Here is a 226337-nt window from a genome sequence, read left to right on the forward strand (position 1 = left end):
ACGTGCAACTCGCCGCCGAGGTCAACTGGCTGGTCGACCACGTGCGCTGGGACGTCGAGGACGACCTGGCGCGCCTGATCGGCGATGCGCCGGCCCACGCCGTCGGCAATGCGGCCCGCAAGGTGGCTGGCGCGCTGCGCCAGTTCGTGGACCGCGCTGCACGGCCGCGGTCTTCCGGCGGCAGCGCCGAATGAGGCGCATCGCCCGCGGCTTCTTCATCGTCTGGGTCGCACTGCGCTACGGCCTGGACGAGCTCGTCCTCACCAGCTTCCAGAATCCGCTGATTCGCCGGCTGGCGCGCATCCTGACGTTGGGCCGGCGCCTGGAGGCGCCGCGCGGGCAACGCCTGCGCGAGGCACTCGAAAGCCTGGGCCCGATCTTCGTCAAGTTCGGCCAGGTGCTGTCCACGCGGCGCGACCTGCTGCCGCCCGACATCGCCGATGAGCTCGCCTGGCTGCAGGACCGTGTGCCGCCCTTCGACTCGGCCATTGCCGTGGCGACCATCGAGCGTGCCTTTCGCCGGCCCATTGCCGAGATCTTCGAGCAGTTCGACACCACGCCGGTGGCGAGTGCCTCCATTGCGCAGGTGCACTTCGCCACCCTGCGCCTGCCCGACGGCAGCCTGCGCGAAGTCGCCGTCAAGGTCCTGCGCCCGGGCATGCGCAAGGTCATCGACAAGGACCTGGAGCTGATGGCCATGATGGCCGGCTGGGTCGAGGGCCTGTCGGCCGACGGCAAGCGGCTGAAGCCGCGGCAGGTGGTTGCCGAGTTCGACAAGTACCTGCACGACGAGCTGGACCTGGTGCGCGAGGCGGCCAATGCCGCCCAGCTGCGGCGCAACATGGCCAAGCTCGACATGCTGCTGATCCCCGAGATGTTCTGGGACTGGTGCCATCCCGAAGTGATGGTGATGGAGCGCATGAAGGGCGTGCCCATCGCCCAGCTCGACCGCATCCGTGCGGCCGGCGTGGACATCAAGAAGCTGGCCCGCGACGGCGTGACCATCTTCTTCACCCAGGTGTTCCGCGACGGCTTCTTCCACGGCGACATGCACCCGGGCAACATCCAGGTGAGCCTGGCGCCCGAGACCTTCGGCCGCTACATCGCGCTGGATTTCGGCATCGTGGGCACGCTCACCGAGTCCGACAAGGAATACCTGGCGCAGAACTTCGCCGCCTTCTTCCGCCGCGACTACAAGCGCGTGGCCGAGCTGCACCTGGAAAGCGGCTGGGTGCCGCCCGGCACGCGCATCGACGAACTGGAGGCCGCCATCCGCACGGTGTGCGAGCCCTACTTCGACCGGCCGCTGCGGCAGATCTCGCTGGGGATGGTGCTGATGCGCCTGTTCCAGACCTCGCGTCGCTTCCATGTGGAGATCCAGCCGCAGCTGGTGCTGCTGCAGAAGACGCTGCTCAACATCGAGGGCCTGGGCCGCCAGCTCGACCCCGAGCTGGACCTGTGGGCCACGGCCAAGCCCTTCCTGGAGAAGTGGATGGCCGACCAGATCGGCCCGCGCAAGCTGTGGGAGCAGCTGCGCGCCGAGGGCCCGCGCTACGCCAAGCTGCTGCCGCAGCTGCCGCGCCTGCTGCACGACTACCTGGCGCAGCGTCCCGGCGACGACCGCCGCGAGCTGCAGGAGCTGCTGGCCGCCCACAAGCGCACCCACCGGCTGCTGCAGGCCGTGATCTGGGGTGGCACGGGTTTTGTATTGGGCGTGCTGGTCATGCAGGTGCTGCCGCGGTTGCACTGGCTCTGAGCACTTTCCTGCCTCTTCTTTCCGGTTCCAACAACAAGCCTTCATCGAGGAGAACCCGTCGTGCTGCTGTCACTGGTCATCGTCTACCTGCTGGTCACCATCGGCATCGGCCTGTACGCGGCCCGGCGGGTGAAGAACACGACCGACTTCGCGATCGCCGGCCGGCATCTGCCGTTGTTCATGATCGTGACCACCACCTTCGCCACCTGGTTCGGGTCGGAGACGGTGCTGGGCATCCCGGCCAAGTTCATCGAGGGCGGCCTGGGCGGCGTGGTGGAAGACCCGTTCGGCGCCGGCACCTGCCTGATCCTGGTCGGCCTGTTCTTCGCCGGCAAGCTCTACCGCATGACGCTGCTGACCATCAGCGACTACTACCGCGAGCGCTATGGCCGGTTCATCGAGGTGGTGTGCTCGCTGATCATCATGCTGAGCTACCTGGGCTGGGTGTCGGCGCAGGTCACGGCGCTGGGGCTGGTGTTCAACCTGCTGTCGGGCGGCGCGGTGAGCGTGCCGTGGGGCATGGTGATCGGCGTGATCTCCATCCTGGCGTACACGCTCTTCGGCGGCATGTGGTCGGTGGCCGTCACCGACTTCGTGCAGATGATCATCCTGGTGGCGGGCCTGTCGATCATCGCGGTCTTTGCGGGCAACATGGCGGGCGGCGCCGACAAGGTGATCGACCTGGCGGCGAGCAAGGAGCTCTTCAAGTTCTGGCCCGAGCCCAGCTGGCACGACATCGTCTTCTTCTTCGCTGCGGCCATCACGATGATGCTGGGCTCCATTCCGCAGCAGGACGTGTTCCAGCGCGTGATGTCGGCCAACAACGTGAAGGCTGCCACGCGCGGCCCGGTGATCGGCGGCGTGGCCTACATCCTGTTCGCGGCCGTGCCCATGTTCCTGGTGGCGAGCGCGCTGATCATCATGCCCGAGCAGACCACGGCGTTGCTCAAGGAGGATCCGCAGAAGGTGCTGCCCACGCTGGTGATGGAGAAGATGCCTTTCATCATGCAGGTCTTCTTCTTCGGCGCGCTGCTGTCGGCCATCAAGTCCACCGCCTCGGCGACGCTGCTGGCACCCAGCGTGACCTTCACCGAGAACATCTGGCGCCAGTTCCGTCCCCAGGGCACGGACCGCGAAAACCTGCGCACCATGCGCATCACCGTGCTGGTGTTCAGTGGGGCGGTGCTGGCCTATGCCATCCGCATGCAGGGCACCTCGATCTACGAGCTGGTGTCCGGCGCCTACCAAGTGCCGCTGGTCGGCGCCTTCGTGCCGCTGGTCTTTGGCTTGTACTGGAACCGGGCCACCACGCAAGGTGCCGTGGCCGCCGTGCTGCTGGGCGTCGGCGTCTGGCTGGCCGGCCTGGCGCTGCCGTGGGGCGAGGTGTTCCCGGCGCAGCTGGCCGGCGTCCTCGCCTCCGCGGCGGGCATGGTGGTGGGCTCCCTGATGCCGCAGTGGGTGGCCAACCGGCGCATGCCGCACCGGATGCTGGCCGGGGAATAAGGCGCGACAAGGGCAGGCCGTCGAGGCGTCCGGCTGGGGAAAGCCCGGGGTCGGCGCCTATAATCGTCGGCTTTGCGCGGCGGCCGCCGGCCGCCCGTTTCACGTCTTTTCAGCAGCTTTTTCCATGCCCATCTACGCCTACAAATGCAGCGCCTGCGGCTTTGCCAAGGATGTGCTGCAGAAGATGTCGGATGCGCCGCTCACCGTCTGCCCTTCCTGCGGTGCGGCCTCGTTCAGCAAGCAATTGACCGCTGCCGGCTTCCAGCTCAAGGGCTCCGGCTGGTACGTCACCGATTTCCGTGAGGGCGGCTCCAACACCGCCAAGTCCGGCGGCAACGCCCCGGCGCCGGCCCCCGCCAGCGGTGATGCCGCGGCGCCCGCGCCTGCAGCGGCCTCGCCGGCGCCTGCTGCGCCCGCCCCGGCTCCGGCGCCTGCCGCCAAGGCCGACTGACCCTCGCCTCGCACACCGCACCATGCTCGCCCTGCGCAAGTGGCTCCTGTCCGGCCTCCTGGTCATCGTGCCTCTGGCCGTGACCCTGGGCGTGCTCAACTGGATCGTCGGCACCCTCGATCAGACCTTGTGGCTGCTGCCCGAGGATTGGCAGGAATGGCTGTCCGCCCACCGCATCCGCGGGCTGGGCGTGCTGCTCACGCTGGCCATCCTGCTGGCGGTCGGTGCCGTCGCCAGCAACTTCATCGGCAAGCGGCTGCTGGGTTGGGGCGATGCACTGGTGCGCCGCATCCCGGTGGTGCGCTCCATCTACTCCAGCGTCAAGCAGGTCTCGGACACGCTGTTCTCCGAGAGCGGCAACGCATTCCGCACCGCGGTGCTGGTGCAGTGGCCGCGCGAGGGCATGTGGACCATCGCCTTCGTCACTGGCGCGCCCGGTGGCGATGTGGTCAACCACCTGCATGGCGACTACCTGGGCGTGTACGTGCCCACCACGCCCAACCCCACGGGCGGTTACTTCGTCATGCTCCGGCGCAGCGACTGCATCGAGCTGAAGATGAGCGTGGACGAGGCGCTGAAGTACATCGTCTCGATGGGCGTGGTGGTGCCGGGCGGCCCTGCCGCGCTGCCCACCAAGCAATCCTGACATCACAAACAAGAAGGCGCCCCGCGCGGGGCGCAGGAAGCAAAGCATGGCCATGCGTTCTCACTACTGCGGTCTCGTGACCGAGGCCCTGATGGGCGAAACCGTCACCCTGTGCGGCTGGGTCAATCGCCGCCGTGACCATGGCGGCGTGATCTTCGTCGACCTGCGCGATCGCGAAGGCTACGTCCAGGTGGTGTGCGACCCCGACCGCGCCACCACCTTCGCCGCCGCCGAAGGCCTGCGCAACGAGTTCTGTGTGCAGGTCAAGGGCATCGTCCGCGCGCGGCCCGAGGGCACCACCAACGACGGGCTCAAGAGCGGCAAGATCGAGGTGCTGGCGCACGAGCTGAAGGTGCTCAACCCCTCCGTCACGCCGCCCTTCCTGCTGGACGACGACAACCTGTCCGAGACCACGCGCCTCACGCACCGCGTGCTCGACCTGCGCCGCCCTGCGATGCAGAAGAACATGATGACGCGCTACAAGGTGACGATGGAGGCGCGCAAGTTCCTCGACGCCAACGGCTTCATCGACATCGAGACGCCCATGCTGGGCAAGTCCACGCCCGAGGGCGCGCGCGACTACCTGGTGCCCAGCCGCGTGCACGACGGTGCCTTCTACGCGCTGCCGCAGTCGCCCCAGCTCTACAAGCAGATGCTGATGGTGTCGGGCTACGACCGCTACTACCAGATCGTCAAGTGCTTCCGCGACGAGGATCTGCGCGCCGACCGCCAGCCCGAGTTCACGCAGATCGACATCGAGACCTCCTTCCTCACCGAGGACGAGATCCGCGACATGTTCGAGGGCATGATCCGCAACGTCTTCCGCAACGTGGCCGACATCGACCTGGGCGTGTTCCCGGTCATGAGCTACGGCGACGCCATGTTCAAGTACGGCTCCGACAAGCCCGACCTGCGCGTCAAGCTCGAGTTCACCGAGCTGACCGAGGTGATGAAGCGGGTGGAGTTCAAGGTCTTCTCCGGCGCGGCCAACATGGACGGTGGCCGCGTGGTGGCCCTGCGGGTGCCCGGTGGCGGCGCGGCCGAAGGCGGCCTGTCGCGTGGCGACATCGACGGCTACACCGAGTTCGTCAAGATCTACGGCGCCAAGGGCCTGGCCTACATCAAGGTCAACGACTGGTCGCTGGGCCGCGAGGGCCTGCAGAGCCCGATCGTGAAGAACCTGGACGACAACGCCCTGGGCGAGATCATCGCCCGCACCGGCGCGCGCAACGGCGACCTGATCTTCTTCGGCGCCGACAAGGCCAAGGTGGTCAACGACGCCATCGGCGCCCTGCGCGTGAAGATCGGCCAGAGCGCCTTCGGCCGCAAGAACGGCCTGTTCGAGGATCGCTGGGCACCGCTGTGGGTGGTGGACTTCCCGATGTTCGAATTCGACGAGGACAACCAGCGCTGGAGCGCGGTGCACCATCCCTTCACCAGCCCCAAGGACGGCCACGAGGACCTGATGGACACGGCGCCCGAGAAGTGCCTGGCCAAGGCCTACGACATGGTGCTCAACGGCATCGAGATGGGTGGCGGTTCGGTGCGTATCCACCGCGAAGAGGTGCAGAGCAAGGTGTTCCGCGCCCTCAAGATCTCGGCCGAGGACGCGCAGCTGAAGTTCGGCTACCTGCTGGACGCGCTTCAGTACGGCGCGCCCCCGCACGGCGGTATCGCCATCGGCCTGGACCGCCTGGTCATGCTGATGACCGGCGCCGATTCGATCCGTGACGTGATCGCCTTCCCGAAGACGCAGCGCGCGCAGGACCTGCTGACGCAGGCGCCGAGCGCCGTGGACGAGAAGCAGCTGCGCGAGCTGCATATCCGCCTGCGCAACGCGCAACCTGCCGCCTGACGCGCGGCCCCCGGCTGCCGTGCTCCTTTGCACAGGGGCGCGGCAGCCGGGCACAGCGGTCGGCACACCATGGTTCCAGACGCAACGCTGCCGGCCTACAAGATCCCGCAGTCGGTGCTGGTGGTCATCCACACGCCGGCGCTGGAGGTGCTGCTGATCCGCCGGGCCGGCATCGCGCCCGCCTTCTGGCAGTCGGTGACCGGCAGCAAGGACTGGCCCGAGGAAAGCTGGGCCGCCACCGCGGTGCGCGAGGTGGCCGAGGAGACCGGCATCCGCTGCGGCCCCGGCACGCCGCTGGCGCTGCAGGACTGGGGCCTGGAGAACGTCTATGACATCTACCCGCGCTGGCTGCATCGCTATGCGCCGGGCGTGACGCGCAACACCGAGCACCTCTTCGGCCTGTGCGTGCCCGAGGCCGTCACGCCGGTCCTGGCACCGCGCGAGCACGATGCCTGGCAGTGGCTGCCCTGGCGCGAGGCGGCCGACGCCTGCTTTTCCCCTTCCAACGCGGAAGCCATCCTGCTGCTGCCACAATTTCGCGCATGACTGCTGCGCATGCCACGAGCGATCCCGGGCGGGCCGAAAGCGAGTTCGGCGCCCTGTCGACGCTGAGGGTGGCCACCTACAACATCCACAAGGGCGTGCAGGGCGTGGGCCCGGCGCGGCGGCTGGAGATCCACAACCTGGGCCATGCGGTCGAGCAGCTCGATGCCGACCTGGTGTGCCTGCAGGAAGTGCGCAAGCTCAACCGCCAGGGCGAGCGTCGCTTCGCCCGCTGGCCGGAGCAGCCGCAGGCCGACTTCCTCTGCCCCGAGGGCTACCGGGCCGTCTACGAGACCAATGCCTACACCCGCCACGGCGAGCACGGCAATGCGCTGCTCACGCGCTGGCCGGTGGTGCGCCATGGCCATGAGGACATGTCCGACCACCGCTTCGAACAGCGCGGCCTGCTGCATGTGGAAGTGACCCTCGGCAGCCAGCCGGTGCATGCCATCGTCGTGCACCTGGGGCTGATCCGTGGCAGCCGGGTGCGGCAGGTGGCGCAGCTGCAGCGCTACATCGAACGCGAGGTGCCCCCCGGCGAGCCGCTCGTGGTGGCCGGCGACTTCAACGACTGGGGTGCGCGCATGCGGCCCGCCATGAACGATGTTGGCCTGGTCGATCTGGTGATGCCGCGCTGCGCGACCTATCCCTCGCGTTTGCCGCTGGCGCAGCTGGACTTCATCTACGGCCGGGGGCTGCGGCCCGTGTCGCTGTCGGTGCCGCGCGGGCGCATCTGGGCCCGCATGTCGGACCACCTGCCGCTGGTGGCCGAGTTCGCGTTGGACTGAATGTGCAGGCAGCCGTGGTGCGCTACGCGAGGCGCACCATGGTCGGATCACAGCGGCCCATGGCGGTACGTGGGATTGGGCGCCGCGCGCCCGTGGTGAAAAAACCCTGCTGTTACGATTCCGCCCCATGTTGATCCCCGCCCAGCCTGAGGACCGTTCCGCCGTTGCGGCGAGCGACGAGGGCACGCCCGTCTCCGTCAAGATCCGCGAGCGCCTGAAGGCCGCACGGCATCGCTTCCACGCCAACGACAACATCGCCGAGTTCATCGAGCCGGGCGAGCTGGAGGCGCTGCTCGACGAGGTCGAGGTCAAGATGCGCGATGTGCTGCACAGCCTGGTGATCGACATCGACAGCGACCACAACACGGGCAACACGGCCCGCCGCGTGGCCAAGATGTACCTCAACGAGGTGTTCCGCGGCCGCTACGTGCAGGGGCCCAGCCTCACCGAATTCCCCAATGCCGAGCGGCTGAACGAGTTGATGATTGTCGGCCCGATCACGGTGCGCAGTGCCTGCTCGCACCACTTCTGCCCCATCATGGGCAAGCTGTGGATCGGCGTGATGCCGAACGAGCACACCAACGTGATCGGCCTGTCCAAGTACGCGCGCCTGGCTGAATGGGTGATGGGCCGGCCGCAGATCCAGGAAGAGGCCGTGGTGCAGTTGGCTGACCTGATCCAGGAGAAGACCCAGCCCGACGGCCTGGCCCTGGTGATGGAGGCCGAGCATTTCTGCATGCAGTGGCGCGGCGTGAAGGAGACGGACAGCAAGATGATCAATTCCGTCATGCGCGGCGTCTTCCTCAAGGACCCGAACCTGCGCCGCGAATTCCTCGCGCTGCTTCCACGCAAGGGGTGAATGCCATGCTCGTGCGCCTTCTCTATGCCAGCCGTGCCGTCGACGTGTCGCCGGGTGCGCTCGACAGCATCCTGTCCACCGGGCGGGCCCACAACACGGCGTCCGGTATCACGGGCATCCTCTGCTACGGCGGCGGTGTGTTCCTGCAGGCGCTGGAGGGTGGGCGCACGGCGGTCAATGCCCTCTACGCCCACATCCTGCGGGACCCTCGCCACAAGGACGTGGTGCTGCTGCACTACGAAGAGATCCAGGAGCGCCGCTTCGGTGGCTGGACCATGGGCCAGGTCAATCTCAACAAGCTCAACGCGAGTACGGTGCTCAAGTATTCCGAGCGACCCGAGCTTGATCCGTATGCCGTTTCGGGCAAGGTCTCTCTGGCGCTTCTCGAAGAGCTGATGGCCACGGCTGCCATCGTCGGCAGGCCCTGAAGGTCATCGCTGCCGCGGCGGCAGTCCAGCGGGCGATGCGCCTGGTCGGCTGCGACTTCTCGAGCACGCCCACGCGCCGCAAGCCCATCGTGCTGGCCTGGGGGCGGTGCGATGGCGACGAGGTGATCGTCGAGGCGCTGGAATGCTTTCCGACGCTGGACGCCTGGACCGACCGCCTCGCCGCCGAGCCGGCGTGGGTCGGCGGTTTCGACTTTCCCTTTGGCCTGCCGCGGGAGTTCGTGCTGGCCCAGGGCTGGCCGCTGGACTGGACGGCCTGCATGGCGGTCTACGGCGGATGGAGCCGTGCCGAGCTGCGTGAGCGATTCATCGCCTTCTGCGCAGCACGCCCGGTGGGCGGCAAGTTCGCCCACCGCGCCACCGACCGGCCGGCCGGTTCGAGCCCCTCGATGAAGTGGGTCAATCCCCCGGTCGCCTGGATGATGCATGCGGGCGTGCCGCGACTCCTGGCGGCTGGCGCGCGGCTGCCGGGGCAGGGCGGCACGCCGGGCTCGCCCAAGGTCGCGCTGGAGGCCTATCCCGGGCTGGTGGCGCGTGACCTGCTCGGCACGCAAAGCTACAAGAGCGACGAGCGCGCCAAGCAGACGCCTGATCGCCTGGAGGCCCGGCAGCGCCTGCTCATCCATCTGGCGGCCGGCAAAGGGCGGCTGGGCCTGCGCCTCGCCTTGTCGAGCGAGCTCCGCGAAGTGCTGGCCTGCGATGGCAGCGGGGACTCGCTGGACGCCGTGCTATGCCTCATGCTGGCAGCCTGGGGCGCGCAGCGCGCCCAAAGCAAAGGGCCGGGGTATGGACTCCCGGCCCGGATGGACCCGCTCGAAGGCTGGATCGTCGGCGCCTGACCGGCGCGCTGTGAGCGGACGAGGGCTTACTGGCCCATCCAGTCGCTCAACTCGTCAGCATGCTCTTCCTCGTCGGCGAGGATCTCCTCGAGCATGCGGCGGGTGGTCGGGTCCTTGTCGCCAATCAGGGCCACCATCTGGCGGTAGCTCTCGACCGCGATGCGCTCGGCCTTGAGGTTGGCACGCACCATGGCCTGCAGATCCTTCGACTCGTCGTAGTCGGCATGGCTGCGCTTCGACAGGCTGTCGGGCTGGAAGTTGGGCTCGCCGCCCAGTTGCACGATGCGCTCGGCAATGCGGTCGGCATGAGCGGACTCTTCGTTGGCATGCACCAGGAATTCGTCGGCAATCGCCGGCGACTCGACGCCCTTGGCGGTGAAGTAGTGGCGCTTGTAGCGCAGCACGCACACCAGTTCGGTGGCGAGCGCGTCATTGAGCAGCTTGACGATGTCGTCGCGCCACGGGCCGTAGCTGGGCGTCACGGCGCCATCGTCCAGGCTCTTGGCGGCGGCATCGATGGCCTTCTGGTCGAGTTCGAGGCGCTGGCGGGCTGCAAGGGTGTCGTTCATGGCATTTCCTTTCGTGGGGGAGGTTCTGGTTCTGGGCGGGACATGGCCAAGGTGGTGATGAGGTCGGCCACATCGGAGGTGCGCAGCAGCAGTGCCAGCAGCGCGGTGCCGGACAAGAGCCGCCATGGGCGGGTCAGCGCGAGCACCGAACCCGCCGCAGCCGCTCCCGCCACCAGCTTGGCAGGATGCCGGCTGGCGTAGCCCTGCAACAGAGGGTGCGCAAGCTGCCCGGCGGCGTGCAGGGGATGCCGCTGCCACCAGCGCTGGGCCATGTTGCGGCCCATGTCCAGCCAGGGCAGCTTTCGCAGCACGGACGCGCCCCGCGCCGCCACACCTTGCCTTGGACCCGTCGCGTGGCCGCGCTGCGGCGGAGGAGGCGGGATGAGCGCATCCAGCAAAGCCAGCCGAGATTGGGCAAGGCGCTGCTCGGGTGTCAAAGGCAGCGCGGTGTCATCGATGCGTTCAGCGATCGGCATGGCTGCTTTCGGAGAGGGCGTGGAGTACCTGCATGTCTTCGGCCGCCTGGTTCTTCAGTCCGGCAAAGAGGGGGAGCTGAGGTGGCCTCAACGCGAGTGCGATCCCCACGAGCATCAGGACCAGTGCCACGCCGGGCACGATCAGCAGCACCCACTCGAAGCGCCCGTGGAGCACGCCCAGCATCACAGCCACGCCACCCCACCCCAGCGTGAACAAGGCGCCGAGCAGGGCGATGGCGCCGCCGATGGCACGCGTCACCACCGAGCGGCCGGCCTCCGCCACCTCGACCTTGGCCAGGGCGACGTAATTCAAGAGATGGCGCCCGACCAGCGCAGGATGTCGCAGGGCTGCGGAAATGACAGGATGGAGCATGTGCGGTGGTCGGTACGCCTGGGCGTCGATCAGTAGTCGTCGCCGCTGCGACGGCTGGCAAGCACGATGAGCGCGGTGATCGCGGCACCCGCCGCCGCCGCAATCAGCACGGAACGGACGGGCTGGTCGGCGATATAGCGGGTCGTCACCGTGGCGGCCTCGCCGAAACGTTCCTGGGCACGGCTGGTGGTCTTCGATGCCGCTTCCAGGCCGCGTTGGACGGCCTGCTGAACGCGCGAAGCGATCTGTTCCACCGTCGGCTCCACCTCGCCGCGCAGCTGCCGCACCTTTTGGCCAGTCGCATCGACGGCGTTCTTGGCGTAGGTGCGCGTGCTCTCGGCCGCATCCTGGGCGGCGCCGCGCAGTTCGTCGGCAAGTTGGGAGGGGGTCTTGGCGGTCGAGTTCATGGAGAAGTCCTTGTGGATGGGATGGGAAAGAAGTCAGCCCGCCGGCCGTGGCCGGCGTGCAAAGATGCTAGCGCCTCAACGCCGGCGCAACAGACCCGCGATGAAGCTGGCGATCGTCAGGATGGCGAAGATGACGAACAGGAGCTTCGCGATGCCCACGGCGCCGGCGGCGATGCCGCCGAAGCCGAACAGCGCGGCCACCAGTGCGATGACGAGGAAGACGACGGTGTAGTGCAGCATGGCAGGCTCCTTTCATGCCGGTGCCCACCGGTACCCTGGAGCGGGACCGCGGTTGAAGGCACCTTGTGTTTGCCGATGACGAGAGCTTAAGGAGCAGGCCCGCCCCGGACCTGTCAGCAGCAGGGTCCGGGGGGCGTAGGAAAGCGACGAATCGGGTGGCCCAAGAGGGCTGGATGCGCCTTTGCGGCGGTCGCTGCCCTACTGCTTGGGCATCACGGCATGCAGGCGCGTGCCATGCCCCGGACTGCTGTCCACCGACAGCTTGCCGCCTGCGGCCTGCACGCGATGTCGCATGCCGGCCAAGCCGTGGCTCGCACGTGCGGCCTGCTGCTGCAGGTCGAAGCCCCGGCCGTTGTCGCTGACTTCCACCTCGACATGGTTCTCATAGTCCTTGAGGACGATGGTGGCCTCCTGGGCCTGGGCGTACTTGCCGATGTTGGTGAGGCCTTCCTGCACCATGCGGTAGATGGTGAGCTGGCGCGACTCGTCCAGTTCGACCGGCTCCAGCGCCATGTCGACCTGGATGCCCGAGCGCTCGGCGAACTCGCGGCCGAGGATCTCGAGCGAGGCCACCAGGCCGAGGTTCGACAGCGACGAGGGCCGCAGGTCTTCGATGATGCGCCGCTTGAGGGCGATGCCCGAATTCAGCAGTTCGGTCAGGTGGGCCAGGCGCTGGGCGGCATCCGGCGAATCGCCCAGGCGCGACTTGAGCCGCGCCACATCGAGCTTGGCGGCCGTGAGCAGGGCGCCCAGTTCGTCGTGCAGTTCACGGGCCAGGTAGCCGCGCTCGGACTCCCGCACCTCCTGCAGGTGCGTCGCCAGTTCGGCCAGCGACGCCGTGCGGTCGCGCACTTCCAGCTCCAGCGAGTTGCGTTCGCGTTGCAGGGCCTGCTGCTGGCGGTCGTTGGCCTGCTGCAGTGCCGAGGTCTGGCGAAGATAGAGCACGAAGGCCAGCAGGGCCGCCAGGACGATCAGGCCGATGCCCACACGGGCCAGGCCCAGGGCCTGCGAGATCTGCAGTCGCCCTTCCTCGACCGACCGGGTGCTGAACGCCATGAGCGCATCGGCCTCCTGGCGGATGCCCTGCATTTCCTCCCGACCCACGTCCGTGCTGAGCACGAAGCGCGAGGCGTCCGCATTGCCGGTGCTGAGCATGCGCACGGTCAATTCCATCTCGGCCAGCTTGCGCGACAGGTGGTTGCCCAGTGCGGCGAGATGGCTGCGCTCCATGGGTTTGTCGGCATAGAGCATGCGCAGGCGGTCCATCTGCTTGGGCAGTTCGGCGACCGCGAGGTCATAGGGCTCCCGATAGCGGGGGTCGCCCGTGAGCATGAACCCGCGGGTGCCGGTCTCGGCGTCCAGCGTGTATCGCAGCAGCAGGTGGATGGACAGCCGCGCCTCCTGCGCGCGGCCGATTTCCTCCAGCGCACGGGTCGACCGGTGATAACCCGATTCATTGAAGGCCACGAGCGCGAACGCCGCCAGGATGGCAAGGCTCAGACTCAAGGCTTTCTTCTTGTAAGCCAACAGCGACAGCTTGTGTTTCAGCATGCGTGAGGGGGAATCGGGCCGTCTATTTATTGAATAATGTTTGTCAACGAAAGCTGTGTTGGCGGTGGCAATAAGCCACTGCGACTCGACAAAGGCAACAAATGATCAAGATTGGCATTGTGGACGACCACGCGATCGTCCGGTCCGGACTGAAGCAGTTTTTCTCGGAGCACGTGGACCTGCGTGTGGTGGGGGAAGCCGCGACGGGCCGTGAGGCGATCGAGCTGGTGCGCACCACCGAGCTGGACGTACTGGTGATGGACCTGTCGATGCCAGGGCAGAGCGGCATCGATGCGCTGGCCATGATTCGGGCCAAGGCACCTGACGTGGGCATCCTGATCCTCAGCGGCTATCCGGAGGAGCACTATGCGATGAACCTCATCCGTCAGGGCGCGAGTGGCTACCTCAACAAGGACTGCGACCCGATGGAAATCGTCAACGCGATCCGCACCATCTCGCTGGGCCGTCGCTACATCACGCCCGCGGTGGCCGAACTGCTGGCCCGCCAACTCGACCGCAAGGACGACGCTGCGCCGCATGAGCAACTCTCCGAGCGCGAATTCCAGGTGTTCCTCAAGCTCGCCAAGGGCGAAACCGCCGGCGAAATCGCGAAGACGCTCTCGCTGTCGGTGAAGACGGTCAGCACCTACCGCACGCGCCTGATGGAGAAGATGAATCTTTCGTCCAACAGCGACCTCACCTATTACGCGCTCAAGAACAAGCTGATCGACTGATCGGCAGGGGCCGCGCCTGCAAGGCGCAGCCCTTGTTGCAGACCGCGCCGGGCCTGGCCTCGCGCGGTCTTTTCTTTTTGCGCGGCTCAGTGCGCGGTCGGTTGCTGGGATTGCCACAGGCAATAGTCGACCAGGGCATCGATCTCGTTGGATTTGTCGAAGACTGCGTCGACGCCCAACTGTGCACACCGGCGGCGGATGTCTGGCGTGGCGTAGTTGCTCAGCACCACCACCTTCTGCTGCGGCTTGCGTTCCCGGCAGGCGTTGAGCACACCCAGTCCGCTGCCTTCCTTGAGAAACAGGTCCACGATGGCAAGTTGCCAGTCGCCGCGATGGTCGCGCAACCATTGGCGCGCGTCGGTCTCGGTCTCGGCATAGCCCACTGCGCTCACCGGCGTGAGTTCTTCGAGCGTTCCCACCAGGTTCTCGCGGATGGTGACGTTGTCTTCGACGATGTAGGTATGCAGTCTGCCGCTCATGATGGGTGAGGGGGCCGGCCAGGGCCCGTGCCGCGCTTGCGGTAACAGGCAGGGAGTGGCGACCCGATGCTGGTACTGGATAGATCGTAGAAGCGCGTTCTGCCGACCCTGCAATCCCGGATGGCCTGTTGCTGTAGGAGCGTGCCGACGATGGCGCCGTAGGTGTCTGCGCACAGGGGGTGCGGCGACCGGCCGACCTGCGGCCACAGTGGTGGGAATTATGTTCACGTCATTCGTTCAATCCGGCCGTGGGCGTTGGATGGTCCGCTGGGCCAGCCATCACCGCCTGCGCCTTGCAATCAACATGATGACGGCATCCGAGAGGTGGACCATGAAAGGCATTCTGGGTTTCCTGCTGGCAGGCGGTCTCGCCTTGCTCGCGGCATGGGTGGTCGTGCAGGGTGAGCCGGGCTCCGCCGAACTGCATCTGGTGAACGCCGTCACCGCCGATGCCCAGGGCGGGGTGGGCAAGGGCTGGTTGTCGTTCTTCGTCGGCCCTTGAGGCGGACGGCCGCATTCCATGCATCCATCCACCGCCGCAGCCCCCGCTGCCGCTGTACCACCTCGCGGCGGGCGATGGCTGCGGCGCATCCTGATCGCGCTCGCAATCCTGATTGTCGCGGTAGTGTTGATCGTCCTGTTCTTCCCATGGGATGTCCTGCGCGGTCCCATCAATCGCTACGTGAGCGAGAAGACCGGGCGGCGTTTCGAGATCACGCGGCACCTCGATGTGAAGCCGGGCCTGCGCACGGCGCGCATCACGCTCGATGGCATCGAGTTCGATAACCCCAGGTGGGCAAGGGACCCACTCCTGGTCGGCGCCGACAAAGCCGAGATCGACATCCGTATCTGGCCGCTGATGCGCAAGCAGGTGGACATTCCCCGGCTGATGTTGAGCGCCCCCCGGATCGGCCTGCAGATGGAAGAGGACGGGCGCAAGACCTGGGCCCTCGAAAAAGGCGACGATGGCGAAGCGGGTCGCGGCACCACGCCGCGCATCGGCGTGCTGCAGGTCGATGGCGGCCATCTCGATTTCCTGGCCAAGCACCTGGGCGTGGACATGCGGGTCGACTTCGCCTTCGATACCCAGAAGGGGGACATGCCCCTTTCCTACCAGATGAAGGGGCGTTACCAGTCCCAGCCGCTGAGTGCCCAGGGCCGTACGGGCAATGTGCTGCTGCTCACTCAGGCCGGGGTGCCGCCCTTTCCTTTCGAGATCCACGCCACGGCTGGCGGGACCCGCCTGGATGCTTCAGGCAGCATGGCCGCACTCACCGAACTGGATGGCGTGGATGCCAAGGTGCGGCTGAAGGGCCGCAACTTGGGCGATCTCTACCGTCTGATCGGCGTGGCGCTGCCGGACACCTCTCCCTACCAGGTCGAAGGCCGCCTGCTCAAGACCGGCAACACCTGGCAGGCGCAGAAGCTGTCGGGCAAGCTCGGGCTGTCGGACATCGGCGGCGAGCTGCAGTTCGAGAAGGGCGCTTCCCGTCCGAAACTGAGCGGCAAGCTCGCGTCGAAGGTCATGGACATGGACGACCTCGGCCCGCTCATCGGTCTGCCGCCGACGGAACGCTCGGCCAAGGCCGTCGATGGCGTGGAGGCGCCCGTCACGCTGGAGAAGACCCGCCGCCGTGGCGCGGACGTCCGGGTGCTGCCGACCGCGCCTCTGGACTTCGAACGGCTTCGCGCCATGGACGCCGATGTGCGCTACACCGCGGAGCGCATCCGCAATGTGCGCGAGGTGCCGCTGCAACGTGGCAGTGTGCAGGTGGCGCTCAACGACGGCGTGCTGGCGCTCAAGCCGCTCGACCTGGGCGTGGCGGGCGGCAGCATCCAGGGTGCCGTGCGCATCGACGGTTCGCGCAACCCGGCCGACATCCGCATGGCGTTGGATGTGAAGGCGCTGCAGCTCAATCAGCTGATTCCCAAGGTCGAATCCACCAAGAGCAGCCTGGGGCGGCTGGATGGCCGCATCAACCTGGCGGGGCAGGGGACGTCCGTCGCCAACTGGCTCGGTGCGGCCTCCGGCGATGTGGCGGCCATGACGGGGCGCGGACAGTTCAGCAACCTCTTGCTGGAGATCGCCGGCCTGGACGGAGGCGAGGTGCTGGAATTTCTGCTGCGCGGCGACAAGAACGTGCGCATGCGCTGCGCGGCGCTGGCCTTCGACGTGAACAAGGGCGTCATGAACGGCCGCACGCTCATCTTCGACACCGACGACACGCTGTTCACGTCTACCGGACAGGCCAGCCTGAAGGACGAGACACTGGACTTCGTCATCCGGCCGCAGCCCAAGGACAAGAGCATCCTGAGCCTGCGCACACCCCTGACGGTGCGTGGACATTTCGGTGATCCCCGCCCCGGCGTGGAAGCCGCACCGCTGGTCGCGCGCGGCGCCGCAGCCCTGGCACTCGGCGCCATCAATCCGCTCCTGGCGCTGGCGGCCACGGTCGAGACGGGGCCGGGCGAGGACGCCGATTGCGCCGGTGCACTCGCGGAAGCACGCCGGCCCGAGTCGAGCGAGGCGGCCAAGGCGGCGGAACGGGCCAAGGCCGTGCGCCGCTGAGCGTTCACCCCTGGCGGTGCATGCCCCCGCAGACAGGGCATTCAGGATCGCGCCGCACCTGAAGCGTGTCGAAGCGGCTCGCCCGGCCGTCGAACATCAGCAGGCGGCCCGTCAGCGTGCCACCGATGCCGGCGACGAGCTTGAGGGCCTCGTGCGCCTGCAAGGTGCCCAGAGTGCCCACGGCAGGGGAGAACACGCCCATCACCGCGCAGCGTGTCTCCTCGAACTCGGCATCGGGCGGAAAGAGGCAGGCATAGCAGGGACTGTCCGGCTGGCGCGCGTCATACACCGACAGTTGGCCGTCGAAGCGGATGGCCGCGCCTGCCACCAGCGGCTTGCGATGGGCGACGCAGGCGGCATTGACGCGGTGACGGGTCTCGAAGTTGTCGCTGCAGTCCAGCACCACGTCGGCCTGCGGCACGAGTTCCTCCAGCAGCGGGCCATCCGCGCGGGCGCGGACCGTGCGGATGTCGATCCCGGGATTGAGCGCCCGCATGGCCTCGGCCGCCGACTCCACCTTTGGCATCCCCACCCGCGCGCTGCTGTGGGCAATCTGGCGCTGCAGGTTGGTCACATCGACGACGTCGTCATCCACCAGGGTGATCCGCCCCACGCCTGCGCCCGCCAGGTACAGCGCCACGGGCGAACCCAGCCCGCCGGCACCGATGACGAGGGCATGGGCGGCCGACACACGCTCCTGCCCGTCGATGCCGAACTCCTCCAGCAGGATATGGCGCGAATAGCGCAGAAGGTCTTGGTCGTCCATGGCTCGGCGGGGCGCAGGCGCTTCGGCGGTCCCGACAAAGACATCGGCCTCCACGCGGGAGGCCGATGCGTCGCGGAAGCCGGGGCGCTACGCCTCAGTTTTCCTTCTTCTCTTCCTTGTTCTCCACGATCACCTGCGTCTTGCTGGCGACCACGGGCTGGCCCTTGAGCTGGTTGATTGCCTGCATCAGCGGGAAGTCCTTGTCCGTGCCGAACTCGGGCGTGACCCGTGCCTGCGGCGACTTCTTGGTTTCCTCTTCGAGGCGCTTGCGGGCTTCGTCGCGCTGCTTCTCCAGCTCGGGGTCCTTCTTCTCGGGACCCTGGCCGCTGGACAGGTGCTTCTCGAGGTCGGCCTCGCGCATGCGCAGCACGGCGAAGGGGCTGCCTTCGGCCGTGTCGTCCACCAGCACGTTCGGCACGATGCCCCGGGCCTGGATCGAGGTGCCGCTGGGCGTGTAGTAGCGCGCGGTGGTGATCTTGAGGCCGGTGTCCGGACCCAGCGGACGCACCGTCTGCACGGAGCCCTTGCCGAAGGTCTGACTGCCCATCACCGTGGCGCGCTTGTGGTCCTGCAGGGCGCCGGCCACGATCTCGCTCGCGGAGGCCGAGCCTTCGTTGACCAGCACCACCAGCGGCACCGTCTTGAGGCCGGCCGGCAGGTTGCGCAGCGGGTCGCTGCCCGAGCGTCGCTGGTAGTCGGCGGGGATCGCCTTGTAGACCTGCTTGCTTTCGGCCAGTTGGCCGTCCGTGGTCACCACGGTCGAGCCCTGCGGCAGGAAGGCGGCGGACACGGCCACCGCCGCGTCGAGCAGGCCGCCCGGATCGTTGCGCAGGTCGAGCACCAGGCCCTTGAGGTTCGGGTCCTGCTTGTAGATCTCTTCGATCTTCTTGGCGAAGTCGTCGACCGTGCGTTCCTGGAACTGCGACAGGCGGATCCAGGCGTAGCCGGGCTCCATCACCTTGCCGCGCACCGACTGCGTGCGGATCTCCTCGCGCGTGATCGTCACCGGGAAGGTGCGGCTCTCGTCCTTGCGGAAGATGGTCAGCAGCACCTTGGTGCCCGCCTCGCCGCGCATGCGCTTGACGGCCTCGCTCAGCGTCAGGCCCTTGACGGCGGTGTCGTCGATCTTGGTGATCAGGTCGCCGGGCTTGAGGCCGGCGCGGAACGCCGGCGAGCCCTCGATGGGCGAGACGACCTTAACGAGACCATCCTCCTGAGAGATCTCGATGCCCACGCCCACGAAGCGGCCTGAGGTGCCCTCGCGGAATTCCTTGAAGGACTTCTTGTCGAAATACTGGGAGTGCGGGTCGAGCCCGGCCACCATGCCGGAGATGGCGTCGGAGATGAGCTTCTTCTCATCCACCGGCTCCACATAGTCGGTCTTGATCATGCCGAACACCGCGGCGAGCTGCTGCAGCTCTTCCAGCGGCAGTGGCGCCAGGGCCCCGCGCGCCATCGTCTGCAGCGAGACGGTGGTGAGCGCGCCGGCGACCGCGCCTGCGGCAATCCAGCCGGTGATCTTCAATTTCTGGCCCATGGGCAGCGTCCTTTCGGGAGACCCGATCCGTCGTTCACAAAATCGGCAATCAATATACGCGGACTTTGGAAGCGGAAATGGCCCCGCGGGTTCCGTCCGTATCCGTGAATCAGGCTTTGCCCTGGGAGGCGACCGCGGCGGCCGCCTTTTCGGCCGTTGCCGCGTCGCCCAGGTAGTAGTGGCGCAGCGGCTTGAGGTCGTCGTCCAGCTCGTACACCAGCGGAATGCCGTTGGGGATGTTCAGGCCCACGATGTCGCTGTCGGAGATGCCGTCCAGGTACTTCACCAGGGCGCGGATCGAATTGCCGTGGGCGGCCACGACCAGCCGGCGGCCGGCGCGGATGGCCGGGGCCATCGACTCGTTCCAGAAGGGCAGCACGCGCGCGACGGTGTCCTTCAGGCATTCGGTCAGCGGCACCTGCTCGGGGTCGAGCCGGGCGTAGCGCAGGTCGCCGCGCTCGCTGCGCGGGTCGGTCGGCTCCAGTGCCGGCGGCGGGGTGTCGTAGCTGCGGCGCCAGACCAGCACCTGCTCGTCGCCGTACTGCTTGGCCATGTCGGCCTTGTTCAGGCCCTGGAGCGCGCCGTAGTGGCGCTCGTTCAGGCGCCAGGAATGGACGACCGGCAGCCACGTACGGTCCAGCTCGTCCAGCACATGCCACAGGGTGCGGTTGGCCCGCTTGAGCACGCTGGTGTAGGCGACGTCGAAGTCGTAGCCCTGCTCCTTGAGCAGGCGGCCGGCCTGCTTGGCCTGCTCGATGCCGGTGTCGGTCAGGTCGACGTCGGTCCAGCCGGTGAAGCGGTTCTCGAGGTTCCAGGTCGATTCGCCATGGCGGATCAGCACCAGTTTATGCATGGGGTCCCTTACGTGTCGCCGGAGTAAAACCGCCATTCTAAAATTGCCGGTTTGCCATCTCGGAAGCTTCCCGTGAAATTCATCCTCGACAACTGGGCCCTGATCCTCCTCGCACTCGGCTCGGGCGGCATGCTGGCCTGGCCGGTGCTGCGCGGCGCGGGCCAGGGCTCGCTCAGCGCCCAGGGCGCGGTGCAGATCATCAACCGTCAGAAGGGCGTGCTGATCGACGTGCGCGAGCCCGAGGAGTTCGCCGCCGGCCACGCCGTCGGCGCGCGCAACGTACCGCTCGCCGAGCTGGAGCAGAAGCTGCCGGGCGTGGTCAAGAACAAGGCCCTGCCGGTGCTGCTGATGTGCGCGACCGGCGCCCGTGCCCAGCGCGCTGTCGCCGCCGCCAAGAAACTGGGCTACGAACAGGCCCAAGCCGTGGGTGGCGGGATGAAATCCTGGAACGAGGCTAACCTGCCCGTCGAGAAGGTGGCCGCCAAGGCCTGAACGCCTTCCGTCCCATCCCGCATTCACCCGCCCACGAGGAAATCCATGCAAGCCGTGAAGATGTACACCACCGCCGTCTGTCCCTACTGCATCCGTGCCAAGCAGGTGCTCAAGGCCAAGGGCGTGGACAGCATCCAGGAGATCCGTGTCGACGCCGACCCCGCGGCCCGCGACGAAATGATGCGCCTGACCCAGCGTCGCACCGTTCCGCAGATCTTCATCGGCGACACCCATGTCGGCGGCTGCGACGACCTGATCGCGCTCGACGGCCGGGGCGGTCTGGTGCCGCTGCTGCAAGGCGCCTGAGAGGGCTGGGGCCGGCCGGGCCTGTCGTCGGCACAGGCCATAATCGAACGCTTTCGCGCCCGCTGACCGCGGGCCTTTTTGTCCCGACACACCTCCAAGCACCATGGCCGACCAACAAGCCGCAGAACCCGTCTTCCAGATCCAGCGCGTCTACCTCAAGGACCTGTCGCTGGAGCAGCCCAATTCGCCGGCCATCCTGCTGGAGCAGACCCAGCCCACCGTCGACATCCAGCTGGGTGTGGAAGCCCAGAACGTTGCCGAAGGCATCTTCGAGGTGAGCGTTTCGGCCACCGTGCAGACCAAGATCGACGACCGCACCGTGTTCCTGGTCGAAGCCAAGCAGGCCGGCATCTTCGAGATCCGCAACCTGCCCGAAGACCAGATGGGCCCGATCCTGGGCATCGCCTGCCCGCAGATCGTCTATCCCTACCTGCGCGGCAACGTGGCCGACACCATCCAGCGCGGCGGCTTCCCGCCCGTGCACCTGGCCGAGATCAACTTCCAGGCCATGTACGAACAGCAGCAGGCCCAGGCCGCCGGTCAAGGCCTGCCGGCCAACGCCCAGTAATTGCCTGAGGCGTCCGCCGCCATGCGCATCTGCGTGCTCGGCGCCGGCGCCTGGGGCACGGCGCTGGCGATCAGCGCCGCGACCCACCCGGCCGGGCACCGTGTGGTGCTCTGGGGCCGGGACGCCGCTCAGGTTCAGGACATGGCGCGCAGCCGCGCCAATCCCCGCTACCTGGCGGGCGTGAGCTTCCCTCCCTCTCTTCTTCTCCAGTCCGGCGACGCCCGCGAGGCTTGGCGCGAAGCCGACCTCGTGGTGCTGGGCACGCCCATGGCTGCCCTGCGCGCGCAACTGGCGGCGTTGGCCGCGGCCGGTTGCACCGTGCCGGTCGCCTGGCTGTGCAAGGGCGTGGAGCCGGCCAGCGGACTCTTTCCCCATGAGGTGCAGGCCGAGGTGGCGCTGAAGCTGCGCGCCGGCCTGCTGAGCGGCCCCAGCTTCGCGCTGGAAGTCGCCCAGGCGCAGCCCACGGCCCTGGTGGCGGCGAGTGCCGATGCCGAAGTGCGCGAGCGCCTGGTCGCGGCCTTCCACGGGCCGGCGCTGCGGGTCTACGGCAACGACGATGTCACGGGCGTGGAGGTCGGCGGCGCGGTCAAGAACGTGCTGGCCATCGCCACCGGCCTGGCCGACGGGCTGGCGCTGGGCCTCAATGCGCGCGCTGCACTCATCACCCGCGGGCTGGCCGAAATGACCCGGCTGGGCACCGCACTGGGGGGCCGGGCCGAGACCTTCATGGGCCTCTCCGGTCTGGGTGACCTGGTGCTCACCGCCACCGGTCACCTGTCGCGCAACCGACGCGTGGGCCTGCTGCTGGCCGAGGGTCGGACGCTGGACGAGGCGGTCCGCTCGCTCGGCCATGTGGCCGAGGGCGTCAACTGCGCCCGGGCCGTGGTGCAGCGGGCGCGGCAGCTGGGGGTGGAAATGCCCATCGCCGAATCGGTGGTAGGCCTGCTCGACGGGCGCCTGCAGCCGGCGCAGGCGGTGGCCGCGCTGATGGGGCGCGAGCCGACGCACGAGGCCTGAATCTCAGCTCGGCGCGTAGGCCAGCCGCACGTAGATGGGCGCGAAGGCCTCGGCCTGGGTGATCTCCACCAGCGTTTCCTTGCCCAGCTCCAGCAGGGCGATGAAGGTGACGACCAGCACCGGCACGCCGCGCGTGGCGTCGAACAGCGACTCGAATTCGACGAAACGGCGCCCCTGCAGCTGACGCAGCACGATGCTCATGTGCTCGCGCACCGACAGTTCCTCGCGCGAGATCTTGTGGTGCTGCACCAGCTTGGCCCGCTTGAGGATGTCGGCCCAGGCCTGGCGAAGGTCGTCCAGGCTCACGTCCGGAAAGCGCGGCCTGAGCGACTGCTCGATGTAGACCTGCGCCTTCCAGAAATCCCTGCCATAGGTGGGCAGCGCATTGATGGCGGCGGCCTGCATCTTGGCCTGCTCGTATTCCAGCAGGCGGCGCACCAGCTCGGCGCGCGGGTCTTCGGCCTCTTCGCCGTCCGCCGTCTTCTTGGGCGGCAGCAGCATGCGTGACTTGATCTCGATGAGCATCGCCGCCATCAGCAGGTACTCGGCCGCCAGCTCCAGATTGCGGCTGCGGATCTCGTCCACGTAGGCGAGGTACTGGCGGGTGACGCCCGCCATGGGGATGTCGAGGATGTTGAAGTTCTGCTTGCGGATCAGGTAGAGCAGCAGATCCAGAGGCCCCTCGAAGGCCTCCAGGAAGACCTCCAGTGCATCGGGCGGGATGTAGAGGTCGTTCGGCAGTGCGAACAGCGGCTCGCCGTAGAGGCGGGCCAGCGCCACCTGGTCCACCACCTCGGGCATGGCGGCGACCGCGGGGCGGTCGTCGTCGTCCGCGGTGGCGGCAGGCAGCGCGGGGGTGGTGCTCAATGCGACTTCGTCTGGTAGACGTAGGGCTGCTGCGCCACGGCAGCGGCCTCGAACTCGGCCTGGGTCTGGCGGTCGATCTGCTTGTCCCACAGCAGGGCGCGGCCGGCGCGCTGTTCGGCTTCGAGCGTGGGCTTCTGCTCGCGCAGCTTCTCGATGAACTGGGTGGCGTCGGAGGTGTAGTGGGGGCGGCCGAAGATCGACATAGACTGGTGCAGCTTCTTGTGACGGGACGAGGGGCGCGATTTTAACGACGGGGCGATGGGGAATCGATGACCACTGGCAGGACCGCGGCGCGCATCGCCGCCGCATTCACCGCGCTGGCCGCCCTGGCGGGCTGCGACCCGCAGCGCATCGACCGGCTGGAAGAGGGCGTGGCCACCGAGGCCGACGTGCGCGCCCAGTTCGGCGAGCCCGAGAACATCTGGGAGTCGCCCTCTGGCCGGATGCTCGAATACAACCGCCAGCCCGCCGGTCGCAAGAACTACATGATCACCATCGGCCCCGACGGTCGCATGAGCGCCCTGCGCCAGGTGCTCACGCCCGAGAACTTCGCTCGCGTGAAGCCCGGCATGCCGATGGAAGAGTTGCGCAAGCTGCTGGGCAAGCCCGCCAAGGTGACACGCTATGCGCTCAAGCAGGAGACGGAATGGGACTGGCATTGGACCCAGCCGCCCAATACGCCGATGGTGTTCACCGCGGTGCTGAACGACCAGCAGTACGTGCTGCGCAGCGGCTCGTCGCAGGACCGCAGCGTCGAGGCGCCCTGACTCTCGCCGGGGCCGGGCTGGACGCCGGACGTCGGGCCTGGTTCGCCCCAGGCTCCTGGATGGCACGCCTCGGAAGGGCCCGCCCGTTCAGTCCTTTTCGCCGGGCAACACCGCGTCGGCCGCGGCACCCACGGCCTTGCCGGTGATGCGCGCCGTCCCGATGGCCGCATCGGCCGCCAGGCCGACCGCCCCGGCGCCCACGCTCACGGCGGTGGCGCCGACGGACACGGCCGCGCCGGCCACCGACACGACGGCGCAGCCTCCCAGGGCGCCCACGGCCAGCGAAAGGACGACGGCCCGCGCGGCCCAGGCGGCTGGCGATGGGCGGTCGATGGCGAGTAGAGGCATCGGCGATCGAGCCCGGTGGCCGCTCAGCGCACCCGCATGCCCGGCTGGGCACCCGGCCACGGCTCCAGCACATGGATGCCGGGCTGCGCCTTCTCGTCCGCATGGCTGGCGGCCAGCACCATGCCTTCGCTGACGCCGAACTTCATCTTGCGCGGCGCCAGGTTGGCCACCATGACGGTGAGCTTGCCCACCAGTTGCGCCGGCTGGTAGGCCGAGGCGATGCCGCTGAAGACGTTGCGCGTCCTGCCTTCGCCCACGTCCAGCGTCAGGCGCAGCAGCTTGGTGGAGCCTTCCACCTTCTCGCAGGCCACGATCCTGGCGATGCGCAGGTCGATCTTGGCGAAGTCGTCGATGGTGATGGTGGGGGCCAGGGCCTCGCCGCCGGGCAGGTCCGGCGCTGCGTCGGCCGCGGGTGCCGCGGCAGGGGCGGGCGGCGTGAAGAGCTGCTCCAGCACCTTCGGGTCTACGCGCGTCATCAGGTGCTTGTAGTCGCCGATGGCATGGCCGGCGCCCAGCGCGCGGGCGGCGTCGGCCCACTGCAGCGGGCCGATGTTCAGGAAGGCCTCGACCTGCGCGGCCAGCGCCGGGAGCACTGGCTTGAGGTAGAGCGTGAGCAGGCGGAAGGCCTCGATGCAGGTGGTGCACACGTCGTGCAGCCGCGCCTCCTGGCCGGCCTGCTTGGCCAGTTCCCAGGGCTTGTTGGCGTCGACATAGGCATTCACCTGGTCGGCCAGGGCCATCACCTCGCGCAGGGCACGGGCGTAGTCGCGGCTGTCGTAGAGCTGTCGTATCTCGTCTCTTGCGTCACGCAACTCGCTGATAAGAAGGACTGCTTCGCCGTTATTTGGGTTCGTGAAATCACTCAACCTTCCGCCGAAGCGCTTGGCGATGAAGCCGGCCGAGCGGCTGGCGATGTTGATGAACTTGCCCACCAGGTCGCTGTTGACGCGGGCGACGAAGTCCTCGGGGTTGAAGTCGATGTCCTCGTTGCGGCCGTTGAGCTTGGCGGCGATGTAGTAGCGCAGCCATTCGGGGTTCAGGCCCAGGCTCAGGTACTTGAGCGGGTCGATGCCGGTGCCGCGGCTCTTGCTCATCTTCTCGTTGTTCACCGTCAGGTGGCCGTGCACGAAGATGCCGTCGGGCGCCTTGCGGCCGCTGAAATGCAGCATGGCGGGCCAGAACAGGGTGTGGAAGGTGATGATGTCCTTGCCGATGAAGTGCACCTGTTCCAGGTCGGGCTGGGCCATGTAGGCCTCGTAGTCCTCGCCCTTCTTGCCCAGCCAGTTCTTGAGCGAGGCCAGGTAGCCCACTGGGGCATCGAGCCAGACGTAGAAGTACTTGCCCGGCGCGTCGGGGATCTCGATGCCGAAATAGGGCGCGTCGCGGCTGATGTCCCAGTCGCCCAGGCCGCCGGTGCCGTCTTCCTTCTTGACCAGCCATTCGCGGATCTTGTTCTGTACCTCGGGCTGCACATGGCCGGGGGCCGTGGTCCACTCCTTCAGGAAGGCCTCGCAGCGCGGGTCCGACAGCTTGAAGAAGAAGTGGTCGGAGCTGCGCAGCTCCGGCCTGGCGCCCGACAGCGCCGAGTAGGGGTTGATCAGCTCGGTGGGCGCATAGACGGCGCCGCACACCTCGCAGTTGTCGCCGTACTGGTCCTTGGCGTGGCAGTTCGGGCACTCGCCCTTGATGAAGCGGTCGGCCAGGAACATGCCCTTCTCGGGGTCGTAGAACTGCTCCACCGGGCGCGTCTCGATCAGGCCGGCGGCCTTCAGGTCGCGGTAGATCTGCTGCGCGAGTTCGTGGTTCTCGGGCGCGTCGGTGGAATGCCAGTTGTCGAAGGCGATGTGGAAGCCGTCGAGGTAGGGCTTGCGGCCGGCCGCGATCTCGGCCACGAAGGCCTGGGGCGTGATGCCCGCCTTGTCGGCGGCGATGGTGATGGCCGCGCCGTGGGCGTCGTCGGCGCAGACGAAGTTGACCTCGGCACCGTTCATCCGCTGGAAGCGCACCCAGATGTCGGCCTGGATGTATTCCATGATGTGGCCGATGTGGAACTTGCCGTTGGCGTAGGGAAGGGCGGTGGTGACGAAGAGCTTGCGCGCTGCGGGCATGGATGTCGGTCTCGCGGATGGGCCGGTCGTGTCGCGGCAGGGCGCCGCGCTCTGGCAGGGTCGGGCATTTTAGGTTTGGGCCCGCGTCGCAGCCGTATGCTTGCGGCTTTGCCCGCAGACCCCGAAGGAGGAAGCCCCGTGACCACCCCCCGCATTCCCGCCACCCTGATCTCCGGCGACGGCATCGGCCCCGAGATCATGGAAGCCACCCTGGCCGCGCTCGACGCCCTGGGCTCGCCCTTCGAGTGGGACCCGCAGATCGCCGGCCTGGGCGGCGTCAAGACCTCGGGCGACCCGCTGCCAGAGGCCACGCTGGAGAGCATCCGCCGCACGCGGCTGGCGCTCAAGGGCCCGCTGGAGACGCCGTCGGGCGGTGGCTACCGCAGTTCCAACGTGCGGTTGCGCGAGGCCTTCCAGCTCTTCGCCAACGTGCGCCCGGCGCGCACCATCATCCCCGGCGGTCGCTTCGACAACATCGACCTGCTGGTGGTGCGCGAGAACCTCGAGGGCCTGTACATCGGCCACGAGCACTACATCCGCATCGAGGACGACCCGCACGCCGTGGCCATGGCCACCGGCATCAACACCCGCCAGGGCTGCAAGCACATCCTGCGCTATGCCTTCGACGCCGCCGTGGCCCAGGGCCGCAAGAAGGTGACGGTGGTGCACAAGGCCAACATCATGAAGGCGCTCACGGGCATCTTCCTGGAGACGGCCGAGCAGCTCTACGCGGCCGAATATCAGGGCCAATTCCAGTTCGAGACCATGATCGTGGACGCCTGCGCCATGAAGCTGGTGCTCAACCCCTGGCAGTTCGACATGATCGTCACCACCAACCTGTTCGGCGACATCCTGTCCGACCTGGTGGCCGGACTGGTGGGCGGCCTGGGCATGGCGCCCGGCGCCAACATCGGCGCCGATGCGGCCATCTTCGAGGCGGTGCACGGCTCGGCGCCGGACATCGCCGGCAAGGGCATCGCCAACCCCATCGCGCTGATGCTGGCCGCGGCGCAGATGCTGGACCACGTCAAGCGCGTCGACCTGGCCGACCGTCTGCGCACCGCCATCGACCAGACGCTCAACGTCGACAACGTGCGCACCGGCGACCTGGGCGGCGGCGCCAACACCATCGCCTTCACCAAGGCGCTGGTGGCCCGCATCAAGGGGGGTGCATGACGACCGAGCAGAACCTGCCCATCCTTTCGCCTTCCGAGGCCCGGGTGCTCGGCGTGCTGATCGAGAAGCAGCGCACCGTGCCCGACAGCTACCCGCTCACGCTCAACAGCCTGTTGGCCGGCTGCAACCAGAAGACCAGCCGGCACCCGGTGATGGAGCTGGCCGAGGCCGAGGTGCAGGACGCGCTGGAAAGCCTGCGCCGCCGCAGCCTGGTGGACGAGAGCAGCGGCGGCCGGGCCATGCGCTACGGCCACAACACCGACCGCGTGCTGCGGCTGCCCTCGCAGTCGGTGATCCTGCTGGCCGTGCTCATGCTGCGCGGCCCGCAGACGGCGGGCGAACTGCGCATCGCCAGCGACCGCATGCACAACTTCGCCGACATCTCCTCGGTCGAAGGCTTCCTGGACGAGATGGCCGAGCGGCCGGCCGGCGCGCTGGTGGTCAAGCTGCCGCGCCTGCCGGGTGCGCGCGAGAGCCGCTGGGCGCACCTGCTGTCCGGGCCGGTGGCGGCGGAGCTGATGGCGGTGCCGGCGGCGGGTGCCGCTGCGACGGCGACCGGGGGCGACGCCGGCGAGACGGCCGCCCTGCGCCTGCGGGTGGACCGGCTCGAAGCCGAGGTCGCCACCCTCAAGGCCACGCTGGCCAAGGTCTGCGCGGACCTGGGCATCGACGTCGCCTGAAAGCCGCGCTGTCCGCCCACGTCCCGGATGAGCCCCTCTCCCCTCGCGGGAGAGGGAGAAAGACACGCGACGGCCGCGCGATCCCTTGGACCCGTCGTGCCGTACTCCCGCTGTCACCCAGCGGACGGCCCTCGCGAGGCCGGCTGCGCTACCTTCCGTGTCCCCCAAGAAACAGGGCCGCCCGCGCCCACCGAGACACCCATGACGCACCCCGCCGCCCTGGCCCAATGGCACCGCCTGGTGCAGACCCACGACAGCGCCGGCCTCTGGGCCCTGCTGGCCGAGGACGCCGTCTTCCATTCGCCCGTGGTGCACACGCCGCAGGTGGGGCGGCCCATCGTCAGCGCCTACCTCACGGCGGCCTTCCAGGTCTTCTTCAACGACAGCTTCCGCTACGTGCGCGAAACCATCGCGGCCGACCATGCCGTGCTCGAATTCGCCGTCACGCTCGATGGCATCGAGGTCAACGGCGTGGACATCATCAGCTGGAACGCCGATGGCCGCATCACCCAGTTCAAGGTCATGCTGCGGCCGCTCAAGGCGGTGAACCTGATCCACCAGCGCATGGGCGAGATGCTGGCGGCCCGCAAGGGCGGCTGACGACGGCGCGGCGCGGGGCGGGCCGCGGCAGTAGCATCGCGCGCACCGCCATGCCCGGACCGCCGCCATGACCCTCGAATCCGATCCGACCGCGAACACACCGGGCGGCTTCGACCTGCGCCGCTGGCGCGCGCTGGAAGGCGCTTCGCCCGCCCGCGAGCCCTGGCAGGCACTGCCCGGCCACGAAGTGCGCCGCTCCAGCCAGGGCCTGCCCTGGCCGGGTCTGATGCTGTGGCACCAGGTCGGCCCCGAGGGCGACCTCTACGTGCCGCCCACGGCCGAGCACACCATCCTCGTGCGTCGCGCCATTCCCACCGACCTGCTGCAGCGCCACGGCGCAAGCGTGGGCCGCACCCGTTGGCAGCCGGGGCAGGCCGTGGTCGTGCCCGCGGGCCTGCCCAGCTTCTGGCGCAGCGCCCGGCCGCGGGACAACCTGCACATCGACGTGGCCCCCAGCTGGCTCCACCGCAGCGCGCAGGCCGAGGTCACGCTGCACAGCTGTTTCGGCCGCGACGACCCCGTGCTCGACGGCTTCGCCCGCATGCTGCTCGGTGCGCTGGACAGCCAGGCGGCGCTGCACAGCGGCTTCGGCGAGCATGTGGCGCAGGCCCTGGCGCTGCACCTGCTCAGCCACTATGCCGGCCCGCACCGGGCGTTGCGCGGTGGCGCCTGGCTGCTGCGACGGCAGATGCAACAGCTGGAGGAGGCAGTGCGCGAGGCGCTCGACGCCCACTGGACGGTCGAGCGCATGGCGCGGCTGGTGGGCCTGAGCAGCTTCCACTTCGCGCGCGCCTTCAAGGCCTCGTACGGCATGACGCCGCACGCCTGGCTGAACGCGCAGCGCATGGCGCACGCCGCCCAGCTGGTGCGCGAGACCTCGCTCGACATCGCCGAGATCGCGGCGCGCACCGGCCACCGCTCGGCGCCGCATTTCTCGCAGGCCTTCCGGCGGCACTGGGGCCAGTCGCCGACGGCGTGGCGACGCGGCGGCTGAGCGCCCGCCGATCCGTCTCAGGACTTTCCCGCAGTGGCGCAAGGCGCCGACAGCCGGCGCAACAAACCGACAGGCCTCCATCGCCGCCCACGGCACAGTGCGCACCGAGCCCGGCAGCACCGAGACCGGGCCTGAAGGAGACCTCGCCATGACCGACCGCCGCCAGTTCACCGCCCGCCTGCTGGGCACCCTGGGCGCCACCGCCGCCCTGCCACTGTGGCCGCGCCTGGCCTCGGCGCAGACGCCCGAGGTGGTGCGCATCGTCGTCGGCTTTCCGCCCGGCGGCAGCACCGACAACGTGGCCCGCCGCCTGGCCGAGAAGCTGCGCGGCGCCTATGCGCCCACGATGCTGGTGGACAACCGGCCGGGCGCCGGTACGCAGATTGCGGTCGGTGCCGTCAAGGAGGCCGCGGCCGATGGCGGCACGGTCCTGCTGTCGCCGCCAGCGCCCTTCAGCGTCTATCCCTTCACCTACCGCAAGCTGCCCTATGCACCGCAGGACGTGGTGCCGGTGGCGATGGTGTGCACCTTCCCCTTCGCCTTCGCCGTCGGGCCCGCGGTGCCGGCCAGCGTCCGGACGCTGCCCGACTTCATCGCCTGGGCCAAGGCCCATCCGGCGCAGGCGGCCTTCGGCTCGCCCGCCGCGGGCTCCACGCCGCACCTGCTGGGCAGCCTGCTGGGCAAGATGGCCGGCGTGGAGCTGACCCATGTGCCCTACCGCGGCGACGGGCCCGGCCTGCAGGACCTGATGGGCGGCCAGGTGGCGGGCTACTCCACCGTGCTGGGCAGCTACCTGCCGCAACTGCGTTCGGGCCGGCTGCGCCTGCTGGCCGTCAGCGGCAGCGCGCGCAGCCCCTTCGCGCCGGAGCTGCCCACCTATGCGGAGCAGGGCTATGCGCTCGACAACACCGAATGGTTCGGGCTCTTCGTGCCGGCCCGCACGCCGCAGGCGGTCATCGAGCGGCTGGCGACGGCCGCCCGCGCGGCCGTTGCGCAGCCGGACTATGCGCAGGGCCTTGCCGAATTCGGCATGAGCGCGCAGTTCCTCGGTCCCAAGGAACTGGCGGCGAAACTCAAGGCCGACACCGACTTCTGGCGCGTGCAGGTGCCGCGCATTGGCTTCACGGCCGACTCCTGAAACCCTGCCGGCGAGCGATTCGCCGGCCTGTCCCCGGCGACCGCCCATGACCCCCTCCGAACACCCGCTCACCCCCCTCTGGACGCCCGATGACGCTCGCCGCGACCGCGCCCTGATCACGGCCTTCGCACAGTGGCTGCAGCGCGAGCGCAGCCTGTGCTTCGACGGCTACGAGGCGTTGTGGCAGTGGTCGGTGCAGGACACGGAGGGCTTCTGGCGCGCGGTGCTCGACTTCTTCGCGCTGCCCTTCGACCCGCCGCCCGCGCGCATGCTGGAGGACGCGCCCATGCCCGGCGCGCGCTGGTTTCCGGGCGCGCGGGTGAACTTCGTGCAGCAGGTGCTGCGCCACGAGGGGCTGCAGACGCCCGCCATCGTCTACGAGAGCGAGGCCGGTGGCAGCGGCGAGATCGGCTGGGCTGAGCTGCGGCGTCAGGTCGGCGCCGTGGCCGCCACGCTGCGCGACCTGGGTGTCGAACCCGGCGACCGCGTGGCGGGCTACCTGCCCAACATCCCGCAGACCGTCGTGGCCTTCCTGGCCGCCGCCAGCCTGGGCGCCATCTGGACGCTGTGCGCGCCCGACATGGGGCCGGTGAGCGTCGGCGACCGCTTCCGCCAGGTCGCGCCCAAGGTGCTGATCGCGGTCGACGGCTACCGCTTCGCCGGCAAGCCCTTCGACCGCCGCGCGCCGCTGGACGAGATCCTGGCCGGCCTGCCCAGCGTGCAGGCCGTGCTCTGGGTGCCGCACCTCGCGGCCGATGCCGCACCGCCGCCGCAGGTGCAGGCCCGGCGCTGGCTGCCGTGGGCCGACGCCCTGGCCATGCCGTCGGCCTTGGCGCCGCAGCCGATGGCGGCGGACCACCCGCTGTGGATCCTCTATTCCTCCGGCACCACCGGCCTGCCCAAGCCCATCGTGCACGGCCATGGCGGCGTGCTGGCCAACGGCATGGTCAACATGGTGCTGCACAACGACCTGCATCCCGGCGACCGGGTGCTGTGGGCCGTCAACACCTCGTGGATGGTGTGGAACGCCCACATCATGAGCCTGCTGGGCGGCGCGACCGTGGTGCTGTACGACGGCAGCGTGACGGGCGACGGGCCCGAGCACGATTGGGGCCACCTGTGGAAGCTCGCCGGCCGCACGCGCGTCAACTTCTTCGGTGCGGGCGCGGCCATTCACCAGGCCTGCATGAAGGCCGGCATCGTGCCGCGCGACATCGCCGACCTGGACGCGCTGCACACACTCGGCTCCACCGGCTCGCCGCTGTCGCCCGAGGCCTGCGCCTGGATGTACGCGTCGATCCGGCCCGACCTGTGGCTCAACGTGGTCTCCGGCGGCACCGACCTGGCCGGCGGCTTCCTGGTGGGCCTGCCCACGCTGCCGGTGTACCTGGGCGAGATGCAATGCCGCACCCTGGGCGCCCGCGTCGAGGCCTGGAGCGACGACGGCCGCCCGGTGATGGACGAGGTCGGTGAACTGGTCTGCGTCAATCCGCTGCCCTCCATGCCGCTGTTCTTCTGGGGCGACGAAGATGGCAGCCGCTACCGCGAAAGCTATTTCGACACCTTCCAGGACGCGGCGGGTCGCCCCGTCTGGCGGCATGGCGACTGGCTGCGGCTGGTGCCCCGGCCGCACGCCGTGGGCGGCGTGATCTACGGACGCTCCGACGCCACCATCAACCGCCAGGGCGTGCGCATGGGCACGGCCGAGTTCTACCGCGTGGTGGAACAGCTGGAGGAGGTGGCCGACAGCCTGGTTGTGGACCTCGAATACCTGGGCCGCCCCTCATGGATGGCCCTGTTCGTGCAACTGCGGCCCGGCATCGAGCTGGACGAGCCGCTGCGCCAGCGCATCCGGCAGGCCCTGCGCACCGGCCTGTCGGCACGCCACGTGCCCGACGAGATCGTGCCGGTGGCGCTGGTGCCGCGCACCATCACCGGCAAGAAGCTGGAACTGCCCGTCAAGAAGCTGCTGCTGGGCCAGCCGGTGGAGAAGGTGGTCAAGCGCGATGCGCTCGCGCAGCCCGCGGCCATCGACTGGTTCGTGGACTTTGCGCAGCAGTACCTGGCGCGCTCGACCTCATAGCTCCGTTGTCCGACAGCGGGCGCGCGCCCGGCTTCCTACGATGGCACGCAGGGGGAGAGCCCGGGGTGCCGTCGCCGCAACACACAACTACAGGACACGCGACCTGACCCGAACCCGCCGGCGCCATCCGCGGTGCCGGCCCGTTTCGAGCAAGGGGTCTGGCGATGTCCACGAACACGCCGCGCACGCGCGCGGCCACCACCGGCAGCCGTGAACAGGCGCGCAAGCTGGAGGAAGAAGGCCGCCTGAAGCCGGGCAGCCGGCGCCGCCGGCCCGCGCAGTCCCAGGATGCGGACCTGCCGCCGCCGCACGAGCCTGGCAGCCACGATGGCGAAAAGGTCAGCGAGAAGGGCGACGCCAGTGGCGCACCTCATCCCGCCGCCAAGGGGCGCGACGCCCCGGTGGATGTGCGTTGAGCGCGCGGTGTCGAATCCGCCCGCAGGCTTCGCTGGGCATGCCGTGCCTGCGTCACGGGTTCCGCCTGCCTCGCCTGCCACGCGCGTCGCGCCTGCCTTCTGACGCGAGGGCCGCATGCCCTGGCTGAAGATCCTGCACATCGGCGCGGTGATCCTCTGGTGCGGCGCCTTGCTGTACCTGCCGTTGGCCACCGCCGCCGCCTCGGGCGCCGCCAACCGGCGACCCGCCGCGCTGGGCGATCCGCAGGACGAGATCCTGCGCGCCCTGTTCATCTGGGTGGCCACGCCGGCCGCGCTGCTGGCCATCGGCTCGGGCACGCTGATCTTCGTGGTTCAGGGCACGCTCGGGCTGTGGTTGCTGGCCAAGCTGGTGCTGGTCGGACTGCTGGCGCTGGGCCATGCCAGCTTCGGCCTGCTCATCCTGCGCGTGGAGCGCGGGCAGTCTGCGCAGCGCGCCGCGCTGCTCATCGGTGCGCTGCTGCTGCCGCTGCTGCTGGCCATCGCCTGGCTGGTGTTGCGCAAGCCCGGTCTGGACGGGACGCTGCCGTGAGGGCCGTGCCACGGGGCCTGGCGCCTGCGACCTCCCTGCCGGCGCACGCCGGGCGCCTCCGCGCCATCTCAGGTCATGTCGACCGCCACGCCCTTCTCGTACACCAGCCGCCCGCCGAGGTAGGCGGCCAGCGCGATGAAGCCCGCCGTGAACAGCGTGATGCCCGCGCCCCAGGGCCACAGCCACTGGGCCGGGTCCTCGGCACGCCAGCGCAGCGCCCAGTTGAGCGTGGCCAGCGACAGCATCATCACGGCCACGATGGCATGACCCCAGGCCGTGACCAGGCGGCGGATGCGCCTGACCGTCAGCAGGTCGATCAGGCCGGCCACGCTGGCGATCCAGCCGCCGGCCGCGCCCACGCCTGCCAGCCACAGGCCGGCCCGCGCCCAGAACGGGTCCTGCGTCCACCACCAGGCGCCGTCGGTGCCCACCAGGCCGATCAGCGCCGCCACCGGAAAGTGGATCAGCATGGGATGCAGCGGATGGCCCGCAATGGCCGCGCGGCTGCGGATGGGTTCGGGCATCACTTGGCCCGGGCTCGGAGGTGCGGCGCTCATCCGGCCATTGTGGGGCTGGGCCTGCTGCCGCTCCTCGGCGGATGCCGGGGGCCGCTGTCGGTCCTCGACCCGGCCGGGCCATCGGCCGGCGCCATCGCGCAGGTGTGGTGGTGGATGTTCGGCGTGGCGGCGGCGGTCTGGCTGCTGATGATGGTGCTGGGTGCGCTGGCCATGCGCACCGGTCGTGACCGCTGCGGTGGCAAGGGCGAATCGGCGGGTGTCGAAAAAGGGGGCGAACACCGCTCCGGCCAGGAGGCGCGCCGGGCCGAGGACGGCGCCCGTCAGCGTCGCATCGCGCGCCGCTGTCTGGTGGGCGGCGGTCTGCTGCTGCCGGGTGCCGCCATCACGGCGCTGCTGCTCTTCGGCTCGCCGGCCGGCTTCCATCAGCTGCCCTGGCCGGGCGCGGCGGCCGCACCGCTTCGGGTGGACGTGACCGGCCACCAGTGGTGGTGGGAGGTGCACTACCCCGATACCGGCCAGCGCCTGCGCAACGAGCTGCGCCTGCCCGCCGGCCGTGCGGTCGATGTGCACACCCGCAGCGCCGACGTGATTCACGGCTTCTGGGTGCCACGACTGGGCGGCAAGCTCGACGCCGTGCCGGGCCGTACGCTGGTCGTGCGGCTGCAGGCAGACCGGCCTGGCACCTACCGCGGCGTCTGCGCGGAGTTCTGCGGCGCCGGGCATGCGCACATGCCGATGGTGGTGCAGGCCATGCCGGCCGAGGCCTTCGATGCGTGGCTGAACGCGCCGCCCACTGCCGCCCTCACGCCACGGCCACCCGCCGTGGCCGCCGCCGTCGCGCAGGAGGCTGGCCGATGACCGATCGCGAGCAACCCACCAGCGAGGCCACCAACCAGCAGGCCGACGACGCCCTGCACCGCGCCCTGCACGAGACCTGGCGCAACCCGTCCGGCTGGCGCGTGCTGGCGGCGGTCAACCACAGCACCATCGCCCAGCGCTTCATGCTCACGGGTGGGGCCTTCTTCCTGATCGCGGGCGTGCTGGCCATGCTGATCCGCGCGCAGCTGGCCTTGCCGCAGCACGACTTCATGGGCGTGGAGGCCTACAACCAGGCCTTCACCATGCACGGCACGCTGATGATGTTCCTGTTCGCCGTGCCCATGCTGCAGGGCATCGCGGCCTACCTGCTGCCCAAGATGATCGGTGCCCGCGACCTGGTGTTCCCGCGCCTGTCTTCCTTCGGCTACTGGTGCTACCTGTTCGGCGGCGTGATCTTCACCAGCAGCCTGGCCTTCGAGCTGGCGCCCGATGCCGGCTGGTTCATGTACACGCCGCTGTCGAGCAACGTGTACTCGCCCGGCATCAACTCGGACTTCTGGCTCATCGGCATCACCTTCGTGGAGATTTCCACCATGGCGGCCGCCATCGAGCTGGCGGTGTCGGTGCTGCGCACCCGCTCGGCCGGCATGGCGCTGCAGCGCATGCCCATCTTCGCCTGGGCCATGCTGGTCACCTCGCTCATGATCGTGATCGGCTTTCCGCCGCTGATCCTCGGCTCGGTGCTGCTGGAGCTGGAGCGGGCGGCAGGCTGGGCCTTCTTCGACCCCACGCGCGGCGGCGATCCGCTCCTGTGGGCGCACCTCTTCTGGCTGTTCGGCCATCCGGAGGTCTACATCATCTTCCTGCCCGCCACGGGGCTGATCTCCACCATCGTGCCGGTCTTTGCCGGCCGGCCGCTGGTGGGCTACCGCTGGGTGGTGGCGTCGCTCATCGGCATCGGCTTCCTCAGCTTCGGGCTGTGGGTGCACCACATGTTCACGCTGGGCATCCCGGCGCTGGCGCAGGCCTTCTTCTCGGCGGCCAGCATGCTGGTGGGCATTCCGACGGCGGTGCAGATCTTCGCCTGGCTGGCCACGCTGTGGACCGGCCGACCGCGCTGGGAGGTGCCCATGCTGTGGATCGCCGCCTTCCTGGTGGTGTTCGTGGCCGGCGGCCTGACGGGCGTGATGCTGGCGCTGGTGCCCTTCAACTGGCAGGTGCACGACACGCATTTCGTGGTGGCGCACTTCCACTACGTGCTGGTGGGCGGCATGCTGTTCCCGCTGCTGGCGGGTCTGTACTACTGGCTGCCGCACATGAGCGGGCGCATGCCGTCGAAGCGGCTGTCGCGGGCGGGCTTCTGGCTCACCGTCATCGGCTTCAACGGCACCTTCCTGGTGATGCACTGGACGGGCCTGCTGGGCATGCCGCGGCGCGTCTACACCTACGAGCCGGGGCTGGGGTGGGACTGGCCCAACCTCATCTCCTCGGTGTTCGGCTTCGTCATGGCCTTCGGCGTCGTCACGGTGCTGCTGGACCTGGCGCTGCACTGGCGCCTGGGCCGGCGGGCCGAGGTCAACCCCTGGAAGGCCGACACGCTGGAATGGGCCACCGCCATGCCTGCGGAGGCCTACAACTTCGCCAGCCAGCCCGCGGTGCACACGCGCCATCCCCTGTGGGCGCGGCCCGGCCTGCCCGCCGAGATCGCCGCCGGCCGCCATGCGCTGGCCCGCGGCGTGGCGGCGCGCGAGACGCTGGGCAGCAGCCCGGTGGCGGCACGGCCCACCGAGCTCATCGTGCTGCCGGGCAACAGCTGGCTGCCCTTCCAGGCGGCGCTGCTGATCGCGCTGCTGTGCGTGATGCTGCTGCTCAAGGCCTATGTGCCGGCAGCGATCCTCGGTGCGGGCGCGGCGCTGGTGCTGCTGCGCTGGTCCTGGGTCAATGGCGACCATCCCGGCTATGGCGCGCCGCATGAGGAAGAAGACGCCGTCACCGAAGTCCACGGCGTGGTGCTGCGTCCGCACACCCATGGCTTCGACGGGCCGGGCCTGTGGGGCATGAAGTTCACGCTGCTGGCCGATGGGGCGTTCTTCAGTTCGCTGCTCTTCGGCTGGTTCTACCTGTGGACGGTGGCGCCGGGCTGGCAGGCCCCGGCGCGGCCGGTGCTGGGCCTGTGGCCGCTGCTGGCCGTGACCGTGCTGGCGGTGGCGGCGAGCGCATCGATGTGCAATGCGGTCGGTCGGCTGCGGCGGGGCGAGGGCGGCAGGCTCGCCCTGCGCCTGGCGTTGGCGGGCCTGCTGGCGCTGGGTGCCTCAGGCGGCCTGGCGCTGCTGGGTGCCACGCTCGAGCTGCGCCCGCGCCTGCAGGCGCATGACGCCATCGTCGCCGTCACGCTGCTCTACCTGGGCTTCCACACGCTGCTGGCCGGCGTGCTGGCGCTGATGCAGGCAGCGCGCGTGCGGGCAGGCCATGTGGGGCTGCGGCGGCCCTATGAGCCCGGGGTGGTGGCGGCCTTCTGCCACTACACGGCGGGGGCCTGTGCGGTCGCCTGGCTGGCCTTTGCGCTGGTGCCGCGGGGGTGGGCATGAAGGGCGGGCGCAGAGATGCGCCGGTGCGGGGTGTCGATGTGGCGGAGGCGAGGCCGCCTGCGGACAGTCGCGCTGCACGAGCGCCGTCGCCCCCTCTCCCCCGTCCCCTCTCCCGCGGGGGGAGAGGGGAGGAGGGCGGCCCTACCGGGGCGGCGCGGACGTGGCGCTGGCTGTCGCCCGACAGCCCCTGGCAACTGGCGCTGGGCTTCACGCTGTGGTCGCTCTGGTTCGTGGGGGTGTACGGCGGCGTGTCGGTGGCTTGCTCGGCCCGCTGGGCGGCCGATGCGCGCGGACCCTGGAACGGCGTCAACGGTGCGCTGATCGCGGGCACGCTGGCCACCGTCGTCCTGTTGCTGCTGGCCGCGCGCCGCTGCCTGTGCCATGCCCGCACACTGCGGGGGCTGGACCCGGCCGGCCCGCACCGCCCGGCACGGCCGGCGGATGCGGTGGGGCAGGCCGAGGCCGATGAGCCGCCCGCTGGCGAGGTGCCCGGGAGCGCCTTCGCCCAGCGCCGGGAACGTCGGCGCTTCATCGCCTTCATGGCGGCGCTGCTGCATGCGCTGGCGGCCGCGTCCACCGTCTTCGTGGCGCTGCCGCTGCTGCGGCTGCCGCCGTGTCTCTGACCGACTCCGAGGAATGCCACCATGCCCGTCGATCTGATCCGCCTGTGCACCCTCGGCGCCATGCCCGCGCTGCCGCCGGACTGGTGGGCCGCCTGGAGCCTGTCTCCGGCCATGCTGCTGCCGCTGCTGGCATTGGCCTTCCATGCCCTTCGGCCGACGGCGAGGGCGGGCCTGCCGGAGGGCAGCGCCCGCCGATGGCGCCTGGCTGGGCTGGCCCTGCTGGCGCTGGCGCTGCTGTCGCCCCTGTGCCGGCTGGCGGCCACCCTGGCGGGGGCGCACATGGCGCAGCTGATGGTGCTGGTGGCGGGCTGTGCGCTGCTGGCCCTCGGCTGGACGCCACCGCGCCACGACGCGCGCATGGCGCTGCCGCTGGCGGCGGCCCTGCACGGCGGCCTGCTGTGGCTGTGGCACCTGCCGGCCGTCTATGCGGCCACGCTGACCAGCGGCGCGGTGCACTGGGCCGCCACGGCGGCGCTGGTGGCGGCCTCCTTCGTCTTCTTCCACCGGGCCGTCCATGCTCCGGCGGACCGCCGCGGCGCCGCGCTGCTGGCCGTGCTGGCCACGCTGGCCCACACCGGGCTGCTGGGCGCACTGCTCACCTTCGCCGGCCAGCCGCTCTATGCGCTGCAGGCGCCTGGCGCGCGCGCCTGGGGCCTCGATCCGCTCACCGACCAGCAGATCGCCGGCCTGGTGATGTGGGTGCCCGGTGGCCTGGGCTACATGGCCCTGGCACTGGGGCTGGCGCTGCACTGGGCGGCGCAGGGCGATCACGACCGGCGCCAGCGCCGCAGGGCAGGGCCGGAGGGCCTCGCCTCGGCGGACTCCGTGGCCTCCGCCAGCTGACGCCGCTTGCCCCTTCCGCGGCAGCGGCCGGCCGCTGCCCCGTAGACTCGCCGCCCAATTGAGGAGCCAAATCCAATGACCGTGACCCCCGAGGGCCTGCTCGACGCGCTCAAGAGCGTCCAGGACCCGAACACCGGCCAGTCCTTCGTGGCGGCCAAGGCCGTGCGCAATCTGCAGATCGACGGTGGCGACGTCGCCTTCGACCTGGTGCTGGGCTATCCGGCCCGCAGCCAGCATCCGGCGCTGCGCAAGGCGCTGGTCGCTGCGGCCCGCACCGTGCCCGGCGTCGAGAACGTGTCGGTCAACGTGCTGACCGAGATCACCGCCCATGCCGTGCAGCGCGGCGTGCAGCTGCTGCCGGGCGTGAAGAACATCGTGGCCGTGGCCTCGGGCAAGGGCGGCGTGGGCAAGAGCACCACGGCCGCCAACCTGGCCCTGGCGCTGGCCGCCGAGGGCGCGCGGGTCGGCCTGCTCGACGCCGACATCTACGGCCCCAGCCAGCCCATGATGATGGGTGTGAGCGGCCGGCCCACCAGCCCCGACGACAAGACCATGGACCCGCTGGAAGGCCATGGCGTGCAGCTGATGTCCATCGGCTTCCTGGTCGACCCCGACCAGGCCATGATCTGGCGCGGCCCCATGGCCACCCAGGCGCTGGACCAGCTGCTGCGCCAGACCAACTGGAAGGACATCGACTACCTCGTGGTCGACATGCCGCCCGGCACCGGCGACATCCAGCTCAGCCTGAGCCAGCGCGTGCCCATCACCGGCGCGGTGATCGTCACCACGCCGCAGGACATCGCCCTGCTCGACGCCCGCAAGGGCATCACCATGTTCGAGAAGGTGGGCGTGCCCATCCTCGGCATCGTGGAGAACATGGCGGTGCACGTGTGCACGAACTGCGGCCATGTGGAGCACATCTTTGGCCACGAGGGCGGCAAGAAGATGGCGGCCGAGCGCAACATGGCCTACCTGGGCGCGCTGCCCCTGGCCATGACCATCCGCGAGCAGGCCGACGGCGGCAAGCCCACCGTGGTGGCCGATCCCGACGGCGAGATCGCCGGCCTGTACAAGGCCGTGGCCCGCCAGGTGGCCATGGGCATCGCGGGCAAGGCCAAGGACTTCTCGTCCAAGTTTCCGACCATCACGGTGAGCAAGAACACCTGATCGGCCTTCCGGGCGGCCGGCCACGCGCCGCCCGGTCCTTGCAAATTGATCGGCGGCCGATCCATTTGCAAGGAAGCCCGGCGATCATCGGCAGTGGCTGACTTGCCTTGCCGCCCTGCCGACGCATGAACCTCCTCGCCTCCCTGCGCTACCTGGCCGCCCTGGCCGAGCACCGGCATTTCGGCCGGGCAGCGGCGGCCTGCCACATCACGCAGCCGGCGCTGTCCAATGCCATGCGCGCGCTGGAGGCCGAGTTCGGCGTGGCCATCGTGCGCCGCGGCCGGGCCTATGCGGGACTGACGCCCGAGGGCGAACAGGTGCTGGCCAGCGCCCACCGCATGCTGCACGAGCACGAGCGGCTGCAGCAGCAGTTGCGCAGCGAGGCCGGCCAGCCGCGAGGGCGCCTGCGCATGGCGGCCGTGCCCACGGCCATCCCGCTGCTCAGCCGCTTTGCAGCGCGACTGCGCGTGCGGCATCCGGGCATCGTGCCGACGGTGCTGTCGATGAGCTCGCTGGAGCTGGAGACCGGGCTGGACCACCTGGCCATCGACCTGGCTCTGGGCTACACCGGCCGGCAGGGCCCGGCGGCCAAGGCGCTGCAGACATGGCCGCAGATCGAGGAGCACTACTTCCTGCTGCGCACATCCCCCGAAAGCCTGACGCCCGCGGTGCTGCAGATGGGCGAGCCCATCGGCTGGGCCGAGGCGGCGGCGCTGCCGCTGTGCCTGCTCACGCCCGAGATGCACAACCGCGCCATCATCGACGCCGCCTTCACCGAGGCCGGTGCGGCGGGCGTGGCGCCGGCGGTCGAGACCAATTCGGTGCTCACGCTGGTGCTGGCGGTGCAGACCGGCGATGTGTGCGCGGTGCTGCCGGGGGCGATGGTCGATACGGTGCGCGGTCAGCCGGGTCTTCTGGCCCAGCCCCTGGTGTTGCCGACGGTGCGCACGCCGCTAGGCTTCATGGCGCCGGCGGCGGTGCGGCCGTCGCGGGCGCTGGAGGCGGCGCTGGTGCTGCTGCAGTCGCCCGAGTGGCTGGGCGAACTGCGGGCGCATGGCGGGGCGCTGGCGGCGTGAGGTCCGTAGGTCGTCTCGAAGGGAGTCGCCATGCCGCCGCCTGAAGCCGGGCTGCTGGAGGCGCTGCGGGCGCTGTGGGAGCTGCTGGTGATGGTGGGGCGCTTCTTTCTTTGGCTGTTCAACATCGGGCGCTGAGGGGTGCGGAAAGTGGTGCTGCTTGGTCGCCTCGCCTGCGTTCTGTGGCTTTCGATTTCTCCACGTGCCAATTGCGCTGGTTGCTGGTTGCTGGTTGGCTGGTCAACGGGTAACGGATTGAGGGATTGACGGATTGAAGGGTCGACGGATTGAAGGGTCGACGGATTGAAGGGACGGGCGAGAGGAAGGGACGCTAACCCGGCAGAGGGCGCCGGCATGCGCGCTCCCGGTGCACGCTCGCGCTGACCGGCTTGGTGCACGGGGCGGGTGCTCGCTCTCCACCGACGTGCTTGGGGCACTGCACGGCGCCGCGAATGGCACCTCCGCACGCACACCGGCACCCTCCGCCTGGACGGTGCGCCTGTACTGCCGGGGTCGGCCGCCGGCCCCGAAATCCGTTCGCCCTGAGCGTGTCGAAGGGCAGAGCGGCGCGCGGCGCAACGGCTCGGCCAACCTGTTCCGCCTCAGCGCGAGCTTCAGTGACGAGGCTTTGACAGGCTCAGCCCGAACGGTCTGGGGCTGACTGGTCCGCCTCGTCCCAGAACGTCAGGAACCCGGTACCAGGACCAGGACCAGGACCAGGACCCCGGGGACCCCTGAACTCAAGGATTCCACGGCCCTGACGGCCTCAAGACCCCACGACCTGAACAGGGGAGGGCTCGCGCGCAGCGTCGAGGCGGAGGATGACGGTGTGCGTGCGGAGGTGCCATTCGCGGCGCCGTGCAGTGCGGCAAGCACGTTGGTGGACAGCGAGCACCCGCCACGTGCAACAAGCCGGTCGGCGCGAGCGTGCACCGGGAGCGCGCATGCCGGCGTCCTCTGCCGGGTTAGGCCCCTGCCACTCGCGCGTCCGACCACGCCCACGCCCACGCCGCCACCAGCCACCAGCCACCAGCCACCAGCCACCAGCCACCAGCCACCAGCCACCAGCCACCAGCACCGACGCCGACGCCGACGCCGACGCCGACGCCGACGCCGACGCCATTCACCTCACACCCCCGGCCCATTCATTCCTTGAATCACCCCATGTCGCGAAGCAATTTGCGACCGCCCCCCCCGGCACGGACACTCGGCCCGAGACAACTCCAGCGTCACCGCCCGGCTGCCGCCCATCCGCCCTTGGCGCGGCGCCCGAGCGACCGGTGACCGCCCCACGATGGCCCAGACCCCCACACCGCCCAGCGGCCCCGCACGCGTTCGCAGCGAACGCGTGCTCGCCACCCCCGACGAACTGCGCGACCGACTGCGCCAGCTGGGCCGCGCCCCCGCCGAAGCCGCCGATCCGCGCCTGGCCACGGTCCGCGAGATCGTCGCGCGCCATGCCCTGCAGCGTGGCGGCCTGCTGCCCGCCCTCCACGACGTGCAGGACGCGCTGGGCTTCGTGCCGGCCGAGGTCGTGGGCGAGATCGCGCTGGGCTTCAACCTCTCGCGCGCCGAGGTGCACGGCGTCATCAGCTACTACCACCACTTCCGCAGCGAACCCGCCGGTCGGCATGTGCTGGAGGTCTGCCGCGCCGAGGCCTGCCAGGCCATGGGCGCCGAGGCCCTCTGGCAGCATGCCTGCGAGGGCCTGGGCCTGCCCGAGGCCGGCGGCACGCGGCCCGACGGCAGCATGACGCTGCAGCCCGTCTACTGCCTGGGCCTGTGCGCCCAGTCGCCGGCCGCCATGCTCGATGGCCGTCCCCATGCGCGGCTCTCGCCAGAGCGGCTGGACCGCGTGATCGGCGCCTGCATGGCGACGGAGGTGACGGCATGAACCCCACCACCCTCTACGTGCCGCGCGACAGCGCCGCCCTCGCCGTCGGCGCCGACGAGGTGGCCGCCGCCATCGAGCGCGAGGCCGCAGCCCGCGGCCAGCCGGTGCGCATCGTGCGCAATGGCTCGCGCGGCATGCTCTGGCTCGAAACCCTGGTCGAGGTGCAGACGCCGCAGGGCCGCATGGGCTACGGCCCCGTAGCGCCCGAAGACGTGCCGAAGCTGTTCGAAGCCGGCTGGCTGCAGGGCGGCGTGCACGCGCTCTCGCTGGGCGTGGTCGACGAACTGCCCTGGCTGAAGCGCCAGCAGCGCCTGACCTTCGCCCGCGTGGGCCTCACCGACCCGCTGTCGCTGGCCGACTACGAGGCCCACGGCGGCCTGCTGGGCCTGCGCCGTGCGCTCGCCATGCCCGCCACCGAGGTGGTGCAGCAGGTGACCGATTCGGGCCTGCGCGGACGCGGCGGCGCGGCCTTTCCGGCCGGCATCAAGTGGAGGACGGTGGCCTCGGCCGTCGCCAGCCACAAGTACGTGGTCTGCAATGCCGACGAGGGCGACTCCGGCACCTTCTCCGACCGCATGGTCATGGAGGGCGACCCCTTCGTGCTGGTCGAGGGCATGGCCATCGCCGGCATCAGCACCGGCGCCACGCGCGGCTACATCTACGTGCGCTCCGAATACCCCTTCGCCGTGCGCACGCTGCGCGAGGCGGTGGACATCGCCCGCACCGCCGGCATCCTCGGGCCCGACGTGCTGGGCAGCGGCCGCGCCTTCGACATCGAGGTGCGCATGGCCGCCGGCGCCTACGTCTGCGGCGAAGAGACGGCCCTGCTCGAAAGCCTGGAAGGCAAGCGTGGCATCGTGCGCGCCAAGCCGCCGATCCCCGCGCTGGCGGGCCTGTTCGGTCAGCCCACGGTGATCAACAACGTCATCACCTTCGCCTCGGTGCCCATCATCCTGGCGCGCGGCGCGGCCTTCTACCGCGACTATGGCGTCGGCCGCTCGCACGGCACGCTGCCGATCCAGATCGCGGGCAATGTGCGTCGCGGCGGGCTGGTGGAGCTGGCCTTCGGCGTCACGCTGCGCGAGCTGCTCGTCGACTGGGGCGGCGGCACCGCCTCGGGCCGGCCGGTGAAGGCGGTGCAGGTGGGTGGTCCGCTGGGTGCCTACGTGCCCGAGTCCCGGTGGGACGTGCCGCTGGACTACGAGGCCTACGCCGCCATGGGCGCCGTGGTGGGTCACGGCGGCATCGTGGTGCACGACGACACGGCCGACCTGTCGCGGCTGGCGCGCTACGCCATGGAATTCTGCGCGATCGAATCCTGCGGCAAGTGCACGCCCTGCCGCATCGGCTCCACGCGCGGCGTCGAGGTGATCGACCGCATCACGGCGCGCGCGGGCACGGCCAAGGAAGAGCAGGTCGAGCTGCTGCGCGACCTGTGCGACACCATGCTGGCCGGCTCGCTCTGCGCCATGGGCGGCATGACGCCGTACCCGGTGCTGTCCGCGCTCGACCATTACCCCGAAGACTTCGGGCTGCAGCCGGCCGCCGCCGCGCAGGCCACTGCTGGCGCCGTCGCCTGACGCGCCACCTCCGCACGAAGAACGAACGAGACCCGCAAGGAGCCCCCGATGCTCGACCACCTCAAGACCACCGACCACGGCACGCCGCTGCGCGAGTCCACGCAGGAAGTCACGCTGGAGATCGACGGCCAGTGCGTCACCGTGCCGCAGGGCACCTCGCTGATGCGTGCCGCCGTCGATGCCGGCGTGCAGGTGCCCAAGCTGTGCGCCACCGACAGCCTGGAGCCCTTCGGCTCCTGCCGGCTGTGCCTGGTCGAGATCGAGGGGCGCAAGGGCTACCCGGCTTCGTGCACCACGCCGGCCGAGGCGGGCATGAAGGTCCGCACCCAGAGCCCGAAGCTGCAGAAGCTGCGCAAGGGCGTGATGGAGCTCTACATCTCCGACCATCCGCTCGACTGCCTCACCTGCTCGGCCAATGGCAACTGCGAGCTGCAGGACATGGCGGGTGTCACCGGCCTGCGCAACGTGCGCTACGGTTTCGACGGGGCCAACCACCTGAAGGCGGCCAAGGACGAATCCAACCCCTACTTCAGCTACGACCCGTCCAAGTGCATCGTCTGCAACCGCTGCGTGCGCGCCTGCGAGGAGACGCAGGGCACCTTCGCGCTCACCATCAGCGGCCGCGGCTTCGACTCGCGCGTCTCGCCGGGGCAGGACCAGCCCTTCATGGAAAGCGAATGCGTGAGCTGCGGCGCCTGCGTCGAGGCCTGCCCCACGGCCACGCTGCAGGAGAAGTCGGTCATCGAGCTGGGCCAGCCCGAGCACAGCGTGATCACCACCTGCGCCTACTGCGGTGTGGGCTGCTCTTTCAAAGCGGAAATGAAGGGCACGCAGGTCGTGCGCATGGTGCCGTGGAAGGACGGCAAGGCCAACGAAGGCCACAGCTGCGTCAAGGGCCGCTTCGCCTGGGGTTACGCGACGCACCAGGACCGCATCACGACGCCCATGATCCGCGCGAAGATCACCGATCCGTGGCGTGAGGTGAGCTGGGAAGAGGCCATCGCCCATGCGGCCTCGGAGTTCCGCCGCATCCAGGCCCAGCATGGGCAGGACTCCATCGGCGGAATCACCTCCAGCCGCTGCACCAACGAAGAGACGTACCTGGTGCAGAAGCTCATCCGCGCGGCCTTCGGCAACAACAACGTCGACACCTGTGCGCGGGTGTGCCATTCGCCCACCGGCTACGGCCTGGGCCAGACCTTCGGCACCTCGGCCGGCACGCAGACCTTCAAGTCGGTCGAGAAGAGCGACGTGATCCTGGTGATCGGCGCCAACCCGGCGGCGGCGCATCCGGTGTTCGCCTCGCGCATGAAGAAGCGCATCCGCCAGGGCGCGCGCCTGATCGTCATCGACCCGCGCGAGACCGAGATGGTCCGCGGCCCGCACCTGCAGGCCGACTTCCATCTGGCGCTCAAGCCCGGCACCAACGTGGCGGTGATCAGCGCGCTGGCGCATGTGATCGTCACCGAGGGCCTGCTGGCCGAGGACTACATCGCCGAGCGCTGCGACGAGAAGTCCTTCCGGGCGTGGAAAGATTTCGTGGCGCGCCCGGACAACTCGCCCGAGGCCATGGAGGCCGTCACCGGCGTGCCCGCCGCCGTGGTGCGCGGCGCCGCGCGCCTCTATGCCACCGGCAATGCCGAGGGCGTGAAGACGGGCCAGCCCGTCAACAGCGCCATCTACTACGGCCTGGGCGTGACCGAGCATGCGCAGGGCTCGACCATGGTGATGGGCATCGCCAACCTGGCCATGGCCTGCGGCATGGTCGGCCGCGAGGGCGTGGGCGTGAACCCGCTGCGTGGCCAGAACAACGTGCAGGGCAGCTGCGACATGGGCAGCTTTCCGCACGAGCTGCCGGGCTACCGCCACATCAGCGACACCACCACCCGCAGCCAGTTCGAGGCCGCCTGGGGCGTGGAACTGAGCCCCGAGCCGGGCCTGCGCATTCCCAATATGTTCGACGCCGCGCTGGGCGGCAGCTTCAAGGGCCTGTACTGCGAGGGCGAGGACATCGTGCAGTCCGACCCCAACACCCAGCATGTGGCCGCGGCGCTCTCGGCCATGGAATGCATCGTGGTGCAGGACATCTTCCTGAACGAGACGGCCAAGTACGCCCATGTGTTCCTGCCCGGCTCCTCCTTCCTGGAGAAGGACGGCACCTTCACCAACGCCGAGCGCCGCATCTCGCGCGTGCGCAAGGTCATGCCGCCGCTGGCCACGTATGCGGATTGGGAGGTGACGCAGCTGCTGGCCAATGCGCTGGGCTACCCGATGCGCTACACGCATCCGCGCGAGATCATGGCCGAGATCGCGGCGCTGACGCCCTCCTTCGCCGGCGTCAGCTACGACAAGCTGGACCGGCACGGCAGCCTGCAGTGGCCCTGCAACGACAGCACGCCCGAGATCGGCACGCCGATCATGCACATCGACAAGTTCGTGCGCGGCAAGGGCCGCTTCATCGTCACGCAGTACGTGGCCACGGACGAGAAGGTCACGCCGCGCTTCCCGCTGCTGCTGACCACCGGCCGCATCCTGTCGCAGTACAACGTGGGCGCGCAGACGCGGCGCACGCCCAACAACCAGTGGCACAGCGAGGACCGGCTGGAGATCCATCCGCACGACGCCGAGGAACGCGGCATCCACGACGGCGATTGGGTGGGCATCAGCAGCCGCGCCGGCGAGACCGTGCTGCGCGCCACCGTCACCGAGCGCATCCAGCCCGGCGTGGTCTACACCACCTTCCACTTCCCGGAGTCGGGGGCCAACGTCATCACCACCGACAGCTCCGACTGGGCCACCAACTGCCCCGAATACAAGGTGACGGCGGTGCAGGTCGCGCCCGTGCTGCAGCCGCAGCAGCGCTCGGCCTGGCAGCGCGACTACGCCCGCTTCAATGCCGAGCAGATCGCCCACCTGGAGGCCGCCACCGATGGACGCTGACAACTTGGTGCGCATGGCCAACCGCATCGGCGACTTCTTCGCCGCGCAGCCCGACCGCGAGGAGGCGCTGGCGGGCATCGCCGAGCACCTGAAGAAGTTCTGGGCGCCGCGCATGCGGGGCGACTTCCTGGCGGCGCTGGATGCCGGCGCGCCCGCCTTGCATCCCCTGGTGCGCGAGGCCGTGACGGCGCATCGCGCGCAGCTCGCACCGGTGGCCCGGGTTCAGGGTTAACCCCGGACGCGTGCGATCATCGAACGCTCAGGTGCGTTCAGCGAACAGTTGCGCACGGGCGACGTTGTAGGCGCAGGCCGCGTCTTCTTAAAGTCGCGGCCGTTTCGGCCACTTTGGGCCGACCCTCGACCTTCTTCGTCCCAAGCTCTGCCGCCATGCGCCGTTCCATCGCCACCGTTTCCCTTAGCGGCACGCTGCGCCAGAAGCTGGAGGCTGTGGCGGCGGCCGGATTCGATGGCGTGGAGCTGTTCGAGCCCGACTTCACGCACTTCCCCGGCTCGGCCGCGGACCTGGGCCGCATGGCCGCCGACCTGGGCCTGACGATCGACCTGTTCCAGCCCTTCCGCGACTTCGAGGCGATGCCGCCCGAGGCCTTCGCCCGCAGCCTGGACCGGGCCGAGCGCAAGTTCGACCTCATGCAGGCCATGGGCGTGCCGCTGATGCTGTGCTGCTCCAACACCTCGCCGCTGTGCGTGGACGCACCGGCGCTGGCCGCCGAACAGCTGCGCGCGCTGGCCGACCGCGCCGCGCGCCGCGGCCTGCGCGTGGGTTTCGAGGCCCTTGCCTGGGGCCGCCACACCTCGCTCTACGGCCAGGCCTGGGACATCGTGCGCCGCGCCGACCATCCGGCGCTGGGCCTGATCCTGGACAGCTTCCACACGCTCTCCCTGCGCGACGACCCGGCCGGCATCGCCGCCATCCCGGGCGACAGGATCTTCTTCCTGCAGATGGCCGACGCGCCGCTGATGAGCCTGGACGTGCTGCAGTGGGCGCGCCATCACCGCTCCTTTCCCGGCCAGGGCGACTTCGACGTCGTGGGCTTCTACGAGCAGGTGCTGCTGGCCGGCTACAGCGGCCCGCTGTCGCTGGAGATCTTCAACGATGTGTTCCGCGAGACGCCCAACCGCCGCACCGCGGTGGACGCGATGCGCTCGCTGCTGTACCTGGAAAGCCAGGTGCGCGAACGCCTGGCAGCCCGCGCCGCGGCGTCCGAGCCCGACGCCCGCGCTGCCTCGGCCCTGACGCTGCGCGGCCTGGCCGAGCCGCCGGCCGCGCCGGCCTTCGCGGGCGTTGCCTTCATCGAATTCGCAGCCGACGAGGCCACTGCGCCGCAGCTCGACGTGCAACTGCGCCAGTTGGGCTTCCGCCGCGCGGGCCGCCACCGGTCCAAGGCGGCCACGCTGTACCGGCAAGGCGACATCGCCATGATCGTCAATGCCGAGCCGGCTTCCTTCGCGCGCAGCCGCTTCGAGCTTCACGGGCCTTCGGTCTGCGCCCTCGGACTGCGCGCCGCGCAGCCGCAGGCCGCGCAGGACCGCGCCGTCGCCCTCTGCTCGCAGCGCCATCGCAGCCCGCTCGGGCCGGGTGAGGTGGAGGTGCCGGCCATCGTCTCGCCCGGCGGCAACCTGATGCATTTCGTCGACGCGGCGCTCGGCACCGACGGTCTGTTCGCCGCCGACTTCGTGCTGGACGAGGGGCAGGCGCCCGATGCCGGCCTGCAGCACGTGGACCACGTGGCCCTGGGCCTGAACCTGGACCAGTACGACACCTGGACGCTGTTCACCCGCGCCGTGCTGGGCCTGTCGCTGGCAGAGAGCCAGGAGCTGGCCGATCCCTTCGGCCTGGTGCGCAGCCGCGCTGCGGCCGATGCCGACCGCAGCCTGAGGCTGGTGCTCAATGCCTCGCTCAGCCGGCGCACGCTCACCGCCCGCGCGGTGAATCGACGCGGCGACGGCGGCGTGCACCACATCGCCTTCGCCTGCGAGGACATCTTCGATACGGTGGCCCGGTTGCGCGCGCGCGGCGTCGCCTTCCTGCCGATCTCGCCCAACTACTACGACGACCTGCCCACGCGCTTCGATCTCGACCCGGCATTGCTGGCGCGCATGCGCGAGGCCGGCGTGCTGTTCGACCGCTCCACGCAGGGCGACTTCCTGCACATCTACACGCGCGCCGCGGACGAAGGCCTGTTCTTCGAAGTCGTGCAGCGCATCGGCGCCTACGACGGCTATGGCGCCGCCAACAGCGCCGCCCGCATGGCGGCCCAGGCCCAGGCCTGAGTCAGCCGTCGCCTCTTACCCTCATCCGTTCCACAACCACACGCCACACCACAGCGGAGACCTCGCACCATGTCCACCTCTTCCCACGCGAACGAGCCCGAAGGCCGGCGCCAGTCCAAGAAGGCCGCTGCCAGCGGCTGGATCGGCTCGGCGCTGGAGTACTACGACTTCTTCATCTACGCCACGGCCGCCTCGCTGATCTTTCCCCAGATCTTCTTCCCCAAGGGCGATCCGGCCATCGCCATCATTGCCTCGCTGGCCACCTACGGCGTGGGCTACGTGGCGCGTCCCATCGGCGCCTTCGTGCTGGGCCACATGGGCGACACCCGCGGACGCAAGCAGGTGCTGGTGCTGTGCATGTTCCTGATGGGCTTCTCGACCATCGCCGTGGGCCTGCTGCCCACCTACGACCAGATCGGTCTGTGGGCGCCTGCGCTGCTGGTGCTGTGCCGCCTGGTGCAGGGCTTCGCCGTCGCCGGTGAGATCTCGGGGGCCAGCTCCATGATCCTGGAGCACGCGCCCTTCGGCCGCCGCGGCTTCTTCGCCAGCTTCACGCTGCAGGGCGTGCAGGCCGGCCAGATCCTGGCCGCTGCCGTCTTCCTGCCGCTGGCGCACTACATGCCCACCGACCAGTTCAACAGCTGGGGCTGGCGCGTGCCCTTCATCCTGAGCTTCATCGTCATCATCATCGGCTGGATCATCCGCCGCGAGGTGGACGAGACGCCCGCCTTCACCCAGGAAGGCGCCGCCAAGCCGCGCTCGCCCGTGACCGAGGCCTTCAAGCACCACGCCCCCGACATGCTGCGCGTGGTGCTGATGTCGCTGATGAACGTGATCCCGGTCGTGGCCACCATCTTCGGCGCCGCCTATGCGGTGCAGCCGGCCTACGGCATCGGCTTCCACAAGGACGTGTACCTGTGGATCCCCGTGCTGGGCAACATCCTGGCCGTGCTGGTGATCCCGCTGGTGGGCAACCTGTCGGACAAGATCGGCCGCCGCCCGCCCATGATCGTGGGCTCGGTGCTGGCCGGCCTGCTGGCCTTCGGCTACCTGTATGCCATCAGCATCGGCAGCGTGCCGCTGGCCATCTGCATGTCGCTGCTGATGTGGGGCATCGTGTACCAGGGCTACAACGCCGTGTTCCCCAGCTTCTACCCGGAGCTGTTCCCCACCCGCACCCGCGTGTCGGCCATGGCCATCTCGCAGAACGTGGGCACCGCCATCACCGCCATGCTGCCGGCCGTCTTCGCCGCCGTGGCGCCCCCCGGCTCCACCAACATCTGGCTGACCGTGGGCGCGCTGGCCTTCGGCATCACCGTGATCTCGGCCGTGGCCTGCTACACGGCCCGCGAGACGTACCGGCTGGCGATGAACGACCTGGGCAAGCCCGAAGCGGCCCCGGTGCCCGAAGGCGAATACATGCGCCTGCGCGACGAGGCGCTGGCCCAGGCGGCACGCGCCTGATCCGCGCCAAGCCCCCGGCGGCGGTGCGGCGGGTGGATCCTTCCACCACGCCGGCCGTCCCGGCTGGGCACAATCCCGAGGCCGTGGTGCTGCAAGCGCCATGGCCTTTTTTCATGGGCGTGACGCGTGCCGACAGGGCGGCGACGCCTGCCCGCCGTGGCGTCATCCGTCCGCCTCGGTCATCGCGCCAACGACCGCCCGCCTGCTTATCCCCGCCATGTCCGACACCGCCACCGAACCGCTGCTGCCTTCCCTCGTGCGCCTGCCCGTACGCGTGCAGGGCGAGGCCGGGCTGCCGCCCGAAGGCGCGGCGCGCGAGGACGTCCTGGCGGCCGAGGTGCCGGTGGCGCTGGTCTTCAATGGCATTTCGCATGCGGTGATGATGGCCACGCCGCAGGACATCGAGGACTTCGCCCTGGGCTTCGCGCTGAGCGAAGGCATCCTCGACACGGCCGCGGACTGCCGCGGCATCGAGGCCGAGGCCATCGACGCGGCAGCTGCAGGTCTGCCCGAGGGCATGCCCGGCATCGAGGTGCGGCTGGAGATCTCCACGCGCGCCTTCGAGCGCCTGAAGGGCCGCCGTCGCAGCCTGGCGGGGCGCACCGGCTGCGGCGTGTGCGGCGTCGAGAGCTTCGCCGCGCTGGACCTCACGCCTGTGCCGCTGCCCCCGCCCGACTGGCTGCCGCAGGTGGATCTGGCCACCGTGCTGCGCGGCTTCGCGCAGATGCCGCCGCGCCAGTGCCTCAACGCCGAGGCCGGCGCCATCCATGCCGCCGCCTGGGCCGCGGTGGGCGGTACGGTGAGCGACGTGCTGGAGGACGTCGGGCGGCACAACGCGCTCGACAAGCTCATCGGCCGCCTGGCCCGCGAAGGCCGGCTGGGCACGCCGGGCTTCGTGCTGCTGTCCAGCCGCGGCAGCCACGAGTTGGTGCGCAAGTGCGCGCGGGTGGGCATCGCGGCGATGGCCACCATCTCGGCGCCGACGGCGATGGGCGTGCAGATGGCCAAGGCCAGCGGTGTGCGACTGTGGGGACTGTGCCGCGCGCCGCGCGGGGTGCTGTATGCGCTTTGAGGTGGGCCGACATCGGATCGATATGGGCAGGAAGACCGACTCGGATAGGGCGGCGATTGAAGTTCAACGCTCTAACTGAACCTATCGAAGTTTTGCGGCTCTTTCCTCACCATGGACCGTCTAGCGCCGTCTCGTCGCCGCCGTCTGATGCAGGCGGTGAGAACAAAGAACACCGAACCGGAGCGCGCAGTGCGCTCTTTACTCCACGGTATGGGCTACCGTTTCCGGCTCCATCGCCGCGATTTGCCCGGCACACCCGATATTGTGTTGCCTGGTCGACGCTGTGCCATCTTCGTGCATGGGTGTTACTGGCATGCCCATGGTTGCCGCATCGGTCAGCCACCAAAGAGTGCTCTCGACTACTGGACGCCGAAGTTGGCGGCTAATCGGGCACGCGATGCTCGAAAGCAGGCCGAGCTTGCGGAGGCCGGTTGGAGAGTGACCGTTGTTTGGCAATGCGAGCTTCGGGACACGTCGACATTGGTCGAGCGGCTCGAGAAATTCCTCGGCCCGTCAGCAACAAAACGATCGACAACGTCCCGTTGAATGGCTTACGCTTGCAGCTCGTTGCTCGACCCTTTCCTATCCCCCCAAAAGTACAAGAACATGCCACGTCCCATAGGGATCGACCTGTTTGCCGGAGCCGGCGGCCTCAGTCTCGGATTCGAGTCGGCCGGTTTCGACATCGCTGCAGCTGTGGAGATCGATCCTATCCACTGTGCTGCGCACAAGTTCAACTTCCCCCACACAGCCACGATCTGCAAGAGCGTTGTGGATGTCAGCGGCGCTGAGATTCGTATGCGAGCGGGCCTGGGGCGCCAGGACATCGACGTCGTGTTTGGCGGCGCGCCCTGTCAGGGCTTCTCTCTCATCGGCAAGCGGGCCATGGATGACCCACGCAATCAGTTGGTGCATCACTTTGTGCGCATCGTTGCTGAGCTGCGCCCGAAATTTTTCGTCTTCGAGAACGTCAAGGGGCTCACGGTGGGGGCCCACCGCAAGTTTCTTCAAGAAATCATCGACGCGTTCCAAGCCTGCGACTACCAAATCCAACTTCCCTATCGGGTGCTTAACGCCAAGGACTTCGGAGTTCCGCAATCGCGCCAACGCTTGTTTCTGATCGGCGCTCGCAAGGGGGAGCAACTGCCCGTTTATCCGGAAGCGATCGGGCGGAGCGTCACGGTCCACGATGCGATAGGCGATCTTCCGGATGCCCAGCTTTTCCCCGAGCTTTATGCGCGCGACTGGGTTAAGGCAAAGTTCGGCCGCCCGTCTGCGTATGCCGCAGCGCTTCGTGGCAAGGCTCCTGCGGCTTCGGATTTTTCGTACGAGCGAGAGTTCGACCGAGCACTGCTGACGTCCAGCACTTTGACCGTTCACACGGAACTATCCAAACAACGCTTCATGGCGACGCCGAATGGCGAGACCGAACCGGTCAGTCGATTTTTGAAACTCCACCCCGATGGCGTCTGCAACACCCTGCGTGCCGGAACGGCCGGTGACCGGGGGGCATTTACGTCGCCGCGCCCCATTCATCCTTGGAGTCCCCGCGTCATCACCGTCCGCGAAGCGGCGCGCTTGCATTCCTATCCCGACTGGTTTCGATTCCACGCTACCAAGTGGCATGGCTTTCGACAGATCGGCAATTCGGTGCCACCGCTGCTGGGACGCGCCGTGGCTGCACAGTTGATGGTGGCTCTGAACGCTGTGCCGGAAAAGCCTAGTAGCTGCGTTGCAATGGGCGATCCCGCGCTCCTGACCGTCTCCATGTCCGACGCTGCGCAAATGTTCGGTGTCCGGGACGATGTCATCGCCAGGCGGCGTCGGCCCAATAAGGGTTCCGAGGGGCAACTGCCGCTCGATTTGATCCCAACCGAAGCAGCGACGAAGTACGCATGAGCAGCAATAGTCCAAGCGCCGAAAAGGCGATTGCACCGAATCGCTATCACGCACTGATCGAAAAGGTGTTCGTTGAGCGGTACTCGGACGGTATGCGCGAGATCGACTTCCGGCGAGAAGACTTGAAGGCCGCGGCGACATCGCTCGGACTGGTGCTGCCCGAGAATCTCGGCGATGTCATCTATGCGATGCGTTTTCGCGTACCCATGCCGACTGCTGTGATCCGAACACAACCGCCGGGCTATGAATGGTTGATCGAACTTGCAGGGCGGGCACAGTACAAGTTCCGGTTGCGCAAGGCGAACAGGATCGTCCCTAACGTCAATTTGGCGCGTATTCGCATACCCGATAACACGCCGGAGATGATTGCTGCCTATGCGCTGGACGATGAGCAGGCGCTGCTCGCTAAGGTGCGCTACAACCGCTTGCTCGACATCTTTCTCGGATTGACCACTTTCTCGTTGCAGAACCATCTGCGCACCACCGTCAAGGGTGTGGGGCAGATCGAGATCGACGAGATGTATGTCGGCATCGACAAGCACGGCTGTCACTACGTGATCCCCGTCCAGGCCAAGGGTGGCAGCGACCAGATTTCGGTGGTGCAGACATCCCAGGACATTCGGTGTTGCGCCGAGAAGTATGCGGGCCTCCGCTGCCGGCCTGTATCCGCGCAATTCGTCTCCAGCGACCAGATCGCGCTCTTCGAACTGACGGTCGAGGACGACGAGGTACGCGTCGTTGAAGAGCGGCACTACAAGCTGGTGCCGGCATCCGAGCTCGATAAGTCGGAAATTACGGCATACAGGTAGTGACGAGTGACGAGGACGCAGCGCGACGTCTCTGCCTACGCGCGAGCACAGCGCTGCGGCTGATTTAAACGCCGTTCCGAACAGCGCTATTTCAGCGCCAGCACCGCCTCGGCCGCGGCGTCGATGTCCTGCGCACCCAGCGCCGCCACCTCCACCGGCCGCCGCGTGGCCCAGGCATGGAAGTGCCGCGCCTGCGAGCGCTCGTAGTGCGGGTCGTAGTGCAAGGCCATCAGCTCGCCGAAGAGCAGCGGCAACGCGCCCTCGCGGGCCCACTGCTGCCAGCGCTGCACCGTCTCCTTGCCCTGCATCTCCTTGAGCGCGCCCAGGCGCTCGGCCAGGGCCTCGCGGTCGTCGCCCAGGTAGGCATAGTCGGTGAGCAGATAGGCGAGGCGCGCCTCGGGCGTGGCGCGGATCTCGATGCAGTCGGCCGCACGCATGCGCTCCACCAGTGGCTGCGGCACGGAAAGACGGCCGATGCGCGGGCTTTCGCCTTCCACGTACAGCGGGCGTGAGGGATCGCAGGCTTCGAGCGCGGCGGCGATGCGGGTCTCGAACTGCTTCTGCGACGGCTGTGGCACACCCGGCCAGGCGCCCAGCAGCGAGCCCTTGTGGCAGGCCGCGGCCTCCAGGTCCAGCACCTGGGCGCCGCGTTTGGCCAGGGCCTCCAGCACGCGGGTCTTGGCGCTGCCGGTGGCACCGACGATCACGCGCAGCTGCATCGCCGGCACCAGCTGGTCGATCTGCGTGACAACGTGCTTGCGGAAGGACTTGTAGCCGCCGGCCAGCTGCTGCGCGTCCCAGCCCACCAGGCGCATCCACTGCACCATGGAGCCGCTGCGCAGGCCGCCGCGCCAGCAGTAGACCAGCGGCCGCCACTTGATCGGCCGTTCGGCCATGACCGGGCTCTGCAGGTGCCGCGCCAGATTGGCCGCCACCATCGCGCCGCCCACGCGGCGGGCCTCGAAGGCGCCCTGCTGGTGGTAGAGCGTGCCGACGATGCGGCGCTCCTCGTCGTCGAGCACTGGGCAGTTGATGGCGCCGGGAATGTGGTCCAGCGCGAATTCGGAGGGGGAGCGTGCGTCGATGACGGTGTCGAAGGCGTGGCGGTCTTCCGGGCGGACGGGACGGGGCTGGCTCATGGGGCGCGATTGTCGGCGGGCGTCTCAGTGCTGCGGCGCCAAGGGGGATCGGCCATGAGCCGGTCCCGCCAGCGTTGGTCTGGACGGCTGCCGGCGCAGCGCGGCCGTCGTCACTTCAGGCGCCCCAGCGCCGCCGCACCCAGCCGCTGGCGCCATCCACCCCCGCCACCAGCGCGAACATGCCCAGCAGCACCGTCATCGATTGCGCCTGCTGGAAGATCGACAGGTGGAAGTACAGCATCTGCCCCAACCCGCCGCCGCCCACGAAGCCGAGCACGGCGGCCATGCGGATGTTCATCTCCCAGCGGTAGAGGCTGTAGGCCAGCCACTGCGGGGCCACCAGCGGCAGGCTGGCGTAGCCGAAGGCGGCGATGCGGCCGGCGCCGGCCTCGCGCAGGGCGCGTTCGGGCGCGGGCGGCGCGTTCTCCAGCGCCTCGGCAAAGAGCCGGCCCAGCACGCCGGTGGTGTGCAGCGACAGCGCCAGCGCCCCGGCGAAGGGACCGATGCCGGCGGCCAGCACCATCAGCGCCGCCCACACCAGCTCGGGGACGCTGCGCAGCAGGTTGAGCACGAAGCGCGCGGCCTGCTGCAGCGGCCAGCCTGCGCGACCGGATGCCGGCAGCGCCAGCACGGCGCCGGCGACCATGGCCAGCACGGTGCCCAGGGCCGACACGGCCAGGGTCTGGAGCGCGCCATGGGCCGTGCGCGTCAGGAAGTCGGGCGACAGGTCGGGCGGGAAGAACTCGGCCACGAAGCGGCCCATGTGGCCCATCGATTCGGCCGAGACCAGCGCCGACATGTCCAGCCCCAGCCAGGCGAAGCTGGCGACGATGGCGGCCAGCACGGCAGCGAGCACGCCGCGGCAACGCCAGCAGGGCGCGGGGCGCGGGGGCAGGGTCTTGGCGACATTGCCGTTCATGCCAGCAGCCTCCGCAACCCATTCGACAGCGCATCCGCGAGCAGCACCAGCGCCAGGAAGACCAGCAGGATGCTGCAGGCCTCGCCGCCGTTGAGCATCTTCATCGACTGGTCCATCAGCTGGCCCAGGCCGCCGGCGCCGACGAAACCCATGACCACCGAGGCGCGCACCGCGCATTCCCAGCGGTAGACGGTGTACGAGGCCAGCTCCTGCGCCGCGTTGGGCAGCAGGCCGTAGGCCAGGGCGGCGATGCGGCTGCTGCCCGATTCGAGCAGCGCCTGGGCCGGCCGGTTGTCCACCGACTCCAGGATCTCGGCATACACCTTGCCCAGCATGCCGCCGTAGGTGACGGCCAGGGCCAGCACGCCGGCCGCCGGGCCCAGGCCCATCGCACGCACGAAGAGCAGCGCCCAGACGATCTCGGGAATGGCGCGCAGGCCCATCAGCAGCAGCCGCGCCGTGCGGCGCACGATGCCACCGCGCAGCCGGCCCGGACCGGGGCCGAGGCGCGACACCGACAGCGCCCGCGTGGCAGCGAAGGCCAGCGGCACCGCGATCACAAAGGCCAGCGTGGTGCCGGCCGTGGCCATGGCCAGCGTCTCCAGGGTGGCGCGGCCGAGCAGGGCCAAGAAGTCGGGGGCCAGCGAGGGCGGCCAGAAGGCGGCGAGGAAGCCGCCGATCACGGCCAGGTTGCCGCTGGTCAGCAACTGCCAGGGCTGGAACTCGGACAGCTGCAGCACCGGCCAGGCGATGGCGAGGGCCGCCAGTGCGCCGACCAGGCGGCGGCGTGCAGCCGGGTCGCGCAGCGGTGGTGCGGCAACGAGGGGCGCCGAGGCCGGCGTGGCGGCAGTGATCGTGCGGCTCGTCATCGGCAGCCTGACACAGACAGAGCAGGCCCTGACGTCATCGGCAGGCCGGCGGTAGAAAAACGGAGGTCGGCGTCATTGCAGAGTGAGCGCCATGCGGCTCTTGTCCTCATCGGCAGCCCGAGGGAACGAATGCTGCGGCCGGCGGCTTCACCGATGCAGTCTCGTCGGCGGCGGGCAGGCCACCTTCCGCCGCATACAGCGCGGAAAGCCGCTCCGGCGTGACCTCGGCCGCCGGCAGGTCGAACAGCACCCGCCCGGCCTGCAGCCCGACCACACGCGGGAACCAGCGCAGCGCCAGGTCCACCGCATGCAGCGAGGCGCACAGCGTCGCGCCGGTGGCCTCGCTCTGGGCGGCCAGCGCGCGCAGGGTGGTGTCGGCCAGCGTGGGATCGAGGGCGGAGACGGGCTCGTCGGCCAGTAGGAGGTCGGGCCTCTGGTAGAGCACGCGCGCCACCGCTACGCGCTGGAACTGCCCGCCGGAGAGCCGGTCGCAGCGCTCGAAGAGCCGGTCCTCGATGCCCACCTGCGCCAGCGCGGCATGCGCGCCCTGCAGGTCGGTGGGCCGCAGCAGCGAGCCCAGCGCGTGCAGCGTGGACCACTGACCCAGCCGGCCCGAGAGCACCGCCGTCACGGCGCGAAGACGCGGCGCGATGGGCGGCTGCTGGTGCACGGTGCCGATGCGTGCGCGCAAGGCGCGCAGGCGCCGCGCATCGACCTGCCAGGGCGACGCGTCCAGCAGCGCGACGCTGCCGGCGCTCGGCCGCAGCGCGGCACCCAGGATGCGCAGCAGCGTGGTCTTGCCCGCGCCGGAAGGGCCGATGAAGGCGATGCGCTCGCCCGGCCGCGCGGCCAGCGTCACGCCTTCGAGCGCCCGCTGTCCGTTGGGATGGACCAGGCCCACGCCTTCCAGTGCAAAGCTCACGCTGCGCCTTTCAGGGGGGACTTACTTGATCAGGCCGGCCGACTTGCCGGCGGCCTCGATGCCGTCGTAGTTGGACGACTGCGTGGGCACGAACTTGCTGGCGCGCTGCAGCTGCATGATCTCCTTGTGCTCGGGCTTGGCCGGGTCGAGCTGCAGGAAGGCGTCGGTCAGCTTCTTGGTCAGCGCCGGGTCCAGGCCGGGGCGCACCGTCCAGTTGTAGTCGAAGTAGGGCGGCGTGGTGGCCAGCACGCGCACCTTGGCGGCGTTGGGGTTCTTGGCCTCGACCAGCTTGTCCCACACCGAGGCGTTGAGCACGCCGGCCTCGGCCCGGCCCGCGGCCACGAAGGCCACGGTGGCGTCGTGCGCGCCGGAGTAGGCGACGGTCTTGAAGTCCTTCTCGGGGTTGATGCCGTCCTTCAGCAGGAAGAAGCGCGGCATCAGGCTGCCCGAGGTGGAGGAGGGCGCGCCGAAGGCGAAGGTCTTGCCCTTGAGGTCGGCCAGGGTCTTGGCGGTGCTGTCGGCCGGCACGATGAACTTGCTGGTGAAGGCCTCGTCCTCGGCGCGCTGCACGATCGGCTTGGCGCCGCCGTTGGTGCGGATCCTGGCCTGCACGTAGGTGAAGCCGCCCAGCCAGGCCAGGTCGATCTTGTTGGTGGCCAGGCCCTCGACCACGGCGGCGTAGTCGGTCACGGGCGTGAACTGCACGTTCATGCCGGTCTGCTGCTTGAGGTATTCGCCCAGCGGGGCGAACTTGCGCTGCAGCTCCGTGGGCGCTTCGTCGGGAATGGCGGACACGCGCAGGGTGCCGGTCTGGGCATGGGCCGGGAGCGTGGCGACGGCGGCGGTGGCGAGCAGGGCGGCCAGGGTGGCGCGGCGAGAGAAGGTCATGGTATTGGCCTCGTTGAAAAGACAGGATGGCAAGGGCAGGAATGGGGGCGCTTCGATAATCCGACGCTTACCCAATCCGCCTTCAGGAGAACACTGCGATGCAGCAGCAGCGACCGATGAACCCGCTGGCGCCGATGCGCCTGACCAGCTTCTCGCACGGCGGCGGCTGCGGCTGCAAGATCGCACCGGGCGTGCTCAGCGAGATCCTGCGCAGCAGTGGCGCTGGCCTGATTCCGCCGGAACTGATGGTGGGCATCGAGACGGCCGACGATGCAGCGGTCTATCGCCTGAACGACGAGCAGGCGCTGGTGGCGACCACCGATTTTTTCATGCCGATCGTGGACGACCCCTACGAGTTCGGCCGCATCGCCGCAACCAATGCGATCAGCGACGTGTACGCGATGGGCGGCAAGCCGATCCTGGCGCTGGCGCTGGTGGCGATGCCGGTGAACCAGCTGCCGGTCGCGGTGATCGGCGACATCGTGCGCGGCGGGCAGGACGTGTGCCGTGCGGCGGGCATCCCGATCGCGGGTGGCCACACCATCGATTCGGTGGAGCCGATCTACGGCCTGGTGGCGCTGGGGCTGGTGCACCCGGACCGCGTGCGGCGCAACGCCGATGCGCGTGCGGGCGATGTGCTGGTGCTGGGCAAGCCGCTGGGCGTGGGTGTGCTGTCGGCGGCGCTCAAGAAGGAGAAGCTGCCCGAGTCGGGCTACCGCGAGCTGATCGCCAACACGACGAAGCTCAATACGCCGGGGCCGAAGCTGGCCGCGCTGGACGGCGTGCATGCGATCACCGACGTGACGGGCTTCGGGCTGGCCGGCCATGGGCTGGAGCTGGCACGCGGCGCGGGGCTGCGGGTGATGATCGAGTGGCCGCGCGTGCCGCTGCTCGATGGCGTGGCGGCGATGGCGGCCGATGGCTTCGTGACGGGGGCGTCGGGGCGAAACTGGGCGGGGTATGGCGCGTCGGTGTCCTTGTCTGCAGGGCTGCCTGAGGTCACACAGGCCCTGGTGACCGATCCGCAGACGGCGGGCGGCCTGCTGGTGAGCTGCGAGCCGGAGGCCGTCGATGCGGTGCTGGCCGTGTTCCGCGACGAGGGCTTCGAGTCGGCGGCTGTGATCGGTCGTTGCGAGGCGGGTCCCGCGGGGCTGGTGGTCGAAGGCTGAGACGGTGCTTGGTCCTTTACGGACCGCGGGGAGCGCGCTCGTTGGTGTCCGGGCGTGGGTTTTTCGTTCTGAAGTGTTTGCCGTCTTGCCTGGGTGCTGGGGGCGAAGCGCGTCGGTGTCTTGAGCCGTTTCCAGGGTGCGTTCGATGAGGTCCGCCTGGTGCGGGGCACCCGCGGGCGTCGCCCACAGGCTGCGCCGCTCGCTGAACGCTCGCGGAACCTGCGGTGCTCGCCGGATGAGCGCGCGGCATAACTCGCTGCGCTGCCGCAGGCAGCTCCGCTCAGACAGATGCCGCGAGTCAGAAGGAACGGCCCGCGGAGACCGCGGGCCTCGCTCATCCGGCTGCGCGCCTCGGCGCATCCTGAGGGCGCCACCCGCGGGCACCCCGCACCAGGCTCCGGGGCGTGCGTGGGACGGGCCCCCCTTCGGGATTGCCCGCCGGGCGCGGCCCTTGGCCTTGTGGAGCCTGGTTTGACTCCTCTCCCCTCTGGGGAGAGGTTGGGTGAGGGGCCAGCGGCGGTGGATGCGCTGCACGTGAGCCACCGCCCGGGCCCTCACCCCAACCCTCTCCCAGAGGGAGAGGGAGCAAGAGCGCGCCGTCCTCGACGCTTGAACTTGCAGCAAACCTGACTCCGATACGCCTTTCGGGGGATAGCCGCCGTCGCGAGCGGGTCGAGGTTGCGCCGAGAAGCGCAGCCGTACATGGGTACGGCGAGCATCGCAGGTGCAAGATCGACCCGCGCAGCAGGCGGATGCCCCCGAAAGGGCGGAGGGGAGAGGGAGTCGAACCCTCCCAGCGACGCGTGGCGCCACCCACCGGGTTTGAAGCCCGGCCGCCCCACCAGGGACGTTTCCCCTCCGAATGGGCGGCCGCTGCGCGGCGCCCATGGAATGTTGTCTTGCGCGGCCCCGCCGCTGCCCGGTCGCCTGCGGCGCCAACCCTGCCACCTTCGTGGCCGGCATTGCACGGACTCTCATGCGCCCCGCCCCCCGAACATCGCCGTATCCGGCCGCAGCAGGTGCGTGTCCTTCACCCGCCGCGTGTAGCCCACGCGGTCGAAGAACTCCAGGATCTGGATCGCGCGCTTGCGGCCGAGGCCGGTGGCGTCGCGGAAGCTGGCAGCCTGCAGGCCGGCCGGGCCGTTGATGCAGTCGCGGGCCAGGGCCGCCAGCCGCTCGACGGTGGGCAGCGGATAGTACAGGTCTTTGACCACCTGGAAGGCCGCGCCACGCCGGGCCAGGCTGGCCAGCGTCTGGCGCACCATGGCCTCGCTGGCGGCCAGATCCTTGGCCAGATCGCGCACCCAGGGCGGATCGAAACCGCCATTCGCCAGCTTCGGCAGCAGTTGCTGCGCGAGCTTCTCTTCGGCCGCATTGAGGCGGGCCGCATGGTCCGGCAGGTGCAGCCAGTGGGCGCTGCGCACCAGGCGGCCATCGGCCACCAGCGATTCGACCAGCGCGCGCCACAGGCCATCGTCGGTGCGCGGGCCGGCCAGGCGGCGCAGGCGGCGCGCGTCGGGGCCGATCTCCGCCGGCTGGGCCTCGTGGAAGGCGCGCAGGCGTTCGATGACCTGGGCCTGCAGCGCTTCGAGATGGCGGCGCGTGATCAGCATGCTGTCGATGCGCAGCGCATCGGCGGGCAAGGGCGCCAGTGCGTCGGGGCCGGGCAGGGCCAGGGCGCGCGCGAAGCGGGCGGCGTCCAGGCCCACCGGGGCGGCCTGCAGCAGGCCATCGAGCAAGGCGGCACGGTCCGGCAGCGCCCAGGCTGCCAGTTCGGCCAGGCGTTGGGGCGTGCGGCGGTAGCGCACGGGCGCGAAGGGGTCGAGCACGCGCACGCCGGCCACGGTGCGCGTGGCGCTGGCATCGCGCAGCACGCCGCGGTCGCCATGCCAGGCTGCGACGGGCTCGCGCAGTACGAGCTGGGCCAGGGCGGTGTCGCCGGGCAGCAGGCTGTCGCGGTCGAGCAGGGCGATGGATGCCATCACGTCGCTGGCGCCCAGGTGCACATGCACCGGCACGCCCGAGCGCAGCGCCTGCGCTTCGCCGGGCCACAGCGTGAGCTGCACGTCGATGCGCGTCGTGGCGAGGGCGATGGCCGGGTCGCACAGCCAGTCGCCGCGGCGCACGTCCTCCTTGGCCAAGCCGGCCAGAGCGAGCGCGCAGCGCTGACCGGCGCGCGCTTTGTCAGCGGGCAGGTTCTGCGCGTGGATGCCGCGCAGCCGGGCGCTGCGTTCGCCGGGCACCAGGCGCAGTTCGTCGCCGATGCGGGCGGTGCCGGCGTGGACGGTGCCGGTGGCCACGGTGCCGACACCCGCCAGCGTGAAGGCGCGGTCGGCTGCCAGGCGGAAGGCGAGGGCGTCGTCGTGGGCGCGCACGTCACCTGCGGCCTGCAGCAGGTGCTGGCGCAGCGGCTCCAGGCCCTCGCCGGTCTGGGCCGAGACCGGGAACAGCGGTGACCCAGCCAGCGGTGTACCCGCGAGCAGTTCGGCGATCTCGGCGCGCAGCTGGGCGATGCGGGCCTCGCGCCCGGCAGGATCGATTCGGTCGATCTTGGTCAGGGCCACGCTGCTGCGGTCCAGGCCCAGCAGTGCGACCACGGCCAGGTGCTCGCGGGTCTGGGGCATCACGCCGTCGTCGGCGGCCACCACCAGCAGCGCATGGTCGATGCCGGTGGCGCCGGCCAGCATGGTGTGCAGCAGGCGCTCGTGGCCGGGCACGTCGACGAAGCCCAGGGAGATGTCGCCGGCCTGCAGGTAGGCATAGCCCAGCTCGATGGAGATGCCGCGGCGCTTCTCCTCCGGCAGGCGGTCGGTGTCCACGCCGGTCAAGGCGCGCACCAGCGTGGTCTTGCCGTGGTCGATGTGGCCGGCGGTGCCGATGATCATGCGAGGCGCTCGCGCAGGCGCGGCAACTGGCCGAGCAGATCGGCGGCGTCTTCCAGGCAGCGCAGGTCCAGCAGCAGGCGGTCGTCGGCGATGCGGCCGATCACCGGCAGGGGCAACTGCCGCAGCGCCTGGGCCAGCTGGTCGAGGGCACGGCCGGTGCCTTTCTTGGCGATGCCGGCCGGGGCGAGCGCCAGTCCGGCCGAGGGCAGGCGCTCCACCGGCAGCGAGCCGCTGCCGATCTGGCCCTGCAGCGCGACGGCTTCCACCGTGAAGCGCGGCGCCACGGCCTCGGCCAGCGGGCCGTGCACGGCGCGGGCGGTGGCCTGGATGGCTTCCAGCGGGCGCGTCAGCAGCCGCAGCGTGGGCAGGTCCTGCGCCAGGCGCTCGGGGCGCAGGTAGAGCATCAGCGTGGCCTCCAGCGCGGCCAGCGGCAGCTTGCTCATGCGCAGGGCCCGCTTCATCGGAAACTTGCGGATGCGGCCCACGGCCTCCTTGCTGCCCACGATCAGGCCGGCCTGCGGGCCGCCCAGCAGCTTGTCGCCGGAGAAGGTGACCACGTCGCAGCCCGCGGCCAGCTTCTCCTGCGGCAGCGGCTCGCGCGGCAGGCCGTAGGCGGCCAGGTCCACCAGCGAGCCGCTGCCCAGGTCGGTGGCCATGGGCAGGCCGCGCGCATGGGCGATACCGGCCAGCACCGATTCGTCCACCGACGCGGTGAAGCCCTGCACGGCGTAGTTGCTGGTGTGCACCTTCAAGAGCAGCGCGGTGCGTTCGGTGATGGCCTGCTCGTAGTCGCGCGGATGGGTGCGGTTGGTGGTGCCCACCTCCACCATGTGCGCGCCGGCCGAGGCCATCACGTCGGGCATGCGGAAGGCGCCGCCGATCTCCACCAGCTCGCCGCGCGAGACGATCACTTCGCGGTCGCGTGCCAGCGCGCCCAGCGTGAGCAACACGGCGGCGGCGTTGTTGTTGACCACGGTGGCGGCCTCGGCGCCGGTGAGCGTGGTCAGCAGTTCTTCCACCACCGTGTCGCGGTCGCCGCGGCCGCCGGTGACGAGGTCGTACTCCAGGTTGTTGGGGCCGGCCATCAGCCGCAGCAGATGGGCCAGGGCCTCGTCGGCCAGCAGCGCGCGGCCGAGGTTGGTGTGGATGACGGTGCCGGTGAGGTTGAGCACCCGCTGCATGCGCGGCGCCAGGCGGGCCTGCACGCGCTGCAGCAGTGCGGCCTGAAGCGCGGCGGGCTGTACTTCCGCACTGGGCAACTGGCCCGCGATGGCGCGCGGGCGCAGGGCATCGAGCAGGGCGCGCGCCGCGCCGGCCACCAGCGTGTGGCCGTGGGCGGCGATCAGGGATTGCGTGTCCGGGGCACGCAGCAGCCGGTCGACGGCGGGCAGATCCTGGGGACTTGCCTTGGAGCCGTGGACCACGGACTCGTCGGGCATCGCCATCAGCCGCCTCCGCCGTCGTCAGGGGGTGGATTCGCCGAGGCCGCCTCGGGCTCGGGGTCGCCGAAGAGCAGCATCAGGTTGTGGCCGATGCGCTCGTGTCCGGCTTCGGTCACCAGCAGGTCCAGCGGCAGGCTGGCCAGGTCGTCGGCCACGGGCTCGACCTCGGGGTCGCGGTCCATGGCCACGAGCTTGAGGTAGTGGCCGCATTCGTCGCAGCACTCGGCGCGCACCGCGCCGGGCTTGAGGCCCACCGGCCGCTCGGGCGCGGCCTCGCCCTCGGGCTCCAGCGACTGGTAGTGGATGCCCTTGGTGCTTTCGCAGTGGGCGCATTTGATGCGCACGTAGTGCCACTGGGTGCTGCACAGCGCGCAGTGCAGGTAGCGCACGCCGGCATCGTCGGCGCCGATGCGGATCACGCCGGCGGTGGGCGCGCTGCCGCAGCAGGGGCAGCGCGTGAGCGGCTCGGTCACGCCGAAGGCACGCAGCAGCCCATGCTGCTCGGCCGTGGCGAGGGTCATGTGCGTGAAGTAGACCTGCAGGCCGGCGGCCACCAGCGGCGCAGTGCCGAGGTCCAGGCCGAACATGATGCCCTGCGTGATCAGGCCGGCCTGGCGTTCCAGCCAGTCGCTGTCGGCATCGAGCACGCGCTGCACCGTCTCGCGTGCGGGGCCTTCGGGCAGGCGGCCTCGCAGCGGTGTCAGCACCTGGCGCAGCACGGCGCGCCAGGCCGGGTCGCGCGGCCACAGATCGGCCGGCAGGGGCGGGCGCATCGCCTGCGAGGCCGCCTCGATGGCGGCCAGGTCGGGCAGTTTCACGTCGGGATGGTGCTGCAGCGCCTCGTGCTGGGCCTGCGCGATGTCAGCCACGAAGAGCAGGTAGTCGCGCATCGGATGGCCGGCCGCCAATTGGCGAAGGCGCAGGCTGCGGTCGGCGAACACGGAGGCGCGCTGCGGCAGCCGCAGGAAGGGCACCCGCTGGCCGGCCTGCATCGCGATCTGCTCGGGCTCGAGCACCCGCGTGCTGGCGAAGAAGGCGGCGGGGTTGCTGGGTTCGGTCATCGGGCGCAGATGCTAGGGCAAAGGGGTGACAGGGCACAGGCCAGGGGTATCCCGGCCCTCGCCACAAACACGAACCCCACGGTCCGCATTCGGCACCGTGGGGCGGTGGGCTCGCGCGCCACAGGGGCGTGCAGGAACGCGTGGCCGGCTCAATCGCGCCCGGTCATCTCGCGGTGCCACACCGGATGATTGAGCCGCGCCCAGCCTTCGGTGACGGTGCCGCGCGTCATGGCCCGCATGGTGCCCTTGACCCAGATGGCGGCATACACGTGCATGATCACCGCCAGCACCAGGAACACGGCCGAGGCCGCATGCAGCACCACGGCGACGCGCCGCAGCGTGATGGGGAAGTAGTGCACGAACCACGGGCTCCAGAACAGGAAGCCTGTCGCCAGCAGCACCAGCAGCGACAGCGCCATGACCCAGAACACCAGCTTCTGGCCGGCGTTGTACTTGCCCACCGGCGGCATGTGCTCCTTGTGGCCGGCCAGCATCTGGCCCGAGCGCTTCATCCACTCGACGTCGTTGCGGTCGATCAGGTTCTCGCGCCAGAGGCCGAAGAACATGAAGGCGAAGCCCAGCACCATCAAGAGGCCCATGAAGGGATGCAGGATGCGCGTCCACTGCCCGCCGCCGAACAGGTTGGTCAGCGGAAACAGCGCCGGGTGGAAGAAGGCCAGGCCCGAGAGGGCGGCGCAGAAGAACATGACGACGATGAACCAGTGGTTCATCCGCGTGCCGTCCTTGTAGCGGCGCAGGTACACACGGCTCATGGCTGGGCTCCTTCACGGCGGTCTGCGGCGGGCTTCTCGATCACGACGACCTCGTGGTCATCCGCCACGCCATCGGCGTCCTGGTCGTCCTTGGCCTCGACCGGCCCCACCTTCATGTAGTGGAAGAAGCCGCCGATCACCGCGCCCGCCATGGCCAGCAGGCCCAGCGGCTTGGCGATGCCCTTCCAGAGCGAGACCAGCGGGCTGATCGTCGGGTCCTTGGGCAGGCCATGGTAGAGCTCGGGCCGGTCGGCATGCTGCAGCACGTACATGACGTGCGTGCCGCCCACGCCCTGCGGGTCGTAGACGCCGGCGTTGGCATAGCCGCGCTCCTTGAGGTCCACGAGGCGCTCGGCGGCGTACTCGTGCATGTCCTCCTTGGTGCCGAACTGGATGGCGCCGGTGGGGCAGACCTTGGCGCAGGCCGGTTCCAGGCCCACGCCCACGCGGTCGGAGCACAGCGAGCACTTGTAGGCCCGGTTATCCGCCTTGTTGATGCGCGGCACATTGAAGGGGCAGCCCGTGACGCAGTTGCCGCAGCCCACGCAATGCTCGCTGATGAAGTCGACGATGCCATTGGTGTACTTGACGATGGCGCCGGGCGCCGGGCAGGCCTTGAGGCAGCCTGGGTCCTCGCAGTGCATGCAGCCGTCCTTGCGGATCAGCCACTCCAGCTTGCCCTCTTCGGGCTCGACCTCCGAGAAACGCATCACCGTCCAGGAGGCCGGCGAGAGGTCCATCGGGTTGTCGTAGGTGCCGTGGGTGGTGCCGACCTCGTCGCGCAGGTCGTTCCACTGCATGCAGGCCACCTGGCAGGCCTTGCAGCCGATGCAGGCCGACACGTCGATCAGCTTGGCAACGGGCTGCACCTGCGGCTGGTGGCGCACCACGGGCGGCTGCACCGTGGTGGCCGAGCGCTTGGCGATGTCCAGGGATTGGAGTGATGACATGGGTGCGCTCCTTCCCTAGGCTTTTTCGATGTTGACGGTGAAGGACTTGTATTCGGGCGTCTGCGTGTTCGCATCCCCCACGAACGGCGTCAGCGTGTTCACCAGGTAACCCGGCTTGGCCACGCCCACGAATCCCCAGTGGTTCGGCAGGCCGACGGTGTGCACCGTCTTGCCGTCCACCTGCAGCACCGAGATGCGCTTGGAGACCAGCGCGACGGCCTTGATGTAGCCGCGCTTGCTCGACACCTTGACCCAGTCGCCATTGGCGATGCCCTTTTCCTTCGCCAGCACATCGCTGATCTCCACGAACTGCTGCGGCTGGATGATGGCCGAGGTCATCACGTTCTTCGTCCAGTAGTGGAAGTGCTCCGTCAAACGGTAGCTCGTCGCCACGTACGGGAAGTCCTTGGGCACGCCCAGGCGCTCCAGGTCGCCCTTGAAGATGCGTGCCGCCGGGTTGGCCCGCGCCACCTTGTTGTTGGGGTGCAGCGGGTTGTTCGGCAGCGGCGACTCGAAGGGCTCGTAGTGCTCCGGCAGCGGGCCTTCGGCCATTCCCGTGGGCGCGAACAGGCGCGCCACGCCCTCGGCGGTCATGATGAAGGGGCGCACCGCGTCGGGGTCGGCCGGATTGGCGTCGGGGCGGATGTCCGGCACGTCCGGGCCGGTCCACTTGGCGCCGTCCCAGAACACCAGCGGGCGCCTGGCGATCCAGGGCTTGCCCGTCTTCGGGTCGGTGGAGGCGGCGTTGTAGAGGATGCGACGGTTGGCCGGCCAGGCCCAGGCCCAGTCCTGCACCATGCCGATGCCGTAGGGGTCGGCATTGCCGCGACGGCCCATCTGGTTGCCGGCCTGGGTCCAGGCGCCGGCATAGATCCAGCAGCCACTGGCCGTGGAGCCGTCGTCGCGCAGCAGGCCGAAGCCGGCCAACTGCTCGCCGGCCTTGGCCAGCACCTTGGTCGGGTCCTTCGGGTCGGTCAGGTCCGACAGCGCCTTGCCGTTGTATTCCATCGCCAGCTCCTCGGGGGAGGGCGAAGTCGGAATCTTGTAATTCCAGGCCAGGTTGACGATCGGATCCGGGAAGGCGCCGCCTTCCTTGGCATAGGCCGCGCGCAAGCGCGTGAACAGCTGGCCCACGATCTCGGTGTCTGCCAGCGCCTCGCCCGGGGGCTCGGCGCCCTTCCAGTGCCACTGCAGCCAGCGGCTGGAGTTGGTGACCGAGCCGTTCTCCTCCGCGAAGCAGGTGGAGGGCAGGCGGAACACCGTGGTCTGGATCTGCTTGGGATCGACGTCGTTGTGCTCCCCGAAGTTGCGCCAGAACTCGCTGGTCTCGGTCATCAGCGGATCGATGGTGACCAGGAACTTGAGCTTGGACAGGCTGCGCACGATCTTGTGCTTGTCCGGGAACGAGCCGACGGGGTTGAAGCCCTGGCAGATGTAGCCGTTGAGCTTGCCCTGGTCCATCAGCTCGAAGGCCTGGAGCACGTCGTAGAGCTTGTCGATCTTGGGCAGGTAGTGGAAGGCCCAGTCGTTCTCGGCCGTGGCCGCCTTGCCGAACCAGGCCTTCTGCATGCTGACGAAGAACTTGGGGTAGTTCTGCCAGTAGCTCATCTGGTTGGGCCGCAGCGGCTTGAGGGCGCGGGGGCGGTAGTAGTCGTCCAGCGTCTGCTCGGTGTCGCGTGCCAGCGAGAGGTAGCCGGGCAGCGAGTTCGACAGCAGGCCCAGGTCCGTCAGGCCCTGGATGTTGCTGTGGCCGCGCAGCGCGTTCATGCCGCCGCCGGGCGCACCGATGTTGCCCAGCAGCAGCTGCACGATGGCGCCGGTGCGGATCATCTGCGAGCCCTGGCTGTGCTGCGTCCAGCCCAGCGCATACATGATGGTCATGGTGCGGCCGGGCACGCTGGTGCTGGCGATGTACTCGCAGACCTTCAGGAACTTGTCCTGGGGCGTGCCCGTGATGCGGCTGACCATCTCGGGCGTGTAGCGCGAATAGTGGCGCTTCATGACCTGCAGCACGCAGTTCGGGTCCTGCATGGTCATGTCGACCTTCGCATGGCCCTGCTCGTCGAGCGCGTAGCCCCAGCTCTTGTTGTCGTAGCTGCGCTTCTCGGCGTTGTAGCCGCTGAACAGGCCGTCCTCGAACTTGTAGTCCGGGCCCACGATGAAGGGGGCGTTGGTGTAGTTGCGGACGTACTCGGTCTGGATCTTGTCCTGGCTCAGCAGGTAGTGGATGACGCCGCCCAGGAAGGCGATGTCGGAGCCCGCGCGGATGGGGGCGTAGTAGTCCGCCACGGCGGCCGATCGCGTGAAGCGCGGGTCCACCACCACGAGGCGTGCCTTGTTGTGCTTCTTGGCCTCGATGACCCACTTGAAGCCGCACGGATGCGCTTCTGCGGCATTGCCGCCCATGATCAGGACCAGATCAGCGTTCTGGATGTCCTGCCAATGGTTGGTCATCGCACCGCGGCCGAACGTCGGGGCCAGACTGGCCACCGTCGGTCCGTGTCAAACGCGGGCCTGGTTGTCGAAGGCGAGCATTCCGAGCGAACGGAATGCCTTGTGCGTGAGGTAGCCGGTTTCGTTGGAGGAGGCCGAGGCACACAGCATGCCCGACGAGGTCCAGCGGTTGACCACCTGCCCGGCGGCATTGGTGGCCTGGAAGTTGGCGTCGCGGTCGGCCTTGAGCAGCTTGGCGATGCGGTCGAAGGCTTCGTCCCAGCTCACCCGCTTCCACTCGGTGCTGCCGGGCTCGCGCACCTCCGGATACTTCAGCCGGTTGGGGCTGTGCACGAAGTCGAGCAGGCCGGCGCCCTTGGGGCAGAGCGTGCCGCGGTTGACGGGATGGTCCGGGTCGCCCTCGATGTGAAGGATGGAGGCCTTCACGTTCTTGGCCTTGTCGCCCAGGCTGTACATCAGGAGGCCGCAGCCAACCGAGCAGTAGGTGCAGGTCTGGCGCGTCTCGGTGGTGCGGGCCAGCTTGAACTGGCGCGTCTCGGCCAGCGCGGCGGTGGGCGAGAAGCCCAGGGCCACCAGGCTGGAGCCGACCAGGCCGGCACCGCTGACGCGGAAGAAGTGGCGGCGGTTCATGTCCATGACCGAACCTCCTGCAATGACACGGGTTTCGTGGGCTTCATCGTGGGTCGCGCTGTGATGCGTCTGTCGTGGGAATTCTTCGGGCCGCCGCCGGGGCGCTCGTCAGTTCTTGGGCGCCGCACCGTCGCCGCTGGACGGTGCCGGTGCGGGGCCATCGACGGTGTGGCCGCCAGCCGCCTGGCCTGCCGCCACCCCACCGATGGCCGAACTGCCTTCGGCCGGGCCCTTGTGGGCGCCGGAGTCTACGCCCGCATGGGAGGGCGCGGGGTTGATGCCCTGGGGTGTCCCACTGGCGCCGGAGGTTGATGCGGCGGTGGGCGTCTCGGCCTTGGGTTTGGGGTCGCAGCCGGCCAGCAGGCCGCCAGCGGCGGCCAGGGTGGCGATGGCAAGGGCGGATCGGGCGAGGGCGTTCATGGGCTTTCTTGGACGTCGTATCGGTTGGGCCGCCATGGTTGCAGCGCCCGCCGCATGGCAGCGTCGGAGGACGCCGCGTCCGCCAGACCATCATGGCCGCCGGCCGCCCGGATGCGCATGGGGAAATCCCTTCGGGATTGCCCCGCATTCCCGCGCGGCCGGAAGCGCTGGGCTATCGTGCGCCACTCCTATGAAAGACGCTCTCTTCCTCGGCTGGCGCACGCTGCGCCGCGACCTGCGTGCGGGCGAGCTGCGCCTGCTGATCGTGGCCGTGCTGCTGGCCGTGGCGGCGCTGACGGCGGTGGGCTTCTTCGCCGACCGGCTCAAGGGCGGTCTAGCGCGCGACGCCCGCCAGTTGCTGGGCGGTGACGCAGTGCTGGTCACGGACAACCCGCCACCCCAGGCGCAGGTGGACGCGGCGCACGGGCAGGGCCTGCAGTCGGCCCTGACCTACGACTTCCCCACCATGGCCCGGGCGCCGGACGACCGCGGCGGCGCCAGCCGGCTGGTGGCGCTCAAGGCCGTGGCGGCGGGCTATCCCCTGCGGGGCAGCCTGCGCGTGGCCGATGCCGCCGGCGCGCCGGACGCCGCCACCCGCGACGTGCCGGCGCCCGGTGATGTGTGGGTCGATGCCAGCCTGCTCGAAGCCCTGGACCTGAAGGTGGGCGACACCCTGCTGCTGGGCGACGCCTCGCTCACGATCCGCCGTGTGCTGGTGATCGAGCCCGACCGTGGCGCCGGCTTCCTCAACTTCGCGCCGCGGGTCATGATGAACCAGGCCGATGTGGCCCGCACCGCCCTCGTACAGCCGGCCAGCCGCGTGCGCTACCGGCTCGCGGTAGCGGGTGAGGCGCCCGCGGTCAAGCGCTTCTCGGACCAGGTGCAGCAGCGCCTGGACGCCGGCGAGCTGCGCGGTGCCCGGCTGGAGTCGCTGGACAGCGGCCGGCCCGAGATGCGCCAGACGCTGGACCGGGCGGAGAAGTTCCTGAACCTCGTGGCCCTTCTGGCCGCATTGCTTTCGGCCGTCGCCGTGGCGCTGGCGGCGCGCGGCTTCGCGGCCCGGCACCTGGACGGCGCCGCCATGCTGCGCGTGCTGGGTCAGCGCCAGCGCACCATCGCGGGTGCCTATGCGGTCGAGTTCGGCGTCATCGGCCTGGGCGCCAGCCTGGCGGGCGTGGCCATCGGCTATGCGGTGCACCATGTGTTCGTGCGCCTGCTGGCGGGGCTGGTCGACGGCGACCTGCCCGCGGCCACGGCCTGGCCGGCGCTGTTCGGCGTGGGCATGGGGCTCACGCTGCTCTTCGCCTTCGGTCTGCCGCCGGTGCTTCAGCTGGCGCAGGTGCCGCCGCTGCGGGTCATCCGCCGGGAGCTGGGCGCACTGCGGCCGGCGTCGGCCGCGGTGCTGGGCCTGGGCGTGGCCGGCTTCGCGGCCCTGCTGCTGGCCGCCAGCAGCGACCTCAAGCTGGGCCTTATCGCGGTCGGTGGCTTCGCCGGGGCGGTGGCGGTGTTCGCCGTGCTGGCCTGGCTGGCCGTGCTGATGCTGCGACGCGTCGTGCGCGAAGGCAGCGCGCCCCGCTGGCTGGTGCTGGCCACGCGGCAGGTGTCGGCGCGGCCGGTGTATGCGGTGCTGCAGGTCAGCAGCCTGGCCGTGGGCCTGCTGGCGCTGATGCTGCTCGTGCTGCTGCGCACCGACCTGGTGGACAGCTGGCGCAAGGCCACGCCGCCCGATGCGCCCAACCGCTTCGTCATCAACGTCATGCCCGATCAGGCGCAGGCCTTCCAGGACGCACTGCGTCAGGGCGGGGTGGCGCAGTACGACTGGTATCCCATGTTCCGCGGCCGGCTGGTGGCCATCAACGATAAGCCGGTCACGCCCGACGACTACAGCGAGGACCGCGCCAAGCGCCTGGTCGACCGCGAGTTCAACCTCAGCAACGCCGCTGACCGGCCGGGCCACAACAGCATCGTGCAGGGTGCGTGGACCTCCGGCGAAGCCGATGCCGTGAGCGTGGAAGAGGGCCTGATGGAGACGCTGGGCCTGAAGCTCGGCGACCGGCTGCGCTTCGACATCGGCGGCGTGACCAGCGAGGGCCGCATCACCTCGACGCGCAAGGTGGACTGGGGATCGCTGCATGCGAACTTCTTCGTGATGTACCCGCTGGCGGCGATGCCCGCGGAGGTGCCCGTGACCTACCTGGCGGCCTTTCGGGCCCCAGAGCAACGAGACTTCGACAACGCGCTGGTCCGCCAGTTTCCCAACGTGACCAACGTCGACATGAGCAGCACCATCGCCCAGGTGCAGCGCGTGCTGGACCAGGTGATCCGTGCGGTGGAGTTCCTGTTCGGCTTCACGCTCGCGGCGGGCCTGGTGGTGCTGTTCGCCGCGGTGAGCGCCACGCGCGAGGAGCGGGCGCGCGAGTTCGCCGTCATGCGCGCGCTGGGCGCCCGCGCCGCGTTGCTGCGGCAGGTGCAGCGCGCGGAGCTGGCCGGCACCGGCCTGCTCGCCGGCCTGCTGGCGAGCATCGTGGCCTCGGCCATCGGCTGGGCGCTGGCGCGCTGGGTGTTCGACTTCCGCTGGACCGCCTCGCCCTTCGTGCCGCTGGGCGGCGCCATCGTCGGCGCGCTGCTGGCCCTGGGTGCCGGCTGGTGGAGCCTGCGCGAGGTGCTGCGCCGGCCGGTGGCCGCCACGCTGCGGCAGGCGGCCGAGTGAATGCCGGGCGGCTGGCACGCCGGGTGCTAAAGTCCTTGCGCCGTTGGCCGGGGTGCACTCGCGATGGCCCATCCGCTCGCCCATCGTGACCGCCTCCTCCCCCCAGCCCGACGCCCCTTCCGAAGATTCCAAGCAGGTGCGCGCCGCGCGCCGCGCCCTCGACATCATCGAGCTGGTGGCCGAGGCACGGCTGCTCAAGCATTCCGACATCGCCGCGCGGCTGGGCATTCCCAAGAGCACCACCACGCTCATCCTCGACACGCTGGTGCGCTCCGGCTACCTGCGCCGCGACGCCTTCAGCCGTGCCTATTCGCTGGGCTCGCGCATCCTCGGCATTGCCGGACGCTATCTCTCCGAAGCCGACATCGTGCAGATCAGCCAGCCGGTGCTCAGCCGGCTGGTGCTGGATGTCGATGAAAGCTGCTTCCTGGTGCAGGCCGAAGGCGACGAGGTGCTGGTGATGTGGCGCGAGGTCTGCCGGCGGCGCCTGACCTACATGTTCTCGCTGGGTGAGCGGGCCTCGATCACCGACACGGCCGGCGGCCTGGCCATGCTGGCGATGCGCGGCATGGCCCAATGGGCGCCCACGCTGGCGCGCTGTGGCGTGCCCGCGGGGGCAGAGGCCGACGCGCTGCTTGCGCACCTGCGCGAGGTGGCCGATGGCGCCGTCGCGTTCCGCGCGCCGGGCCGCATTCCGGAGGTCGCCTCGCTGGCATTGCCCATCGTCAATGCCATGGGCGTCCCGCTGGCGGCGGTGTCGGTGGCCGTGCCTGCCCATCGGCTGGATGCGCCGCTGCGCCAGCGTGTGGAGGCCGCGCTGCGCATCGCGCAGGCGGACATCGCCGGCCAGGCCCGCGCGCTCGGCCCTCAGCAGCCCAGCGCGTAGAGACCGGCGAGCACGGCCCCGGCGACCAGGCCGCTGCGCAGCACGAAGCCGCGGTTCCACCCCAGTGCGATCTCGCGCGGCGGCACGCCGGTCATGGCGCCCGCCAGCAGCAGCGTGGCGCTCACGGGCGAGACCGTGATGGCCAGCGACCAGCCCAGCGTCAGCGCCAGCGCGTGCGTGAGCGGCGCTGCCAGTGCGGAGGCTGTGCCCGCGAAGACCTGCGCCCAGATCAGCACGGCGATGGTGGGCGCCACCGACAGGGCTGCCACCAGCGGAATGGTGACCAGGCACAGCAGCGGCAGCAGCCAGCCGGGCAGGCCGGTACCGCCCGCGCCCAGGCCCGCGGCATGCGCGACGGCCAGCACGCCCTGGCCGATGAAGATGGCGGACGAGAAGATGAAGATCTCGCTGCGGGTTTCGGTGAGCACCTCGAAGAAGTGCGACAGCGCCGCTCGCGCGTCGCGGCGGCCATGGCGCTCCGCGCGCTGCCGCGACCGCGATTGCGCCAGTGCCCAGACCAGGCTGAGGGTGGGGATGGTCAGCGTGGCACAGGCCATGAAGCTCCAGCCTGTTGCCGCGTGCAGCGACAGCGTGGCCAGGAAGAGCAGCACGCTCATGCCCAGGATGAGCCAGAGGGCGCGCCGGTCCGAAGGCGAGGCGGGCACCGGCGCGGCGTCCGGGCCGGCGGGTTCGGTGACGACGCGGCGCTCGCTCCAGGTCTCCACGCCCAGCAGGAGTGCAGCCACCAGCATCCCGGCGCCGACGAAGGGCAGCACACCGAGCATGGGAAAGGCCGCACTCACGATGGCGAAGCTGATCGCCATGGGCGACCAGGTGGTGGTCATGGCCAGGCCGCGGATCACGGCCGCCAGCATGCCGCGGGCGACGGGGCTCGTGCGCACATGCAGGCCTGCGCGCTCCAGCAGTTCGCCCATCATGGGCACCACGCCGAAGCTGAACATCAGACTCAGCCAGTGGCTGCCGAACAGCACGGTGCCGTGCCGCGCACCGGGGCTGGCGGCGAGCAGGGACGCGGCGGCGCGGCCCATCAGCGGCGAGCGGCGCATCGGCAGGCGCAGCGTCGCCAGGGCGGCCAGCAGCGCGGCGAACTGCGTGCTCTGCGCCACCGCGGCTTGCAGCACAGGGGCCGGCGCGGGCGCCAGCAGCCACACCAGCAACGCGCCGGGCACGGCGAGGCCGGCGAACAGCCGCGCCTGTCTGCTGACGCGCGGCCAGGCCGCCGCAATGAACACCGCCAGACCCAGCGCGGCGGCCACCTGCCAGGCACGGCCGCCCAGCACGGTCTGCAGGATGGTGCAGGCCGCCGTGATGGCCAGGCCGGCCTGGGCCAGGCGCTCGTGTGCCTTGGCGGGGCGCGCGAGCACGGTTGAACCTCCGGCTTCGCCTGCGACGCGGGAGCGCTCGGGAATGGCTGCGCCGCCGCTCACGCCGCTTCGAGGATGTTCACGGCCAGCGGCGGCCAATGCGCCCACACCTCGGTGCCGACGGAAAGCGGGGCCTGGCCGGCGCTCTCCTGCCGCACCAGCAACTGCTGCCCGTCGGGCAGCTGCACGGTGTAGTTCGAGGCATGGCCGTGGTAGATCGCCTGGGTCAGGCGGCCGCACACGCGGACCGAGGTGTCCTGGGCCTGCGGGGCCAGCCGGATGCGCTCGGGCCGCACGGCGATCTCCACCTCGGTGCCGGCGGGCAGCGCGCTGGCCGGCGCCTCGAAGCGCTGGCCGAAGGCGCTGAGCACGCTGCCCTGCGGGCCAGCCTGCTCCAGCCGCGCGCGCACGAAGTTGTCCAGGCCCATGAACTCCGCAACGAAGCGGTTGCGCGGCTTTTCGTACAACTCGGCGGGCGGGCCGACCTGCTCGATGCGGCCGCGGTTCATCACGGCCACGCTGTCGCTGAGCATCAGCGCCTCTTCCTGGTCGTGGGTGACGAACAGGGCGGTGATGCCCAGTTCGCGCGTGATGCCGTAGAGCTCGGTCTGCATGGCTTCGCGCAGCTTGCGGTCGAGCGCGCCGAAGGGCTCGTCGAGGATCAGGATGCTGGGCTCCACGACCAGCGCGCGGGCGATGGCCACGCGCTGCTGCTGGCCGCCCGAGAGCTGCTGCGGGAAGCGCTCGCCGAAGTCCTCCAGCCGCACCTGGGCCAGGGCACGCCGCACGCGGCGCTGCTGTTCGGCGCCGGAGACCTTGCGCATGCGCAGGCCGAAGGCCACGTTCTCGTTCACCGACATGTGCGGGAACAGCGCATGGCTCTGGAACACCATGCCGATGTTGCGCTTCTGCACCTCCAGCCGTGTCACGTCGCGTTCGTCGATCAGGATGCGACCGGCGTCGGGCGAAGAGAGCCCGGCCACGATGCGCAGCGTCGAACTCTTGCCGCAGCCGCTCGGGCCCAGCAGCGTGAGGAACTGCCCGCTGGGGATGTCCAGCGAGATGTCGTCGAGCACCAGCTGGCTGCCGTGGCTCTTGCGCAGGCGTTCGGCGCGGACATGGGCCATGCTCAGCTCCCCAGGATCTTCTTGAGGCCGAACACGCGCTCGACGCCCAGGGCGATGGCCAGCGTGGCGAGGATCAGCATGGCGGAGATCGCCGCGATGGACGGGTCGAAGTTGTATTGCATGTAGGACATGATGGCGATGGGCAGTGTGGTGTGCTGGGCGCTGCCGAGGAAGAGCGAGACCGAGACGTCGTCGAAGGAGAGGATGAAGCTCAGGATGGCGCCGGCCGCGATGGCGCCACGCAGCTGCGGCAGCAGGATGTGGCGCAGCACCTGCCAGCGCGAGGCGCCGAACACCATGCCGGCTTCCTCCAGCGTCGGGTCCATGCGGGCGAGCGTGGCCAGCACGGTGCGCAGCGTGTAGGGCAGCACGATCAGCGCATGGCCCAGCAGCAGCCGCAGCGGCGCGTTGCCGATGCCCAGGCCCGCCATGGCCACCAGCACCGCGATGCCGATCACGATGCCCGGCACGATCAGTGGCGAGAGGAACAGCGACTCCACCACCGTGCGCCCCGGCCAGCGCCCGCGCGCGATGGCGAAGGCGGCCGCCACGCCAAGGGGCAGGGCGACCAGCGTGGCCGCGGCGGCCAGCCAGAGGCTGGTGACCAGGCCGCCCATGAAGTTGTCCGAGGCCAGGGCCTCGCCATACCAGCGCAGCGACAGATCGGTGGGCGGAAAGCTGGGCACCGGGCCGCCGTTGAAGGACACGATCACCACCATCGCCAGTGGCGCGAGCAGGAAGACGTAGAGCAGCACGGTCAGCATCCGCATGCCGAGGGAAAGTGCGCGGTTCATCGGCCGAGGCTCCATTGGCGCGTGTACCAGCGGCTCCAGCCCACCACGGCCAGCAGCAGGGCCAGCGTGGTGGCCAGCAGCACGGCCACCATGGTGGCGCCGAAATGCCAGTTCATCGTGACCGAGAACTGCTGGTAGATGAAGGTGGTCATCAGCCCCGAGCGGCTGCCGCCCATGAGCGCGGGCGTCACGTACGAGGACATCGACAGGCTGAACACGATGATCGTGCCGCTGGCCAGGCCCGGCACCGACAGGGGAAGGATCACATGCCGGAACACATGCCAGCGCGAGGCGCCCAGCGTGGCCGCGGCCTCCGTGAGCGAGGGGTCGATGCGGTCCAGCGCACCCAGCAGCGACAGCACCATGAAGGGCAGGAACACATGCACCAGCCCGACCAGTACGGCCGGCTGGGTGTACATGATGCGCAGCGGTTCGTCCGTGAGGCCGAGCGCCATGAGCGTGGTGTTGAGCGCGCCCCTGTCGCCCAGCAGCACGACCCAGCCGTAGGTGCGCGCGACGATGCTCACCAGCAGGGGCGCCAGGATCATCACCAGCAGCATGCCGCGCACCGACGGCCGTGCCCGCCACACCGACAGGCCCAGAACCATGCCGAACACGGCCGTGAGCAGGGTGGTCAGCGCCGACAGCCACAGCGTGCGGCCGACGATGCCCAGGTAGAAGTCGCTGCGCATCAGCCGGGCGTAGTTGGCGAGCGTCAGCTCGCCAACCGGCGCGATGACGCCGGGCTCTGCGGGGTTCAGGCTCATCCACAGCACCTGGCCCAGCGGCAGAAAGAGGCCGAGCACCAGCAGGGCCAGGCCCGGCAGCACCAGCAGGCCCACCGGCGGCGCGCGCCGGGCCGGCGCAACGACGGTCAGGGAGTCGGGCGCCAGCACGGCGGCGTGGGCACTCATGGACTGGCCTCTGCCGGCAGTGCGTGGCTCTGCAGCGCCTGCGCGATGCGGGCCACGGGTTCGACCCGCGCGAAGTAGGTGCGCATCTGCTCGAGCGAGGCCTCGTGCAGCGCCACCACCGAGTTCTTCACGCCCACGGCGTCCTCCGCGACCACCACATGGAAGTCCAGCATGGAGGCATCGCGCACCGTCGATTCGACGCAGCAGTTGGTGGTCACGCCCGCCACGATCAGCGTGCGGATACCGCGGGCGCGCAGCATCACCTCCAGCGGCGTGTCGACGAAGGCGCTGAAGCGGTGCTTGGTGATCTGCAGCTCGCCAGGCTGCGGCGCCACCGCTTCCAGGGCGCGGCCGCCCCAGCTGCCGGGCAGGCAGACCTCGACCTCGCCGGGCGCGAACTGGTGCGCGTCGTCCACCTCGGCGGCCGACAGGCTCCAGACGGCGCCCTCGCGCGTCAGCGTGCTCGGAAAGCGGTAGGGCGAGCCGACGTGGCGCACGTGCTGGCCGTACTCGGCATGCACATGCACGACGGTGCAGCCGGCGGTGCGCGCCGCCTCCAGCAGGGCGGGCATCCGCGCCACGGCGGCCTGCACCAGCGGCATGGCCTCGCGTCGCCCGGTGGCGCCCTCGGGGCTCACGAAGTCGTTCTGCACATCGATCAGCAGCAGGGCGGTGTGGGCGGGGGCCAGGCGCTGCTCCAGCGTGCGCAGCCAGCGCGCATGCTTGACCTGCGGCTGCCAGCTGCGCGGGGCATCCGATCCTGCATGCCATCGCTGCACGATGGCATGCATCGTCGGGACGTCCACAGCGGCCTGCGCCTGGAGGCCTCGCGCGCGGGCATCGCGCAGCAGGCTGGCCAGGGCCAGGTCCAGCTGCAGGCCCGCCACCACCAACTGCTCGATCGCGTTGGCGCGCAGCAGCAGGTTGAGCGTGCTGGCGCCGAAGGCGCCGGTATCGGGCGCGCGGACCACGAACTCGTGCGGCCCGGGCTGCGGCGCCAGCGTCGGCGGCCAGGCGAAGGCGTGCTCCACCGGGGCGATGAACACGGTGAAGACCTGGGCGGCACGCGCGGCCTCCAGGAGCCCTGCCAGGTCCGCCAGCGCGGCCGGCTGCGCGTCGCGCAGCGTGGCCGTGGCGGGAATCACCAGTGCCGTGGCGAAGGGTGCGGCGTCCTGCACCACCTCTTGCGTGAGTTGCGCGGCGATCAACCTGCGATCTCCTGGTTCCAGCGGTCGGTGATCTCCGACATCTGCGGAATGACCTTGCCCCAGTCGAAGAGCTTGAGCTGCTCCAGCGCCGGCACGCGCTCGGCCGCCTTGCCGCTCAGGCGGGCCAGGCGGTTGGTGGGGCCGGCGATCACGGCGTTGCAGAAGGCCTCCTGCGCCTCCTTGCTCAGCGCATGGTCGATGAATTGCATGCACAGCTCGGCATTGGCCGTGTTGCGGGCCACGTGGTAAGAGACCATGCCCACCATCGAGCCGTCCTTGGGAAAGACGAACTTGACGGGTTTGCCGCTGTCGATGAGTGCGTAGGCCGGGATGTTGGTGGTCATCGCCACCACCGAGACCTCGCCGGTGTCGAGCATCTGCATCGCGTCGGTGGAGCCGCTGAAGAAGCGCCGGATGTTGGGACGCAGCTCGCGCAGGGCCTTGAAGCCAGGGTCGAGGTTGCTCTCGTCGCCGCCGCGCGTGCGGGCGGCGGCGACCAGCATCTCCCAGCTGCCCCAGACGCCGATGTGGGGCACCGTGACCCGGCCCTTGAGGGCCGGGTCCCACAGGTCGCTCCAGGCTTCGGGCGGCTTCTTCACCAGGTCGGTGCGGTAGGCGATGCCGTAGGCCACGTAGTCCAGGCCCACCGCCTCCTTGCGGAACTGGTCGAACCACATCGGGTGCACGTTGCGGATGTTGGGGATCTTGTCGGGCGACAGCGGCATGCCGATGCCCGCACGCACCGCCTTGATGCTGTCTGGATAGGGCAGCAGCAGCATGTCGATCTCCGGCCTGGCCCGGTTGACCATGCCGTTGGTCAGCCATTCGCTGGCGGTGCCCAGCTTGAGCGCGACCTTCACGCCCAGCTTCTTCTCGAAGCTGTCGACGATGGCGGCGCGGTAGTTCTTCTCCCAGACGCCGCCGAAGACGGTGGAGGTGAAGCCTCCCGCGGCCCGCGCCGGCAGGGCAAGACCCACCGTCAGCGAGGAGGCGGCGCCAAGGAAATGGCGTCGGGAGAAAGCGTCGCTCATGGTCATGCTCATCACTCCTTGTTCAATATATTGAACTGATTTCAATATGAAGAACTAAAACGAGCAAAACATGTGCCAGTGGCCAGCGGCGTTGGGGGCGTACGCGCGCACTGAATCTGGGCATTTGGCTGGGCGGCCGACAATCCACCGATGCAGATTCAGGAAAAGCCGCCCTACGACACCGTCTTCGAGTGGATCGGCGGCGAAGACAAGATCCGCGCCATGGTCGAGCGCTTCTACGACCTGATGGAACTGGAGCCCGGGTACGCCGATCTGCGCGCCGCCCACGGACCCAGCCTGGACAACGCCCGGCAGCGGCTGACGTGGTTCCTCACGGGATGGATGGGCGGGCCGCAGCACTACACCGAGCGCTTCGGCCACCCGCGCCTGCGGGCGCGGCACATGCCCTTTCCCATCGGCATCAAGGAGCGCGACCAGTGGCTCGCCTGCATGGACCAGGCGATGGGCGAGACCGCCGTGCCCGAGGCCCTGCGCGCGCGCCTGCGCGACTCCTTCTTCCAGACGGCGGACTGGATGCGCAACAAGGGCGTGTGAGCGCCCCGCCTTCCTTCAGCGCCCCGCCGGCGCCAGCAGCACCACCAGTGCGCCGGCGCCGCCTTCGGCCGGCTTGGCCTGCACGAAGGCCAGCACTTCCTTCTTCTGGATCAGCCAGCGCTGCGCCTTGGTCTTGAGCACCGGCTGCTTGCCGGGCGAGCCCAGGCCCTTGCCGTGCACCACGCGGACGCAGCGCACGCCGTGGCGGTGGGCCTCGCGGATGAAGCCCCCCAACGCCTCGCGCGCTTCGTCGCTGCGCAGGCCATGCAGGTCCAGCTGGCGCTGGATGGACCAGTCGCCCGAACGCAGCCGGCGCGTCACGTCCAGGCCCACGCCGGGGCGGCGGAAGCTCATCTGGTCGTCGGCGTCCAGCAGCGTCGTCACGTCGAACTCGTCGCTGATCGCTTCGCGCAGCGCCTTGGCCTCGTCCAGGTGGAACTGCGTGGCCACCGGCGCCGGCCGCTCCTTGGCCAGCACGACCATGGGCTTGTGCTTGAGCGGCTTGGTGGCGCCCGTGTCGGCGCCGATGGCGCGGGCAAAGAGGTTCTGGCGCGCCTGGCGCTGCTCTTCCAGCTGCTTCTGGCGCAGGGCCTCGGCCGCCTCGCGCGCGCGGTCCTCGGCCAGCTGGCGCTGGACCTGCTTGAGGTCGGCCAAGCTCTTCAGGGCCGGGGTCTTTGGGGGCATCGGGGCAGTGTCTCACGGCCCCGCGGCAGGGGCGCCGCGGGTCAGACGAGTCCCTGCTGCGCCATCGACAGGAAGCGGCCCGGGCCCACGATCACATGGTCCAGCACGCGGATGTCGAGCAGGGCCAGCGCGGCCTTGAGCGCGTCGGTGAGCTGCTGGTCGGCCCGCGAGGGCTGCACGTCGCCGCTGGGGTGGTTGTGGGCCAGCACGACGGCCGCGGCGCCATGGTGCAGGGCGCGCTGCACCACCTCGCGCGGGTAGACGCTGGTCTGTGCCAGCGTGCCGCGGAACAGCTCCTCCATCGCCAGCAGGTGATGGCGGGTGTCGAGAAACAGCACCGCGAACACCTCGTGCGGCTTGTGGGCCAGGTGCAGCTGCAGGTACTGCGCGACGGCGTCGGGCGTCTCGAAGGCCGGGCGCTCGGCCAGCCGCTGCGCCATGGCGCGGCGGGCCAGCTCCATCACCGCCAGCAGCTCGGCCCGCTTGGCGGTGCCGCCCAGGCCGCGGATCCTGCGCAGCGCCTCGCCGTCGGCATGCAGCAGGCCGGCAATGCCGCCGCAGGCGTCGAGCACGTCCTGCGCAAGCTGCAGCACATGCCGGCCCGCCAGGCCGGTGCGCAGCAGCAGCGCCAGCAGTTCGGTGTCGCTCAGGGCGGCGGGCCCGCGCGCGAGCAGCTTTTCCCGCGGGCGCGCATCGGCCGGCAGGTCGTGGAATGCCATGAGGTTCCTCCCTTGGGGGTTGCGGCGTCGACGGCCCTACGGCACGGCGGCCCAACCCCCCTCCTTTAAACTCGCGGGCCAGTTTATCGGGGGCCTCCCTTGTCTTCGTCCACCCAAATCCCCGTGGTGCAGCCCGGCTCCTTCCTCACGCTGCACTACCGCCTGGCCGGCCCGGCCGGCGACATCATCAACACCTTCAACGACAAGCCTGCCACGCTGTCGCTGGGCGCAGGCGAACTCTCGCCTGCCGTCGAACAGCGCCTGCTGGGCCTGGAAGAAGGCACGCACACCACCTTCGATCTGCCGGCCGGCGAGGCCTTCGGCGAGCGCAATGCCGAGATGCAGCAATGGGTGGCGCGCACGCTGCTCGCGCAGCTGGGCGACCCCGACGAGCAGTACACCGTCGGCGACGTGGTGCAGTTCCCCACGCCCGATGGCGCGGGCAGCTATGCGGGCGCCGTGATCGCGCTGTCGGACAGCGCGGTGCAGTTCGACTTCAACCATCCGCTGGCAGGCCAGCCGGTGACTTTCGAGGTGCGCCTGATCGGCGTCCTGTGATGACCACCGGTACCGCGCTCAACGAAATCCTCCTGGCCGAGCCGCGCGGCTTCTGCGCCGGCGTGGACCGCGCCATCGAGATCGTGGAGCGGGCCCTCGCCAAGTTCGGCGCGCCGATCTATGTGCGTCACGAGATCGTGCACAACACCTATGTGGTGAACGAGCTCAAGGCCAAGGGCGCGATCTTCATCGAGGAGCTCGACGAGGTGCCGCCCGGCGCCACGCTGGTCTTCAGCGCCCACGGCGTGAGCAAGGCGGTGGAGAACGAGGCCCGCGCGCGCGGCTTCTCGATCTTCGACGCCACCTGCCCGCTGGTGACCAAGGTGCATGTCGAGGTGGCCAAGTTGGCGAAGGAAGGCTACGAGTTCATCATGATCGGCCACAAGGGGCACCCCGAGGTCGAGGGCACGATGGGCCAGCTCTCCAGCGGTATCCATCTCGTCGAAGACGTGGAGGACGTCGGCCGCGTGCAGCCGGGCCAGACCGACAAGCTCGCCGTGGTCACCCAGACCACGCTGAGCGTGGACGACGCCGCCGAAATCGCCGCTGCCGTGCGCGCGCGCTTTCCCAAGGTGCGCGAGCCCAAGCAGCAGGACATCTGCTACGCCACGCAGAACCGGCAGGACGCGGTCAAGCTGCTGTCGCCGCAGGTCGACGTGGTGATCGTGGTGGGCAGCCCCACCAGCTCCAACAGCAACCGCCTGCGCGAGCTGGCCGAACGGCTGGGCACCGCGGCCTACATGGTCGATTCCGCCGCCGAGCTGAAGGCCGAATGGTTCGAGGACCGGACGCGCGTGGGCCTCACGGCCGGTGCCTCGGCGCCCGAGGTGCTGGTGCGCGAGGTGATCGACCGCATCAGGTCGCTGGGCGCCGTGTCGGTGCGCAGCCTGCCGGGCGTGGAGGAGCACCTCAAGTTCCCGCTGCCCAAGGGCCTCAAGCTGGACGACCAGCCGCCGCCGCAGCACATCTCCTGATCCTTCCCGGACGCCATCCGCAGCGCGCAGGCGCGCGGCGCGAGGTCTCCCGCCAGCCGGCCGCATGATGCGGCCGGTGCCACTTATGGACCACCCATGACGACTTCGACCTCTTCTTCGCACGATTCGCCCGACTCCGTGAGCTGGCGCGCCGACATCGAGGCGGCCGCCCAGCGCCTGCAGCGGCAGGGCCGCGGCTTCGTGCGCGAGACGCCGCTGTGGCGACTGCCCGCCTCGGCCCTGGGCCTGGACGCGCCCGGCGCCGAGGTCTGGCTCAAGCTGGAGCACCTGCAGTCCGGCGGCAGCTTCAAGGCCCGCGGCATGATGAACCGCCTGCTGGCCAACCCCATTCCCGAGGCGGGTGTGATCGTCGCTTCCGGCGGCAATGCCGGCATCGCCACCGCGGGTGCGGCGCGCGCGCTGGGCGTGCCCTGCGAGGTCTTCCTGCCCGGCGTCTCGCCCGAAGCCAAGCGCCAGAAGCTGCGCGACCTGGGTGCCACGGTCAACGTGGTCGGCCAGCTGTATGCCGATGCGCTCGAAGCCTGCCTGGCCCGCCAGCAGGCCACGGGCGCGCTGCTCACCCATGCCTACGACCAGGCCGAAGTGGTGGCGGGCGCCGGCACGCTGGGCCGCGAGATCGAAGCGCAGGCTGGCGGCGTGCCCGATGCGGTGCTGGTCAGCGTGGGCGGCGGCGGCCTGATCGGCGGCCTGGTCGGCTGGTTCGAGAACCGCACGCGCGTGATCGCACTGGAGCCCGAGGGCTCGCCCACGCTCTACCGTGCCCGAGAAGCCGGCGAGCCGGTCGACGTGGCCGTGGGCGGCCTGGCCGCCGATTCGCTGGGCGCGGGCCGCATCGGCCGCATCGCCTGGGAGATCGCGAAGCAACATGTGCCCGAGGCGCTGCTGTTGACCGAGACCGCCATCCGCGACGCGCAGCAATGGCTGTGGAAGGAGATGAAGCTGGCCGTCGAGGCCGCCGCCGCGCTGCCGCTGGCGGCGCTGCACAGTGGCGCCGTGCGCCTGCAGCCCGGCCAGCGCGTGTGCCTGATCGTGTGCGGCGCCAACGTCGATCCGGCGACGGTCGCCTGAGTCCGGCGCCCGCACCATGAGCCTGCCTTCCTGGCGACTGCTGCTGCGCCGCACGGCGCGGCGCATCTGGTTCCGCTCGGTCGTCTTCAGCCTGGTGGCCGTGCTGCTGGCGGTGGCGGCGCGCTACCTGGCGCCCTGGCTGCCGGAGCACTTCGAGGGCAACATCGGCCAGGACTCGGTGGGCGGCATCCTGCAGATCCTGGCCTCGTCGATGCTGGCGGTGACCACCTTCTCGCTCACGGCCATGGTGTCGGCTTATTCCTCCGCCACCACGCTGGCCACGCCGCGCGCCACGCAGCTGCTGATCCAGGACCCGACCTCGCAGAACGCGCTCTCGACCTTTCTGGGCGCCTTCCTGTTCTCCATCGTCGGGATCATTGCCCTCTCGACCGGCTTCTACGGCGACCGCGGCCGGGTGATCCTGTTCGTGGGCACGCTGGCCGTGGTGGCGCTGATCGTGTTCACGCTGCTGCGCTGGATCGCGCACCTCACGGCCTTCGGCCGCATGTCCGACGTGATCGACCGCGTGGAGCGCGCGGCCATTGACGCCATCCGCGACTGGCGCGAAGCGCCGCACCTGGGTGGGCATCCGGCCGTGGTGGTGCCGGCCGAAGCCTGGCCGGTCTTCGGCGAGCGGACCGGCTACGTCACCCATGTGGACGTGGGCGCGCTGCAGCGCATCGCCGCGCAGGCCGACCTGCGCCTGCACGTGGCCGTGCTGCCCGGTACGCTGGTGCATCCACAGCGGCCGCTGCTGCGGGCCGAAGGCGCTGGCGACGACGACTGCCGCGCCGCGCTGGCCCGTGCCTTCACCGTCGAGCGCCACCGCAGCTTCGACCACGACCCGCGGCTGGGCCTGGTCACCCTGGCCGAGATCGGCAGCCGCGCGCTGTCGGCGGCGGTCAACGACGCGGGCACCGCCATCGAAGTGATCGATGCGCAGCACCGCGCCTTCCGGGCGGTGCTCGAGCGCACTGACGATGCATCGGACGCGACCGAGTGCGACCGCGTCTTCGTGCCGCTGCCCACCACGGCCGACCTGCTGGAAGACGCATTCCGCCCGCTGGCGCGCGACGGCACCGGCGCCATCGAGGTATCGATCCGCCTGCAGAAGACGCTGGCCGCGCTGGCCGGGGCCGCGCCCGCTCACGCCCAGGCCATCGACGCCATGGCCCGCCAGGCCTTCGAGCGGGCCAGCGCCGCCTTTGCCAGCGACGCCGACCGCGATGCGCTTACGCAGGCGACGCAGGGCCGTTTCCTACAATGAGCCGATGCTCGACATCACTCTCCTGCGCAAGGACCTGCCTTCGGTCGTCGCGCGCCTCGAATCCCGCAAGAAGAACCAGCCCTACCTCGACGTCGCGCGCTTTTCCGCCCTGGAAGCCGAGCGCAAGCAACTGCAGACGCGCACCGAGGAGATCCAGGCCCGCCGCAACGCGCTGAACAAGCAGATCGGCCCGCTCAAGGCCAAGGGCGAGTCGGTCGATGCGCTGATGGCCGAGGTCAACGCGCTCAAGGCCGAGATGGAGTCGTCCGCCGTGCGCCTCGACGCGCTGCAGCCCGAACTGCAGACCCTGCTGCTGGCCGTGCCCAACCTGCCGCACGACAGCGTGCCGCAGGGCGAGGACGAAGCCGGCAACGTCGAGGTGCGGCGCTGGAGCCCGCAGGGTGGGGAGGGCGGCAACGCGCCCCAGCTCGGCTTTACGCCGCGGGACCATGTGGAACTGGGCGAACCGCTGGGCCTGGACTTCGAGATGGGCGTCAAGCTGGCCGGCTCGCGCTTCACCGTCATGAAGGGGGCCATCGCCCGCCTGCACCGTGCGCTGGCGCAGTTCATGATCGACCTGCAGACCGAGCAGCACGGCTACACCGAGTGCTACGTGCCCTACATCGTCAACGGCGAGACGCTGCGCGGCACGGGCCAACTGCCCAAGTTCGAGGGCGACCTCTTCGCCGCCAAAAAGGGCGGCCAGGATGGCGAGCCGGTGCCCGACCTGTCCGCGCTCTACCTCATTCCCACCAGCGAGGTGCCGCTGACCAACTTCGTGCGCGACACCGTCGTGCCCGAGTCGCAACTGCCGATCCGCCTGACGGCGCATACGCCCTGCTTCCGCTCCGAAGCGGGCAGCGCTGGCCGCGACACGCGCGGCATGATCCGCCAGCACCAGTTCGACAAGGTCGAGATGGTGCAGATCGTGCACCCCGAGAAGAGCTACGACGCGCTGGAAGAAATGACCCGCCATGCCGAGGCGGTGCTACAGGCGCTGGATCTGCCCTACCGCGTGGTGCTGCTGTGCACGGGCGACATGGGCTTCGGTTCGTCCAAGACCTACGACCTGGAAGTGTGGATCCCGGCGCAGGCCACCTACCGCGAGATCAGCTCGGTCTCCAACTGCGAGGCCTTCCAGGCGCGCCGGCTGCAGGCCCGCTTCAAGAACGCGCAAGGCAAGAACGAGCTGCTGCACACCCTCAACGGCTCCGGCCTGGCCGTGGGCCGTGCGCTGGTCGCGGTGCTGGAGAACCACCAGCAGGCCGACGGCAGCATCGCCATTCCGAAGGCGCTGCGCCCCTACCTTGGCAACCAGGCCGTGCTGCGCGCTTGATCGAATCGCTGCGGCCCGCTTCCCTGCGGGCCAAAAGCCTGGCTATAATGCAAGGCTTCGACTGAATCGCACAGCTTGTGGAGAGGTGGCAGAGTGGTCGAATGTACCTGACTCGAAATCAGGCGTACGGTTTCCCCGTACCGTGGGTTCGAATCCCACCCTCTCCGCCAGTCACCGTCCATGACGGTTCCAGAAAGCCCGGTAGCGTCCTGCTCACCGGGCTTTTTCATTGGGTCTCCAACGCCATCCTGATTTGCTCTCCTTCCATGAAGCTGGGGTGGGGTGCTGTTCCCGCCTGGGTCGGAGCTGTCAGGGTGTGGTTTGTGACGGTCGCGCACAAAATCCGGGCATGACCTCCCAGGACGTCCGTACTCAAGAGATCGAACGCCTCCAGCGCGCCCGCGCACAGTGGCGCCATGTGGGCGACGCCCGCCCTCCGTTCGCCCAGACGCCAGCCCCGGGCCAGGAATCGGTCTGGGACTACCCGCGCCCGCCGCGCATCGAGGCGGACTCGCGCGAGATCGTGGTGTGCTGCGGCGATGCGGAGATCGCGCGGACCCGCAATGCGCTGCGGTTGCTCGAAACCGCCAGCCCGCCGACTTTCTACCTGCCGCGCGCCGATGTGCGGGCCGATGCGGTGGTGCCGGCCGCAGGAACGTCGTACTGCGAATGGAAGGGCGAGGCGCGCTACCTCACCGTCGTTGCGGGCACCCACCGGTTTGAAGCAGCGGCGTGGTTCTATCCAGAGCCGGAGCCGACCTACGCCGCACTGCGCGACCACCTCGCGTTCTATCCGCAGCAACTCGCCTGCTGGGTGGATGGCGTTCGTGTGGTGCCTCAGCCCGGCCGCTTCTATGCGGGCTGGATCACGCCCGAGGTCGTGGGCCCCTTCAAGGGCGAGCCCGGTTCGGCCGGTTGGTGACGCGCAGACGGCCGCGGCGTCGCCGTCAGCGCGAAGGCCGCTGGTAGCCGCCCTCGATCCACGCGGCGGCGCTGTCGGCATTCAGTTTGAAGGTCGGTGGCACGCGCGCTTCGCCGAGCGCCTCGCCCGCCTCGTCCATCGCGCGCAGGATGGCGTAGGGGTTGTCCTCGTCCGGCACGATCTGCAGCGACACGCGGATGCGCTCGGAGCCCGCGCCAACGCTCACGCTCTTGTTCAGCCGGGCATGCAGTTGCTGCTCGTGCCGGCGCAGCACCTCGTTGGCGGTCTTGACCAGAGTATGGAAGGCGGCCGTGTCCAGGGGCTTGGGGTTCTTCTTGTCGCGGCCCATGGTCCAGGGGCCGACCAGTGCCGGCTCCGCATCGCCCTGCCGTGTCATCGACACCGCCCAGCCGTCGTCGTCTTCGTTCTTGATCACGCGCGCGGTCCAGCGCTCGTCGCTCCACAGCGTGGGCTCCTGGATGGGAGCGGTCGGTTCGGTCATGGGTACAGGGTCGGGAGAAAGGTGAGTGCAGAGGGGGCGCCCCGATGAAGTGGGACGCCGAGTCGTTCGGATGCCGGCGCCAGAAGAGCATGCGTGGCGCAGGTCGTGCTGCGTCCGGATGTCCCGGGGCCGCCCCGGTCTGGGGCGCGCTATCTTAGGCCGAGGTCACATGCCTCCAGCTGTGAAGCCTCGGCGGGTCGTATGTGGTGTCAACCCGGATTGGGTTCGAACTACTTGAAGTCGCCAAACACCCACTTATCAGGCAACGCATTGAAGCCAGCCAGGCGGGCCTGTCGTGCGCTAAGAGCAGAGGGCGCTTGGCGCACTTCGGCGCCAAGAAGTTGGGGCGGATCCCTGGGCCGCCGATTGTCACCGCGCATTACTCCCACAACCCCTTACCCTCACAGAGCTACCCGCAGTAAGCCGCGCATCGCTCGAATCGCGCGTGGAGAAGTAGGTTCTTGGCGCGGAACAGCCGAATCGCACTGCTGCTCGGCATCAATTCCCTTCATGCCGCCAAACTCGGCGCTGCTTGCTGAGCGTATCAAAGCCGACTTTCCTTTGGCCGGCGAGGGGAGTTCGAAAACAACTAGCGTGCTAACCAAAATTTTCGCGCTGACGACAAAAATTTAACAAAATTACGCTGAGCAAGATTCGGTAGTTTCACAACGCCGCGCTGACGTTCGTGAAGAGTGACCTGTGACCATGCGGTTTTCTAAACTAGACTAAATAAGAAAATCCGCCTTTCGAGCCGGAAATGTCAAAAATTGCATAAAGATAGAGATATGTATTCAGATTTGGCTTTGATGATGATGTCTGAAGTGCTATGGACTGGTTTGCTACTATGCCTTCCGCTGCTTGGTACGGTGATGGTGGTGGGTGTGACGATAAGTGTGCTTCAAGTCGTCACTCAACTACAAGAAGTGTCACTCACGTTCATTCCTAAGCTAGTTGCTACAGGGGCCTCTCTCGTGCTCACCGGACCTTGGATGTTACGAACGTTAAATCAGTTCACAGTTCGTCTTTGGAGCAGCATTCCAACGATCTTTTAACAAAATCATGAACAGGGCGCAGGAACTTCCTTTTCTCGTCGGCCTAGTCGCGACCAACGACGGAACTAGATGGCTTTTAGGAGCGGCTTTGCTGCAATTGCGAGTTTCGGCGACCCTAGCAATGAGCCCTGTATTCCATGCGACGCCGCAAGCGCGACTTGTCCGAATACCTTTGCTCCTGTTGCTCGCAGCATGCATATCTGCGAGCCTTGGTGTTTCGGCCCTGCCAGCCATGGATTGGGGCGAAATTCTGGTTGCCGCGATGTACGAGGTGGCTTTGGGTGCCACGTTGGGTCTGGGAGTTTTGATCGCATTTGCGGCGTTTGCGATTGCGGGCCAGATTCTCGATGCACAGTTGGGATTTGGACTCGCTCAAATCGTAGATCCGGTGACGATGCGTCCTGTCCCCGTATTAACCTCTGCGTTCAATTACTTAGCTGCACTGGTTTTCTTTGCGCTTAATGGGCATCATGCGCTGCTGAGGGGCATAAGTTATAGCCTAGAGCGATTCCCCCTCGGATCACCGTGGTCGACAGCGCACGCATTTGGGCCGCTCTTGAAGCAGGCCGCCGGTCTCTTTGGCCTTGGTTTCGCGCTGGTGGCCCCGGTTGTTTTCTGCATCCTACTCGTCGAATTTGCGCTTGGCGTTGTCAGCAGAAACCTGCCCCAGATGAATATGTTTGTCATGGGCATCCCGATCAAGATCATTGTCGGCCTGACTGCTCTGTCCTTCTGGTTAGGTGGCGCGGAGGCCGCAATGATGAGGATCTATGCTTCCATTGTATTGACGTGGTCCCAGATCTTTGAGGCCGCATCTCCTGGCATGGCGGGGGTACGTTAATGGCTGAGCAGGATCTGGATCGCAACCAAGCGGCGACGCCATATAAACTAAGAAAAGCTAAAGAGAAGGGGCAGGTCGCCAAGAGTGCGGAAGTCGTGTCTACGCTCGTTTTCTGCATCGCTGTTGGGTATTTGACGTGGCAGGGCTTTGAGGCGGTGCAGTCGCAGTTCCGTCATGACCTCACTGTTATTTCCCACCTGAACCAAGTTGATTACTCGAGCGCTGGACTCTGGTTCCTGATCGCAAACAGCATTACTGCGACGCTGATTTTGATGCTGCCGTTTTTTGCCGCAATCATGATAGGGGCAATAGTCGGCAATATGATGCAGACCGGTCCCGTACTTTCTGCCGAACCCATCAAGCTTGATTTTCAGCGCCTCAATCCCAAGCAGGGATTAAAGCGAATTTTTTCTCTGCGTGTCTTATTCGATGGTGCGCGAGCAGTGGTGAAGTTGATCGTACTCACGCTTGTTGCGTATGCTTCTCTGGAAGCACTTTTGGGGCAGTTCTACGCTCTTTCCTCTCTTTCTGCGATTGCGTACCTCAGAATGCTGGTGGACGATTTTTCGAGCATTGGTCTGAAGATGGTGATGGTGCTAGCGCTGATCGCCATGATCGACCTCATCTACACTCGGCATGAGTTCGCAAAAAAAATGAGGATGAGCCTTCGGGAGCTGAAGGATGAAGTAAAGCATCGGGACGGAGATCCTCGTATTCGGGCGCGTATCCGTGACCTTCGACGAGAAAATTATCAGCGAAGTATCGCATTGAAAAAAACCAGGGATGCCGACGTACTCATAACCAACCCGACACATATTGCGGTCGCCCTTAAATACGACCATGGGCGCATGACGTCTCCCCAGCTCCTTGCAAAAGGCGCAGGTGGCATGGCAGCAGCGATGCGGGAAATGGCAGCACTGCACAGAATCCCCGTGGTTCAAGATCCTCCGCTAGCTCGACGTCTTCATAAAGAACTGCCGGTGGATCACATGGTACCCCCGGAGCTATACGCTCAGGTGGCGCGCATCATTGTTTGGGTGTTTGCAATGCGAGAGAGACGGGCTAATTCCTCTATGAGAGAGAGTGCTATTTCGTGAGAACCCTGAGCCGAGTTCTTGGGAAGCATAGTGACATTGCGCTGGTGTTGCTCGTTTTGGGCGTCCTTGTCGTGCTGTTCGCCCCTATCCCCAGTGGCCTGCTCGACTTCCTTATTCTTAGCAACTTTGGTTTTGCATTTCTCGTCTTGTTGCTAACCTTTTACATGGCGCGGCCCGTCGAGTTCTCGACTTTCCCGTCCGTGCTGTTGATAGCAACGCTGTTTCGCCTGTCTCTCAATGTAGCGGCTACGCGTCTCATCCTCTCTGATGGGGACGCGGGGAGAGTGATCGGTGCTGTCGGTGCCTTCGTGGTGGGCGGCAACTATGTCATCGGGTTGATCGTGTTCCTCATCCTTATCGTCGTTCAATATGTTGTTGTGACGAGTGGAGCACAGCGCGTATCGGAGGTCGCAGCACGTTTTACGCTGGACAGCATGCCGGGTCAGCAGATGAGTATCGATGCTGATCTGAACATGGGATTCATTGACCAGGCTGAGGCTCAGCGGAGACGAAAGAACATCGAGCGCGAAGCCGGCTTCTACGGCGCGATGGATGGTGCCAGCAAGTTCGTAAAGGGTGACGCAATAGCCGGCATCATCATCCTTTTGATCAACATCATTGGCGGGCTTGTCATCGGTGTGATGCAGCACGGACTGCCCTGGGCTCAGGCTTTGCAGACTTACACCCTGCTCACCATTGGTGATGGCATCGTCACTCAGGTCCCGGCTCTGGTCATCGCTGTGGGCACCGGCATCATCGTCACGCGCTCCTCGTCCGATGCCAACTTGAGCAAAGAGGCTCTTCGACAAGTGAGTTCGTTCCCGAAGACGCTTCTGCTGGTCGCGTTGGCTCTTGGAGGCCTGATTCTGTTGCCTGGAATCCCGGCCATTCCGACGCTTACTTTGGCGCTTTGCTTCCTTCTTGCATCGACGCTGCTATATCGTGCCAAAAGGACGACAACGGCTTCTAATCCCGGTGATAACGACATCAAGGACTCCACAAAATCGGGTCAGGGCGACGGGCGTCCCGCGGACGGCAAGGCAGACGATCCTTACGAACAACTGCGTGTCGAACCCATCGAGGTTTACATAGGCAGCAATTGGGTGCCGGTCATCAATCAGCCCGGGAGCGTCTTCATGGAGCGCGTCTCGGCCTTCCGCAAGCAACACGCCCAGGAATTTGGCTTGGTGTTGCCGCGGGTGAGATTCAAAGATTCAGCAAAGCTTGCGGCCGACCGCTACGAGATACATCTCGACGGCGTCATGGTTGCGAGAGGCGAGGCGCGCGCGGATCGCCTGCTTGCCATTCATCCTGCGGGAGACGTCAAGTCGGTACCGGGTGAACCGACGCGGGACCCGACATATGGGTTGCCAGCCCTATGGATTGAAGACACGCAACGGGAAGCGGCCTCTCAAGCGCGCTACACCCTTGTCGACGCTCCCACCGTGTTTATCACTCATCTCACTGAGATGTTGAGACGGGAGTCTGCGACGCTCCTCACCAGAGCCGAAGTCGATCGGCTCTTGGCCCGTGTTCGCCAGAGCCAGCCGGGACTGGTGGAAGAGTTGATCCCAACGGTGCTTTCCTCCAGCGACGTCCAGAAGGTGCTCCAGAATTTGCTGAGAGAGAAGGTGTCAATACGGCATATCGAAGCCATCCTCGAGGCCCTTGCAGACGCTGGGCGCACGACGCGAGAGCCCGCACATCTGACGGAGATGGTGCGGCTGCGGCTCGGTAGTGCGATCTGTCAGGGACTACTGGGCGATGCAAGTGCACTCCAAGTGTTGACGCTCGACCCATCCATAGAGAGCCAGCTCTTGCAAGACATCCACTCGGCATCGGACACCGGGGCAACTCAGGGCTTCGTGCTCGACCCGCGCGTGTCAGAGCAGCTGATGAAGCGACTTGTCCAACAAGCGGAGCGCATGATGAAAAGCAACCTGCTACCAGTCCTGCTTTGCGCGCCGGAACTACGTCGGCATCTTCGTGCGCTTTCAGAGCGCGTCATGCCGCATCTGCGAGTGCTCTCCATGTCCGAAGTGCCTCATTCGATGGAGCTGAAGTCCTTCAGCGTCGTCCAGCTTTGAACCAATGAAAGGCGCACCGTGAGCGACATTCTGGCCATCAGTCTCAATGCCCTGCAGCAGGACATGGCACGCCTGGACCGCATAAGCATGAACGTTGCCAACGCGACGACCCCTGGCTACAAGCGAACGGTAGTCAGCGCTCTGCCGATGGGGGGCGGGGGCTTTGAAGCAGCCATGCTGAGTGGGGCAGCGAGGTCCCAAGGGGCGGACCGCCCAGCCGCTGCCGTTCGCGGCCTGCCTGGACCGATGTCTGCGACATCGGTGATCGTTCAGACAGATGACCGCCCAGGTTCCTTGAAGTCCACGAGTCAGGGCCTTGATGTGGCGCTTGACGGCCCAGGCTTTTTCGAAGTGCGGACTGACGCAGGCGTGGCCTACACGCGGGGCGGTGGCTGGCAGCTGGATCCACGTGGACGCCTCGTGACCAGCGAGGGCCACCCCGTCATGGGAGTGGGCGGGGAAATTGTGCTGACCCGACCGAATGTGGTGATTGACCCGAGCGGACATATCTTCGAGAGGAAACCTGGAGGCGATGTGGAGTCAGCGGCGGTTGGCCAGCTCAAGGTTGTCCGCTTCGAGCGGAAGGTCGGTTTCGAGCGGCTGGGGAATGGGCTTCTGCAGACGGATGCAACACCGTTGCAGGTAGCAGATGCCAGGATCCGGCAAGGATTTCTTGAAAACTCCAATGTCAACTCTTTGGAAGAGATGGCGCAGCTCATTCAGTCCATGAGGCATTTCGAAGCAATGCAGCGGGTTGCCCAAGGCTACGACGAGATGATCGGCGCGGCTGTGCGCAAGCTGGGCGACCTGTCCTGACACCTGCATTTCCGTTCTTCAACAAGACCCAACATCATGTTCGACGCCCTTTACATCAGCGCCACCGGCATGCAGGCTCAACAGCTCAACGTTGACACGATCGCGAACAACTTGGCCAACGTCAACACCACTGGCTTCAAGAAAGGGAAGGTGGCGTTTGCGGACCTGATGGTTCAACAAACCCTTGCGCAACCCGCTGCCGACGAGTTTGGGCTGTTGGCTGACCGGCGGCTTGGGGCCGGCGTCGGCATTTCCTCTGTCGCCAAGCTCTTCGACATGGGCGACTTGAAGAGGACAGATTCAGCTTGGGACGTCGCGATTGAGGGAGAAGGGTTCATTGAAGTCTCCATGCCTGACGGGTCGAGTGCATTCACACGTGGGGGCACCTTCAAGGTCAACAAGGATGGCGTCCTCGCCACTCAAGGTGGATTTCCTCTGAAGGCAAACATTGCCGTGCCGGACACCGCGCAGAACATGCAGATCGACAAGGATGGCCGTGTTCGTGTCCAAGTTGCTGGTCAAGCCAATCCTGTTGAAGTAGGCCAACTGGACCTGGTCCGCTTCACCGCTGCGGGTGCGCTGCAGGCGCAAGGCGACGGTCTCTACCGGGCCACCGTGGACTCGGGCGAAGCGATTGCAGGAAAGGCGAGCGAAGACGGCATGGGCAGTCTGGCTCAGGGCTTCCTGGAGGGCTCCAACGTGAAGCTCAGTGAAGAAATGGTGAGCCTCATGATCGCCCAACGCGTCTACGAGGCAAACGTCAAGGTCATGCAGGCTTCGGACGAAATGCTCGGAATGATCAATGGCCTTCGGAAGTAACCCGATGCGCCTTCTTAGGGGTGCCGTGGCGCCTTGGTGGTTGCTTCTCGCCGCGCTTGCGGGTAGAGCAGAGTCGGCCTCCCCGCTTGTGTCCATCGAGCTACGACCCCGTGTGCAGGTGAGCCAAGGTGCGGTGTCGTTGGGTGACATCGCTTATCTCACGAGCAATGATTTGTCGGCATTGCGCCGGATCATGGCGACACCCATGGGGCACGCGCCTCGCCCTGGATCAATGATTACCTTGGAGCGCGAAGCCGTGGCGCGCTGGGTCGGGGTACGGGGTTTGATCGGCGGGCCGCAAGGTTCCGCCCCGAGCCTACGATGGAGCGGCGCGGCAGAGACCGTCGTGGAGAGTGCTTCGCAGAATCTGCCGGGCGAAGCCGTCGCCGCGGCTGCCCAGTCTGCGCTGCAGACTTGGTTGGGCGCGCGGAGCTTCAAGAGCCAGGTGCAGGCAACGTCTACGCCTCGCGACTTGATGCTACCCACTGGCGATGCAGTACTGCGGGTTCGGCCCATCGCCGACTGGGTGCAGCCTTCGCGCCGAATGCTGGTGTGGGTAGACATCTGGGTGAACGACCGCTTCGCTCGCGCGACGGCGGTCACCTTTGAAGTGAATGCCTGGGCCCAAGCCGGCGTCGCGTCGATGCCTCTCGAGAGGGATGCACCGCTGGACGGCGTACTCAGGCAAGCGAGCATCGATCAGAGGGAGGTGGATCTCACAACTCTCCAAGGCCGACGCCCAGCTGTACTTGCGCAGCCCGGGGGTGGGAGGCTCACCGCGGATGAGCCCCAGCGCTTGCGAAGGCCTCTTCATGTCGGAGAGGTGCTGCTTGCAGAAAACATGCGGCCATCGCCTGCCGTCACGCGTGGCGGCTGGGCTCATCTCATCGCGCGCAGCGGAGGCGTCTCCGTGGAGAGCCGCGTCGAAGTGCTGCAGGATGGCCGCCCCGGTGAAGTTGTCCGGGTGAAGGTAAGAGGCGCAAGCAGTGAGGTGCTTGCTCGCGTCACTGGCCCGGGGCAGGTGGAGGTTCAGCCATGAGCATCGGAAGCTGGCGCTGGAACCTCCGCGCTGCCGCTTTGGCGATCATCACACCCGGCTTGCTAGGCTTGGGCCAGCCCGCTGCGGCCGAGAGCCTCTATCAAGAGGCTACGTTCAGGCCCCTCACCGCCGACAACAAGGCTTTCCGCTTAGGCGATGCCTTGACTGTCCAGGTGTTCGAGAACTCTTCAGCTTCGACCAGCGCGAACACGGGCACGCGCCGCGCCAACGATATTGCGGGCTCCGTGACTCAGACAGGAAACCGAGTGGTGGGGACCCTGGGAATTGGTATCAGCGGGGACTTCGACGGGGGCGGCCGCACGCAGCGGACGAACAAACTGCTTGCGACATTGACCGTGACCGTGAAGAGCGTGCTCACGAATGGCGACCTCATGGTTGCCGGCGAGCAACTTCTGACGGTCAACGATGAACTGCAGAAGGTGAATCTTGAGGGGCGGGTGCGCCCTCAGGACATCTCGGACGGCAATGTCGTCCTGTCGACCCGCCTGGCAGACGCTCGCATCACCTACGTCGGCGAGGGCGACGTGTCTGACAGAGCACGGCGCAGCGCTTGGCGACGCATCCTGGACTGGTTGGGGTTGTGATGCACCGTTTCATGTCGCGGGTCGGAGCTCGCATCCTTTTCTGCTCTTTCGGCGTAGTGGCAGTCAGCGTTTCGCTGCCGGCTCACGCGCAGCAATCGGCAAGGCGTGCTGCGGGCGCCGCAACGATTGACACTGTGCGAGTCAAGGACCTGGGCAAGCTCAAAGGCTGGAGGGATAACGCGCTCTTCGGAACCGGCATCGTGACAGGCTTGGCCGGCACGGGGGATTCGCCGTCCAACAGAACGACGCGTCAGTCTCTCGCCAATGTTCTCTCACAGTTCAATCTCACCATCGCTCCGGAGGCCATTCAGAGCCGCAACGTTGCGCTGGTCATGGTGAGCGCGTCGCTGCCCACCTTCGCCAGAGAAGGGGACACGTTGGACGCGACCGTGAGCTCCGCGGGGGACGCTCGTAGCCTTGTGGGTGGCACATTGCTCGTCACGTCGCTCAAGGGTGCCAACGGCAGGGTCTACGCACTTGCCCAAGGTGCGCTATCAGTCGGGGGCTATCGCTACGACGCCAATGGCAACGTGGTGCAGAAGAATCATCCGACCACTGGCTCCATTCCAAACGGCGCGACCGTCGAGGTAGGCGTGAACGCAAACATGGTGGATGAGCACCAGAACATCACGTTCGTGCTTGCTGAACCGGACTACACCACAGCGGGCCGCGTGGCTGATGCGATCAACCAACAGCTCGGGGTTGGCTTGGCGACTGCGCGCGACGCGTCCGGCATTGAGATTGCCGTCCCGTCCATGCACCGAGACCATTTGGTCGCCTTGTTCAGACGCATCGAGAACGTCACCGTGGAGCCGGACCGCCGAGCCAAGGTGGTGATCAACGAGCGCACGGGCACTGTGGTGGCAGGCGGAGATGTGCGGATCTCCCGAGTCGCAATCTCCCATGGGGACATCAAGATCGCCATTTCGAGTCAGAACTCGGCGTCCCAGCCATTCAACATCATCAATGGCGGCCCCGACGTTCGCACTGCGATCGTGACCAACACCCGGGTCGATGTCGATGAACTCAACGGGGCTGGCTTTGTGATGGGATCCGACACGGTGTCTGACCTGGTGCAGACGCTGGCGCGGCTCAAGACCAGTACGCGGGACGTAATCTCGATCCTCCGGGCCGTCAAGGCTGCAGGTGCTCTACATGGCGAACTCATCGTTCAATAGTGCGCGGTACACGTTAGCTAACGCTGTCCGAGAAAAAGGAGACAGGAATGAATGACGGAATTGAAGCGGTCACCCGCTCTGCCTTGGCCCTCGCTCTTGATGCGGCCAGCATGCGTCAGCGGGCGATTGCGACCAACATCGCCAACGCGAATGTCGCGGGTTACATACCGCAGCAAGTCAGTTTCGAAGCGCAGCTGACGGGCCTCAAGCAGGGAATGGAAGCGACCGGTCGGTTGGATCCGGCCGGGCTTGGTCAGGTCCGCCCCTTCATCGAGCCCGCCGCAGACCATTCGGTGCAGCTCGATGCGGAGGCCGCGGAGATGGCCCGCAACGCAGTGCATTACCAGGCTCTGGTCAAGGGCCTCTCCCGTCATTTCGCCATCCTCTCGATGGCGGCTGGCGATGGCAGAAAGTAAGGAGATCTACGTGGATTACAGCCAGTCGTTTGCCATCAGTGCAGCTGGAATGAGTGTGGAGCGCTTGCGCGTCGACGTCGCGGCATTGAATCTCGCCAATGCCAACACTGTGCAAGGAGTCGGTGGCGTCACTTACCAGCCACTGCGAGTCGTTGCTGCTGCCGGTAACCCAGCCATCGCCGGCACGGCGGCATCGGGATTCGGCGTGATGTTCGATCAAGGGCTCGAGGCGCTGAATGTTGCCGAGTCACAGCCGCTTGCCCATGTCGTGGCGTCGAACGTTCCCTCCAGAATGGTCTACGAACCGTCTCATCCGCTCGCAGACACACGCGGCTATGTGTCTTACTCAGCAGTCGACGTCGCGACCGAAATGGTCAGCATGATGAGTGCAACGCGAGCCTATGAAGCAAACGTGTCTGCAATGAATACAACGAGAACCCTGGCCCTTCGCGCATTGGACATTGGGGGCAACGCATGACCACGTTCCTGCCCGTAGAGGCGCTGTCCGCGCTTTCGCCACAGGCGCAGTCGATGGTGGCACAGCTTCAAGCCGGCGCCCTCACGCCTACCTCCGGTCCGGTTGTATCTGGTCCTCTCCCTATCGACCGGAATGCCCAACTGGGGACCACAAACTTCGCGCAGATGGTTTCTGCGGGACTTGGCGAGGTCAACAAGAAGATCATCGATGGTGAAGTCGGTTTGCAGAAGCTGGCCCTCGGAGAGGCGCAGAACCTGCATCAGCTGATGATCAACCTTGAGGAAAGCCGTCTGTCATTCCAGGTGCTGATGCAGGTGAGAGGCCGCCTTCTCGAGGCATACCAAGACGTGATGAAGATGCCGATATGAATTTCTGGGATGGGTTGACTCGAAGCGCCCGCGCCGGACTGTTGGCGGGCGTCCTTGCCATCGGCCTTGGACTGGCCTTCGCGGCCTGGTGGGTGTTTCGCACGGACTATCAGGTCCTGTTCTCTGATCTCAAGCCGCAGGACGCTCAGGCGATGACGGCTGAACTCGAGCGCCTCAAGATCCCCTACCGTCTTGGTGACAGCGGCAGCGCCATCTTGGTGGACAAGGCGACGGTTCATGCCACACGCATCAAGCTAATGGGGAAGGAGCTGCCGCTCCATGGCGCGGTTGGTTTGGAGTTATTCAATAACACGGACTTCGGGATGACCGAGTTCGCGCAGAAGATCAACTACCAACGTGCGCTGCAAGGTGAGCTGACGCGGACCATTCAGTCGCTCTCTGAAGTGCGCGAGGTTCGTGTCCTTCTGGCGCTCCCCGAACAGGGACTGTTCAAGCAAGCCAGTTCGAAGGCCAAGGCATCTGTCACGCTGATGATGCGCCAGGGGCAAGAGCTGCGTCCTGAGCAGATCACGGGTGTGCAGCGCCTTGTCGCAGCCGCCGTGCCGGGACTGTCCATTCAGGACGTCACCATCGTGGACGGCAGGGGCGTCGCACTGACTCGGACGGACGCGGGTGGTGGCGAGGCCGAACTCAACGCTGCGCGCCTGGATATCAAACGCGACACCGAGGCTTATCTGTCGCGCAAGGTCGGCGCCATCCTTGACCGGGCCTTCGGCGCAGGACAAGCGCTGGCCAGTGTCGATGTCACGTTGAACATGGATCAGATTCGGACCACCACCGAAGATGTGCTTCCGGCCCCGTCGCGTAATGGGCTTCAGTCGACCGGCGTCGTCGTGCGTGAGCGTGAGGTTCTGCGTGATGGTGGTGGGGCAGGCGAGGCGCGCGGGGTCGAGGCGGGGCTTCTCAGAGCCGGAGGCTCACAGCGCGATGTCGAGTACGCGACAGGCCGTCGTGTCGAGCAGGTCGTCAGCCAGCCAGGCTCCATCCGTCGGATTCAGGTGGTAGCAGTGGTTCGGACAGTGCTCGATCTTGCACAGGAGGAACAGCTTCGCAGACTCATCGCAGCGGCGGTGGGTGCGTCATTTGAACGCGGGGACACTGTGGTCGTTCAGACCTTGGCGGCTCCGTCGTCGAAGACGCACGGGGAGATTGCCGGGGCCGCATCGAGCGAGGCAGAGTCCGCAGTTCCGGACGTCGATGGAACCGGGCTAGGGGCGGTCAAAGATTCTTCAACCAGCGGCGACGTGGAGTCGGTACGTTGGCTCTTCGCGCTTGTCTTGGTCATTGGCTGCGCTGCCTGGGTGGCGCGCGCGTGGACCCAGCGCAATAAAGACAAGAGTTCGGCATCTCGAAGCAGGGAGTTGACCGAGGCGGAACGCGCAGCAGCGCTGCGGCGCATACGCGAGTGGTTGGGCGAGTCCGATTCCCCTGGAATGAAGCGTCCGGATCCAGCGCCTGGGGCGAACTCATGATGTCGCTTGTCGGCGGCCGAGTGGTGGGGGCGTCTTCGGAAGAAGGCGACATGTTTGCCCGGCATCTCGAAGCTGGTCAGGCAGGTTCTGGCACGGACGGGGTGCGCCATGCAGCGTTGCTCTTGCATGCAATGGCGCCTGCTGATCGCAATTGGATGCTGGACGCGTTGTCGTCCGCCCAGCGCCAGCAGATCAATGGGCTTTTGCATGAACTCGAGGCTGTTGGCGTCTCTCGCGATCCGCTGCTCATCAGTGAAGCCACAGCAGACGACGATTCAAGTAACAGGCCCAGCGACGAGGAGTTTCTGATGGGGTTGGGCCGCTCGGACGTAGAACAGGCGGTGGCTTGCCTTCGGACAGAACCTGCAGAACTTCTTGCCCAGTGGTTGCAGTGCGCACACTGGCCTTGGAGAGAGGATCTGCTGGGCGCACTGGAAGCGAACAAGCGTCGGGAGCTCAAGGAGATTCTGGCTGACCGGTCGGTCTCGGGGCGCTCAACTCCCCCGGCCATGCGGGCAAGACTCATTGAGGCGGTAGCGCGAGTCGTGCGTGAGACGACCGTTCCCGCAGCGCCATCCTCGCTGTCTTGGAAAGGCGTGCGGTACCGTGTCGGGCGACTTCTTAAAAAGGATATCTCTGGTTCGGAGCGTGCGAGGTGAAGGAACCTGTCTTCCCCGCACAGGATGGGTCGGGATCGCGGCGAGGTGATACCGCTCGCGTCCTTCGAGACGTGATCATTCAAGGCAAGGCCATGCCGGGACGCGCGCGGGTCACGCCCTCCGCCTCGCCGCACCCGGATCAACGCCCAGCGCTGGACGTCGTTCGTCCCGTGCCAGCCCGGGCCGCAGAGCCACGCCCTGACCAAGCGGCGAGCCTGGCCGCCGCCCCCTTGCAATCGATGAGGCCTGCCATCGACAGGGAGTACGAAGATGGTCTTGCCAGAGGGTTGGCAGAAGGGCGTCGCTTGGCGGCCGACGAGGCCCGGAAAGCGAGCGAGCATGCGGCCCGGGCCGCAGAGCAGCAGCTTGCTGAGCGAAGTGAAAAGCTCAAGCATGATCTGACCCGGCAGGCCCAACTGGCCTATCAGGCGCGTGTTCAGAACCTGATGCAGATTCTGGAGGCGCTTCCCGGACAGGTCGAAGAACGCCTCCGCGCGGCGGAGGATGACATGCTTGCACTGTCGTTCGAGGCGGTATGCCGCATTTTGGGCGACCAGGCGGTGACTGCGGAAGGCTTGCGTCTCCAGTTGAGGCAGGCAGTTCAGGCGCAGCGTAGCCGCCGGCTGGTGGCCGTGCACATGCACCCGGAGGATCTGGCCACGCTTCGCTCAGACTCGGGCTTGGATGCGAGTGACGTGGCACCCGCAGATGTGCAGTGGGTGGCCGATCCGAGCATCGTTCTGGGCGGGTGCATTCTGCAATCCCCGGAAGGGGCACTGGACGCACGGCTGGAAGTACAACTTGGTTCGCTGCGCAAGCTGTTGTTGCGGTCGCGCGCCGCAGTGGCCGCTGCGCGAGACGCTTCGGGAGAGGGCGCGTGAGGTCTTTGCTTTCAGCCGGACTCCTCGTTGCTGACGTGCGTTGTTCAGAGATCGCTCTGGTGTCGCTGTGCACAGGCGCGATGAATCGTTGGCCCACGTGTTGCACCGGATGTGTCCACAGGGAGCCCGTATGAATGCTGTCGCGGCCAGTATCAAGGCTCTTCGCTCGGCTGAACTGTTTCGTCGTATCGGATGGGTTCGAGAGATGCAGGGTCTCGCCATTGAGGCGCAGGGGCCCGACGTCGCCGTGGGTGAGCTATGCCGAATCATGACCCGCCCGGCAATGGGGCAGTCCACCGGCGACATGTACCAGCCAGGCGCCGAAGCAACCGCCGTGCTGGCAGAAGTTGTAGGGCTCAAGCCTGGCAGGGTCACGCTGATGCCTTATGGGTCCGTCGACGGCATTGCGGCCGGCTGCGAGGTGCACGCTCTCGGATCGGAGTCGCACGTCGGCGTGGGTCAAGCACTGCTGGGGCGAGTCATCGATGGTTTCGGCGCTCCGCTCGATGGTCGGCCGACACCTGCGACGACTTCGAGGCGCCCGCTGAAATCAAAGCCGGTCAATCCGATGGACCGTTTGCCGATCAACCAAGTGCTCGAAACAGGCATTCGCTGCATCGACGGACTTCTGACCTTGGGGGTAGGGCAGCGCGTTGGCATCTTTGCGGGCAGCGGCGTGGGAAAGAGCACGCTGCTTGGCCTGCTCGCGCGGCACGTCAAAGCGGCGGGCGCTGACACGTCGCACTCCGGGGTCAACGTCATTGCACTCATCGGCGAGCGGGGACGCGAGGTGCGGGAATTCGTCGAGAAGCAGCTGGGGCCAGAAGGGCTCGCCCGTTCGGTGGTCGTAGTCGCGACGTCCGATCAGCCCGCACTTGCGCGCCTTCGTGCTGCCTACGCAGCACTCTCGATCGCTGAGCATTTCCGCGATCAAGGCTGCCACGTATTGCTCACCATGGACTCGATCACGCGGTTCGCAATGGCCAGACGCGAGGTTGGGCTGTCCGCGGGCGAGCCGCCGACGGCGCGGGGCTATACCCCCTCCGTGTTCGCGGAACTGCCGGAGCTCTGCGAGCGATGCGGAATGGGCCCCGGGGGAGGCGCCATCACGGCGCTCTTCACAGTCCTTGTTGAGGGCGATGACTTCAACGAGCCGGTTTCCGATGCCTTGCGCGCCATTCTGGATGGACACATCGTACTGAGCAGGCAACTCGCCCATCGTGGGCACTATCCCGCGATCGATGTGCTCAAGAGCATCAGTCGCTTGATGCCGGAACTTGCCGACGCTGAGCAGCGGGCACTCGCCACGTCCGCAGTGCAGCAGCTCGCGATCCTGGAGCGAAACCGGCAGATGATCGATATCGGCGCCTACGAGCGGGGAAGCAATGCCGAGCTCGATCGTGCGGTGTTCGTCGAGCCCGCTCTGCTGGAGTGGCTACGTCAGCGCCACGGGGGCGCGGATCGAAGTGAGTCGATCAAGGACTTGCAGGCTGTCTTTGCCCATGAGAAACCGGCAGCTGTGCTGTCCTCCGGGGTGGCGAAGTGAGCGCCGGAGATCTCGGCATGTCTTCTTCGTTGCCAAGCGATGTCGATGCTCGGGCATTCGTCTATACCCTCGAGCCCATCCGACAAAGGCAGCAGTGGCGGCTTGACAAGGCGCAGGCAGCGCTCAGTCGAGCGCAGGCCGAACTCGCAGAGACGGAGACAGCGTTGATGCAGGTGCTCGAGGCGCTCGAGGAATATGCGCGCCATGTCAGCAGTCAGTTGGCGCTTCGACTGGATCCGGTGGCCCATCGCCTGAGCCTTGCGCGGCTATCCCGGTTCCGCGAAAAGGCTAAGCAACTTGAAGAGTCGCGGCTGCGGCTTCGTGATCGGTGCGAAGCGCTGCGCGAGACATTGCTCAGTGAGCGCGCCAGACTCGATGGCCTGGACCGTCACAAGCACGATGCCTTGACGCAGTACGCCGCAGAGATGCGTCATCTTGCACTGAACGAGCGCGATAGAGATTGGCTTGGGCGTCGGAACATCCGCTTGGTACCGACCCAGTTCGAGGAGCGTCGGACATGAGTACGACAGGCCCAGCAGGCGCGTTGCTGACTCTGAGTTTTCAGAAGGGCAATGGCGTGAGCGCTCCGGCCGATCGGCCTCGCGAGAGCGCAGGCCAACGACTTGCCTGGACGCGTGAGATGGAGCGCGTTCAACTGAACACGTGGTTCAAAACTCATCGGCCAGACGCCGCGGCAGTGACCTCGCGCCCGCAGAACTCTGGAGCGTTGAGGGGGATTGGAGGCACCTCGGTCAAAGGCTTGAGCGCTCCCGCAGGGATGCTTCCGGCATTGGGTACAGGCCTGGACGTTGAGTCTGGGCCGGCGCGCGTCGAGCCTGCACCGATGAGGTCAGCATTTGTGCGACAGCGTGGAAGGCAAGCGTTGTCGCGGCCTCAGCCTGAACGGAGCCCGGCGGAAGCGAAAGCTGACGATAAGGAGCTTTACGGTGCGAACGGCTTGGAGCCCACGAGCGCAACGCTGCCGATCAAGACGAAACGGCTTGTGGACGACACGTCGCGTTCATCCGAAATGCCAGTGAAGCAAGCTCGACTTGACTCGATAGCACCGGTGATGACTTCGGCATACCGCACTGCCTCGACCCCAGTGGCAGCTTGGCCTGTGCAGGCCGCTGCAGCCTTGATGCCCTTGCAAGCAGAGCGAGCGCTGATGGCTTCGCCTCAGCACGCGCGAAGCGAAGATATCGCGGGTGCTGCGCAGTCCGTCCCCAGGGCCGAGTGGGCTTTGGCGCGGACATCAGCTGGTCAGCCGTTACGTCCGTCCGTGCAATCTGGTGCCCCCGTTGCGCCAGTCAGACTGCACGAGGAAAGCACCCTCAAAGGCCAAGCCGTCTGGATCGCCGTTCGCGCGGATGACGTGCAACTCTTGTCCATGATGCCTCAGTGGATCGCCGACCTGGAGCGCGGGATGCGCTCGCGTGGCGACCGGTTGCACCAAGTGGTCTGCAATGGTCGCTTGGTCTGGCGAGACGGTAGCTGGCAGTCCGACGCACCTACCAATGCGGCGTTCCGTGCGGACAGCGGCATCCCTTTCAATGCGAACCCATCCCAGGAGGATTGATGGCAATAGATGCAGTGAGCAGTTCCGGCGCGACAAACCTCCAGGCCAAGAGCCTCGGCATGGAGGACTTCTTGAAGATCCTTCTTACGCAGCTGACCTACCAGGATCCATTGAAGCCCATGGACAACCAGCAGTTCATGGCTCAGATGGCGCAGTTCACGAGCCTGGAGCAGACACAGCAGCTCAACACCAAGATTGAGACGCTGATCACCAACCAGGCCGCGCTTCAATCCGTCGGGCTGATCGGTAAGAACGTCGAAGTGACGACCGCAACTGGCAGTGTGACAGGCACCGTCAGTGCGCTGTCGTTGTCCGGCGATGCGCCGCTTCTGACGATCCAAACCACCGGCGGAGCCACGTTGAACAACGTGTCGCTCAGCCAACTCGTTGCGGTGCGTTGACCACAACCTTGAACAAGGATGATCCATGCTTGATTCGATCTATGTCGCCATGACCGGCCTCTCGGGCTATTCGCGGGGGCTGCGCGTCATCGCGAACAACACTGCCAACTTGAACACGCCTGGCTTCAAGAGCTCGAGCCTTCAGTTCGCAGACATGTTCTATTCGCGCGATGGCCTTGGAGGAGGGGCTGGAAAGGACCAAGTCGGTTTCGGTGTAAACACTGCGGGAACGTCCATGTCGTTCACGCAAGGCGAGTTGCGGCAGACGGGAAATGACCTTGACCTCGCCATCGACGGGCAAGGTCTGTTTGTGCTGCAGGATGAGCAAGGGAAGACCACCTACACCCGTGCGGGCCAATTCAAGTTCGACACGGATGGCACGCTCGTGAGCAGGATCAACGGCGAGAAAGTCATGGCCATGGATGCCAACGGCGCGTTCGCGCCTGTGTCATTGACTGGGAAGATGATCAATCTTGGCAAGCCCACTTCCCGCGTGCAGTTCTCGGGCAATCTCTCCAACACGGTGACAGAGCAGACGGCCGGCGGTATCACGGTGATCGATGCTGGTGGAACCAGCCATACGTTGAGCCTCAAGTTCTCTGTAAAGAGCGCCGATGCCAGCGGGACGACCATGAAAGTGGAGCTCATGGAAGGCTCGACCGTCGTCAGCACCAGCGAAATGGTCTTCGTGGACGGTAAGCCGACCGCAACGACAGCGGTCGTGCAGGCCAGCTACACGCCTTCAGGGCAGCCTGCCATGGCACTGACCCTGGACTTCAGTTCCGATGTCGTGCTGTTCGCGGGCCAAACCTCGCTCAAGGCGGACTCGCAGGATGGGGTGGGGCCGGGCGCCATGAGCGGCGCAGCTTTTGACGCAACGGGCACTCTTGTCATGACCTATTCGAACGGTCAGACCGTCAAGGGACCGAAGCTGGCGCTTGCCCGATTCGACTCTCCGGACGCGGTGGGCTCAGTGGGTGACAACCAGTTCGAAGCGCTGAACCAGAATGCGTGGCACGTCGGAGTGGCGTCCGAAGGTGCATTCGGCTCGGTTCGATCCGGTCGGGTTGAGATCTCCAATGTCGACCTGTCGCAGGAGTTCAGCGACCTCGTGATCATGCAGCGCGGCTATCAGGCGAGCTCTCAAGTCATCTCGACGGCGAACGACATGCTGCAGGAGCTGTTCTCCATGAAGAGCAGGTGACTGAAGCAATGCTGTCTTCTGTCGGAGAGTCGTCTGCATTGATGGACGCAGCAGAGGCATCGCGGCGCGCCCAGCCGCTACGTTACTGGTCGCAAGCGCAGAGAAGCGCATTGGCAACCCAGTTCTCGCAGCTGCTTGAGACCTGGCGATCGGATTGGTTCCGTGCGGACGGCCGCGCTGACGACCCACCGCAGGTGGCGGTGCTCGAAGCGGACGGGACCTGGAGCCGTGCGCGCGAAGGCACCGTTTACTGGAGCATTGAAGCTCCGGCCGGCAGTGAAGGAGCGTTCGTGGAGCCGGCACGAGAAGATCGCAACGCCAGCGACGCGTCGGAGGGCTTGGCCATCGCTGTGCGGATCGTTGCTGCGCAGATGTTTTTCATGGCTTCCCCATCAGCGTCCTCCACGAAAGGATTGGCTGGCGCCTTCAATCTGCCGAGCGATGGTTTGGCGATTGCGCTCGCCGGATCGGCGGTAGCGGACTGGATGACACGGCTCCGCGGCATGTTCAAGGTCGAGGCACTTGAGCATCGGGATGCCCTGGTTGGCGCACTTTCTGAAGCCAGAGCTCATGCGTGGTCGGGTGCCTTGCGCATTCGCGCGGACTGGTGTGGCTACGGGTGGGTCGTCGATGTGCCGTATGACGTCGTTCGGACTTTGCTTAGTGTTCCTTCCTCCATGCCGAAGCCGCGTACCTCGGACCTGCCGGCAACCAGGACCGCAAAGAGCCGGCTTGATGCGGTGCTGGCGGATCGGCAAGTTGAACTAAGGGTCATGCTGGACGGCGTTCAGCTCAACCTGGGGCAGCTTCAAGGTCTCAGTGTGGGTGACGTCGTGCCTCTGGATCATTCGCTGGACGTCCCCGCACACGTGGTCGACTTGGATGGCACAGCCGTGTGCGAGGCCTGGCTTGGCCAAAGCGCCGGCCGCATTGCCGTGGAGCTCGTGCCTTCTGCCAGCGCTCTTGAGGAGCGGCCGCTCAATGCGGCGGCGAAGGTCCAGACAACAACCTCATACAGCGGCATCCCGCTGCACGTTCAAAAGCCAAAGGGAAGTCTTCAATGACAACAGCAGTAGACAACATCGCCGCCGACCTTCGGTTGAGCCGCGTCGAAAGCGCCGCGCGCCCCGGTCCCGACACCGCTCCGCCGCCAACCGTGCAGGCATTGGCCTTGCCGGAGTTGCCTGAGAAGCGAGGCGAGAGCTCTCACCGGTCAGCTGGCGCCACCCCCGTTCTTCAGGGATGGAATCCTCTGCACCAGATCAGAGCGACCTTGCAGGTGATGGTGGGAGAGGCAACCATCTCCGTGGGGGAGCTTCTCGGCGCGAAGGAGCACCAGGTGCTGACGTTGGACAGAGAGGTGGATGCCCCTGTCGATCTCACCATCGAAGGCAAAGTCGTCGCGCGGGGCCAACTTGTCGCCGTCGATGGGCATTTCGGTGTGCGTATCACTGAGCTGCCCGTGGCGCTTGGCCTCGTTGCTGGAAACTGACGGATGCACGAATGGAGTTGGGATCGCTGGTCGCAGGACGTCTGGTCTGGCGTGCTGACTGGGTGGCATGGGGTCTGTTTGATCGCGTGGCTCCTGCCTCTTCTTGCGGGGTCACCCGCTTGGGCGCAGGCTGGGGCAATAGCAGCGAACAGCGCCAACTTGACCTCTGCGCTGGGGGCTGCATCCCCAACAGGCGGCGAGACTCTGCCGCCAAGCATTCCCGTGCGCCGGGACGCTGTGGCGGATCAGACTGCCATCAATGCGCGTTGGTGGGCACTTGTCCCGATCATTGGCATCGTTGGTCTCTTGGGTTTCGGCCTCGCTCGGCGCAGAAAGTTCACGCCACGCTCGGGCGATGCCCCAGGCCATCAATCCGCCGGCGCGCCATGGTTGCGGATGTTGGGGGACCGTTGGCTTCAGCATGACGCGTCTGCCGAGATTCTTCGAGTCTCTGGTTCCCGGTTGTCTCCGCGTCATCACCTGCATGTGATCGAGTGGAGAGGCAAACGCCTGCTGCTGGGATGCACCGACAACTCGATCAGTGTGCTGGCCGAGGTACCTGCCAAAGAGTCCGTGCCGGTTCCAGATGCGGAAGAGGCCGCGCGATGAGGGCGAAGGCTGCTGGTATCGGCTGTTTCCCTGCTGGACTGCGTGCCATGCTTGTCAGTCTGCTGTTTTGTGCTCTTCAAAGCACAGCATGGGCACAAGCGACTGAACCGGCGGAGGTGGCAGCTACCGCTTCTCTGGCGCCGGTGGTCAAAGCGCCAGACGCGCCAGCGCCCGACCCTGCGCGAGTAGGTGAAGATTCGTCATCTACAAAGACAATGCGAGAGCCGGCTGCCCAAGCGCCAACGGCGGTGGCGTCGCCGTCCCGAGGCTCGGGTCCTGCTCCTTCTGTCCCGGCAAGCATCGCGCAGGGCAAAGGGGCTGCACAGCGAGTGGCGTCGCCGTCTGTCTCAAATGGCGCGAGTTCCACAGTGATCGGCGCGGGCCCTTCGACGCCCTCGACAGAGACCGCCCAGGCCCTGCGGGTGGTGCTCGGCCTCACGGTCCTTGCTGTTCTTCCTGCATTGTTGGTGTGCCTCACGAGTTTCCTGAGAACCGTCGTCGTTCTGTCCATGCTGAGACACGCCATCGGGATGAATGAGACACCCCCGAACACCGTGCTGATCGGGCTGGCTCTGTTCCTGACTCTGTTCACCATGTCCCCGGTGCTTCAGAAGGTCAATCAGGATGCATTTGCGCCCTTCATGGCAGGCAAGCTCTCCATGGAGGATGGCTATAGCAAAGGGGTCGCTCCCTTGCGTGAGTTCATGGTGCGACAGACGCGAGAAGCCGATCTTGCATTGATGGTTGAGCTCTCCAAGGCGCCTACACCGCAGTCGATGGACGACATCAGCAATGTGCAGCTGATTCCGGCGTTCATGCTGTCAGAGCTGCGCGCGGCCTTTCAAATTGGCTTCGTGATCTTCCTGCCATTCCTGCTCATCGATCTCATCGTCTCGAGCATCCTCATGGCGTTGGGGATGATGATGATGCCGCCGACAACCATTGCGCTCCCGCTGAAGATCTTGATGTTCATCCTGGTCGACGGCTGGAGCCTGGTTTTGAAGGCGCTGGTTGGCAGCTTCCACTAGGGTATCGGACGTGGTTTTGCAGATGGAGTGCCCATGGCGCGTCTGAGCTCGGCGGCCTCAAGAAACCCGCCGGGTAATTCCGTCGACGCACGTGAGCTCGGATCAGCTGCTGACGTTTCGGATCCTGCTTCGCAAGAGGCGGTCGCGCTGGCCCCTCTGTGGAGCCAGTGGAGGGTTCAGAAGGACGCCGCCGCGCGCGACCTATTGATCTGCCACTTCCTTCCTTATGCGCGAATGATGGCGGCCACCCTGTATGGCCGGCGGACGCACAACGATGTGGAGTTCGAGGAATACCTTCAACTCGCTCGTGTGGGCCTCATCGAAGCGGTTGACCGCTTCGATCCATCCCAGGGTGCGCAGTTCAAGACCTTCGCGTCCAAGCGGGTGCAAGGCTCCATCCTCAACGGATTGGTCCGGCTCACCGAGAAGAATCAGCAGATCAGCATTCGCACCCGTCTTCAGCAGGAGCGTCTGGCCTCTCTTAAAGGATGCATCCCTGAGGATTCGATGCACTCGGAAGAGGAACTCGACACCGCCGACATGGCTTCGGCAGGCATTGAGCGCGCGGCCAGCGCTTCGGGCCACCGCGCAGCCGACAAGCTCTTCGAGTATCTGGCTGACGTAGGCATAGGCATCGCGCTAGGGATTCTTCTTGAGGACACCGGCATGGTGGATGCCGCTGCATTTGAACCAAGCCTCGGTTCTTATACCCCGTCCCCGGAGGTGAGTTACTTCCGCAAGACAGAGATCCTCCAACTTGGGGCAGTTCTCAGGGGACTCGTTGATCAGCTTTCAGATCAGCAAAAGCGGGTCATCCGCCAGCACTACATGCAGGAAGTGCCGTTCCAACGGATCGCTGTCGACATGGGAGTCACGCGGGGCCGCGTATCCCAACTTCACCGGCAGGGCTTGCTGCGTCTGCGCGAACTGCTCGAGAAAGATGCCCGGCTCGATCTGTGCCTGTAGGCCTTGACAGCCGCTTTGCAAACCCAACACGCATCGTCATGACCGAAGCTTCTACTGCCAATGTTGACGCATCCATCCAGAGCGATCCTCGTCTCGCTACCGTGCGTCTGCGAATGCAGCGCATGGAAGGCTATCTTCAAGAAGATCCCGACAACAACGAGCTTCTCATCACGAGCTTCGAAACGTCTTTGGCATGCGGTGAGTGGGAAAAGGCCAAGGCGCACCTTCGCCATGCACAGGGACTAGGTGTCGACACACTCGGCTGGCGGCTGCGTGAAGGTGACTTTTGGCTGGCCCAGCAGCGCTATGACGAAGCGCAGGCGGTCCTTGAGGCGCTCATGGCCACGCCCAATCCACCCGATGGCTTTCTTGACGTCCTGACGCATAACCTCGCCTTTGTGGATTTGCGTCGAGGCGCAAGCGGACTCAGCGTTCAGCGACTTGCCCGCGTGTTGGAGTCTCCTGTGCAAAAGGGCGTCATATCCTCATCTGCCAAGGGGGGACCTCCACCTCTTGCCTCGCGGGCGCTTCAACAACTCTGGTTGCGTGCTCTCCATCAGGACGCACAACTCGGCCGGGCGATGGAGTGGGCCTTGGATTTGGACCGCAGTGGATCGCTGGACCCGCAAGTTGCGGGGGTGGGCAGTCTGATTGCCATCGACGCTTCTGAGTTCGGTACAGCGCAACGATGGGCTGATCTGAGTCTTAGAAATGGCGATCCCGCCGAGCATCCGCCCGAAGCGTCGCTCGCATGTGCATCGCTGGCGCTTGCCCGCCAAGACGCGGCAGCGGCCGGCCGGTTTGCCGATGCGGCTTTGAAGCGCCAACCCGGCGATGGTCGGGCTTGGTCCACACGTGGATTTGCTTGGTTGCTTGCTGGCGAACTGGAGCAAGCGTTTCAGGCCTTCAACAAGGCGCTTTCCGTCATGGGCCAGCACGTTGGCACTTGGCATGGCTTGGCATGGACACAAATCTCTCAGGGCGACTTGATTGGCGCAGAGCAAAGCTTTCAGTCGGCGCTTCGGCTGGATCGCAATTTCGCGGAAAGCCACGGGGGGTTGGCAGTGGCGCTTGCCATGCAATCACGCCAACGTGAAGCCAGCGAGCACGCAGAGATCGCGGCGCGCCTGGATCGCACCAATGCGTCCGGGCGCTACGCACAGGCGCTATTGAGTGGGGAAGTGAAAGATCTCAGTGACGTCCAGCGCTTTGCCCGTCGCGTGCTGGGAGGCGTAGCAACGCGGCCGCAGAGTGGGTCGCGAGGATAGTGCTGGATTTCTCAGGAGCTACTCCGAGGCTCCTGATGGCTGTGCTGCCCTTGCCAGTAGTAGTTCCCCCGCTTGGCTCATGGAGGTTGAAAGGGCGGCGTCGGACTCCATTCGATGCATCACCTTGTCGACCATTTGGTCGAACGCAGGACCATCAATGCGGTCACGTCCGAATGTCTGCACCAGCACAGCTTCGAGGAATACGCGAAAGGCCTTGCGGCGACGGTACGGATCGTCAGCGTCCAGTCCCCGAATGCGCAGTGCGACCAGTTGCTGTAGCTGCGGCGCAAGCTCTTGGGTTTCCTCCTGCGCGGATGCTTCGGGCCTGGGGGGGACGCCTTCCGCGCCTGAAGCCTCAGTTGCCCGCAGTTGATCGTGCGCTCGGAACTGCGCGCGAATCATGGCCGCAAGCGGAGTGGTCGGATCAATCATCCGCTGCATGGTAGCAATCAGGCTGTGGCTCACCTTTTTCGATGACCAGTTGCCTGGCAGGCGTGCGGGCGGCGGCTTTGGGCGGTGTTTCCGCTTTCGGCCTCTCCCTTGTGCGGAGTGCAGCAGGCTCATGATGGCTGTTGCACGCTTGCTCACCGGCAGGCTGCCGGTGGCCAAACAATTGGTCTGTGCGCTGCGTTTGGCCGATCAGGTTTTGGGCCAGTTACTTGAGGTCGGCACGTCGCCGTGGTTCACGGAGTGCGGGAGGCCTTGAAGCGCTTCAGGCTGCCATCGGTTGCCTTGGTGGTCGTCGGTCTGGCGGCACCCGTTGTCGTTGCCCCGGCAGGATCGGCGGAACACGGCGAAAACCTGTCAGGCCTTGGGCTGCTGACTCCGTCGTCGTCCGTCCGGGCGACTTTGCCAGGTCGGCAGTGCGGCGGCCGGTTCGGGCCGAGGCTAGCGATGGGATGCATCGACGAGAACGTGGAGCCGCACCCACGGCAGGGCCCAGATCGCCAGGGCGACGGCCACTCCGACCCACAGCAGCACGATCACCACCGCCGCCACCAGGCTGCGCGGCCGCTCGCGGCGCGCGTCCATCCAGGCCTGCGCCTTGTCGCGCGAGTCGGCCAGCACCTGCGGCGGCAGCAGGCGTAGCGTGAGCCAGATCAGGCCGGGCAGCAGGATCACGTCGTCCAGAAAGCCCAGCACGGGGATGAAGTCCGGGATCAGGTCGATGGGGCTGAGCGCATAGGCCACGACGAAGGCGCCCAGGGCCTTGGCGTGCCAGGGCGTTTGCGAGTGGCGGCGGGCGAACCAGAGGGCGAGCACGTCGCGCTTGAGCTGGCGCGCCCAGCGGCGCAGGGCGTCAAGGAAGGACACGGCATCGAGGCAAGGAATGGCGACGGCCGTGACTATAGGCAGCCATGGGCCCGCTGCGGGCAGAGGCTCGCCATCGAGCGCATCAGCTCGCGGCCACCGCCCTCAACCCATTGGCAGCACCGACAGGTCGAACACCCGCTCTACCAGCCACACCAGCGCCAGCATCGCCGCCAGCACCGATCCACCGTGCAGCACCATGGGCACATAGCCGCGCCAGCGCCGAAGGCCCAGCAGCACCAGCATGGCCATGCCCACGACCAGCAATTGCCCCGCCTCCACGCCCAGGTTGAACTGCAGCAGGGCGCTGGCGAAGGCGCGGGTGGGCAGGTCCAGCTCGGCCAGGGCCCCCGCGAAGCCGAATCCATGGATCAGCCCGAAGCCAAAGCTGAAGAAGCGCCGGCGCGTGCCGAGCAGTGGCCGCAGGTTGTCCAGCGCCGCCAGCAGGATGGTGGCGGCGATGGCCGGTTCGACGATGCGCGGCGACAGGCTCACGACCTTGAGCGCCGCCAGTGCGAGCGTGAGCGAATGCGCCAGGGTGAACAGCGTGACCCAGCTCACGATGGGCCAGAGGGCATCGCGCCAGCGGCCCACCGGCGTCCACCCCGCGGCGCTGCGGCGCATCACCGCCGGCAGCAGCAGGCACAGCAGGAAGAGCAGGTGGTCGTAGCCGATCAGGATGTGGTGCAGGCCATCGGCGAAGAAGCCATGTCCGCCCGCGGGTGGCGGCGCCTCGTCGGAGGGCCAGCGCACCTGCACCGGGCCACCGCCCGGGTCGAGCGAGCGAACGCTGGCGCTCGGGGCGGCCGTGTCGCTCGCCGCGCCGAGCCGCAGCAGGCCGCGGTGGGTGGGGTCGACCTCGCGCAACAGCCGGTAGTCGATGGTCAGCAGGTCGGTGTCGGCGCAGTCGCTGTCGAAGCGCAGCGCCAGGTAGGCGCCGTCCACCCGCTCCTCGATGCCCTCGGCCGGGCCCGGCCGCAGGATGCAGCGGCCCTGCTGCAGCTGCAGCCGCGCCCTGGCGTAGGCCATGATGTCCGGCAGGCGTCTGCGCACCTCGCCCCATTGCAGGCGCTGGTCCTGGTCGGCGTCGAGGTCCAGGGCGGCGTCCAGGTCGCGCAGGGCGATGTCCCATCGGATGGCGAGCCGAGGCCCTTCCCGGGTGATCCACAGATACGCGTCGCTGGACTTGTGCGCCAGTGCGGGCAGGGGGCACAGGAGCGCGGACAGCGCCAGGAGTGCCATGAGCAGCAGCGGGCGCATGGCGCGGCGCCAGGGGTCAGAGCAGCGCATCGATCCGGGCATCCCGCAGGCCGATCTCGTCACGCACCCGGCGCGCCTCGGCAAGGGCGGCCGGGTCCCCGGCGGCGTGGGCGGCGCGCGCCAGCAGCAGCAGGTCCGTCGGCTCGCGCTGCTGGCCGATGTTCTGCCGCGCCAGCGCCAGGGCCTGTTTCGCATTGCCCTGCACGTCCAGGGCAAAGAGTGCCTGTTCGCGCGCATGGCCCGCAGCGCCTGCGGATCGGAGGGCCTCCGCCGCAAAACGGTCGGCCAGTTCCTCCGCCGCCTCTCCGGGGCGACCCGACGTGCGCCGCTCGGCGATGGCCAGGCGCAGCAGCACCGGATCGCTGCGCGGCTCTGCACTCAGCAAGGGCGGCACTTCGCTGGCGCGGTCCTGCTGCAGCAGGAAGTCGGCATAGGCCACCCGCAGATAGCCGTCACGGCCGAGCAGCAGCGCTTCCCGGTAGGCGGCTTCGGCCGCGGCGGGCTGGGCGGCCCGTTCCTCGACTTCGGCCAGCGTGGTCCACAGCCATTGCCGCACGCCGGCCAGGCTGTCGGTCTGGAGCGGCGCGTCCTGCAGCAGCGTGCGCAAGGTGGCACGCGCCTCGTCATGCCGGCCGCGCAGCGCTGCGTTCTCGGCCAGGCAGGCGATGCCGTAGACGGCTGGTCCCGCCCGGCCCGTGGCCCGGCAGGCGGCGTCGGATTCGGCAAGCCGGCCCCGCACGCGCAGGAGGGTGGCCTGCGTCAGCCAGGCCTGCGCGTCGGCCGGGCGTCGGGCGAGGGCGGCTTTCAACGACGCCTCGGCGCCGTCGAAGTCGTGGACGAACTGCTGGATGGTGGCCCGCATCACCAGGACTTCCGGCGGTGTCTGGGCTGCCGGCACGGCGTCCCAGGCGCGCAGCGCGGCCAGCGCCTGGCCGGCATAGCGGGCATCGCCCTGTGTCCGCGCCAGGGTGAGGTAGGCCTGGGCGGCCTCGACCGCGGCGGCCGGCTCGCCGGCGCGTTCCTGCAGGCTCGCGCGCAGCCGGCGCTTGGCTTTCGCGGCACCCGGCCCGCCGGGCAGCGTCTCGACGACCTGGTCGTCGGACGCGGGCAGGCGCGGCGCCGCATGGACGGTCGCCAGCGCGCTGCCGGCGACCGCCAGGCCCAGCGCCAGCGGGCGCCAGTGCGCGCCGTGGCGGCGGCGTGGCGGCCCGCCGCTCATGGTGTTGCGATCGGCTCGGTCGTCTCGGACGTGGGCGCCGGATCGAGCGCCGCCACATCCGCGGGCTCGGCGCCATCCTGCTGGGTGCCGACCAGGGCGAGCACGTAGGCCAGGAACTGGTCGTAGGCGCTCGTCTGCGGTGCGGGGTTGGTGGGCGTGGGCGGGTTGCTGCTCCCCGTGCCGGGCGCCGCTGCCGGCACGAAGGCGAAGGAGCTGCCACCCCCACCGCCGCCGCAGCCCGCCAGGGCCGCGGCGGCCAGCAGGGCGCTCGCGAGATGCATGGACAGGCGGCTCATCGCGGCGCCCTCACTGGCGCGCCAGGGTCGCGCCCGGCAGCGGTGTGTTGAGGTACGGGAAGGCATCCGGGAACTGGGCCGGCGACTGCGCGGCGCCATCGGTCAGCGCCGCGCCGCCCGCGGGCGCATCCGACGGCTTGCAGCCCACCTTGAGCGCGTCGTCGGCGCCGGTGGCTACGCACAGGGCGCCCATGGCCACGCGCAGTTCGGCGTCCACCACGTCGTCGCCGGGGCGGCGGCCGTTGGGAAAGCCCGCCTTGTCGCCGCCCAGCACGCCCAGGTTGCTCTGCTGCGCCTTGGGCGTCGCGGCGATGCTGGTGTTGAGTCGCAGCATTTCGGAGGCCTTCACGTTGGTCGGCTTGTTCAGACCTTCGACGCCGGTGAGGAAGGCGGCGACGAGGTCGGTGCGCGGGAAGTTGGTGGGGGCGGGCGCCGAGAACAGCGTCTGCACCAGCGCCGGCAGCGTGGGGTTGGTCACGTAGTTGGCGAACTGGGCGTCGTCCATGGGCTTGGAGCTGTTGAAGCGGTCCTTGTCCTTCAGGCCGATCACCACCTCGTTGACCAGCGGCATGCCCAGGCGCGAGACCTGGGCCCAGGCGCCGCCCTGGATGGCGGTCGTGCCGTGGCCGCTCTTGGGCGGGCTGGCGATCAGCCGGCCCTGCCGCACGCTGGCGGTGGTCCAGCCGCCGACGATGGGCTGGCTCGCCGTCGTCACGCAGGCGATGGGCAGTTCCACCGCCATCGTCGTCACGTTCTTGGCTGCGAGCGCGTCGGCATTGGCATCGGGCGCACCCAGTGGGTTGAGGTTGATCAGGTCGAACACCTGGCCCAGCGCCACACTGAACGGGTCCTTGCGCTGGCCCACGAACACGCGTCCGGGCGCGCTGCAGCCCGGGATGTTGACGGTGTAGATGTGCTGGTTGGCGTAGTTGGCATAGCCCGCGCCGGCACCGAAGGTCTTCTCGCCGATGTTGTCGGTCGGCTTGTCGAACTCGGTGGCGCCGCCGGGCCCGGTCACCGGCTGGACGGTGCCCTTGCGCCGGTCGCCGCGCACCACGCTCAGGGTGTAGGTCTCGCGCAGGTTGCTGGTGGCCTGGTTGGGCCCCGTGATGCCGCCGGCCTGGATCAGCGGGATCGACACCTGTTTGCCACCCACGGGCAGCTGGATGTCGCGCAGCGTGTTCTTGAAGCGGAACTGGAAGGTGAGGTCTTCCACCGCGTCGCCGTTGGTGTCCACGTGGATCTCGTACAGGGCGTTCGGATCCATGCTGAAGTAGTTGGGCCCGCCGTAGGCGCTCTGGTCGGGCTGGTAGTTGGCGATCAGCGTCAGGTAGTCCTGCCGGCCGGCCTCGTAGCTGCGGAACATGTAGAAGTCGGTGGCGTCCAGCTTGGGCATGCCCGCGATCGACGGCGCCTCGCGGTGGCTGGACGCGTGGGCGCCCGCAATCAGCAGCGCGCCGGCGGCAAAGCCGAGCGCCTTGGCAGGGATGGACAGTCTCATCGGCGTGACCTCTGTAGGTGGAGTGATGGGCAGTGGGATTCGACCGATTTCGCATCGGTGGATCGGATACGGCACTGCGCATGCACTGGATGCAGAGGACGTGCGGACCTCGGGTTTGCACCGAGAGGCCGCCTGTGCGGAACACGGACTGCGAAAACGAAAAGGCCGCCAGCGATGGCGGCCTTTCATGCGGCGCGGGAGGGTGGCGGTCAGGCCGCTGGCGGTGTGCGGCTGCGGCCCGGCAGCAGCGGACGCTCTGCCCCCCCCGCCGTGGTGTCGGCCGCCGTGCCGACGGCGCGCTCCTCGATGGCGTCGAGGCGGTAGCCCATGCGGTAGATCGCCGACAGCAGGTAGCCGTTGTGCGGCCGCAGGTCCAGCTTGTGGCGCAGGCGCGAGACATGGGTATCCAGCGAGCGCGAGGTGGTCTCTGCGCCTGGGCCCACCACGGTGCCGCACAGGTGTTCGCGCGACAGCAGGCGGCCCAGGTTGCGGAACAGCAGCAGGGCCAGTTCGAATTCGCGGTTGGTGAGCGGCACCAGGGTGCTGCGCACCGTCAATTGCCGGCGGCGGGGCATGAAGGTGTAGACGCCGAAATGCAATTCGGCCTCGGTCAATTGCGGATAGGTGCGGCGCAGCAGGGCCTGCATGCGGGCGGCCAGTTCGCCGGTGCGCACCGGGCGGCACAGGTGGTCATCCGCGCCGGCGCCCAGGCCTTCGACCATGTCGGCGTCGCTCTCGCCGGTGGTGATGAAGATGATTGGCACCGTGCTGGGCAGGCCGTTGCGGATCATTCGGATCAGCTCGGCCCCGGTCAGGTCGGGCAGGGTCCAGTCGATCACCAGCAGGTCGAAGCTGTGATGGCGCAGGGTGCGCAGGAGGTCCAGCCCGGTGGTGAAGCCGAAACACTCATGGCCTTCCTGGGTGATGGTCCGGTGCAGGAAATCCAGCGACGCCGGCTCGTCGTCCACAACTGCAATACGCATATCGCGCTCTCCTGAAATGGGTCGGTAATTCGATTTGGAGGGGAAGCGACGCCATTAGACAGGACAGAAAAGGTGTACTGTTAAATTTCGCGCCTATTGTTGAGAAGGCAAAAAGACCATTGAAGATGTTTGAATATCGTTGATAAATGAATGTAAATATTTGGGAGGAAAGCGGCAGGACCGCAATAAAAGGAAATCGGGGCATCGGACGGGATCGATGGCCCCCGGGGCGTGGCGATGTCGTTACGGCGTTACGGGCGGCGGCCCCGTAACAAGCGCGGGCGAATGCGCCGCGTGCGGGCGGAGGCGCCCGCGGGCATTGCAGGAAATTCCTTGTCTGACAAAGACTTGGGTTGCAGGGTCCGTCGCGCGGTTGGCGGGTGGCGCGGGCGGCATGCATGTTGCCCCACAGGGTCATCTCCGTCGCACAACGAGGCCCTCCATGACGCTCCAGACTTCGACCTCCGCTTCCTCCGCCCTTTCGGCGTCCTCTGCTGGCGACAAGCCGGTTCTGATGGCCCAGGCTTCTGCCGCGCCTGTCGCTGCTTCCGCGACGGGTGGCGGTGCCGCGACGGCGGGCGTGGGCACCCTGTCCAATGCCACGCCCGGCGTCGCCGTGATCCGCGAGGGCGTGCGCCTGCCCGTCGAGGGCACGCAGGCGCTGCTGCCCGGCGACCGGGTGCTGGTTCCCGATGGCGGACAGGCGGCCGTGAATTTCCCCGGCGCCGGTGCCAACCAGGCGCCACTGGTCGGCACCTTCACCGGCGGCACGGACGCCACCATCTCCGCGACGGCCCTGCCGGGCGGCCTGCAGCAGGTCGATGTGGACCTGGCTGCCGGCGACCTGGCCGTGGCGCCCGCCGGCGATGCCGAAGGCGCGGCGCTGGCGGTGAAGAAGACCCTGGCTGCCACGGGCGGACTGGGCCTGGCCGACTTCGCGCTGGCGGCCCTGGGCGGCGCGGCCCTGGTGGCCGCCGCCGACAGCGGTGGGGATGACGGGAGCGTGCTCCCGTTGCTCGTCCCGCAGCCGGGCGAGGATGGGGACGCAGATGCAGATGCAGATGCAGATGCCGATGCCGATGCCGATGCTGACGCGGATGCGGATGCGGATGCGGATGCGGATGCGGATGCGGATGCCGACGCCGACGCCGACGCAGACGCAGACGCCGATGCCCTGCTCGATCCCACCGACAGCCTCGGCGGCACCGTCGTCGGTGGCGTCTCCGATGCCCTGGGCCTGGGCGACTCGCTCAACCCCGTGGTCAGCGTCGTCGACAGCGTGACCACCGTGCTGGACAACACCCTCTCGCCCCTGGTCGGCTCCGAATTCACCGCCAACGACCCCAACGCCCTCGACCCCGTCGACCAGAGCGTCGACAGCGTCACCGACGGCCTGGGCACCGTGCTCACCCCTGTCGTGGACGACCTCCTGGGCAGCGGCACCACGGGCGCCGTGCTCGGCTCCCTCGACACCCAGGTCGACTACGTCACCGACGCCGTCGTCAACCTGCTGGACAACCTCGTGAGCAGCGACGGCCCCCTGGGCGGCGTGCTCGGCGCCACCGGCCTGGACGGCGTGGTGGACGGCCTGCTCGCCGAGGACGGCGTCGTCGGCAACCTGCTGGGCGGCGTGCTCGGCGACGACGGCCTCGTCGGCGGGCTACTGACCGAGAACGGCCTGGTGGGCGGGCTGCTGGCCGAGGATGGCCTGGTCGGCGGCCTGGTGGCCGACAACGGCCTGCTCGGTGGCGTGGTCGGCAACGGCGGCATCGTCGACGGGCTGACCGACACGCTGCTGGGCGAGGACGGTCTGATCGGCGGCTTGGTGGGGGGCACGCTCGGCGGCCCGCTGGATGCCGTGCTGGGCGACCAGGGGCTGCTGGGTGGCGTGCTGGGCGACGACGGCCTGGTCGGCGGTCTGCTGACCGAGGACGGCCTGGTGGGCGGACTGGTCGGCGAGAACGGCGTCGTGGGCGGCCTGCTGGGAGGCGAGCTCCTCGGCGGCGATCTGCTCGGCGGCGTTCTCGGTGAAGACGGCCTGCTCGGTGGCCTCACTGGTGGTGACCTGCTGGGCGGCGATCTGCTCGGCGGCGTTCTCGGTGAAGACGGCCTGCTCGGTGGCCTCACTGGTGGTGACTTGCTGGGCGGCGATCTGCTCGGTGGCGTGCTGGGTGACGATGGCCTGCTGGGAGGCCTCCTTGGCGGCCTGACCGGCGGGGGCGACGGTGGCACGGGCAACCAGCTGCTGGACCCCGCGGTGGGCGTGGTCTCCGACACCGTCGCCAGCCTGGACAGCCTGCCCCTGGTGGGCGAGCTGGGCCTGTCGGACACGCTGGCACCGGTCACGGGTCTGGTGGACAACGTCGGCGGCACGGTCAGCGGTGCGCTGTCGCCGCTGCTGGGCGACAGCTTCACGGCCAACGACCCGAACGTGCTGGACCCCGTGGATGACGTAGTGGGCACGGCCACCGGCGCGGTGGACGGCCTGGTCTCGCCGCTGACCGAAGGGCTGCTGGGCTCGAACATCGTGCACGACGTCTTCTCCGGCGTGACGCAGCAGGTGGACTACGTGACCGACGGCGTGGCGAACATCACCGACGGTGCACTCGGCGGCGACCTGCTGGGCGGCGTGCTGGGCGAGGACGGCCTGCTGGGCGGCCTGGCCGGTGGCGATTTGTTGGGTGGTGATCTGCTCGGTGGCGTGTTGGGCGAGGACGGCCTGCTGGGTGGTCTCACCGGCGGTGACCTGCTGGGGGGTGAGCTGCTCGGTGGCGTCGTGGGCAACGACGGCCTGCTCGGCGACCTGACCGGCGGGGGCGACGGTGGCACGGGCAACCAGCTGCTGGACCCCGCGGTGGGCGTGGTCTCCGACACCGTCGCCAGCCTGGACAGCCTGCCCCTGGTGGGCGAGCTGGGCCTGTCGGACACGCTGGCACCGGTCACGGGTCTGGTGGACAACGTCGGCGGCACGGTCAGCGGTGCGCTGTCGCCGCTGCTGGGCGACAGCTTCACGGCCAACGACCCGAACGTGCTGGACCCCGTGGATGACGTCGTGGGCACGGCCACCGGTGCGGTGGACGGCCTGGTCTCGCCGCTGAGCGAAGGGCTGCTGGGCTCGAACATCGTGCACGACGTCCTCTCCGGCGTGACACAGCAGGTGGACTACGTGACCGACGGCGTGGCGAACATCACCGACGGTGCGTTGGGCGGCGACCTGCTGGGCGGCGTGCTCGGCAGCGACGGCCTGCTGGGTGGCGTCACTGGGGGTGACCTGCTGGGAGGTGACTTGCTCGGCGGCGTGCTGGGCCAGGACGGTCTGCTGGGTGGTCTCACCGGCGGTGACCTGCTCGGCGGCATCGCTGGCGACACCGGCATCGTGGGCGGTCTGCTCGACACCGTGGCCGGCGACGGCGGCCTGCTGGGCAGCGTGACCGGCGGCGAACTCCTGGGGGGCGATCTGGTGGGGAGTGTGCTGGGTGACGATGGCCTGCTGGGCGGTGTGCTGGGCGCCGCCGACGGTGCCAGCGGTGCCGGCGACCTGTTGAACGCCGTGCTGGGCGACAACGGCGTGCTCGGCGGTGCGCTGGGCAGCGTCACGGGCGGCGACGGCGCCGCCGGCGGCCTGCTGGACGGCATCACCGGCAGCAGCGGCGTGGTCGGCGGTCTGCTCGACACGGTGGCGGGCGACCACGGCGTGGTCAGCGGCGTGCTCGACACCGTCGCCGGCAGCAATGGCCTGCTGGGCAATGTCCTGGGTGGCAGCGGCGGCAGTGGCGGCCTGGTGGGCGGCCTGCTCGGCGGCCTCGGCAGCGTCACCGAGCCGGTCTCCAGCGGCACCGGTGGCAGCACCACCAGCCCGGCCAGCCCGGTCGGCGGCCTGCTGCACAACCTGCTGGGCTGATGAGTCCGGCGCCCTCGTCGTCCCCTGTCGAGTGGCCGGCCCGCCGTGCGGGCCGGTCGTTGACCAAAGGTCCCTCCATGATGAAGTCACTCCAACGCCTCAGCCTTGCGCTGTCGGTCTCCGTGCTGCTGGCCGCCTGCGGCACGGCGCCCAAGGACGGCAGCGAAGACACCACCTACTACTACGCCAATCCCAAGGGCCGCAGCGCCGTGGCCCCGGTGCAGGCGCCGCCCCCGCCACCGGCCCTGTCGGGGCCGGCGGGCGTGGCCCGCATCGTGTACTTCGACTTCGACAAGTACGAGGTGAAGCCCGAGTACCGCTCCATCGTCGAGGCCCATGCGCGCTACATGCGCGAGCGCCCGCAGGCCCGCGTGGTGCTCGAAGGCCACACCGATGCCCGCGGCGGCCGCTCGTACAACGTGGCCCTCGGCCAGCGCCGCGCCGAGGCGGTGCGCCAGGCCATGCAGCTGGGTGGCGTGCCCAACGAGCGCATGGAGGCCATCAGCTGGGGCATGGAAAAGCCCGCCTCGCTGGAGAAGACCGAGGCCGGCTACCAGCTGAACCGCCGCGTCGAGTTCGTCTACCGCTGACCGGCGCCGCACGATGGACCAGGACGTGAGCGCCCCCGCCCGGCCGGGCGCCGGGGGGGCGGTCTTGCCGCTCGCCGGCTCGCCCGGGCAGCCCGGCGAGCGCGGCTTTGCCGCCCAGCTCGCCGCCTGCCGCGACAAGGTGGCGGTGATGTGCGCGCCCGTCCCGGCGCCGTACCCGGCCTTCACGCTCTTCTTCTCGGTCACCGACGGCCAACGCCGCGCGCAGGTGCTGCATGCGACGGGCGCCAGCTTCGACGAGGCCTGGCAGGCCGGTGCGCGCCGCGCGAGCGCCTTCGTGCTGCGGCAGCAGTTGCAGTCGCCCTGGCTGCGGGTGGACTGGGTGCAGGGCGTGGGCGAACTGCCCGTCGGCGAGTTCGAGCAGCAGCTGCGCCAGGTCAAGCGCAATTACTTCCGCCTGGGGCTGGCCTTCGACGGCGCTTTCGCGATGGCCCTGACCGAGCAGGAGATCAATGCCAACGCGCTGCTCTACGGCGGCCCCGAGATCCCGCATGCGGTCATCAACCGCCACAACCTGGGCCTCTACCTGCAGCAGCGCTACCGCGGCCAGCCGGCCCCGGCGCTCGAGCCGCAGGACAAGGTCTACCTGCTGGCCCTGGGCGGTGTCTTCTGCCAGGAGGATGGCGTGGTGCACCGCTTGGCTGGCCATGGCCTGGACACCGGCCGCCGGCAGGTGCCGCCGCTCGATGCCGCCGCGGCGCTGGAGCTGGTGCGCACCGGCTCCGCGCATCTGGCCCGCCAGGTGCAGGACAACGGCCGCTTCGTCTACGGCTACTTCCCCTGCTTCGACCGGCTGATCCCCAGCTACAACACGCTGCGTCATGCCAGCTCGCTCTACGCCATGGCCGAGGCCTGGGAGCTCACGCGCGACCCAGCGCTGCGCCAGGCCATCGACCGCGGCCTGCAGCACCTGACGCAGCAGCTGGTGCGCGACTACACGCTGGCCGATGGCCGCGCCGCCGCCTTCCTGGTCGATGTGGGCGACGAGATCAAGCTGGGGGGCAACGCCGTTGCGCTGCTGGCGCTGGTCAAGTACAGCGAAGTTCTGGGTACCGACGAATGGCGCCCGCTGATGGAGCGCCTGGCCACCGGCATCGCCGCCATGCAGGACGCGGCTACCGGCCGCTTCGTGCATGTGCTGCATGCGCAGGACCTGTCGGTGAAGGAGGTCTCGCGCATCATCTACTACGACGGCGAGGCGGCCTTCGGCCTGCTGCGGCTGTATGCGCTGACGCGCGACGAGCGCTGGCTCGCCGTGGTGGAGCGTGCCTTCGAGCACTTCATCGGCCAGCAGCACTGGCAGGCGCACGACCACTGGCTCAGCTACAGCGTCAACGAACTCACCCGCTGGCGGCCGCTGGAGAAGTACTTCCGTTTCGGCATCCAGAACGTGGCCGGCTACCTGGACTTCGTGCTCGACCGCAAGACCACCTTCCCCACGCTGCTGGAGTTGATGCTTGCGGCCCAGGCCATGATCCGCCGGCTCGAAGGCATCCCGGCCCTGGTCCACCTGCTGGACGAGATCGACCTGGAGAAGTTCGAGCGCGCGCTGCACTACCGCGCCAACTACCTGCAGAACGGCTATTTCTGGCCCGAGATGGCGATGTACTTCAGGCGGCCCTCCGCCGTCGTCGGGTCCTTCTTCATCCGCCACCATTCCTTCCGCGTGCGCATCGACGACGTGGAGCACTACCTGTCGGGCATGGTGGCCTACCACCGGCTGATGGCCGAGCGCGAGACCGCCGGCCGCGCCGCGCCGGAGCCGGCGGCCCGTGGCGTGCGCTGGTCGGCGGCCGAGCTGGCCCGCATCACAGGCGGTGACTGGGTGGTCGCGCCGCCCGAGGGCTGGCATGCCGTCGGCATGGCGACCCGGCCCTTCGCGCAGCCGCAGCGCCTGCTGTGCCTGCACGACGAGCGCGCCGGCCGCACACCGGCGCCGCTGGAGCTGGACGGCCTGCGGCCCGCCGCGGCGGTGCTGTGCGCCCATCCGGCGCCGCACCTGCACCGCGGCCTGCCGGTGCTGCGGGTGGAGGACGTGCGGCAGGCCATGCTGGACCTGGGGGCCCAGGCGCGCGCGCAGTTTCCGGGCCGTGTGGTCGCCGTGGCCGGCAATGCCGCGCGCGACACGACCGCCGCCATGCTGGTCAAGACACTGGGCGCCTGGGGCGAGGTGGGGGAGCCCGAGACCCGCCAGCGCCTGCCGCTGGGCGTGGCCTGGGCCCTGAGCTGCCTGCCGCAGGAGGCCGCCGCCTGGGTGCTGGAGCTGGGCCAGGCCCCGGCGCCGGCCATGGTGCAGGTCGCGCGCCCGCAGGTGCTGGTGCTGGCCATCGATCCCGCCGAACCTGCCGCAGCCGACGTGCAGCGCAAGGCGGCCCTGCTTTTCGAGGCCATGCCCGAAGACGCCTGCCTCGTGCTGTGCCGCGACATGCCGGGCTACGACGGCCTGGCCATGCTGGCGGCGCGGCGGGGCCTGCGCGTGTTCGACCACGGCAGCCATCGCGATGCGCAGGTGCGCCTCACGGCGCTGGGGCATGGCGAACTGCGCGCCGAGGTCGTGGGCAGCCCGGTGCGGATGAAGCTGCAGGCCGTGGGCGCGCATGTGGGCCTGGGCGCCACCGCGGTGCTGGCCACCGTGCTGGCCCTGGAATGGCAGGCGCAACTGGGCGCGGCGCTGGTGGCCCTGGGCGGCTTCGAGCGGCATGAATGGCGCGGGCCCGTGCTGGAAGTGCCCATCGCCGGCGGCAGCTTCCACTTCGTGGACGAGACGCACGATGCCAATCCCACCTCCATGCGGGCCGCACTCGCCCTGCTGGCCCAGGCGCCCTGCGCGCCGAGGCAGCGGGTGGCGGTGCTGGGCGAGATGCAGGGCCTGGGCGCGGAGTCGCAGCGCCACCACCTGGCGCTGCAGACCGAGGTGCTGGCTGCGCAGCCGGGCCGCGTGCTGCTGTGCGGGCCGCTCATGGGCCCTCTGGCCCAGCGGCTGAAGCCGCTGGTGCCGGTGCGGTGGTTCAACGACGCCGTCGAGCTCGTGGCCGCCTTCGGCGACATCGTGGCGCCGGGCGACTGGGTGCTGGCCAAGGGCGGCGCGCGCATCGGCCTGGCCCGCCTCGCCAAGGCCGTCAAGGCGATGGCCTGATCGGGTCGGCTCGGCGTTTACCCGGCTTTCTGTCTTCAACCTGACCTGCGTCCGCCTCAGTGAGTAACAATCTGTTCATGGTTTTCAACATCGACGGCCGCCCATGCTGAAGTACCTGCTTCCCAGCCAGCTGGTCGCTCCCTCGGTCACGGCCGAGGGCGATGAGCCGCCCAGCCCGCATGCCGACGCGCTCGGCCGGGCCTTCGGCGCGGCCTATCCGGCCGTGCGGCAGGCGGCCTGGTGGTCGGTGCCGATCAGCCTGTTCGGGCTGCTGCCGTCGATCTTCCTGCTGCAGGTGTACGACCGGGTCATCTACCGCAGCGGCACCTCCACGCTGTGGGCGCTGTTCAGCGGCATCCTGTTCTTCCTGGCCATCGAGTTCGTGCTGCGCAGCCGCCGCTCGCGCCTGCTGCGCGACGCGGGCGCCACCATCGACCACGGCATCTCCGGCGCCCTGCTGCAGTCCATGCTCAACCGACCCCTGCGGGCGCTGGAGGAGCGGCCCGCCGCCGCCTGGTTCCTGCTGTTTCGCGACGTGGGCGCGGTGCGCATGACGCTCAGCAGCGGCCTCGCGCAATCGATCTTCGATCTGCCCATGGCGCTGTTCGCGCTGGTGGTCATCGGCATCGTGGCGCTGCCGGTGCTGCCGGTGGTGGTGGTCTTTCTGGGCGTGATGTCCTTCCTGGCCTGGTGGTGGGCCGACGAGGTGCGCGCCGGCCGCGTCGAGGAAACCGAGCGCAGCCGCAACCTCGAACGCATGACGGCCGAGATCTGCGCCGCGCGCGAAACGCTCAAGACCCAGGCCAACGACGGCCCCACCATCGAGGGCTGGCGCCAGACCTACGACCACTGGCTGGGCGAGAGCTTCCGCAAGAACGGCGAGATCGAGACCGCCCGCGACGGCACGACGGTGCTGCTGACCATCTTCTCGACGGTGGTCATCACGGTGGGCGCGCTGTCGGTCATGGAGCAGTGGATGACCGTCGGCGGCCTGGTGGCGGCCAACATGCTGGCCATGCGGGCGCTGCAGCCGGTGGCCGGGCTGGTCTCCAACTGGCGTGCGCTGGCCACGGCGGGCGAGGCGGCCAGCCGGCTCGAAAAGGTGCTCTGCGAGCCCGTGGAGCGCGAGCCCAGCGGCCTGAACCTGCCGCAGCCGCCCGGCCTGGTGCAGCTGCGCGATGTGGACTTCCGCTTCCATGCGCAGGGCCGACCGGTGTTCGAGAAGCTCGACCTCGCCATCGGCCCGGCTGGCCTGCATGCCGTGGTGGGCCGCAACGGCGCCGGCAAGTCCACGCTGGTGCGGCTCATCTGCGGCCTGTATGCGCCCAGCGCCGGCACCGTGAGCCTGGGCGAGTACGACCTGGCCCAGTTCGGCCGCGACGACCGCGCCAAGTGGATCAGCTACCTCTCGCAGGAGGTCTACTGGTTCGCCGGCGAGATCATCGAGACCCTGCGCCGCTGCGCGCCCGGCCACAGCGACGAGCAGATCGTGGCGGCCTGCAAGCTGGCCGGCGCGCACGACTTCGTCTCGCGCCTGCCCGCCGGCTACCGCACGCGCATCGGCGAGGGTGGCACCGGCCTGTCGGTGGGCGAGCGCCGCAAGCTGGGCCTGGCGCTGGCCTTCCTGCGCAAGCCCTCGGTGCTGGTGCTGGACGAGCCCAGCAACGACCTCGACTTCCACAGCGAGCGCCAGCTCATCAACACGCTGGTGGCCATCGCCCGCACGCGCACGGTGATCGTGGTCACCCATTCGCTGCGCATGGTGGCCGCCGCCAACAACGTCTACCACGTCACCGGCGATGGCGGCGTGGAGCAGGGCGCGCCAGCGGTGATGGTGCCGCGCCTCTTCGGCAGCCAGCGCGCCGACCTTCAACAGGTGGCCGCATGAAGAACGATCTGCCCCAGGTCCTGCTGCGTGCCGAGGACCGCGCGCCGCTGCCGGACGGTCCGGGCCGGCGCCGACGCTGGCTCATCGGCGGCGCCATCGGCGTGCTGGCCGTGGTGGCGCTGGCCTTTCCCATGGAGACCGTGGTGGTCGCCAACGGCAAGGTGATCCCGTCCGACCGCGTGAAGTCGATCCAGCATCTGGAAGGCGGCATCGTGCGTGCCGTGCTCGTGCGCGAGGGCGAGCGCGTCAAGGCCGGCCAGCCGCTGGTGGAGATCGACCTGGGCGGCAGCGGCCTGAACCTGGAAGAGCTGACCGCCCGCCAGGCCGCCACCCAGGCCGCCCGCCTGCGCCTGACGGCCGAGAGCCGCGGCGAGCCATTGCGGCGCGAGAGCTTCCCGCCCGCCATGGATGCCGACGTGGTGCGCGGCGAGCTGGGCGCGTACCAGGCCCGTTCGCTGGAGCAGCGCGGCATCGCCGCCGGCGCCCAGGCCGCGCTGGAGGCCGCGCGCAGCAAGCAGATGGAGCAGCAGGCCAAGGTGGCCGGCCTGACGCAGCGCGTGGCCCTGGCGCGCAAGGAGCTGGAGATCTCCGAGCAGCTGGCCGCCGAGAAGCTGATCGGCCAGCTGGAGGTGCTCGACAAGCGCCGCGAGGCCGAGGTGGCCGGCGCCGAGCTGGCCGTGGCCCGGCAGGGCGTGGTCTCGGCCGCTGCCGCCATCGGCGAGGCGCAGGCCAAGCTGGCCGAGGCCGAGGGCAGCTTCCGCCGCCGTGCGTCGGACGAGCTCTCCACCGTCGAGCGCCAGCTCGCCAGCCTCAACGAGGACCTGCAGCGCGCGCGCAACCAGCGCTCGCGCACGGTGGTCACGGCGCCGGGGGAGGGCATCGTGAAGGGCCTGCGCAGTGGCAGCCCCGGCTGGGTCATCAAGCCCGGCGAGGCCATCCTGGAGGTGGTGCCCGACGACGCGGAGGTGATGGTCGAGGCGCGCCTGAGCCCCAACGACCGCGGCTTCGTGCATGCCGGCCAGAAGGCCCGCGTGAAGATCACGGCCTACGACTTCCTGCGCTACGGCACGGTCGACGGCCGTGTCGACCTGGTGGCCGCCGACGCCGACCGCGACGCCACGCTGCCCACCGCGCCGCCCTACTACCGGCTGCAGGTCAGCACCAGTGCCTCGCACGTGGGCCGGCCCGAGAACCGCATCACGCCCGGCATGGAGGCCGAGGTGGACCTGATCGTGGGCACCGATCCCTTCATCTGGTACATCCTGCGGCCCGTGCTGAAGCTGCAGCGGGAGGCGTTCCGTGAACCTTGAGCGGATGCGAGGAGGAGAGGCCATCGTCAGACCGGTCGCGCCGATGCGCCCGCTGTCGGCCGCCTGGTTGTCTGGCCCCTTCCCCCTCTGGGGGAAGGCAGGGATGGGGGCCAGCGCCGCCCGCCACTTTCCAGCGCCGCAGGCCCCCACCCCCGCCCTCCCCCAGAGGGGGAGGGTGCCCATGCGCGGCCAGGAGGGCGTCGCATGAAGTGCCTCGCCGCCTGGCCGCTGCGCTCTCCGGCGCGCGCCGCCATCGCCCTGGCCTGTGCGCTCGCCTGCCTGCCCGCCGCCGCTCAGGTGCAGATCCGCCGGCAGGGCGTGCCCGTGGCCGTGTACGACGAGAACGGCATGCGGCTGCTGACGGCGACGCGGCTGTCGATGCCGGAGTCACCCGCGCCGATGCCGGTCGGTGAACGCATCGCGGCGGTGGCGCCAGCGTCGCTGCGCAGCGCGACGACACCCACGCCCTCCGCAGCAGCCGCTATACCGGCGCCGGTGCCCATCTCGCTGCCCGTGGCGCCCGCCTCCACGCCATCGGCCGCGCCGGCCTCTGCAGGCGCCGCGGCCGGCGCACCGGGCCTCGTCATCACCGGCCAGACCCAGCGCTTCAAGCAGTCGCTGCGCACCTTGGCGCTGGAGCATCCCGAAGTGCTGGCCGCCGATGCCGCCGCCGCCAGCAGCGGCTTCGAGGTCGAGGCGGCCAGGAAGGCGCGTTACCCGCGCTTCAAGGTCGGCACCGCCAGCGGCACCTACAACAGCGGCCGCGAGGGCGCCTCCAGCGAGACCTACACCCTGCTCACCGCCGAGGCCCGCATGAGCCTGATCGACGGCGGCGCCATGAGCGCGCGCGAGCGGGCCGCCGAGGCCGGCAGCCGGGCCCAGAGCGAGGCCGTCAAGACCACCTCGCAGAAGGTCGTGCTCGACGCCCTGACGGCCTACATGCAGGTGCAGCGCTTCGACCTCAAACGCGAGGTGGCCCGCCGCTCCACCCGCATCGTGCAGGACCTGGCCAGGAGCGAGGAGCGCCGCGTCGCCCTGGGGGGCGCCGGCCAGAACGACCTGCGCATGGCCAGCGCCCGCCGCGCCGGCATCGCCGCGCGCGAGGCGGACTTCGATGCCCAGCTGGCCGAGGCCATCGCCAAGTTCGACAGCTACTTCCGCTTCGTGCCCGACCCGGCGCGCCTGCCGCTGCTGCGCACGCCGCCGGCCTGGCAGATCGCCTCGCAACAGGAGGCCATCGCCCGCGCCGAATCGCGCAGCACGGAGCTGACCGAAGCCCAGGAGCGCGTGGCACGCGCGCGGGAGCTGGTCGAGCAGCAGGAGGCCAGCGTCTGGCCCACGGTGGATGCCGTGGTGGTCAAGACCAAGGACCCGCGCGGCGTGACCACCTCCGAGCCCACGCGCGCCGCGCTGGAGCTCAACTGGAACTTCGGCAGCGGCTTCGACCGCCAGCTGCGCGTCAAGTCGGCGCTGGCCGAGGTACAGACGCAGGAGGCCAAGCTCGACGGCGTGCGCCGCAACCTGCTGGAGCTCACCGCCTCGGCCTGGGGCCGCACCGCCAGCGGCCGCGAGCGCGAGCAGCAGCTGCGCGAGGCCGTGTCCGAGTCGGGCGAGGCCTTCCGGGGGCGCAGTCGGCTGCTGGAGTTCGGCCGTGAGACGCTGCCCAACGTGCTCGATGCGCAGCTCGACCACAACAACCTGCTGCTGGACTACATCGATGCCGTGTTCGACCTGCGCGTCACCGAGTTCCGGCTGGCCCGGGCCACCGGCGAGCTGCGCGTGGAGCCCGACGGCGTCAGTCCCTGGGTGGACGAGATCGTGGGCGGCCCCGCGCGCTCGCTGCTGGGGCCGGACGGCCTGGGCATGACGCAACAGGGCGCGCCTGCCGTGCCCGCGGGTTCGCCGGCGCGGGCCGTGGTCCAGCAGCCGATGGCGCCGCCGGTGAGCGGGCCGGACGTGAAGGCCGCGCAGCGCGCGGGCGGCGTGGCGGTGCCGGCGCAGAGCCTGCCCCAGCGCATGGCCCTGCGCAGCGCTTCGCGTCTACAGTGAGGGGCGTACCTTCCCTCGTGCCTTCTCCTTGAACGACGCCGATCCGATCCTGCGACGCCGCCGCGTCGAGGCGCTCTACGACACCGTGCCCGTCTCCGGCTTCATGGGCCTGGCGGGCGCCGCCATGCTCGCCAGCGTCTTCTGGCGGCCCGACCGGCATGCGCTGGTCATGGGCTGGCTGGTGGCCTCCTGCCTGCCCATCTTCGCCCGCATGGGGCTGCGCCTGGCGTACCGGCGCAGCCGCCGACGGGGCGATGCCGGCCTGCGCTGGGTGTGGGCCTCGCTGGTGCTCATGGCCCTGACCGGCCTGGCCTGGGGCATCGGCCTGGGCTGGATGCTGGTCCACGGCGAAGCCGACGAGGTGCCGGTCGTGGTCGGCACGGCGTTGGGCGCGGTGGCCATGACCATGACCAACATGGCGTACTGGCAGACCCATGCGGCTTTCCAGGTGCCCATCCTCGGTTCGCTGGCGGTGGCGGTGCTGATCGCTCGGCCGGGCTTCGCGCATGTGCTCTCGGTGGCATCGGTGGTGCTCTGCCTTGCCCAGCTTGCCGTGGCGCGGCGCATGGGCCGCATCTATGTCGAGGCGCTGCGCGTCTCGCTGGACAACGAGCGCCTGGCGCAGGACCTGGCCACGCGCAGCCATGCGCTCGAGCAGGCCAACTTCGAGCTCGAGCTGCTCAGCCGGGCCGATCCGCTCACGGGCCTGGCCAACCGACGCAGCTACATGGAATGGCTAGGCACCGTGTGGGCGCGTGCGTTGCGCGAGGACATGCCCGTGGCCCTGCTGTCCGTCGACGTCGACCGCTTCAAGCTCTACAACGACGCCCACGGCCACGGTGCAGGCGACCGCTGCCTGCAGGCGGTGGCCTCGGCGCTGGCCCACGCCTGCCGCAGCGAGCAGGACCTGGCGGCGCGGCCGGGCGGTGAGGAGTTCGCCATCGTGCTGCCGGCCACCCCGTTGCGTGACGCGATGCAGGTGGCCGAGCGGGTGCGCCAGGGCGTGATCGATGCCTCGCGCGATGCCGGCTGGGCACTGCCTGCGGGCGTGACGGTCAGCGTGGGCGTCGCATGCCGCCATCCCCGCGACGGCGGCGGCATCGAGGACCTGCTTCGCGAAGCCGACCAGGCGCTCTACCAGGCCAAGGACCGCGGACGCAACCGCGTCGAGGCTGCACCGGTCGCCGTGCTGGAGTCGGCCGGCGATTGACCGGTGTCGTGGTCCGTTCGTTGCGGCGGGCATGGGCGGGCCGGGGCGGACGTCGCTGTGCGGATGCCTCTCGGCCCGAGGCGGAACTAATGCACGCTCTCCTGCAAAGTTGAGCCGGCGGTCCGAGCCGGACGCCGCGCCGCGCGCGTCGCGCCGCTAACCTCCCGCCCCAGCCGAGCCGCCTCATCCCCAGAAGGCCGCCGGCGCGAGACCAGGGAGGTTTCATGTCCACGCTGTCACACACGCTGCGGGTGCATTCGCCCGCATTGCCGGTCTTTGCCGGCACGCCGCTGCTGCAGCCCGTGCGGCTGTCGGGCCACGAGGGCGTCAATGCCCTCTTCACCTATGAGCTGCTTCTGCAGACCCCCGATGCGCTGGACCCCGGCGCCCTGGCCGATGCCTGCGCCGACATCGACCTGGACGCGCTGATCGGCCGCGAGATCCATTGCGAGATCGACCTCGATGGTGCCGGCACCTTCGTGCCCGGCGGTGTCGGCGATGCCGTGGACCACCTCGGCGCCGGCACCCGCCAGATCAACGCCCTCATCACCGAAGCAGAGTTGCTGGGCGAGCATGGCCGACACCTGCGCTACCGCCTCCTCCTTCGCCCCTGGCTGCACCTGGCCACCCTCAACGCCGATTGCCGCATCTTCCAGAACGCCACCGTCGTCGACATCCTCGACGCCCTCCTGGCGAACTACCCCTTCCCCGTCGACAAGCGCCTGGCCGAGTCCTTCCCCCTGCGCGACTACCAGACCCAGTTCAACGAAAGCGACTTCGCCTTCTTCGAGCGCCTGTGCCAGGAGTGGGGCATCAGCTACCACTTCGAGCACGACGCGGGCGCCCACCGGCTGGTGCTCTCCGACCATCTGGGTGCCTTCAGCCCCAACCCGAGCGAGGCCTATCGGCAAGTGGCCTATCACCCGCCCGGCTGGAAGCTCGATGCCGAGTACCTGCATGCCTTCGTGCCCGCCAGCAGGCTCACCAGCGGGCGCTACAGCAGCCGCGACTACGACTACACCCGCCCCCGGGCCGACCTCTCGGTCAGCCGCAGCGATCCACGGCCCACGGGCTTTGCGGAGGCCGAGGTCTACGCCTGGCATGCCAGCCTCGGTGGCAGCCACTACGCCCAGCCGCGCGCCGGCACCGCCGGGGCCAACGACCCGCTGGCCGAGGGCGACCTGATCGCCCGGCTTCGCATGCAGCAGCTGCGCACCTCGGGGGCGCGTGCGCGGGCCAGCGGCAACCTGCGCGGCATGGTGCCGGGCTTCAGCTTCACGCTGCAGGGGCATCCGAGGGAAGCGGCCAATGCGGAATACCTGATCCTGGAGACCGAGCTCCTCATCGAGGACGTGGGGCAGGACAGCCAGGCGGCGCTGGCCGCGGGGGCGACGGTAGCGCGGCCCCAGGCGCAGCAACGCTGGCGGGTGCAGGTGGACCTGCTGGCCCATCCCATCACCGAGCCCCTGCGGCCGACGCTCACCCGCACCAAGCCCCACACCCACGGCCCGCAGACCGCCCGCGTGGTCGGCCCCGAGGGCCAGGAGCTGTGGACCGACGAACTCGGACGCATCAAGGTGCAGTTCCCCTGGGACCGGCTGGGCCGGGAGAACCCGCACAGCAGCTGCTGGCTGCGCGTCTCCAGCCCGTGGGCGGGCAACCAGCTGGGCGGCGTGCACCTCCCGCGCATCGGGCAGGAGGTGGTCGTGGACTTCCTCGGCGGCGATCCGGACCTGCCCATCTGCACAGGACGGGTGCACAACCAGCTGAACCTGCCGCCGTGGAAGCTGCCCAGCCAGAGCGCCCTCAGCGGCTTCCGTAGCCGCGAGCTGACCGACGGGGGCGGCAACAGCGCGGCCGGGCGCAGCAACCACCTGGTGATGGACGACACGGCCGGGCAGATCCAGGCCCAGCTGAAGAGCGACCACCAGCACTCCAGCCTGAGCCTGGGGGCGATCACGCGCATCGAGGACCACCAAGGCCGCAAGGACGCGCGCGGTGAAGGCTTCGAGCTGCGTACCGATGGGCACGGCGTGCTGCGGGCCAAGGACGGGATGCTGATCACCACCGAAGGGCGGGCCAACGCCGCCGAACATGCCAAGAGCCTGGGCGAAACCGTCGTGCGCCTGAAGGCGGCCACGCGCCAGCACGAGGGCCTGGCCGATGCCGCCAGCATCGCCAAGGCGCAGGAAAGGGGCGCCGACCAGGACGCCGTGGCACAGCGGCTGGCCCGGCAGGCGTCCGACATCCAGGGCGAAGGCCAGGCCGATGCGGCGCAGCGGCGCTTTCCGGAACTGCAGCAGCCGCACCTGGTGCTGGCCAGCGCGGCAGGCCTGGTCGCCACCACGGCGCAGAGCCTGCACCTGCAGGCGGGCGAGCACGTGGCCCTGACCAGCGAGGGCCACACCAGCCTGAGCGTGGGCCGGCGCTGGCTGGTGGCCGCCAAGCAGGGCCTTCGCGTGTTCGCGCGCAGGGCCGGCATGAAGTGGATCGTGGGCGAGGGGCCGGTGCGCATCCAGGCGCAGCGCGATGCCGTGCAGGCCCTGGCCCGCCAGGGCGTGACCATCCGCAGCACCACCGGCAGCATCGTCATCTCGGCCCCGGTGAGCGTGACGGTCAACGGCGGCGGCAGCTTCACCGAATGGAGCAACGCCGGCATCACCCACGGCACCCCCGGCACCTGGGTGGAGCATGCGGCCTCGCATGTGCAGATGGGGCCGTTGAGCCGGCCGCTGCAGCCGCAGAACTTCGAGGCGTGCGATGCCAAGGAGCGCCACGCAGATGGAAATTCTGGAACGGTTTCCCGCTGATGAACGCCGAGGCGGACGTGCAACCCAAGCATTTTCTGGATCTCTTGGGTCGGCTTCTGGACGAATGGCGCCAGCTTGGAAGCAATCCGGTCGCGCCGAACAGCAGTTGGAAACCAGAGGACGCCGACGCGCCGGTTCACGCCTTTTTGGTGCTCAATCGATGGGCAGAAAACCCGCTTGCCGAGGTGATCGAGAGCATGTTCCCCGACATGGCACAGCAGCGTTGCGCCGTGCCAGACCGGCTCTTCACGGATCGGCTCGACGAAGCGCCATGTCTGGTTCCTTTGGCCAATGAGATGACGCCGGGAGCCGCTGCCGACCTGCCGCACATCCAATCGGTGCGCGCCGTTCTCGCCGGATGGTTAGCCTTTGCATGGAACCAGGCGTTGCTCCGGCTGGCCCGTCAGGACTTGTGCGCAGTGGTGCTGAGCCGCCTGCCCGCCAGTCGCATCGCGGCGCACTGGACTGATCTGGGCGATCAACGGCCCCCGAATGGCGGCGCGTCGGTGTTGTTCCGTTATCAGGACCCGCGGGTGATGCAACGCATGTGGCCGCTGCTCACCAGCAGCCAGCGCCTGCACTGGCTCGGCCCCGTCGAGCAGTGGTGGGCTTTGGCCCAGCCATGGGGTGCCATGCCGGATGGCATGCATGCCGACTGGTTTCACGCACGACGGCCTGCTGGACCTGTCGCGTCCGAAGGCTTGAGCCTTCACCGATTCACCGCCGAGCAATGGCATGCGGCACATGCCTGGGGTCCGGCCAATCGCATCTGGCGCGACTACGCGGACCATGGCGTTGGCCCCGACCGCCAGCCCGACGCGCCCACCATGTTGCAGTTGCTGGCCGACGCCAGCCAGTTGGGCCTCATCGGCGTCAACGCCGAGGACTACGTGCATTGCAGTTGGCTGCACGAAGCGTCAGGAGGTGCCCCGCAGACGCGGGACTGGCGCCTTCCTGGTGCCGCACGTGTACTCGGGCGCGTCCTGCAAACCCTGCGCTCAGACCCGCAGGCCCGCTTTGCCACCGTGTTTCATCTCCTCACCCGCGGCTGAAGCCGCAGGAAGGTCTTTCATGCCTTGTGCCAACCCCTGTTCCAACTGCAGTCGCGTGGGCTTGCCTCTGCTCTTTGTCCGGTATGCCGCCGGGTTCTCCGCCACAAGCGGGGGGTTGACCGAACTGCGCGCGCTGCAGCCGGCCGGCCAACTTCAAGCGCAACCGGGCGGCGTGCACATGTCGACGGCGGTGTATGGGGCACGGATGCTGCGGCCAGGTTTTCTGTACCTGCGCATCAAGCGGATCGGTGTCACGGCCGAGTGGCAGGCCTATGTCGTCCATCCGCATGGCTACCTGACGGCGTTCGATCCCCATCTGCCGGAAGACGCCAAGGCAAGCCCGGCGTGCGAAGTGCAGACGCGGGGCGCCGTCATGAGCCTCATATGGCTGCAGGACGCCCGGAACGTGAAGAGCCTGCACTACCTGTTCCACCCCGATCCTCTGAGTTGGGACCATCTCAAGCGCCACATCGAACCGCACCGCAACAAGTACATGCAGCGATTCGATGTGGCTGGATGGATGGACGGCAACACCGCGCAGGCCGATACATGCCTACCGGATGATCTTGCTGCACGCGTGCTGGAGTTTGCGGCGCTCGACAGTCTGGCGGCGCAGGCGGTGGGTTGCGAGCAGCACTATGGCCTGATGGGAACGCACGGTGCAGAACGCGACTGGGGCGATTACAGCGAGGCGCGCTTCGGCAGGCACTTCGAGGCCGTGCGGCACGAAACGCACGATGCCGATGGCCATGTCGCCGTCACCGACTTCAGCGCGGCTCCAGGCATGGCCGTGGGCCCCTATGTCGCCCAGGTGCGCAACATCCGCTACGAGGGTCGTCATGGGCCGCGTCTGAAAAGGATGGCGGAACTGCTGCGCAAGGACAAAGGAGCGGTGATTGCATGCGAAGACGCATTGGGCATCGCGCAGGAGCTTGCGTTGCACCACCTCACCGCAGCCTCGGATTACGTCGCCTGGCTCGCCGAGACCGATCCAGGCGACACGTTGAACCCCAACGTGACGAATGCCTGGAAGCAGGCCGCGAGCGAATGCATCAACACCGTCGAGGCTGCCATCTACAAGCGGGCCATGCAGGTGTATGACGACGAAACCGAGCGGCTGCGTCAGGTGCGTGAGGCGATGGACCGGCGGCACGCCCATCCGCTGGGCACGGTCATGCAGCAAGGGCCCGACGGTTCGCTGCGGGAGGTCGATGTCAAGGAACTGGAGGCGCGCAACAAGAGTGCGCTGGAAGGCCAGATCGGCGCACGCGAGTCGGACCGCCGCCTTGTCAGCGACGCAGAGGCTGCCAATGCACTGCGCGTCACTCGGGCGCACTACGACGTGGCTGCGCGTCGCCGCTTCGACGACCTCCATCTGGCCAAGGTCAAAGCCCGCGATGCACGCATGAACGGCATCACCGAGGACCTGATCGCCTGGCTGCGCTCGGCAGCATTCCTGGACAGGACGCTGGGACGCTACGACCGCACGCCCGAAGGAATATCCACCGGAGATGGCGCCCGTTGCGCAGGCCAGTTGTGCGCCGTCCTGGAGCCGATGGACAGCACCCCGCGCGGCAGGCGCTGGTACGCCGAACTTCAGCTGTTCAAGGATGAGCCCGCCAACCTCGTGTGGCGAATGGCCACGCTGAACAACGACCAGATCAGCGACGAGCTGAAGCGCGTTCTGGACCAGCTTCACGACACCGTGCCCCCCGCCACCGTGGTCGAGGGTGCGGCGAGTGCCGAAGAGAGCGCGCGACGGCAGCAGGCCTGGGCGGCGATGGGCGCCGCACTGGGCCAGATTCCCAGGACCATCAAGGGCAGCCAGACCATCATCGGCGAGATCGGCAAGGTACTCGACGGCAATACCTCGCTGCTGCAGAAGTTCCGGTCACTGCAAAAGATTGCCGACACGGCCCGCAAGAACGTCCACACCGTGTGGTGCGTCGCGGTGGTGGAGGCTGCCAAGAAAGCGCCACCGTCTCAATTGGAGCGCCTCCTGGCCCGCGGGCAGGTGCTGATCCTGGCCCATGGCCTGGGCGAGAAGGCCATCGACTACGTGAAAGACGAGGAACGCCGGCTGGCCGAGGAAATGCGGGCGGCAGGCAACCCGCCCGTGTACAGCAACAAGCGCAACCCCGAGCCGGGGAGCAGGGCGTGGAACAGAAAGTACGGCTACCAGGGCGAGAAGCTGCAGGCCCGCACGGAGCGCGCCGTGGCGCGACTGAGCGATTCGAAGGTGCAGAACCTGCGCATTCCGTCGGCATTGGCGGCCCTGGAGGTGGTGGGGCTGCTGCCGACCTTCGGGCGGGCGGCGAACCGGCAGGACGACTCCAGGGCGGGCAGCCAGGCGGCCGGTGCAATGGCAGCAGCCACGGGCACGCTCAAGGGGTGGCGGGCGGACTTCTACGAGAAGAATGTGCTGGAGGAGATCAAGGCGAAGATTCCGGCACACAAATGGTCTGCGGAATTGGGCAAGGCGACCAGTGCGGAGCTTCAGGCCATGAAGATCGGCGCGGCGCACTGGGTGGCTGCGGGGGCTGTGGTGGGGGTGATTTGGGATGCGGTGGATGCTATTACTGCATATAGGCGAGAAAACGGAATTTTGATGTTTGCCTACGTCGGACGAGCGGTGGGCGGCTCAGCATCAATCATCACCGGGCTCGTTACAGCTTACAACTTAGAAAAGCTGCGTGTCGTCCTTTGGTGTGCTCGGATCAACATTGCGATAGGCATCGCTACTTTCGTCATGAGTGAAGTGATCGCCCGCCTTAAGGAGAAAGAGTGGAAGGAGTGGCTACAGGCGGAGCCTTTCCGTAAAAGTGACAGCAAAATCAACTCTCACCAAACAGAAGCTTTGATGCTGAGCGCACTCGGCAATGCTATCGCGGACATGGAGCGCTGAGCACGATGTTCAATTCAGAAGCCAACTACTGGGATGAGCGGCGCAGTGAAAACCCAAAGCAGGCGCTAGAGTACTTTGCGGACATCAACGACCATACATATCTATATGAAATTTATGAGAGAAGAGCCCGACGCAATGTGAACGATCCTAAAACCAAGCGCAAGGAAAAGATCAAGGAGAAAGAGATCGCACGCCTCTCTTTGTCCATTAATCGAATATTATTGGATTTCAATGAGTATTTCATCGAACTGAGCAACGCAGGCGAATACAAGCGCTCACTGACGTTTCTGATGGCCGTCCTATCTATATTAATTCTCGGGTTACCGGGCGGATTTATTTCTCTGCTATTAATCGATGGCCCATCGCATCTTAGTGATTGGTATCTCGTATTGGGACTTCTTCTGGTCTTGTTCGTTGGCACATATGCGCTGATTCACCTTCTATTGTGGCCTTACGTTTTCTCTCCTGCCTTTTTCACAGCTTTGCGCCCCCGCTATCGCTTCAATCGCACCACCCGCAAGGTATACGTGCTTCGCCCGAAGAAATATGGCGGCAACGCCATCCTCGATTGGGACCGCGTCAAGGCGCATGTGAATTGGGCGCCGCCCAAGTCCTGGACGGCGGAGCAGTTGGCCAGCAGCGAGGAGGCTCGGCGCGAGCGGCGATTGGCGGCTGAGACGGATGGCAACCTGCTGCTGTACTGGCCCCCGCTCGACCCCGCCGACCCCGAACGCAAGGGAGAAGACCTCATCTGGGTCGGCCCCGAGGGCAGTGGAGAGCCTCTATGGCAGTACATCCGCACATTCATGGAAGAAGGCATGCATGCAGTGCCTCCCCCTGCGGATTACAACTGGCTGAGGAAGGGCTTCAGCACCCCTGGACAGCACATGCGAGAGACCGTGATGCACGGCTCGCTGCTGCGCGACCGGTTCAGTGGCCAAGAAATGTCGGGCGCCACGGCCACGAATTTCGGCATCAACGTGCTGTGGGCACCGCTTCATTCACTGGCGGAACGGCTGTGCTACTGGCCCACATTTCCGGAGGAATGGAACAGCGATTGCGGCCAGCGCCGCCGAGAGAGCGGCATCGGGCCGGAAGAGCCTCTGCGGTGGACACCACGGCTCTGATCGGGCAAACGCCCCGACTGGAACGCCTCCTGGCCCGCGGGCAGGTGCTGATCCTGGCCCATGGCCTGGGCGAGAAGGCCATCGACTACGTGAAAGACGAGGAGCGCCGGCTGCCCGAGGAAATGCGGGCGGCAGGCAACCCGCCCGTGTACAGCAACAAGCGCAACCCCGAGCCGGGGAGCAGGGCGTGGAACAGAAAGTACGGCTATCAGTGCGAGAAGCTGCAGGCCCGCACGGAGCGCGCCGTGGCGCGACTGAGCGATACGAAGGTGCAGAACCTGCGCATTCCGTCGGCATTGGCGGCCCTGGAGGTGGTGGGGCTGCTGCCGACCTTCGGGCGGGCGGCGAACCGGCAGGACGACTCCAGGGCGGGCAGCCAGGCGGCCGGTGCAATGGCAGCAGCCACGGGCACGCTCAAGGGGTGGCGGGCGGACTTCTACGAGAAGAATGTGCTGGAGGAGATCAAGGCGAAGATTCCGGCACACAAATGGTCTGCGGAATTGAGCAAGGCGACGAGTGCGGAGCTTCAGGCGATGAAGATCGGCGCGGCACACTGGGTGGCTGCGGGGGCTGTGGTGGGGGTGATTTGGGATGCGATGGATGGAAATAAGGCTCAGAAGGAAGAAAAGAGATTGCTTCAATACGCTTACTACGGTCGAGCTGCGGCTGGTGTCGGAACGATTGGAACCGGTCTAGTCACGGCCTACAACTTGGAGAAAGTGCGCGTCGTCCTATGGTGCTCCCGGATCAACATTGCGATGGGTCTCCTGGTATTTGTCGCAAGTGAAGTGATAGCTCGGCTGAAAGAAGGGGAGTGGGCCGAGTGGCTGCAGGCCGAGCCCTTCCGAAAGAGCGATAGCAGAGCAACCCCGCATCGCACCGAAGCGCTCATGCTCAGCGGTCTTGCCAATGCCATCGCGGACATGGAGTGACGCTGCATGTTCAATTCCGAATCGGGTTACTGGGATGAGAAGCGCAGCCAAAGTCCCAAGCAAGCATTGGAGTATTTCGCGGACATCAACGAGCACACGCGGCTCCTTGGTATTCATGAGGGCCACACGCCTCGCGGCGTGAACGACCCAAAACCCACGCGCAAGGAGAAGCTCAAAGAACAGGAAATTGCACGGCCTTCCCTGTCTATCAGTCGGACGCTGTTTGATTTCAATGAGCATTTCATCGAGTTGAGCAACCTGGGTGAGAACACGCGGTCATTGGGATTTCTCTTGTTGATATTGCTTACGTTACCTGCGCTTTTTTTAGGAAGAGCAACTCTCGTTGATCTAATAAATGACCCTTTTCTTTCGGAAAATTGGCTCATTGCTGCGCTGGCTGGGGGAGGAATTGCTTTTCTCTCTTTCGGATTGCTATTTTTCTTTTGGAGATACTTTTTTTCTCCCGCCTTTTTCACCGCCCTTCGCGCCCGCTACCGCTTCAACCGCACCACCCGCAAGGTCTATGTGCTGCGCCCCAGGAAGTACGGCGGCAACGCCATCCTCGATTGGGACCGTGTCAAAGCCCATGTGCATTGGGCTCCACCCAAGTCCTGGACAGCCGAGCAACTGGCCAGCAGCGAAGAAGCTCGCCGCGAGCGCCGCCTGTCTGCCGGCATCGACAGCAACCTGCTTCTCTACTGGCCTCCCCTCGACCCCGCCGACTCCGAGCGCAAGGGCGAAGACCTGATCTGGGTCGGTCCGGGCGGCAGTGGTGAACCTCTGTGGCAGTACATCCGCACCTTCATGGAAGAAGGCATGGACGCCGTGCCCAAACCGGCGGAATACAACTGGCTGCGCAAAGGCTTCAGCAGCCCCGGCCAGCACATGGAAGAAACCGTGATGCATGGCTCCCTGGTGCGAGACAGGATCGTGGGCGAAGGCACATCGGCTGCCACCGCCACGAACTTCGGGTTGAACGTGTTGTGGGCGCCGTTGCACACCTTGGCCGAACGGTTGTGCTACTGGCCCACCTTCCCCGAAGAGTGGAACAGCGACTGCGGGCAGAGGCGGCGTGAGGATGGCATCGGGCCGGAGGAGCCACTGCGGTGGGAGGAAAAATCATGACATCAAAGCAAGCAGCTGTCCAACTTGCGATTGCGCAACCTGCGTTCGAGTATTTGCTCGACACGGGCTTGATCACGCAATCCGAATATCTGGAAGCAAAGAAAAGTTCCGAATGGAAGCGGCGCCGCGCGTTGCGAACGCCAGGCCAGGTATTCGGCTGGATGCTGTCGCGGCAGTTGATTCCCAGCGACAGCATCGGTCCACGCATCAACGCCTTTGAATACCGCCCCAGCGAATTGCAAAACGATCTGATGGGCAAAGTGCTCGATGAAGCTTGCGAACTCATTGGTGAAGGGGATGGTTCCATTGAGTTGAGTTTTGATCTTGCAATGTATGTGGCAGGCATGAGTGAAGGCGTAGACGAAGCAGCACTGCGCATCTTGCTCGAGCAAGAGATGATCCAACCAGAAGTTTTCGAGCGCGCTTGTTCAGAGTTGATTGCTCCGCCTGCGGCATTCGCCGCTGCCAGTTCACCGGCAGCGGCACTGGCTTGGCTGGTAGAGAGTGTCGCATTGCTGGAAGAAAAGGAGCTACATGCACTGATCGTTCGCATTCTTTCTGAACCGGAGTCCGCTTTGCAGGCTCAACGGGAATCCATCGTTACTGATGCGGCTCAGTTGGTTGAGTCTTTCAAGGCGCAGTTCTCTGAGGTCACCGGGAGGGCCATGTCTTTGCCAAAAATGGCGGAAGCAGTGTTTCGTGATCGCGTCACAGCTCTGATCTGGATTGGGGCGATTCTCTGGATAGGATGGAAACTGCTTCACCGTTAGCTACGGGGAGCAGGTGTTGCACTTCAGGTTTGAATCCGCCGGCTCAGAAGGAAGAAAAGAGATTGCTTCAATACGCTTACTACGGTCGAGCTGCGGCTGGTGTCGGAACGATTGGAACCGGTCTAGTCACGGCCTACAACTTGGAGAAAGTGCGCGTCGTCCTATGGTGCTCCCGGATCAACAGTGCGATGGGTCTCCTGGTATTTGTCGCAAGTGAAGTGATAGCTCGGCTGAAAGAAGGGGAGTGGGCCGAGTGGCTGCAGGCCGAGCCCTTCCGAAAGAGCGATAGCAGAGCAACCCCGCATCGCACCGAAGCGCTCATGCTCAGCGGTCTTGCCAATGCCATCGCAGATATGGACTGAGCGCAATGTTCAATTCAGAAGCCAGCTATTGGGATGAACGGCGCAGCGAGAGTTCGAAGCAGGCGTTGGAGTACTACGCGGATATAAATGAACGCACGAGGCTGTACGACAGTCATGAAGGGGCGCGGCCGCGCAATGTGAATGATCCCAAGCCCATACGAAGGGAAAAGCTCAAAGAACAGGAGATTGCACGGCCTTCCTTGTTCATCAGTCGCGCATTGCTTGATTTCAATGAACACTTCATCGAGCTGAGCAATGCTGGCGAGTACAAGCGGTCATTGACATTCATGATTGCGTTGCTTTTCGGGTCGTCAGTGGCACTACCAGCGTATCCAATCGGTCTGCTTCTTGCTGAGCAGGCGCCACATCCCCAGGATTGGTACATCGCATTGGCCATCCTTTTGGTTGTCTTTGCTTGCGCGACTGGGCTTGTTTGCTTTCTTGTGTGGCCTCACGTTATTGCCCCCGCCTTCTTCACCGCCCTTCGCGCCCGCTACCGCTTCAACCGGACCACCCGCAAGGTATACGTGCTTCGCCCGAAGAAATATGGCGGCAACGCCATCCTCGATTGGGACCGCGTCAAGGCGCATGTGAAATGGGCGCCGCCCAAGTCCTGGACGGTGGAGCAGTTGGCCAGCAGCGAAGAAGCTCGCCGCGAGCGCCGCCTGTCTGCCGGCATCGACAGCAACCTGCTTCTCTACTGGCCTCCCCTCGACCCCGCCGACTCCGAGCGCAAGGGCGAAGACCTGATCTGGGTCGGTCCGGGCGGCAGTGGTGAACCTCTGTGGCAGTACATCCGCACCTTCATGGAAGAAGGCATGGACGCCGTGCCCAAACCGGCGGAATACAACTGGCTGCGCAAAGGCTTTCACACGCCGGGCCAGCATATGGAAGAGACGGTGCTGGGCCCCTCGCGGGTGCTGGACCGCATCGGCGGGCGAGCGCCGGCGCGCGGCAGTTCGCTGATGACCGAAGTGAATTTCCTGACGAACGTGCTGTGGGCGCCCTTGCACTGCCTGAGCGAGCGGCTGTGCAAATGGCCCACCTTCCCCGAGGAATGGAACAGCGACTGCGGCCAGCGCCGGCGGGAGAACGGGATCGGACCGGAAGAGCCGCTGCGGTGGACAGCCCGTCTTTGAACTGTTCGGTCCGGAAGCGGGCGATCATAGAAACCCGGGTCGCCGAACAAGAGCTGTGGCTGCCTACTCTCCAGGTCTGCCCGAGCCGGTGGGCAACGCGATCGCTGGCGTAGGGCTCAAATTTGCAGGGCCGGTGATGGACGACACGGCCGAGCAGATCGAGGCGCAACTCAAGAGCGACCACCAGCACTCCAGCCTGAGCCTGGGCGAGACCGTCGTGCGCCTGAAGGCGGCCACGCGCCAGCACGAGGGCCTGGCCGATGCCGCCAGCATCGCCAAGGCGCAGGAAAGGGGCGCCGACCAGGACGCCGTGGCACAGCGGCTGGCCCGGCAGGCGTCCGACATCCAGGGCGAGGGCCAGGCCGATGCGGCGCAGCGGCGCTTTCCGGAACTGCAGCAGCCGCACCTGGTGCTGGCCAGCGCGGCAGGCCTGGCCGCCACCACGGCGCAGAGCCTGCACCTGCAGGGGGGCGAGCACGTCGCCCTGAGGAGCTTCCGAAGGCGCTCGCCAAAGGAGCGTTCGGCTTGCCGACGGGGGCGATGCCGGACACCGCAATACCGACCGACAAAGAGGCTCAGGCATTGGGCCTCACGGACTTCGACAACCTGGATCTCAAGGGCGTCATGCTCCCGCAGAAGTGGCTGCTCGTAGGCTACAAGGGTGGGATTCTTTCGATCCTCGCCGCAGCCAACGGCCGTGGCGACGTGGGCGATGCCGTGCGCGAATTCGCCAGCACGATCTACCACGAGGCCCGACACGCGCAGCAGTACTTCTGGATGTCGGCCCTGGTGCAGCAGCATCCGTTCGACTACGTGCATCTGCCCAACATTCACCTCGTCTGGGCCACCTTGATGCCGCCGAAGTACCACGCACTGGCAGCGAAGACCCCGTTACCCAATGAACCCAGCGCGCTGGTGGGCTTGCATCGCATGGTCATTGCCATGTACTACCAGTTGCTCTGCTACTTCGACAGCGCGAACAAGAAGAAGCCGGACCGACCGGGCTACCTGCCCGACGTCCTGCGAACCGAGATTCCCTTGGCAAGAAAGGCCGCCTATGAATTGCTTCAAGACGTGGGGTTGGGCGGCAAGCCCATCGATGTGGACCAGATGGCTACGGCAGAGCCGGGCAGCCTCGGCTATCGCATGCGACCCTGGGAGGAGGACAGCTTCGCTTGCGAAGAGGTGGTCAAACACCTTTGGAACGGTGCTCCTGGCGCTGCTCTGCCTCAACCCGGCTTCTGCACAAGATTGTTTGACATCGCCAGCAATTCAGTTCGGCAACCCACCCGAGGAAAAGAAAGTGATGGCACCCGCTGATAAGCAGAAGGCCTGGGAGGACTACCAGGCTCGCCAACGAGCGGCTCAGGCCGTCTACGACAGCTTCCGCTACACCGAGGCTCAGCGCGAACGGCTGATCGACTTCATCGGGGCAGCGATGAAGGTCATCCGTGGGGATGCGCCGTTCGAGGGCTTGGCTCGACTGCTTCCGATTTCGGATCGAAGGCCTGCCATCGTGAGTGGTGAAGCGTACCGCGGCGGCACTACCTTCGACTTTGACGCATGCTTTCTCAACCAGTGGACCGGCATCTACATGCTCGGCACGACGGATGACCAGGGCAAGGTCGAGCCGTATCACTTCCAGATCGAACTCAGTCCGCCGATGGACCTCGACCGGGAGCGTCTTGAGCAACTTTTGAATCTGAAGGTTGCGCCAGGATGGCTGCAGGATGGCGGCAATCTCTATCCCCCCGAAGTGATCATGCATCTGGGCATCGTGCGTCAGCCGGCCACCTTCGAGTACGACATCCTGAAGCCGGCCTACGCACCCTATCTGGTCAAGGTCAAACTCAGCTATATCAACCCTCGGGACAAAGACCCCTACACCGCAACGAGGATGGTCCGCCTCGAAATCCGCCGCAGATATCTCACTCCCGAGCAACTGCGCGAGCGCGATCAGAAGAAGTTCAGCGACATGCCCAGGACCGGCCAGCGGGTTCCCAAGGACGGCCGCTGGCTCGGCTTCTTTGCCGACGACGCACTGAATGCGGCCATCCCCATGCAGCGGCGCATCCACACCCTTGGCGATGACGGATGGTTCCCCGTCCTGAACGGGCAGGATCCTGATACCGGCCGCGTTGTGACACAGCCCGCCTGGTGGCAATGGGTCGGCCCCGATCCCATGGCCGAGGAAATCGAGCGGATGTTCGGCCCGAAGAAGAAGAGCTGACTTCGCTGCCGGCGCTACAGCAAAGCAGCCACCGGCCGAATGCGCATCGATTTGGCCTCGCCTGCAATGGAAAGGCCGCCTATGAATTGCTTCAAGACGTGGGGCTGGGCGGCAAGCCCATCGATGTGGACCCGATGGCCATGGCTGGATCGGGCAGCCTCGGCTACCCGAATGCGGCCCTGGGAAGAAGGCAGCTTCGCTTGCGAAAAGGTGGTCAAGCATCTGTGGAACGGCGCTCCTGGCGCCGCTCTGCCTCAACCCGGCCTCTGCACAAGATTGTTCGACGTCGCCACCACTCCGGTTGGCCGACCGTCAGGAGGAAAGGAAAGTCATGACACCCGCTGAGAAGGCCCAACGGCGTGCGGAAACCGAGGCAGAACTGCGCGGCGCCCAAGCCGTCTAGGACAACTTCCGATATGACGACATGCAGCGGGAGCGGCTGGTCGAATTCACTGCGGCGGCGATGAAGGTCATTCGAGGGGACGCTCCGTTCGAATTGAGCAGGTTAGAAATCCGCCGCGACTACCGCACCCCGACGCAACTGCGCAAGCGCGAGGCCGATCGCCCGTCACCGACGTCCATACATTGAGCGTGCCCTCCGGTCCGGCCTGCGCGGCCCCTTCGGCTCAGGACGCCTCCGGCGCCTCCGGCACGCCCGGCTCGCCGTCCATGATCTGGTACTTGCGCATCTTCTCCCACAGCACCTTGCGGCTGATGCCCAGGTGCTGGGCGGCGTCCTGGCGGCGCCAGTCGTTCACTTCGAGCGCCGCGATGATGCGGTTGCGTTCGGTGGCGTTCCAGCCGCGGCGCTCCAGCGGCGCGGCGGAGGGCACCTCCACCGGCCGCGCCAGCGCCAAGGCACGCTGGATCAGCGTCGGCTCCCAGCTCTTCGTCTGCCGCGCGATCACGCCCACCCGCTCGGCCAGGTTGCGCAGCTGGCGCACGTTGCCCGGGAAGGTGGCCGAGGCGATGGCGTCGGTCAGCCAGTGCGGCGCCTCACCCAGTTCCTGCAGCAGCGGCTCGCCCAGCACGCCGGTCAGCACGGCCTTGAAGAGGGCGATCTTGTCGGCCTCGCCGCGCTCCTCCAGGCTGGGGATGCGCAGCTCGATCACCGCCAGCCGGTAGAACAGGTCGGCGCGGAACTCGCCCGCGGCCACCATCTCGCGCAGGTTGCGGTTGGTGGCCGCCACCAGGCGGAAGTCCACCCGCAGCGGCGTGGCCGAGCCCAGACGGGTGACGGCGCCGTCCTCCAGCACCCGCAGCAGCTTGACCTGCTGGTAGCGCGGCAGGTCGCCGATCTCGTCCAGGAACAGCGTGCCGCCGGTGGCCTGCTCGAAGTAGCCGCGGTGCGCATGCACGGCGCCGGTGAAGGAGCCCTTGGCATGGCCGAAGAACAGCGACTCGAACAGGCCGTCGGGAATGGCGCCGCAGTTGACCGCGACGAAGGCACCCTTGCCATAGGTGGGATGGCCATGGTGCAGCAACTGCGCCACGCGTTCCTTGCCCACGCCGGTCTCGCCCTGCACCAGCACCGAATGGTCGCTGCCCGCGAAGGTGTTCACCTCGGCCAGCAGCGCCTTCATGGGCTCGGACAGGGCCACCAGTTCGCCCGGCGCTGGCGCCTCGGCCGCGCGGGCGCGCAGCTGGCGCACCAGCTTGGCGACCATGGTGCGCAGTTCGGCACAGGTGAAGTCGTAGGGCAGGACGTGCAGGTACTCGGGCGGGTAGTTGCGCGGATCGCGCTCGCGGGTGCTCGCGCCTACCCAGATCACCGGCATGCCCTGCAGCAGTTCGGTGGCATGCGGCAGGCCGCCGCCATCGATGGCGGTGACGCTCATCACGGCCAGCGACGGGCGCAGCGGCTGGTCGCGCTCGGGCAGGCTCATGAAGCGGTCGTCGGCGCGGATCACGTCCACGTCGAAGCTGGACATGCAGCGCGCCACCCGGTCCAGGATGTCGGCCTTGCCCTCCCAGACATAGAGGTCGAGTTCGTCGAAGGCGGGGGAGACGCTCATGATTTCCGGCGCATCAGTACACGAGCCGCGCACGACCGCAGCCCACCGAGATCAGCGAGACATCGGTCTGGCCGAGCGACACGCCGAGGACGTTGCCGAGCAGTGTGTTGAGGGCCTGGCTGAGCAGGTTGAGCACGGGCTGCAGGATGATCACGACCATCGACGTGACGCCATGCAAGGCGTTGGAGCTGCTGTTGAGCGTCGTGTTCTGGATGTAGCTGATGCGGCAGTTGCGTATGGCGCTGGGCACGATGGCCAGGGTGCATGTCAGGTCCGCCAGCGGGTCGAGGAGCACCGTTCCCAGCAGATTGCCCACCAGCTGAAGGGTGCCGCCGAGCACGCCAGTAAGACCGCCCGTCGCCACCCGGTCGCCCAGGGCCGCCATTGCACTGTCCGACCATCGCAGGTCGTTGGACACCTTGGAGATGCTGTTGCCAGCGCCGTTGTTGCCGGTGCCGACCAGGCTGGTGGCCAGGCTACCGCGTTGCGCGGGGCTCAGGCTCACGCCCTGACCGAGCAAGTCGCCCAGGATGCCGACGGTCACGGCGTCGGCAATGTTGCTGACCGACTGCGCCAGGTTCAGGCCGGGGCCCGTCAGCGTGGCTCGTGAACGTCCATCGTCAGGGCTGATCGGCTCTTGCAGCGTGGCTGGCATGGGCGCCTGCGAGGCCAGCACCGGCAGACCGACGCGCGATGTCAGCGGCAGCACGCCCACCACGTTCAGGATCTGGTGGCGGCGTACGCCGTCGAGGGTGTCGGGAAAGACGCCGCCGGTGTCCGGCGCGCATCGATTGGCCTGCGAGAAGAAGTGCGCAGGATCGCCGTCCTTCACCGAAGTCATGTCGTGGAAGCGGCCAAGGCACACGTTGACCTGCGACGAACTCACGTCGATGGTCGCGTTGCGTCGGGGCGCCTCACAGCTGATGCGGCTGAGTTCGCCCGTCGACTGGGCCAGCTCGATGATCACGGGCAGGTCGATGCCCGTGCCGAAGAGGTCGAGCACAGGGCCCACGAGTGGAGTGGCGCCGGTGTTGACCCGCAGATAGACCCGCACCTGCGCGCTGCGGGCGATGGTGCCGACGCCGCCGATGCCGATCTGGGGCGGTTCCACGATGCTGGCCTTGGCCTGGACCACGTTCAGCACACCCAGGTTGCCGATGTCGACGAGGTTGGCACCGTTGGCCACCGACACGCCGGCGGTCACCAGGCTGAGCAGGTCCACACCGGTGTCCAGCGCGGCGCGACCGGTCGTGTCCAGTCCGACCAGGATGCCCGGGCTCCCCTCTGCGCCGAACAGCGGCACGCGCGCCTGCAGGGCCTGAAGCGTCAGTCCTGCCCGCAGGCTGCGCAGCAGGCCGAGCTGCACATCTGCGGCGCTGCCCTGCTGGACCAGTGCATCGATGGAAGCGTCGAGCAGGCCGCCCAGCGTGAGGTTGGCCACCTGTGCCACGCCGCTGAGGGTGCCCACGTCCACGTCGCCTTCGACCGGCACGCCCAGCGCCTTGAGCAGGCCAGCCGGGGTGATGGTGGCGTTGGCAAGCCCGCGATAGCTCAACAGGTCGGTGGTGCCCAGGTTCAGGCCGACGGCCGAGAGCAGAGACGGAAGCAGGGTTCCGTCTTCCAGCCGCAGCAGACGCGAACCCACCGAGAAGGCGGCCGTTGGCGCATCCAGCGAGGCGACCGCTTCAGTGGCAACAGTCCGGCTGCCGCTGAAGAAGGGCAGCACGGCAGGAGCGTCCTGCTCCACGCGCACCATGAGCGCGTTGTAGTCGGTCGCGCCGGCGCGAAAGTGGCGAGACTCGGCATAGCTCGGGTCCCAGCGCCCGCATACCGGCGGTGCCAGCGTGATCTCCGGCGCGTTGGCACGCGCGTTGTCGATGGCCGCGGCCACGGCCCGGGCACACCGCTGTGCCGCGGTGTCCCCTTGTGGGGTCAGTTGCTGCGCGCCCGCCAGCGCGGCCAGATCCGCCACCTTCTGATATTCGCGCTTGGCAAAGAAGAGATAGCCGATCTGGATGCTGCCCAGTGCGATCACGATCAGGCTCAGCGCGATGACGGCCTGTACGGCCACCGAGCCGGTCTGCCGCCGCCGGCTCGTGGAGAAAGGAAGGGGGCACGTCGACATGCGGGGCTCAGCGAGGCGGCAATGCGACCACCGCCTGACTTGACAGTTGGTCGGGAACCCAGGCGGCCTGCGTCAGCAGCGGCACGGCAGGAAACACGCCACTGGTCGCGTAGGGGTAGTACACGGCAAGGGTGAGGGTGCTCGTGGGGGCGGCTTGTGCAATCTCGATGCGCACGGTGTCGGCGATCCAACGTCGCCGGGTCTCGGTGCTGCCGGACTGCGACAGTGGCGTGATGAGCGAACCCGCGAGCGAGTCGAGCATTGCGTTGCGGATCGCATCCAGGGCGGCGAGCCGCTCCGCTGCGCTGGCGCTGCCGAAGGCGGGCAGCACGCCCACCATGCGCGCACCGTCCTCGGTGGCACGTGAGAGAGCCTGGCGGGTGTAGAGCGCCAGACCGAAGGTCGTCAGGCCATAGAAGCAGAACAGCAGTGCCAGACACACCATCACGAATTCCAGTGCCGCCACGCCCTGTTGCGACGGCCGGCGGTGGCGGACGCGTCGCGAGCGCGCCGGACTTCCGTGGAGCCTGCCGCCGGTGCAAGCGCTTTTTGGCGTGGTTGGGCGGGTGCGCATCGGATCACCTTCGGCTCTGCCTGCGGTGAGCCTGCCTTTCAGAGCGGCCGGGCGGGCGCTCATAGGGCGCGTCCGTCCAGCAGCACCTGCGCCTGGCCGCGCAGGACGTCCGGCATCACCAGCCCGGCCAAGGGCGGGAGAACGCGATTGAGGCCCGATGCCTGCACGGTGACCTGGACACTGCAGCGGCCGGCGGCCGTGGCGTCGCAGAGCGGGCCTTGCGCCAACACGGTCGCACGCACCTCCGGTTCCACGGGCAACCAGCCGCGCGTCCGTGCCAGGGCGACCTCCTGGGCGTGAAGACGTCGCTGCTCCAGGGAGGGCTGATACCGGACGGCGGCCCGCGCCCCATCCTCCGCGGCGTTCTGCAACCCGAAGCGGAAGGTGAACACGATCGCGTAGCACACGATGGTGTAGATGAGCGCAAAGAACAGCAGGAACACCATCGCGTACTCCAGCGAGTACACGCCGCGCTGCACCCGCGCGGCGCGCGGCCGCGTGGCGTGTACGCGAGGGCTGCCCGTTCTCGGCATGTCGGTCGTCGTTCAGCGGGCGCCGCCGGTGGACGTGCCCGTGCCGGTGCCACCCTGGCGCACCGACACAGAGGAGCCGTACCGGTCGGGAATGGGGTGGTTGAAGCTGTTCAGGTAGCGCTCGTAGCTGCGATGCGCCACCTCGCCCGGGATGGGGCGCGGCGTGGCCGAAGCCATCGTGCCGCTACGCTGCAAGGCCAGCAGGCGCTGCGTGGCCGCGCCGACCGGCAGCGCAGGCTGGTCGGTGGCGGCGGCCGTCTCGTCCAGGGCCGCGCCGCTGCCGCCCGAGGGTGCGACCGACGGGGCAGGCACCGGCGCAGCCGTCACCGGCATCGGCGCGACCTGCACGGGCGTCACCTGCCGGCTGTCCGCCGAAGTCGATGCGGCGAGCGGCGCCGCCGAGATCTGGGCCCGGGCCGGTGCGGCCACGAGCAGGCCCAGGAGCAGCAGGGAAAGCGGGGTCGTCTTCGTCATGGCGTCCTTCCGGTGTCGGGGGCGTTGGGCGCGCGCTCGGCGGCGCTCGCGGTGGTGGCCGCGGCGGCCGGTGAAGCCGTCCGCGGCAGGCTGGCGCGGGTGGCGGTGCGCAGGGCCAGGCCGCCGGGCGCGAAGCCGGCCGGCAGGTCGGCGGTGGCCACGGGCGCGCCCCCGCCGGCCAGGTCGCGCCCCGCCTGGCGGATGGCCTCGCGGCTGGCCGGGGGCAGGCGCTGGGCGTCCATCAGCGCGCTCGCCTGATCGGTTCGGCCGCTCGCTTCCAGGTAGAGGGCCAGGTTGGCCTGCACCTGGGCTTGGTCGGGGCGCAGCTGGGCCGCCTGCATCAGCGGCACGCGGGCGGCGTCGATGCGGCCGGCGCGCAGCAAGGCATAGCCCAGGTCGCTCAGCAGCAGGCCGTCGGTGGGCGTGCTGCGGCGGGCTTGCTCCATCAGGCGCGCGGCCTCGGCGAAGTCGCCCTTGCCGCCCGCCAGCAGGCCCAGGCCGTGGTAGCCGGCCGCTTCGAGCGGCGTGCCCACCAGGCGCCGGTAGGCGGCCGCGCTGGCGGCGTCCTGCCCGGTCTGGCGCAGCGCATCGGCACGCAGGCGGGTCGAGGCCGGCGTCACGCCATGGCGCGCTTCCAGTGCGTCCACATGCGCCAGCGAGGCGAACCACAGGCCGTCCTGCTGCATGCGCTCGACCAGGCGCAGGTAGGTGCCCGCGCTGTCGATGGCGCCTGCGCCTTCGCCGGCCGGCACGGCATCGGCGGCAGCCTGTGCGTTCTGCCGCTCGCGCGCCGCGCCGGCGCCCGGGTAGTCCGACCGCGGCGTGCTGCCGCAAGCCGCGAGGCCCAGGCAGAGAAGGCTGAGGGCGATCACGGAAATCCTGTGCATGGGCGACTCCTTTCTCGTGAGGCGACAACAAGCGCCAGCATTGGCACCTGTCGAAGGGCCGCGGAGCAGGCCACGCCAGGGCACACCAGGAACTGGCTTTGCCAGGCCTGCGGGTGCGCCCCCCTCCAAGCCGAAGGCGCCAGAGAGGGGCTGAGGGCCGCGGCTCCAAGCCTGCCTGCGCAGGCTTGGACGTGCCCGAAGAGCAGCCGCCTCTGGCGGCCGCCCGGAGCCGCGAAGCGGCACGGGGGGTGTCATCTGGGATGTCATCTCATGCTCCCGACCGAACGGACGATCGCCAGGAAACCGGGGCCTGCGGTGACCACCAGCAGCGCCGGCAGCAGCGTGGTGACCATGATCACGGTCATCTTCACGGTGATGCGGCCGATGCGCTCCTTCATCTCCATGCGGCGGCGCTCGCGCAGCCGCTCGCTGAAGATGCGCAGCGGCTCCTGCACGGCGCCGCCGTGGCGGTCCACCTGCACCAGCAGCATCACCAGGCTGGCCAGGTCCTCGTTGGCATGCAGCGTGGCCAGGCGCTGCAGCGAATGCTCGCGGGTGCGGCCCTGGGCGTACTGCCGGTTGGCGATGCCCAGCTCGAAGCCCAGCACGCGCAGCACATGGTGGAAGTCGGTGGCCATGATCTGCAGGCTCTGGTCCAGACTCAGGCCCACGCCCTGCAGCAGGCGCAGCAGGTCGACGAAGAGCGGCAGCTCCTGCGCCACCTGCTTGCGGCGGTCGGCCGCGCGCCGCGCCAGCAGCCACTTGGGGCCTATGAAGCCGAGGGTGAAGCCGAAGGCCAGCCCGGCCATGGCCTTGGCCGGCGGCTGGCTGCCTGCCCACGCCATGTAGACCAGCATCGGCAGCAGCAGCGCCATGCCCATGCGCAGCAGCAGGAAGATGAGTTGAGCCCGCACGGCCGGAAAGCCGCACTGGTCGATCAGGCGCCGGTCCTCGCCGGCCACCAGTGCACGGCCCAGGCGCGTGTCCAGCCAATGCACGGGCAGGTCGCTGGCGCTGGGGGCGCCCAGGGGCGCATGCGCGCTGGGGTCTGCGGCCTGGCTCAGGCTGGCGCCGTGGGCCAGGGCGCGGTCCAGCGCGCGCTCGTGGCGCAGCCGGCGCAGCTCGGCGCTGATGAGCGCGGCGCCCAGCACCAGCAGGCCCAGGGCGAGCACCGCGACGCTGAGGGCGGCGAGCAGGGTGGGGCTGAGTTGCTGCGGCATCACAGCCTCGCCACCCGGTACAGCAGCACCGCGCCCAGCAGCTGCAGGCCCGCGCCGCCGAAGACCATCATGCGGCCCGTGCCGTCGTGCCACATGCGCAGGAAGTAGTCGGGGTTGTTGGCGACGATCAGCCCGCCCACGATGAGCGGCAGCAGGCCGAGGATCCAGGCCGACAGCCGGGTCTCGGCCGACAGCGCCTGCAGTTCCTGGTCGGCCTGCTCGCGGTCTCGGATGAAGTGCGCCAGCCGTTCCAGCAACAGGTCTGCCCGGCCGCCATAGCGCACGCCCAGCCCCAGCACGGCAGCCATCAGGTGCAGCTCCTGCACGCGCACGCTCTCGGCCGTCTGCGCCAGGGCGCGGTCCAGGTCGACGCCCGCGCGCACCAGGCCCGCGGTGCGCTCCAGGTAGGCCCGCAGCGGCTCGCGCGCACTCGGAATGGCCAGCTGGAAGGCCGCCTGCGTCGAGTTGCCCACCGTGATGAGCCGCACCATGGCATCGATGAAGCCCGGCAACTGCCCCACCAGGCGGCGGCGGAATTTCTGCACCCGCCACCAGAGGAAGAAGGCCGACAGCGGCAGCAGCACGGCCAGTGCCGCGACCACGCCGGGCGCCGAGGCCAGCAGGCCTGCCAGCGACACCAGGATCACCAGCGCCAGCGCGCCCAGGCCGAGCTGGGGCGCCGACACCGCGCCCTGCAGCCAGGGCGGCAGCAGCTCGTCGAGGCGGCCACGGCCGGACGGGCTGGCCACGGTAGCCGCCTCGGTCGTCGCGGCCCAGGGGTCGACCAGCGTGCCATCGGCGGGTGCGGCCGCCAGCGGCTGTGCACTGGCGGGCGTCGACAGCGGCGCCGGCCGTGCGCGCGGCACGGCGTCGCTGTCGGCCAGCCCGGCGAGCTGCTCGCCCAGGTGGCGCGCGGCGGCGGCCCGGCCCTGGCGCGAGGTCGCCCACTGCCACAGCAGCAGGCCGGCGGCGGCCAGCATCAGGGCCACGGCCGCCAGCAGCAGCAGGCCGATGCGCGGCGACTCAGCCACGGCGGCCCTCCGCCGCGCCCGGCGCGTTGCGGGCCAGGGTCTGGCGCAGCCGCGCGATCTTGGGCGAATGCGGCGCGATGCCCAGCGACACCCAGCGGTCGCGCTCCTCGCCATCGGGCCCGACCTGCGGCTCGTAGCGGTACAGCTCCTGCATGGCGACCACGTTGTCGTTCACGCCCGTCACCTCCGACAGCGACAGGATGCGCCGCTGCCCGCCCGAGAGCCGGCCGATCTGCACGATGAAGTCGATGGCGCTGGCGATCTGCCGGCGCAGGCTCACCTCGCTGCCCTGGTAGCCCGCGAAGCCCGCGAGCATCTCCAGCCGGTAGATGCATTCGCGCGGCGAGCTGGCGTGGATGGTGCCCATGGAGCCGTCGTGGCCGGTGTTCATGGCCTGCAGCATCTCGATCACCTCGGCGCCGCGCACCTCGCCCACGATGATGCGGTCGGGCCGCATGCGCAGGCTGTTGCGCAGCAGGTCGCGGATGGAGACCAGCCCCGCGCCGTCGAAGCCGCCCTGGCGGCTTTCGAGCCGCACCACGTGGGCGTTGGCCAGCGACAGCTCGGCCGTGTCCTCGATGGTGATGACGCGCTCGGTCTCGGGGATGAAGGTGGTCAGCGCATTGAGCAGCGATGTCTTGCCCGAGCTGGTGCCGCCCGAGACCAGGATGTTGCAGCGCGCCCGCACCGCCATCTCCAGCACCTGCGACATGCCGGCGTCGAAGGTGCCCAGCTTGACCAGCTCGGCCGGCGTGAGCGGGTCCTTGCGGAACTTGCGGATCGACACCGACATGCCGTCCAGCGCCAATGGCTCGATCACCGCGTTGATGCGGCCGCCGTCGGGCAGGCGTGCGTCGACCATGGGGTTCGACTCGTCCAGCCGCCGGCCCAGCGGCGCCAGGATGCGGCGCACGATGCGCAGCACATGCTCGTCGTCCGAGAAGCGGATCTGCTCGCGCGTGAGGATGCCGCGGCGCGAGACGTAGACGTTCTTGTGGCCGTTGATCAGCACGTCCTCGACGGCCGGGTCGTTCAGCAGGTCCTCCAGCGGGCCGAGGCCGGCCAGCTCCTTGGTGAGCGCATCGGCCACCAGCTGGATCTCGCGCTCGTTGATGGGCACGCGCTGCAGCCGCACGAAGCTGTCGAGCTCCAGCTCGACGAACTGCTGGATCGAGGCACGCGACCAGCGGCCGAACTCGGCGCCCAGCTCCTCGATGCGGGTGAGCAGGTGCTCGTGCGTCCAGTTCTTGATGTCCTGGAACTGCTGGGAGCCGACGAAGGCCTGGTCGTCGTCGGCGAACTGGATGTCGGGGGACATGGCGCTCAACCCTCTTTCTTCCACAGGCTGCCGATCTGCTTGCCCAATGCACGCCAGCGGGCCGGCGACGCGGCGGCGCTGCGCGGTGCGTTGGCGCCCGGGCCACCGCCGGGCAGCGATTCGCGCAGGCTGCGCGCCATCGCGGCCACCGCCTGGGTGTAGGCATCGCTGCGCGCGGTGCGCACCAGCATCTCGCCGCGGCTGGCGGCCGCGTTGAGCGTGGCGGCGCGCGCCGGCACCACATGGGCCAGCGGCAGTTCGAGCCGCGCCGCGATCTCGCGCGCCGAGAGCTCCACATGGCTGTCGAACTTGTTGACCACCAGCGCGAAGCCCTGCAGGTCCACGCCCTTGGCCTTCAGGTCCTTGAGCAGCGCGGCAGTGGAGACGATGGCGCCGATGCTCTGGTCGCACACCACCCACACGTGGTCGGCCTCGCGGGCGGTCTGGGCGATGAAGTCCACCGACGAGAAGCCGCCCAGGTCGGCCACCTGCAGGTCGAAGAAGTCGGCCAGCCGGCGGATCAGCTGGGCCGAGTCGGCATGCGAGATCTCGCGCACCTGCGCCAGGCTGGCGGGCAGCGGCAGCAGGGCCACGCCGCTGTCGTGGTGGGCCAGCGCGGTCTGCAGCAGCGTGGGGTCGATGCGGCGCAGGTTGCGCACGCCGTCCACGAAGCTGAACTCGCTGGGCGTGTCCAGGTAGAGCAGCGCATCGCGCGCCGGCAGGCCCAGGTCGAGCAGGGCGACGCCCCGGCGTTGGGTGGCCGCGGCGTTGCGCGGTGCGGCGCCCGGCGGGCCTCCCAGTTGCTCCTGCAGCAGCAGGGCCAGGCTGGTGGCGAGCGTGGTGGTGCCGACGCCGGCGCGTGCGCCCAGCAAGGCGATCGTGCCGCCGCGCACGGTGCGCTGCGTGGCGGCGCGCCGCTGCATCAGCGCGCGCAGCGTGACCTGCGCATCCTCGGCGGCGCCGGCCAGGTCGATGAAGTCGTCCACGCCAGCGCGCAGGGCGCCGAGCGTGGCGGCGGGGTCGGTGGCCAGGCCTGCGGCGGCCACCGGCAGCGCGGGCCAGTCCTGGCGCAGGCGCTGCAGCAGGGCGGCCGCGTCATCGGCCCCGCCGCCGCCGAAGTCGATCAGCACGGCCTGCGGCGCCAGCATGCCGATGCGCTCCTCGATGCCCGCGCCCGCGCGCAGGGGCACGACCACGCCCTGGCCCGCCAGCGCGTCGGTCATCCAGGCCACGCGTGCCGGGTCGGCGCACACGAACACATAGGTGGCGGTGCCAGCGTCGGGAAAGCGGTCGCGCGGGGCGTTCATGGCGCTGTCTTCGTTCACGAACGGCTCATCGCGAGAAGCCGGGCAGGCTCGTGCTGCCGGGCACGTTGCCGGTGAAGATCGAGCGCCACACCGGGCCGTCGCGCTGTTCGTTGGCGCCGGGCAGGTAGGGCGACAGGTCGGTGCCGCGGGCGATGGGCCGCACGAGGTGCGGCGTGACCACGATCACCAGCTCCTTCTCGCTCATCTGGTAGCGGTTCTGCTTGAAGAAGGTGCCCAGCACGGGAAGGTCGCCCAGCAGCGGCACCTTGTCGGCGTTGGAGCTGGTGCTGCGGCTGACCAGCCCGCCGATGATGAAGCTTTCGCCGTCGCCCAGCTCCACCGTGGTATCGGCGCGGCGCGTGGTGATGGCCGGCACCGGCACGCCATTGAGGCTCAGGGCGTTGGCATAGTCGAGGTCGCTGGCCTCGGGCGCCACCTTGAGCGCGATGCGGTCGTCGCCCAGCACCGTGGGCGTGAGCGTCAGGCCGATGCCGAAGGGCTTGTATTCGATGGAGGTGGTGCCGAGGCCCTGCGGCACCGGGATGGGCAGTTCGCCGCCCGACAGGAAGCTGGCGCTCTGCCCCGAGAGGGCCACCAGCGTGGGCTCGGCGAGCACCCGCGCCAGGCCGTTGCCTTCGAGGAAGCCCATGTTCACGCCGATGCCGGCGCGGCCGAAGTTGAACAGCAGGTTGAAGGCCTGCGACAGCGGGTTGTTGGCGTCGGTGGTGAGCGAGCCGTCGGTGTTGTAGGTGGTGCTCCTGAGCGAGGTGGGCGTGAACACGCCGAAGCTGAAGCCGTGCGAGTTGGCCCGCGTGCTGAAGATGTTGAGCCCGGCCTGCTTGAGCACGCTACGGTTGAACTCCACCACCTTCACGTCGACCTGCACGGTGTGGCTCCCGACCTGCACGCTGGAGCGGTCGGTCAGCGCGGCCTTTTCGGGGAAGGCGGCGAGGGCGGTCTCACGCGCCTGACGGTGCTCCGGCAGGCTTTCGCTGCGGCCTTCGAGCACGGCGGTGCGGCGCTGGACCTCGATGGCGTAGGTGCGGCCGGCAGCTTTGCCCTTCTCCCACACGATCAGCGAGGTGCCTCCTGCGGCCTTGCCGGTGATGACCAGCCGCGCCGCCGGCGAGCCTGGCGTGCGGCGGGCGATGGTGACGCCGGCCACCGACTCGTCGGCAATGGCGATGCGCTCCACCGCGCCGTCGAAGACCAGTTCCTTCTGGGTGCCCATGGTCAGCACCAGCCGGGCCGGGTCGGCGGCTGGCGTGAGCGCCAGGGCCGTGGGCGCGGCCGCGGGTGCGAGCAAGGCGACGGCCAGCACGGTGGGGATCGGAAGGCGGCGGGGACGCAGGCGCATGGTCGTGGTCGGTGAGGGGCGGGCGGTGGGCGGGGCCATGGCGCGATCAGTAGCGCACTGTCTCGCGACGGTCGCCGCGGATCACTTCCACCTCCAGGCCGGCCGGGGCGGGGCGTGTGCCCGAAGAGGCAGGAGCGGCGGCCACGGTCCGGCGCACGGCCCGGTTGCCGCCGTTGGCCAGGTCTTCCACGGCCAGGCCGGCCTGGGCGCGGTCGATGCCGTCCAGAGGTGCGCGGGCCGTGTCGCCGCGCGCGGCGGGCAGCGGCTGCAGCGCAGGCGGCAAGTCGGCGAACAGGCGCGGGTCGGGCTCGGCGGTGTCGGCCGGATTGCGCAGCGCCAGCAGCAGGCGGCCGCTGTTCTCGACCAGCACCAGCCGGTTCACGTCGGCCACGGGCACGGCCAGCACGGCGGTGCGGGCGGCTTCCACGCGCTGGCCGCCGGTGGATGCGCTGGTCGCGCTGTTGACGCGGCCGTTGCCGCCTTCCGCACGGCTGGCGTTGCCGTCGAGGGAGGCCTGCCCGAAGGCCAGCACGCGCAGGCGCGCGAGCAGCAGCCGCGCCTGGCTGCGCTCGATGTCGCGGCCATCGGCCTTGAGGGTGAAGAAGACATCCACGTAGTCGCCGGGCGTCACGCGGTTGCCGACGCCGATGACCTCGTCCACCTTGACGGCCACGGCGCGCTCGCCCTCGGCCAGCTTGAGGGCGAGGCCCGTGCTCAGCTGCGCTTCGAGCACCGGCGTGCCGGCGCCCAGGTCCAGCACCGGCACGCGGCCGGCCACGTCCGCCGTGTTGCGGAAGGCGCCGGCAGGGTCGATGGGCAACTGGGCCAGTTGCAGCGCGTCGGCGGGGATCGGCTGGCCGGCCGGCACGGCCTTGCTCGTCACCACCACCGCATAGGTGGCGGCGGGCGCGGCGGTAGGCGGGGCGCTTGCGGCGGGTGCCGCCGCCGTGCGGACGGGCGCCGGGTTGCGGCTCAGCAGCCACGCATACACCGCCAGCGCCACGGCCAGCAGCACGAGGAGAACGGCCAGGATCTTGGAGAAGCGGAGCATGGCGGGCGGTTCAGTTCGGATCGAAGGGGACGCGGCCGGCGTACGCCCGGCTCATTGCGGCACCCGCCATGCCAGCCACCCGAGGGTGGCCAGCGCCAGGTAGGCGGCGTAGGGAATCGGCCGGCGGGCGGAAGGCGATGCCGTGCCGTCCGCATCGCGGCCGGAGAGCGCCAGCATCAGCCGGGGAAAGAGGGGCCAGCGCCGAAGCACGAGCACGGCCATCGCATGGGCGAAGGCGAGCAGACTGCCGACGATGGCGATCGGCGCCAGCGGCGCCAGACCCACCCACAGGCCGAGCGCGGCGGCGAACTTGACGTCGCCGGCGCCCATGAGGCCCAGGGCGTAGAAGGGAAGCAGGACGGCGAAGGCCGCGCCCGAGCCCACGAGTGCCGCAGGCCAGTCCAGGCCCGGCAACGCGGCGCCGAACGCCAGCGAGAGCAAGGCGCCCACCACGCCGGCCAGGACCAGCAGGTTGGGCACCTTGCGCCAGCGGAGGTCGCAGAAGACCGCACCGGCGAGCCACAGCAGGAGGAGGGGCTGCATGGGCGAGGCGACGCGTTCTTGAGCAGCGGACCCTTCCAGGAGGCTCACGCGCCCGTTGTGGCGACAGTCTTGACCTTGGTGAAGATGGCTTCCAGCGTGGTCTGGACGGCGCCGTCGGTGCCGAAGATGGCGACCAGCATCAGGGCCATCAGCCCCGCGATGATCCCGTACTCGATGGCGGTGGCGCCTTCTTCATCACGCAGAAAACGAACGATTGCAGCTTTCATGGTTGACCTCGCAAAGTGGTAGCAGAACGACAGGGGCCCGAAGGCGAGTTCATGCTAGGTTCCGGTAACTTCCTGTATCAATAAGATGGAAGTATTCACATTTGCGAGGCCGTCCGAAGCCGTCACTGCGGGGGCTTCAGCCATCCGCCATCGGCTGCATCAGCCAAACGGATGAGGGCTGATTTTCAAGTTGTTGAAATCAAAAGAAAAATTTTCCCTGAATTGCAGCTGAATAGGATGCACCGAAAAGGTGCATTCCGGAAATCGCCCAGTTACGGCCGTGTCACGCGAGGCGTTACGTAACGCGCTTTTTGACATTCAGGCCACAAAGCAAGGGAAAACGTTGAATAGTTCACGCCCACGCCGTAGGGGTATTGGGCGTGGTCAGCTGCTGCTGGAAGGGGTGGACACAGCCGGTCGATGCAGACGGAACGCCGTGCGCCGAGCGCGGCGGGCGCATCGCGCCGCGGTGGGAGCGCCTGTGAGCAGCCCTCGCGGGCCGCGGCGGTCAGCCCAGGATGTCTTCGTGGAAGAGCTTCCAGCTATCCGGAGTGCGCACCCAGTACTGGCGGCGGGTGCGGCCGGTGCGTTCGCCGGCGACCACTTCGCCGAAGGTGGCGATCACCGCGTCGCGCTTGTCGTGCCACATCAGCACCGACGTGTCCTTGAGCTGGATGCTGCGGCCCTGGGCGGTGGCCAGTTCCTGGCGAAGCACGTTGTCGATGGGGACAGTGACCGGGCCTCGGCGACCGGCGCGCTGGTATTCGGTGGCGTAGAAGCTGCGCAGCCGCTCCTCGTTGCCGCCGCTGCGGGCCTGCAGCCAGGCGCTCAGCGCCGTCTCGAAGGGCTCGGCCAGCGTGCGCACCTTGGGCGGCGCCACCCAGTCCAGGCTGCGGGCGATCACGACCGGCGTGGCGCCCACCTGCACCTTGCGCAGGATCTGCTTGAGGTCGGGGTTGGACAGCACCACGCAGCCGTCGCTGGCCTGGGGTGGCCGCGAGAACTGCTCGGGCGGCGTGCCGTGCAGCCAGATGCCGCTGCCCGTGCGCCCCAGCATGTTGTCGTAGGGGTTCGGGTAGTTGATGGGCAGGGCGCCGGCGCCGTAGAAGTCCTTCAGCGTGCGCGGATCGAGGTTGCTGGTGACGTAGTACACGCCCAGCGGCGTGCGGGCGTCGCCTTCGACGAGCTTGTCCGTGCCGGCCTTGCCCACCGAGATGTAGTAGTCCGCGGCCAGTTGCAGGCCGTTGGCCGTGTTCTCCAGCAGGTACAGCCGCGAGCGGGAGGCGTCCACGGCAATGGCATAGCGGCTGCGTTGCGACAGCGCCAGGAACTGCGAGGGGACGGTGCCCGGCGGTGGCCGGTCGCGCAGGGCCTGCAGGCGGCGCCGCGATTCCTCGTGCAGCTCGGTCAGGGCAGGGTTGCCGCGCAGTCGGGCCAGGCTGGCCGCGTCCGCCAGGGCGGCGTTGGGCGGCACGCGGGTGGCCAGCAGGTCGCCGTACACCAGTTGCGCGAGCTGGAAGTTGGGGTAGGTCTTGACCAGCGCGCGGGCCTTGTCCAGCGCCTGCTGCGTTTCGCCGCGGCCGAATAGCTGGTAGACCTCGATCAGTTGGGCCTCTGCCGCACCCCCCGCCTGCAGGATGGGACCGGCGTCGTTGGGCGCGCTCGGCACCGCGGACGCGTTGGCGGGCTGTACCGTGCCCATGGCGGGCGGATGGGCCACCACGCGGCTGGTGGCGGCGGCAGTGGCCACCGTGGCCGCAGCGGCCGGAACAGCGGCGCGGGCTGCCGCCCGCACGGGCGTGCGCTCCGTGCGGCGAAGCGCCGTACGTCCTGCGGGGGCGGCTGCCGCGGCGCGGGAAGGCGCGGCGCGCGCAGCTTCCTTCTTGGAACGGGCGGCGGGCGCCGCGACGGACTTGGCGGGTGCCTTGCCCCGGGCGTGGCGCTCCGCGGGAGCGGCCTGTGCCGCCATCGGCAGGGATGCTGCGAGCAGGCCCGCGGCCCACAGCCAGGCCGTGGAGGGCTTCAGGGAACTGGAGCGGTCCGCCAAGATCGGGCGCCGTTGCGTGTCGCCGGCCTCAGCCGCCGACGGTTTCCTTCACGATGCGCCACTTGCCGTGCACACGCTGCATCTCCAGCGTCTTGCGGCTGCTGACGTTCAGGCGGTCGGCGCGATAGCGCTGGCGGAACTTGGCGGTGGCCTTGTCACCCTGTACCTCCACGTTCAGGCCTTCGACCTGGACGGTGATGCTGCTCTTGCCCACGATGCGGGCACGGCGCTCCTTCTCCCAGGCGGCGCGGCTGGCGCCGTCGGCTGGATCGAAGTTGGGGGCATAGGCGGCCAGGTAGCCGTCCATGTCCTGCTTGGACCAGGCGCTGGCCCAGGCATTGACGGCCGAGGCCACATCGGTCTGGGCGGCGCTGCTGGCATCCGGCTTGGCGGCGGGCGAGGGTTCGGCGGGCTTGGGCGCCGGGGCGGCAGCGGGCACAGGCGCCGGTGCCGGCACTGCCGCAGGAGCCGGTGCGGGCGTCGGTGCCGCAACCGGTGGCTTGGCGGGTGCGGGTGCCGGAGGCGCGGGGGCCGGCTCTGGGGCCTTGGCGATCACCGTGGGAGCCGGCGCGGGCGGTGCCTTCGCCACGACCGCCGGTGCAGGGGCGGGCGTCGGAGCGGCCGCGGGCGCTGCGGCCGGTGCCTTGGCCACCGTCGTCGGTGCGCCCTTGCCGGCCAGAAGGGCCGCGCTCGGCGTGGTGAACAGCGTGCGGATCACGGCCAGCTTGGGCTGCACGGCGGCGTTGCTCTTGTCGAGCTGCAGCGCCTTGCCATAGGCCTCGCTGGCGAGCCGGGCGTACACGTCGCCCAGGTTCTCGTAGGCCGTCGCGTAGCTGGAGTTGGTGCGGATGGCCCGCTCGAGCACGCCGCGGGCCTTGTCGAAGTCGCCCTGGCCGGCGTAGATCACGGCCAGATTGTTGTACGGCTCGGGCAGGTTGGGCGCGTCTCGGGTGAGCTGCTCGAAGATGGCGATGGCCTCGGGGCGGCGCCCGGCCTCGAGATTGGCCACGCCCTTGAGGAAGCGCATCTGCAGGTCCTGGGGCTTCTCGCGCAGGAACTTGTCGGCCTGGGCGAGGCCTTCGTCGAACTTGCGCTGCTGGATGAGCTGTTCGACGTTGTCGTACTCGTCCGCCCAGGCGGCCGCGAAGGGCAGGGCGCAGGCCAGCGCAACGGCCAGCAGACGCGACGGGATGCGGGAAGCGGATCGAGGCGGCTGGGCGGCTGCGGTCTTGGACATGCGGGCAGGGGCTCTATCGGAACCGGCGGATTGTAGTGTCGCCCTTCCACGCATTGTTTACTTTTATCCACACATGAACGCCCCTTTCCTGTTGCCATCCGCAACGGGAAAGGGACGTCGTGAGGAAGGCGGGCCCGCTCAGCGGGGCATGCGGGTCGGCGGCAGGGTGGTCACGGTTTCGCGGATGAGTCCGCCACCGAGCACGCTGCCGTCGATGGTGGTGTCGCCTTGACCGGTGACGCGCGCCTCGCAGGCCGCGCGGTCCACGCTGGTCTGGTGAAGCTGGCAGCGGGCCAGGGCGTTGCGGCGGTAGGTGTCGGCGTTGGCGCTGCTCAGGTTGCCCTGGCGGGCGGCCTGTGCGGCGGCGCCCGCCTCGCGGATGCAGGCGGCGCGGTCCTGCTGAATGTGGCCGCACATCGCGCGCTCCTGGCTGTACGTGCCGCTGTCGGCGGCTTGAGCGAAGGGGCTTGCGAACAGGGCCCCGGTGGCGAGGGCCAGTGCGAAGCCGGCGTGACGAAGGGTCTTCTTCATGGCGTTGCTCCTGGTGAGTGTTGACAGGAAAGGAATGGAATCAGCGTGCTGCGGAAGACGCCTTGACGGGAATCAAGGTCGGGGCGTGGCAGGCGCCGCGGGGATGGGCGTGACGGTTTCGCGGATGATCCCGCCGCCCATCACGCTGCCTTCGGTGGTGGTCGTTCCCGCACCGCTGCCGCGCACCCGCGCTTCGCAATCCGCGCGGTCGGCCGCGGGCTGAAGCTGGCAGCGCGCCATCGCGTTGGCACCGGCGTTGCCTTCCACAGGGGTGGTCAGTCCGCCGCGGCGGGCTTCCTCGCGCGCCGCGCCGGCCTCGCGGCGGCAGGCGGCGGAATCCTGGCGGCTGTCGCAGTCGGGAGCGGGCTGTGCCCAGGCCGTCCAGGCCGAGGCGGCCAGGACGACGGCGAGGCCGCCACGGAGCGCGGATTGGCGCCAGGCACGGGTGGAAAAGGTCATGGGCACATCCAGTCGCCCTGTGAGGGGCGTCGTTGTTCGATGCCCTGGACTATCGGCAGGCCCTCCGTCGCCCCGCTGTGGGACGCGGCTGCGAGCCCATTCGCGCCGACGGCGACCGCCGGTGTCGGACAGGTCGCACGCCGCCCCCGACCGTCTGCACGGCCGGAGGTTGCCCCTCAGTCGGCTTCCGCGATGCGCTGTGCCAGATGCGCCAGCGCCTCTTCGACCTGATCGACGAGGATCAGGGACAGGTCGCCCGGCGCCAGCCGCTCCAGCGCCGCGTCGATGGCCAGGAACTCGCCGCGGATCTCTTCCACATGCGCGGTGCGGCGGGCGCCCTGCAGGCCCTGTCGCAGCAGCGCGATCACCTCGCCATCGGCCCGGCCGCGCTGGGCGGCGTCCTGGTAGAGGATGACGTCGTCGAAGGCGGCGCCGAGGATGGCGGTCTGATCGCGGATGTCCTCGTCGCGGCGGTCGCCGGCACCGCTGATCACCACCGACCGGCGCTTGGCCGGCAGCGTCTCGATGGCCGCCACCAGCGCCTTCATGGCGTCGGTGTTGTGACCATAGTCGGCGATCACCGTGGCGCCCTTGTAGTCCATCACGTTGAAGCGGCCCGGCACGCCGGCCGCATCGTTCTTGAAGCTGGCCAGGCCGCGGCGGATGGTGTCCCAGTCCAGGCCCACCGCCCAGGCCGCGGCAACCGCGGCCATCACGTTCTCGACCTGGAAGGGCAGGGTGCCGCCACGGGTGATCGGCACGTCGCGCAGCGCGACGCGCTCGCGCCAGGCGCCTTCGGCGGCGATCAGCGTGTCGCGGTCGACATAGACCGTGCGCTTGCCCTGGGCCCGGTGCGTCGCCATGACGGGGTGCTGGCGGTCGGCCGCGAAGTAGATGACATGGCCCGGGCAGGCGCCGGCCATCGCCGCCACGTGCGGGTCGGCGGCGTTGAGCACGCCCCAGCCGCTGGGCGCTACGTTGCGCACGATCACCCGCTTGACGGCGGCGAGGTCCTCCACCGTGTGGATGTAGTTCATGCCCAGGTGGTCGCCACTGCCCACGTTGGTCACCACGGCCACGGTGCAGCGGTCGAAGCCCAGGCCCTCGCGGAGGATGCCGCCGCGCGCGACCTCGAAGACGGCGGCTTCGACCTCGGGATGCAGCAGCACGTTGCGTGCGCTCTTGGGGCCGCTGCAGTCGCCGCTGTCGGTCTGGCGGCCGTTGACGTAGACGCCATCGGTGTTGGTCATGCCGGTGACCATGCCGCTGGCCGCCAGCAGGTGGTTGATCAGGCGTGTCGTGGTGGTCTTGCCGTTGGTGCCGGTGACTGCGATGACCGGCACGCGCCCGTCGTCGCCGTCGGCGTAGAGCTGGTCCACGATGGCCTCGCCCACCGGCCGGCCGCGGCCGAAGGAGGGGCTGATGTGCATGCGCAGGCCGGGCGCGGCATTGACCTCGACGATGCCGCCGTGCTGCTCCTCCAGCGGGCGGATCACGTTCTCGCAGACCATGTCCACGCCGCAGATGTGCAGGCCCACCATCTGCGCCGCATCGACCGCGCGGGCGGCAATCTCGGGATGGACGGTGTCGGTCACGTCGGTGGCCGTACCGCCGGTGGAGAGGTTGGCGTTGTTGCGCAGCACCACGCGCTGGCCCAGGGCCGGCACGCTGTCGGGCGTGAGGCCCTGCGCCTCCAGCCGGCCCAGGGCGATGTCGTCCAGCCGGATCTTGGTGAGCGAGGTGGCATGGCCTTCGCCGCGGCGCGGATCCTGGTTGACCACGTCGACCAGCTGGCGCACGGTGCTGTGGCCGTCGCCGATCACCTGCGGCGGATCGCGCCGGGCGGCGGCGATCAGCCGGTCGCCCACCACCAGCAGGCGGTAGTCGAAGCCGGGCAGGAACTTCTCGACCAGCACCTCGCCGTAATGCGCGGCCGAGGCATAGGCGGCGTCGAACTGCTCGCGGGTGGCGATGTTGACCGTCACGCCCTTGCCCTGGTTGCCGTCCTGCGGCTTGGCGACCACGGGCAGGCCGATCTCCAGCGCGGCGGCCCAGCCGTCGTCCGCGCTGCTCACCGGCCGGCCCAGCGGCACCGGCACGCCGGCCGAATGCAGCAGCTGCTTGGTGAGTTCCTTGTCCTGCGCGATGGATTCGGCGATGCCCGAGGTGGCGTCGACCTCGGCGGCCTGGATGCGGCGCTGGCGTACGCCCCAGCCGAACTGCACCAGGCTGCCGGTGGTCAGGCGCCGGTACGGAATGCCGCGCGCCACGGCCGCATCGACGATGGAACCGGTGCTGGGGCCCAGGCGCTCGTCCTCGTCCAGCTCGCGCAGCTCGGCGATGGCGGCGGCGGAGTCGAAGCTGCCGCTGCCGTGCGGATCGAGGGCGGCAGCGAGGAGTTGCGTGGCCATCTCGACCGCGCGGCGGCCGACGGCCTCCTCGGTGTACTGCACGGCCACCAGGAAGATGCCTTCCTCGCGGGCCCGCGTGGTGCGGCCGAAGATCACCTCGCAGCCGGCCTGGGCCTGCAGCGCCACGGCGGCGTTCTCCAGCACATGGGCGGCGCTCAGGGGCTGGCCCAGCACGACCGGGTGCAGCTCGCCGATGGTGGGGAAGAGCGCGCGCAGCCGCGGCTCGAAGCCGGGGATCTGCTCGACGGCCTGCTCGACGGCGCTGCACGAGACGACCAGCTCGATGCAGGTGTGGCGGCTCCAGAGGTTGGGGCCGCGCAGGGCGCGGGTACGGATGATGTCCATGGGGCGATCTCGTCTCAGGCGAGTTGCAGCGAAGCGGCGGGCTGGCTCTGGTCGAGCTGCAGCGAAGCGGTGGCCAGCTGAAGGTCGGCCTCGAAGGCCTCGATGCCGGCACCGATCAGGTTCAGCGGAATGGCCATGGCCCAGGCGGCGGCCACGGCGGCCAGCACGCTCTCGATGCCGACGCCGGCATGGTGGGCGCTCCAGACCGTCAGGCGGCCCAGGCCGGGGAGGAAGGATTCGCTGGTGCCGTGGGCGAGCACGATGCGGTCCTGCCGCACGGTGACCACCTTGCCGCCCGCAGCCATGTGCGCGGCGAGGGGCGCGGCGTGCGGATCGGCGGCGTACAGGATCACGTCGCCATCACACAGCGGCGCCATGCCGGCCACGCGCGCATCGGCGGCGTTGAGCACGGCGGTGCCGTAGTCCAGAACCACATCGACCTGGGTGCGCAGCACCTTCACCATCTGGTCGCTCTCGGCGATGTCCTCGTGGGCGAGCTGCTCGGCGCCCTCCAGGTCGGTCACGATGCCGATCTCGCAGCGGTCGTAGGGCAGGCCATCGGCCAGGATGGTGGCGGCGCCGTTCTCGATCACCACCGCCTCGACCTGCCGGTTGACCAGCAAGCGGCGGCCGGCGGCCCAGTGGGCGCTGTCGCGGGTGTCGACGCGCCGGCGGTCCAGGAACAGGCCGTCGCGGCAGGCCAGGCCCACATGGCGGCCCGAAAGCCCCACCAGCCAGGCCACCAGGCGGGCCAGCACCGCGTTCTCGCGCGAGCCGGCCACGCCGACCACGGGAATGCGGCCGGGCCGCTCGTCGTCGGATTCGGGGAACAGGTGATCGCAGATGGCGCGGCCCACCGGTCGCGGCGAGCCGACGGCGGGCTTGAGGTGCATCAGCAGGCCGGGTCCGGCGTTGACCTCGACGATGGCGCCGCCCTGCGACTGCAAGGGCCGGCCGACGTCCAGGCAGACCAGGTCGATGCCCGCGATGTCCAGGCCCACGGCACGTGCGGCCAGGGTGGCCGCGTAGGCGACTTCGGGGTGGACCTGGTCGGTGCAGTCCACGCCCAGATTGCCGTTGCGCTGGATGATGACCTCGCGGCCTGCCTCCGGCACCGACTCGCCCGTGAGGCCCTGCCGCTGCAGCTCCAGCTGCAGCTTGGCGTCGGTGGCCAGCACGATGAGGTCGAGCGGGAATTCCTCTTCCGCGCCGCGGCGCGGGTCGCTGTTGAGCTGGCTCTCGATCAACTCGGCCACGGTGGACCGGCCATCGCCGGTCACGGTGATGATCTCGCCCCGCGCGGCGGCGACGACCTCGCCGCCCACCACGAGCAGCCGGTGCTCCTGCCCGCGGACGAAGCGCTCCACCATCACGCCGCTGCCCTCGGGCTCGGCCACGGCGAAGGCGGCCAGCACCTCGTCGCGGGTGCGCAGGTCCAGCGAGACGCCGCGGCCATGGTTGGCATCCACGGGCTTGACGGCCACGGGCAGGCCGATGTCCTCGGCGGCCTCCCAGGCCTCTTCGGCCGAGCCGACTTCCTGGCCTTCGGGCACCGGCACGCCGCAGCTGGCCAGGAGCGACTTGGTCAGCTGCTTGTCGCTGGCGATGGATTCGCCGATGGCACTGGTGTGGTCGGTCTCGGCGGTCCAGATGCGCTGCTGGCGGGCGCCATGGCCCAACTGCACCAGGTTGCCGCTGTTCAGTCGCAGCGAAGGAATGCCGCGGTCGACGGCGGCGGCCACGATGGCGGCCGTGCTCGGGCCCAGGTAGCACTCGTCCACCTTGGCCTTGACGGCGGCGACGGCCTTCTGCACCTCGGCGGCGTCGTAGGCATCGCCGTTGATGGCCGCCATCAGCAGCCGGTGGCCTTCATGCAGGGCGGTGCGGGCGACCTGCTCCTCGCGGGCGCGGAACACCATGCGGTAGACACCATGCTTCGACGTGCTGCGCGTCTGGCCGAAGCCGGTGGGCATGCCGGCCAGGTTGAGCAGCTCGATCACCACATGCTCCAGCACATGGCCGGCCCAGGTGCCTTCGGTCAGCCGCTGCAGGAAGCCACCACGCTCGCCGACGCCGCAGTGGTGTTCGATCAGCGCCGGCAGCAGGGCCGTCAGCCGCTCGGGAAAACCCTCGATCTTGTTGGAGGGAAAGTCTTCCAGCGGGCCGAGGTCCAGCCAGGTCTCCAGCACGGGGCGGTAGGTCCAGACGTTGGGGCCGCGCAGGTAGCGGATGCGCAGCAGGCGGATGTCGTCGAAACGGGGCATGGATGCGTTGATAGGCGTTCGATGGAAGCGGGCAGGGGCGCCGTCCGGCGTGCCCGGGTCAGTGGAGAGAATCGGCGCCCGACCGGCGCGCGGGTGGGACCTGCCACAGGTCCTCGACCATCCAACACAACGAATGACAAATCACGATTCAGTCGGTGCCCCAGGGGGCGAATCGGCCTCGGCGGCACGCGTCCCTGCTGTCGGAGAAAGCCGCGTGCCGGTGTCGGACAACGTTCTGGTCAGCCTTTTGGTTGACCTGGACGAGACGCTGCGCTTCGCTCAGGAGACCCAGCTGCACCTGACGCCGACCCAGTTGCGCGAGGTTTCGCCCGATGGCCGCGCGCGGGTCTGGCCGCTGGCGGCGCCGGGCCTGCAGTTGCGTCTGGCCGAGCATGCTGGCGTCGCGACGCTGGATCTGCTGGGCCCCCAGGGCCTGTTGGCCCGCTGGCGCTTCACCCTGGTCGGGCAGGCGGCGGCCGTGCGGCTGGTGCGGTTGTTCGAGCAACTGCGCGGCGGCGGCGTGCAGCCCGAGGCGGCCGATGCCGAGGAGGCGGTCGACACCGAGTTGCAGTCCGCCCCCTCCACCTGGGTGCTGCTGCGGCTGTGGCGCTTTGCCCATCCCTATCGCCTGCAGCTGTTCTGGGGGTTTGCCCTGACGCTGCTGGCCACCGGCGCCACGCTGGTGCCGCCCTACCTGACCATCCCGCTGATGGACGACATCCTGATCCCCTACCAGAACGGCAAGCCCATCGCCCCCGGCGAAGTGGCGCTGTATCTGAGCGGGCTGCTGGGCGCCGCGCTGGTGGGCTGGGGCCTGGGTTGGGCGCGCACCTACCTGCTGGCGCTGGTCAGCGAACGCATCGGCGCCGACCTGCGCACCACCACCTACGAGCACCTGCTGACCCTGCCGCTGGACTACTTCGGCGGCAAGCGCACCGGCGACCTGATGGCGCGCATCGGCTCCGAGACCGACCGCATCAACGTCTTCCTCTCGCTGCATGCGCTCGATTTCCTCACCGACCTGATCATGATCGGCATGACGGCGGTGATCCTGGTGTCGATCAACCCGCTGCTGGCCGTGGTCACGCTGGTGCCGCTGCCCATCATTGCCTGGATGATCCATGTGGTGCGCGACAAGCTGCGCACGGGCTTCGAGAAGATCGACCGGGTCTGGAGCGAGGTCACCAATGTGCTGGCCGACACGATTCCGGGCATCCGCGTGGTCAAGGCCTTCGCGCAGGAGAAGCGCGAGGCCGAGCGCTTCCGCGCCGCCAACACCCACAACCTGCAGGCCAACGACCGGCTCAACCGCACCTGGAGCCTGTTCACGCCCACCGTCACGCTGATGACCGAGATCGGCCTGCTGGTGGTGTGGGCCTTCGGGGTCTGGCAGGTGGCGCGCGACCACATCACGGTGGGCGTGCTCACGGCCTTCATCGCCTACATCGGCCGCTTCTACACGCGGCTCGATTCGATGAGCCGCATCGTCTCGGTGACGCAGAAGGCGGCGGCCGGCGCCAAGCGCATCTTCGACATCCTCGACCACGTGAGCACCGTGCCCGACCCCGTGCAGCCCGTGCGCCTGCCACAGGTGCAGGGCGCCATCGAGCTGCGCGGCGTGGGCTTCCGCTACGGCGCGCGCTCGGTGATCCGCGACCTCAACCTGCAGATCCGCCCGGGCGAGATGATCGGCTTGGCCGGCCACAGCGGCTCGGGCAAGAGCACGCTGGTCAACCTGATCTGCCGCTTCCACGACGTGAGCGAGGGCGCGATCCTGGTCGACGGCCAGGACGTGCGCCGCTTCGCCGTGGCCGACTTCCGGCGGCATGTGGGGCTGGTGCTGCAGGAGCCCTTCCTCTTCTTCGGCACCATCGCGCAGAACATCGCCTACGGCCGGCCCGATGCCAGCCGCGAGGAGATCGTGGCCGCCGCCCGCGCCGCCCATGCGCACGACTTCATCCTGCGCCTGCCGCAGGGCTACGACTCGCTGGTGGGCGAGCGCGGCCAGGGCCTGTCCGGCGGCGAGCGCCAGCGCATCAGCATCGCTCGCGCGCTGCTGATCGACCCGCGCATCCTGATCCTGGACGAGGCCACCTCGGCCGTGGACACAGAGACCGAGAAGGAGATCCAGAAGGCGCTGGACAACCTGGTCAAGGGCCGAACCACCATCGCCATCGCCCACCGCCTGTCCACGCTGCGCAAGGCCGACCGGCTGGTGGTGATGGACCGCGGCGAGATCGTCGAGGTCGGCCCGCACGACGAACTCATGGCCCGCCAGGGCGCCTACTGGCGGCTCTATCAGGCGCAGCAGCGCCAGGCCGATGACGAGGAGAAGGCCCAGGCCGACGTGGCCGAGATCGCCTCGGTGGCCGTGGCGCTCGACACCCATGCCGCCCATCCTGCCGGAGATGCCTGATGTCCGTTGACGCTCATGACGACGCCACCTTGCCGCTGCAGCGCGATGCCCTCGGCGCCTTGCTGTGGACGGGCCCCACGGGCCGCGCCGAGCCCGTCGTGCCGGTGCGGGCCTTTCCCCTGAGCGCGCCCGGCGAAGGCGTGTCGCTGGTGGGCGCCGACGGCCGCGAGCGCTGCTGGATCGCCCGCACCGATGCGCTGCCGCCCGCCACGCGCGCCCTGCTCGACGAGGCGCTGGCGCCGCGCGACTTTGCGCCCGAGCTGCAGCAGCTGATGGACGTCTCCACCTTCGCCGTGCCCAGCACCTGGACCGTGCGCACCGACCGGGGCGACACCCGCTTCGTGCTGCGCGCCGAAGAGGACATCCGCCGGCTCGAAGACGGCGGCCTGCTCATCACCAGCGCCCACGGCGTGCACTTCCGCATCTCCCGCCCGATGGCGCTGGACCGCGCCTCTCGCAAGCTGCTGGAGCGTTTTCTCTGAGGCAGGACCGGGATGCATCAGTTTCGATAGACTGCATCAAGTCCAGTTTTCTGCATCATTCCGCCATGCGAACCACCGTGACGATCGACGACGACGCATTCGGCACCGCCCAGGCCTATGCGCAGGCGCGCGGGTTGAAGTTGGGCGAGGCCCTGTCCGAGCTGATCCGGCGGGGCAGCAGCGAGCGCCTGGCGCTGCGCAAGTCGGGCGAGGTCTGGGTGTTCGACCTGCCGCCGGACACGCCGCGCGTCAGTGCCCGGCAGGTGCGCGACCTGCTGGACGAAGCGCCGTGAGCCACCTGCTGGATGCCAATGCGCTGATCGCCCTGTGCTGGCCGCCGCACGAGCACCACGAGCGCATGCTGGCCTGGTTCCGCACGCATGCGCGGCAGGGCTGGGCCACCAGCGTGCTCACGCAGTCCGCGCTGGTGCGCATCGTCTGCCAGCCGGCCTTTGCCGGCCGGGCGGTCTCGGTGCAGGAGGCGGGCGAGCTGCTGCTGCGCAACACCGCACATCCGCGGCATCGGCTGCTGCCCTTGGATTTCGGCTTTGCCGAGGTACTCGGGCATTGCACCGGCGGGCTGTTCGGCCATCGGCAGATCACCGACGCCTGGCTGCTCACCCAGGCGATCCGATCGGGTGTCCGGTTGCTCAGCTTCGACAGCGGCATCGACAGGCTGCTTGCATCGCCCGCCGAACGGGCCCGGCACATCGCGCGTCCTGCTTGAACACCTGAGAGTCTTCCATGCACACCACCGCCCTCGTCCTCTTCTCTGGCGGGCAGGATTCCACCACCTGCCTCGCCCATGCCCTGAACCGCTACGAGCGGGTGGAGACGCTGGGCTTCGACTACGGCCAGCGCCACCGCATCGAGCTGGAGGCCCGCACCCACGTGCTGGCCCGGCTGCGTCGGCGCTTTCCGGGCTGGTCGCGGCGCCTGGGCGAGGACCACCTGCTCAAGCTCGACGTGCTCGGCCAGATCGGCGGCTCCTCGCTCACCGAGGACATCGCCTTCGCCATGCAGGCCAATGGCCTGCCCAATACCTTCGTGCCCGGGCGCAACCTGCTGTTCCTGACGCTGGCCGGCGCGCTGGCCTACCGCCGCGGGCTGCAGGTGATCGTCACCGGCGTTTGCGAGACCGACTACTCCGGCTACCCCGACTGCCGCGACGACACCATGAAGGCCATGCAGCTGGCGCTGTCGCTGGGGCTGGACCAGCGCCTGCTGATTGAGACGCCGCTGATGTGGATCGACAAGGCCCAGACCTGGCAGCTTGCCGAATCGCTGGGCGGCCAGGGCCTGGTGGACCTGATCGTGGAGGACACCCACACCTGCTACGAAGGCGACCGCACGCACCGCCACGACTGGGGCTGGGGCTGCGGCCACTGCCCCGCCTGCCAGCTGCGGGCCCAGGGCTGGGCGGGCTACATCGAGGGTGACGTCGCCCGCGGCGCATCCTCCACCGCATAGGCGGCTTCGCCGTCGCGGCGCGGGCGCAGCGTCCAACGCCGCGCATGGTGCTCCTTGAGCGTGGAGCGGTGGGCGATGGAGACGATGGCGCCATGCGCCTGCTTCACCATGGCCGTGAGCCGGCCGTAGACGGTGGCTTCGGCATCCTCGTCCAGCGCGCTGGTGGCTTCGTCGGCCAGCACCCAGGCCGGCTTCTTCAGCAGCACGCGGGCGATGGCCAGGCGCTGGCGCTCGCCGCCGGAGAGCTTCTGGCTCCAGGCGTCCTCGCGGTCCAACTGGTCGGCCAGTTGCGGCAGCAGGGCGTCGACCAGGGCCTGGCGCAGGGCCTCGTCGCCGTAGTCGGAGGCCGGGGCCGGGTAGGCCAGCGCATCGCGCAGCCGGCCGTCCGGAAAGTAGGGCTGCTGCGGGATGAACATGGTGTCCTTCGGCATCGCCACCGCGCCCTGCGCGTGCGGCCAGATGCCCGCCAGCGTGCGCAGTAGGCTGGACTTGCCGCTGCCCGAGGGGCCGTGCACCAGCACCGTGTCGCCGGGCGCCACCCGCAGCTCGGCACCGCGCAGCAGCGCCTGGCCGCCGGGCAGGCCCACGGTCAGGCCATGGGCCTCGATGTCGGCCGCCGCGGTGTCGCGCGACAGGGCGTCGTTCTCGCGCGACTGGGCCGTGAGGCTGTCCTCGAAGCCGGCCAGACGGTCGGTGGTGGCCTTCCAGGCTGCCAGCGACATGTAGTTGTCTACCAGCCAGGACAGCGAGTCCTGCACCCGGCCGAAGGCCGAGTTGATCTGCATGAGCTGGCCCAGCTGGATGGCGCCGCTGAAGTAGCGCGGCGCCGCCACGATCAGCGGGAAGATGATGGCCGCCTGGCCGAAGAAGCTGCTGAACCAGGTCAGGCTCTTCTGATTGCGGATCAGCGCCAGGTAGTTGCCCATCACGTCGGTGAAGCGCAGGTCGAGGTGGCGGCGCTCGACGGCCTCGCCGCCGTCCAGCGCGATGGCCTCGCTGTACTCGCGCACGCGGATCATGTGGTGGCGGAAGTTGGCCTCCAGCATCTGCTGCTGGAAGTTGAGCTGCACCTGCGGCCTGCCGATCCAGTGCGCGATGGCGCTGCCCACGGCGCAGTACAGCACCGCCGCCCACACCATGTAGCCGGCGATCTCCCAATGCCCGCCGCCCGGCAGCGGCACCGTGAGCGAGCCGCTGAGCGTCCAGAGGATGCCCACGAAGCTGAAGAGGGTGACCAGCGCATTGAGGATGCCCATCGACAGCGTCACCGTGTAGGTGGTGAACAGGTTCAGGTCTTCCTGGATGCGCTGGTCGGGGTTGTCCGGATGGCTGCCGTTGCCGGTATAGCGCGCCAGCTCCAGGCGGTAGAAGGCCTTGTGCGACAGCCAGCGGCCCATGTAGTGGTCGGTCATCAACACGCGCCAGCGCAGCTGCAGGATCTGCGTGAGATAGAACTTGTAGACCGCGATCACGATGTAGATCAGCGCCAGCCAGCTGAAGCGGCCGATCTGCTGCCAGAACACGGCCTGGTCCTTGTTCTGCAGCGCGTCGTAGAACACGCGGTACCACTCGTTGATCTGCACCAGCATGTAGACCGCGCCCAGGTTGAGCGCCACGATGGCCGCAAGCAGCCCGCGGGCCTTCCATTTCTGGTCGGAGTTGAAGTAGGGCGTGGTCAGCGACGCGATGCGGCGCAGCGTCTGGCCCAGTCCGGGGCGTGAGGGGTGTGTGGGGGCGGTGCTCATCGTGGATGGAGTCGAAGCAGGGATCGGGCCGCCAGCGCCGTGAAGGCGCGCAGGCGTGCCCGATCCTAGCGAGGCGGTGCAGGGCCTGCCTTAAACCGGACTGAAAGCGGCATCCCGCCCGTCTGGCGCGCTGCCCGCGCTGGCGGGCGGGGCATGGCCAGCCCGCTTGGCCGTCGCCGAACGGCGGCCTAGGATGAGCTGCATGAAGTCCCTTTTCCTCCTCCTGGCCGGTCTGGCCTTCCTGCTCGCCGGCTGCAACGAGAAGCCGAAGCCGGGCGGTCCGCTGCCCAAGGCCGGAGCGCCCGCGTCGTCTGCGGCCGCAGCTGCGGCCTGAGCCCATGCCGCCGGACGCCTTCGACCTGGTGCGCTTCGTCGACGCGCAGGCGCCGGTGTATGCGCAGGTGCGGGCCGAACTGGCCGCCGGCCGCAAACGCACGCACTGGATGTGGTTCGTCTTTCCGCAGCTGGCGGGCCTGGGCCGCAGCGCGATGGCGCAGCGCTATGCCATCGGCTCGCGCGGGGAAGCCGTCGCCTACCTCGCCCATCCGCTGCTGGGCGCGCGCCTGCGCGAGTGCAGCGCGCTGGCGCTGTCGGCACAGGGGCCGGCCATCGGCGACATCCTCGGCGCGCCGGACGACCTCAAGTTCCACTCCTGCATGACCTTGTTCGATGCCGTGGCCCCGGCCGGCGAGACCTTGTTCGCCCAATGCCTGCAGCGTTTCTTTGGCGGCGAGCGCGATGCGGCGACCCTGGCGCGCCTGGGTTGAAGCGGTCGCCGGGCTCAGCCCTGGGGTTCAGCGCGCGGCAGGTTGCTGATGCCGCTGGCCACGTGCCCGGCCGGCACATGCCGGGCGGCCGAGCGCACATGGCCGGTCTGGTCGTCGAAGAAGAAGTCGGGCTCGAACTCGCGCAGGAAGCCGCCCTTGTCCAGCCCGGCCAGGAACATCGCCTCGTCCACGCGGATGTTCCAGCTCATCAGCGTCTGGATGGCGCGGCGGTGTGCCGGCGCGCCGCGGGCCGTGACCAGCGCCGTGCGGATGCGCATGCCGGTGCTGGCGGCCTGCTGCAGCCGGTGCAGCGCCACGAGAAAGGGCGCCAGCGGCCCCGCGCCCAGCGGCACGGCGGCCTTGTCCACCTCATGCGCCTGGAAGGCCGCCAGGCCCTGCTGCTGGTAGACGCGCTCGGCCTCGTCCGAGAACAGCACCGCGTCGCCGTCGAAGGCGATGCGCACCTCGTCCGGATGCTGGTTGCCGGCCAGGGCCGATTCCACACTCACATGCGCCGCCGCGAAGCCTGCAGCCAGCGCCTCGCGCACGTCGTCGGCATTGGCCGAGAGGAACAGGTCGGCCCGCAGCGGTGTGAGATAGCGGAAGGGCGGCCGGCCCTGGGTGAACACCCCGCGCTCGATGGCGAGCTCCGCCGCCGCGCCGGAGTTGAAGATGCGCATGCCCGAGACCGGGTCGTTGCGCGACAGGATCACCACCTCCACCCGCTGCACGCCATCGGCGTTGAAGCGCAGCAGCTTGCGCACCAGTGAGTAGGCGATGCCGGGCTGCGCCGGTACCTCCAGCCTTTCCAGTTGCAGCCGCATGTAGGCGGCCGGGTCGCCGGCATCGAACAGGCGGTTCTCTTCCTCCAGATTGAACAGGGCGCGCGAGGAGATCGCGACCACGAGCTTGTCGTCCAGGGTGACCGGCATGGGATTGGAACGGAGGGCGGGAGGCGGAGCAGGCATTGTGCGGCAGCGCCGCCGGCTGCCCCCAGTGACGCAGGTGACAGCCGCCGTCCCCGGCTTGCGCCACCATCGCGGCCATGAGCCTGCCCACCGCCGACACCCCCTTCGCCACGCCGCTCGCCCTGTCCGGCCCGCTGCGCCAGCCGCGCCAGATGCTGGCCGACCAGACCTACGACGGCCACAAGTCCATCCACGACGATGCCACGGCCGGCAATCTCGGCCTGCGCGCCGGCCCCATCGAAGGACCGACGCACTTCAGCCAGTTCGACCCGCTCCTGGCGCGCCTCTTCGGCCGGCAGTGGTTCGAGACCGGCTGCATCAGCGCCCATTACCAGACCATGGTGGTGGAAGGCGAATCGGTGCGCGCCTTCGTCGACCTGCCCGAGCCCGGCGCCACGCTCGTGCGCATCCGCGCCGAGAAGGCTGACGGCACGCCGGTGCTCACCGGCACGGCCTCGGTCGGCGAGCCCGGCCAGCCGCACGAGCTGGAACAGCGCATGGCCCGGCTGCGCCCCGCCACCGGCCTGGTCATCAACCGCGACCTCCAGGTCGGCCAGCGCGGTGCCGTGCCCGAGACGATCCGCATGGGCTTCGACCAGCACATGGGCGACCACTATCCCTTCACGCTGCGCGACAAGCTGGCGGCCATCACCGAGCCCTGCGATTGGTACACGCCCGAAGGCGGCGCCCGCTCGCCGTGGGGCCGGCCCATCATCCCGATGGAGATGATCAGCGTGCTGCTGGGCAGCACCATCGCCGAGGCGCAGCTGGGCGGGCGCAAGCCGGCCGTGGGCCTGTTCGCGGGCCAGCAGATCCGCCTGATCAGTGGGCCGCTCTTCGTCGACCAGGACTATGCGCTGGAGCGCGAGATCGTCGCGCTGAGCGAAAGCGCCCGCACCGAGTCCACCTGGGTGCGCACCCGCGTGTTCGAGCTGCCCAGCCGCACGCTGGTGGCCGAGATGATCCTCAACGGGGCGGTGATGAAGGCCTCGTACCCGCACTACGAGCACGAGGCGCGCGAACTCGGCCTCGCCTGAGAGCCAGCACCATCCCCTTCCATGACAACGATGGAGACTTCCATGACCGCATCCACGATCGACACCGGAACACCGGACCTGCAGGCGCAGCTCGACGCCGGAGTGCTGACCCTGATCCTCAACCGTCCGCAGGCGCGCAATGCCATGACGCGGGCCATGAACGAGGCCCTGGCCCGCGAACTGGCGCGCGCCGAGCTGGACCCCGAGGTCCGCTGCGTGGTGCTGACCGGCGCGGGCGGCGCCTTCTGTGCCGGCGGCGACGTGAAGAACATGGCGGCCTCGGGCGATGGCACCGTCGGCGCGCTCACCATCGACCAGGCCATCCATCGCCAACGCGTCAACCAGCGCGAGACGGCGGGCCGCCTGTTCAAGATGCCCAAGCCCACGCTGGCCGTGCTGCCCGGCCCCGCGGCGGGTGCCGGCCTGGCGCTGGCCCTCGCCTGCGACCTGCGCCTGATGGCCAGCAACGCCATCATGACGACCGCCTTTGCGCGCGTGGGCTTCTCGGGCGACTACGGCGGCAGCTACTTCATGACCCAGCTGGTGGGCGCCGCCAAGGCGCGCGAGCTGTATCTGCTGTCCGATCGCGTCTCGGCGGAGGAGGCACTGCGTCTCGGGCTGGCCAACTGGGTGTGCCCGTCCGAGCAACTGGCCGGCCGCGCCCACGAGATCGCCACCCGCCTGGCGAATGGCCCGGCCGTGGCCTACCGCTACATGAAGGAAAACCTCAACCGCGCGATGGCCGGCGAGGTGGACGAATGCCTGGATCTGGAGGCCACGCATCACATCCACTGCGGCCAGACCGAGGACCACCGCGAGGCGGCCAAGGCTTTCGTGGAGAAGCGCGAGCCCGTGTTCAAGGGGCGCTGAGGCCCGCCCGCGCCTCGCGCCGGCGCTCCGGCGTGCGGCGCATTCAGTCGTGCAGATGGGCGGCGATGACCTCACGCAGCAAGGGCAGAGCGGGCGCCTGCTGCCGCCGAGCCTGGGTCACGAGCCCGAATCGGGCACCGCCCTCGATCTGCGGCCGAACTGACAACTCGACCAGGTCGGGGGCCGCAGCGCGGATCGCCAGGAGCACGGCATCGCTGTGACGGGTGAGCTCGATCAGCCGCGTCAGCTCGTTGCAGCGCAGTCGCACGCACACATCCGGATGCGCCTGAGGTCCATAGGCCGCCACCATGCCGCGGCCCACGTGATCGCCCAGCGGCGTGGAGGCGATGGGGTACTTCTGCAGATCGTCGAAGCCCAGCCTGGGTGTCGGCCTCACTGGCGCGCAGCAGCAGCGGTGTGCTCAACAAGGCACCGGGGCCGGAGCCCAGTCCCACCCGCAGTGTCGAGGCATGGCCCGCACGAAGCCGTTCGCCAGTGAGCGCCAGTTGGTCCGCGTCGTGCACCAGTTGTCGGGCCTGCTCCAACAGCTCGCGGCCGAAGTGCGTGAGTTCGCTGCGGCGGCCCACGCGGTCGAACAGAGGGCCGCCCAGCGTGGCCTCGAGCGCACGGATGCTGCGGCTGAGGGCTGGCTGGGTCAGGTGCAGCGCCTGGGCCGAACGCGTGAAGGAGCCCGTGTCCGCCAGCGAAAGAAAGTGGCGCAACTGGACCAGCGTCATGGAATCCGGCGCGTGATGGTGCGCGGCTTTGCATGAGTCGAATGCATGCCAGAGCATAGAACAATGCATTGGACGCCTGACAGCGCATTGCCTAGATTCCGCGGGTCGCCCACGGACCACTGCGCCACACCATGATTTCGTCGCTCTCGATTCGCCAGCTCTCACTCGCCGTCCTGGCTGCCTGCGCCATCGCGCCTGTCAGCGCGCAGATCGTTTCGCCCGAGAAGATTCAGCCGCTCGTCAACGGCATGTACGGCCAGCTCGATGCGCTCTACAAAGACCTGCACGCCAACCCGGAGCTGGGATTTCAGGAAGTGCGCACGGCCGGCAAGCTCGCCGCCGAGCTGCGTGCCCTGGGCTTCGAAGTGACCGAGAAGGTGGGTCGAACCGGGCTGGTGGCGCTGTACCGCAACGGCGCCGGCCCGACGGTGATGGTGCGCACCGAGCTCGACGCCCTGCCGATGGAAGAAAAGACCGGCCTGCCCTACGCCAGCCGCGCCAAGGCCCAATGGAACGGCCGCGAGACCTTCGTCGCCCACAGCTGCGGCCACGACATCCACATGGCCAGCTGGGTGGGCACGGCCCGCACGCTGCTGGCCCTCAAGGACCAGTGGAAGGGCACGCTGATGTTCATCGCCCAGCCTTCCGAAGAGACGGTGAGCGGTGCCAAGGCCATGGTGGACGACGGCCTGTTCACGCGCTTCCCCAAGCCGGACTTCGCCTTCGCGCTGCACACCAGCCCCTCGCCCTACGGATTCGTCGGCTACCGCGCAGGGCCGGTCACTTCGGCCTCGGACAGTCTGGAGATCACCTTCAAGGGCCGCGGCGGCCACGGCTCGGCGCCGCACGCCACCATCGATCCGATCACCATGGGCGCGCATTTCGTCAGCGATGTGCAGACGGTGGTCAGCCGCGAAAAGGACCCGGGGGAATTCGGCGTCGTCACCATCGGCGCCTTCCAGGCGGGCACGGCGGGCAACATCATCCCGGATACGGCGAAGCTCAGCGGCACCATTCGCAGCTACAAGCCGCAGGTGCGCGAGAAGCTGCTCGATGGCATCCGCCGCACGGCGCTGGCCTCGGCCGCCATGGCCGGCGCGCCCGAGCCGGACGTGCGCCTGGGCGCCGACAGCAGCACCGGCGCCGTGGTCAACGACCAGGCGGTGGTCGACCGCACCGTCGCCGCCCTGCGCAGCCAGTTCGGTGAGGCGCGCGTGGTGCAGGTCATGCCCATCACCGCCAGCGAGGACTTCTCCGTCTTCACCGACGCCGGCATTCCGTCGATGTTCTTCTTCGTCGGCGTGACCGATCCCAAGGACGTGGCCGAGTCGATGAAGAAGGGCGGCAAGCCACTGCCCTTCAACCATTCGCCCTTCTTCGCACCGGTGCCCGAGCCGTCGATCAAGATCGGCGTGCAGGCGATGACCTCGGCGGTGCTGACGGCGATGAACACGGCCGGGCGTTGAGCCGCTGTCCTGAGCCCCATTCCGCACGCCCTGCACCCTCATCCCGTTGCCCTGAGCCTGTCCTAGGGCGGAACGGCGCGCAGGGCCTTTTCCGGTGCGGGCCAGGGCAGTCCTCCAGAACTGCGGCGGATACGTTGGTCATTCGCCGCAAAAAGTGCGGCGAATGACTTGCGCATTCGCCGCGTCCCCCGTTTAATCGCCGCATGGAAAGCGGTGAATATCTCTACATCTGGCAGTCGCCCGATTGGCCGGCCTGGCGCTACGACCTTGCTGCGCTGGCCCAACCACTGGAAGACGTCAGCCGCGCCCAGGGCCTCCTGCTTGGCCGGCTGGCCGATGTGGGCCTGGAACTGCGGGACCGCGCCAGCCTGGCCGCCCTCACAGACGACGTTCTCAAGACCAGCGAGATCGAGGGCGAACTGCTGAACCCGGCCTCCGTGCGCTCCTCCATCGCCCGCCGGCTGGGGCTGGACATCGGCGCTCTCGCGCCGGCCGATCGGCATGTGGACGGCGTGGTGGAGATGGTGCTCGACGCCACCGGCCGCAGCGCCGATCCGCTCACGGCCGAGCGCCTGTTCGGCTGGCATGCGGCGCTGTTCCCGACCGGCTACTCGGGCCTGTCGCGCATCGCCGTCGGCCGCTGGCGCGACGATGCCACCGGGCCGATGCAGGTGGTCTCGGGCCCGGTGCACCGGCGCAATGTGCACTTCGAGGCACCTCCGGCCGATCGACTGGCGGCGGAAATGGTGCGCTTCCTGGCCTGGGCGGAGGCCGAGGGCAGCCGCGTGCCGGCGCTGGTCAAGGCCGGCCTGGCGCATCTGTGGTTCGTCACCGTCCATCCTTTCGACGATGGCAACGGTCGCATCGCCCGGGCTGTGGGCGACCTGTTCCTGGCGCGCGCCGATGGCGCCGGGCAGCGCTTCTACAGCCTGTCGGCGCAGATCCAGCGGGAGCGCAATGCCTATTACGACATCTTGGAGCGCACGCAGAAGGGCTCGCTGGACGTGACCGCCTGGCTGGCGTGGTTCCTGGCCGCGCTTGGGCGTGCGCTGGAGAGCGCGCAGACCGCGTTGAGCGCCGTGCGGGCCAAGGCACGCTTCTGGCAGCACTGGGCGGGCACCGCCTTCAACGAACGGCAGGCCAAGCTGATCAACCGGCTGCTCGACGGCTTCGAGGGCAAGCTCACCAGCAGCAAATGGGCGGCCATCGCCAAATGCTCGGCCGACACGGCCCTGCGCGACATCACGGCGCTGCTCGAACTGGGCGTGTTGCGCAAGGCGCCCGGCGGTGGGCGTAGCAGCGCCTACAAATTGGTGATGCCCTGACTGACAAAGCACGCGCGAACCCGCCAGGCCCACGCGCGCCCCGCGACCCTACTTCACGAACTGGTTGAGCTGGATGATCGGCAGCAGCACCGCCAGCACGATCAGCATCACCACGCCGCCCATGCCCACGATCAGCAGCGGCTCCAGGATGGTGGCCAGGTGCATGGCGCGGCGCTGCACCTCGGCCGACAGCTGCTTGGCGGCACGCTGCAGCATCACCGGCAGCTCGCCGGTCTGCTCGCCGAGGCGGGCGAACATGGGCACGATGCCCGGAAAGCGCTTCTTCTGCGCCAGGGCCGAGGCCAGCGGCGCGCCCTCGCGCACCAGCGTCAGCGCATCCAGCGCGTCGGCGCGCATGGCGCGGTTGTTGAGCGTCTCGGCCGCAGCCTGAAGCGCCCGCAGGATGGGCACGCCCGCTGCCGCGAGCATGGCTAGCGTGCCGGCGAAGCGCGCGGCGTTGTAGCCCCGCGCGAGCTTGCCCACCAGCGGCAGGCGCAGCCAGAAGGCATCGAAGCGCTCGCGCAGCGCATCGCGCGCCAGCGCCGCCTTGGCGCCGACGACGGCTACCGCGAGTACGCCCAGCATCAGCCAGCCCCAGCCGCGCACGAAGGCCGACAGGCCCAGCATGGCCTGCGTCAGCAGCGGCAACGCCCGCTTGGTGCCGGCGAACACGCTGGCCACCTGCGGCACCACGTAGCTCACCAGGAAGATCACGATCACCACCGCGATCACGGTGACGATGGCCGGGTAGAGCGTGGCGCCGATCAGCTTCTGGCGCAGCGCCTGCTGCTCTTCGAGGTCGTCGGCCAGGCGCTCCAGCACGAGGCCGAGCTGGCCGCTGTGCTCGCCGGCGCCGATGACGGCGGTGTAGATGGACGAGAACTCGCGCGGATGTTGCGCCAGTGCGCGCGCAAAGCTGCTGCCGCCATTGACCTCGGAGCGCAGCGAGGCCACCAGCTGGCGCTGCGGCTCGCTCTCGGCCTCGTCGGTCAGCGCGGTGAGGGCGCGCTCCAGCGGCAGGCCCGAGGCCACCAGGCCGGCGAGCTGTCGCGTCCAGACGCCCAGCGCGGTGGAATTGAACACGCGCCCACCGATGCGTCGGCGCCAGAGCGGCGTGGCGGCGCCGCCCGCATCCGTTCCGCCGGCCACACCCTCGACGGACAGCGGGATGAGCGCCTGCGCGCGCAGCATGCTGCGCGCGGCGCGGGCGGTGTCGGCCTCCAGCACGCCCTTGCGGGGGCGTCCGTCGGCGTCGATGGCTTCGAAGGCGTAGGCGGGCATGCGGTGGTTCGGGAAGAAGGCAGTCAGCGCTGCAGGATGCCGGAGATCTCGTTGCCGTCGGACTTCACGGCCGCCGCGGCACTGCGCAGCCGCAGCGAGGCATGGCCGTGCGCCTCACTGGTCAGCAGCCGGCCTTCGTAGCGGCCGTTGACGCGCGGGTCGCTGCAGGTGTCGACCTGCACGGCCAGCTGGGCGTGGGCATTGCTGCGGAAGGGCATGGCCTGCCCTTGGACGGTGCAGCTCGCCCGCGGCATCTGGCCCGACACCTGGCCGTCGCTGCCGATGCGCAGCCACAGGTCGGAGGTCAGCCGCCGGCCGACCTGGAAGCCGTCGGCGCCCAGCTCGAAGACCATCACGCTGCCGCGCCAGTCGCCATGGAAGTCGGTGTAGCCCTGCGCGCTGGCCAGGCCCGGCGACAGCAGCGCGCCCATGCCGAGCAGGGCGGCGCGGCAGGCGGGAGAGGCCGCGCGGCGGGTGGGCATGGCGTGGCAGGCGGGCATGGGCGGCAGGATGCTGGCGCTCAGTCCCGCGTCACGCGCAGCAGCTCGGCACGCGAGGTGATGCCGGCCGCCACCAGCCGCTCGCCATCGGCGCGCATGGAGCGCAGGCCGCCCTGCGCACCGGCCGCCAGCAGCTCGCTCTCGGGCGCGCGGTTGTGCACCAGCGCACGCACGGCGTCATCGGCCACCAGCAGCTCGAAGATGCCGGTGCGGCCCTGGTAGCCGGTGTGGCCGCAGGCCTCGCAGCCCACCGGCTGCATCTGGCCATCGGGGCCGGGCGCGGCGCAGTGCGTGCACAGCCGGCGCACCAGCCGCTGGGCCAGCACGCCCAGCAGCGAGCTGGACAGCAGGAAGGGCTCCACGCCCATGTCGGTGAGGCGGGTGACGGCGCTCACGGCGTCGTTGGTATGCAGCGTGGCCAGCACCAGGTGGCCGGTGAGCGAGGCCTGGATGGCGATCTGCGCGGTTTCGAAGTCGCGGATCTCGCCGATCATGATCACGTCCGGGTCCTGCCGCAGGATGGCGCGCAGGGCCTTGGCGAAGGTGAGTTCGATGCGGGCGTTGACCTGCGTCTGGCCCACACCGGGCAGCTCGTATTCGATCGGGTCTTCCACCGTCATGATGTTGCTGCTGCCGGCATCGAGCCGGGACAGCGCCGCATAGAGCGTGGTGGTCTTGCCCGAGCCCGTCGGGCCGGTCACCAGGATGATGCCGTGCGGCTGCTGGATCAGGCCTTCGAAGCGCTTCAGCGTGTCGCCCAGCATGCCCACCGATTCGAGGCTGAGCTTGCTCTCGCTCTTGTCCAAGAGGCGCAGCACGGCGCGCTCGCCATGGGCCGAGGGCAGGGTGGAGACGCGCACGTCCACCGCCCGCGTGCCGATGCGCAGCGAGATGCGGCCGTCCTGCGGCAGGCGCTTCTCGGCGATGTCGAGGTCGGCCATGATCTTCAGGCGCGAGATCAGCGCCGCATGCAGGGCCCGGTTGGGTTGCACCACCTCGCGCAGCGTGCCGTCGATGCGGAAGCGCACGGCCGAGGTGCGCTCGTAGGGCTCGATGTGGATGTCGCTGGCGCCGTCGCGCGCGGCCTGCGTGAGCAGCGCGTTGAGCATGCGGATGATGGGCGCGTCGCCGGCGGACTCCAGCAGGTCCTCCACCGCGGGCAGCTCCTGCATCATGCGCGAGAGGTCGGCGTCGGTCTCGACCTCGCTCACGATGGCGGCGGCATTGGATTCGCCCTGCGCATAGGCGGCGCTGATGCGCTGTGCCAGCTGGTCGGCCGGCAGCAGGTCGACCTGGGCGGTCGGGTACTTCCGCAACACCTCGCCCACCGCACTGGCGGGGGCACCCACCGGCATCCACAGCGTCAGCCGGCCGGCGTCGTCCTCTTCCAGCAGCAGCTGCTGGCTGCGCGCGAAGCCGTAGGGCAGGGGATGGCGCAGGGCCGGCATCAGGGCATCTCGCGGCGCGAGGCCGGGTCGTCGGTGGGCGGCAGGGCGCCCTTGAGCGGCGCGCGGCTCAGCGAGTCGGGCGACAGCGGCCCCGGTACCGCCGGCGGCATGGGCGGCGGGATCAGGCGCGTGCCGTCGATGCGGCGGCTGTCGTCGCCCACGCCCTGAATGGCCGGCAGCGGCGGCAGCACGAAGGAATCGCGCACGTTGTTGAGCATCGGGTTGTCGGTGGGCGGCTGGCTGGCCTGCTGCAGGGCGCGCAGCGTGTCGTAGCGGTCGGCCGTGATGGCGTCGCTGGAGAGCTGGTCGCGCACGATGGTCGGGCGCAGGAAGACCATCAGGTTGGTCTTGTTGCGGCGGCGTGTCTCGCTCTTGAACAGGTTGCCCATGATGGGCACGTCGCCCAGGCCGGGCACCTTCTCCTGCGAGGCGGAATACTCGTCCGACAGCAGGCCGCCCAGCAGCACGATGCCGCCCTGGTCGACCAGCACGCTGGACTCGATCGCGCGCTTGCTGGTGGTCGGGCCATTGACGTTGTTGACCGACGAGGCCACCACCGCCGAGACCTCCTGGAAGATGGTCATCTTGACGGTGCCGGTCTCGCTGATCTGCGGCCGCACCCGCAACGTCAGGCCCACGTCCTTGCGCTCGATGGTCTGGAAGGGGTTGACCTGCGTGGTGGCGCTGCCGGTGTTGGTGTACTGGCCGGTGACGAAGGGCACGTTCTGGCCGACGACGATTCTTGCTTCCTCGTTGTCCAGCGTCAGCAGGTTGGGCGTGGACAGTACGTTGCCCTCGCCGTTGGAGGCCAGGAAGCGCGCCAGGAAGCCCAGCACGTAGTTGTCGCCGTACTTGTGGCCGATGCCGAAATTGAAGCCCGTCGAGGGCAGCGTGGTGGCGCTCTTGGTGGCCAGGCCGACGGCGAGGTTGATGATGTTGGCGCCAGCCAGGCTGGAGTTGGTGCCGATCACGCCGACGTTGCTGCTGCCGCTGTTGCCCAGGGCGCTTTGCCACTGCACGCCGAATTCGGCCGCCTTGTCGGCATTGACCTCGACGATCAGCGTCTCGATCAGCACCTGGGCGCGGCGGCTGTCCAGCTTTTCGATTACCGCACGCAGCTGGCGGTACTGCGGCTCCGGCGCCGTGATGATGAGCGAGTTGGTGGACGGGTCGGCCTGGATCTGCCCGCCGGTGGAGGGCTGGTTGGCGTTGTTGACCGGCGTGCTGGCGGCGCTGCTGGTCAGGCTCGACAGGCCGGCCTGCAGCGTGTTGGGCATGGCCTGCGGGACGGCCGAGGCGGCGCTGGCGCCGCCTTGGGCCGCGCCAGCGCCGGCCGCACCGTTGCTGTTGGCCTGACCGGCCGCCATGGCGGCACGCAGCGTGGCCGCCAGGCGCACCGCGTCGGCGTTCTTGAGGTAGACGACGTAGATGTTGCCGGCCGCGCCGTTGCCCGTGTCCGCGGCCGGGCGGTCGAGCTTGTCGACCAGCGAGCGGATCAGCTGCAGCCGTGCCGGCGTGGCGGCCCGCACGATCAGCGCATTGCTGCGCGGGTCGGCCAGCAGCGCGGTGCGGAAGCCCGCTTCACCGCCACCCGTGGGCGCCCCGCCCGCCGCGACGCCGGCGATTCCACCGCCGCCCCCGCCGCCGTCGATCAGGCGCTGCACCAGCGGCACCATGTCCGAGGCGATGGAGTAGCGCAGCGGGATCACTTCGATGTCCGAGGCGCTGGGCACGTCCAGCGCCGCGATGATGCGGGCCAGCCGGCGCATGTTGTCCGCGTAGTCGGTGATGACCAGCGAGTTGTTGCCCGGGTTGGCGTTGATCGTGTTGTTGGGCGGAATCAGCGGCCGCAGTACCGGCAGCAGGTTGTTGGCCGACTCGTGGTTGAGCCGGAACACCTGCGTGATCATCTGGCTACCGCTCACGCTGCCGGCGCCGCCCACCGAGGTGGTGACCGTGCCGCTCTGCAGCTTGGCATCTGCCTCGGGCAGCACCTTGAACAGGCCGTCCGACTGCACGATCGAGAAGCCCTGCAGCCGCAGCGCGGCGGCAAACTGGTCGAAGGCCGCTGCGGGCGGCAGCGGCCGGTCGGTCTGCAGCGTGATCGTGCCCTTGACGCGCGGATCGACCACCACGTCGCGGCCCGTGATCACACCCATGGTGCGGGCCACGGCCTCGATGTCGGCATTGGCGAAGTTGAGCGTGATGGGCTCGCCGCGGCGCACGGCCGGGCTGGCGGCATCCTGGGCCATCGCGGCGGGAGCGATCGCCTGCAGCGCGAGCACGGCAAGCAGGGCACGGGCGGCGCGGGCGCCCAGGGTGAGGGAAGGCTTCATGGTCAACCGAGATTGATGATGGAGCGCGCGCCTTCGCGCCGCCCCATGATGTTCAGGAGATTGGCGAGGGCGTCCTCGCTGCCGGGCGCGGCGCTGGCCTCGCCCCCGAAACGCATGGTGTTGCCGCTCCAGCGGCCGCTGCCCGACAGGCGCAGCGCGCCCTGGGTGGTGGTCAGCAGCAGGCTGGGCGAGGGGCCGCCGTCCAGCACCAGGCGGTAGCTGCCCATGGGGCGCAGCGTGCTGAGGCTGGAGCTGAGGTCGGTCGCATCGAGCACGGCGCGGCCGTCCAGGGCCAGGCGGCCCTGCGACCAGCGCAGCGCGAAGGCCTCGGTGCGCAGGTCGAGCGCGCCGTCGAGCCGCAAGGTGTTCCAGGGCGCGCCCAGGCCGGCCAGCATGGCTGCGGGCCAGCGGCTGCGGCCGTCGTCCCAGGCCAGGCGGAAGCCGGCGCTGCCAGCAGAGCCGGCCGCAAAGCCCAGCGGGCCCTGCGTGCAGCAGCCGAGTTCGAGCTGGCCGCGCACGCCCAGCCAGGCGGGGCGCAGCTGCCATTGCATGCGGCCCGGCAGCGCGATCCGGTCGACGCCGCCCGCGCTGCTGGCCAGCACGACGGCGGCACTGCCTTGCCAGACGGTGCCGCGCGCATCGCGCAGCTGCAACTGGCCGCCAGTGGCCGATTCCAGGCCCTGCGCCAGCCAGCGGGCCGGCGCCCACTGCACGGCAGCCACCAGCGCACCGAACAGGGCGCCGGCCACGGCCCAGCGCCAGGGCGCGCGTGGCTCCCGTCGGACGGCGGCGGCAGTGCGCAGAGCCATGTCAGCGGGAGGCGGGCAGGCCCATGACCAGCGTGCCCTGCCAGGACGGCTGCACCACGCCCGGCGCGGCCGTCGCATTGGCGGCACCGGGGCCGCTCGGGGCTGAGGCCTGCGCGCGGGTGAGGTGCGCCTCGCGCGGCACGGCGCGGGCGTTGGCGCGGGCCTGGGACAGCCACTCCGCCAACTGGGCCGCCGGCACGCTGCGCAGGCCGACGGCCACGGCATCGCCCCCTGCGGCGCGTACCTGCGCTTCCGGCCCGAGACCCTGGCGTGCGGCGGTCTCGATGCCGCGCAGGGCGTCTTCCCGGCTGGGCCGGGGCTGGCCCTGCAGGGCCCGGGCCTGGGCCTGCAAGGACGCCATCTGCTGCAGCTGGGCGTCCAGCGCGGCATGGGCGGCCGGTGCCGCCGACAGGGTGCGCAGGGCGGGTGCCAGCGCCACCCACCACAGGAGCGCCACACCCACGAGTGCGGCGGCGATGGCGGCCAGGCGCCGCTCGCGCGGGGCCAGCGTAGCCCACCAGGTCTGCAGGCGGGCCTTGGAGGCGGGGCGGCGGTTCACGGAAGAGCCTTCTCGGTCGGGGTTGCCGGGGCGGCGGCCGATGCCGTCCGAGCCATGGGGCAAAGGTGGGCGGTGCGCATGCCGCACGCACGCACGGGAGTCGGGGCGCTCATCGTGCGGCCTCCGCCTGCACCAGCAGCAGGTCGCCCTCACCCCGCGCGTTGTAGCCGCGGCTGCGCAGGCCGGCCTGCACGGATTCCATCTCTGCCGGCGACAGCGTCACACCGCGCAGGCGCAACTGGCTGCCGCTGTAGTCGATGGCCGAGGGCACGCGGCCGGCCGGCAGGCTGCCGGCCAGGGCGGCGAGCATCGGCTCGAGATCGGCCGCCGTGAGTCCGCCGGTGGCCGCCTGCAGTGCCGCCACCTCGCGCGACATCTGCAGCGGCGCATCGAGCACGACCGACACATGCGGAAAGGTCTGCGTGAGAACCTGGCGCACCTGCTGGCGCTTGGCCTCCAGGGCGCGGCGCTCCTTGAAGGCCCAGGCATTGAGGCCGACCAGTTGCAGCACGACGAGCAGGGCCGCGCCCCAGCGTGCGGCCCGCCAGCGGGGCGCGCGCCACACCGCCGCCATCAGCGCGCCGGCCTGCTTGCGGGCGCGGGCGCTGCCGGTGGTGGCGAACTCGAACTGGGCCAGGTCCCAGCCCGACTGGCTGGCCTGCAGCCAGCGTTCGGCGGTCGGCAGCAGGGGCAGGGCGCGGCCGAGCAGCTGCTCGGCCACGGCGGCGACCGCCGGCTCGGCCATGGCTTCGCCGGCTTCCGACTGGGCCACCGCGAGTGCCGCGGTGCTGGCCGACAGGGGCAGCCGCAGCACGCCCTGCGCGTCGCAGAGGGTCAGCCATGGCGCCTCGGCATCGCCGGTGACGAAGACGGTGGGGCGCTGGCCTTCGGCCTGGGGCGCGAATTCAGGGACCAGCCGGCTGACGCGCCGCCCCGTGGCCTCGATGGCCTGGAGCGTGGTCTGCAGCCAGTCGCGGCGGCAGGTGGCCACCCACGCAGGCGCACCCGCCTGCGCGCCGGGGGCGAGGGCAAAGTGCAACTGTTCCGGATCGTCGAGCAGCCGGTCTTCCAGAAGGCCCGACAGCACGCTGCGCAGCCGCGCCGCGTTCTGCAGGCTGCCCGGTGGCAGGGCGACGGCGTGCCACGACAGGGCGGAGGCCGGCACGATCAGCACCAGTTCGTGCTGGCCCGGCAGCAGGGAGACGGGCGATTCGCCCTGGCCCACCAGCTGGCGGCCGTCGGAAGACCAATGCGCCCAGGCCACGGAGCCGAGGCCAGGCGCGGACGGAGGCGGCGGCTGGACAAGGATCAGGGCCATGGCGCGTGTCGCGGAAAGTTTTTCATTCTAGGCAGCGGGGTCGTGCACCCGGCCTCCGCTGAACAGCGGAGGCGGCATTGTGGAGGGGGCGCAAGACAGATCCATGACGGCGTTTCGGGAGGCTCGGCGGCGGGACAGGGCGCAAGAGACGGAAAGATTTTCCGATGTTCAGCCCGATCCGCCAGTCGGTTGAACCCCGGCATTGCGCTGGCGCCAGATGATGCTGACCGTGGTGCCCGTGCGGTGCAGCAGCGAGGCCTCCTCGACCCAGTAGCGGTCCATGCGCAGCCGGCCGCGTACTTCGAAATAGCTGGTCGAGATGCCGACCTGACCGGGCGTGAGCTGCACGTCCGTGGCCGAACTCAGCTGCTGCGATGCCTCGGCCAGGTCGGAGAAGAACTTGCGTCGGCGCACTTCGACCAGCTTGCGGGCGCCCGCCATGTCGATCTGATCGACGGCGGCGAAGATCACCTCGGCGCTCGCCGTGTTGAGGTTGACCGGCGTGCTCGCCGGCAACAGCGTCACGTAGGGCGCAATGGCCGCCACGGTGTCGGCCGGCAAGCCCAGCCACCCGAGTTGCTCCACCCGCTGGGGCATGAGCGGTGCGCCCTCGGATGCGCCGGCGTCATCGGTCGAGGACGTCGACGCCTGCGTCTCGCTGGGGGTGGACGCTGTGGCAGAACCGGCGGTGGCCGTGCCGTCCGTGCCGGTCGTGGTGGATTGGGTCTGTGTCACGCCGCCACCGGCCAGCAGGGCGCGGCGCATCTGCTGCACCAGCGTGTCCACCTGGCCGGGCGGCAGGTCGAGCAGATCGAAGAGTTTGCGCGTGGCGGCTACGGCGCGCAGCACCGGACGGCCGCTGGCATCGACGAGGTTGCGCAGGTTGAGCCGCGACTGCGCGTCGGTGATCGAGCCCGACAGGAAGGCATCGGGCAGGCCTTCCAGCGCGTCGCTGGCCACGTTCTTGTCGGCGGCCAGGAAGCTGGTGAGCTTGGCCTCGGCCAGCGGCACGGCCCAGGGCTCGGCGAGGTGGTCGGCGCCGCCGGTGCGCCCGTCCTCGGCCAGGATGAGCCGCGACCAGTCCAGCGCGCCGGCGAGCACCAGCGAGGCCTGGAGGCGGGAGCGTTCGGCGGCTTCCACCTCGGTGGCACGCCACTGGCGCCACAGTGCCGCCGCCGCCAGCGTCGCCACCAGGGTGACGGTGATCAGCGCCGTGAGCAGGGCGGCGCCTCGCTGCCGCCGAAGGGGGACGGGTGGGACGGTCATGAGGTCTTGGCGCCGGCCCAGGTGGGGCGCAGCCAGTCGCGCGTGATCAGTCCCGACAGTCCGGGCCCGGGTGGCAACTGCAGTTGCAGCCGGACGCCGTCGGGCAGCGTGGCCGTGCCCAGCGCCTGTGCCTGGACCGCCACGCTCCAGGCGCCATTGCGGAAGTAGCCCACGTTCCAGCTGGCCGCGGGCAGGACGCGCGTGGCGGCCGCGTCGGCACCGGGCAGGGCGGACTCGGCCCACGCCGCGGCCGTGCCCCAGGCCTGGGTCCAGTCGGCACGGCTGGCCAGCGGCGGTGACTGCCAGCGCAGCCAGCTGCCGCTGCCGTCGGCGGTGGCGCCCACCGTCCAGGCGATCACCCGCGCGGCGGGGCTGCCCTGGGCGTCGACGGCCTGTCGGGTGATGCGCAGCACGCGGCCGTTCCAGTCCAGCGCGGGCGTGTTGCCGAAATTCGTGGCGCCGTCCAGGTCGGCGCCCCACTGGGCGAGCGCCGTCTGCAGCACCAGCACGGCTTCGTCGCGCGCGCTGTGCTGCGACTGGGCGCGGGCCATGCTGTCCAGCCCTCGCCAGCTGATCAGTGCCAGCAGGGCCATCGCCGCCAGCGCGACCAGCAGTTCGACCAGCGTGAAGCCGCGCAGGCGGACGGCGGCCCCGGGGGCCCTGCGGTGTCTCCTCATCAGTAGCGACCGATCACGGTGGACAGACGCAGCAGCGGCCAGCGCTGCGCATCGCGCACCTGCACGTCGATGCGGTTGAAGTTGGGGTTGAGGGTGGGGGTGGTGGACACCCCCACATCCAGCTGCACGCCGGCCTGCTCGCAGCCCTGGCTGCTCTCGCCCACCGGCGGCATCTGCGGCGACAGGCGCAGCTGGACCAGCTGGTTCTCGGCGCATAGCTGGGCCAGCACCATGTCGGACTGGCGCTGTGCATTGCGGGTGAGCGCGTTGGTGGCCTGCGCCCCTGCCGCCAGGGCGATGGCGACGATCGCCAGGGCAACCAGCACCTCGACCAGCGTGAAGCCCCGGTGACGGGGCAGGGCCGGCCTCCTGGCCGCAGCGTCCGCTCCACCGGAACGGCAAGAGCGCATCGGGGCGGTCCTGCCTGCCTTCATGGCGACACCGGATCGACCACGGAGAAGGGGCGAAGTCCGTCGGTGGCCAATCGCAGTACCTGCACAGGCGGGCCTTCGCCGCGGATCAGCACCTGCTGCGCGCCGATGATGGGCTCCGGTCCCAGCAGCAGCGACGCCACGGGGCGGCCGGCCGCATCGAGGGGCTGGGCGCTCACGCCCGCCATCTGCCAATCCTGGGGAAGGGCGCCGGGCGGCACACCATCGAAGACGAAGCCTTGCTGCGTGACACGCCAGCGCACCGATGCCCCGCTGGCGCGGGCCTGGGCGCGGCCGGCTTCGAGCAGGGCGACGAGGCGCTCGGCCTCGCGGTCCAGGCTGGCGCGCGCCGTGTCGCGCAATGCGAAGCCGACGCCCGCGGTCGCGAAGGCGATGATCGCGACCACCACCAGCAGCTCGATCAGCGTGAAGCCGGCGGCGTGGCGGCGCAGGTGGCTACTGCCAACTGCCGATGTCGGCATCGTTGCCCTCGCCCCCGGGCTGGCCGTCGGCGCCGAGCGAAAGCACATCCACCTCGCCCTTGATGCCCGGATTCACGTACTGGTAGGGCCGGCCCCAGGGATCGTTGGGCAGCTTGTCGACGTAGGGCTTCCAGTTGGGCGCGGCGGGGCCGGTGGTCGGCCGCGTGACCAGGGCCTGCAGGCCTTGTTCGCTCGTCGGGTAGCGCTGGTTGTCCAGACGGTACATCTTGAGCGCGTTCATCAGGTTGTTGACGTCCGTGCGGGCGGCGGTCACCCGCGCGTCGTCCGCGCGGCCGATCACATTGGGCACGATCAGGGCGGCGAGCACGCCGATGATCACCAGCACGACCATCAGTTCGATGAGCGTGAAGCCGCGCTGGAGATGGCTCTGCCGGTTGCGTTTGTAGGAAGCTGTCATGGGCGGCGCATGATAATGCCCGCATATGACGAGTGCGTTGCCCGTACCTTCCCGATGGCCCGTGGCCTTGATCACTGCCGCGCTCTGGGCGGCCGCCGCTGCGAGCGCTGTCTATTGGGGGTTGCGGCTCGCCTCGCCCGCCGGGTCCATGCTGCCGCCGCCGGTGGCTGCGCCGGTGTTGAGCGTGCAGACCGCGGAGGTGGCTCGCGCCTTCGGTGCATTGAAGGTGGCGGCCAGCGCGCCGGTTGCTCCGGACGTGGCCAGCCGATTCAGACTGCTGGGCGTGGCGGCCGACCGCGAAGGCGGTGGCGCCGCGCTCATCGCGGTCGATGGCAAGCCGCCGCGTTCCTATCGCACTGGTGCGGCCTTCGACGGTCAGCTGGTGCTGCAGTCCATCGATACCGCGGGGGTGCACATCGGACCGGCGACCGGTGGCACCGGCTTTCGTTTGATGGTGCCGTCGCGTCCCCTGGCCGTGAATGGGCCGCCGCGGGCGACCACGCCTTGATCTGAGCCTGCGGTTGTTCAGGCCTGGAGGAAGAGGCGGTAGGCGGGGTTGGCGGTCTCTTCGATGAAGGGATAGCCCAGTTCGTCCAGGAAGGCCTGGAACATACCGTCTTCCGCCGCCGGCACCTGCAGGCCGACGAGGATGCGCCCATAGTCCGCGCCCTGGTTGCGGTAGTGGAACAGGCTGATGTTCCAGTTCGGCTTCATCAGGCTCAGGAACTTCAGCAAGGCACCGGGCCGCTCCGGAAAGATGAACCGCAGCAGCCGCTCGTCGCTCGCCAGACCGCTGCGCCCTCCTACCATGTAGCGCACGTGCTCCTTGGCCAGCTCGTCGTGAGTGAGGTCGAGTGCGCCGAACCCGTGGCTTCGGAACAGATGGGCAATGCTGGCGGATTCGCCGCGCTGCTGCGTCGTCAGGCCGACGAACACATGGGCCTGCTGCGCGTCGCTGATGCGGTAGTTGAACTCCGTCACGTTGCGCGGGCCGCCTGGCAACTGGCCCACCAGTTCGCAAAAGCGCCGGAAGCTGCCACGCTCCTCGGGGATGGAGATGGCAAACAGGGCTTCGCGCTCCTCGCCCACCTCGGCGCGTTCGGCCACGAAGCGCAGCCGATCGAAGTTCATGTTGGCGCCACACAGGATGGCGGCATAGGTCTCGCCCCGCTTTCCGTGCGTTTGCACGTACTGCTTGATCGCTGCGACGGCCAGTGCGCCCGCGGGCTCGACGATGCTGCGCGTGTCGATGAAGACGTCCTTGATGCCGGCGCAGACGGCGTCGGTGTCCACCGTGATGAACTCGTCGACGAGGTCACTGGCGATGCGGAAGGTTTCTTCGCCCACCAGCTTGACGGCCGTGCCGTCGGAGAACAGGCCGACATCCGGCAGCGTGACGCGATGCTTGGCGGCCACGGATTGCATCATGGCGTCAGAGTCGTTCATCTGGACGCCGACCACGCGGATCTCCGGCCTGACTGCCTTGATGTAATTGGCGACGCCTGAAATCAACCCGCCGCCGCCGATGGCGACGAAGACGGCGTCCAGGCGGCCCTGGTGCTGGCGAAGGATCTCCATCGCGATCGTGCCCTGCCCGGCGATGACCTCCGGGTCGTCGAAAGGATGCACGAAGGTCAGGCCTTCTCGTTCCTGCAGCGTCAACGCGTATTGATAGGCATCGGAATAGCTGTCGCCGTGCAGGTGGACCTCGCCGCCCAGCCCGCGCACCGCGTCGATCTTGAGCTGGGGCGTCGTGACCGGCATGACGATGACCGCCCGGGTGTCCAGCTTGCGCGCACCCAAGGCGACCCCTTGCGCATGGTTGCCTGCGGAGGCGCAGATGACGCCGCGCGCCAGTTGCTCGGCCGACAGATGGGCCATCTTGTTGTAAGCGCCACGCAGCTTGAAGCTGAAGACAGGCTGCTGGTCTTCACGCTTGAGCAACACCGTATTGCCAACTCTTTCACTCAATGCGCGCGCAGGTTCCAGCGCCGATTCGATGGCCACGTCGTACACGCGGGCGGTCAGAATTTTTTTGAGATAGTCGGCGGGCGTCAGCGCCGGTCCCTGGCTGGTTGGCATGGCGAAGGGGAGGACCAATGAGAACAGCGTTTGATGATACGCGGCACTCGTTTTGCACCCAGGAAGCGGTATGGACACGAATGTCATCTTCCGCTTAACAGCAGTGCAAGCGGCCAACGATTCCGCTTTTTCGGGGCGAGTGCATCCCGGGGACCCCGTGCCCCCCAAGCTCTTAACAATTAAGAAAGAGTCGTCAGACGTTTTTGTCAGAGACCTCGCGATGGGCTTGCTGCAGGCGGAGCGTGCTCGCGTGCAGCGCAAGGAGATTGCGTGGGGGAGCTGGCAGATCATGAGCAACCGCATGGATGCCCATCTGCTGCCCTTGCTGGGTGACCGACTGGCGCGCGACGTGGATGGGGTGGCCGCGCAGGAGTTGATCGATCGCCTGGGGGAGCAGGACTTCACCAGCACGACGATCGCGCAGTACATGGTCCTGCTGCGCAAGACCTTGATGCATGGCGTGCTGACTGGCGTGCTCGATGAGATGCCGCGGCTGCCCAAGGTCAAGATCCGCAGCCAGCCGCGTGGCAGCTTCAGCGTGGCGGAGTACCGGCGCCTGGTTGCCACCGCGAGGCGGTTGGTAGGTCAACCCCATCCCGTCCTCGAGACGCTGCAGCCCGGCGAGCGCTTCTGGATTGCGCGCGAGTTGCTCTACATGCCCCGGGAGTTGCCGTGGCTGATCCGGTGGATGGTGAACACCTTCGTGCGCCCCAGTGACATCAAGAGCGTGAGGCATCGCCACATCGACATCGTGCGTGGCAAGCATGTGTACCTGCGGATGCGGTTGCCCGAGACCAAGCGACACAGCCAGCCGATGGTGAGCCTTCGGCCTGCCGTTCAGGTCTATGAGGTGCTCCGCAGCTACCGTCGCTCGAGAGGCGAGGTGGCGCCCGATGACTACCTCTTCTTCCCTGAATTGAAGAATCGAGAGCACGCGCTCGCGGTCCTCAACTTCTTCTTCAAATGGGTGCTTCAGGAAGCCGGCCTCGAGACCGGCCCGCTTGGGCAGAAGCGAACGCTGTATTGCCTTCGCCATACGGCGATCACCCTGCGTCTGCTCTACGGTCAGGGGATCGACATGCTCACGTTGGCCCGCAACGCGCGGACCAGCGTCAACATGATCGAGCGCTTCTATGCGTCGATCCTGAGTGGCGAGATGAATGTGGGGTTGCTGCAGAGCCGGCGTAGCCGCGGGGATTAGGGCAGCCAGCAGCGCAACTAGCGCAAAAAGCCACCCGGCTCTGGCTGGGTGGCTTTCAAGAGTCTTCGACAACTGGCTCACGCCAGCTTGCATCAGAAGGAGTGGCGAATACCCAGGTCGTAGCCGACCGAGGTCTTCGGCGTATAGCCTCCGACGGCGGTGCCGTTCGTGATCGACACCACGGTCGGAGCCGTGATGCTGTTTGAGCCTGCACTGAAGTTGGCGCCGTTCTTGTTCTTGATGTAAGCCACGGTGGCGTACAGGGCGGTGCGCTTGCTCAGGTTGTGCACGTAGCCCACTGCCAGTTGATCGGCTTTGGGTGGGCTGTAGCTGAGGGTGGAGAGCGGGTTTTGGTCCGTCTTGATCTTCACGTTGCCATAGGAGGCTTTGATCACGCCTGCGCCGACCGGAACGGTCACGCCCAGCAGATAGCCATCCAACTTGGTCGCAGGATTGAACAGGGGTGCGTTTTCGGAGTAGTCGATCACGCTCTTGGTGTTCTGGTACTGGGCAAACAGCTTGGCGGCGCCGAAGTCGTAGCTGCCAGCCAGGCTGAAGTTCTTGACCAATGCGTCGGCTCCCAGGGCGTACGACGATTTGGCGTTTTGCTCGCCGTACGAAAGGGCGACATCCACGGGACCGTTGGCATAGCCAAAGCGGCCGCCCCAGTACCGGCCGCCCCGGCTGTTGTCGTTCAGGCTGCTTTGGATGGCACTGTCGTACTTGCCTTGCTCATGGAATGCGTACTGCAGTTGACCGTAGAAGCCTCCCAGATTGGCGGGCAGGAAGTAGCCGATCGAGTTGTTGCTTCGCACGTTGTTGGCTTCGAACGCGGTCGCGGCGCGCTGAACCAATGCAGTACCCGCGCCGTTCGTGCCGAACGGATCGAACACGGTCAGGTTCCAGAACGTGGGCTTGTAATCACGTCCCAGGCGTACTTCACCGAAGGGGCCCGACAGGCTCACCGTTGAGCGACGCTGGAAACTGAGGCCGCTGGCGGTACCGTCGTCGTTCGACAGCGCACCTTCCAGCCAGAAGCTGGCTGCGAGTCCGCCCCCGAGATCTTCTGTGCCGCGGAAGCCCAGACGGCTGGAACTGTTGGCGGAGTTGTTCAAGCCGGTCTTGCTGGCCTTAGCCGTGCTGGGCAGCAATGCGTACGCCAGAGGGTTGGCCATCAACGTCAGCGGGTCCTGAATCAGCTCACTTTTGTTGGAAACACTGCTGATCGAGGCATCCACAATGCCGAACAGGGTCACCGACGATTGGGCCGAGGCCACACCGGCGACAGCCAGGGCAGCCAGAGCAGCTAGGGTTGTCTGCGACCTCCTAGAGTGGCTGCACCTCGCCCGAAACCGCAAGGCAAAGAAAAAAGCCCCGAATCTTGCGACTCGGGGCCAAATCCACCAATTGGGAGGGTGGAGGAGACAACTGGTGCACACCCTGAGGTATGCGTTGGGATAAAGTATAGCAAAGCAATGCTGCATCGCAACAAGCTGGTGATGCGGAAGCGCAACATTTCTACAGATGCGAGCCACGCCGTGAGCAGTTCACGGCGGTGGGCCAGGAACTCTTACAGATGGAATGCACAGTCAGTTGGACCGGCCACGCCGGGACGCGCTCATCCATGGGGTTTGTTGCCGAGACGGGTAGTGGTCACGTCTTAACCATGGACGGGGCGCCGGACGCTGCACGGCCTGAAAACGGGGGGCAGAATCTCGCCCCGCGGCCGATGGAGACCGTCCTGGCGGGAACTGGGGGATGCACCGCCTACGACGTCGTCATGATCCTTCGCCGCGGACGTCATCAGGTGGAAGGCTGCAGCGTGCGCCTCACCAGCGAACGCGCGCAAAAGGATCCCAAGGTCTTCACCAAGATCCATATGCACTTCACGGTGACCGGCCGTGCGATTCCGGAGGCGGCCGTCGAGCGGGCGATCTCGCTGAGTCATGAAACCTACTGTTCAGCCAGCATCATGCTGGCCAAGACAGCTGAGATCACCACGAGCTATGAGCTTGTGGACAGCTCTGGAGCCGCCTCGTCCTGAGATATCGCGTTCACTGGCGCCTGCCGCGCTACCGGTCGGCGAGGCGCAGGGCATGGTCAGATTCGATGGGCGACGGTGGTCATGACACGCGCGGCCGCGCGCATGAGCCCCTTTGCCGGGGCCGGCAACGGTAGCCCGCCCGCCTCTTCTGCCCAGGCTGCATGAGCGGCTTCGTCCGCCTTCATGCGGGCGACTACCGCGCGGGAGGCGACATCACCGGCGGGCAGACGACTCAAATGGCCGTCCAGATGCGCCTCGACCTGCCTTTCCGTCTCATTGACGAAGCCCAGACTCCACCGGTCACCCAAACGACCAGCGATCAGCCCCAGTGCGAAGGCGCCGCTGTACCAGAGGGGATTCAGCAGTGAGGGTCGAGCGCCGAGCCTGTCCAGGCGCTCGCGCGTCCAACTAAGGTGATCCGTTTCCTCCTGTGCCGCCCGCAGCAGTTCCTGCTTTAGTAACAGGTCTGCGGTAGTCGCCGCCTGCGCACTGTAGAGTGCCTGTGCGCATACCTCGCCCACATGGTTGACGCGCATCAGCGCGCCAGCCTCCTTGCGTTCGGCGGCGGACAACGGTGCTTCGGAACCCACCACGGCTTGGGCGGGAGATGGCGTGCTGGCGCGTGGGCTACCCCAGATCGTGCGCAGCGCGCTATCCACAGCGTTGATACAAGCATCGACAGATGAACTCATGTCGCCATTGGAACGCATCCCGCGGGCGTCTTGCTTGCAGCAAGGTTTCGATGCTTTTCTCTATATGAAACTCCCATGTTCTAGGCGCGAGCGGGAGTGCACCCTGACCTTGTTGTACTGCTGCAACGAAACGCGGAGCCCTCTCCAGATTTGGCCCAATTTGCTTTGCCGTGGCGCCGAGCGTCTGGTGCAATAGCGACAACTTCCCAAAAGGAGGTTGGCCCGGGGCCCGGCGGGAGCACAGCATGTGCCAGCGCGGTGAACCCTTCGCACCGGCGCCCTATGTTTAACCTTGGAGAAACTTGCAATGAAAAAATCTCTAGTTGCTCTGGCTGCCCTGGCTGTCGCCGGTGTGGCCTCGGCCCAATCGTCGGTGACCCTGTTCGGTATCGTTGACGCTTCCGTGAGCGGCGTGTCGAACAAGAGCGAACTGGTGACCAACCCCGCGGTTCTGCTGGCCAACCCGTTCGCCTACGCGTTCCTGCCCCAGTCGACCTCGGTGAGCAAGACCGGCCTGAACAACTCGGCCAACAGCTCCAGCCGTCTGGGCTTCCGCGGTGTGGAAGACCTGGGTGGCGGTCTGGCTGCCAGCTTCTGGCTGGAAGGCGCGCTGTCGAACGACGACGGCACCGCCAGCGGCTTCAACTTCCAGCGTCGTTCCACCGTGAGCCTGTCGGGCCCCTTCGGTGAAGTGCGTCTGGGCCGTGACTACAAGCCGACGTTCTGGAACCTGACCGTGTTCGATCCGTTCGGCACGAACGGCGCCGGCACCGCCCTGGTGCAGCGCGCCATCAGCGGCAGCACCGCTCTGCCTGGCATCGAAACGTCGAACGTTCGCGCCAACAACAGCGTCGGCTACTTCCTGCCCCCGAACCTGGGTGGTTTCTACGGTCAGGCGATGTACAGCTTCAGCGAGCAGACGAAGTACGACAACTTCCTGCAAGCCAGCGCCAACAACAACAGCCGCGGTGGCCGTTACTGGGGTGGCCGCTTCGGCTACGCCAACGGTCCCCTGGACGTCGCTGTGGCCTACGGCGAGCAGATCAACACGTCGAACTTCGCAGTCGGCACCAACAACCTGTCGAAGAACTTCAACGTCGGCGGCAGCTACGACTTCGGCGTCGCCAAGCTGTTCGCTCAGTACGTGAACGTCAAGGGCACTGTTGACTACTCGGGCGGCAACCAGCCCCTGTTCAACCCCGACACGAAGCTCGACGGCTACCTGCTGGGCGTGACCGTGCCGGTCGGCGCTGGCCAGATCAAGGCTTCCTACGGCCACGTGAAGACCAAGGTCGACCAGAGCCCCCTGGTGTACCTGACGAACCCGTTCTTCACGTACAACGCTCCGAAGGCTGACCAGCTGGCTCTGGGCTATGTTCACAACCTGAGCAAGCGCACCGCCCTGTACGCCACCGTGGCCTACATCAAGAACAAGAACGGCGCCGACTACAGCGCTGGTTCGGGCAACATCACGGCTCCGTACGTTGCCACGTTCACCAACGCCTTCGGCACGGGTACCTACCTGCCGAAGAACTCGGTGGGCTACGACTTCGGTATCCGCCACTCGTTCTAATCCGATGCTGGCGAAAGCCAGCTGACGATGAAGTTCGACAAAGCCACCCGGTGCAAGCCGGGTGGCTTTTTTCATGGCCGCGGGCCTTCGCTGTCTTCGCTGGAGCGTCGATTTCACGGGGTGTTGCGGCGCACTGCCGAAGCGCTGGTCGCCCCCCCGTCGGCGCTGCGCGCCCTAGTGCTTTCCATGAACCAAAACGGGGCGCTGGGCGCGGTGTTTGGTCTTATGCTCCCTGCGGCCGGGATGCGGTCTGGGCATGTCCTTTGCTCTGCATCCTGCTTCGAGGAATTTCCCCACGCATGCTCGCCTTCGTCCTGCGCCGCCTCATCCAGGCCGTCATCGTCATGGTGGCGGTGGCCTTCATCGCCTTCCTGCTCTTCCAGTATGTGGGCGATCCGGTGGTCTTCCTCCTGGGGCAGGATGCGACGCCCGACCAGATCCGCGAGCTGCGGTCTGCACTCGGCCTCGATCAGCCCTTCTTCGTGCAGTATTGGCACTTCCTGATCAACGCGGCCCAGGGCGAGTTCGGCCTGAGTCTGCGCCAAGGTGCCAAGGTGTCCAGCCTCATCGCCGAGCGCTTCCCTGCCACATTGGAACTGGCGCTGGTTGCAGCAGGACTCGCGTTGCTGCTGGGCATTCCGATGGGCGTGTATGCGGCACTGCGCCGCGGCAGCTTCATGAGCCAGATGTTCATGACGCTGTCTCTGTTGGGCGTCTCGCTGCCCACCTTCCTGATCGGCATCCTGCTCATCCTGGTGTTCGCGGTGCATCTGGGCTGGTTCCCCAGCTTCGGGCGAGGCGACGTGGTGCAGATCGGCTGGTGGCGGACAGGCCTGCTCACGCTCGACGGCTGGCACCACCTGGTGCTACCGGCCGTGACGCTGGCCATCTTCCAGCTCACGCTGATCATGCGGCTGGTGCGTGCCGAGATGCTCGAGGTGCTGCGCACCGACTACATCAAGTTCGCGCGGGCGCGGGGCCTGTCGAACCGTGCCATCCATTTCGGCCATGCGCTCAAGAACACGCTGGTGCCGGTGATGACCATCACCGGGCTGCAACTGGGGGGGCTGATCGCCTTCGCCATCATCACCGAGACCGTGTTCCAGTGGCCCGGCATGGGCCTGCTCTTCATCCAGGCCGTGACCTTCGCCGACATCCCGGTGATGGCGGCCTACCTTTGCCTCATCGCGTTGATCTTCGTCGTGATCAACCTGGTGGTGGACCTGCTGTACTTCGCCGTCGATCCGCGGCTGCGCGTGGGCAAGGCGGGCGGCCATTGATCGGCCAGCGCGAACCCTTTTGCCGCGCAGCGATCCTTCAGCCATGAACACACAACGCCTGTACGCGAACGGCCGGGCTTTCGAGCACATCGCCCGCTTCCATCCTGAACTCACCGCCTTCCGGCGCGACCTGCATGCGAACCCCGAACTGGGCTTCGAAGAGGTCTACACCGCGGGTCGGGTCAAGGCCGCCTTGCAGGCCTGCGGCGTGGACGAAATCCACACCGGCATCGGCAAGACCGGCGTGGTCGGCATCATCCGCGGCCGCTCCACGGCCAGCGGCCGCATGATCGGCCTGCGCGCCGACATGGATGCGCTGCCGATGAAGGAGGACAACGACCTGCCCTGGTGCTCCGGCAAGTCGGGCCTGATGCACGGCTGCGGCCACGACGGGCACACGGCCATGCTGGTGGGCGCGGCCCGCTACCTCGCCGAGACGCGCCACTTCGACGGCACCGCGGTGCTGATCTTCCAGCCGGGCGAAGAGGGCTTCGCAGGCGCCCGCGTGATGATCGAGGACGGGCTGTTCGAGCGCTTCCCCGTCGATGCCGTCTATGCCATGCACAACTGGCCGGCACTGCCCGCCGGCACCATCGGCATCAACCGCGGCGCCATGATGGCGGCGGCGGACCGCATCACCATCCGGATCACGGGCAAGGGCGGCCATGGCGCGCATGCCTACCTGACGGTCGATCCGGTCGTGGTGGCGGCCCACATCATCACGGCTGCGCAGACCATCACGTCGCGCAACGTGCGGCCCATCGACGCCGCTGTGGTCAGCCTTTGCGCCGTGCAGGCGGGCGACCTCGATGCCTTCAGCGTCATCCCCGGCACCGCCACGCTGGTCGGTACCGTGCGCACCTTCAGTTCGCGCGTGCAGGCGCAGGTCGAGCAGCGCCTGCGCGAGCTGTGCACGCAGGTGGCCGCGGCCTTCGGCGCCACGGCCGAGCTGACCTACGAACGCATCTACCCTGCCACCATCAACACGGCGCCCGAGGCGCAGTTCGCCGCCGACGTGGCGGCTGCCATCGTGGGCGAGGGCAATGTCGACCGCCACCTCGAGCCCAGCATGGGCGCCGAGGACTTCTCCTTCATGCTGCAGAAGAAGGCCGGTGCCTATCTGCGCCTCGGCCAGGACGCCCGCGGCGGCGCCTTCCTGCACAACAGCCGCTACGACTTCAACGATGACATCCTGCCTCTGGGCGCCGCGCTGCATGCGGGCCTGGTGGAACAGGGCATGCCCCTGGCCGGTGAAGCCGTCCGGGGTACCGAGGCCGTCGCAAGCCGCGCGGCCTCACAAGACAGGGCCGCCACCGCGGCCCCATGACCGATCGTCCCGAGCCTTGACCAACCCGAGGAGTGATTCCATGAGCTTCAAGAAAAAAGCCGCTGTCGCGGCCGTGCTGGCCGCGGCCAGCCTGATCGCCAGCGCCCAGACGGTGCGCATCGCCAACCAGGGCGACGCGCTGTCGCTGGACCCGCATTCGCTCAATGAATCGCTTCAGCTGTCGGTGGACCTGAACGTCTACGAGGGCCTGACCGACCGCAACAAGGACCTGAGCCTGGCGCCGGCCCTGGCCACGTCCTGGAAGCAGACCGCGCCCGACACCTGGCGCTTCGAGTTGCGCAAGGGCGTGACCTTTCATGACGGCACGCCCTTCACGGCCGACGACGTGATCTTCAGCATCGCGCGCGCGGGCGGCGACGGCTCCGATGTAAAGGCCAAGGTCAACGACATCCAGGAAGTGCGCAAGGTCAACGACCATGCCGTGGACATCGTCACCAAGGGTCCCTTCCCGATCCTGCCGGACGTGCTGTCCGACCTCGCCATCATGAGCAAGAAGTGGTGCGAGGAGAACAAGGCCGAGAAGCCGGTGGACCGACGAAAGGGCATCGAGAACACGGCCTCCTTCAAGGCCAACGGCACCGGCCCCTTCCGCGTGCGCGAGCGCCAGCCCAACGTCCGCACGGTATTCGTGCGCAACATGAACTACTGGGGCAAGATCGAAGGCAATGCGCAGGAAGTGATCTTCACGCCCATCGCCAACCCGGCCACCCGCGTGGCGGCGCTGGTTTCGGGCGAGGTGGACGTGATGGAGCCGGTGCCCGTGCAGGACATCGCCCGCATCAATGCGAGCCCCAGCGCGCGCGTGGTGGTCGGCCCCGAGCTGCGCACCATCTTCCTGGGCATGGACCAGAAGCGCGACGAGCTGCTGTACTCCAGCGTGAAGGGCAAGAACCCCTTCAAGGACAAGCGCGTGCGCCAGGCCTTCTACCAGGCCATTGACATCAACGGCATCCAGAAGACGGTGATGCGCGGCGCCTCCCGTCCCACGGCGCTGATGGTGGGCCCCGGCATCAATGGCTGGACCGAGGCGCAGGACAAGCGACTGCCCTACGACCCCGAGGCCGCCAAGAAGCTGCTGGCCGATGCCGGCTACCCCAGCGGCTTCGAGGTCACGATGAACTGCCCCAACGACCGCTACGTCAACGACGCACAGGTCTGCCAGGCAGTGGCGGCCAACCTGGCGCGCATCGGCGTCAAGATCAATCTGGCGGCCGAGACCAAGGGCACCTACTTCCCCAAGATCCTGCGCCGCGACACCAGCTTCTACCTGCTGGGCTGGACGCCCACCACCTACGACTCGCACAACGCGCTGGACGCGCTGATGCGCTGCCCCAACGACAAGGACGGCAGCGGTCAGTTCAACCTGGGCGCCTACTGCAATCCCAAGCTCGACGAGCTGATCGGCCAGATCAAGTCGGAGACCGACAAGGCCAAGCGCCAGGGCCTGATCGAAGCGGCCTTCAAGATCCACACCGACGACATCGGCCACCTGCCGCTGCACCAGCAGTCGCTGGCCTGGGGCGTGAGCAAGAAGGTGTCGCTGACCCAGCGGGCCGACAACTTCATGCCCTTCAAGTGGATCAGCATCAAGTGACCGGCCGGGCGTGAGGGCAGCCAGCGGCTGAACATCACGTACGCACCGCCCTGGCCGTGCAGAACGATGGCCAGGGCGGCACGCACTTCGCTTGGCAGGGTGACGGGCGCCGGATTCGCCCCTTGCCCATTACCTCTCCCCCGATGAAGAACACGCTCCTCCGTTGGCTCGACAGCGATGTCGGCCACAGTTTCAGGACCTCGCCCGTGGCGGTGGCCGCGGCGGTCATCGCCTTCGTCTGCATCTTCTGCTCGGTGTTCGCCGGCTGGGTGGCGCCGCACAACCCCTTCGATCTTGCTTCGCTGGAGCTGGGCGATGCGCGGCTGCCGCCGGCCTGGAGCGAGGGCGGCAGCAGCAAGTACCTGCTGGGCACCGATGACCAGGGACGCGACATCCTCTCGGCGCTGATCTACGGCGCGCGCATCTCGCTGGTGGTGGGCGTGGTGTCGGTCATCCTGTCGGTGGTGGTGGGCGTGCTGCTGGGCCTGCTCGCGGGCTTCCTGGGCGGCTGGCTCGATGCCTTCCTGATGCGGCTGTGTGACGTGATGCTGTCCTTCCCGCCCATCCTGGTGGCGCTGCTGATCGCGGGCGTGGGGCGTGCGCTCTTTCCCAATGCGCACGAGTCGCTGGCCTTCGGCGTGCTGATCATCTCGATCTCGCTCACGGGCTGGGTGCAGTACGCGCGCACGGTGCGCGGCTCCACGCTGGTGGAGCGCAGCAAGGAATACGTGCAGGCGGCGCGCGTCACCGGTGTGGCGCCGCTGCGCATCATGCTGCGCCATGTGCTGCCCAACGTGACGGGTCCGGTGCTGGTGCTGGCCACCATCCAGGTGGCGACGGCCATCATCACCGAGGCCACACTCAGCTTCCTGGGCGTGGGCGTGCCGCCCACCTCGCCCTCGCTGGGCACACTGATCCGCGTCGGCAACGACTACCTGTTCTCCGGCGAATGGTGGATCACGGTCTTTCCCGGCGCCATGCTGGTGCTGATCGCGCTGTCGGTGAACCTGCTGGGCGACTGGCTGCGCGATGCTTTAAATCCCCGGCTGCGGTGAAAGAAGGACATACCGCCATGAGCCTTCTTCAGGTCAAGAACCTCGTCGTCGAATTCCCCGGCCGCCGCGGCACGCTGCGGGCGCTGGACGACATCTCCTTCGACATCGCGCCGGGCGAGATCCTGGGCGTAGTGGGCGAGTCGGGCGCCGGCAAGTCGCTCACGGGCGCGGCCATCATCGGCCTGCTGGAGCCGCCGGGCCGCGTGGCCAGCGGACAGATCCTGCTGCAGGGCCAGCGCATCGACAACCTCGGCTATGAGCAGATGCGCCATATCCGCGGCCGCAAGATCGGCGCGATCTTCCAGGATCCGCTCACCTCGCTGAACCCGCTCTACACCGTGGGCCGGCAGTTGGTGGAAACCGTCCGCGCGCACCTGCCCGTGACCGAGTCCGAGGCCAAGCGTCGCGCCATCGCGCTGCTGCAGGACACGGGCATCCCGGCGGCCGAGCAGCGCATCGACCACTATCCCCACCAGTTCTCCGGCGGCATGCGCCAGCGCGTGGTGATCGCGCTGGCGCTCGCGGCCGAGCCGCAGCTGATCGTGGCCGACGAGCCCACCACCGCGCTGGACGTGTCGATCCAGGCGCAGATCATCCAGCTGCTCAAGCGCCTGTGCCGCGAGCGCGGCGCGGCCGTCATGCTGATCACCCACGACATGGGCGTGATCGCCGAGACCTGCGACCGCGTGGCCGTGATGTACGCCGGCCGCATCGCCGAGATCGGCCCCGTGCACGAAGTGATCCACCAGCCCGCGCATCCCTACACCGCCGGGCTGATGGCGTCGATCCCGGAGATGGACAGCGACCGCGAGCGGCTGAACCAGATCGACGGCGCCATGCCGCGCCTCAATGCGATTCCCCAGGGCTGCGCCTACAACCCGCGCTGCCCGCGGGTGTTCGACCGCTGCCTGCAGGAGCGGCCCGAGCTGATGGCCGCCGGCGCCACGCGTGCCGCCTGCTGGCTGCACGACGGGACCGATCCGCACCGTGGTCATGACCGTCTGGCCGCCCAGCATGCCGCCGCGGTGGCGCACGGCGAACGGGCCACCCCCGACGCCGCCACGCCTGTCCAGGAGATCGACGAATGAGTGCCGCGTTCGTGCCTTCCGCAAAAGCCGACGCGGCCGCCGGCACGGCGCCGCTGGTCGTCGCCCATGACCTGGCCCGCACCTTCGACGTGTCGGCCCCCTGGCTCAATCGCGTGCTGGAGCGCAAGCCCCGCACGCTGCTGCATGCCGTCGACGGCGTGAGCTTCGAGATCGAGCGCGGCAAGACGCTGGCGCTGGTGGGTGAATCGGGCTGTGGCAAAAGCACCGTCGCCCGCCTGCTGGTGGGCCTGTACGAGCCCACGCGCGGCGGCATGCGCTTCGACGGCCAGGATGCGCATGCGGCCTACCGTACATCCGCCGGACGTCAGCTGCGTCGGCGCATCCAGATGATCTTCCAGGACCCGTACGCCAGCCTCAATCCGCGCTGGGTGGTCGAGGACATCATTGCCGAGCCGCTGCGCGAGCACGGCATCCTGCGCGAGAAGGCGCCGGTGCGCGAGCGCGTGGGCGAGCTGCTGCGCTCGGTGGGCCTGTCGCCGCTGGACATGACCAAGTACCCGCACCAGTTCTCGGGCGGGCAACGCCAGCGCATCTCCATCGCCCGGGCGCTGGCCACGGCGCCCGAGTTCCTGGTCTGCGACGAGCCCACTTCGGCCCTGGACGTGAGCGTGCAGGCGCAGGTGCTCAACATCATGAAGGACCTGCAGCGCGAGCGGGGCCTGACCTACCTGTTCATCTCGCACAACCTCGCCGTGGTGCGCCATGTGAGCGACCAGGTGGGCGTGATGTACCTGGGCCGGCTGGTGGAGCTGGCGAACAAGGCCGAGCTCTTCGCGCAGCCGCGCCATCCGTACACGCGCATGCTGCTGGACGCGATCCCGCAGATGCATGCGACCGGCCGCTCCCGTACGCCGGTGCAGGGCGAGGTGCCCAATCCGCTCAATCCGCCCACGGGCTGCGCCTTCCACCCACGCTGCCCGCATGCCAACGCGCGTTGCTCGGCCGAGCGGCCGGCGTTGCTGTCCATCGGCGGCGTGCGCGTGGCCTGCCACGCGGTGGAAGAGGGGCGCATCTGATCCGTTGAGCGCGGGGGCGCCGCGCCAGCGGTAGTTCCACCGATGCCCGTCGCGGGGTGGGGGCGTAAGGTCGGTAGCCCGGTCCGGCGACGCCGGGCCCTTCTCTTTCCGGAATCAAGATGCTCCGACAACAACAGACCTTCCGCCGCGCCTTCATGGCGGCGGCCCTCGCCACCGCCGCATCGGCCGCCAGTGCCCAGCAGGTCAACGTCATCTGCTCCGTGCAGGCCGACTGGTGCAACATGATCGCCACCGTCTATGCGCGCACCACCGGCGTCAAGATCAACTTGGCGCTCAAGGGTTCGGGCGAGGCGCTGGCCCAGCTGATCGCCGAGCGCGACAACCCCAAGACGGACGTCTGGTTCGGCGGCACGGGCGATCCGCACCTGCAGGCCGCCGAGCAGAACCTCACGTTGGAATACAAGTCGCCCACGCTCACGCAGCTGTACCCCTGGGCGCAGCAGCAGGCCCAGCAGTCGGGCTTCCGCACCGTGGGCATCTATTCGGGCCCGCTGGGCTTCGGCTACAACACCGAACTGCTCGCCAAGAAGAAGCTGCCGGTGCCGCGCAGCTGGGCCGACCTGCTCAAGCCCGAATACAAGGGCGACATCCAGGTGGCCAACCCCGCGTCCAGCGGTACGGCCTACACCATGATCGCGACGCTGGTGCAGCTGATGGGCGAGGACAAGGCTTTCGAATACCTCAAGGGCCTGCACAAGAACGTCTCGGCCTACACCCGTTCCGGCACCGCGCCGATCAAGGCGGTGGCGCGCGGCGAGACCGCGGTGTCGATCAGCTTCGTGCACGACGCGCCGCAGGAGAAGATGCAGGGCTTCCCGGTCGAGACGGTGACGCCCGCCGAAGGCACCGGCGCCGAGATCGGCTCCATGAGCATCGTGAAGGGCGCCCGCAACCTGGAGCAGGCCAAGAAGTTCTACGAATGGGCGCTGACGCCCCAGGCGCAGGCTTTCGGTGCGGCTTCCAAGCAATACCAGCTGCCGTCGAACAAGGCCACGGTGGTCGACCCCAACGTGCCCGACTTCAAGAAGATCAAGCTGATCAACTACGACTACAAGACCTACGGCGCCAGCGCCGAGCGGCGACGCCTGATCGCCCGCTGGGAAAAAGAAGTCAACTCGCTGCCCCGCTGAGTGCGCGCCCCCCGTTCGAACGCGGCGGCCTGGTCGTGCATCGCGATCGGGCTCGTCGCCTATGCGCTCTTGCCCTGGTATGCGATCCAGGACACCAGCTGGTGGCAGGCGCTGCCCGGCATCTGGCGTGAAGGCGATGCGGCCGATGGGCTGATCCAGGCTGCGAAGCAGGGGCGGCCATGGCTCTTCGCGGGCCTGGCCGGACTGGTGCTGTGCATGATCGGCTCGAGCCTGGCGCCAGGCCGCGCCCAGGGCCGTTGGTGGCTGGCGGGCGGCGGCCTCGGCGCGCTGGCGCTGGCCGTGTCGGGTCTGGCCATCGGCGCGCGCGGCTGGAGCTTCGCCGCACTCAACACGCTGTTCGGCGAACTGCAGGTCAACCAGTTCGGCATCGGCATCGGCGGCTTCGTCGTCTTCGCGATGCTTGTCGTGCTGGCCGCCTTCGGGCTCGCGCGGCTGGGCTTCTTCCGCGGCGACCTGTTCGTCTCCGCGGCCGTGGTGGGCTGTGGGATGGTGCTGCTCATGTTCATCGGCTGGCCGGTGGGCAAGGCGCTGTCGGCGGCCTTCTTCGACGAGGACGGGCATGCGTCGCTCGCTGCCTTCGGCGCGCGGGTGTTCACCGAACGCATCTGGGGCCTGGGCTGCGTCGGCGGCGGCACGAGCTGCGGCGTGGCCTGGAACACGCTGCTGCTGGCCCTGCTGACGGCCGCCGGCACCACCTTCCTGGGCACGCTGATCGCGCTGATGGCCGAGCGCGGCGCACGCCGCTGGCAGGGGCCGCTGAAGGTGGTGGCGCTGCTGCCCATCATCACGCCACCCTTCGTGGTGGGGCTGGGGCTGATCCTGCTGTTCGGCCGCGCGGGCGTGGTCAATCAGGCGCTTGAAGCGTGGTTCGGCATTCCTGCCACGCGCTGGTTCTACGGCCTGCCCGGCATCCTCACGGCGCAGCTCTTCGCCTTCACGCCCATCGCCTTCATGATCATGCGCGGCGTGGTGCAGGGCATTGCGCCCAGCCTGGAAGAGGCGGCCCTGATGCTGCGGGCCGACCGCTGGCGCACCTTCCGCACCGTGACGCTGCCGCTGCTCAAGCCCGGGCTGGCCAATGCCTTCCTGGTGGGCTTCATCGAGAGCATCGCGGACTTCGGCAACCCGGTGGTGGTGGGCGGCCAGTATTCGGTGCTCTCCACCGACATCTTCTTCGCCATCGTGGGGGCGCAGTACGACCAGGGCCGGGCGGCCTCGCTGGCGTGGGTGCTGACCCTCTTCGCGCTGCTGGTGTTCGCGGTGCAGCGTGGTCTGCTGGGCCGCCAGAACTTCACCACCGTGAGCGGCAAGGGTGACTCCGGCGTGCCCATGCCGCTGCCCACGGGCGTGCTGCGCACCGTGCAGTGCGTGGCGCTGCCGTGGATCGGCTTCACCGTGGTGGTCTACCTGTTCGCCTTCGCAGGCGGCTTCGTGCAGACCTGGGGGCGCGACTACACGCTCACGCTGCAGCACTTCCGCACGGCCTTCTCGCTGGAGTGGGGCCAGTTCGGCCTGGTGTGGGCGGGCACGGCGTGGAACTCGCTGTGGACCACGCTCAGGCTGGCGGGCCTGTCTGCGCCGCTGACGGCGGCGCTGGGCCTGCTGATCGCCTGGCTGCTGGCGCGCAACGAATTCAAGGGGCAGGGCGCCTTCGAGTTCGCCGCGCTGCTGGCCTTCGCGATTCCGGGCACGGTGCTGGGCGTGAGCTACATCCTGGCCTTCAACGTGCCGCCGCTGGAGCTCACGGGCACGGGCCTGGTGATCGTGCTGTGCTTCATGTTCCGCAACCTGCCGGTGGGCGTGCGGGCGGGCACGGCCGCCTTCAAGCAGCTCGACCGCTCGCTGGACGAGGCCTCGCTCATGCTGCGGGCCTCCACCGCGCAGACGCTCATGCGCGTGGTGCTGCCGCTGCTCAAGCCGGCGCTGGTGGCCGCGCTGGTCTACAGCTTCGTGCGGGCCATGACGACGGTGAGCGCCGTGATCTTCCTAGTCACGGCCGAGAACGAACTGGCCACCACCTACATCATCGGCCGCGTGGGCAACGGCGACTACGGCGTGGCGCTGGCGTACTGCACGGTGCTGATCGTGCTGATGTCGCTGGCCATCGCCTTGATCCAGCTGCTGGTCGGCGAGCGCCGGCTTGGACGCCGCAAGGTGGCGCCACCTGTCGCCGCATGACGCGCGCAAAAGAAACACGGAATACGCACAGATGAGCGACGGCATCGAATTTCGCAACGTCACCAAGCGCTACGGCAGCGACGCCAATGCGCCGCTGGCGGTCAAGGGCATCAGCTTCGAGGTGCCCAAGGGCACGCTGACCACCATCCTCGGCCCCTCGGGCTGCGGCAAGACCACCACGCTGCGCATGATTGCGGGGCTGGAGTCGCCCAGCTCGGGCCAGATCCTCATAGGCGGGCGCGACGTCACCACGCTCGGCCCGGCCGAGCGCAACGTGTCGATGATGTTCCAGAGCTACGCGCTCTTTCCGCACATGAACGTCATCGAGAACGTGGCCTACGGCCTGCGCATGAGCCGCGTCGCCAAGGCCGAGGTGGCCGCGCGCGCCCGCGAGGCGCTGCGCGGCGTCGGGCTGGTGGGCTTCGACGAACGGCTGCCCAGCGAGCTGTCTGGCGGCCAGCAGCAGCGGGTGGCTTTGGCGCGCGCGCTGGTGCTGGAGCCGGCGGTGCTGCTCTTCGACGAGCCGCTGTCCAACCTGGACGCGCGCCTGCGACGCGAGATGCGCGAGGAGATCCGCGCCATCCAGCAGCGGCTGCAACTCACCGTGGCCTATGTGACGCACGACCAGGGCGAGGCGCTGGCCGTGAGCGACCAGATCATCGTGATGGACCATGGCGTGATCGCCCAGCGCGGCACGCCCCAGGCGCTCTACAACCAGCCCGAGAGCGAATTCGTGGCCGGCTTCATGGGCGAGGCCATGGTCTTCGCCGGCGAGGTCGAGGCCGATGGCCGGGTGCGCCTGGGACCGATCGCCTGGTCCGCGCCCCAGCCGCTGCCCGCCGGCCCGGTCAAGCTGGCCGTGCGGCCTGAAGCTTGGCAGATCGGTGCGGCCGACGGCCTGCCGGCGGTGTGTGCCAAGGCTGCGTACCTGGGTCATGGCTACGAATACAGCTTCGACACCCCCCTGGGGCCGGTCTTCGTGCTGAGCGGCCATGCGGGACAGCCGATCGCGCAGGGCGAGCGGACGCAACTGGCGCTCGGGCGCCAGGGCGTGTCGGTCGTCCGCACCGCAGCGGCCTGAGCGCCCGCCCGGGCGCTCCTGAACGCGCGCTTGTCTCGGGAGGGGCCGATGCGCCTCCCGCGCCGCCTTCATGTGTGCGGCGCCCGGCCGCGACAATCGCCACTCGTCCGGCACCGCATCCGCCATGCGGCGCCAATCCCCTGTCGGTGTTCCCCGCTTCATCGCTTCGTCATCCGGGCGCCCCAGCATGCACGGCTGCAACAACGAAGGACGGGGAACTTCCATGGATCGAACTGTGATCGGCACACTCGCGGCCGCCGTCTGCCTTGGCCTTGCGGGCTGTGGCGGCGGCGCTTCCACCCTGCAGATCGGCAGCGCGACGCCGGTGCCTGCAGCGTCGGCACCAGCGCCAGCGCCCGCGCCGGCCGCGGCGCCGGCGCGGGCACCGCTCGAACTCACGCTGCTGCACATCAACGACCACCATTCCAATCTGGCGGCCAAGACGCGCACGCTGCAACTGCAGGCGGGCGACGCCACGCGCAGCACGGTCAGCGTCGAGGCGGCGGGATTTGCGCGCGTGACGGCCGCCATGAACCAGCTGGCGGCCGGCAAGGCCAACGTGCTCAAGCTGCATGCGGGCGATGCGCTCACCGGCACGCTGTTCTTCAACCGTGCCGGCGCCGACGGCGAGGCCGACGCGGCGCTGATGAACACCGTCTGCTTCGATGCCTTCACGCTGGGCAACCACGAGTTCGACAAGGGCGACAGCGGCCTCAAGAACTTCCTGGACCTGCTGCGCCAGGGCCGCTGCAAGACGCCCGCGCTGAGCGCCAACGTCGTCTTCGGCGCCAATTCGGCGCTCAACCCGGCGCGCGCGCCAGGCGCCGTGCAGCGGTCCACCGTGGTCGAGCGCAGTGGCCAGAAGATCGGCATCGTCGGCCTGACCATCGCGGGCAAGACCAAGGCCTCCTCCAGCCCCGACGCCGACACCACCTTCGAGGACGAGACCATCGCCGCGCAGCGCGAGATCGACCGCCTGCGCGCCCAGGGCATCGACAAGATCGTGCTGATGAGCCACATCGGCTACGAGTACGACCTGCAGGTGGCCAAGGCGCTGTCCGGTGTGGACGTGGTGGTGGGTGGCGATTCGCACACACTGCTCGGCCCCGACGCACTGAACACGCTGGGCGTGGGCTCGCCCGCCGGCGCCTACCCCACGCAGATCACCAACAAGGACGGCAAGCGCGTCTGCGTGGTGCAGGCCTGGGAATACGCGCAGGTGGTGGGCGAGCTCGAGGTCAGCTTCGACGCCAACGGCGACGTCACGGCCTGCAGCGGCACGCCGCATGTGCTGGTGGGCGACAACTACACGCTGGCCGGCAAGGCGCCCACCGATGCGCAGCGCAAGGCCATCCAGGCCGACGTGGCGGCCACCAACGGGCTGCTCTACACCGTGGCGCCCGATGCCACGGCCAGCGCGGTGCTCAAGCCCTTCGCCGACCGCATCGAGGTCTTCAACAGGACGGACGTCGCCGTGGCGGTTGAAGAGCTGTGCTCGCGCCGTGTGCCGGGCGGCGCCGGCACGGTCGACTATTCGCGCTCCAGCAGCAGCTGCAACACGCTTGGGAGCGTGTCGCTGCGTGGCGGCGACATCCAGCAGCTGGTGGCTCAGGCCTACCTGGAAGTGGCGCAGAAGAAGTACGGCGGCGCCGACATCTCGCTGCAGAGCGGCGGCGGCGTGCGCATTTCGCTCGTGCCCGGCAAGGTGACTGCGGCGCAGGTGATCCAGGTGCTGCCCTTCGGCAACATGCTGTTCCGGCTGGACATCACTGGTGCGGAGGTGAAGGCGATGCTGGAGGACGGGCTCGACGCGGTCTACGGCACCGGCGGCACGACCGGCCCCTATCCCTACACCGGCGGCCTGCGCTTCGACGTGGATGCGCGCCTGGCCAAGGGCGCGCGCACCAGCAACATCGAGGTGCGCGACGCGAAGACCGGCGCCTGGGCCGCACTGGACGCCAGCAAGACCTACAAGCTCTTCGTGCTGAGCTTCAACGCCAACGGCGGCGATGGGTACAAGACGCTGGCCGCCATGCCCGCGGCGCGGCGCCTGGACATCGGCGTGCTCGATGCCGACGTGTTCATGGACTACATCCAGTCGCAGGCCAGGGACAGCGTCACCGGCCTGCCGGCGTTGAAGAAGCTGCCGGTGGAGCTCTACAGCACCAAGAGCTACCAGGCGCCCTGAGCGCCTGCCCCTACTGCTCTTCGCTCCAGGCCAGCCCGTCGCGCGCGATCATGGCGCTGCTCGCGCTTGGCCCCCAGGTGCCGGCGGCGTAGGGGCGGGGGCCGCTGTCGTTCTGCCAGGCCTCGATCAGCGGCTCGACCCAGCGCCAGGCCTCTTCCTGCTCGTCGCTGCGCACGAAGAGGTTGAGCCGGCCGTCGATCACGTCCAGCAGCAGCCGCTCGTAGGCGCCGACACGCTCGGTGCCGAAGCGCTGGCCGAAGTCCAGGTCCAGTTGCACGGTGGCCAGCGGCTGGGTGCCGTCGCCGCTGCGCTTGCGGCTGTTCTGGGCCTGCGCCAGCAGGTGCAGCTCCAGCCCGTCCTTGGGTTGCAGGTTGATCACCAGCTTGTTGGCACTGGCCCCGGCCGGCGCGCGGAAGATGGCGTGCGGCGTGGGCTTGAAGTTGACCTCGATGCGCGCATCGCGCGAGGCCAGGCGCTTGCCGGTGCGGATGTAGAAGGGCACGCCGGCCCAGCGCCAGTTGGCGATCTCGGCGCGCAGGGCGACGAAGGTCTCGGTGCGGCTGGCCGGGTCGATGCCCGGCTCCTGCAGGTAGCCCTGCACCCGCTCGCCGTAGGCGGTGCCGGCGGTGTACTGGCCCCGTACCGCGTGCATGCCGATGGACTCGGGCGTCCAGGGCTTGAGGGAGCGCAGCACCTTGAGCTTCTCGTCGCGCAGCGCGTCCGCATGGGCATTGATGGGCGGCTCCATTGCCACGGCGCATAACAGCTGCAGCGCATGGTTCTGCACCATGTCGCGCAGCGCGCCGGTCTGGTCATAGAAGGCGCCGCGTTTTTCCACGCCCAGGTCCTCGGCGATGGTGATCTCGATGCTGGCGATGTACTCGCGGCGCCACAGCGGCTCGAACAGCGCGTTGCCGAAGCGCATGGCGAACAGGTTCTGCACCGAGGGCTTGCCCAGGTAGTGGTCGATGCGGAAGACCTGCTCTTCCTTCAGCACGCGGCCCACGGCAGCGTTGATGGCGCGGTTGGAGGCGAGGTCATGGCCCAGCGGCTTCTCGAGCACCACGCGGGTCTTGGGGCCGCCCAGGCCGGCGGCGGCGATGCGCTCGACGGTCTGGGTGAAGAGCGAGGGCGCGGTGGCCAGGTACATCACCACCGTGTCGGCATCGCGCTGCTGGAGCGTCTGCGCCAGGCGCTCGTAGTCCGCCGGCTTGGACAGGTCCATGCGCAGGTAATGCAGCAGGTCGGCGAACTTCTCGAATTCCTCCGGGCTGGGCCGCTTGGCGCCTTCGACGGCCTTGAAGCGGGACTGGATGAGTTCGCGGTACTGCGCATCCGACAGGTCATCGCGCGCCACGCCGATGATGCGGCCACCGGCCGGCAGGCTGCCGTGGCGGAAGGCCTGGAAGAGGGCGGGCATCAGCTTGCGCCAGGCCAGGTCGCCGGTGCCGCCGAAAAGAACGAGGTCGAAACTCATGGGGCAGAACATGCGCGCTGCGCGCGCGGTGGATGCGGGGCCCCGACTGTAAGCGGCGCGCCACATGCCGCATCCACGGATGTACGCCGCATGACGGGTCTTGCTGGCTTGCTGGCCAGGGCCTGCAGAGGGCGGACGACAATCGCGCCATGAACCTGGTCTTCGATCTCGGCGGCGTGCTCATCGACTGGCAACCCGCCGATCACCTGAAAAAGCACTTCCCGCAGCGGGCGGCCGACGACGCCTCGGCCCATGCGCTGGTCCGGGCCTTCTTTCACCATCAGGACTGGCTGGATTTCGACGGCGGCTTGCGGGAAGCCGAGGACGTGGCGGCGCGCACCGCCCAGCGACTCCAGCTTCCGCCGGATGCGGTCAGAGAACTGGTCGTGCCCTTGGGCGAGATCCTTCAGCCCGTGGCCGTCACCGTCGACATGCTGGCCCGGCTGGCCGAGCAGCGCGACGCGGGCGCGTCGCTCAAGCTCTATTACCTCTCGAACATGCCGCTGCCCTACGCGCGGGCGCTGGAGCGTCGCCTGCCCGAACTGTTCGGGCGCTTCGACGGCGGCGTGTTCTCGGGCGACGTCAAGCGCATCAAGCCGAATACCGAGATCTTCGAATTGCTGGCGTGGCGTCATGGTCTGGTGCCTGCCGACACCCTGTTCATCGACGACTCGGTGCCGAACGTGGAGTCGGCGATGGCCCTGGGCTGGCAGGCGCTGCACTGCACCTCGCCGGCTGCGCTCGCTGCGCAACTGCCGCGGATGGTGGACAAGGCGCTTGGCACCTGAGCACGTGCCGCGGGCCTGGGCGCTTGCGTGGCCCGCTCAGGCGGGCGCGTCCTGCGCGCCGCTTCGCACGACCTGGTCGATGTCGAAGCCCAGCGTGCGGGCGTAGTCCAGTTCGGTGGCCAGGCTCGCCTCGTCGAGGTGCTGCACGCGCGAGAGCACCCACAGGTAGTCGCGCTTGGGCGTGCCCACCAGCGCCACCTGGTAGTCGCGGTCGAGCTTGAGGATCCAGTAGTCGCCCCACACGACCGGAAGCCAGCGCAGCCATGCGGGTGCGAAGCTCACCGCCAGACGGCCGGCGCCGGGCAGGCCTGCCACGCGCACGGCGTGGGCGATGCCCACCGACTCGTCCACCTGGCCGTCCTGCCGGAGGCAGCGGTTGCGCACCTCGACCGTGCCGTCCGGCAGCGGGGTGTATTCAGCCGACACGGTACCGCCGCAGGCCTTCTCGAAACGGTTGGGCAGCCGGGCCTGCTCGTACCAGACGCCCGCATAGCGCTTGAGGTCCACCGGCGCGACCACCTGGAGCGGTGCGCGCATCAACGGGGCGCCGTCCGCGGGGCCGGCGGGCAACTGCCGGCGGCGGGCCCACTTCAGGCCCGCCATGGCGGCGATTCCGCCCACGCAGAAGGCGGCCGCGAGCAGCGCGATGCGGTGGCTGGTGGCGTGGTCGTTATCGAGGGCCTGGCTCTCGCTCAGGTCGTGGCCGGTACGGCTCATGGGGTCTCCCGGTGAGTGGATCGGAACAGCATGACAACTTAGCGTCCCCGGCGCGCGTGGCCTGTCAGCCACCAGCCAAAAGCCGCGTGCGCACGCGGGTTGCGCCACAGTCGCGCGACATAATCGTTTGCATGAACCAACTCGACGCCCTCCGCCAATGGACCACCGTGGTCGCCGACACCGGTGACTTCCGTCAGCTCGCCCAGTTCAAGCCGCAGGACGCGACCACCAACCCGTCGCTGATCCTGAAGGCGGTGCAGAAGCCCGAGTACCGGCCGCTGCTCGACGAGGCCCTGTCGCGCCATGCCGGCCGGCCGCTGGACGAGATCGTGGACCGGCTGCTGGTGCGCTTCGGCTGCGAGATCCTGGCGCTGGTGCCTGGCCGGGTGTCGACCGAGGTGGACGCGCGCCTTTCCTTCGACACCACGGCCACCGTGGCCCGTGCACTGCGGCTGGTCGATCTGTACAAGGCCGAGGGCATCGACGTCGAGAAGCGGCTGCTGATCAAGATCGCTGCCACCTGGGAGGGCATCGAGGCCGCGCGCGAGCTGGAGGCCCGTGGCATCCACACCAACCTGACGCTCCTGTTCTCCTTCGCCCAGGCCGTGGCCTGCGGTGCGGCGGGCGTCAAGCTCATCTCGCCCTTCGTGGGCCGCATCTACGACTGGTACAAGAAGAGCGCTGGCGGCAGCTGGGACGAGGCCGCCAATGCCGGCGCCAACGACCCAGGCGTGAAGTCCGTGCGCCGCATCTTCGACTACTACAAGCGCCACGGCATCGCCACCGAGGTGATGGGCGCGAGCTTCCGCAACGTGGGCCAGATCGGTGCGCTGGCCGGCTGCGACCTGCTGACCATCAGCCCCGAGCTGCTGGCCGAGCTGGCCGCCAGCGAGGCACCGCTCGCGCTGGCCCTGGACGCCGCCTCGGCGCGCGACCGCGCCGACATCCCCAAGGTCACGCTCGACGAGCCGGCCTTCCGCTTCGCGCTCAACGAAGACGCCATGGCCACCGAGAAGCTGGCCGAGGGCATCCGCGGCTTCACGGCCGATGCGGTCAAGCTCGACAAGCTGATGGGAGCCGCCTGATGCCCGTGCGCTGCGAGCAGACGCCCGCCTGGGCCCGCCTCCAGGCCCTGCGTGCAGAGCGCCAGGGCTTCGACCTGCGCCAGGCCTTCGCCGGCGATGCCAGCCGCGCCGCTGGCCTGAGCCAGGAGGCGCCGAACATCTTCGCGGACCTGTCCAAGAACCTGATCGACGCCGAGGTCGAGCAGGTCCTGCTGCAGCTGGCCGCCGACTGCGGCCTGGAAGCGAAGCGGGCCGCGCTCTTCGCCGGGGAGCCGATCAACAGCACCGAAGGCCGCGCCGTCATGCACTGGCTGCTGCGCACGCCCGCCGGTGCCACGGGCCTGGCCCCGGCTGCCGCAGCCGAGCTGCCGGCGGTGCACGAGACGCTGGACGCCATGCTGACCTACGCCGAGAAGGTGCGGTCCGACCACACCATCACCGACGTGGTCAACATCGGCATTGGCGGCTCCGACCTCGGCCCGCAGATGGCCGTGCTGGCGCTGGCCGAGCAGGTGGCGCCGGGCAAGCATTTCCACTTCGTGTCCAACGTGGATGGGCATGAACTGGCCGGCGTGCTCAAGGGCCTGGCGCCGGAGCACACGCTGTTCCTGATCGCCTCCAAGACCTTCACCACGGCCGAGACCATGGCCAACGCCCAGTCGGCCAAGCGCTGGTACGAGCAGTCCGGCGGCACCGACATCGCCGGCCACTTCGCGGCGCTCACCACCAACGTCGATGCGGCGCGCGCCTTCGGCATCGACACCACCTTCGGCTTCTGGGACTGGGTGGGCGGCCGCTATTCGATGTGGTCGGCCATCGGCCTGCCCGTCGCGCTGGCTGTGGGGGCCGAAGGCTTCCGCCGTCTGCTGGCGGGTGCCCATGCCATGGACGAGCATTTCCGCACCGCGCCGTTGGCCCACAACCTGCCGGTGCGGCTGGGCCTGCTGGATGTCTGGTACCGCAACTTCCTGGGCTTCACCAGCCGCTGCATCGCGCCGTACCACAGCGCGCTGCGCCGCGTGCCGGCCTACCTGCAGCAGCTGGAGATGGAAAGCAACGGCAAGCAGGTGGACCAGGACGGCCGGCCGCTCGCCGTGGGCACCTCGCCCGTGCTGTGGGGCGAGCCGGGCACCAACGGCCAGCATGCCTACTTCCAGATGCTGCACCAGGGCACGGACGTGGTGCCGCTGGAATTCGTGGCCGTCCGCCAGCCGGCGCATTCGCTCGAAGGCCACCATGCCAAGCTGCTCGCCAACGCCCTCGCGCAGGCGCAGGCGCTGATGGTGGGCAAGGCCGACGCGGGCGGGCATCGCAACTTCCCCGGCAACCGGCCGAGCAGCTTCTTCGTGCTGGACGAGCTTACGCCCGAGTCGTTGGGCGCCTTCATCGCCATGTACGAGCACCGGGTGTTCGTCAGCGGCGCGATCTGGGGCATCAACAGCTTCGACCAATGGGGCGTGGAGCTGGGCAAGGTACTGGCCAAGGACCTGGAGCCGCGGCTCGCCAGCGGCGACGTGCAGGGGCTGGACGCCTCCACGGCCCAGTTGCTGGGTCGGCTGAAACAGGGCTGATCACGCCGCTTTCCCTTCCTCGGCCCGGGCCTGGCGTCCGGGCCGAAGTCCGTCTGGCGACGCCTGCGCCGATCAGAGCGAAAATGCCCGCCGGACCCGATTCCGACCATCTTCTCCAAGGACATCCCAGCGCCATGAGCACGACGTCTCCGACCATCATCTACACCCTGACCGACGAAGCGCC

208 protein-coding genes, 2 tRNA genes and 1 pseudogene (2 of these 211 only partly in view) are annotated in these 226337 nt (G+C 68.5%); 126 read left to right on the forward strand and 85 right to left on the reverse strand.

Going from position 1 to position 226337, the window contains the following annotated elements; genetic code table 11:
* From ACT54X_RS10875 to ACT54X_RS10925, 11 genes are all read left to right on the forward strand, one after another.
* Positions 1-194: the 3' portion of a ubiquinone biosynthesis accessory factor UbiJ gene (locus tag ACT54X_RS10875; protein ID WP_476346462.1), read on the forward strand. The gene continues 361 nt to the left of window position 1, outside the view; the window shows 194 of its 555 coding nt (coding positions 362-555); the start codon falls outside the window, past its left edge; its stop codon occupies positions 192-194.
* The gene (ubiB, locus tag ACT54X_RS10880) at positions 191-1756 is read left to right on the forward strand and encodes a ubiquinone biosynthesis regulatory protein kinase UbiB (protein ID WP_294376900.1); all 1566 of its coding nucleotides are present in this window, start codon (positions 191-193) and stop codon (positions 1754-1756) included. Before ACT54X_RS10875 ends, ubiB begins: the two co-directional genes overlap by 4 nt.
* A 60-nt stretch (positions 1757-1816) precedes the next feature.
* Positions 1817-3259 (forward strand): high affinity choline transporter 1, encoded by a 1443-nt coding sequence (locus ACT54X_RS10885; RefSeq protein ID WP_476346464.1) that lies wholly within the window; start codon positions 1817-1819, stop codon positions 3257-3259.
* Between the two features lie 124 nt (positions 3260-3383).
* Positions 3384-3710, forward strand: a complete 327-nt coding sequence (locus tag ACT54X_RS10890) for an FmdB family zinc ribbon protein (RefSeq protein WP_294376895.1) — start codon at positions 3384-3386, stop codon at positions 3708-3710.
* Between the two features lie 22 nt (positions 3711-3732).
* Complete coding sequence (locus ACT54X_RS10895; protein WP_354321975.1) at positions 3733-4356, forward strand: DUF502 domain-containing protein; 624 nt, start codon at positions 3733-3735, stop codon at positions 4354-4356.
* Positions 4357-4402: 46 nt separating this feature from the next.
* A complete protein-coding gene (aspS, locus tag ACT54X_RS10900; RefSeq protein ID WP_294376891.1) occupies positions 4403-6211 on the forward strand; it encodes an aspartate--tRNA ligase in 1809 nt (602 codons plus the stop codon).
* A 69-nt stretch (positions 6212-6280) separates the two neighbouring features.
* Positions 6281-6757 carry a dihydroneopterin triphosphate diphosphatase gene (nudB, locus tag ACT54X_RS10905; protein ID WP_354321976.1) on the forward strand — a complete coding sequence of 159 codons (477 nt, stop codon included), beginning with the start codon at positions 6281-6283 and terminating at the stop codon, positions 6755-6757.
* On the forward strand, positions 6754-7542 hold the full coding sequence (locus tag ACT54X_RS10910; RefSeq protein WP_294376886.1) for an endonuclease/exonuclease/phosphatase family protein: 789 nt from the start codon (positions 6754-6756) through the stop codon (positions 7540-7542). The genes nudB and ACT54X_RS10910 overlap by 4 nt, the downstream gene beginning before the upstream one ends.
* 127 nt (positions 7543-7669) lie before the next feature.
* Positions 7670-8401, forward strand: coding sequence for a GTP cyclohydrolase I (folE, locus tag ACT54X_RS10915; protein ID WP_294376882.1), 732 nt, complete (start codon positions 7670-7672; stop codon positions 8399-8401).
* Between the two features lie 5 nt (positions 8402-8406).
* Entirely contained in the window at positions 8407-8829 is a 423-nt protein-coding gene (locus tag ACT54X_RS10920; protein ID WP_354321977.1) for a BLUF domain-containing protein, read from the forward strand.
* Positions 8830-8864: 35 nt separating this feature from the next.
* On the forward strand, positions 8865-9686 hold the full coding sequence (locus ACT54X_RS10925) for a DUF429 domain-containing protein (RefSeq protein WP_294376877.1): 822 nt from the start codon (positions 8865-8867) through the stop codon (positions 9684-9686).
* 26 nt (positions 9687-9712) lie between these two features.
* Here ACT54X_RS10925 and ACT54X_RS10930 read toward each other — a convergent pair whose 3' ends face one another.
* The 6 genes from ACT54X_RS10930 to ACT54X_RS10955 form a co-directional block, all read right to left on the reverse strand.
* Positions 9713-10255, reverse strand: a complete 543-nt coding sequence (locus ACT54X_RS10930) for a ferritin-like domain-containing protein (protein WP_294376875.1) — start codon at positions 10253-10255, stop codon at positions 9713-9715.
* Entirely contained in the window at positions 10252-10731 is a 480-nt protein-coding gene (locus ACT54X_RS10935) for a hypothetical protein (RefSeq protein ID WP_476346469.1), read from the reverse strand. The genes ACT54X_RS10930 and ACT54X_RS10935 overlap by 4 nt, the downstream gene beginning before the upstream one ends.
* Positions 10718-11104 (reverse strand): hypothetical protein, encoded by a 387-nt coding sequence (locus ACT54X_RS10940; RefSeq protein ID WP_294376870.1) that lies wholly within the window; start codon positions 11102-11104, stop codon positions 10718-10720. Before ACT54X_RS10940 ends, ACT54X_RS10935 begins: the two co-directional genes overlap by 14 nt.
* A gap of 29 nt (positions 11105-11133) precedes the next feature.
* Positions 11134-11511, reverse strand: coding sequence for a hypothetical protein (locus tag ACT54X_RS10945; RefSeq protein ID WP_017761761.1), 378 nt, complete (start codon positions 11509-11511; stop codon positions 11134-11136).
* 75 nt (positions 11512-11586) lie between these two features.
* Positions 11587-11751 (reverse strand): DUF1328 domain-containing protein, encoded by a 165-nt coding sequence (locus tag ACT54X_RS10950; protein WP_017761762.1) that lies wholly within the window; start codon positions 11749-11751, stop codon positions 11587-11589.
* Between the two features lie 198 nt (positions 11752-11949).
* On the reverse strand, positions 11950-13302 hold the full coding sequence (locus ACT54X_RS10955) for a CHASE3 domain-containing protein (RefSeq protein WP_017761763.1): 1353 nt from the start codon (positions 13300-13302) through the stop codon (positions 11950-11952).
* 101 nt (positions 13303-13403) lie between these two features.
* Between ACT54X_RS10955 and ACT54X_RS10960 the strand changes: the two genes are divergently transcribed.
* Complete coding sequence (locus ACT54X_RS10960) at positions 13404-14036, forward strand: response regulator (RefSeq protein WP_017761764.1); 633 nt, start codon at positions 13404-13406, stop codon at positions 14034-14036.
* 86 nt (positions 14037-14122) lie between these two features.
* Here ACT54X_RS10960 and ACT54X_RS10965 read toward each other — a convergent pair whose 3' ends face one another.
* Positions 14123-14515, reverse strand: coding sequence for a response regulator (locus ACT54X_RS10965; RefSeq protein WP_295371749.1), 393 nt, complete (start codon positions 14513-14515; stop codon positions 14123-14125).
* 331 nt (positions 14516-14846) lie between these two features.
* On the opposite strand from ACT54X_RS10965, the gene ACT54X_RS10970 reads away from it, so the two are divergent.
* Positions 14847-15017 carry a hypothetical protein gene (locus ACT54X_RS10970; protein WP_476346472.1) on the forward strand — a complete coding sequence of 57 codons (171 nt, stop codon included), beginning with the start codon at positions 14847-14849 and terminating at the stop codon, positions 15015-15017.
* 18 nt (positions 15018-15035) lie between these two features.
* Positions 15036-17084, forward strand: coding sequence for an AsmA family protein (locus ACT54X_RS10975; protein ID WP_476346474.1), 2049 nt, complete (start codon positions 15036-15038; stop codon positions 17082-17084).
* A 4-nt stretch (positions 17085-17088) separates the two neighbouring features.
* Here the strand turns inward: ACT54X_RS10975 and ACT54X_RS10980 are convergent, their stop codons facing one another.
* From ACT54X_RS10980 to gpmA, 3 genes are all read right to left on the reverse strand, one after another.
* A complete protein-coding gene (locus tag ACT54X_RS10980) occupies positions 17089-17850 on the reverse strand; it encodes a HesA/MoeB/ThiF family protein (RefSeq protein WP_476346476.1) in 762 nt (253 codons plus the stop codon).
* A gap of 94 nt (positions 17851-17944) precedes the next feature.
* Positions 17945-19387, reverse strand: coding sequence for a S41 family peptidase (locus ACT54X_RS10985; RefSeq protein ID WP_234197668.1), 1443 nt, complete (start codon positions 19385-19387; stop codon positions 17945-17947).
* Positions 19388-19496: 109 nt separating this feature from the next.
* Positions 19497-20240: a 2,3-diphosphoglycerate-dependent phosphoglycerate mutase gene (gene gpmA, locus ACT54X_RS10990; protein WP_476346479.1), complete on the reverse strand. Its 744-nt coding sequence runs from the start codon at positions 20238-20240 to the stop codon at positions 19497-19499.
* Positions 20241-20312: 72 nt separating this feature from the next.
* Here gpmA and ACT54X_RS10995 point away from each other — a divergent pair, with 72 nt between their 5' ends.
* The 4 genes from ACT54X_RS10995 (at position 20313) to ACT54X_RS11010 (ending at position 22623) form a co-directional block, all read left to right on the forward strand.
* Positions 20313-20732, forward strand: a complete 420-nt coding sequence (locus ACT54X_RS10995; RefSeq protein WP_294376849.1) for a rhodanese-like domain-containing protein — start codon at positions 20313-20315, stop codon at positions 20730-20732.
* A gap of 45 nt (positions 20733-20777) precedes the next feature.
* Positions 20778-21038, forward strand: a complete 261-nt coding sequence (gene grxC / locus ACT54X_RS11000) for a glutaredoxin 3 (RefSeq protein WP_017761772.1) — start codon at positions 20778-20780, stop codon at positions 21036-21038.
* A 103-nt stretch (positions 21039-21141) separates the two neighbouring features.
* Positions 21142-21606: a protein-export chaperone SecB gene (gene secB, locus ACT54X_RS11005; RefSeq protein WP_017761773.1), complete on the forward strand. Its 465-nt coding sequence runs from the start codon at positions 21142-21144 to the stop codon at positions 21604-21606.
* A gap of 21 nt (positions 21607-21627) precedes the next feature.
* On the forward strand, positions 21628-22623 hold the full coding sequence (locus ACT54X_RS11010; RefSeq protein WP_476346754.1) for an NAD(P)H-dependent glycerol-3-phosphate dehydrogenase: 996 nt from the start codon (positions 21628-21630) through the stop codon (positions 22621-22623).
* Between the two features lie 3 nt (positions 22624-22626).
* Here the strand turns inward: ACT54X_RS11010 and ACT54X_RS11015 are convergent, their stop codons facing one another.
* Positions 22627-23424 carry a segregation and condensation protein A gene (locus tag ACT54X_RS11015; RefSeq protein ID WP_294377044.1) on the reverse strand — a complete coding sequence of 266 codons (798 nt, stop codon included), beginning with the start codon at positions 23422-23424 and terminating at the stop codon, positions 22627-22629.
* Between the two features lie 62 nt (positions 23425-23486).
* Positions 23487-23693, reverse strand: a complete 207-nt coding sequence (locus ACT54X_RS11020) for a DUF3460 family protein (protein ID WP_017762266.1) — start codon at positions 23691-23693, stop codon at positions 23487-23489.
* A 66-nt stretch (positions 23694-23759) separates the two neighbouring features.
* Between ACT54X_RS11020 and ACT54X_RS11025 the strand changes: the two genes are divergently transcribed.
* Positions 23760-24257, forward strand: coding sequence for an outer membrane protein assembly factor BamE (locus ACT54X_RS11025; protein WP_294376844.1), 498 nt, complete (start codon positions 23760-23762; stop codon positions 24255-24257).
* Between the two features lie 87 nt (positions 24258-24344).
* Here the strand turns inward: ACT54X_RS11025 and ACT54X_RS11030 are convergent, their stop codons facing one another.
* Positions 24345-24605, reverse strand: coding sequence for a hypothetical protein (locus ACT54X_RS11030; protein ID WP_294376842.1), 261 nt, complete (start codon positions 24603-24605; stop codon positions 24345-24347).
* Between the two features lie 23 nt (positions 24606-24628).
* The gene (metG, locus tag ACT54X_RS11035) at positions 24629-26713 is read right to left on the reverse strand and encodes a methionine--tRNA ligase (RefSeq protein ID WP_476346482.1); all 2085 of its coding nucleotides are present in this window, start codon (positions 26711-26713) and stop codon (positions 24629-24631) included.
* Between the two features lie 198 nt (positions 26714-26911).
* Here metG and ACT54X_RS11040 point away from each other — a divergent pair, with 198 nt between their 5' ends.
* The 8 genes from ACT54X_RS11040 to ACT54X_RS11075 all read left to right on the forward strand — a co-directional run bounded on the left by ACT54X_RS11040 (position 26912) and on the right by ACT54X_RS11075 (position 34350).
* Positions 26912-27889, forward strand: a complete 978-nt coding sequence (locus tag ACT54X_RS11040) for an isocitrate/isopropylmalate dehydrogenase family protein (RefSeq protein ID WP_425326697.1) — start codon at positions 26912-26914, stop codon at positions 27887-27889.
* Positions 27886-28569: a YceH family protein gene (locus ACT54X_RS11045; protein ID WP_354321988.1), complete on the forward strand. Its 684-nt coding sequence runs from the start codon at positions 27886-27888 to the stop codon at positions 28567-28569. The genes ACT54X_RS11040 and ACT54X_RS11045 overlap by 4 nt, the downstream gene beginning before the upstream one ends.
* Before the next feature lie 201 nt (positions 28570-28770).
* Positions 28771-29169, forward strand: coding sequence for a nuclear transport factor 2 family protein (locus tag ACT54X_RS11050; protein ID WP_295527413.1), 399 nt, complete (start codon positions 28771-28773; stop codon positions 29167-29169).
* Positions 29170-29236: 67 nt separating this feature from the next.
* On the forward strand, positions 29237-30163 hold the full coding sequence (locus ACT54X_RS11055; protein ID WP_476346485.1) for a helix-turn-helix domain-containing protein: 927 nt from the start codon (positions 29237-29239) through the stop codon (positions 30161-30163).
* A gap of 148 nt (positions 30164-30311) precedes the next feature.
* Entirely contained in the window at positions 30312-31301 is a 990-nt protein-coding gene (locus tag ACT54X_RS11060) for a Bug family tripartite tricarboxylate transporter substrate binding protein (protein ID WP_476346487.1), read from the forward strand.
* A gap of 46 nt (positions 31302-31347) precedes the next feature.
* On the forward strand, positions 31348-33384 hold the full coding sequence (locus ACT54X_RS11065) for an acetoacetate--CoA ligase (protein ID WP_476346488.1): 2037 nt from the start codon (positions 31348-31350) through the stop codon (positions 33382-33384).
* A gap of 164 nt (positions 33385-33548) precedes the next feature.
* Positions 33549-33800, forward strand: a complete 252-nt coding sequence (locus ACT54X_RS11070) for a hypothetical protein (protein WP_476346489.1) — start codon at positions 33549-33551, stop codon at positions 33798-33800.
* Between the two features lie 115 nt (positions 33801-33915).
* Positions 33916-34350 carry a CopD family protein gene (locus ACT54X_RS11075; RefSeq protein WP_476346491.1) on the forward strand — a complete coding sequence of 145 codons (435 nt, stop codon included), beginning with the start codon at positions 33916-33918 and terminating at the stop codon, positions 34348-34350.
* Positions 34351-34418: 68 nt separating this feature from the next.
* Here ACT54X_RS11075 and ACT54X_RS11080 read toward each other — a convergent pair whose 3' ends face one another.
* Positions 34419-34874, reverse strand: coding sequence for a DUF2231 domain-containing protein (locus ACT54X_RS11080; RefSeq protein ID WP_017759332.1), 456 nt, complete (start codon positions 34872-34874; stop codon positions 34419-34421).
* Positions 34875-34916: 42 nt separating this feature from the next.
* On the opposite strand from ACT54X_RS11080, the gene coxB reads away from it, so the two are divergent.
* From coxB to ACT54X_RS11160, 16 genes are all read left to right on the forward strand, one after another.
* Entirely contained in the window at positions 34917-35726 is an 810-nt protein-coding gene (coxB, locus tag ACT54X_RS11085; RefSeq protein ID WP_476346494.1) for a cytochrome c oxidase subunit II, read from the forward strand.
* Complete coding sequence (ctaD, locus tag ACT54X_RS11090; RefSeq protein WP_476346496.1) at positions 35723-38275, forward strand: cytochrome c oxidase subunit I; 2553 nt, start codon at positions 35723-35725, stop codon at positions 38273-38275. The genes coxB and ctaD overlap by 4 nt, the downstream gene beginning before the upstream one ends.
* A gap of 230 nt (positions 38276-38505) precedes the next feature.
* Positions 38506-38898, forward strand: coding sequence for a hypothetical protein (locus ACT54X_RS11095; RefSeq protein ID WP_476346498.1), 393 nt, complete (start codon positions 38506-38508; stop codon positions 38896-38898).
* A gap of 21 nt (positions 38899-38919) precedes the next feature.
* Positions 38920-39741: a cytochrome c oxidase assembly protein gene (locus tag ACT54X_RS11100; protein WP_476346499.1), complete on the forward strand. Its 822-nt coding sequence runs from the start codon at positions 38920-38922 to the stop codon at positions 39739-39741.
* A gap of 75 nt (positions 39742-39816) precedes the next feature.
* A complete protein-coding gene (gene apbC / locus ACT54X_RS11105) occupies positions 39817-40908 on the forward strand; it encodes an iron-sulfur cluster carrier protein ApbC (RefSeq protein ID WP_076511462.1) in 1092 nt (363 codons plus the stop codon).
* Between the two features lie 125 nt (positions 40909-41033).
* A complete protein-coding gene (locus ACT54X_RS11110) occupies positions 41034-41984 on the forward strand; it encodes a LysR family transcriptional regulator (RefSeq protein WP_476346501.1) in 951 nt (316 codons plus the stop codon).
* Between the two features lie 1291 nt (positions 41985-43275).
* Positions 43276-43875 (forward strand): formate dehydrogenase subunit gamma, encoded by a 600-nt coding sequence (locus ACT54X_RS11115; protein WP_294378352.1) that lies wholly within the window; start codon positions 43276-43278, stop codon positions 43873-43875.
* Positions 43872-45455: a formate dehydrogenase beta subunit gene (locus tag ACT54X_RS11120; RefSeq protein WP_476346503.1), complete on the forward strand. Its 1584-nt coding sequence runs from the start codon at positions 43872-43874 to the stop codon at positions 45453-45455. Before ACT54X_RS11115 ends, ACT54X_RS11120 begins: the two co-directional genes overlap by 4 nt.
* Positions 45456-45503: 48 nt before the next feature.
* The gene (gene fdhF, locus ACT54X_RS11125; protein WP_476346505.1) at positions 45504-48395 is read left to right on the forward strand and encodes a formate dehydrogenase subunit alpha; all 2892 of its coding nucleotides are present in this window, start codon (positions 45504-45506) and stop codon (positions 48393-48395) included.
* A complete protein-coding gene (locus tag ACT54X_RS11130) occupies positions 48385-48627 on the forward strand; it encodes a formate dehydrogenase subunit delta (RefSeq protein ID WP_354322033.1) in 243 nt (80 codons plus the stop codon). The genes fdhF and ACT54X_RS11130 overlap by 11 nt, the downstream gene beginning before the upstream one ends.
* 155 nt (positions 48628-48782) lie before the next feature.
* Positions 48783-50687: a bifunctional sugar phosphate isomerase/epimerase/4-hydroxyphenylpyruvate dioxygenase family protein gene (locus ACT54X_RS11135; protein WP_476346507.1), complete on the forward strand. Its 1905-nt coding sequence runs from the start codon at positions 48783-48785 to the stop codon at positions 50685-50687.
* Between the two features lie 69 nt (positions 50688-50756).
* On the forward strand, positions 50757-52151 hold the full coding sequence (locus ACT54X_RS11140; protein ID WP_294378366.1) for an MFS transporter: 1395 nt from the start codon (positions 50757-50759) through the stop codon (positions 52149-52151).
* A gap of 217 nt (positions 52152-52368) precedes the next feature.
* Positions 52369-53223 (forward strand): formate dehydrogenase accessory sulfurtransferase FdhD, encoded by an 855-nt coding sequence (gene fdhD, locus ACT54X_RS11145; RefSeq protein ID WP_476346510.1) that lies wholly within the window; start codon positions 52369-52371, stop codon positions 53221-53223.
* A 111-nt stretch (positions 53224-53334) separates the two neighbouring features.
* Positions 53335-53769, forward strand: a complete 435-nt coding sequence (locus tag ACT54X_RS11150) for a very short patch repair endonuclease (RefSeq protein ID WP_476346512.1) — start codon at positions 53335-53337, stop codon at positions 53767-53769.
* A 60-nt stretch (positions 53770-53829) separates the two neighbouring features.
* Positions 53830-55122, forward strand: a complete 1293-nt coding sequence (locus tag ACT54X_RS11155; protein WP_476346514.1) for a DNA cytosine methyltransferase — start codon at positions 53830-53832, stop codon at positions 55120-55122.
* The gene (locus tag ACT54X_RS11160; RefSeq protein ID WP_476346515.1) at positions 55119-55931 is read left to right on the forward strand and encodes a hypothetical protein; all 813 of its coding nucleotides are present in this window, start codon (positions 55119-55121) and stop codon (positions 55929-55931) included. Before ACT54X_RS11155 ends, ACT54X_RS11160 begins: the two co-directional genes overlap by 4 nt.
* A gap of 86 nt (positions 55932-56017) precedes the next feature.
* Here the strand turns inward: ACT54X_RS11160 and mnmH are convergent, their stop codons facing one another.
* The 5 genes from mnmH to ACT54X_RS11185 all read right to left on the reverse strand — a co-directional run bounded on the left by mnmH (position 56018) and on the right by ACT54X_RS11185 (position 60668).
* A complete protein-coding gene (gene mnmH, locus ACT54X_RS11165; protein WP_476346517.1) occupies positions 56018-57070 on the reverse strand; it encodes a tRNA 2-selenouridine(34) synthase MnmH in 1053 nt (350 codons plus the stop codon).
* A 115-nt stretch (positions 57071-57185) separates the two neighbouring features.
* Positions 57186-57989 carry a phosphonate ABC transporter, permease protein PhnE gene (gene phnE / locus ACT54X_RS11170; protein WP_476346518.1) on the reverse strand — a complete coding sequence of 268 codons (804 nt, stop codon included), beginning with the start codon at positions 57987-57989 and terminating at the stop codon, positions 57186-57188.
* Positions 57986-58858 (reverse strand): PhnE/PtxC family ABC transporter permease, encoded by an 873-nt coding sequence (locus ACT54X_RS11175; protein WP_476346520.1) that lies wholly within the window; start codon positions 58856-58858, stop codon positions 57986-57988. Before ACT54X_RS11175 ends, phnE begins: the two co-directional genes overlap by 4 nt.
* A 106-nt stretch (positions 58859-58964) precedes the next feature.
* Positions 58965-59780: a phosphonate ABC transporter ATP-binding protein gene (locus ACT54X_RS11180; protein WP_476346522.1), complete on the reverse strand. Its 816-nt coding sequence runs from the start codon at positions 59778-59780 to the stop codon at positions 58965-58967.
* Positions 59781-59801: 21 nt separating this feature from the next.
* Entirely contained in the window at positions 59802-60668 is an 867-nt protein-coding gene (locus ACT54X_RS11185; RefSeq protein ID WP_476346524.1) for a putative selenate ABC transporter substrate-binding protein, read from the reverse strand.
* A 98-nt stretch (positions 60669-60766) separates the two neighbouring features.
* Here ACT54X_RS11185 and selD point away from each other — a divergent pair, with 98 nt between their 5' ends.
* Positions 60767-61837 carry a selenide, water dikinase SelD gene (gene selD / locus ACT54X_RS11190; protein WP_476346526.1) on the forward strand — a complete coding sequence of 357 codons (1071 nt, stop codon included), beginning with the start codon at positions 60767-60769 and terminating at the stop codon, positions 61835-61837.
* A 767-nt stretch (positions 61838-62604) separates the two neighbouring features.
* On the opposite strand, the gene ACT54X_RS11195 is transcribed toward selD, so the two are convergent.
* The 8 genes from ACT54X_RS11195 to ACT54X_RS11230 all read right to left on the reverse strand — a co-directional run bounded on the left by ACT54X_RS11195 (position 62605) and on the right by ACT54X_RS11230 (position 72452).
* Positions 62605-62697 (reverse strand) — tRNA-Sec (locus ACT54X_RS11195).
* A 114-nt stretch (positions 62698-62811) separates the two neighbouring features.
* Positions 62812-64722: a selenocysteine-specific translation elongation factor gene (gene selB, locus ACT54X_RS11200; RefSeq protein WP_476346528.1), complete on the reverse strand. Its 1911-nt coding sequence runs from the start codon at positions 64720-64722 to the stop codon at positions 62812-62814.
* Positions 64719-66167, reverse strand: a complete 1449-nt coding sequence (selA, locus tag ACT54X_RS11205) for an L-seryl-tRNA(Sec) selenium transferase (protein WP_476346530.1) — start codon at positions 66165-66167, stop codon at positions 64719-64721. Before selA ends, selB begins: the two co-directional genes overlap by 4 nt.
* Positions 66167-67225, reverse strand: a complete 1059-nt coding sequence (gene fdhE, locus ACT54X_RS11210) for a formate dehydrogenase accessory protein FdhE (protein WP_476346532.1) — start codon at positions 67223-67225, stop codon at positions 66167-66169. Before fdhE ends, selA begins: the two co-directional genes overlap by 1 nt.
* A gap of 149 nt (positions 67226-67374) precedes the next feature.
* Positions 67375-67998 carry a formate dehydrogenase subunit gamma gene (locus tag ACT54X_RS11215; RefSeq protein ID WP_476346534.1) on the reverse strand — a complete coding sequence of 208 codons (624 nt, stop codon included), beginning with the start codon at positions 67996-67998 and terminating at the stop codon, positions 67375-67377.
* On the reverse strand, positions 67995-68948 hold the full coding sequence (gene fdxH, locus ACT54X_RS11220; protein WP_476346536.1) for a formate dehydrogenase subunit beta: 954 nt from the start codon (positions 68946-68948) through the stop codon (positions 67995-67997). The genes ACT54X_RS11215 and fdxH overlap by 4 nt, the downstream gene beginning before the upstream one ends.
* A 15-nt stretch (positions 68949-68963) precedes the next feature.
* Positions 68964-72038 (reverse strand): formate dehydrogenase-N subunit alpha, encoded by a 3075-nt coding sequence (fdnG, locus tag ACT54X_RS11225; RefSeq protein ID WP_476346538.1) that lies wholly within the window; start codon positions 72036-72038, stop codon positions 68964-68966.
* A gap of 102 nt (positions 72039-72140) precedes the next feature.
* Positions 72141-72452, reverse strand: coding sequence for a hypothetical protein (locus ACT54X_RS11230; RefSeq protein ID WP_354322019.1), 312 nt, complete (start codon positions 72450-72452; stop codon positions 72141-72143).
* A 190-nt stretch (positions 72453-72642) separates the two neighbouring features.
* Here ACT54X_RS11230 and ACT54X_RS11235 point away from each other — a divergent pair, with 190 nt between their 5' ends.
* Both ACT54X_RS11235 and ACT54X_RS11240 read left to right on the forward strand, forming a co-directional pair.
* Positions 72643-75162 (forward strand): ABC transporter permease, encoded by a 2520-nt coding sequence (locus tag ACT54X_RS11235; protein WP_476346540.1) that lies wholly within the window; start codon positions 72643-72645, stop codon positions 75160-75162.
* Between the two features lie 85 nt (positions 75163-75247).
* Entirely contained in the window at positions 75248-76048 is an 801-nt protein-coding gene (locus tag ACT54X_RS11240) for an IclR family transcriptional regulator (RefSeq protein WP_476346542.1), read from the forward strand.
* Here ACT54X_RS11240 and ACT54X_RS11245 read toward each other — a convergent pair.
* From ACT54X_RS11245 to ACT54X_RS11270, 6 genes are read right to left on the reverse strand one after another with little or no spacing between them, the layout of a single operon-like run.
* On the reverse strand, positions 76030-77433 hold the full coding sequence (locus tag ACT54X_RS11245; RefSeq protein WP_476346544.1) for a hypothetical protein: 1404 nt from the start codon (positions 77431-77433) through the stop codon (positions 76030-76032). The two genes, ACT54X_RS11240 and ACT54X_RS11245, sit on opposite strands and share 19 nt — an antisense overlap.
* A gap of 59 nt (positions 77434-77492) precedes the next feature.
* Positions 77493-78560 (reverse strand): ABC transporter ATP-binding protein, encoded by a 1068-nt coding sequence (locus ACT54X_RS11250; RefSeq protein ID WP_476346546.1) that lies wholly within the window; start codon positions 78558-78560, stop codon positions 77493-77495.
* Between the two features lie 2 nt (positions 78561-78562).
* Positions 78563-79354 (reverse strand): ABC transporter permease, encoded by a 792-nt coding sequence (locus ACT54X_RS11255; RefSeq protein ID WP_476346547.1) that lies wholly within the window; start codon positions 79352-79354, stop codon positions 78563-78565.
* Positions 79351-80268 carry an ABC transporter permease gene (locus ACT54X_RS11260; protein WP_476346549.1) on the reverse strand — a complete coding sequence of 306 codons (918 nt, stop codon included), beginning with the start codon at positions 80266-80268 and terminating at the stop codon, positions 79351-79353. The genes ACT54X_RS11255 and ACT54X_RS11260 overlap by 4 nt, the downstream gene beginning before the upstream one ends.
* Positions 80265-81476 carry an isochorismatase family protein gene (locus ACT54X_RS11265; RefSeq protein ID WP_476346551.1) on the reverse strand — a complete coding sequence of 404 codons (1212 nt, stop codon included), beginning with the start codon at positions 81474-81476 and terminating at the stop codon, positions 80265-80267. The genes ACT54X_RS11260 and ACT54X_RS11265 overlap by 4 nt, the downstream gene beginning before the upstream one ends.
* Entirely contained in the window at positions 81473-82507 is a 1035-nt protein-coding gene (locus ACT54X_RS11270; RefSeq protein WP_294378427.1) for an ABC transporter substrate-binding protein, read from the reverse strand. Before ACT54X_RS11270 ends, ACT54X_RS11265 begins: the two co-directional genes overlap by 4 nt.
* A gap of 150 nt (positions 82508-82657) precedes the next feature.
* Between ACT54X_RS11270 and ACT54X_RS11275 the strand changes: the two genes are divergently transcribed.
* The gene (locus ACT54X_RS11275; RefSeq protein WP_294378429.1) at positions 82658-83062 is read left to right on the forward strand and encodes a group II truncated hemoglobin; all 405 of its coding nucleotides are present in this window, start codon (positions 82658-82660) and stop codon (positions 83060-83062) included.
* 15 nt (positions 83063-83077) lie between these two features.
* Here ACT54X_RS11275 and ACT54X_RS11280 read toward each other — a convergent pair whose 3' ends face one another.
* Complete coding sequence (locus tag ACT54X_RS11280; protein ID WP_294378432.1) at positions 83078-83746, reverse strand: Smr/MutS family protein; 669 nt, start codon at positions 83744-83746, stop codon at positions 83078-83080.
* A 41-nt stretch (positions 83747-83787) separates the two neighbouring features.
* The gene (gene radC, locus ACT54X_RS11285; protein WP_294378435.1) at positions 83788-84465 is read right to left on the reverse strand and encodes a RadC family protein; all 678 of its coding nucleotides are present in this window, start codon (positions 84463-84465) and stop codon (positions 83788-83790) included.
* 99 nt (positions 84466-84564) lie between these two features.
* On the opposite strand from radC, the gene ACT54X_RS11290 reads away from it, so the two are divergent.
* The 7 genes from ACT54X_RS11290 to ACT54X_RS11320 all read left to right on the forward strand — a co-directional run bounded on the left by ACT54X_RS11290 (position 84565) and on the right by ACT54X_RS11320 (position 90611).
* Positions 84565-85023, forward strand: coding sequence for an FKBP-type peptidyl-prolyl cis-trans isomerase (locus ACT54X_RS11290; protein WP_294378438.1), 459 nt, complete (start codon positions 84565-84567; stop codon positions 85021-85023).
* Entirely contained in the window at positions 85023-85997 is a 975-nt protein-coding gene (gene ispH / locus ACT54X_RS11295) for a 4-hydroxy-3-methylbut-2-enyl diphosphate reductase (RefSeq protein WP_294378440.1), read from the forward strand. Before ACT54X_RS11290 ends, ispH begins: the two co-directional genes overlap by 1 nt.
* Before the next feature lie 96 nt (positions 85998-86093).
* Positions 86094-87086 carry a threonine/serine dehydratase gene (locus ACT54X_RS11300; RefSeq protein ID WP_294378443.1) on the forward strand — a complete coding sequence of 331 codons (993 nt, stop codon included), beginning with the start codon at positions 86094-86096 and terminating at the stop codon, positions 87084-87086.
* A 16-nt stretch (positions 87087-87102) separates the two neighbouring features.
* Complete coding sequence (locus ACT54X_RS11305; RefSeq protein WP_294378445.1) at positions 87103-88353, forward strand: DUF2254 domain-containing protein; 1251 nt, start codon at positions 87103-87105, stop codon at positions 88351-88353.
* Positions 88354-88357: 4 nt separating this feature from the next.
* Positions 88358-89689 (forward strand): serine--tRNA ligase, encoded by a 1332-nt coding sequence (gene serS / locus ACT54X_RS11310; protein WP_294378448.1) that lies wholly within the window; start codon positions 88358-88360, stop codon positions 89687-89689.
* A 79-nt stretch (positions 89690-89768) separates the two neighbouring features.
* Positions 89769-89859: transfer RNA gene (locus ACT54X_RS11315), tRNA-Ser, on the forward strand.
* A gap of 179 nt (positions 89860-90038) precedes the next feature.
* Positions 90039-90611, forward strand: a complete 573-nt coding sequence (locus ACT54X_RS11320) for a DUF427 domain-containing protein (protein WP_354322004.1) — start codon at positions 90039-90041, stop codon at positions 90609-90611.
* Positions 90612-90636: 25 nt separating this feature from the next.
* On the opposite strand, the gene ACT54X_RS11325 is transcribed toward ACT54X_RS11320, so the two are convergent.
* Positions 90637-91113, reverse strand: coding sequence for a hypothetical protein (locus ACT54X_RS11325; protein ID WP_354322003.1), 477 nt, complete (start codon positions 91111-91113; stop codon positions 90637-90639).
* 812 nt (positions 91114-91925) lie between these two features.
* Between ACT54X_RS11325 and ACT54X_RS11330 the strand changes: the two genes are divergently transcribed.
* The 25 genes from ACT54X_RS11330 (at position 91926) to ACT54X_RS11450 (ending at position 115035) form a co-directional block, all read left to right on the forward strand.
* A complete protein-coding gene (locus tag ACT54X_RS11330) occupies positions 91926-92165 on the forward strand; it encodes a flagellar biosynthetic protein FliQ (RefSeq protein WP_476346756.1) in 240 nt (79 codons plus the stop codon).
* Positions 92166-92172: 7 nt separating this feature from the next.
* Positions 92173-93006 (forward strand): flagellar biosynthetic protein FliR, encoded by an 834-nt coding sequence (locus tag ACT54X_RS11335; protein WP_476346558.1) that lies wholly within the window; start codon positions 92173-92175, stop codon positions 93004-93006.
* Positions 93006-94103, forward strand: a complete 1098-nt coding sequence (locus ACT54X_RS11340) for an EscU/YscU/HrcU family type III secretion system export apparatus switch protein (RefSeq protein WP_476346560.1) — start codon at positions 93006-93008, stop codon at positions 94101-94103. Before ACT54X_RS11335 ends, ACT54X_RS11340 begins: the two co-directional genes overlap by 1 nt.
* Positions 94100-96190, forward strand: coding sequence for a flagellar biosynthesis protein FlhA (gene flhA / locus ACT54X_RS11345; RefSeq protein WP_476346562.1), 2091 nt, complete (start codon positions 94100-94102; stop codon positions 96188-96190). The genes ACT54X_RS11340 and flhA overlap by 4 nt, the downstream gene beginning before the upstream one ends.
* Before the next feature lie 18 nt (positions 96191-96208).
* On the forward strand, positions 96209-97006 hold the full coding sequence (locus tag ACT54X_RS11350) for a flagellar hook-basal body protein (RefSeq protein WP_476346563.1): 798 nt from the start codon (positions 96209-96211) through the stop codon (positions 97004-97006).
* 36 nt (positions 97007-97042) lie between these two features.
* Positions 97043-97825, forward strand: a complete 783-nt coding sequence (gene flgG, locus ACT54X_RS11355; RefSeq protein ID WP_017760280.1) for a flagellar basal-body rod protein FlgG — start codon at positions 97043-97045, stop codon at positions 97823-97825.
* 643 nt (positions 97826-98468) lie between these two features.
* Positions 98469-98864, forward strand: coding sequence for a flagella basal body P-ring formation protein FlgA (locus ACT54X_RS11360; RefSeq protein ID WP_476346758.1), 396 nt, complete (start codon positions 98469-98471; stop codon positions 98862-98864).
* Positions 98861-99469: a flagellar basal body L-ring protein FlgH gene (locus tag ACT54X_RS11365; protein WP_476346565.1), complete on the forward strand. Its 609-nt coding sequence runs from the start codon at positions 98861-98863 to the stop codon at positions 99467-99469. The genes ACT54X_RS11360 and ACT54X_RS11365 overlap by 4 nt, the downstream gene beginning before the upstream one ends.
* A complete protein-coding gene (locus ACT54X_RS11370; protein ID WP_476346567.1) occupies positions 99469-100647 on the forward strand; it encodes a flagellar basal body P-ring protein FlgI in 1179 nt (392 codons plus the stop codon). Before ACT54X_RS11365 ends, ACT54X_RS11370 begins: the two co-directional genes overlap by 1 nt.
* A gap of 47 nt (positions 100648-100694) precedes the next feature.
* Entirely contained in the window at positions 100695-101063 is a 369-nt protein-coding gene (locus ACT54X_RS11375; RefSeq protein WP_476346569.1) for a flagellar basal body rod protein FlgB, read from the forward strand.
* 10 nt (positions 101064-101073) lie between these two features.
* Complete coding sequence (gene flgC / locus ACT54X_RS11380) at positions 101074-101541, forward strand: flagellar basal body rod protein FlgC (protein ID WP_476346571.1); 468 nt, start codon at positions 101074-101076, stop codon at positions 101539-101541.
* On the forward strand, positions 101538-101909 hold the full coding sequence (gene fliE, locus ACT54X_RS11385) for a flagellar hook-basal body complex protein FliE (protein WP_476346573.1): 372 nt from the start codon (positions 101538-101540) through the stop codon (positions 101907-101909). Before flgC ends, fliE begins: the two co-directional genes overlap by 4 nt.
* Positions 101906-103402: a flagellar basal-body MS-ring/collar protein FliF gene (gene fliF, locus ACT54X_RS11390; RefSeq protein WP_476346575.1), complete on the forward strand. Its 1497-nt coding sequence runs from the start codon at positions 101906-101908 to the stop codon at positions 103400-103402. The genes fliE and fliF overlap by 4 nt, the downstream gene beginning before the upstream one ends.
* Positions 103399-104061 carry a hypothetical protein gene (locus ACT54X_RS11395; protein WP_476346576.1) on the forward strand — a complete coding sequence of 221 codons (663 nt, stop codon included), beginning with the start codon at positions 103399-103401 and terminating at the stop codon, positions 104059-104061. The genes fliF and ACT54X_RS11395 overlap by 4 nt, the downstream gene beginning before the upstream one ends.
* Positions 104062-104300: 239 nt before the next feature.
* Positions 104301-104942 (forward strand): FliH/SctL family protein, encoded by a 642-nt coding sequence (locus ACT54X_RS11400; RefSeq protein ID WP_476346578.1) that lies wholly within the window; start codon positions 104301-104303, stop codon positions 104940-104942.
* A 130-nt stretch (positions 104943-105072) separates the two neighbouring features.
* Positions 105073-106488 carry a FliI/YscN family ATPase gene (locus tag ACT54X_RS11405; protein ID WP_476346580.1) on the forward strand — a complete coding sequence of 472 codons (1416 nt, stop codon included), beginning with the start codon at positions 105073-105075 and terminating at the stop codon, positions 106486-106488.
* Positions 106489-106505: 17 nt separating this feature from the next.
* Positions 106506-107009: a hypothetical protein gene (locus ACT54X_RS11410; protein WP_476346582.1), complete on the forward strand. Its 504-nt coding sequence runs from the start codon at positions 106506-106508 to the stop codon at positions 107007-107009.
* A 1057-nt stretch (positions 107010-108066) separates the two neighbouring features.
* On the forward strand, positions 108067-108468 hold the full coding sequence (locus ACT54X_RS11415; RefSeq protein WP_354319018.1) for a flagellar hook capping FlgD N-terminal domain-containing protein: 402 nt from the start codon (positions 108067-108069) through the stop codon (positions 108466-108468).
* Positions 108469-108493: 25 nt separating this feature from the next.
* Positions 108494-109672 (forward strand): flagellar hook protein FlgE, encoded by a 1179-nt coding sequence (locus tag ACT54X_RS11420; protein ID WP_476346585.1) that lies wholly within the window; start codon positions 108494-108496, stop codon positions 109670-109672.
* Positions 109673-109680: 8 nt separating this feature from the next.
* Positions 109681-110736 (forward strand): FliM/FliN family flagellar motor switch protein, encoded by a 1056-nt coding sequence (locus ACT54X_RS11425; RefSeq protein WP_476346587.1) that lies wholly within the window; start codon positions 109681-109683, stop codon positions 110734-110736.
* Positions 110733-111164, forward strand: a complete 432-nt coding sequence (locus ACT54X_RS11430) for a FliM/FliN family flagellar motor switch protein (RefSeq protein ID WP_476346589.1) — start codon at positions 110733-110735, stop codon at positions 111162-111164. The genes ACT54X_RS11425 and ACT54X_RS11430 overlap by 4 nt, the downstream gene beginning before the upstream one ends.
* Before the next feature lie 159 nt (positions 111165-111323).
* Positions 111324-111773: a flagellar biosynthetic protein FliO gene (locus tag ACT54X_RS11435; RefSeq protein WP_476346591.1), complete on the forward strand. Its 450-nt coding sequence runs from the start codon at positions 111324-111326 to the stop codon at positions 111771-111773.
* 368 nt (positions 111774-112141) lie between these two features.
* Complete coding sequence (gene fliP / locus ACT54X_RS11440; protein WP_476346593.1) at positions 112142-112801, forward strand: flagellar type III secretion system pore protein FliP; 660 nt, start codon at positions 112142-112144, stop codon at positions 112799-112801.
* Positions 112802-112834: 33 nt separating this feature from the next.
* A complete protein-coding gene (locus ACT54X_RS11445) occupies positions 112835-113767 on the forward strand; it encodes a sigma-70 family RNA polymerase sigma factor (protein ID WP_476346595.1) in 933 nt (310 codons plus the stop codon).
* Between the two features lie 38 nt (positions 113768-113805).
* The gene (locus ACT54X_RS11450) at positions 113806-115035 is read left to right on the forward strand and encodes a tetratricopeptide repeat protein (RefSeq protein WP_476346597.1); all 1230 of its coding nucleotides are present in this window, start codon (positions 113806-113808) and stop codon (positions 115033-115035) included.
* An 18-nt stretch (positions 115036-115053) separates the two neighbouring features.
* Here the strand turns inward: ACT54X_RS11450 and ACT54X_RS11455 are convergent, their stop codons facing one another.
* From ACT54X_RS11455 to ACT54X_RS11485, 7 genes are all read right to left on the reverse strand, one after another.
* A complete protein-coding gene (locus tag ACT54X_RS11455) occupies positions 115054-115599 on the reverse strand; it encodes a hypothetical protein (RefSeq protein WP_476346599.1) in 546 nt (181 codons plus the stop codon).
* 324 nt (positions 115600-115923) lie between these two features.
* Positions 115924-116349: a YkvA family protein gene (locus tag ACT54X_RS11460; protein ID WP_476346601.1), complete on the reverse strand. Its 426-nt coding sequence runs from the start codon at positions 116347-116349 to the stop codon at positions 115924-115926.
* A 102-nt stretch (positions 116350-116451) separates the two neighbouring features.
* Positions 116452-117606 carry a HupE/UreJ family protein gene (locus tag ACT54X_RS11465; protein WP_476346602.1) on the reverse strand — a complete coding sequence of 385 codons (1155 nt, stop codon included), beginning with the start codon at positions 117604-117606 and terminating at the stop codon, positions 116452-116454.
* Positions 117607-117622: 16 nt separating this feature from the next.
* Positions 117623-118825 carry a hypothetical protein gene (locus ACT54X_RS11470; RefSeq protein ID WP_476346604.1) on the reverse strand — a complete coding sequence of 401 codons (1203 nt, stop codon included), beginning with the start codon at positions 118823-118825 and terminating at the stop codon, positions 117623-117625.
* Entirely contained in the window at positions 118822-119121 is a 300-nt protein-coding gene (locus tag ACT54X_RS11475) for a hypothetical protein (protein ID WP_476346606.1), read from the reverse strand. Before ACT54X_RS11475 ends, ACT54X_RS11470 begins: the two co-directional genes overlap by 4 nt.
* A gap of 10 nt (positions 119122-119131) precedes the next feature.
* Entirely contained in the window at positions 119132-120622 is a 1491-nt protein-coding gene (locus ACT54X_RS11480; RefSeq protein ID WP_476346608.1) for a DUF4331 domain-containing protein, read from the reverse strand.
* Between the two features lie 209 nt (positions 120623-120831).
* Entirely contained in the window at positions 120832-121605 is a 774-nt protein-coding gene (locus ACT54X_RS11485) for a response regulator transcription factor (protein ID WP_354321998.1), read from the reverse strand.
* 442 nt (positions 121606-122047) lie between these two features.
* On the opposite strand from ACT54X_RS11485, the gene ACT54X_RS11490 reads away from it, so the two are divergent.
* The 18 genes from ACT54X_RS11490 (at position 122048) to ACT54X_RS11575 (ending at position 150159) form a co-directional block, all read left to right on the forward strand.
* The gene (locus ACT54X_RS11490; RefSeq protein WP_476346609.1) at positions 122048-125506 is read left to right on the forward strand and encodes a beta strand repeat-containing protein; all 3459 of its coding nucleotides are present in this window, start codon (positions 122048-122050) and stop codon (positions 125504-125506) included.
* Positions 125507-125583: 77 nt separating this feature from the next.
* Entirely contained in the window at positions 125584-126096 is a 513-nt protein-coding gene (gene pal / locus ACT54X_RS11495) for a peptidoglycan-associated lipoprotein Pal (protein ID WP_294370760.1), read from the forward strand.
* A gap of 25 nt (positions 126097-126121) precedes the next feature.
* The gene (locus ACT54X_RS11500) at positions 126122-129250 is read left to right on the forward strand and encodes a glutamate ligase domain-containing protein (protein WP_354321996.1); all 3129 of its coding nucleotides are present in this window, start codon (positions 126122-126124) and stop codon (positions 129248-129250) included.
* Positions 129251-129353: 103 nt separating this feature from the next.
* On the forward strand, positions 129354-131138 hold the full coding sequence (locus tag ACT54X_RS11505; RefSeq protein ID WP_354321995.1) for a peptidase domain-containing ABC transporter: 1785 nt from the start codon (positions 129354-129356) through the stop codon (positions 131136-131138).
* The gene (locus ACT54X_RS11510) at positions 131135-132448 is read left to right on the forward strand and encodes an HlyD family type I secretion periplasmic adaptor subunit (RefSeq protein WP_476346612.1); all 1314 of its coding nucleotides are present in this window, start codon (positions 131135-131137) and stop codon (positions 132446-132448) included. The genes ACT54X_RS11505 and ACT54X_RS11510 overlap by 4 nt, the downstream gene beginning before the upstream one ends.
* A 204-nt stretch (positions 132449-132652) precedes the next feature.
* Positions 132653-134497: a TolC family protein gene (locus ACT54X_RS11515; protein WP_476346614.1), complete on the forward strand. Its 1845-nt coding sequence runs from the start codon at positions 132653-132655 to the stop codon at positions 134495-134497.
* A 28-nt stretch (positions 134498-134525) separates the two neighbouring features.
* Complete coding sequence (locus ACT54X_RS11520; protein ID WP_354321993.1) at positions 134526-135707, forward strand: GGDEF domain-containing protein; 1182 nt, start codon at positions 134526-134528, stop codon at positions 135705-135707.
* Positions 135708-135931: 224 nt separating this feature from the next.
* Positions 135932-138517, forward strand: coding sequence for a type VI secretion system Vgr family protein (locus ACT54X_RS11525; RefSeq protein ID WP_476346616.1), 2586 nt, complete (start codon positions 135932-135934; stop codon positions 138515-138517).
* Positions 138517-139569 carry a DUF4123 domain-containing protein gene (locus tag ACT54X_RS11530; protein WP_476346617.1) on the forward strand — a complete coding sequence of 351 codons (1053 nt, stop codon included), beginning with the start codon at positions 138517-138519 and terminating at the stop codon, positions 139567-139569. Before ACT54X_RS11525 ends, ACT54X_RS11530 begins: the two co-directional genes overlap by 1 nt.
* A 19-nt stretch (positions 139570-139588) precedes the next feature.
* Complete coding sequence (locus ACT54X_RS11535) at positions 139589-142474, forward strand: T6SS effector BTH_I2691 family protein (RefSeq protein ID WP_476346618.1); 2886 nt, start codon at positions 139589-139591, stop codon at positions 142472-142474.
* A gap of 5 nt (positions 142475-142479) precedes the next feature.
* Positions 142480-143601: an MFS transporter gene (locus ACT54X_RS11540; RefSeq protein WP_354322443.1), complete on the forward strand. Its 1122-nt coding sequence runs from the start codon at positions 142480-142482 to the stop codon at positions 143599-143601.
* A complete protein-coding gene (locus ACT54X_RS11545) occupies positions 143583-144533 on the forward strand; it encodes a hypothetical protein (protein WP_476346620.1) in 951 nt (316 codons plus the stop codon). Before ACT54X_RS11540 ends, ACT54X_RS11545 begins: the two co-directional genes overlap by 19 nt.
* A gap of 6 nt (positions 144534-144539) precedes the next feature.
* Positions 144540-145658: an MFS transporter gene (locus tag ACT54X_RS11550; protein WP_354322091.1), complete on the forward strand. Its 1119-nt coding sequence runs from the start codon at positions 144540-144542 to the stop codon at positions 145656-145658.
* A complete protein-coding gene (locus ACT54X_RS11555) occupies positions 145655-146428 on the forward strand; it encodes a hypothetical protein (RefSeq protein WP_476346622.1) in 774 nt (257 codons plus the stop codon). The genes ACT54X_RS11550 and ACT54X_RS11555 overlap by 4 nt, the downstream gene beginning before the upstream one ends.
* A gap of 367 nt (positions 146429-146795) precedes the next feature.
* The gene (locus ACT54X_RS11560) at positions 146796-147929 is read left to right on the forward strand and encodes an MFS transporter (protein WP_354322093.1); all 1134 of its coding nucleotides are present in this window, start codon (positions 146796-146798) and stop codon (positions 147927-147929) included.
* A gap of 136 nt (positions 147930-148065) precedes the next feature.
* A complete protein-coding gene (locus ACT54X_RS11565; RefSeq protein ID WP_476346624.1) occupies positions 148066-148581 on the forward strand; it encodes a DUF2345 domain-containing protein in 516 nt (171 codons plus the stop codon).
* On the forward strand, positions 148554-149249 hold the full coding sequence (locus ACT54X_RS11570; protein ID WP_476346626.1) for a hypothetical protein: 696 nt from the start codon (positions 148554-148556) through the stop codon (positions 149247-149249). Before ACT54X_RS11565 ends, ACT54X_RS11570 begins: the two co-directional genes overlap by 28 nt.
* Positions 149236-150159 carry a hypothetical protein gene (locus ACT54X_RS11575; protein WP_294370744.1) on the forward strand — a complete coding sequence of 308 codons (924 nt, stop codon included), beginning with the start codon at positions 149236-149238 and terminating at the stop codon, positions 150157-150159. The genes ACT54X_RS11570 and ACT54X_RS11575 overlap by 14 nt, the downstream gene beginning before the upstream one ends.
* A gap of 626 nt (positions 150160-150785) precedes the next feature.
* Here the strand turns inward: ACT54X_RS11575 and ACT54X_RS11580 are convergent.
* The 20 genes from ACT54X_RS11580 to ACT54X_RS11675 all read right to left on the reverse strand — a co-directional run bounded on the left by ACT54X_RS11580 (position 150786) and on the right by ACT54X_RS11675 (position 174115).
* Positions 150786-152174, reverse strand: coding sequence for a sigma-54 dependent transcriptional regulator (locus tag ACT54X_RS11580; protein ID WP_354322096.1), 1389 nt, complete (start codon positions 152172-152174; stop codon positions 150786-150788).
* 13 nt (positions 152175-152187) lie between these two features.
* Positions 152188-154299 (reverse strand): TadG family pilus assembly protein, encoded by a 2112-nt coding sequence (locus ACT54X_RS11585; protein ID WP_294370742.1) that lies wholly within the window; start codon positions 154297-154299, stop codon positions 152188-152190.
* 7 nt (positions 154300-154306) lie between these two features.
* Complete coding sequence (locus ACT54X_RS11590) at positions 154307-154765, reverse strand: TadE family protein (protein ID WP_294370740.1); 459 nt, start codon at positions 154763-154765, stop codon at positions 154307-154309.
* 167 nt (positions 154766-154932) lie between these two features.
* Positions 154933-155406, reverse strand: coding sequence for a TadE/TadG family type IV pilus assembly protein (locus ACT54X_RS11595; protein ID WP_294370738.1), 474 nt, complete (start codon positions 155404-155406; stop codon positions 154933-154935).
* A gap of 12 nt (positions 155407-155418) precedes the next feature.
* Positions 155419-155880, reverse strand: a complete 462-nt coding sequence (locus ACT54X_RS11600; protein WP_294370736.1) for a DUF3613 domain-containing protein — start codon at positions 155878-155880, stop codon at positions 155419-155421.
* Positions 155877-156767, reverse strand: coding sequence for a tetratricopeptide repeat protein (locus ACT54X_RS11605; protein WP_294370734.1), 891 nt, complete (start codon positions 156765-156767; stop codon positions 155877-155879). Before ACT54X_RS11605 ends, ACT54X_RS11600 begins: the two co-directional genes overlap by 4 nt.
* Before the next feature lie 263 nt (positions 156768-157030).
* Positions 157031-157987 (reverse strand): type II secretion system F family protein, encoded by a 957-nt coding sequence (locus ACT54X_RS11610; RefSeq protein WP_476346630.1) that lies wholly within the window; start codon positions 157985-157987, stop codon positions 157031-157033.
* Positions 157987-159018 (reverse strand): type II secretion system F family protein, encoded by a 1032-nt coding sequence (locus tag ACT54X_RS11615; RefSeq protein ID WP_476346632.1) that lies wholly within the window; start codon positions 159016-159018, stop codon positions 157987-157989. The genes ACT54X_RS11610 and ACT54X_RS11615 overlap by 1 nt, the downstream gene beginning before the upstream one ends.
* A complete protein-coding gene (locus ACT54X_RS11620) occupies positions 159011-160336 on the reverse strand; it encodes a TadA family conjugal transfer-associated ATPase (protein ID WP_354322102.1) in 1326 nt (441 codons plus the stop codon). The genes ACT54X_RS11615 and ACT54X_RS11620 overlap by 8 nt, the downstream gene beginning before the upstream one ends.
* A 5-nt stretch (positions 160337-160341) precedes the next feature.
* Complete coding sequence (locus ACT54X_RS11625) at positions 160342-161661, reverse strand: CpaE/TadZ family protein (protein ID WP_476346634.1); 1320 nt, start codon at positions 161659-161661, stop codon at positions 160342-160344.
* A gap of 7 nt (positions 161662-161668) precedes the next feature.
* Positions 161669-163039 carry a type II and III secretion system protein family protein gene (locus ACT54X_RS11630; protein ID WP_476346636.1) on the reverse strand — a complete coding sequence of 457 codons (1371 nt, stop codon included), beginning with the start codon at positions 163037-163039 and terminating at the stop codon, positions 161669-161671.
* 7 nt (positions 163040-163046) lie between these two features.
* Positions 163047-164051 carry a Flp pilus assembly protein CpaB gene (cpaB, locus tag ACT54X_RS11635; RefSeq protein WP_476346638.1) on the reverse strand — a complete coding sequence of 335 codons (1005 nt, stop codon included), beginning with the start codon at positions 164049-164051 and terminating at the stop codon, positions 163047-163049.
* A gap of 51 nt (positions 164052-164102) precedes the next feature.
* Positions 164103-164594 carry an A24 family peptidase gene (locus ACT54X_RS11640; RefSeq protein ID WP_476346640.1) on the reverse strand — a complete coding sequence of 164 codons (492 nt, stop codon included), beginning with the start codon at positions 164592-164594 and terminating at the stop codon, positions 164103-164105.
* Positions 164595-164638: 44 nt separating this feature from the next.
* Positions 164639-164821, reverse strand: coding sequence for a Flp family type IVb pilin (locus ACT54X_RS11645; RefSeq protein WP_017759181.1), 183 nt, complete (start codon positions 164819-164821; stop codon positions 164639-164641).
* A 508-nt stretch (positions 164822-165329) separates the two neighbouring features.
* Complete coding sequence (locus ACT54X_RS11650; RefSeq protein ID WP_476346642.1) at positions 165330-166868, reverse strand: L,D-transpeptidase family protein; 1539 nt, start codon at positions 166866-166868, stop codon at positions 165330-165332.
* A 28-nt stretch (positions 166869-166896) separates the two neighbouring features.
* Positions 166897-168105: a nuclear transport factor 2 family protein gene (locus ACT54X_RS11655; RefSeq protein ID WP_294370717.1), complete on the reverse strand. Its 1209-nt coding sequence runs from the start codon at positions 168103-168105 to the stop codon at positions 166897-166899.
* A 138-nt stretch (positions 168106-168243) separates the two neighbouring features.
* Positions 168244-168636 (reverse strand): hypothetical protein, encoded by a 393-nt coding sequence (locus tag ACT54X_RS11660; protein WP_017757397.1) that lies wholly within the window; start codon positions 168634-168636, stop codon positions 168244-168246.
* A 72-nt stretch (positions 168637-168708) separates the two neighbouring features.
* Positions 168709-169095, reverse strand: coding sequence for a hypothetical protein (locus ACT54X_RS11665; RefSeq protein ID WP_294370714.1), 387 nt, complete (start codon positions 169093-169095; stop codon positions 168709-168711).
* A 176-nt stretch (positions 169096-169271) separates the two neighbouring features.
* The gene (gene cphA, locus ACT54X_RS11670) at positions 169272-171851 is read right to left on the reverse strand and encodes a cyanophycin synthetase (protein ID WP_294370712.1); all 2580 of its coding nucleotides are present in this window, start codon (positions 171849-171851) and stop codon (positions 169272-169274) included.
* A gap of 14 nt (positions 171852-171865) precedes the next feature.
* Positions 171866-174115 carry a cyanophycin synthetase gene (locus ACT54X_RS11675; protein ID WP_294370710.1) on the reverse strand — a complete coding sequence of 750 codons (2250 nt, stop codon included), beginning with the start codon at positions 174113-174115 and terminating at the stop codon, positions 171866-171868.
* Between the two features lie 133 nt (positions 174116-174248).
* On the opposite strand from ACT54X_RS11675, the gene ACT54X_RS11680 reads away from it, so the two are divergent.
* The 5 genes from ACT54X_RS11680 to queC all read left to right on the forward strand — a co-directional run bounded on the left by ACT54X_RS11680 (position 174249) and on the right by queC (position 178483).
* Positions 174249-176531, forward strand: a complete 2283-nt coding sequence (locus tag ACT54X_RS11680; protein WP_476346645.1) for a cyanophycin metabolism-associated ABC transporter — start codon at positions 174249-174251, stop codon at positions 176529-176531.
* Positions 176531-177013, forward strand: coding sequence for a cyanophycin metabolism-associated DUF1854 family protein (locus tag ACT54X_RS11685; protein ID WP_294370707.1), 483 nt, complete (start codon positions 176531-176533; stop codon positions 177011-177013). The genes ACT54X_RS11680 and ACT54X_RS11685 overlap by 1 nt, the downstream gene beginning before the upstream one ends.
* Positions 177014-177078: 65 nt before the next feature.
* Positions 177079-177306, forward strand: coding sequence for a hypothetical protein (locus tag ACT54X_RS11690; protein ID WP_294370705.1), 228 nt, complete (start codon positions 177079-177081; stop codon positions 177304-177306).
* Positions 177303-177740 (forward strand): TA system VapC family ribonuclease toxin, encoded by a 438-nt coding sequence (locus tag ACT54X_RS11695; protein WP_476346648.1) that lies wholly within the window; start codon positions 177303-177305, stop codon positions 177738-177740. Before ACT54X_RS11690 ends, ACT54X_RS11695 begins: the two co-directional genes overlap by 4 nt.
* 17 nt (positions 177741-177757) lie before the next feature.
* Positions 177758-178483 carry a 7-cyano-7-deazaguanine synthase QueC gene (queC, locus tag ACT54X_RS11700; protein WP_476346650.1) on the forward strand — a complete coding sequence of 242 codons (726 nt, stop codon included), beginning with the start codon at positions 177758-177760 and terminating at the stop codon, positions 178481-178483.
* Here the strand turns inward: queC and ACT54X_RS11705 are convergent.
* Positions 178438-180228: an ABC transporter ATP-binding protein/permease gene (locus tag ACT54X_RS11705; protein ID WP_476346652.1), complete on the reverse strand. Its 1791-nt coding sequence runs from the start codon at positions 180226-180228 to the stop codon at positions 178438-178440. The genes queC and ACT54X_RS11705 overlap by 46 nt on opposite strands.
* 202 nt (positions 180229-180430) lie before the next feature.
* On the opposite strand from ACT54X_RS11705, the gene ACT54X_RS11710 reads away from it, so the two are divergent.
* Entirely contained in the window at positions 180431-180562 is a 132-nt protein-coding gene (locus tag ACT54X_RS11710) for a hypothetical protein (protein WP_294370700.1), read from the forward strand.
* Between the two features lie 4 nt (positions 180563-180566).
* Positions 180567-180995, forward strand: coding sequence for a DUF1810 domain-containing protein (locus ACT54X_RS11715; RefSeq protein WP_294370697.1), 429 nt, complete (start codon positions 180567-180569; stop codon positions 180993-180995).
* A 14-nt stretch (positions 180996-181009) separates the two neighbouring features.
* Here ACT54X_RS11715 and ACT54X_RS11720 read toward each other — a convergent pair whose 3' ends face one another.
* Positions 181010-181927: a 5'-nucleotidase gene (locus ACT54X_RS11720; RefSeq protein ID WP_294370695.1), complete on the reverse strand. Its 918-nt coding sequence runs from the start codon at positions 181925-181927 to the stop codon at positions 181010-181012.
* A gap of 113 nt (positions 181928-182040) precedes the next feature.
* On the opposite strand from ACT54X_RS11720, the gene ACT54X_RS11725 reads away from it, so the two are divergent.
* Together ACT54X_RS11725 and ACT54X_RS11730 are read left to right on the forward strand one after the other, a co-directional pair.
* Positions 182041-183000, forward strand: coding sequence for a hypothetical protein (locus ACT54X_RS11725; protein WP_294370694.1), 960 nt, complete (start codon positions 182041-182043; stop codon positions 182998-183000).
* A 42-nt stretch (positions 183001-183042) separates the two neighbouring features.
* On the forward strand, positions 183043-183870 hold the full coding sequence (locus tag ACT54X_RS11730) for an enoyl-CoA hydratase-related protein (RefSeq protein ID WP_294370693.1): 828 nt from the start codon (positions 183043-183045) through the stop codon (positions 183868-183870).
* 43 nt (positions 183871-183913) lie between these two features.
* Here the strand turns inward: ACT54X_RS11730 and ACT54X_RS11735 are convergent, their stop codons facing one another.
* Entirely contained in the window at positions 183914-184267 is a 354-nt protein-coding gene (locus tag ACT54X_RS11735) for a hypothetical protein (protein ID WP_354322119.1), read from the reverse strand.
* Between the two features lie 214 nt (positions 184268-184481).
* Positions 184482-184676 (reverse strand): annotated as a pseudogene (locus tag ACT54X_RS11740) (LysR family transcriptional regulator); the annotation flags it as partial.
* 62 nt (positions 184677-184738) lie between these two features.
* Between ACT54X_RS11740 and ACT54X_RS11745 the strand changes: the two are divergent.
* Positions 184739-186073: an amidohydrolase gene (locus ACT54X_RS11745; RefSeq protein WP_476346655.1), complete on the forward strand. Its 1335-nt coding sequence runs from the start codon at positions 184739-184741 to the stop codon at positions 186071-186073.
* A gap of 203 nt (positions 186074-186276) precedes the next feature.
* The gene (locus ACT54X_RS11750; RefSeq protein ID WP_476346657.1) at positions 186277-187398 is read left to right on the forward strand and encodes a Fic family protein; all 1122 of its coding nucleotides are present in this window, start codon (positions 186277-186279) and stop codon (positions 187396-187398) included.
* A gap of 48 nt (positions 187399-187446) precedes the next feature.
* On the opposite strand, the gene gspF is transcribed toward ACT54X_RS11750, so the two are convergent.
* From gspF to gspG, 12 genes are all read right to left on the reverse strand, one after another.
* Positions 187447-188679 carry a type II secretion system inner membrane protein GspF gene (gene gspF, locus ACT54X_RS11755; protein WP_294370689.1) on the reverse strand — a complete coding sequence of 411 codons (1233 nt, stop codon included), beginning with the start codon at positions 188677-188679 and terminating at the stop codon, positions 187447-187449.
* Between the two features lie 23 nt (positions 188680-188702).
* Positions 188703-189179: a hypothetical protein gene (locus ACT54X_RS11760; protein ID WP_476346660.1), complete on the reverse strand. Its 477-nt coding sequence runs from the start codon at positions 189177-189179 to the stop codon at positions 188703-188705.
* Positions 189180-189199: 20 nt separating this feature from the next.
* Positions 189200-190627, reverse strand: a complete 1428-nt coding sequence (gspE, locus tag ACT54X_RS11765) for a type II secretion system ATPase GspE (protein ID WP_476346661.1) — start codon at positions 190625-190627, stop codon at positions 189200-189202.
* The gene (gene gspD, locus ACT54X_RS11770; RefSeq protein ID WP_476346663.1) at positions 190627-192963 is read right to left on the reverse strand and encodes a type II secretion system secretin GspD; all 2337 of its coding nucleotides are present in this window, start codon (positions 192961-192963) and stop codon (positions 190627-190629) included. The genes gspE and gspD overlap by 1 nt, the downstream gene beginning before the upstream one ends.
* Positions 192964-192965: 2 nt before the next feature.
* Complete coding sequence (gene gspN, locus ACT54X_RS11775) at positions 192966-193772, reverse strand: type II secretion system protein N (RefSeq protein ID WP_476346665.1); 807 nt, start codon at positions 193770-193772, stop codon at positions 192966-192968.
* Position 193773: 1 nt separating this feature from the next.
* On the reverse strand, positions 193774-194331 hold the full coding sequence (gene gspM, locus ACT54X_RS11780; protein ID WP_294370678.1) for a type II secretion system protein GspM: 558 nt from the start codon (positions 194329-194331) through the stop codon (positions 193774-193776).
* A 109-nt stretch (positions 194332-194440) separates the two neighbouring features.
* On the reverse strand, positions 194441-195649 hold the full coding sequence (gene gspL / locus ACT54X_RS11785) for a type II secretion system protein GspL (RefSeq protein WP_294370676.1): 1209 nt from the start codon (positions 195647-195649) through the stop codon (positions 194441-194443).
* 168 nt (positions 195650-195817) lie between these two features.
* Entirely contained in the window at positions 195818-196915 is a 1098-nt protein-coding gene (gspK, locus tag ACT54X_RS11790; protein WP_294370675.1) for a type II secretion system minor pseudopilin GspK, read from the reverse strand.
* Complete coding sequence (locus ACT54X_RS11795; protein ID WP_294370673.1) at positions 196912-197592, reverse strand: PulJ/GspJ family protein; 681 nt, start codon at positions 197590-197592, stop codon at positions 196912-196914. The genes gspK and ACT54X_RS11795 overlap by 4 nt, the downstream gene beginning before the upstream one ends.
* A complete protein-coding gene (gene gspI / locus ACT54X_RS11800) occupies positions 197592-198002 on the reverse strand; it encodes a type II secretion system minor pseudopilin GspI (RefSeq protein WP_294370671.1) in 411 nt (136 codons plus the stop codon). Before gspI ends, ACT54X_RS11795 begins: the two co-directional genes overlap by 1 nt.
* Positions 198003-198022: 20 nt before the next feature.
* The gene (locus ACT54X_RS11805; protein WP_294370669.1) at positions 198023-198505 is read right to left on the reverse strand and encodes a prepilin-type N-terminal cleavage/methylation domain-containing protein; all 483 of its coding nucleotides are present in this window, start codon (positions 198503-198505) and stop codon (positions 198023-198025) included.
* Positions 198480-198923, reverse strand: coding sequence for a type II secretion system major pseudopilin GspG (gspG, locus tag ACT54X_RS11810; RefSeq protein ID WP_017758012.1), 444 nt, complete (start codon positions 198921-198923; stop codon positions 198480-198482). The genes ACT54X_RS11805 and gspG overlap by 26 nt, the downstream gene beginning before the upstream one ends.
* 61 nt (positions 198924-198984) lie before the next feature.
* Between gspG and ACT54X_RS11815 the strand changes: the two genes are divergently transcribed.
* Positions 198985-199431 carry a type II secretion system protein N gene (locus tag ACT54X_RS11815; protein WP_476346669.1) on the forward strand — a complete coding sequence of 149 codons (447 nt, stop codon included), beginning with the start codon at positions 198985-198987 and terminating at the stop codon, positions 199429-199431.
* 17 nt (positions 199432-199448) lie between these two features.
* On the opposite strand, the gene ilvA is transcribed toward ACT54X_RS11815, so the two are convergent.
* A complete protein-coding gene (gene ilvA, locus ACT54X_RS11820) occupies positions 199449-201005 on the reverse strand; it encodes a threonine ammonia-lyase, biosynthetic (RefSeq protein ID WP_294370776.1) in 1557 nt (518 codons plus the stop codon).
* A gap of 220 nt (positions 201006-201225) precedes the next feature.
* On the opposite strand from ilvA, the gene ACT54X_RS11825 reads away from it, so the two are divergent.
* On the forward strand, positions 201226-202206 hold the full coding sequence (locus ACT54X_RS11825; RefSeq protein WP_294370665.1) for a site-specific integrase: 981 nt from the start codon (positions 201226-201228) through the stop codon (positions 202204-202206).
* 92 nt (positions 202207-202298) lie between these two features.
* On the opposite strand, the gene ACT54X_RS11830 is transcribed toward ACT54X_RS11825, so the two are convergent.
* Positions 202299-203564: a porin gene (locus tag ACT54X_RS11830; protein WP_476346671.1), complete on the reverse strand. Its 1266-nt coding sequence runs from the start codon at positions 203562-203564 to the stop codon at positions 202299-202301.
* A 218-nt stretch (positions 203565-203782) separates the two neighbouring features.
* On the opposite strand from ACT54X_RS11830, the gene ACT54X_RS11835 reads away from it, so the two are divergent.
* Entirely contained in the window at positions 203783-204250 is a 468-nt protein-coding gene (locus ACT54X_RS11835; protein WP_294370664.1) for an OsmC family protein, read from the forward strand.
* Between the two features lie 56 nt (positions 204251-204306).
* Here the strand turns inward: ACT54X_RS11835 and coq7 are convergent, their stop codons facing one another.
* Entirely contained in the window at positions 204307-204942 is a 636-nt protein-coding gene (gene coq7, locus ACT54X_RS11840; RefSeq protein ID WP_294370663.1) for a 2-polyprenyl-3-methyl-6-methoxy-1,4-benzoquinone monooxygenase, read from the reverse strand.
* 307 nt (positions 204943-205249) lie between these two features.
* On the opposite strand from coq7, the gene ACT54X_RS11845 reads away from it, so the two are divergent.
* From ACT54X_RS11845 to ACT54X_RS11895, 11 genes are all read left to right on the forward strand, one after another.
* Positions 205250-206515 carry a porin gene (locus ACT54X_RS11845; protein ID WP_114802247.1) on the forward strand — a complete coding sequence of 422 codons (1266 nt, stop codon included), beginning with the start codon at positions 205250-205252 and terminating at the stop codon, positions 206513-206515.
* A gap of 299 nt (positions 206516-206814) precedes the next feature.
* The gene (locus ACT54X_RS11850) at positions 206815-207795 is read left to right on the forward strand and encodes an ABC transporter permease (RefSeq protein ID WP_234194470.1); all 981 of its coding nucleotides are present in this window, start codon (positions 206815-206817) and stop codon (positions 207793-207795) included.
* 43 nt (positions 207796-207838) lie between these two features.
* Positions 207839-209122 (forward strand): M20 aminoacylase family protein, encoded by a 1284-nt coding sequence (locus ACT54X_RS11855; RefSeq protein WP_476346673.1) that lies wholly within the window; start codon positions 207839-207841, stop codon positions 209120-209122.
* 40 nt (positions 209123-209162) lie between these two features.
* Positions 209163-210737 carry an ABC transporter substrate-binding protein gene (locus ACT54X_RS11860; RefSeq protein WP_476346675.1) on the forward strand — a complete coding sequence of 525 codons (1575 nt, stop codon included), beginning with the start codon at positions 209163-209165 and terminating at the stop codon, positions 210735-210737.
* 143 nt (positions 210738-210880) lie between these two features.
* On the forward strand, positions 210881-211792 hold the full coding sequence (locus tag ACT54X_RS11865; protein ID WP_058642604.1) for an ABC transporter permease: 912 nt from the start codon (positions 210881-210883) through the stop codon (positions 211790-211792).
* Between the two features lie 17 nt (positions 211793-211809).
* On the forward strand, positions 211810-212880 hold the full coding sequence (locus tag ACT54X_RS11870) for an ABC transporter ATP-binding protein (protein WP_476346678.1): 1071 nt from the start codon (positions 211810-211812) through the stop codon (positions 212878-212880).
* A complete protein-coding gene (locus tag ACT54X_RS11875) occupies positions 212877-213917 on the forward strand; it encodes an ABC transporter ATP-binding protein (RefSeq protein ID WP_294370656.1) in 1041 nt (346 codons plus the stop codon). Before ACT54X_RS11870 ends, ACT54X_RS11875 begins: the two co-directional genes overlap by 4 nt.
* Before the next feature lie 119 nt (positions 213918-214036).
* Positions 214037-215068 (forward strand): ABC transporter substrate-binding protein, encoded by a 1032-nt coding sequence (locus ACT54X_RS11880; protein WP_476346680.1) that lies wholly within the window; start codon positions 214037-214039, stop codon positions 215066-215068.
* The gene (locus ACT54X_RS11885) at positions 215069-217267 is read left to right on the forward strand and encodes an ABC transporter permease (protein WP_294370654.1); all 2199 of its coding nucleotides are present in this window, start codon (positions 215069-215071) and stop codon (positions 217265-217267) included.
* Positions 217268-217298: 31 nt separating this feature from the next.
* Positions 217299-218348: an ABC transporter ATP-binding protein gene (locus ACT54X_RS11890; RefSeq protein ID WP_294370652.1), complete on the forward strand. Its 1050-nt coding sequence runs from the start codon at positions 217299-217301 to the stop codon at positions 218346-218348.
* 223 nt (positions 218349-218571) lie between these two features.
* Positions 218572-220536 carry a bifunctional metallophosphatase/5'-nucleotidase gene (locus tag ACT54X_RS11895; protein WP_476346682.1) on the forward strand — a complete coding sequence of 655 codons (1965 nt, stop codon included), beginning with the start codon at positions 218572-218574 and terminating at the stop codon, positions 220534-220536.
* Positions 220537-220546: 10 nt separating this feature from the next.
* On the opposite strand, the gene zwf is transcribed toward ACT54X_RS11895, so the two are convergent.
* A complete protein-coding gene (gene zwf, locus ACT54X_RS11900) occupies positions 220547-222013 on the reverse strand; it encodes a glucose-6-phosphate dehydrogenase (protein ID WP_294370648.1) in 1467 nt (488 codons plus the stop codon).
* Between the two features lie 149 nt (positions 222014-222162).
* Here zwf and ACT54X_RS11905 point away from each other — a divergent pair, with 149 nt between their 5' ends.
* A complete protein-coding gene (locus ACT54X_RS11905) occupies positions 222163-222801 on the forward strand; it encodes an HAD family hydrolase (RefSeq protein ID WP_294370646.1) in 639 nt (212 codons plus the stop codon).
* 36 nt (positions 222802-222837) lie between these two features.
* Here ACT54X_RS11905 and ACT54X_RS11910 read toward each other — a convergent pair whose 3' ends face one another.
* Positions 222838-223518: a lipocalin family protein gene (locus ACT54X_RS11910; protein WP_294370644.1), complete on the reverse strand. Its 681-nt coding sequence runs from the start codon at positions 223516-223518 to the stop codon at positions 222838-222840.
* A gap of 131 nt (positions 223519-223649) precedes the next feature.
* Here ACT54X_RS11910 and tal point away from each other — a divergent pair, with 131 nt between their 5' ends.
* The 3 genes from tal to ACT54X_RS11925 form a co-directional block, all read left to right on the forward strand.
* Positions 223650-224603 carry a transaldolase gene (tal, locus tag ACT54X_RS11915; protein WP_294370642.1) on the forward strand — a complete coding sequence of 318 codons (954 nt, stop codon included), beginning with the start codon at positions 223650-223652 and terminating at the stop codon, positions 224601-224603.
* Positions 224603-226153 carry a glucose-6-phosphate isomerase gene (pgi, locus tag ACT54X_RS11920; RefSeq protein WP_294370640.1) on the forward strand — a complete coding sequence of 517 codons (1551 nt, stop codon included), beginning with the start codon at positions 224603-224605 and terminating at the stop codon, positions 226151-226153. Before tal ends, pgi begins: the two co-directional genes overlap by 1 nt.
* A 134-nt stretch (positions 226154-226287) precedes the next feature.
* On the forward strand, positions 226288-226337 hold the 5' portion of the coding sequence (locus ACT54X_RS11925; protein ID WP_294370639.1) for an NADP-dependent isocitrate dehydrogenase. It continues 2188 nt past the right edge of the window; only the first 50 of its 2238 coding nucleotides appear in the window; the start codon lies at positions 226288-226290; its stop codon lies off the right edge, out of view.

This window comes from Pseudacidovorax sp. DMC4 (assembly GCF_056314265.1).

Excerpts from the sequence above, each read along its gene's own strand:
- ubiB (WP_294376900.1), top strand. The coding sequence starts at position 191 with ATGAGGCGCATCGCCCGCGGCTTCTTCATCGTCTGGGTCGCACTGCGC.
- ACT54X_RS10890 (WP_294376895.1), top strand. The coding sequence starts at position 3,384 with ATGCCCATCTACGCCTACAAATGCAGCGCCTGCGGCTTTGCCAAGGAT.
- ACT54X_RS10895 (WP_354321975.1), top strand. The coding sequence starts at position 3,733 with ATGCTCGCCCTGCGCAAGTGGCTCCTGTCCGGCCTCCTGGTCATCGTG.
- aspS (WP_294376891.1), top strand. The coding sequence starts at position 4,403 with ATGGCCATGCGTTCTCACTACTGCGGTCTCGTGACCGAGGCCCTGATG.
- nudB (WP_354321976.1), top strand. The coding sequence starts at position 6,281 with ATGGTTCCAGACGCAACGCTGCCGGCCTACAAGATCCCGCAGTCGGTG.
- ACT54X_RS10910 (WP_294376886.1), top strand. The coding sequence starts at position 6,754 with ATGACTGCTGCGCATGCCACGAGCGATCCCGGGCGGGCCGAAAGCGAG.
- folE (WP_294376882.1), top strand. The coding sequence starts at position 7,670 with ATGTTGATCCCCGCCCAGCCTGAGGACCGTTCCGCCGTTGCGGCGAGC.
- ACT54X_RS10920 (WP_354321977.1), top strand. The coding sequence starts at position 8,407 with ATGCTCGTGCGCCTTCTCTATGCCAGCCGTGCCGTCGACGTGTCGCCG.
- ACT54X_RS10925 (WP_294376877.1), top strand. The coding sequence starts at position 8,865 with ATGCGCCTGGTCGGCTGCGACTTCTCGAGCACGCCCACGCGCCGCAAG.
- ACT54X_RS10930 (WP_294376875.1), bottom strand. The coding sequence starts at position 10,255 with ATGAACGACACCCTTGCAGCCCGCCAGCGCCTCGAACTCGACCAGAAG.
- ACT54X_RS10935 (WP_476346469.1), bottom strand. The coding sequence starts at position 10,731 with ATGCCGATCGCTGAACGCATCGATGACACCGCGCTGCCTTTGACACCC.
- ACT54X_RS10940 (WP_294376870.1), bottom strand. The coding sequence starts at position 11,104 with ATGCTCCATCCTGTCATTTCCGCAGCCCTGCGACATCCTGCGCTGGTC.
- ACT54X_RS10945 (WP_017761761.1), bottom strand. The coding sequence starts at position 11,511 with ATGAACTCGACCGCCAAGACCCCCTCCCAACTTGCCGACGAACTGCGC.
- ACT54X_RS10950 (WP_017761762.1), bottom strand. The coding sequence starts at position 11,751 with ATGCTGCACTACACCGTCGTCTTCCTCGTCATCGCACTGGTGGCCGCG.
- ACT54X_RS10955 (WP_017761763.1), bottom strand. The coding sequence starts at position 13,302 with ATGCTGAAACACAAGCTGTCGCTGTTGGCTTACAAGAAGAAAGCCTTG.
- ACT54X_RS10960 (WP_017761764.1), top strand. The coding sequence starts at position 13,404 with ATGATCAAGATTGGCATTGTGGACGACCACGCGATCGTCCGGTCCGGA.
- ACT54X_RS10965 (WP_295371749.1), bottom strand. The coding sequence starts at position 14,515 with ATGAGCGGCAGACTGCATACCTACATCGTCGAAGACAACGTCACCATC.
- ACT54X_RS10970 (WP_476346472.1), top strand. The coding sequence starts at position 14,847 with ATGAAAGGCATTCTGGGTTTCCTGCTGGCAGGCGGTCTCGCCTTGCTC.
- ACT54X_RS10975 (WP_476346474.1), top strand. The coding sequence starts at position 15,036 with ATGCATCCATCCACCGCCGCAGCCCCCGCTGCCGCTGTACCACCTCGC.
- ACT54X_RS10980 (WP_476346476.1), bottom strand. The coding sequence starts at position 17,850 with ATGGACGACCAAGACCTTCTGCGCTATTCGCGCCATATCCTGCTGGAG.
- ACT54X_RS10985 (WP_234197668.1), bottom strand. The coding sequence starts at position 19,387 with ATGGGCCAGAAATTGAAGATCACCGGCTGGATTGCCGCAGGCGCGGTC.
- gpmA (WP_476346479.1), bottom strand. The coding sequence starts at position 20,240 with ATGCATAAACTGGTGCTGATCCGCCATGGCGAATCGACCTGGAACCTC.
- grxC (WP_017761772.1), top strand. The coding sequence starts at position 20,778 with ATGCAAGCCGTGAAGATGTACACCACCGCCGTCTGTCCCTACTGCATC.
- secB (WP_017761773.1), top strand. The coding sequence starts at position 21,142 with ATGGCCGACCAACAAGCCGCAGAACCCGTCTTCCAGATCCAGCGCGTC.
- ACT54X_RS11010 (WP_476346754.1), top strand. The coding sequence starts at position 21,628 with ATGCGCATCTGCGTGCTCGGCGCCGGCGCCTGGGGCACGGCGCTGGCG.
- ACT54X_RS11015 (WP_294377044.1), bottom strand. The coding sequence starts at position 23,424 with ATGCCCGAGGTGGTGGACCAGGTGGCGCTGGCCCGCCTCTACGGCGAG.
- ACT54X_RS11020 (WP_017762266.1), bottom strand. The coding sequence starts at position 23,693 with ATGTCGATCTTCGGCCGCCCCCACTACACCTCCGACGCCACCCAGTTC.
- ACT54X_RS11025 (WP_294376844.1), top strand. The coding sequence starts at position 23,760 with ATGACCACTGGCAGGACCGCGGCGCGCATCGCCGCCGCATTCACCGCG.
- ACT54X_RS11030 (WP_294376842.1), bottom strand. The coding sequence starts at position 24,605 with ATGCCTCTACTCGCCATCGACCGCCCATCGCCAGCCGCCTGGGCCGCG.
- metG (WP_476346482.1), bottom strand. The coding sequence starts at position 26,713 with ATGCCCGCAGCGCGCAAGCTCTTCGTCACCACCGCCCTTCCCTACGCC.
- ACT54X_RS11040 (WP_425326697.1), top strand. The coding sequence starts at position 26,912 with ATGGAAGCCACCCTGGCCGCGCTCGACGCCCTGGGCTCGCCCTTCGAG.
- ACT54X_RS11045 (WP_354321988.1), top strand. The coding sequence starts at position 27,886 with ATGACGACCGAGCAGAACCTGCCCATCCTTTCGCCTTCCGAGGCCCGG.
- ACT54X_RS11050 (WP_295527413.1), top strand. The coding sequence starts at position 28,771 with ATGACGCACCCCGCCGCCCTGGCCCAATGGCACCGCCTGGTGCAGACC.
- ACT54X_RS11055 (WP_476346485.1), top strand. The coding sequence starts at position 29,237 with ATGACCCTCGAATCCGATCCGACCGCGAACACACCGGGCGGCTTCGAC.
- ACT54X_RS11060 (WP_476346487.1), top strand. The coding sequence starts at position 30,312 with ATGACCGACCGCCGCCAGTTCACCGCCCGCCTGCTGGGCACCCTGGGC.
- ACT54X_RS11065 (WP_476346488.1), top strand. The coding sequence starts at position 31,348 with ATGACCCCCTCCGAACACCCGCTCACCCCCCTCTGGACGCCCGATGAC.
- ACT54X_RS11070 (WP_476346489.1), top strand. The coding sequence starts at position 33,549 with ATGTCCACGAACACGCCGCGCACGCGCGCGGCCACCACCGGCAGCCGT.
- ACT54X_RS11075 (WP_476346491.1), top strand. The coding sequence starts at position 33,916 with ATGCCCTGGCTGAAGATCCTGCACATCGGCGCGGTGATCCTCTGGTGC.
- ACT54X_RS11080 (WP_017759332.1), bottom strand. The coding sequence starts at position 34,874 with ATGCCCGAACCCATCCGCAGCCGCGCGGCCATTGCGGGCCATCCGCTG.
- ctaD (WP_476346496.1), top strand. The coding sequence starts at position 35,723 with ATGACCGATCGCGAGCAACCCACCAGCGAGGCCACCAACCAGCAGGCC.
- ACT54X_RS11100 (WP_476346499.1), top strand. The coding sequence starts at position 38,920 with ATGCCCGTCGATCTGATCCGCCTGTGCACCCTCGGCGCCATGCCCGCG.
- apbC (WP_076511462.1), top strand. The coding sequence starts at position 39,817 with ATGACCGTGACCCCCGAGGGCCTGCTCGACGCGCTCAAGAGCGTCCAG.
- ACT54X_RS11110 (WP_476346501.1), top strand. The coding sequence starts at position 41,034 with ATGAACCTCCTCGCCTCCCTGCGCTACCTGGCCGCCCTGGCCGAGCAC.
- ACT54X_RS11115 (WP_294378352.1), top strand. The coding sequence starts at position 43,276 with ATGGCCCAGACCCCCACACCGCCCAGCGGCCCCGCACGCGTTCGCAGC.
- ACT54X_RS11120 (WP_476346503.1), top strand. The coding sequence starts at position 43,872 with ATGAACCCCACCACCCTCTACGTGCCGCGCGACAGCGCCGCCCTCGCC.
- fdhF (WP_476346505.1), top strand. The coding sequence starts at position 45,504 with ATGCTCGACCACCTCAAGACCACCGACCACGGCACGCCGCTGCGCGAG.
- ACT54X_RS11130 (WP_354322033.1), top strand. The coding sequence starts at position 48,385 with ATGGACGCTGACAACTTGGTGCGCATGGCCAACCGCATCGGCGACTTC.
- ACT54X_RS11135 (WP_476346507.1), top strand. The coding sequence starts at position 48,783 with ATGCGCCGTTCCATCGCCACCGTTTCCCTTAGCGGCACGCTGCGCCAG.
- ACT54X_RS11140 (WP_294378366.1), top strand. The coding sequence starts at position 50,757 with ATGTCCACCTCTTCCCACGCGAACGAGCCCGAAGGCCGGCGCCAGTCC.
- fdhD (WP_476346510.1), top strand. The coding sequence starts at position 52,369 with ATGTCCGACACCGCCACCGAACCGCTGCTGCCTTCCCTCGTGCGCCTG.
- ACT54X_RS11150 (WP_476346512.1), top strand. The coding sequence starts at position 53,335 with ATGGACCGTCTAGCGCCGTCTCGTCGCCGCCGTCTGATGCAGGCGGTG.
- ACT54X_RS11155 (WP_476346514.1), top strand. The coding sequence starts at position 53,830 with ATGCCACGTCCCATAGGGATCGACCTGTTTGCCGGAGCCGGCGGCCTC.
- ACT54X_RS11160 (WP_476346515.1), top strand. The coding sequence starts at position 55,119 with ATGAGCAGCAATAGTCCAAGCGCCGAAAAGGCGATTGCACCGAATCGC.
- mnmH (WP_476346517.1), bottom strand. The coding sequence starts at position 57,070 with ATGAGCCAGCCCCGTCCCGTCCGCCCGGAAGACCGCCACGCCTTCGAC.
- phnE (WP_476346518.1), bottom strand. The coding sequence starts at position 57,989 with ATGAACGGCAATGTCGCCAAGACCCTGCCCCCGCGCCCCGCGCCCTGC.
- ACT54X_RS11175 (WP_476346520.1), bottom strand. The coding sequence starts at position 58,858 with ATGACGAGCCGCACGATCACTGCCGCCACGCCGGCCTCGGCGCCCCTC.
- ACT54X_RS11185 (WP_476346524.1), bottom strand. The coding sequence starts at position 60,668 with ATGACCTTCTCTCGCCGCGCCACCCTGGCCGCCCTGCTCGCCACCGCC.
- selD (WP_476346526.1), top strand. The coding sequence starts at position 60,767 with ATGCAGCAGCAGCGACCGATGAACCCGCTGGCGCCGATGCGCCTGACC.
- selB (WP_476346528.1), bottom strand. The coding sequence starts at position 64,722 with ATGATCATCGGCACCGCCGGCCACATCGACCACGGCAAGACCACGCTG.
- selA (WP_476346530.1), bottom strand. The coding sequence starts at position 66,167 with ATGGCGATGCCCGACGAGTCCGTGGTCCACGGCTCCAAGGCAAGTCCC.
- fdhE (WP_476346532.1), bottom strand. The coding sequence starts at position 67,225 with ATGACCGAACCCAGCAACCCCGCCGCCTTCTTCGCCAGCACGCGGGTG.
- ACT54X_RS11215 (WP_476346534.1), bottom strand. The coding sequence starts at position 67,998 with ATGAGCCGTGTGTACCTGCGCCGCTACAAGGACGGCACGCGGATGAAC.
- fdxH (WP_476346536.1), bottom strand. The coding sequence starts at position 68,948 with ATGTCATCACTCCAATCCCTGGACATCGCCAAGCGCTCGGCCACCACG.
- ACT54X_RS11230 (WP_354322019.1), bottom strand. The coding sequence starts at position 72,452 with ATGAACGCCCTCGCCCGATCCGCCCTTGCCATCGCCACCCTGGCCGCC.
- ACT54X_RS11235 (WP_476346540.1), top strand. The coding sequence starts at position 72,643 with ATGAAAGACGCTCTCTTCCTCGGCTGGCGCACGCTGCGCCGCGACCTG.
- ACT54X_RS11250 (WP_476346546.1), bottom strand. The coding sequence starts at position 78,560 with ATGGCCCATGTCCGCGCCGAACGCCTGCGCAAGAGCCACGGCAGCCAG.
- ACT54X_RS11255 (WP_476346547.1), bottom strand. The coding sequence starts at position 79,354 with ATGAACCGCGCACTTTCCCTCGGCATGCGGATGCTGACCGTGCTGCTC.
- ACT54X_RS11260 (WP_476346549.1), bottom strand. The coding sequence starts at position 80,268 with ATGAGTGCCCACGCCGCCGTGCTGGCGCCCGACTCCCTGACCGTCGTT.
- ACT54X_RS11270 (WP_294378427.1), bottom strand. The coding sequence starts at position 82,507 with ATGAGCGACGCTTTCTCCCGACGCCATTTCCTTGGCGCCGCCTCCTCG.
- ACT54X_RS11275 (WP_294378429.1), top strand. The coding sequence starts at position 82,658 with ATGCAGATTCAGGAAAAGCCGCCCTACGACACCGTCTTCGAGTGGATC.
- ACT54X_RS11280 (WP_294378432.1), bottom strand. The coding sequence starts at position 83,746 with ATGCCCCCAAAGACCCCGGCCCTGAAGAGCTTGGCCGACCTCAAGCAG.
- radC (WP_294378435.1), bottom strand. The coding sequence starts at position 84,465 with ATGGCATTCCACGACCTGCCGGCCGATGCGCGCCCGCGGGAAAAGCTG.
- ispH (WP_294378440.1), top strand. The coding sequence starts at position 85,023 with ATGACCACCGGTACCGCGCTCAACGAAATCCTCCTGGCCGAGCCGCGC.
- ACT54X_RS11300 (WP_294378443.1), top strand. The coding sequence starts at position 86,094 with ATGACGACTTCGACCTCTTCTTCGCACGATTCGCCCGACTCCGTGAGC.
- ACT54X_RS11305 (WP_294378445.1), top strand. The coding sequence starts at position 87,103 with ATGAGCCTGCCTTCCTGGCGACTGCTGCTGCGCCGCACGGCGCGGCGC.
- serS (WP_294378448.1), top strand. The coding sequence starts at position 88,358 with ATGCTCGACATCACTCTCCTGCGCAAGGACCTGCCTTCGGTCGTCGCG.
- ACT54X_RS11320 (WP_354322004.1), top strand. The coding sequence starts at position 90,039 with ATGACCTCCCAGGACGTCCGTACTCAAGAGATCGAACGCCTCCAGCGC.
- ACT54X_RS11325 (WP_354322003.1), bottom strand. The coding sequence starts at position 91,113 with ATGACCGAACCGACCGCTCCCATCCAGGAGCCCACGCTGTGGAGCGAC.
- ACT54X_RS11330 (WP_476346756.1), top strand. The coding sequence starts at position 91,926 with ATGTCTGAAGTGCTATGGACTGGTTTGCTACTATGCCTTCCGCTGCTT.
- ACT54X_RS11335 (WP_476346558.1), top strand. The coding sequence starts at position 92,173 with ATGAACAGGGCGCAGGAACTTCCTTTTCTCGTCGGCCTAGTCGCGACC.
- ACT54X_RS11340 (WP_476346560.1), top strand. The coding sequence starts at position 93,006 with ATGGCTGAGCAGGATCTGGATCGCAACCAAGCGGCGACGCCATATAAA.
- flgG (WP_017760280.1), top strand. The coding sequence starts at position 97,043 with ATGTTCGACGCCCTTTACATCAGCGCCACCGGCATGCAGGCTCAACAG.
- ACT54X_RS11360 (WP_476346758.1), top strand. The coding sequence starts at position 98,469 with ATGCCTCTCGAGAGGGATGCACCGCTGGACGGCGTACTCAGGCAAGCG.
- ACT54X_RS11365 (WP_476346565.1), top strand. The coding sequence starts at position 98,861 with ATGAGCATCGGAAGCTGGCGCTGGAACCTCCGCGCTGCCGCTTTGGCG.
- ACT54X_RS11370 (WP_476346567.1), top strand. The coding sequence starts at position 99,469 with ATGCACCGTTTCATGTCGCGGGTCGGAGCTCGCATCCTTTTCTGCTCT.
- ACT54X_RS11375 (WP_476346569.1), top strand. The coding sequence starts at position 100,695 with ATGAATGACGGAATTGAAGCGGTCACCCGCTCTGCCTTGGCCCTCGCT.
- fliE (WP_476346573.1), top strand. The coding sequence starts at position 101,538 with ATGACCACGTTCCTGCCCGTAGAGGCGCTGTCCGCGCTTTCGCCACAG.
- fliF (WP_476346575.1), top strand. The coding sequence starts at position 101,906 with ATGAATTTCTGGGATGGGTTGACTCGAAGCGCCCGCGCCGGACTGTTG.
- ACT54X_RS11395 (WP_476346576.1), top strand. The coding sequence starts at position 103,399 with ATGATGTCGCTTGTCGGCGGCCGAGTGGTGGGGGCGTCTTCGGAAGAA.
- ACT54X_RS11400 (WP_476346578.1), top strand. The coding sequence starts at position 104,301 with ATGAGGCCTGCCATCGACAGGGAGTACGAAGATGGTCTTGCCAGAGGG.
- ACT54X_RS11405 (WP_476346580.1), top strand. The coding sequence starts at position 105,073 with ATGAATGCTGTCGCGGCCAGTATCAAGGCTCTTCGCTCGGCTGAACTG.
- ACT54X_RS11410 (WP_476346582.1), top strand. The coding sequence starts at position 106,506 with ATGTCTTCTTCGTTGCCAAGCGATGTCGATGCTCGGGCATTCGTCTAT.
- ACT54X_RS11415 (WP_354319018.1), top strand. The coding sequence starts at position 108,067 with ATGGCAATAGATGCAGTGAGCAGTTCCGGCGCGACAAACCTCCAGGCC.
- ACT54X_RS11420 (WP_476346585.1), top strand. The coding sequence starts at position 108,494 with ATGCTTGATTCGATCTATGTCGCCATGACCGGCCTCTCGGGCTATTCG.
- ACT54X_RS11425 (WP_476346587.1), top strand. The coding sequence starts at position 109,681 with ATGCTGTCTTCTGTCGGAGAGTCGTCTGCATTGATGGACGCAGCAGAG.
- ACT54X_RS11430 (WP_476346589.1), top strand. The coding sequence starts at position 110,733 with ATGACAACAGCAGTAGACAACATCGCCGCCGACCTTCGGTTGAGCCGC.
- ACT54X_RS11445 (WP_476346595.1), top strand. The coding sequence starts at position 112,835 with ATGGCGCGTCTGAGCTCGGCGGCCTCAAGAAACCCGCCGGGTAATTCC.
- ACT54X_RS11450 (WP_476346597.1), top strand. The coding sequence starts at position 113,806 with ATGACCGAAGCTTCTACTGCCAATGTTGACGCATCCATCCAGAGCGAT.
- ACT54X_RS11455 (WP_476346599.1), bottom strand. The coding sequence starts at position 115,599 with ATGAGCCTGCTGCACTCCGCACAAGGGAGAGGCCGAAAGCGGAAACAC.
- ACT54X_RS11465 (WP_476346602.1), bottom strand. The coding sequence starts at position 117,606 with ATGCGCCCGCTGCTGCTCATGGCACTCCTGGCGCTGTCCGCGCTCCTG.
- ACT54X_RS11470 (WP_476346604.1), bottom strand. The coding sequence starts at position 118,825 with ATGAGCGGCGGGCCGCCACGCCGCCGCCACGGCGCGCACTGGCGCCCG.
- ACT54X_RS11475 (WP_476346606.1), bottom strand. The coding sequence starts at position 119,121 with ATGAGCCGCCTGTCCATGCATCTCGCGAGCGCCCTGCTGGCCGCCGCG.
- ACT54X_RS11480 (WP_476346608.1), bottom strand. The coding sequence starts at position 120,622 with ATGAGACTGTCCATCCCTGCCAAGGCGCTCGGCTTTGCCGCCGGCGCG.
- ACT54X_RS11485 (WP_354321998.1), bottom strand. The coding sequence starts at position 121,605 with ATGCGTATTGCAGTTGTGGACGACGAGCCGGCGTCGCTGGATTTCCTG.
- ACT54X_RS11490 (WP_476346609.1), top strand. The coding sequence starts at position 122,048 with ATGACGCTCCAGACTTCGACCTCCGCTTCCTCCGCCCTTTCGGCGTCC.
- pal (WP_294370760.1), top strand. The coding sequence starts at position 125,584 with ATGATGAAGTCACTCCAACGCCTCAGCCTTGCGCTGTCGGTCTCCGTG.
- ACT54X_RS11505 (WP_354321995.1), top strand. The coding sequence starts at position 129,354 with ATGCTGAAGTACCTGCTTCCCAGCCAGCTGGTCGCTCCCTCGGTCACG.
- ACT54X_RS11510 (WP_476346612.1), top strand. The coding sequence starts at position 131,135 with ATGAAGAACGATCTGCCCCAGGTCCTGCTGCGTGCCGAGGACCGCGCG.
- ACT54X_RS11515 (WP_476346614.1), top strand. The coding sequence starts at position 132,653 with ATGAAGTGCCTCGCCGCCTGGCCGCTGCGCTCTCCGGCGCGCGCCGCC.
- ACT54X_RS11525 (WP_476346616.1), top strand. The coding sequence starts at position 135,932 with ATGTCCACGCTGTCACACACGCTGCGGGTGCATTCGCCCGCATTGCCG.
- ACT54X_RS11530 (WP_476346617.1), top strand. The coding sequence starts at position 138,517 with ATGAACGCCGAGGCGGACGTGCAACCCAAGCATTTTCTGGATCTCTTG.
- ACT54X_RS11535 (WP_476346618.1), top strand. The coding sequence starts at position 139,589 with ATGCCTTGTGCCAACCCCTGTTCCAACTGCAGTCGCGTGGGCTTGCCT.
- ACT54X_RS11540 (WP_354322443.1), top strand. The coding sequence starts at position 142,480 with ATGTTCAATTCAGAAGCCAACTACTGGGATGAGCGGCGCAGTGAAAAC.
- ACT54X_RS11550 (WP_354322091.1), top strand. The coding sequence starts at position 144,540 with ATGTTCAATTCCGAATCGGGTTACTGGGATGAGAAGCGCAGCCAAAGT.
- ACT54X_RS11555 (WP_476346622.1), top strand. The coding sequence starts at position 145,655 with ATGACATCAAAGCAAGCAGCTGTCCAACTTGCGATTGCGCAACCTGCG.
- ACT54X_RS11560 (WP_354322093.1), top strand. The coding sequence starts at position 146,796 with ATGTTCAATTCAGAAGCCAGCTATTGGGATGAACGGCGCAGCGAGAGT.
- ACT54X_RS11565 (WP_476346624.1), top strand. The coding sequence starts at position 148,066 with ATGGACGACACGGCCGAGCAGATCGAGGCGCAACTCAAGAGCGACCAC.
- ACT54X_RS11570 (WP_476346626.1), top strand. The coding sequence starts at position 148,554 with ATGCTCCCGCAGAAGTGGCTGCTCGTAGGCTACAAGGGTGGGATTCTT.
- ACT54X_RS11575 (WP_294370744.1), top strand. The coding sequence starts at position 149,236 with ATGGCACCCGCTGATAAGCAGAAGGCCTGGGAGGACTACCAGGCTCGC.
- ACT54X_RS11580 (WP_354322096.1), bottom strand. The coding sequence starts at position 152,174 with ATGAGCGTCTCCCCCGCCTTCGACGAACTCGACCTCTATGTCTGGGAG.
- ACT54X_RS11585 (WP_294370742.1), bottom strand. The coding sequence starts at position 154,299 with ATGTCGACGTGCCCCCTTCCTTTCTCCACGAGCCGGCGGCGGCAGACC.
- ACT54X_RS11595 (WP_294370738.1), bottom strand. The coding sequence starts at position 155,406 with ATGCCGAGAACGGGCAGCCCTCGCGTACACGCCACGCGGCCGCGCGCC.
- ACT54X_RS11600 (WP_294370736.1), bottom strand. The coding sequence starts at position 155,880 with ATGACGAAGACGACCCCGCTTTCCCTGCTGCTCCTGGGCCTGCTCGTG.
- ACT54X_RS11605 (WP_294370734.1), bottom strand. The coding sequence starts at position 156,767 with ATGCACAGGATTTCCGTGATCGCCCTCAGCCTTCTCTGCCTGGGCCTC.
- ACT54X_RS11610 (WP_476346630.1), bottom strand. The coding sequence starts at position 157,987 with ATGCCGCAGCAACTCAGCCCCACCCTGCTCGCCGCCCTCAGCGTCGCG.
- ACT54X_RS11620 (WP_354322102.1), bottom strand. The coding sequence starts at position 160,336 with ATGTCCCCCGACATCCAGTTCGCCGACGACGACCAGGCCTTCGTCGGC.
- ACT54X_RS11630 (WP_476346636.1), bottom strand. The coding sequence starts at position 163,039 with ATGGCCCCGCCCACCGCCCGCCCCTCACCGACCACGACCATGCGCCTG.
- cpaB (WP_476346638.1), bottom strand. The coding sequence starts at position 164,051 with ATGCTCCGCTTCTCCAAGATCCTGGCCGTTCTCCTCGTGCTGCTGGCC.
- ACT54X_RS11640 (WP_476346640.1), bottom strand. The coding sequence starts at position 164,594 with ATGCAGCCCCTCCTCCTGCTGTGGCTCGCCGGTGCGGTCTTCTGCGAC.
- ACT54X_RS11645 (WP_017759181.1), bottom strand. The coding sequence starts at position 164,821 with ATGAAAGCTGCAATCGTTCGTTTTCTGCGTGATGAAGAAGGCGCCACC.
- ACT54X_RS11655 (WP_294370717.1), bottom strand. The coding sequence starts at position 168,105 with ATGTCCAAGACCGCAGCCGCCCAGCCGCCTCGATCCGCTTCCCGCATC.
- ACT54X_RS11660 (WP_017757397.1), bottom strand. The coding sequence starts at position 168,636 with ATGAAGAAGACCCTTCGTCACGCCGGCTTCGCACTGGCCCTCGCCACC.
- ACT54X_RS11665 (WP_294370714.1), bottom strand. The coding sequence starts at position 169,095 with ATGACCTTTTCCACCCGTGCCTGGCGCCAATCCGCGCTCCGTGGCGGC.
- cphA (WP_294370712.1), bottom strand. The coding sequence starts at position 171,851 with ATGGACATCATCCGTACCCGCGCCCTGCGCGGCCCCAACCTCTGGAGC.
- ACT54X_RS11675 (WP_294370710.1), bottom strand. The coding sequence starts at position 174,115 with ATGCCCCGTTTCGACGACATCCGCCTGCTGCGCATCCGCTACCTGCGC.
- ACT54X_RS11680 (WP_476346645.1), top strand. The coding sequence starts at position 174,249 with ATGACAAATCACGATTCAGTCGGTGCCCCAGGGGGCGAATCGGCCTCG.
- ACT54X_RS11685 (WP_294370707.1), top strand. The coding sequence starts at position 176,531 with ATGTCCGTTGACGCTCATGACGACGCCACCTTGCCGCTGCAGCGCGAT.
- ACT54X_RS11690 (WP_294370705.1), top strand. The coding sequence starts at position 177,079 with ATGCGAACCACCGTGACGATCGACGACGACGCATTCGGCACCGCCCAG.
- queC (WP_476346650.1), top strand. The coding sequence starts at position 177,758 with ATGCACACCACCGCCCTCGTCCTCTTCTCTGGCGGGCAGGATTCCACC.
- ACT54X_RS11705 (WP_476346652.1), bottom strand. The coding sequence starts at position 180,228 with ATGAGCACCGCCCCCACACACCCCTCACGCCCCGGACTGGGCCAGACG.
- ACT54X_RS11710 (WP_294370700.1), top strand. The coding sequence starts at position 180,431 with ATGAAGTCCCTTTTCCTCCTCCTGGCCGGTCTGGCCTTCCTGCTCGCC.
- ACT54X_RS11715 (WP_294370697.1), top strand. The coding sequence starts at position 180,567 with ATGCCGCCGGACGCCTTCGACCTGGTGCGCTTCGTCGACGCGCAGGCG.
- ACT54X_RS11720 (WP_294370695.1), bottom strand. The coding sequence starts at position 181,927 with ATGCCGGTCACCCTGGACGACAAGCTCGTGGTCGCGATCTCCTCGCGC.
- ACT54X_RS11725 (WP_294370694.1), top strand. The coding sequence starts at position 182,041 with ATGAGCCTGCCCACCGCCGACACCCCCTTCGCCACGCCGCTCGCCCTG.
- ACT54X_RS11730 (WP_294370693.1), top strand. The coding sequence starts at position 183,043 with ATGACCGCATCCACGATCGACACCGGAACACCGGACCTGCAGGCGCAG.
- ACT54X_RS11745 (WP_476346655.1), top strand. The coding sequence starts at position 184,739 with ATGATTTCGTCGCTCTCGATTCGCCAGCTCTCACTCGCCGTCCTGGCT.
- ACT54X_RS11750 (WP_476346657.1), top strand. The coding sequence starts at position 186,277 with ATGGAAAGCGGTGAATATCTCTACATCTGGCAGTCGCCCGATTGGCCG.
- gspF (WP_294370689.1), bottom strand. The coding sequence starts at position 188,679 with ATGCCCGCCTACGCCTTCGAAGCCATCGACGCCGACGGACGCCCCCGC.
- ACT54X_RS11760 (WP_476346660.1), bottom strand. The coding sequence starts at position 189,179 with ATGCCCGCCTGCCACGCCATGCCCACCCGCCGCGCGGCCTCTCCCGCC.
- gspE (WP_476346661.1), bottom strand. The coding sequence starts at position 190,627 with ATGCCGGCCCTGCGCCATCCCCTGCCCTACGGCTTCGCGCGCAGCCAG.
- gspD (WP_476346663.1), bottom strand. The coding sequence starts at position 192,963 with ATGAAGCCTTCCCTCACCCTGGGCGCCCGCGCCGCCCGTGCCCTGCTT.
- gspN (WP_476346665.1), bottom strand. The coding sequence starts at position 193,772 with ATGGCTCTGCGCACTGCCGCCGCCGTCCGACGGGAGCCACGCGCGCCC.
- gspL (WP_294370676.1), bottom strand. The coding sequence starts at position 195,649 with ATGGCCCTGATCCTTGTCCAGCCGCCGCCTCCGTCCGCGCCTGGCCTC.
- gspK (WP_294370675.1), bottom strand. The coding sequence starts at position 196,915 with ATGACCGTCCCACCCGTCCCCCTTCGGCGGCAGCGAGGCGCCGCCCTG.
- ACT54X_RS11795 (WP_294370673.1), bottom strand. The coding sequence starts at position 197,592 with ATGAGGAGACACCGCAGGGCCCCCGGGGCCGCCGTCCGCCTGCGCGGC.
- gspI (WP_294370671.1), bottom strand. The coding sequence starts at position 198,002 with ATGCGCTCTTGCCGTTCCGGTGGAGCGGACGCTGCGGCCAGGAGGCCG.
- ACT54X_RS11805 (WP_294370669.1), bottom strand. The coding sequence starts at position 198,505 with ATGCCGACATCGGCAGTTGGCAGTAGCCACCTGCGCCGCCACGCCGCC.
- gspG (WP_017758012.1), bottom strand. The coding sequence starts at position 198,923 with ATGACAGCTTCCTACAAACGCAACCGGCAGAGCCATCTCCAGCGCGGC.
- ilvA (WP_294370776.1), bottom strand. The coding sequence starts at position 201,005 with ATGCCAACCAGCCAGGGACCGGCGCTGACGCCCGCCGACTATCTCAAA.
- ACT54X_RS11825 (WP_294370665.1), top strand. The coding sequence starts at position 201,226 with ATGGGCTTGCTGCAGGCGGAGCGTGCTCGCGTGCAGCGCAAGGAGATT.
- ACT54X_RS11835 (WP_294370664.1), top strand. The coding sequence starts at position 203,783 with ATGGAATGCACAGTCAGTTGGACCGGCCACGCCGGGACGCGCTCATCC.
- coq7 (WP_294370663.1), bottom strand. The coding sequence starts at position 204,942 with ATGAGTTCATCTGTCGATGCTTGTATCAACGCTGTGGATAGCGCGCTG.
- ACT54X_RS11845 (WP_114802247.1), top strand. The coding sequence starts at position 205,250 with ATGAAAAAATCTCTAGTTGCTCTGGCTGCCCTGGCTGTCGCCGGTGTG.
- ACT54X_RS11850 (WP_234194470.1), top strand. The coding sequence starts at position 206,815 with ATGCTCGCCTTCGTCCTGCGCCGCCTCATCCAGGCCGTCATCGTCATG.
- ACT54X_RS11855 (WP_476346673.1), top strand. The coding sequence starts at position 207,839 with ATGAACACACAACGCCTGTACGCGAACGGCCGGGCTTTCGAGCACATC.
- ACT54X_RS11860 (WP_476346675.1), top strand. The coding sequence starts at position 209,163 with ATGAGCTTCAAGAAAAAAGCCGCTGTCGCGGCCGTGCTGGCCGCGGCC.
- ACT54X_RS11865 (WP_058642604.1), top strand. The coding sequence starts at position 210,881 with ATGAAGAACACGCTCCTCCGTTGGCTCGACAGCGATGTCGGCCACAGT.
- ACT54X_RS11870 (WP_476346678.1), top strand. The coding sequence starts at position 211,810 with ATGAGCCTTCTTCAGGTCAAGAACCTCGTCGTCGAATTCCCCGGCCGC.
- ACT54X_RS11875 (WP_294370656.1), top strand. The coding sequence starts at position 212,877 with ATGAGTGCCGCGTTCGTGCCTTCCGCAAAAGCCGACGCGGCCGCCGGC.
- ACT54X_RS11880 (WP_476346680.1), top strand. The coding sequence starts at position 214,037 with ATGCTCCGACAACAACAGACCTTCCGCCGCGCCTTCATGGCGGCGGCC.
- ACT54X_RS11890 (WP_294370652.1), top strand. The coding sequence starts at position 217,299 with ATGAGCGACGGCATCGAATTTCGCAACGTCACCAAGCGCTACGGCAGC.
- ACT54X_RS11895 (WP_476346682.1), top strand. The coding sequence starts at position 218,572 with ATGGATCGAACTGTGATCGGCACACTCGCGGCCGCCGTCTGCCTTGGC.
- zwf (WP_294370648.1), bottom strand. The coding sequence starts at position 222,013 with ATGAGTTTCGACCTCGTTCTTTTCGGCGGCACCGGCGACCTGGCCTGG.
- ACT54X_RS11905 (WP_294370646.1), top strand. The coding sequence starts at position 222,163 with ATGAACCTGGTCTTCGATCTCGGCGGCGTGCTCATCGACTGGCAACCC.
- ACT54X_RS11910 (WP_294370644.1), bottom strand. The coding sequence starts at position 223,518 with ATGAGCCGTACCGGCCACGACCTGAGCGAGAGCCAGGCCCTCGATAAC.
- tal (WP_294370642.1), top strand. The coding sequence starts at position 223,650 with ATGAACCAACTCGACGCCCTCCGCCAATGGACCACCGTGGTCGCCGAC.
- pgi (WP_294370640.1), top strand. The coding sequence starts at position 224,603 with ATGCCCGTGCGCTGCGAGCAGACGCCCGCCTGGGCCCGCCTCCAGGCC.